The sequence below is a fragment of the Actinoplanes sp. NPDC051470 genome, assembly GCF_040682035.1.
Lineage (GTDB): Bacteria > Actinomycetota > Actinomycetes > Mycobacteriales > Micromonosporaceae > Actinoplanes.
In genome coordinates this window covers 1-228,047 of record NZ_JBFBAA010000001.1, presented here as the reverse complement: position 1 = coordinate 228,047, position 228,047 = coordinate 1, and the positions used below count along the sequence as shown (strand labels likewise).

Below are 228,047 nucleotides of genomic sequence, written 5' to 3'. Positions count from 1 at the left end.
GGTGCAGACCTTGCGTGACGGGCGTGTGGCTCGCGTACGCGTCATTCACCGCCCGCGATCGAACTTTCCGCCCGCCGCACCGCACCTGTAGGCATGACCGACACTTTTGAGAACGTCGAGGCTGGGTTCATGCGCGCCTACGCGGCCGCGGCCCCGGCGGCGAGCGGCCCGGCCACCACCCGGCTCGGCGGCGGCGTCGTCCTCGCGATGCGGCGTGACCCGAACGGATATTGGAACAAGGCGCTGGGCTTCACCGAACCGATCACCGGCGCGCTGATCGACGAGATTCTCGCCTTCTGGCGTACGCACGGCACCACCCGCGCCACCCTGCAGCTCCGGTCGGAGGCGCTGCCGGACGACTGGGCCGAGATCTGCGCCGCCCGCGGCATCGTGGACAGCGGCGGCCGCATCGTGAAGCTGTCCTGCCCGATCGGCGAGACCTCCCCGGCCGGGGAGGGCGACCTCGACGTACGCCCGGTGACCGAGGCCGACGCCCCCGACTGGGCGGCGGTCATCCTGGACTCGTTCGGTTTCGAGCACGAGGGCCAGGCCGAGATGTTCCTCGGCACGGTCGGCGACCCGCGTTTCCGCCCGTTCGCGATCTGGGCCGACGGCCGCATCGTCGGTGGCGCCAACCTCTACCTGGACGGCGAGGTGGCCGGCCTGAACGCGGCCGGGACCAGCGCCGGCTTCCGCCGGCGGGGCGCACAGAGCGCTCTGGTCGCCGCCCGCATCGCCGCCGCCCGCGAGGCCGGTTGCCGCTGGGTGGTCGCCGAGACGGGCTGGTCGGACGCGACGCCCCGGCATTCGTCGCTGAACAACATGAAGCGCGCCGGCCTGCGCCCCAACTACATCCGACCCAGCTGGCGCTGGACCGCCGCCTGATCGAGCCGCCGGAAGGTGTTGAACAACAGGACCGCGGTCGTGGCGGTCAGGGCCATCCGGACCACGTTGAGGACGTTCCAGGTCCACGCGAGCGTCCGGTCACCGCCGTCGCCGAACAGCGGGGTGACCACGGCTGCCACGATCACGGCGTTGAGCACGGTCAGCGCCAGCGCCGCCACCGCCGCCCGCCGATAGGCCGTCCGGTCGGTCAACCACAGGATCAGGATCACGAGGCAGGTCAACACCGTGACGGGTACGAAGTAGAGCGTCGGCCCGGTGGTCACGAAGAAGGCGTCCAGGCGCGCCATCTGGGCCGGGGTGTCCACCACCCAGTTCGGTGAGAAGACGACCGCCTCGTAGAGGTTGCCGAAGAACCAGCAGGCCAGCCCGAGCACCGCCGCCAGGGTCCACCACTTGCGCTCCATCGCGTCCCTCCCGCCGTCAGGTGCCTGATGGTACCGTCAGGAACCTGATGGTGGGAAGATGGGCGATCGTGAGCCGGTCCTTCGTACCCCTGGATCCCGACGCCCAACTGGGCTACCTGCTGGTCGTCAGCGCCGACCGGATGTCCCGGGCCTGGCACGCCGCGATGCGCGCGCACGGCATCAACCCGCGCCAGTTCAGCATGCTGGCGTCCATCGCCCATGATCCCGGCCTCAGCCAGGCCGAGCTGGCGCGCCGTGTCCTGATCACGCCGCAGAGCCTGAGCGAGTCGATCGCCCGCCTGATCGAGGCGGGCCTGATCGCGCGTACCGAAGCCGCACCGGGCCGCGCCGCCAAGCTGGCCCTGACCGACGAGGGCCGCACCCTCCTGGCCGAGGCCTATCCCGTGGTCGAAGCCGTCAACCGCGACAGCTTCACCGCGCTGGCGCCGGCCGAACGGGCCGAACTGGCCCGTCTCCTGCGCAAGCTTTCCGGCGACCCGGGGTGACCGGTCGAACCGCCCACGGCCCGCGCGCGTAGTGGATGGCGGACGTCGGCCATGCTGGTGGGACGGTCCGGCGCCACGGTGGGTGGCCCGGTACCCGATTTCACCCATCGGAAATCACTGCGTGTCAGAATCGGGACGTAATCGGTTGAAGTCCGGGCTCCTGCCATGCGATGGAGGCTCGCGTAGTTCCTTCGGATGACTGCGAATGAAATAGTCTGTGCACGTCGCCGTTGCGGCGGTGATCGATGTATGAGGAGTCCACGTGTCTCAGGATCGAGTCAGCCGACATCAGATCGAGACTCGTGACCAGCGCGTCCTCACCTTCGAGGTGGCCGGGCATCCGCAGGGTTCGGCGGTGTTCCTGTTGCACGGCTCGCCGGGCAGCCGGATCGGCCCGCGGCCCCGCGCCAGCGTCCTCTACCGCTTGGGCATCCAGCTGATCAGCTACGACCGGCCTGGTTACGGTGGGTCCACCCGGCAGGCGAAACGCGCCGTGTCCGACGCCGCCGGCGACATCGCGGCGATCGCCGACCACCTCGGGCTCGACCGCTTCGCGGTGGTGGGCCGCTCCGGCGGAGGACCACACGCGCTGGCGGCCGCGGCCCTGTTACCCGACCGGGTGCGACGCACAGCGGTGCTGGTCGGTCTGGCGCCGTCGGATGCCGAAGATCTCGACTGGCTCGGCGGCATGACCGACGGCAACGTGCGTGAGTACGAGACCGCCGACAACGACTGGCCGAGGCATGTCGAGCGGTTACGGCTGCTGGCCGACCGGGCCCGCCGCGACCCGCAGGTCATGGTCGACTTCCTCCGCGGTCAGATGACCGACTCCGATCGACAGGTGGTCGACGACATCGCGATCCGCCGGCTGCTGGCCGAGACCTATGTCGAGGCGTTCAGCCAGGGCCCGTACGGGTGGATCGACGACCTGGCCGCGTTCCGGGCCGGGTGGGGGTTCCGGCTCGCCGACATCGCCGTGCCGGTGTTGCTGTGGCACGGCGCCGAGGACAACTTCTCCCCGGTCAGCCATGCCCGGTGGCTGGCCGAGCAGATCCCGCACGCGGAGATCCGGGTGCAGGCCCGGACCGCGCATTTCGGCGCCGTCGAGGTGCTGCCCGAGGTGTTGAACTGGCTGGTCGCCAAGCCCTCGCTGACCCTGACCTAGACCCTAGAACGGGTGCGGGTCGAGCAGCCGGTGCAGATAGCGGCCGTCGTAGAGGGCCGCCACCGCCGGGTGGTGCTCGCCCAGCACGGCGACCAGCCGTTCCATCACGTCCCCGTCCTCGGCGGCGGCCCGCCCGGCCGCCTTGCGCATCAGCGCCTGGTTCGCCGCGCAGCGCAGCGTGTCGGGGTGGTCCGGTCCGAGCACGTCACGGTGCACCTGCATGAGCGGCTCGATCATCTCCAGCGCGACCGCGACCTCGCCGGTCTCCGCGTACAGAACCCCGAGGTTCAGGCTCGCCGCCAGGGTGTACGGATGGATCGGGCCGAGCACCTTGGTCAGCCCGTCCGCGGCCCGTCGGACGAAGTCGAGCGCCTTGGCCAGGTCGCCGTCGGCCCGGTGGGCCGCGCCGAGGTTGTTGAGGCAGACCAGCGTGTGCGGGTGGCGCTGGCCGAGGTTGGAGCCGTAGGCCAGCCGGACCTCGTTGAGCTCGCTGATGGCGGTGGAGATCTCCTCGATGGCGAGCAGGCTGACCGCGCGGCTGAGCCGGCAGGCCAGAGTGTCGGGGTTGGTGGGACCGACCACCTCGTTGAGCTGCTCGTACGCGTCTTCGAGCAGGCGGGCGGCCGGTTGGGAGTGGCCCGCGCTGTTCAGTGACACCGCCCAGTTGGCCCGCGCGCTCAGGGTGCGGTGGGAGGTCGGGCCGAACACCTCCTCGTACTGCCGGGCGATGTCCTCCAGCAGCTCCACCGACCGCCGGTATTCGCCGGCCTCACGCAGGTCACGGCCCAGGTTGGTGCCGGTGCCGAGCGTACGGGCATGGGTCTCGCCGTTGATCCGCTTGTTGCGTTCCCACAATTCCTGGTCACGCGCGCGGGCGCCCCGGAAGTCGCCGGCCAGGCGCTGGGTGGTGGCCAGGTTGCTCAGCGCGGAGAGCGTCCGTGAGGAGTCCTCGCCGAAGTGCTCGACCCAGGTCGCGTAGGTCAGCTCGTCACGCTCGCCGGCCGCGGCGTACCGGCCGAGCGCGCGCAGGTCACCGCCCAGGCCGCCGGCCGTCATCAGGGTGTGCGGGTGGGTCGGCCCGAGCAGGTCGAGCTGTTCGTTCAGGACCGCCTCGTCCAGGGCGCGCGCATCTTCGAACTGGGCCATCTGCCGCATGATGTTGGCGACGTTGAACCGCAGATGCAGGATCTGGCGGCGCAGGATCGGCTTCGCGCGTTCGGGGACGTCGTGGAGCATCTCGCTCCAGCGCCGGTCGATCTGCTCGCCGAGCTGGCGCCCCTCGGTCAGGCCGCCGGTGTACCACAGGTAGCGCACCCGGTCGATCATGAGCTGGCGGACCAGCTCCTCGTCGCAGGAGGTGGCCCGGGACAGCTCCAGGTGGGGCCAGAGCATGCGGAACCGGCCCCACGAGCGCGAGTCGTCGATCTCGTAGCGCGGGCGCAGCCCGGCCAGCACCAGGTGGATCTCGTGCCGGGCCTCGACCAGCTCCTGCTCGTTCATCCGGTTGCGGACCACGTGCTGCAGCAGGCGGTGCACCTGGAGCTGGCTCCGCCCGACGTCGAGCTTGAGCAGGGCCAGCCGGTTGATGTGCTGCACCAGGGTGGCGCGGTAGTCGCGCTCGGACACCAGCGGGTCGTACCGGCTCAGCACGGTGGCCAGTTCGTCGCTGTAGACCAGGTCGAGGGAGATCTCCGGTGCCAGCACCGAACACAGCTGCAACAGCCGGTAGGCCGCGCCGGACCGCTTCTGCAGCAGGCCGAGCGAGAGGTCCCACACCTCGTCGATGGTGCGGTCCGGGCCCTTCTGCTCGACCCGCCGCAGGTACTCGTCGACCTGTTCGCCGGTCTCGGCGAGCCACGCGCCCGCGGCGGCCACCGCGATCGGCAGGTCGCCCAGCGACTCGGCGATCCGGTCGGCCTGTTCGATCCGCACGGTGCCGACCCGCTGCCGCAGGTGGGCCACGCTCTCCCGGCGTTCGAAGACGTCGATCAGCACCGGCCGGGCGAACTCACCCCACTGGTTGTTCCGGGAGGTGATCAGGACGTGCCCGCGCCCGCCCGGGATGAACGGCAGGACCTCGTTCACGTTCTCGGCGTTGTCGAACACGATCAGCCAGCGGGCGTGCGGCGCGCCCTGTTCGAGCGCCGCGATCACCGCCTTGGCCACGTCGAGGACGCCGGACTGCGGCAGCGGCAGCTCCAGGCGGTTGCCGAGGTCGGACAGCGCGATGTCGATGAACTCGGCCTGGTCGGCGTCGATCCACCAGACCACGTCGTAGGCGTTCCGGAAGCGGTGGGCGTACTCAAGGGCGATCTGGGTCTTGCCGATGCCGCCCATGCCCTGCAGGGCGACCGGCATCAGACCGGACAGCACCACGCGCTGGCCGCCGCGCAGTTGCGCCCGCAGATCGCGCAGGTCGGCCTCGCGGCCGGTGAACCGCGCGTTGCGGGCGAGCGGGTTGAACACGGCCGGCGGCTCACCCGGGAAGCGCACCCCGATGACCTGCGCGTCGACGTCGTCCGCGGTCAGGCCGACCAGCCGCAGGATGCGGTCCATCGCCACCTCGGACGACTTGCCGGCGATGAACGCCGACGGCATCGAGCGGAAGGCCGACAGCGGCGCGAGGTCGTCCAGGTAGATCGCCAGCGGGGGCCGCGTGCCGGTGCGGTCGCGTGGCACCACGTCGGTCCGGGCGCCGCGGTTGGCGTGCGACACCAGCGTCAACCGCGTGCCGCCCGATCCGGTGTCGTCGGTCGAGCCGTTCGCGTCGTGCACCTGGAGGCCGGCGGCGGACAATAGCGCGCCGATCCACTCGGCCCAGGCCAGGTCCTCCGGCGCGTACTCCAGGGTCACCTCCTCCTCGGTGAGCGAGACCCGGCGGGTGAACCGGCTCACCGTGCGCGTACGCAACGCCTCGTCCATGACCGGCAGCGACCGCACCTCGCCGTCGGTGATGTACTCGGTCAGCCGCTCGAACGCGGCCAGCATCGAGGTGGTCTGACCCGGGGGATCACCGAAGGTCGAGAGAATCTCCTCGTACGCGTAGTACGGGCGGTAGGGCACCTCGACGGCGTTCCAGTACCGGGTGCGGTCGGCCGGCGCCATCCCGGCCGGGAGCCCGGGGAACAGCTGCATGGCGAACGCCCGCCCGGCGTCGGCCTTCTCCTTCTCGGCCGGGTCCACCCGCATCGGTACGGGCAGCACGCGGATGTCCGGGCGGCTCGGGTTCTGCCCGATCGAGGTGGCCACCCGGGCCGCGCCGGCGATGCCCTGCTCGCTGAAGGTGAAGCAGTCGACCAGGATGTCGGGCAGGTGGATGGTGCAGATGTCGGCGACGTCGCTGAGCCCGGTCCGGCTGTCGATCAGCGTGTAGTCGTAGTTGTTCTGCATGTCCTGGCGCAGGGCGTCGAAGAACGCGCCGCCGCCGAGCTGCTCGTAGAAGTCGTCCCAGTTCATGCCGGTCAGGCTGGCCGCGTACTGCTGGTTCTGCCGGCCGGCGGACAGGAAGTCGAGCTGCCCGCCGTCGCGGAAGTGGTTCCAGTCGAGGGAGAACGCGTACTTGCGGGACCGGGCGAACTGCTCCTGCCAGCCGGGTCCGCGTTCGACCGTGCGGGTGGTCTGCCACTCGTACTCGCGAACCATGTCGATCACCCCGCCGGTGGTCTCCACGGTCTCGGTCCGGATGAACGGCGCGAAGAACCGGTGCAGGCCGGGCGACTCGAGGTCCCAGTCGGCGACCAGCACCCGCTTGCCGTTGGCGGCGAGGATCCAGGCGACGTTCGCCAGCGCCATCGTGCGTCCGGTGCCGCCCTTGAACGAGTAGAACGTCACCACTCGGCCGTTCCGCTGCTCAGTCATCGTCGCTTCTCTCGGGTACGGGTGGGCCGGACCGGTCGGGCGGGCTGATCCGCGGCCGGGGCGAACCCTCCGGGACGTGGTCGCCGGTTCGCCGGAAGTGAAGATAGTGCCGGCGGACCTCACTCACCGCGGCCGGCAGCAGCGCCGCCAGCTGCTCCACATCGAGCGCCTGGTAGACCCGGGCCGCACCGAGTTCGGTCAGCCGGGCCCGGGTCCGGGCGACGGCGTCGGCGCCGTGTTCGTTATAACGTGGATCTTCGCGATCGGTCACCACGATCGGGGTGACCCACCGGTGCAGGTGACCCCGCACGGCGGCGAACCGGTCCACGTCGTCCGGCGACGGCCACGGGTCGATCAGGACCACCGACGGCGACCCGTCCAGGGCCTTGAGGTCGGAGGGCCGGTCGACCACCTTGGTCGGCAGGCCGAGGCGTTCGGCCACATTGGCGACGTATTCCGCGATCGGGGGGTCGAGCGCCCCGCCGAACGGCTTCCACGTCACCGGCCGGCGGCGGTTCCCGTCGCGACCGGTGAGCACGCCGACCACGAACGGTGTCTCGCTCGAGGCCGGCTCCGGCACGGTGACCTCGTCGATCGCGACCGCCCGGCTGGCCGGCAGCCGGTGGCGGCCGGTGACCTCGACGATCCGGTGGGCCAGCCGGTCGATGATCCGGGCGTAGTGCTCGCGGTAGGAGGCCAGCCGGCCCAGCGCCCGCAGGCCGTTCTCCGAGTACTCCGCGATGCCGGCGCCGAGCGGCAGCGCCGCGCTCACCTCGGCCACCCGCTCGCCGGCCGGGAACGGCGTCCACAACACCGGGAGGACGTGGGCGCGGGCCTCGTCGGGCCGGCCGGCGTACGCCCGGTCGAGCCGTTCCAGAAAGACCGCGCGTTCGCGCATCGGCCAGGACTTGTTGAAGTAGCCCGGCGAGTACAGCGGCACGAAGACCTCGGCCGTGCCGAGCCGGTCGGTGAGCATCGCCTTCCAGTCGGTCCCCGGCTCGACCAGGTAGTCGACGAACCCGACCTGGGCCGGGTCGGCGCCGAGCAGACCGGCCACCGCCTCGGACAGGTTCTCGAAGCAGGTGCGGACCCAGACGTCGGTGTCGGTGTCGCGCCGGCCGGACGTGTTCAGCGGAGCCGAATGCGCGTAGCTCAGGAAGAAGCGGCATCGTCCGGAGTTGGCAGCTGCGTTCATGGTGCGCCCTCCATGAAGCTGGTACGAAGGTCGTCGATGCCGTCGGGGATTCCGGGCTCGACCCGGTATCGGCTGTGGACCCGCTGGATGTGCAGGGCGAGCTTCCACACGATCGCCTCGTAGATCGCGGTCTGCCCGGTGCGGGCCAGCCCGAGCAGCCCGTCGGCCAGGTAGCGGGCGGTGTGGTCCTCGTCGGGGAGGCCGGCCGGCACGAACAGGTTGACCGCGGCGATCGGTGGCGGAAGCTGACCTTCGAGCGGTGTCCACAGCACCGGGATGATCGCGCTCTCGATGCCCGGGGCCGGGCGGCCGCGGGGTACGACGGCCCGGCGGGTGAAGATGTCCCACTCCCGCGGGCACCAGGTGCTCTGGAACAGGTAGGGGTGGGAGATCAGACAGACCAGCACCTGGCAGGTGCCCGCTGCCTGGAGCACACCCTTCTGCCACAGCTCGCCGCCGCCGCGACCCAGGTCGAGATAGCCCGGGTCGCCGCCCACGGGCGAGCCGATCAGTTCGTTGACCAGCTCGTTCAGCTCGTCGAAGAGTTTGATGACGTTGCGGTTGGGCTCGCGTGGGGGACCGACCGAACGGGATCGGTCCGGCCGCGAGTAGCTGAGGAAGAACACCGGTGCGCCGGGGTCGTCGTCGGCGGTCATGTCTGTCATGTACCTGACTCCCCTCCCGGCGTCCTGTTCTCAGACAACCATCCGACCGCAAAGTCCACCGCGGGGCGGATCGGCACGATCAGGACGGGTGACTGTCCGATGCGTCCGGACACCGCGAGCCCGGTCCGTTCGAAGGCGGCCCCGAGCTGCGGGAAGTCACGGTCGTCGTGATCGACGCCGAGGAATCGCTCGGTGACCCGCCGGCCGTCGCGCTCGACGAAGCAGCGGTACCACTTGTGCTGCGGCTGCTTCACCCGTTCCTCGGCCAGGTGCAACGCGGTGCAGGCCTCCCAGCCGCAGCCGATCATCAGCGCGTGGGCGCCGTCCTGGTAGAGCCGGCCCAGCGGCGAGCGCTCACCCAAATGACAGTCGAGGTCGTGGACGGACATCAGCTCGGCCGCGCGCGGGCCGACCGCCGAGAACGACGTCTGCGGATGGGCGCTGCGGACCGCGCCGGGTGATCGGCGTACGAACTCGGCGAACGCGCCGCAGCCGCTCGACGGCATGTCCGGGGTGAACCCCGGCATCGACGCGATGTAGGCGTTCCGCTGATCGTCGTCCAGTCCCTCGGTCGCCGCGCGGAAGGCCGGGCTGGTCGTGGAGTTGTGCGACGTCTGCGTCGGCACGATGATCGTCCCCTCCGGACCGGCGGCCTCGTGCAGCGCCCTGAGCAGCGCCGCCGGCCCGCCGGCCACCGGGCCGAGCCGACGCAGCGAGACGTGCACGAGGAGGTCGCCGGCCGGCAGGCCGAGTGCCCGCAGGCCCGCACCCAGGTTCACACCGGCAACTTCTCGATCGTGGCGGCCAGCCGGTCGACGAACCGCCGGCCCGGCTCGGTCAGGGCGTCGGACGTCCCCAGCGCGATGACCGCCTCGGCGATCCAGCCCCGATATCTCGCGTAGTGCTCGGCCGTGCCCGGCTCACCGCGTTCGGCCCGCGCCCGCCACATGTCGGCGACGGCCAGGTGGGCGTAGGTGCCCTGCAGGGCGCTCTCGGCCGGGCGGGCGTCGGGGCGCCAGCCGACCCGCAGCAGATCGGTGGCGTCCGGCTCGACCAGGTCGACCAGGTCGAGCAGGGCGCCCAGCTTGGTGTGCTGGAACTCGTGCACCAGCAGGATGGCCAGGGCCCGCGGGTCGGGGCTCCAGGCGACGCCGGTGGCGCCGAACGCCTGGCGCGACGTGGCGCTGCGCAGCGTCTCCGCGTCCGGTACCAGCGGGGTGATCGTGGTCAGGCCGGCGGCCACCCCCGCGGCGTAGCCGGGCGCGTCCCGGGTCACCGTCTGCCACGCCGGGCCCAGCACCCGCTCCCAGTCGCGCACCTGCGCCGGCGTCAGACCGCCGACGGCCGGCCAGCCGTGGCAGTCGCGGTAGGGATCGGCATCCTCCAGCCGTACGGTGAGGTCGTCCCGCGCGATCGTCACGGTCGGAGTCAGAACGTGGTCGTGCGCCCCGTTCACGCTGGTCACACCATTGGCGAGCGAAAGCGTGCCGAGGGTCGGCAGGTGCACGCCACCGTCGCGCGGGCGGACCGCCACCTCGACGTCGGCCCGGGCCAGCACCGCGACCGCCGCGGCCAGGTCGGCCAGCCGGTCGGTGCCGCCGGCTCCACTGAGGACACGGACCGCCCAGACCCGGACGAACGGATGGGTCAGCACCCGGCGCACCGCCTCGGGCGCCCGCCGGTCAAGCTCGCTCAGCAGCTCCCACGCGGCCGCGGCGGTCCGGCCCTCGGGGGCGTCGGCGACGGCGACCAGCAGGGCGCGGGTGATCGACTCCTGGGCGGCCGCCAGCCGGGCGACCGCGTCGGATCCGCCGCCGCCGGACGCGAGATCGTCGAAGACCGACTCGGGAAGACCGGGCTGACCGGTCCAGGCGACCGGCGTCTCGCTGTTCATCGCGGCGATGAGTCCCTTCAGATCGGCGCAGTACACCGACGGGTTGTCGAACCCGGTAGCGGAGCTGAAGCGATGGGCGAAGAGGCCGCCCCCGCACTGCCGGACCACCGGGCACGCGCGGCAGGTGGCCGACAGGCCGGCCAGACCACTCTGGCGGACCCGCATCGCGGGCGCGGCGAGCAGCTCGTCGGCCGACGCGGTGAACACGGTCAGCCCGGTCGCCGCGGCGCCGTGGAAGGTGGTCTTCATCGAGTCGGGCTGCTCCCAGGACCCGTCGGACTCGACAACCGCGACATCGCCGCGGTCGATGCCGACGGCCTCGGTCGCGCTGGGCCGGCCGGCGGCGGTGGCCCGCAACGAGTCGAACAGCCGGATCGGCACCGGACGCCCGTCGGCCAGCCAGCGCCGGTACAACCGGATGAGCCAGTCCGCGTGCGGCGCCTCGGGCGGGTTGTCCCAGGTCGCATGAGGCAGCAGCAGGTCGATGCGGGGCGGTTCCTCGGCCAGCAGGGCCTCGTAGACGGCGATCGGATCGTTGCGCGCGTCGATGGTGCAGAGGATCCCGGCGTACGCCGGCCGGTATCGATCCGAGCGCAACAGCGCCAGGCCGCGCAGCGTCCGGTCATGGCTGCTCGCTCCGTTGCGGTAGCGGCGGTGCCGATCGTTGGCCGCCTCGTCGCCGTCCAGCGAGACGCCGACCCGGACCCCGAACTCGAGCAGCAGCTCGGCCATCGGCTCGGTGAGGCGGATGGCGTTCGTCTGGAGACGCACGTCCAGTGCGGTGGTCGCGCCGATGCTCCGGTGCAGGATGGTCAGAACCTCGCGCAAGCGGGTCGCCCCCAGCAACAGCGGCTCGCCGCCGTGCAGGACGACCCCGACGGCGGAGAGCTGGCGCCGGGCGGCGTGCTCGGCGATGCGGGTGGCGGTCTGCCGGACGACCTCGGCCGACATGATCGCCGGCCGGTCACGCCAGGTCTGGTCGGCGTGCTCGTACACATAGCAGTGATCGCAGGCCAGATTGCAGAGCTGGTGGACCTTGAGGACGAACTGACGCAGCGGTCGTGCCGGTGCCGGTGCGAGCTCAGACAGCGGACTGGAAAGAGGAGACCTCAGGAGGCCGCTCCCGCGATGGCACCCGGTCCGTGGGGGCGGCCGAGCGCAGGATTCGGTTGACGATCGCAGTGACGTCTCGCGCAGCCCCGCGATCGAGCGGGATTGGCAGGGTCAGCTGGCGTGATGTGGGTTCTTCCACGGCGCTTGTCTCCCCGGGGACCGGTCGGCACGCACGCTCATCCGGTCGGAACGAGCGGGTGCCCTAGAGCATAGACATCATTCGACATAAAGTCACCACGATCTGACGGACCGTGGCGGCTGCTGTTCATGATTGTGGGTATGACGGACGAGCCGAAGCCGGGGACCTTGTGGACGGACGCGGTCGGACCCTCCACTTACCAGGGCTCGGGCGAGAAGTACCAGGCGGCGATCCTTGATCAGTACAAGCTCTACGTGGAGATGGCCGATCGGATCAGTGCCCGCCGCGCCCTGGCCAACACGTTCTTCCTGACCCTCAACTCCGCCATCTTCACCAGCGTCGGCGTCTTCTGGTCGGTCCGGCCGACCGGTCCGGCCGGCTGGCTGGCGCTGCCGTTCGTGGCGTTGATGGTGCAGTGTGCGGCGTGGTTCTGGCTGCTGCGCTCGTACCGCGAGCTCAACAAGGTGAAGTACCGGGTGATCGGCGACCTCGAGGAGAGGTTGCCGGCCTCACCGTTCTGGCGGGCCGAGTGGAAGGAGGGCTGGCCGACCCGGCGGATCTTGCGCAACGCCCCGCTGTCGGCGGTCGAGCAGATCCTGCCGGTCTTCTTCATCGTCCTGTACGCCACCGGGCTGCTGATCGTGCTCACCTCCTGAACCCACAAAAGCCCCGGCGCACGGCCGGGGCTTTCGTGATCACTCAGTGGGTCAGGCCGGTTCCGGCGGGGTGGCCGGGCGCCGCGGCATCTTCAGGACCTCGAACTGGTCGGTGTGGCCGCGGAGCGCGCCGGTCGCCGGCTGGTCGGCCTGGGAGCGGAGGGAGTTCTCCCGCTCGGGCTCGGCCTCGTGGGCGCCGCCGCTGGAGTCGGGCACCTCGGCGTCCGCGGGCAGCGGAACCTCGGGCTCGTCGGCCGCGTGCTTCGGACCGGCCTTGGCCAGGCGCTTGCGTTCCCGCCGGGCCCGCGACTTCTCCTTGCGGTTCTCCACCATGGTGTAGAGCGTCGGCACCAGCACCAGGGTCAGCAGGGTGCTGGTGACCAGGCCGCCGATCACCACGATGGCCAGCGGTTTGCTGATGAAGCCGCCCTCGCCGGTGAGCCCGAGCGCCATCGGGAGGAGCGCGAAGATGGTCGCGATCGCGGTCATCAAAATCGGCCGCAGCCGGTGTCGGCCGCCCTCGATCACCGCCTCCTGCACGCCCATGCCCTGCTGTCGATAGTGGTTGATCAGGTCCATCAGCACGATGGCGTTGGTCACCACGATGCCGACCAACATCAACACACCGATCAGGGCGGGTACGCCCAGCGGGGTGCCGGTCGCCAGCAGCAGCGCGATCGCGCCGGTGGCGGCGAACGGGATCGAGATCAGCAGGATGATCGGCTGCACGATGCTCTTGAACGTGGCCACCATGATCACGAAGACGATCGCGATCGCGGCGAGCACGGCCAGCCCGAGGTCGGCGAACGCGTCCGCCTGGTCGGCGCTGGCGCCGCCGATCTCGTAGGAGGCGCCGGCCGGCAGGTCGAGAGCGTCCAGGTTCTTGGTCAGGGTCTGGGTCACCGCGCGAAGGTCCTTGCCGGTGAACGTGCCGCTGACCGTGACGCTGCGGTCGCCGTCGACCCGGGTGACCTCTTCCGGACCGTCCACCTGGGCGACCGTCGCCACCCGGGACAGCGGGATCGGGCCCCGCGGGGTGGTCAGCGGCAGCGCCTTGAGCTTGGCCTCGTCGGCCGGCGGCGTGCTGAACGCGATCACCACGTCCTGGCTGGCGCCGTCGACGCTGATCTGACCCGCGGGCGCCGGCCGGAACGCGCCGGCCACCGACTGTCCGATCTGGCCCTCGGTGAGCCCGGCGGCCGCCGCCTTCTGCCGGTCGACCGTGATCTGCAGCCGCGGCACGCTGGCGGCCAGCGACGACTTCACGTCGGTGACGTCGCCGAGCCCGGTCAGCGTCGTGCGGACCTTCTCGGTGGCCTGGGTCAGCGCGTCGTTGTCGGCCGCCTTCACCTGGACCGACAGCTCACTGCCGCTGAGGCCGGTGCTGCTGTCCCCGCCGACCGTGATCTCGCCCAGGTCGGACTGCTTGCCCAGCTCGGCGCGCAGCTCATCGCCGACCTTGACCGCGTCGGCGTCCTCGTCGAGCGCGATGTTGAAGTCGGCGCCGCTGGCGCCGCCGGAGCCGGCGAACGGGTTGAACTCGCCCTGGCCGACGGTCACCTGGTACGACTTCACGTCGCCCCGGGCCGAGACGATCTTCTCGACCTTCTTGGCCGCCTCGTCGGTGGCCGCCAGGCTGGTGCCGACCGGCAGCTGCTGGCTGATGTTGACCGAGTCCTGGCCGGACTGGTCGATGAAGTTGGTCTCCAGCCGGGTCGCGAGGGCGCCGGTTCCCCCCAGCACGAGCAGGCCGATCAGCACCGTGGTCCAGCGCCGCTTGGTGGCGAACCCGATGATCGGCAGGTAGCCGCGCTGCAGCGGGCTGCGCCGCTCCTTCGCCTCGGCGGCCTGACGGGTCGCCTCGGACTCGGCGCCACCGGCGGCCGGCCGCAGGAACCAGTAGGCCAGGATCGGCACCACGGTCAGGGACACGAACAGGGACGCGACGAGCGCCACCGTGACCGTGATCGCGAACGGCGCGAAGAGCTGCCCGACGAACCCGCCGACCAGCGCGATCGGCGCGAACACGGCCACCGTGGTCAGCGTCGAGGCGGTCACCGCGCCGGCCACCTCACGCACGCCGGTGGTGATGGCGTGCACCTTCGTCTCGCCGTACCCCAGATGTCGTTTGATGTTCTCGAGCACCACGATCGAGTCGTCCACGACCCGTCCGACCGCGATGGTCAGCGCGCCCAGGGTGAGCAGGTTGAGCGAGTAGTCGCCGATCCACAGCCCGATCAGCGCGATGAGCACCGACAGCGGGATGGACACGGCGGTGACCAGCGTGGACCGGATGGACAGCAGGAAGACCAGGATGACGATGACCGCCATCACCAGGCCGAGCAGGCCCTCGGTGGTCAGGCTCTCGATCGAGCGCTCGACGAACGGCGCCTGGTCGACGATCACCGTGAGGTCGGCCCCGGACGCGTCGCGCAGGGCCGCGAGCTTGTCGTTGACCTCGTGCGAGATCGCCACCGGGTTGCCGTCGGGGGAGGCGGTGACCGCGATGCCGAGGCTGTTCTTGCCGTCCGTACGCGTGAACGAGGTGGCCGTGGCCTCCTTGCTCTCGACATCGGCCACGTCGGACAGCTTCACCGGCCCCCGGGCGCCGCTGAGGTAGAGGCCCTTGAGCTGGTCGAGCGTGGTCAGCGGGGTGCCGACCTGGACGCTCAGCGCCTTGTCGCCCTCGGTGACCGCGCCGGCCGGGATCGAGATGCCGTTCGCCCGGAGCAGTTCGGTGAGCGCGGTCGGCTGGACGCCCCGCTGGGCCATCGCGGCCAGGTTCGGCGTGATCACGACCTGTTCGCCGCGGGTGCCGGTGACCTGCACGTCACGGACGCCCTCGATCGCGCTGAGCTCGGGGACCACGGTCTCGTTGAGCTTCTGAGCCAGCGCCTTCTGGTCGGTCGCACCGGTCGCACCGGCGCCGCCGGCCGCCGCGGCCAGCACGATCGCCGGGATGTCGTCGGTGCTGCCGGCGAAGACCGTCGGCTCGACGCCGTCCGGCAACTGGGCCTGGATCCGGTTGATCGACGTGGTCAGCTGGTTGACCGCGTCGTCGATGTCGGTGCCGAACTCGAAGGTCACCGAGATCGTGGCGAAGCCCTCGCGGGTGCTCGACTGCACCGTGTCGAGGCCGTCGGCGCCCTTGATGGCGTCCTCGATCGGCTTGGTGACCTGTTCCTCGATGATCTCCGGGGAGGCGCCCGCGAGCTGCGCGCCGATGAACGCGCCGGGGAACTCCAAGGACGGCAGCAGTTGCTGTTTGAGTGACGGGATCGCGTAGACACCGAAGCCGGTGATCACGATCGCGATGAGTGCCACGAGCCCGCGATTGGCGAGACTCAGCCTGGTCAGAACCGACATGTGCGCTCCCCCGAGAATGGTTCGGTCAGCACTGATAGTTTGCCCCACGCGAACAAATGGTTTTCGGCCGGGGTGGGCTGGTAGCGTTCGTCACCAGTTGGACACAATTCGGCCATCAGCCGGAGACACAGGAGAACGCGGTGGCCGAGAACGAGCAGCTCATCGCCGATATTATGGTCGCGCAGCAACGGCTCCAGCGGCTGTTTGCCTACGACCGCACGGATCCGCTCTTCACCTCGCATCTGACCCTGACCCAGATCAAGATCCTGATGCTGCTGGCCCGTCACCGCACCGTGTCCGGCGGCGAACTGGCCCGCATGCTCGGCGTCGGCCTGGCCGCGCTGAGCGGAATGATCGATCGTCTGGTCGCCCAGGACCTGGTCGCGCGCACCGAGGACCAGCGCGACCGGCGGGTGCGCCAGATCGGCCTGACCAAGGCGGGCAGCGAACTCATCGGCGGAATCTTCGACGCCGGCATGGAGAAACAGCGAAAGCTACTCAGCCGGCTCTCAGCAGATCAGCTGCGGACCATCGCCGAGGCCACCACCCTGCTGGTGAAGGCGGCCTCGGACGAGTTCGTGTCAGAAGACGGCCCGGAGGTACGGGACCCGAGCTGCCACCAGTGACACCGCGAACGACGCCACCACCACGACCGCCCAGGCCGCGAGCATGACGCTCAACGAGGCGGCCTCGGCCACCGCGGGCACCAGGCGCCGCACGATCTCGAAGATCAGCAGATGCGCCAGGAAGACCCCGAACGACGCGTCGGACAGCTTCTTCATCACGTTGCTGACACGTGGGCCGGGGGCGAAGCGGTGGCCCAGCCCGGTCGCCACGAGCATGACGCAGATCGAGGCCAGCGCGGTCGCCGCCCCGAGATAGCTGGTCGGCACGAGCTGCTGCAGGATCGGGTACGCCGGCTTGTGGCCGTACTGCCAGATCACCTCGGCGAGCAGCGCGACGCCGGCCACCGCGGCGGCGACGACACCCCAGACCGGCAGCACGACGCGGTGCAGGGCCCATCCCGCGATGAAATAGCCGACGTACGGCAACCACATGGTCAGCGCGCCCAGCGCGATCGGCCGGGGCGTCCCGTTCAGCGCGGCGGCGCCCGAGGCGGCGAAGACCAGCAGCGTGAAGCCGAGCACCGCCGCCGCCGTCACCGCCGTCCGCCGCCGCCCACCACTGTGGAGGAAGGCCGCGATCAGCGGCGCGACCAGGTAGAGCCCCGCGATCAGCCAGAGGAAGTAGAGGGCGGTGTAGACCTTTCCGTCCAGCAGCCAGGCGACCACGGTCGTGCGGTTCAGCTCCTCGCCCTTGAGCCAGGCCCGAGCCCCGAAAAGATAGATCAGATGCCAGACGATCAAGGCCGGGATGACGCGTACGAGACGCTTCTGCCAGAAGACCGCCGGCCCTCGTTGATGTGCCCGGGGCGACAACACCAGCGCCCCGCTGATCATCACGAAGACCGGCACCACCCAGACCAGCCCCAGATCGATGGCGACGGCCGCCCACCAGCGCCGCGACCCGGCCAGATCGTCATTGCCCAGCATCATCCCGACGACGTGGATCGCGACCACCCCGCAGATGGCCGCCACCCGGAGCGCGTCGAGCTCCCATCGCCGACGCTGCGCCGGCGCCGCCGCCGCCGGCTCCCCGGTGCCCTTCTGGGTCGGCAGAACAGCGACATTTGGGATTACCTGGGTCACATCCCGGTCAACGAGTCATAACGTCCCTAGGTGTTTCATTGACCCGCCGCGGTTGGGGCGGGACGAAGACTCGAGCGGTGATCCGATCTTGATCTCTCGGCCTCGGTGGGGTCAGGACCAGATCGCGCACCGGACGGGCCAGGGGTTGCTCGACGTGGCGGTGCACCAGCCAGGCCAGGCCCATCATGAGCGCGGTCGTCGTGGCGATCGTCACCCAGACCGGCACGGTGCTGTGCTCGTGAACAGCACGGATGAGGGTGTGACCGAGCCGGGAGTGCAGCAGGTAGAGAGGGTAGGTCAGCGCGCCGGCGACGGTGAGCCAGCGCCACTGGACGCGGTCGGTGAATCCGAGCGCGACCATCAGGAGCGCCGCGAAGGACAGCGTGACGATCACCATGCCGGGCCACGCCGGCACCGGGAAGCCGGAGCGGATGTCGCTCATCCGGTCGTTGACGCGGGCCAGGCAGACCAGCCAGGCGAAGCCGGTGATGGCGAGAAGCAGCGGCGCCGGGCCGAAGCGGTGGATGAGGTAGAGGGCGATGCCGCCGATGAAGTACGGGGCGTACTCGCTGATCGTCAGCGCGTTGAGGGCCGGGTTGTTCAGCGTGGGCACCAGCACGGCGACGGTCATCCAGACCGCGCACAGCAGCACGACCCGCCGGTAGGTCAGCCCGCGGGCGAGCATCAGCGCCATGATCAGGTAGAACTTCAACTCGACGAACAGCGTCCAGTAGACGCCGTCGATCGCGCCGTGGCCGAGCGGCTGCTGCAGCATGGTCAGGTTGACCAGCAGGTCGATGGGCCGCGGCCGGTCACCGTCGGTGACGCCACCCGAGAGTGGGTACGCCATGGCCACGACGCCGGTGATGACGACGGCGGCCCAGTAGGCGGGGAACAGCCGGCTGACCCGCGAGGCGAAGAACTGACCGAGGGTTCGTCCCCAGCTGCTCATGCAGATGACGAACCCGCTGATCAGGAAGAACAGCTCGACGCCGAGCAGACCGTAGACGGTGACGTGCACGGTCGTCGGCAAGAAATACTCCGGCACCCGTACGCCGTCGATCCGCCACGCGACGGTGTAGTGGAACGACAGGACGGCCAGGGCGGCGAGCAGCCGGAGGCCGTCGATCACCGCCAGCCGGGAGCGCCTCACAGTTTCGTCAACTTCAGTGCGTAGGCGTCGAACTGGCCCCCCTGATCGAACACCACGGTTACGGTCCCCTCGCGCGGCATGGTGAACTCGTAGTCGCCGGCTTCGCCGTCATCGGTGCAATCGAGCACGCCGTCCTGATCGACCTGGTCGTCCAGCATGATCGTGAACGGCAGACTCGCCGGCCCGGAGCAGCCCACCGTCAACCGGTAGAGGCCCTCTGCGGCCTCCAGCTCCACGTTCTGGCCGGACGCGTCCATCTCGTCGGTGTAGGTGGCCCCCGGCACCAGCGCGGCGGCGACCTCGGCCTTGTCGAGCCGCCCGGACCCGAACTCGCTCGACGCGCTCGGCCCGGCCTCGTCGAGCCGCCCGGGCTCGAGGTCGCTCGACGCGCTCGGCCCGGCCTCGTCGAGCCGCCCGGGCTCGAGGTCGCTCGACGCGCTCGGCCCGGCCGACGCGGAGGCCGCCGGCAGAACCGTGCCGCCGCTGGTGCGCTGAGTGACGACGAAGGTCCCGAACGCCGCGAGGACGACGGCGGCCAGGACGGACGCGCGGACGGTGGCCCGCCGGTGCACCGTGCGGCGTGCGGCGTCCGGGCCCGGCGGCCGCACCTGGGGCAGCGCCCGGCCCCGGAGGTCGTCGAAGAGAGGGCTCAGCTGGTCAGGCACGACGGACCTCCGGGTGCTCGGGCTGATGCAGCTGGACGGCGAGACCCGCGCGGCCGCGGTGCAGCCACGACTTGACGGTGCCGACGGCGACCTGCTCGCGCTCGGCGATCTCGGCCACGCTCATGTCGCCGAGGTAGTGCAGGACCACGGCACGGCGCTGGACCGGCGGCAGTGTCGCGAGAGCCTCCACCAGCTCGATCCGCTCGGTGGTCGGGCCCTCCACGTGCGGTTCGCGAGGCGGTTGCCGGCGCAGGAAGGACAGCGCCGTCCGGGACCGCCGCCAGCGGCTGACCGCCAGATTCCAGGCCACCCGGCGCACCCAGGCCACCGGGTCGTCGTAGCGCGCAACCTTGGACCAGCGGCGCAGCGCCCGGCAGAACGCCTCCTGAACGACGTCCTGCGCCTCCTGCCGGTCGCCGAAGTACGCGTACAGCTGCACGGTCAGGTCGGCGTACTGGGCGGCGTACACCGTGTCGAAGTCCGCAGGGGGCTCATCAGCCGGCATGGGCCCCTCCGTAGCGACTCTCATGGCGACTACACGCATTACCGACGATCAAGGTTGCAACCAATTCCTCGATCCCGTGTTCGTCATCATCGGGAACTGAACGCCATCAGGCGGCGCAATCACCAGGACCGCTCTGTGCTCGAACGTGGGCGGGCGCGTTGCGCAAGGCGCGCGAGGCCGCGGAGATCGCGGGCCGTGCTGCGCGAAGTGCCTCGACGGCGGCGTGACTGAGCTGCGGCGTCGGATGAACGCCCTGGCTGTGCTCGAAACTTCGGCCCGAATACGGGTCAGATGCCCTTGAGGCGGCCGGCAATGACCGGTGACAGCCGGACAGATGTTCGGGGGCCGGCCTGTAAGTTTCCACTGCTCAGGGGCCCGAAACGGCTGGCTGGATTGGTGCCCCCGGCAGGATTCGAACCTGCGCTTTCGCCTCCGGAGGGCGACGCCATCTTGACCATCAAGATACCACTGAGCAGCGCAAATGCAGCTGCGTGAGATCACATCTCGGGTGGCTCCGGTACGTAGTCGGTAGACAGTGCAGCGCCGGCCCACGCGATCTCTTCCGTGCCGATCACCTGTTGTGGTCGTGCTCTGAGGCCCTACTGTCCTTGAGCTGTGGTAGCGGTCCCCGAGTCCGTACACGTCCGAACAGAGCTTCCCGGGTAGTCATGCAGTTGGTCATCCGGCTCGCGACCTCGCGCGCGTCCTGTTGCTGCCGAATTCCTGCCGCAGCTTGATCACCTAATTCCGCCAGCGCCTGGGCAAGGCAGTGCGATGGCGCAGACCCCGACGCCCACTCTAGCCGGAGGTCGACCATACTCTTGGCGTGTCGAGATTGGGGCCCAAGTGGAGAGACCTGGCAATCGTCAGCGCGATCGTTGCTCTGGGTTCCTTCCTTCTATGGCTGATTCCACACTTATTGCGCGGAAGCCTTGAGGAAAATGATCAGACTTCGAGCGTTGTCAGTATGGGTACGTCGTTAGCCAGTCTCGCGCTGGCGACGCTGTCCTACGTCCAACAGTATCGAACAAACGGGCGCGCCGAGCAGCGACTTAGCTCCTTTGCTAGGCATCTTCAGGGACTTAGAGCTCAGGCCGGTGAGCCGCCACTAGCGGCAATCAAGGCGGACCTCAAACTGGTGTGTCCCGGGCGTCCGGATCTACCGAAGTCAATAACCGCAGTATTGGATGGCCAGCAATACCCCTCGGCGGACTTTGTCAACGCGTTCGTCGAAGCCTGTCACGCTCTTGCACTTAAGCGAGAAATCCAGATTTCCCATCCCTATTCCGAGCTTCAATGGTGGCACCGAGAGCGTATGCAGCTACAGATTCCGCTGCCTATCGGCGTCCGGTTTCTTGCCCTCATGGTGTCCGGAGCGGCTCTAACGCTCTTGACTGTCGCCGTAGTGACAATTCCACAAGAGTCGAGATTGGAGAAGATTCGCCACGCCGTCCAAATTGAACAAGTGACGATCCCTTCGACCGCTTCGTACTATCGCATACGCGCTGTCCTGCGAAACGAATCCGATCGCGAAGAGTTGATCAACAAGATATCCCTTGAAATGCTTTTCAGATTGGGTTCCATGTGCTCGCCGTGGAGCATTGAATACAGGATTCGCGGCGAGATGGCATTCAGGGGTCGGAGCAACGGCCAGTACGACCTCGTTGGGGAAGTCGATGAGAACCTCGATGAAGAGGAGATATTCCATGATCGACCGAGTGAGGCTCCTGTGCTGACGCAGCCCTTGCGTGGAAACCTTCAATTCAAGGGGTGTGGCCGTTCCGACATGGAGCTCGAATTCGATTCAACCGTGCGAATCCCAGGAAATGCGCTCGTCGTGATGTCTATTGACATGCCCGAAAGAATGCACGGAGGGCCTGTATCGATTTCGACTCGCACCTTAAAGGGCGTGTCGATAATGGCGCACATGGCTAATCCTTCCGCAATAGTGAAGTCGTGCTTTGACGTTCATTCCGTCAAATCGAAATCCGGCATCTCCGTGACTCGGCGAACTTGTTAAGTCGTAAATTGTCGAACCTGGCTGACGTCGCTGCCTCGCCCATGGGAGACGCCGGAACTTATGAGCGGGCTAGACGGTCGGCGATATAGGGACAAGGCATCTGGCGAGCCCGTAAAGAACGCCGCTGGATTGTCCGGGATGTGTCTGAGGTATCCTGCCATCAACCGATTTGAAATTTGGAGCGTTGGTTATGGGTGCTGTCGAGCGGACTCTTGTTCTGCTGAAGCCGGATGCGGTGGCTCGTGGGTTGGCTGGCCGGATTCTTCAGCGGTTTGAGGAAGCCGGACTGAAGGTCGTTGGGACCAAGATGGTGCTGATGGATGCCGAGCTGGCGAAGAAGCACTACTTCGACCTGGAGGAGCGGTTCGGGAAGTCTGTGTTCGACGTGACGGCGAACTTCATGCAGACCGGGCCGGTCATTGCCCTGGTGCTGGAGGGCGTGGAAGCCGTCGCCAACGTGCGCCGGCTTGTAGGGTCGACGTTCCCGAACCAGTCGGCGCCGGGGACGATCCGTGGGGACTTCGCGCACACGTCCAAGGCGTACACCGAGGCCCAGCACACCGTGGCGGCGAACCTCATCCACGCCTCCGGGAATGTTGAAGAGGCGAAGTACGAGCTTGACCTGTGGTTCGACAGTGCTGAGTTGTTCGAGTACCAGACTGTGGCCGAGCGGTACCTGTTCTGATGGTTGACGAGGAAGTCGTTCAGCGCCCCTCGCTGAGCGAGATCCGGAAGCAGTACGACGAAGAGCTTCACTTCCAGGACGACCGGGCCGCGGCGGAGTACGCCTACGCGCTGGCGGTCCGGCTGCGTGAGGTGGGGCTGATCGGTGAGGCTCGGCGGTTTGCCGCTGAGTGCCTTGAACTTGCCGAGCGGTTGCCGGCTAAGACGCTGGACGACGTGGTGTCGTCACGGCAGTCGGTGGGAGGCGTTCCGCTGCCGGACCACTTCCACGATGGTGTGGTCCGAGCACGGCTCGCGGATTTGCTCGGCACGGCCTGAGTCGGACGGGCATCAGCGGAGGTTGGCGTCCAGGTGCTGTTGCACCGGCTCGTAGAACGGGTAAGGGACGTACTCGGTGAGGGTGGCGCGGTCGCACCACGCCACCTCTGCCAGTTCCTCGGCGTCCCCGACGTAGGCGGTGCCGCTCACGACCTCGCAGGCGAAGTAGTACATGGTCCGGCCTGTGTTGGGGTGAACTCGCCAGCCGAGCTCACCCGTCACGCGAACGGTGAGGCCGGTCTCTTCCTCGGCCTCACGGATGGCGCCGTCGTTCGGAGTCTCGCCGGGCTCCACCTCGCCGGCGGGGAACTGCCAGGAGAGCTGGCCTTCCTTCACCCGGCGACGGGCCATCAAGACCTTGCCGTCGTTGACGATGACTGCGGCCGCGATGGGTGGGCGGTCGTCGGTTGTGGGATCACTCATTACTGCTCTCCAAGGCGCGCAGGACTGGCTCGTAGATGCGTTGTTTGGGGATGAAGCGGGTGACGTCTGCCTTGGGCGCCCATAGCGCGCTGGTGTTCTCGATGACGTCGCGGTTGACGACGTCGCCGGCGAGGTAGTCGCAGAGGAAGTAGCTCGCGTTGACGCCGGAGAGCGGATGGACGCGGGAGCCCAGCTCGTCGCGGATGACGCAATGGATGCCGGTCTCGGCGAGGGTTTCGCGGACGGCGACTGTTGCCGGGTTGGCACCGGGCTTGACGATGCCGGCGGGGAATTGCCAGGTGATGCCGCTCGGGTCGGCGTCGCGGCGGCAGACCAGCAAGACCTCTGCCTCGTTGACCACCACGGCGATCGCGACGGCCAGGGCGACGGTGCCGCCGGCAGCTGCGGCCTCGGCGTCGTCGTCGGCCTTGAGCTGGCGGGCGAAGCGAAGCTTGGCTGCCTCATCGGCTCGGCTGTAGGCGGTGTCCAGTGCCCGTTGCAGCTCTGGCCGGATGACGATCTCGGGTCGTTCGCTCCAGGCGGCGATAGTGCGCTTGGCTACGCCGATCAGGGCGGCCATCTCGTCCTGGGACATGCGCAATGCGGCTTGAAGTGCGGTGGCGTGGCGGCCGGTCCACTGATCGATGACCGTATGTCTGGCTGGTTGGCTCACGTGGCAGCCACCGCTCGCCGGATCGAGGGCAGCTTGGGCTGCGCGTTTGGTTGACGGCGCAGACGGAATCCCATGGATCAGTCGGGAACCACGAGAGTTGTGCCGGTCGGGTAGGTCTCTACGTCGCCGTTCGCGCGGGTGACCGTGACGGCTGCGGCGGAGGTGACGGTGTCGCCCGGTGCCAGCTCGACTCGCTCGGGGGCCTCGGCGACGAAGGTGCCGTGGCCCTGGCGGATCTCGATGAGTCCTTCGGTGCGCAGGACGGCCATGGCGCGGCGGACGGTCTCGCGGGCGAGGCCGAATTCGTCGTGGAGATCTTTCTCTGAGGGCATCCTTTGGCCGGGCTGCAACTCTCCGTTACTGATGCGGTCGCGAAGGATGCCGGCGAGCTGCCGATATGCAGCGCCTTCGCGATCCGGGGTAATCACATGCTCACGTTAGGTATGGGCGGGGGGTAGGCTAGTGGCGTATGCGTCTAGACGTCTGTATCTTTTGCGACATACTCATCACGCCAGCCTCACTGGCGCTCCTCCGCCTCTGAGGCCACTCGACCAGGGAGGCCAGACATGGCCGGAAAGTCAGTCACCAAGCGTCGGCGGAAGTGCCCGCTTTACTGCACAACGGATCACCGGCTTGACTCCGAGCGGCACGAGCATCACATCGCGGAGGTGTACGTGCCTCGCGGGCATGTTGCCGTCAACGTCAACGTGGTCCGCGGCGACGGGACGGACGAGATCGAGTTGAGCGCCGGCCGGGATGGAACAGCGCCGGCTGTTACGCAGATGACCGCCGACGAGGCGCGGTCGCTTCGCGACGCGCTCAACGTCGCTGTCGTCCTCCTGGAACGCACGTAACGCCTACAGATACAGGCGAGCCCCGGATGCCAGTGCGGCGTCCGGGGCTCGCTACTTCACCACAACTGCATCAGAGATGCATCGGTGACGGTTGTTGCCTCATCGGCAGCGCACGGCTTTCCCGGTTGACTTGGTCTTACCGGAAAGCAGCGCTGACGAGAGGAGGTGAAGAGCCGATGAGGGATCAGGCTTCAGCGGATCCGCGACGCGGGCGGGATGCTTGCCACTCCCGGATGACCGCAGGCCGCCAGGCGGGCGAACGCCCGAATGTGCGAGCCGGCGCCGGCGCCTGGCCACGTGACACGTAGGACCGCCAGGTGGCAGGACTGATCGGCGCTCCCACGGACTCCAGGAACGCCACCACGTCGTCAGTCGTCCACCAGTCACGGGGCAGCTCACTGCTCGTTTCGGCCATCACCGGCGAGATTACGCGATCCGCCAGCCCGGTGGCTGGCCACCACTCCCCATCACGATCCCGGCCCGGCACCCCGTTTGCTCGAATACAACGTCGCGTTGTAGCGTCGCTCCCATGGACACAGCGCCACGTTGTATTCGGATCCGGTGTTGTCCGGTCGGCATCCCTCCGGAAGGACACCTGTGTTCCGCGTACCCGATGAACCCACCCCGGCCCACCTCGCAGCGATCGAGCGCGTACAACGCCTTCTCGAAGCCGAGATCGCGCTGGTCGACGCAGAGATCCGCTTCCTCACCGCAGAACCGGCTCCGACCCAGCTCGACTGGCGCCGTCTGCGCCGCGCGCAGAACCGCGTGCTGCGCGAAATGGTCGCTCTCGTCGAGCGCTACCTCCGCTCGATCGACGAGGTGGCCTGATGCCGGCGACCAACCCGATCCGTCACGTCAGGAGGCACAGATGAGCCTCGGCATCTTCTCCCTGATCCTCATCGCGGCACTGTTCATGCTGGCCATCGACCGCAAGACACGCGGCCGGATCGTCTTCGCGATCGTGTGCGCGCTGATGCTCGGCCTGGTCATCGCCGGCAGCAACGGCGTCCTCGCGAAGCCGTCGCACGCGCTGGTCGACGGCGTTCGCTCCGGTCTCACGTCCATCGGACAGTCGCTGGGCGGCAGCAAGTGACCGCGACACACCTGATCCGGGTGCGGTGGGGCGTACGCGGAGCCTTGGTCCTCGGGGTTGCCACCTCCGTCGCGGCCAACGTCCTGCACGCCCTGCCCAACCCGATCAGTCAGGCCATCGCGGCGTGGCCGCCGCTGGCGCTGCTGCTGACCGTCGAGCTGATCTCCCGGGTACCGGTGCACCGCAGGTCTCTGGCCGCTGTGCGGCTCGCGGCGACCAGCTCGATTGCCGGCATCGCCGCCTGGGTGTCCTACTGGCACATGGCCGGGGTCGCGTCCCGGTACGGCGAGGTGGGAGCGGCGCCGTACCTGATCCCGCTGTCCGTCGACGGTCTGATCGTCGTCGCGTCGATCTGCCTCGTCGAGTTGTCCGGCCGCATCCAGGTCGCGGACAGCAAGTCGGTTGTGGCCGACGAACCTGTCCCGGTCCCCGGATCGGTCGAAGCCCCGGACAGCAAGGCGGACATCGGCCCGGACGCCAAGCCGGACAAGCGACGTACCCGGAAACGGGGCACCGGCCCGGCGGTCGTCCGGCTGCGTGCCCGGCACCCGGATCTGTCTAACCAAGAGATCGCGAAGCGTCTCGGCGTGACCGATCGCACCGTCCGGCGCCACCTGTCCGCGGCTGCCTGAGTCAAGGGAGAAAGCCATGTCCGACAACGCAAAGGACCGACTCGCGATGGTCCTCAACGCCCTCGGCGACAACGCCGAAGACGTCGCTCACTTCCTGGAGTACGGCGGATGGCGTGGCCTCCGGAGCGACCTCGACGCGTGTCCGGTCGCGCTGTACCTGCGCACGGTCCTGGTCGACGTGACCGACGCCAAGGTCGGCAGGAAACGCGCGAAGGTCCACACGACCGACGGCGCGGACGTCGTCGTCACGCTGCCGCCCGCCGTGGCCGGCTTCGTGGTGGCGTTCGACGTCGGCGCGTTCCCCGGCCTGATCACCACCCTGACCGACGACAACGGCGACGTCATCGACGATCTCGAACGATAGATCCGCCCGAGGCGCGGCCCACCGGCCTGCAAACCATCGGCCGCGCCTCGGCCCTCCCGAACGGCCCGCAAACCTCCCGGAGGAACAACCATCATGGCAACGCCTAACCCCGATGGCGAGTTCGACTGGACAGCCGCAGAAGCGGACGTGGTCGATCTCGGCAACGCTCGCAAGAACCGGCGACCGGAGACATGGTCGGCCGACATCGACGACGAACACGACGAGATCGGCGACCAGCCGCTCCCTGTCGACCTGCCTTCCGCTCCGCCGGAGCGGGGCACCCGGTTGCCAATCGTTCCGGCCTGGCTCCGATCCAGGAGCGAGGCGCTGGTCTTCGTACGGTGGTTCGTCGGTCACTACGCACACGTGACCGCCTACCACCTCGTCCGCGCGCCGCTCTACGCCGGCCGGCTGGTGTTCCGGGCGCCGCGCGGCACACTGCGCGCCGTCACCGCCACGGCCCGGTGGTCTACGGACGCCGAAGGTCGCCCGGTGCGGCTCGCGGCCGTTCGCCGCGAAGACGCCGAGGATTACCTACGGCTGTCACGGCAACGCGACGCGCGGGTACGGCTGCGGACCCTGCTGCTGACGCTCGCCTTCGGTGCGGGCAGTACGGCCGTAGCGGCTCTGCTCGTCTTGGGTTCGCGATGGGTCTGGTATTGCGTTCTCGCCTCGGTCATCGTCCTGTTCGGGGTTATCGGTTCGACACCGGACAAGCCGCTGATGGATGTCGCGGCCATCAAGCCGCGGGTGCGCAAGCTGACCGCCGACGTGCTCATGCGGGCGTTCCTCGCGGCCGGCCTGTGCAAGACCGACGACCCCATCACGTTCCCAATGCCGATCATGCGCGACGGCCCCGGATGGCGTGCGGTGATCGACCTGCCGTTCGGCACCAAGGCTGACACGGCGATCAAGAAGCGCAACGACCTTGCAGCCGGGCTCGACCTGGACGAGGTGCAGGTCTGGCCGGAACGTGTACGGGGCACCACGGGGTCCGCTCGTCGGCTGGCGGTGTGGGTCGCGGACGAGGATCCGTACGCGAAGGCCTCTGGTCTGTGGCCCTTGATCGGCAAGGGGAGTGTGGACGTTTTCGAGCCGTTCCCGTTCGGCGAGGATCAGCGGGGGCGGCCGGTGCGGCTGCTGATGATGTTCACGTCGCTGCTCATCGGGGCGATTCCGCGGATGGGCAAGACGTTTGCCGCCCGCGTGCCGGCGCTCGCCTGCGCGCTGGACCCGATAGTCGAGCTGCACATCTACGACGGCAAGGGCGGGCAGGACTGGCGTGCCTTCGAGCGGGTCGCTCACCGCGTCGGGTTCGGCGTCCGTGACGAGGTGATCTTGGCGCTGGTTGAGGACCTGCGCGCGCTGGTCGCGGACATGAACCGTCGGTACGACACGATGGCGACGCTATCGGCCGACATCTGCCCCGAGTCGAAGGTGACTCGCGCCATCGCCGAGCGGCGCTCGCTCAAGCTGTGGCCGATCCTCGTCCTAATCGACGAGTTCCAGCGCTACAGCGGCCACCCGATCCACGGCGCCGAGATCGTCGAGCTACTGACCGAACTGTGCAAGGTCGGCCCGTCCGTCGGCATCATGATCGAGCTGGCCACTCAGAAGCCGGACGGCAAGGCCGTCCCAACCGACCTGCGCGACAACATGGGTACGCGGTTCGCACTCAAGACGATGACCTGGCAGTCGTCCGAGGCCGTTCTTGGATCCGGCACCTATACGGCCGGGCACGACTCGTCGCGGTTCCAGCGAGCGCACAAGGGAGTCGGCATCCTGCTCGGCGCCGACGACTCCGGCGCCGTCGAAGACGCCTTGACGGTGCGGACCAACCGCACACCGCTCGCCGACGTCGATGCCGTCATCACGCGCGCTCGTGCCGCGCGGGAGGCGCGCGGCACGCTCACCGGGCATGCGTCCGGCGAACTGCCCGCCGCCGATCTCGTCGCCTCGATCCTCGACGACATCCTCACGGTCGTCCGGGCCGACGAGCCGAAGGTCTGGTCGGAGACGGTGTCCGCGCGGCTCGCCGAGCTGCGGCCCGAGGTCTACGGCGGATGGAAGCCGGAGCAGATCGCGGCGGCACTCAAGCCCTACGGCATCCCGGTCGGCCGACAGGTCTGGGGGACCGATCCGGCTACCGGCGAAAAGGCGAACCGCAAGGGCATCCACCGCGAGGACATCGCGCAAGCGGTAGCGGAACGTAACCAGCGCCGCCGAGCTGCCTGACCCTAGCCAGCCGCTAGGTCTAGCTCCGGTCGGCGCTAGGTCTAGCGGCGCCGCTAGCCCTCTCCACGTCATCCCACGAGGACGCTAGCTCACTAGCGCCCTTGGCCGAACGCGCCCCAAACCGCCCCGGAGGCCCTACATGGACGCCGCTCGCCTCGCCGCTAGCTTGCTCTGTCCCGCCCTGATCGCCGTCACTCTTTGCTACGCAGCCGTGTGTGCTGCCCAGCCCTTTCGGACCTGCCGGCGGTGCTCGGGATCTGGAATCCGAGGCACCAGGCGCGGCTTTCGGAGCCGTCCGTGCCGCCGGTGCGACGGCGTCCGCATCCGCATCCGGTTCGGCCGTCACCTCTTCAACGAGATCAGCCGGCTCTACCACGACGGCACCCGATGAGCGGCCCACCTCCCCGAACCGACAGGACCTCCACACCGTGACCCGCACCCCGCCGCACGACGAGGCTGCCGAGCGTGCCGTCATCGGCTCCGCCCTGCTCGCCCCGAACCTCGTCGCAGACCTCTCCGACATCGTGCAGCCCGAAGACTTCTACCGCCCGGCACACACAGAGCTGTGGCGCATCCTCGTCGGCCTGCATGCCGCGGGAGCGCCAGGAGACCCGATCGCCGTCGCCGCCCACCTCGCCGTCGCCGGATCGCTGCGTCGGCTCGGCGGGGTGCCGTACCTGCACACGCTGGTTGCGGCCGTGCCCGCCACGGCGAACGCCAGGCACTACGCCCGGATCGTCGCCGAGCAAGCGCGGCGCCGCGAGGTTGCCGTCCTGGGTGACCGCCTCGTCCAACTCGCGAGCAGCAACGCCGACACGCACGACGTGCTCGCGGCCGGTCGCGCTCTCCTCACCACCGCACCCTCACCGGCCTGGCCGACGCCGATCCCGCTGACCGCGCGCACCGCTCCGCGGCCCTTTCCGGTCTACGCGCTCCCGGGCTGGCTGGCGGAGATGGTCGGTGCCGTCGCCGAGTTCACCCAGACTCCGCCGGATCTGGCCGGGTGCATCGCGCTCGCCGTGTTGTCCACGGCGGCCGGCGGTCGGGCCGAGGTCGAGATACGCGGCTCGTGGAGGGAACCGGCGAACCTGTTCACGGTCGTGGTCCTGCCGCCCGGATCGCGTAAGTCGGCCGTCTTCACCGCCCTGATTCGGCCCCTGCTCGCAGCCGAGGCCGCGCTCATCGAGCGCACGCGACCCGCGATCGTTGAGGCCGAGCTGGCGCTCCGCGTCGCCGCGAAGGCCGCCGACCGCGCCGCGAACGCTGCGGCTGCCGCCACCGATACGGCTGGGCGAGATCGGCTGCTCGCCGAGGCCGCCGCTGCGGCGATGACCGCCGAGTCCATCATCGTGCCGCCGCTGCCGCGCCTGATCGCGGACGACGTCACCAGCGAACAGGCCGCGTCCCTGCTCGCCGAGCAGGGCGGCCGGCTGGCCGTGCTCTCCCCGGAAGGCGGCATCTTCGCCACGCTCGCCGGGCGCTACTCCGGTGCGCCGAACCTCGAAGTCTTCCTCAAAGGCCATGCCGGCGACATGCTCCGCGTCGACCGCCGCTCCCGGCCGGCCGAGCACGTGGACCGACCCGCGCTGACCCTCGGCCTTGCGGTGCAACCGGAGGTGTTGCGCGACATCGCGCAGATGCCAGGGTTCCGCGGCAAAGGGCTACTCGCCCGGATTCTCTTCTCCGTTCCGGAGAACACCGTCGGGCGCCGGCGCGTCGGCGCCGATCCGATCCCCGGTGCGGTCGCCGACGCGTACGCCGAGAACCTGAGCGTTCTCGTCCTGGACCTGGCCGACCGGCCTGAGCCGGTCGTCTTGCCGCTGACGGCAGAGGCCAACGAGCGGATGCTGGCAATCGAGCGCGACGTTGAGCCCCGGTTGGCGCCCTCGGGAAGCTGGGCGCAAATCGTCGACTGGGCCAGCAAGTACGCCGGGGCCATCGCGCGCATAGCCGGGTTGGTGCACCTCGGCGAGCGCGGCCCGTACGGCGCGATCAGTGCCGAGACCTTCGATCGGGCCGCGACGCTCGGCGCCTACTTCGCTGATCACGCGTTGGCTGCCTTTGACGATATGGGCGCCGATCCGGTGGTCGACGATGCGCGGCACGTCCTGAGCTGGATCGAACGGACACAGACCGAGCGATTCACCAAGCGCGACCTGTTCAGCGCCTTGTCTCGCGGCCGGTTCCGCAAGGCCGCGGACCTCGATCCGGCCCTCAACCTCCTGACGGGTCACGGGTACCTCGCGGCTGCCCCGATGCCCGAGAGCCGGGGTGCGGGACGCGCGCCGTCGCCGGCGTGGCGCGTCCACCCGAAGGTCATCCGGCCCGCCGGCACCGTGAAGCCGATCAGCGCCGGGCGGGTCTCATGATCGCGCGTCGCTCTCCGCGGAATCCGCACAATCCGCGAAGCGCCGTGCCCGTCACCAATCTGCGGATTGCGCGGATTCTGCGGAGTCCATATCGGCCCGTACCGCGGGCTCCTCCTGGCCTGCCTCCAAGCCCTGGTGAGTGATGCCGCTGCACACCGACTCAAGGAGGCACGACCTTGGCCACCAATCAGGCCAACAACGAACCGGTCATCGACCTGGCGCAGGAACGGCTGCGCCGGCGCCGTCCTGGACGAGCCGACGCGCCGGCCAGGGCTTACCTGACCGTTGCGGAGTTCTGCGCGGAGATGGATATCGCGAGATCAACCTTCTACGACTGGCGAGCCAAACGCTCGGCGCCCAAGTGCATCAAGCTCCCGAACGGCGAGCTGCGGATCCGTCGAACCGAATTCGAGCGCTGGCTCGACGAGCACGAGGAAGAGGTGGCTTAGCGTGGCCACGACATACGACGTCCGGATCTACGAGATCGACGTATACAAGGGCAAGACGACCACAACCTATTGGGTCCAGTGGAAGGTGGCCGGCAAGCTCCCGCTCAAGAAGCGGCCGTTCAAGCAGAAGGCGCTCGCGGTGAGCTTCCGGGCCGACCTGACCAGCGCAGCTCGCAAGGGCGAAGCGTTCGACGTGGCCACCGGCCTGCCGGTCTTGATGAGCCGAGTCGACGCGCAGATCTCGTGCTACGAGTTGGCGTGTAGGTACGTGGATCTCAAGTGGCCGCGGTCGGCCGCGATGACTCGCAAGACGATCGCGGAGGCACTGACCGCCGCGCTGCCACACCTGTTCACCACCAAGCGAGGCAGACCTGACGATCGTCTGATCCGTACGACTCTCCGGCGGTGGGCGTTCAATACGAACGCGCGTGGCAGCGACGCGATGCCGGCCGATGTGCGCGCTGCTCTCTCGTGGGTCGAGCGCAACACGCGTCCAGCGGCCGATCTTGCTGACACCGCCGTCGTGAGGGCGGTCCTCGACGGGATGACACTTCGGCTCGACGGCAAGCAGGGCTCTCCGACAGTCGTCACGCGTCGCCGGAAGATCTTCACCGGGATGCTTGAGCACGGAGTCGAGATCAAGGCTTTGCCAAGCAACCCGTGGCCGGCGATGAAGTGGACACCGCCGAGGATCGTCTCCGGCGGCATCGATCGTCGCAGGGTCGCGAATCCCATGCAGGTCCGGACTCTTCTCGCGGGTGTTCGGGAGCAGGGCCGCATCGGCCCTCGGCTGGTCGCCTACTACGCATGCCTCTACTACGCGGCGCTCCGCCCAGAAGAGGCCGCCGGGGTCATCGTTCCGCGAAACCTCGTCTTGCCTGACCAGAACGGCCAGTGGGGCAAGTTCCTCCTTGAGGAGGCGAATCCCCACGCAGGCAAGCACTGGACAGACACCGGCAGGAACCGCGATTCACGCCAGCTTAAGCAGCGCGCGGTTGGAGAGGTCCGCGAGGTGCCTTGCCCGCCACCGCTGACTACGATAATCCGGCGGCACATCAAGGACTTTGGCCTCGGGCCGGGCGGTCGGCTGTTCGTAGGCGAACGTAACAAGAACGAGCTTCCGATCCTGACAATTAACCGCATCTGGCGAAAAGCTCGCTCGGCCGTGTTCACACAAGATGTCGCCGCCTCACCTCTGGCCGGAACGCCATACGACTTGCGGCACGCAGCGGTATCGACGCAACTCAACGCAGGCATATCGCCAACACAGGTCGCCGAATGGGCAGGCCAGTCACCAGAGGTTCTTTGGCGTAATTATGCGAAGTGTCTGGCTGGGGGAGAAGCTGAACTGCGACGCCGAGTGGAAGCGGCGTACGGCACCCGCGATAGTGCGCACGAACCGGCCCTGCCCTCGCCTCCAATATTCGTTTGAGGGCCGTACGGAGTTGCCATAAGACGAGGTGATGTGCCTCAGCTGCTTAAGCTGTCCCAGCGGGCAGCTCTAGCTGGACTAGGACGGGTGGCTGCCAGCTCGCCGAGTGGCACGACGCGCGAGGCATATTAACGTGCCACACCGCTAGTTGGCAGTGACCGCTGGCCTAGAGGGCACGCCACGCTCCACAGCTTAATGGCGGCTCGGCCTTTGGGGCTAGATGGCGCCTTCATTGAGCGTTGCTAGTTCAAATACAGCAGATAAGTGCTGTGATGGCAGACTGAAGGGCGTGGATAATTGGGCCTATGTTGTTGGCGCTGCGGCAAGTCCAGCGCGGGCGGTTTTTATTAGACCGTCAATATGGGAGTGAAGGGCATCCGAAAGAACGGTTGCTAAGTGTTCCACGAACAGGGCGTTATCCAGTAATTCGGAGCGTAGGACGTGTGCGGCGTCGGCGCTGTGAGCGACCTGGTGCCTCGATATCAGAAGTCCATCTAGCCTCTCCTTGCAGTAGTCCAATGATACTGGACTTGACCACAACGCTTCGAAAGGGGCTTGGATCTTCCTGAAGATGTCAGTGAGGCCGACGACCTTGCACATGCGTTTTACGCAGTCGCCATCAGGGTTGCTTTCCGTAGAGGCCATCGCACGCGGGAAGAACGTATCCGCCGCCACGGCCCTTGCTGCCGATATGACATCAAGAACTCGGTCCTTCTTTTCGCTGCCCCGCGTCCGATGGTCGCCCCTCATCGCGAGTTCGAGGGACGCGTATATAGCGGCAGTTCTTAGCCCGTCGCCATAATGGACCAACGGAATTCGTTCTCGCTTCAGCCTGTCAAGCTCTTCTTCGAACAGTGCGCGAAGGAAGGACTCAAAGCTAGCGACCGTCAAGACGGTGCACGCACCCCGCAGGCCGAAACAGACTGGACGATCCACCGGAAGCGGCGGATCATCATATGCCGATTCAAGAGCCGCCAGAGCGCGAACCGTACTCATTGAGCTACGAAGGTCATCTAGTGCAGTCACGTCAACTCACAACGGAAGCGATCATGTCACGCGTCATCCGGATGCGATCGCGGAAGTAGGATGGCGTATTGGTTGCAGAATCTATCGCGATTCGGAAATCGCGATCATTGAACAATGCCTGGATTCCTGCAATTAAATCGCTCTGCTTAGCTGCGAGCGCCTCCAATTCGAAGTCTCCGACTGAGAAGATTTGTGCGTCGTAGGCGGCGGCCAGCACGGGCTTTCGCCAGTTGCCTTTTTCGGGCATCCACCGCCGGAAGGCGTTATCGCCGAAAGCTGCGACACTCTTCTCAACTGCTGATCTGAAGGTGTTCCTCAGGCTTTCGACTTCTTCGACCGGAAGGGAATGGTTGGTAGCCATAAATTCGTCCAAGCGGCGACCCATCCCGCCTCTGAAGGTATCCCAGTCAGTGCGGAACGTGAAGTAGCGCAAAACGAACTCGGCGTCTCGCATCTCTTTATAAATGGCCGACTTACTCTTGTCCTTTACTCCAAGCGCCGAGTGGAATAAATGGGAGGAAGACTCGTCCAAGATCATGTCGTTGAGGTGTCCTGGCCATGCGCTGTTACGAATCTCTTGGGGATTGAGGCGAATCCCCCCGGTGTTGAGGCGCTGGAATACTTGGTATTTGATATCAGGATCCGACTGCCGCAAGATGATGATTGCTCTGATAGCGGCACGAGTCTCGAGAATCGTTTGAAGTGTTCCGGGTAGATCGTCAACAGTACTTCCGTTCAACTCTGAGAAAACCTCGAGCCCTCCCAATGCAAACCGACCGTTGAGGAAGTCATTAATCGCCGTGAGTCGCTGCTTTCCGTCGATAACGGAATATCGCCCGTACTCGTCTTCGTTCAAGAAGATCGGCGGAACCGGAACATTCATTAGGAATGACTCGATCAATTTGGACTTGCGCGCTTCGGTCCAGCGATTCCGACGCTGGTACTTCGGCGATAGGTCGATCTTCTTGCCCTTGACGAGCCCTGACAGGGAGAAGAGGTTGTAATCTACAGCGCTGGTTACCAAGTCTCTCTGGCGGTTCTCCCAGAACCCAATTGGATCTTCACCGTATTGATCATCAAGGGTTGGCTCAGTTTCCTCGACATCCCGATCGTCATTGAGGCCCATCTCATCTTCCCGCGAGCTGGCATGGCTGTCGGTCAAAGCACTCTCCTTATCGGGTAGCGTCCTGTGTATCAGATCACGGTGGTCTCATCTGCCGGCGTAGCCGTTGCTTGAACGTGACACTGAAGGGTTGCTGCAGAAGGCCGACGCGCCTGTGGCGTTGCATGTATCTATCTGGAGACCATATGCCGCCCTCCACGCTGGGAGTGCCGTGTGACTTGGTACGGGAAGCTCACTTGGCAAGGACGCGATGGCCCTGATGAACACACTGACCCGTTGTACGTTCCTGGACACCAGAGATCTCTTCACCATTGCGCGCTGGAGCCGTGACGATCTTCGGTACGTCCTCGGTACAGACCACCGTAGCGGGCCGGTGACGGCCGGACGTAGTCAGACCGACAGCAAAGGCCACCAACCATGTTGTCACTGGTCAGTGGCCCTGAAGTCCTGTTGAACTCTGGTGCCCCCGGCAGGATTCGAACCTGCGCTTTCGCCTCCGGAGGGCGACGCTCTATCCCCTGAGCTACGGGGGCTCAGGAACGCTCAGAAGCCTAGCAGGCACCCAGGAACACCCACCAACCGGATACCTCCCGGGCGGGTTGGCTACTTGGTGGCCTGGGCCTTCTTGAGCAGGTCGTCGATCAGGTTGAGGTCGCTCTGCTGGCCGGTGACCATGGAGCCGGCCAGCCAGGTGACGTCGGGGTTGTCGGTCTGGTCGAGGATGGCCTGGGCCATGTGCAGGCCGCCCAGGTGGTGTGACCTCATCAGGGTCAGGAACTGGATGTTCAGGTCTTGACCGGTGGCCTTGCCGAGTCGGTCGATCTCGGCAGGGGTGGCCATGCCGGGCATGAGGCCATTCTTGACCGAGGCGGCGCCGCCGGGCATCCAGCTCATGGCCGGCTTGGAGCCGGTCGGGCTCAGGCCCCAGTCGCGCAGCCAGGCCTGCATGTAGCCGACCTGGCCGTGCTGGGTGAGGGCGATGTCGGCGCTGAGGCTGAGGATGTTGGGGTCGGTGGTGCCGGCGTGGGCGATCATCGCCATCTGGACGGCCTGGGCGTGGTGGGTGCTCATGTCGCGCAGGAAGCCGGCCTCGGGCGAACTGTCGCCGGGCACGCCGGCCTTGCGGGTGGCCAGGAACGTGCCGCCGGCGCCGAGGAGCAGGCCGACGATCAGCAGGGTGGCCAGCCAGGCCACGCCGAAGCGGAACTCTTGGCGTGGCTCGGCCACGTCGCCCGGAGCGGCCGCCCCGGGCGACGATGTGGTGACGGTCATCAGCTGTCCTGGGGCGTCGTACCCACCGCGTTGACGCCGTCGGAGCAGACCGCGCCGGGCTCGACGGAGGCGTTCTGGCGCAGGGCCTTGATGAAAGCGTCGATGCGGGCGTCGTCGACCGAGTCGAGTTTGAGCTGGTAGCCCCAGGCCTGCAGGGAGACGTTCTTGTCGAGGTTGGCGATCGGGCTCATCAGCGAGTAGGGCTGGCCCTCGATCTTGCCCTTGAGCTTGGCCACCTGGTCGGCGGGCAGGCCCTGCTTGTAGGTCAGCCAGACGGCGCCGTGCTCGAGGCTGTGCACGGCGTGCTCGTTGGGGATGGGCTGGTCGTAGACGTCGCCCATGCAGTTCTCCCAGCGCGGGTTGTGGTCGCCGCCGACGGGAGGGCTCGTCTTGTATTGCTGGACGCCCGCCTTGTGGTTGCGGGCGAGCAGGGTGGCGTCCTTGTCATCGCGGTAGTTCACGATGCCGTCGATGCCGGCCGCGCGCTCCTCCCACGGGGTGCCCGCCTCGTTGCTGCTCTTGGCGGCGGCGTACACGCCGTACCCGATGATGCCCGCGGCGATCAGGACGACGACGCCGGCGACGACGATCGGGCCCCAGTTGCGCCCACCGGCGACCTTGACCGGGGTGACCGGCTTACGGCCTTTGCCCTTCGGGCCGCCCTTGGCGCCACCCGGGCGTGTTCCGCCAGGCTTGCCGGCCGACGCCTTCTTCGCGCCGGTCGGGGGCTTGCCCTGGCCGGAGGTCTTGTCGACCTTCACCGTGGACGGGACCCGCTCGGGACCCGGGGTGCTCATGCTCATCGTGCCTCGTCAATCCATCCGCAAGTCGATCGCCACCCAGCGGGACGCCGCCAAGCACGAAAGTCTACCCGGATAGCATGGCTCGGTGACTCCCGCCGACCTCGCTGCCACTGTTCTCTCAGCTGCCCGTGCCGTATTCGTTGCCCGGGGACTGGATTTCGCCGCCCTGCCGGCCGCGACGACCGTGGAGCGACCCCGCAACCCCGAGCACGGCGATTATGCCTCGACCCTGGCTCTGCAACTCAGCAAGAAGGTCGGAGTGCCGCCCCGCGATCTGGCCCAGGCGCTCGCCGCCGAGCTGGGCGCGCAGCCGGGCATCAAGTCGGTGGAGATCGCCGGGCCGGGCTTCCTGAACATCCGGCTCGACGCCGCGGCCGCCGGTCAGCTGGCCCGCGACATCGTGCTGGCGGGCGACGAGTACGGCCACACCGCCCGCCTCGCCGGCCAGCGGATCAACCTGGAGTTCGTCTCGGCCAACCCGACCGGCCCGGTGCACATCGGCGGGGTCCGGTGGGCCGCGGTCGGCGACGCCCTGGCCCGGCTGCTGCGCGCGGCGGGCGCCGAGGTCGGCACCGAGTACTACTTCAACGACGCGGGTTCACAGATCGACCGCTTCGCCAAGTCGCTGTACGCCTCCGCGACGGGCGAGCCGGTGCCCGAGGACGGGTACGGCGGCGAGTACATCGCCGAGATCGCGGCGACGGTCAAGGCCGAGGCGCCCGACGCCGACCTGGAGACGTTCCGGGTGCGCGGCGTCGAGCTGATGTTCGCCGAGATCAAGCAGTCGCTGACCGAGTTCGGCGTGCGCTTCGACACGTACTTCAACGAGAAGGACCTGCACGACCGGGGTGAGTTGCAGACCGCGCTGGACCGGCTGCGCGCGCAGGGGCACACGTTCGAGGCGGACGGCGCGACCTGGCTGCGCACCACCGACTTCGGCGACGACAAGGACCGGGTGCTGCGCAAGTCGGACGGCGACTGGACCTACTTCGCCGCCGACTGCGCGTACTACCTGGACAAGCGCGAGCGCGGCTTCGACCGCGTGGTGATCATGCTGGGCGCCGACCACCACGGTTACCTCGGCCGGATGCGGGCGATGTCGGCGTGCTTCGGCGACGACCCGGCGGTCAACCTGGAGATCCTGATCGGTCAGCTGGTCAGCCTGGTGCGCGACGGTGAGCCGGTGCGGATGAGCAAGCGGGCCGGCACCGTGGTCACGCTGGAGGACTTCGTCGAGGCGCTGGGCGTGGACGCGACGCGGTACGCGCTGGCCCGCTACTCCTCCGACTCCCCGATCGACATCGACGTCGACCTGTGGACGTCGGCCAGCCGGGAGAACCCGGTCTACTACGTGCAGTACGTCGCCGCCCGCACGGCGAGCGTGGCCCGGCAGGCCGCGGCGGTCGACCTGACCCGCGGCGAGCCGGACGCGTTCCACGCCGATCTGCTCACCAACGACAAGGAGAACGACCTCCTCAAGGCGCTGGGCGAGTACCCCGACACCGTCAGCCGGGCGGCCGAGCTGCGTGAACCACACCACGTGGCCCGCCTGCTGGAGAAGATCGCCGGCGCCTACCACCGGTTCTACGACGAGCCGGCCTGCCGGGTGCTGCCCAAGGGCGACGAGCCGATCGGCGACGGCAACCGCGCCCGCCTGTGGCTGAACGACGCCACTCGTACGGTGATCGCGAACGGTTTGGGGCTGCTGGGCGTCAGCGCACCGGAAAGGATGTAAGGCGTGAGAGCGCATGAGGCGGGTGCCCTGCACGGTGACCTGGGCACCCGGGGGCCGGCGTGGCTGCGTACCCCCGAGAATGTGAACGCCCTCGTGCCGGAGCTCTGGCCGCGGACGGTGACCCGCGCCGAGGCCGGCGATCTGACCATCGGCGGCGTGAGCGTGCGCGAGCTGGCGACCGAGCACGGCACCCCGGCCTACCTGCTGGACGAGGACGATCTGCGGGCCCGCTGCCGCGACTTCAAGGACGCCTTCAGCGACGCCGACGTCTACTACGCGGGCAAGTCCTTCCTGTGCAAGGCGGTGGTCAAGGTGGTCGCCGAGGAGGGCCTCTTTCTTGACGTGTGCACGGGTGGGGAGCTGGCCGTGGCGCTGGCCGCGGGCTTCCCGCCGGAGCGCATGGGCTTCCACGGCAACAACAAGTCGACGCGGGAGTTGCGGCGAGCGGTGGACGCGGGCGTCGGCCGGATCATCGTCGACTCGTTCCAGGAGATCGACCGCCTGAGCGAGATATCCAGGCGATCGGGCCGAAGGCAAGCTGTTCTCGTACGCGTCACCGTCGGCGTCGAGGCGCACACCCATGAGTTCATCGCCACCGCCCACGAGGACCAGAAGTTCGGCTTCTCGCTGGCCGGCGGGGACGCGTTCGCTGCCGTCACCAAGATCATCGACGAGGACGTGCTCGATCTCCGCGGGCTCCACTCGCACATCGGCTCGCAGATCTTCGACACCAGCGGCTTCGAGGTGGCGGCCCGCCGGGTGCTGGAACTCCAGGCCCGGATCCGCGACGCGCGCGGCGTCGAACTGCCCGAGCTCGACCTGGGCGGCGGCTTCGGCATCGCGTACACCACGCAGGACGATCCGTCCCCGGCCGGCGATCTGGCCAAGCGGATCAACAAGATCGTCGAGAGCGAGTGCGAGCTGGCCTCGCTGGCCAAGCCCAAGCTCTCGGTCGAGCCGGGGCGCGCGATCGTCGGCCCGGCGGTGATCACGCTGTACGAGGTGGGCACGGTCAAGGACGTCGACGGGATCCGGACGTACGTGAGCGTCGACGGCGGGATGAGCGACAACATCCGGACCGCGCTCTACGACGCCTCGTACAGCGCCACCCTGGCCTCGCGGAAGAGCGGGGCCGAGCCGCTGCTCGCCCGCGTGGTGGGAAAGCATTGTGAGTCCGGGGACATCGTCGTGAAGGATGAATTCCTGCCCGCCGACGTGCAGCCCGGAGATCTTCTCGCCGTGCCCGGCACCGGCGCGTACTGCCGGAGCATGGCCAGCAACTACAACCACGTGCCGCGCCCGCCGGTGGTCGCGGTCCGGTCCGGCGCCGCGCGGGTGATCGTCCGCCGGGAGACCGAGGAAGATCTGCTCGCATTGGATGTTGGATGAGGTCTGTGAAACTCGCGCTGCTCGGCTGTGGCACGGTCGGCTCCGAGGTCGTCCGGCTGCTGCACGATCAGGCCGACGACCTGACCGCGCGGATCGGCGCGACCCTCGAGATCGCCGGCATCGCGGTCCGCCGCCCCGGCCGTGAGCGCGGCGACGTACCCAAGGATCTCTTCACCACCGACGCGCTGGGCCTGGTCAAGCGCGACGACGTCGACATCGTGATCGAGGTGGTGGGCGGCATCGAGCCGGCCCGCACCTGGCTGACCGAGGCGTTGCGCGCGGGCAAGAGCGTGGTGACGGCCAACAAGGCGCTGCTCGCGGAAGAGGGCGCGGCGCTGCACGACGCGGCCGCCGAGGGCAACGCCGACCTCTACTACGAGGCGTCCGTCGCGGGGGCGATCCCGCTGCTCCGGCCCCTGCGCGAGTCCCTGCACGGCGACCGGGTGACCCGGGTCACCGGCATCGTCAACGGCACCACCAACTTCATCCTGTCGTCCATGGACGAGAGCGGGGCCGGCTTCAGCGAGGCGTTGGAAGAGGCCACCGAGCTGGGGTACGCCGAAGCCGACCCGACCGCCGACGTCGAGGGTTTCGACGCCGCCGCCAAGGCCGCCATCCTCGCCTCCCTGGCCTTCCACACCCGGGTCACCGCGGCCGACGTGTTCCGCGAGGGCATGACCGCGGTGACCGCCGGCGACATGGCCAGCGCCAAGGCCATGGGCTGCACGATCAAGCTGCTGTGCATCGCCCAGCGCGGCCCCGACTCGACCGGCCACGAATCGGTCAGCGTGCGGGTGCACCCGGCGATGATCCCCCGGTCACACCCGCTGGCCAGCGTGGGCGACGCGTTCAACGCGGTGTTCGTCGAGGCCGAGGCGGCCGGTCAGCTGATGTTCTACGGCCGCGGCGCCGGGGGCACCCCGACCGCCAGCGCCGTGCTGGGCGACATCGTCGCGGCGGCGCGCAACCGGCTCACCGGCACCCGGGCGCCGAGCGAATCGGCGTACGCGAAGCTCCCGATCCGCCCCATCGGCGAAGCCGTGACGCGCTACCACATCAGCCTCGACGTGGCCGAGCGCCCGGGCGTGCTGGCCGCGGTGGCCGGCGTCTTCGCGCGGCACGAGGTGTCGATCGCCACGGTCCGGCAGTCGGGCCGCTCCGAGGACGCGCAACTGGTGATCGTCACCCACGGCGCGCCGGACGCGAACCTGGCCGCGACGGTTGCTGAGCTGGGCAAGCTCGATATCGTTCGGTCCATCGCCAGCGTGTTGCGGGTCGAGGGTGGGGACTAGTCATGACCGACTGCACCGAGCGGCAGATGCCGGCGCCTGCCTACGGCGCCGCAGGCGAGGGCCAGAAGGGCATGACGAAGGAGGCTCTGCGATGTGGCACGGACTGATCGAGGCGTACCGGGACCGGTTACCCGTCGGGCCGGACACTCCCGTGGTGACCCTGCATGAGGGGAACACCCCGCTGGTGCCGGCGCCGGTGCTGTCGATGCGAACCGGGGCTGACGTCTACCTCAAGGTCGAGGGGGCCAACCCGACCGGCTCCTTCAAGGACCGCGGTATGACGATGGCCGTGTCCAAGGCGGTGGAAGAGGGCGCCAAGGCGATCATCTGCGCCTCCACCGGCAACACCAGCGCGTCGGCCGCGGCGTACGCGGCCAGGGCGGGTCTGACCTGCGCGGTTCTCGTGCCCCAGGGCAAGATCGCGCTCGGCAAGCTGGCCCAGGCCCTGGTCCACGGGGCCAAGCTGCTCCAGGTCAACGGCAACTTCGACGACTGCCTGGCGCTGGCCTCGAAGCTGTCCCAGGACTACCCGGTCTCGCTGGTCAACTCGGTGAACATCTTCCGGCTGCACGGTCAGAAGACGGCGTCCTTCGAGATCGTCGAGGCGCTCGGCGACGCGCCCGACATCCACTGCCTGCCGGTCGGCAACGCGGGCAACATCTCCGCCTACTGGATGGGCTACCAGGAGGAACTGGACGCGGGCAACATCAAGAAGACGCCGCGCATGTTCGGTTTCCAGGCCGCCGGCGCCGCCCCCATCGTGGACGGCCAGGTGGTGCCCGAGCCGTCCACGATCGCCACCGCGATCCGGATCGGCAACCCGGCCAGCTGGACCAAGGCCCTCGACGCGCGCGACGCTTCCGGCGGCCTGATCAACGCGGTGACCGACCGCGAGATCCTGACCGCCTACCGGCTGCTCGCCCGCGAGGTCGGCGTCTTCGTCGAGCTGGCCAGCGCGGCCAGTGTCGCCGGCCTGCTGCAGCAGAGCGAGGCCGGCCTGATCCCGGCCGGCGCGCGGGTGGTGTGCACGGTGACCGGGCACGGCCTCAAGGACCCCGAGTGGGCGATCTCCACGGCGCCCTCGCCGACCACCATCAAGAACGACGTGCTCGCCGCGGCGAAAGCCCTCGACCTGGCGTAATCGTTGGTCCCTGCGTGGCACCCCAACCGCGCACCCCACGACAGTGGGAACTCGATGCTCTCCGGGTCTTCGCGATCGCCGGCGTGGTGATGATCCACGTGTCCGGCCTGCTCCTCGCCCACGACGACCTGATCGGCACCGCGCGGCGGCAGGCGGCGGTCGCCGTGAACGTCGGCCTGACCTGGGTGGTCCCGGTCTTCGTGATGATCAGCGGCGCGCTCACCCTGTCACCACGGGCGCACGCCGACGGACCGGTCGCCTTCTACCGCAAACGCTCCGCCCGCATCCTCCCCGCGCTGCTCGTCTGGCATGTGATCTACCTGGTCGTGGTCCGGTTGTGGATGCGCGGCGAGCCGTTCCACCCGCGCGTGGTGGTCGTCGGCCTCCTCGATGCGAAGACGTTCACCGCCCTCTACTTCCTCTGGCTGATCGCCGGCCTCTACGTGATCGCCCCGGTGATCGCGGCCTTCCTCGCGGGTGGCGGCCGCCGGCGCGCGTTCGGCGTCGCCGGGGTCGCGCTTCTTTGGACCCAGCTGGTGTACGCCCTGAGCACGCTCTCGTCCCTGCTGGGCGAACCCCGCCCGATCCACCTCGGCGCCTGGACCCAGTGGTGGCCGTACGTGGGTCTGTTCGTGGCCGGCTGGGCGCTGCGTGACGTCGTGCTGCGTCCGGTCGGCCTGGTCATCGCTTCTGTCGTCGGGTGTGCGGCGGTGGCCGAGCCGATCTGGCAGTACGGCGTCCACGGCCCCCGCGCCCTGGCCCTGCTGCCGATCACCCGGCTGGGCCCGATGATGGCCGTCGCGGCGATCAGCTTCTTCCTGGTGGCGATCGGTCTCGGCGCCCGTCTCACGCCCGGCCCGGGGGTGGCCGTGGTGTTGCGCCGCCTGTCCGACGCCGCGTTCGGGGTGTTCCTCGTCCACCTGCTGATCCTCGAGGTGCTGAAGCCGGCCGTCCCCACGCGCTCGCTCTGGGCGCTGGCCGGCGCGTTCGTCGTCACCCTGGCGGCCTCATTCATGATTTCCCTGGTGGCGGGCCGCATCCGGTACCTCAGAATGATCTTCTAGAGCCGACTTTGAGGAGGCCCGCGATGGCCGGCACACCGGACGACCCTTGGCAGCTGACCACCCCGCCCGGCAAGGGCGCGTTCCAGATGTGGCGCGACGAGCAGGCCGACCCGCCCGCCCTCGTCTGCCAGGTCGGCGCCACCCAGCTCCGCTACCACCTGCGCGCCGTCGACGACCTGCACGCCATGCTCGTCGCCCACGGCGAGTGGATGCCGCTGGGCGGCGCCGACGAGCAGAAGCCGGCCGCCGACGGCACGGTCGAGGCGTGGGCGCGCTCGGCCGACAACCCGGTCGGCGGCTGGTACGGCCTCCGCAAGGGTTACCGGGGCCGGTTCGGCCACTACCTGCCGCCCCTGCTGGAGGAACTCGGCCTGGCCGAAGTCACCCACGACCCGCGCAACAACCGCATGCGCGCCCGCTGACGCCTGGCTAGGACAGTTCCCTCCGGCGATCGGTGATTGCTTGGGCACGTTCGGCCAGCGGTAGCGCCTCGGCCGAACGGCCCAGATCCACCAGCACCCCGGCGAGGTTCGACCAGATCGATGGCAACGTCGGGATGGTCGGGCCCGGAGGGCCTTCATTCAGCTCAAGAGCGCGACGCAGCAGGGGTTCGGCCCGGCCAGGCTGGCCCTGTACCCGCATATATCGGGCACTCCCGCTGAGCAGCCAGGAGACTTCGCCGACGGCGACCGCGCGATCGTCGTCATGGAGGTCGGCCGCAGTCAGCACGTGAGGCAGTCGTAACGCCCAGCGTGGCAATGTTCCGGCCCGATCTCAATGTGGCTCCTGAGGTCAGCACAACGGCCGCTACACCAACGCCGTGCTCACCGAGCAGGGATGGGAGCTGGTTCGCGCGGCGGCGCCGGGGCACGTCGCGGCGATGCGCAGCCTGGTCTTCGAGGGGCTGACGGAGGAGGAACTGCGCGACCTCGGGCGGCAGGTCGACCGGCTGGCGGACGCCGTGGGCCGGCCGGCCTGGCGAGAGTGATCGGCCCGGAAACGGCGTACGTGATCCGCTGGGAAGCGGCGTGCGTGATCGGCCGGGGAGCGGGACGACCCGGCGGTGGGCGCGGAGCCGGACCACGACGGTGGCCGGGCCCGGGTCACGAGCACCGGCTGTGCCCGTACCCGTCGAACGGGTTTGATCTGTAGCGTCGGGTCACGTGAGCTCATTCGGGGTGGTGGGCCGCAACCGCGACTTCCGCCGGTTGTTCGCCGCCGAGCTGGTGGTCTTCGGATCCGACTGGTTCGTGATGGTGCCGTTGCTCGTGCTGCTGCCCGAGCTGACCGGCAGCGGGGTGTGGGGCGCGCTGGTGCTGGCCGCCGACACCGGCATCATCGCGCTGCTGCTGCCGTACACGGGGACCATCGCCGACCGCTACGACCGTCGCAAGATCATGATGATCGCGAACCTGGCCGCGATCGTCGCCGTCGCCCTGCTGTTCCTGGTGCGCTCGGCCGCGACGGCGCCGCTGGCCCTGGTCGCGGTGGGCGCGGTCGCCGTGGCCAAGGCGTTCTACTCGCCGGCCGCGTCGGCCGCACTGCCCAATGTGGTCGATGCCGAGGATCTGGCCGCCGCCAACGCGATCGCCGGCTCGGCCTGGGGCACGATGACGATCGTCGGCGCGTCGCTGGGCGGCGTGGTGAGCAGCTTCTTCGGCCCGTACGTGAGCTTCGCCGTGACCGCCGTCTGCCTGCTGCTGGGGGCGCTCGCCACCAGCCTGATCCGCCGCCCGTTGCAGGCGCCGCGCACGTCCGACGGGAACGTGCGAACCTGGCACGCGCTGGCCGAGTCGTTCCGCTACATCGCGGCCCGGCCAAGGATCCGCGCGCTGGTCACGGTCAAGTCGGCGGTCGGGCTGGGCAACGGGGTGCTGACCGTCTTCCCGTTGCTGGCGGGGCTGTTCGGGGTGGGCGCGCTGGGCGCCGGCCTGCTGTTCGCGGTGCGCGGCGCCGGCGCGCTGGTCGGCCCGCTCGTCATGGCGCCGGTGCTCCGCCGGCGCAGCTGGTTGCTGCCCGGTCTCGCCCTGTCCATGAGCCTGTACGGCCTCGGCTACCTCGGCGTCGCCGTCTCGCCGTGGTTCTGGCTGGTCCTGGTGCTGGTCTTCGTCGCGCACTTCGCCGGCGGGACCAACTGGGTGCTGTCCAACTACGCGTTGCAGGGTGAGGTGCCGGACCGGCTGCGCGGCCGGGTCTTCGCCACCGACATGATGCTGGCGACGCTGGCCATCGCGGTGAGTCAGCTGGGGGCGGCGGCGGTGGTCGATCACGTCGATGAGCGGGCGATTCTGGCCGGTTGCGGTTTGATCACATTGGTGTACGCCGTCGGCTGGCGGATCGCCACCCGACGACTGAGCCTCACTGAGCCGGCGGCTGATAGTGCGGCGGAAACGGGTCGCGGGGGCGGCTGACCAGGGCCGCGAGCAGCAGGGCGATCCCGACCGCGGTCAACGCGGTCAGCACCAGCCCGACGCCGGCGCTGATCAGGCCGAAACTCGACACTTCGAGGTCGAGCGACGAGACAAGGCTGGGGAACGACATCGTCCAGATCGTGGTCAGGACGAGTTCGGCGGTGAGCAGGGCCAGCCCGATGAAGGCGAACGTCGTGCTGCGCGGACCGAGCCGGGCACGACGCGAGCCGACCAGGACAAAACCGACGATCATCACCACGAGCAGGGGCAGCTGGACGACGAAACTCGAGAACGCGAACGCCATGACCAGGCACGTTATCGGGTGGGTGCGACAATGATCGGGTGGCCCTGACCTTCGTCGCCGGTTCGGCGCATGTGCGCACCCCGGCGACCAGTGCGAACCTCGGCCCGGGCTTCGACGCGCTGGGCCTGGCCCTGTCCCTGCACGACGAGCTCAGCGCCTCGGTGACCGACGCCGGCTTCCGGGTGGAGATCTCCGGCGAGGGCGCGGGCGAGCTGCCCACCGACGCCGGGCACCTGGTGGTCCGGGCGATGCTGGCGACCTTCGACGAGCTGGGCGAGCGGCCACCCGGACTGGCCGTGAGCTGTGTGAACCACATCCCGCAGGCGCGCGGCCTGGGTTCCTCGTCGGCCGCCATCGTGGGCGGCGTGCTGCTGGCCCGCGGCCTGGTCAGCGGGGGTGAGGCGCGGCTCGACGACGCCGGCGCGCTGCGGGTCGCGGCCAAGCTCGAGGGCCACCCGGACAACGTCGCGCCGTGCCTGCTGGGCGGCTTCACGATCGCCTGGACCGAGGGCGCCGGGGCGCGGGCCGTCACGATCGACACCCATCCCGGCGTACGCCCGACCGTCTTCGTCCCGGCCGAACGCGGCTACACGGCCTCGGCCCGCCGCGCGCTCCCGCCCGAGGTGCCACACGCCGACGCCGCGTTCAACGCCGGTCGCTCCGCCCTCCTGGTGCACGCGCTCACCAACGACCCCACGCTGCTGCTCGCGGCCACCGAGGACCGCCTGCACCAGGGGTACCGCGCCGAGTCCATGCCCGGGACGGCCTCCCTGGTGGCCGGCCTGCGATCGGTCGGCGTGGCCGCCGCGGTCAGCGGGGCGGGGCCCTCCGTGCTGGCATTCACCGAGGTCCCGGGCGATTTCCGGGCGGGCCGGGAATGGCGCGCCGTGTCGTTGGGCGTGGATGGCACCGGAGCCCTTGCGAAAGGGAGTATGGTTAGACACGCCGAGCGGAGCACTGTTGCCGCAGGTCGCACGAGTTGACTACGCTCAGGACCTAGCACAGCCGCGAGGCAAGGCGATCTACCGCGGTTCGGCGCGCACCCCCGAGAGCATGGCAGTTCTTTGCCTCTTCTCTTCTCTCTCACCAAGGCACACGCCGGGCAGCAGCTCCCCAGATCGGAAGACCGGTGCACTCGCCGAGACCTATCCCGTCGTCATGAGTCGGGGTCGGGAGACCGTCGAGCTGCCGTGCTGCACAAACTCCCGCGCCGCTGGCGGTTGTGGGATCCGAGGCACCCGGCCACCAAGGCTGCAGACCCGGGTGACTTGGCTTTTTTCGACGGAAGGAATCCATTGAGCGACACCACCGACGTGACGTCGGGTGTTTCTGACGTCGCTGACGACGGCGCCGGCACTCCGACGGCCACGAAGCGTCGCCGTGGCGGCACCGGCCTGTCCGCGATGCTGCTGCCCGAGTTGCAGAGTCTCGCCGCGTCCCTCGGCATCTCCGGCACCGCCCGGATGCGCAAGGGCGAGCTGATCACCGCGATCTCCGAGCGTCAGGCCGGGGGCGCCCCCGCGGCCGCCGCCGAGCCGGTCCGCGCCTCGCGAAGCCGTTCCAGCGGCTCCACGGCGCGGGTGGCCGAGGCCCCGGTGGTGGCCGACGCTCCGCCGGTCGCCGTCGCGACCGCGCCCGTGGCGACCCCGCCGGCCGCGACGATCACCGACGCGCCGACCGCTCCGCAGCCGAACAGCGCGCCCGAGCAGGGCGTTCCGGCCGGCGAGACGCAGGCCGTGCCGTCCGGCGAGACCGAGCAGCGCGAGCGTTCCGAGGGCCGCGAGCGCAACGATCGCGGCGGCCGCAACCGCAACCGCGGTGACCGTGACCGTGGCGAGCGCACCGACCGGGGCGACCGGGGTGAGCGCCCCGACCGGGGTGAGCGCCCCGACCGGGGTGAGCGCCCCGACCGGGGTGAGCGCCCCGACCGGGGTGAGCGTCCCGACCGCGGCGAGCGCAACGACCAGGGCGGCGAGCGCCCGGTCGGCGACCGGCCGGCCGGCGATCGGCCCGACCGTGACCGCAACGAGCGCAACGACCGGGACCAGCGCAACGACCGCGGTGGACGCAACGACTCGGACGACGACGACAACGACGGCAGCGATGGTGGCCGCCGGAGCCGGCGCAGCCGGTTCCGGGACCGGCGCCGGGGCCGCGACCGTGACCAGGGCGACCGCGACGGCGGCGGCGGTGGTGGCGGCAGCGGAAACACCGACCGCGCTGACCGCGGTGGCCGCGAGCCGCACGTCGCCGAGGACGAGGTGCTCGTCCCGGTGGCCGGCATCCTGGACGTGCTCGACAACTACGCCTTCGTCCGGACCACCGGTTACCTCTCCGGCCCGAACGACGTCTACGTGTCGATGTCCCAGGTCAAGAAGCACGGCCTGCGCCCGGGTGACGCGGTCACCGGCGCGGTCCGGTCCGCGCCACGAGACAACGCCGGCGACAACAGCGGCAACTCGCGGCGGGACAAGTACAACCCGCTGGTCCGGCTGGACACGATCAACGGGATGGAGCCGGACGAGGCCCGGCGGCGGCCGGAGTTCTACAAGCTGACTCCGCTCTACCCGCAGGAACGGCTTCGTCTCGAGTCCGAGCCGCACATCCTGACCACGCGGGTCATCGACCTGGTCATGCCGATCGGCAAGGGGCAGCGCGCGCTGATCGTGTCGCCGCCCAAGGCCGGTAAGACCATGGTGCTCCAGGCGATCGCCAACGCGATCACGCACAACAACCCCGAGTGCCACCTGATGGTCGTGCTGGTCGACGAGCGGCCCGAAGAGGTCACCGACATGCAGCGCACGGTCAAGGGCGAGGTCATCGCGGCCACGTTCGACCGGCCGCCGCAGGACCACACCGCGGTCGCCGAGCTCGCCATCGAGCGGGCCAAGCGCCTGGTCGAGCTGGGCCACGACGTGGTCGTGCTGCTCGACTCGGTGACCCGGCTCGGCCGGTCGTACAACCTGGCCGCGCCGGCCTCGGGCCGGATCATGTCCGGTGGTATCGACTCGACCGCGCTCTACCCGCCGAAGCGGTTCCTCGGCGCGGCGCGCAACATCGAGAACGGCGGCTCGCTGACCATTCTCGCCACCGCGCTGGTGGAGACCGGCTCGATGATGGACACGGTCATCTTCGAGGAGTTCAAGGGCACCGGTAACGCCGAGCTCAAGCTGGACCGCAAGATCGCCGACAAGCGGGTCTTCCCGGCCGTCGACGTCAGCGCCTCCAGCACGCGTAAGGAAGAGATCCTGCTGGGCAAGGAGGAGCTGGCCATCGTGCACAAGCTCCGCAAGGTGCTCAGCTCCCTGGAGTCCTCGGCCGCTCTCGACCTGTTGCTCGACCGGCTCAAGCAGAGCCGGACGAACATCGAGTTCCTCATGCAGATCGCGAAGTCGACACCGGGCGAGTAATCGCACGCTGAATCGCCGGACGCGGTCCCTTCCATGGTGAAGGGGCCGCGTCCTTTTTGTCGCACACCGTGTGTGAGCTGCCACGACCAGGGTCGTGCGAACCTCGCTGCCAGGTTCGACGCGAGGTGGGGAGGCAGCGATGAAGGTGCCGGGGTACCGGGACCATCCGACCGAGCCGTGGGACCCGGCCGCCCCGGCGGACCCGAGGGAGGCCGAGGAATTTCTGCGGCAGTGCTACCTCGACAACGCCAAGCTGGGACCGGTCGAGCCGCGGCTGGCCATCGTCCGGGCCCAGATCGCCGCCACGGGCACCTACACGCACACCACCGAGGAGCTGGCGTACGGCGCGAAACTGGCCTGGCGCAACGCGAGCCGGTGCATCGGCCGGCTCTACTGGCGCAGTCTCGTGGTGCTGGACCGGCGCCGGGCGCGCACCGCGGACGACATCTTCTCGCTGCTGGTGCACCACCTGACGGCTGCGGGACGCGACGCGATCCGGCCGGTGATCAGCATTTTCGCCGCGGCGGCACCGGGCCGGCCGTACGCCCGCGTGTGGAATGAGCAGTTGATCCGCTATGCCGGTTATCCCGGGACGGGCGGATGCCCGGTCGGCGACCCGCGTCAGGCGCGCTTCACCGCGGCGATGCAGGGATTCGGCTGGCGCGGCAAGGGCGAGGCGTTCGACGTGCTGCCGCTGGCGATCGAGACGCCGGCCGAGGGGGTCCGGCTGTACGAGCTGCCCGAGCGCGCGATCCGCGAGGTGCCGATCACCCACCCCGAGTACGACTGGTTCACCGAGCTGGGCCTGCGCTGGCACGCGGTCCCGGCGATCTCGAACATGCGGCTGACCATCGGCGGCGTGCACTACCCGCTGGCGCCGTTCAACGGCTGGTACATGGGCACCGAGATCGGGGCACGGAACTTCGCCGACACCGACCGCTACGACCTGCTGCCCACGGTGGCGGCGCGGCTGGGCCTGGACACCAGCCGGGAGAGCACGCTGTGGCGGGACCGGGCGCTGGTCGAGCTCAACCGGGCCGTGCTGTGGTCGTTCGAGCAGGCCGGCGCGAAGATCGCCGACCATCACACCGAGTCGCAGCGGTTCATGACCCACGTACGCAACGAGGAACGCGCCGGCCGCCCGGTGCCGGCCGACTGGACCTGGATCGTGCCGCCGATGTCGGGCGGCGTGACCCCGGTCTTCCACCGCTACTACGACGAGCTGGACCTACGCCCGGCGTTCTATCTGGACGACGAGGCGGCCACCCTGGCCCGCGAGGGCTCCAGGCACTGCCCGCACGCGCCGGATTAGGGCCTGCCCTAAGCGAACTCGTTGACCGCGGCGCCGGGCGGGACGGTGGCGAACTGTGGGCGTACCCAGCAGAGAAGTTTGTGTGGCAGGTCGGCGGCGGCGATCCGGCCGGCGCTCCGCACCACGAAGCCCTCGGAGGCCGCCGGGTCGCGGGTGCGCGACCAGATCGTGCGCGCCGCGGACAGGCCGACGCCGCGGTAGAGGACCGGGACCACCGGCAGCTCCAGGCGTTCCGCCCAGTCCACCGTGTCGTCCCAGCCCAGCAGCGTGCCGGTTTCGTCCCAGATGCCGAAGACGATGAAGACGCCGGGCAGGTCCGTGTACGCGATCCCGCGGCGCGCCCACATCGACTCGCCGCAGACCCGCCACTCGTCGGGGATGCGGTGCGCGATCATCGTCCACAGCGCAGTCGCCGGGCGGTCCCACGCCTCGGCCGGCGTGCCACCGGGACCGTGCACGGCGTCCCGGGTGAAGGTCAGCTCGCCGCCGTCCAGCTTCTCGGTCACCACCAGCTCACCGTCCAACCACGACAGGTCGGGCTGGACCGGGCCGCCGGCCGAGCCGGGCAGGTGATGGAAGCTCATTTCAGGTACTTCCGGTGCAGGGTACGGATGCCCGGCTCGCCGACCCGTTCGTCCGCCGGCCGGGCCGCGTCGCGGCGGATGCACACCTCGAGCGGCACCCGGGTGAAGTCGTGGATCTCGAACTTCGCCCCGAACCGGCGGGCCAGCGCGCCCCACTCGCGGACCAGGCCGCGGCCGAGGTTGGTGTCGTCGATCATCACGTCCGCCCTCGCCTCGAGCAGCCTTTCCACCGTGCCCCGCTGGACCGTGCTGACCAGCCCCTCGGCCCACGGAGTGTAGAGCGGGCGGCCGTGCAACATTCGTCGGAGTTCGTCACGATTCACCCGGACCACCCACGGCTGGAGCCGGCGGGCGAAGGTGGTCTTGCCCGAGCCCGGCAGGCCCCGGGTGATCAGCAGCCTGGTCACCCCGACATCTTGCCCTGATGAGCGGGAATGCGGCGAGGGTGGCTCACGTTTCAACCCCCGGAAGTCCAGTACGCCGCACCACATGGCAGACTGGTACATCGGCCACTGGTTCCGGTTCACGCCCATTGAACAGCAAGGGCGACCCGGCGACCGCCATTCGAGAGGACCGAGCGACTCATGAAGCCCGACATTCACCCGCAGTACCAGGCGACCGAGGTCATCTGTTCCTGCGGCAGCACCTTCACGACCCGCAGCACCGCCAAGGGCGGCGAGATCCGCGTCGAGACCTGCTCCGCCTGCCACCCGTTCTACACGGGCAAGCAGCGCGTGCTGGACACCGCGGGCCGGGTCGCCAAGTTCCAGGCGAAGTACGCGAAGGTCAACGCAGCCAAGAAGAAGTAGCTACCTCGACGGCGCCCGCCCCGGAGATCCGGGGTCGGGCGCCGTTTGCGTTCTTCACCGACCCGGGAGAGCACCGTGAGCAACGACCGGTTGTCCAGCCTGCTAGAGGAATACAAGAACCTCGAGAAGCAGATGGAGGATCCCTCCATCCACGCCGACCAGGCCCTGGTCCGCCGGGTCGGGCGCCGCTTCGCCGAGCTGGCGCCGCTGAACACCGCCCACCTCGAGCTCGAGGCGGCCCGTGCCGACCTGGCCGCCGCCAAGGAACTGGCGGCCGAGGACCCGAGCTTCGCCAGTGAGGTCGAGGCGGTCGCCGCCATGCTCCAGCCGCTGGAGGAGAAGCTCGGCGAGATGCTCGCCCCGCGCGACCCGCACGACGCCAAGGACGTGATCGTCGAGATCAAGGCCGGCGAGGGCGGCCAGGAATCCGCGCTGTTCGCCGGTGACCTGCTGCGCATGTACACCCGGTACGCCGAGCGCCACGGCTGGACCGTCGAGGTGATCGACTCGCAGGAGTCGGACCTGGGCGGGGTCAAGGACATCTCGGTGGCCGTGAAGACCAAGGGTGTGCCCGCGGGCGGCCACGGCGTCTGGTCCCGGCTCAAGTGGGAGGGCGGCGTGCACCGGGTGCAGCGGGTCCCGGTCACCGAGTCGCAGGGCCGGATCCACACCAGCGCGGCCGGCGTGCTGGTGCTGCCCGAGGCCGAGGATGTTGACGTGCAGATCGAACCGGGGGACATCCGGGTCGATGTGTTCCGTTCGTCCGGTCCGGGCGGCCAGTCGGTGAACACCACCGACTCCGCCGTCCGGATCACCCACCTGCCCACCGGCATCGTGGTGAGCTGCCAGAACGAGAAGAGCCAGCTGCAGAACCGCGAGTCGGCGATGCGCATCCTGCGGGCCCGGATGCTGGCCGCGGCGCAGGAGCAGGCGGACGCGGCGGCGTCGGACGCGCGCAAGGCCCAGGTGCGTACGGTCGACCGCTCCGAGCGCATCCGCACCTACAACTACCCGCAGAACCGCATCACCGACCACCGGATCGGCTACTCCGCGTACAACCTCGATCTGGCCCTCAACGGCGACCTGGACGGCGTGCTGGACGCGCTGGCCGAGGCCGACCGGCAGGCCCGGCTGGCCGGGGACGCCGACATCAGCCGACGTCAGTGACCACGATCTCCTGATTGGCCGGGTCGGCGAGGACCAGGGCCGGGTCGGGGTTCGCGCCCTGATCGCGACGGTTCAGGCAGACCAGGCGTGAGCCGGACATCTGGCAGCCCTGCTCGCCGAACGGTGGCAGCGCGCCGGCCAGCCGCAGCGTGTTGTCCGGCTGGAGGACGTTGACGGTCATCCGGGTCGGCTGCTCCCTGGTGAAGCCGAGCAGCACCAGGCCGCCGGTCTGCTGGTCGGTCACGACCATGCCGGCCGGGAACCGGGCCACCAGCCGGCCGGTGCGGATGTCGAGGACGCCGTTGCCGCCGCCGTCGTGCGACTCGACGAACATCCGGGTGTCGCTCAGCGGGTGGCCGTAGTCCCAGCCGTCGCTGCGCCACGTCGGGCGGCCGGTGTGCGGGTCGAGCGCCTCCATGCCCAGCCGCGAGGAGCCGCGGCAGATCAGCCCGAGGCAGTCGAAGATGCCGCCGAGCTGGGTGTTCTCGGTGAACTGGCTCCACCGCGGGCGCAGCGTGGCCACGTCGTGGGCGGAGACGTTCATGGCCCCGTTCTCCACGGTGACCGCGATCAGGACGTCACCGAAGACCATCAGGTACGCGTACGCGTCGTCGCCGGGGTCGGCCGGGAGCCACGGCAGCTTGCCGGTCCGCACGACCTTGCCGTCGGCCAGGCTGTGGACCTCGACGCCGCCGATCCGGTCGACCATCAGGATCTCGGCCGGCTCGTCCGGGGTGCCACCGATGAGGGTCGTGGTGCTGACGAAGGCGGCCTCTTCGGGGGTGTACGACCACAGCGTCGCGCCGTCGGCCACGCGCACCATGTGCAGTCGCAGGATCGAGCCGCCGCGGGCGCCCCACTCGACCAGCAGCGTCCGGTCGGCGCCGATCCGGCCGTACGGCTCGCCGCGATGCCGCCAGCGTTCCCGGCCGGTGGCCGCGTCCAGCGCGATGACGCTGCGCGTCGGGTTGCTGCCGTCCGCCTGCTGTTCCGGCTGGGGCACCATCACCAGGCCCGGAACACCGGCGTCGACCGAGCCGCCGCCCGCCTCCTCGAGCGCGACCTTCCACCGCAGCTTGCCGTCGGCCATCGCCCGCGCCTCGAGCGTCGGCCGCTGGTCCTCGGGGCCGCGTGGTTTGGTGCCGGGCAGCGCGGTGCTGGGGAACTGCGGGGTGAAGGACCGCTGCACGTAGAGGGTGTCGCCCTGCACCGTGAACGGCTCCTGCGTGGCCGGGATCCGCCACGAGGTCCGCAGGCCTCGCGGCTCGGGCCGGGACGAGCCGGTCACCCCGAGCACGGTGAGCAGGGCGATCACGGCGACCAGGCCCCGGCGCAGATCACGCGGGTGGAACGGGCGGGCGGGCGCCGGGCCGGCACTGCTCGTGGAGACCTCGCCGAGCTCGATCACCGTCATGCTCTGCTCACCTTGGCATGCCCTTCTGGCCCTCGTCGGCGAGCCCGTGGACACGCGCGAGCGAGCGCCGGTCGGTGCGGGCGCTCATGCCGGAACGGCCGGGATCCGGTTCGCCGCTGCTGCCGCCAGCGCCGCGGCCAGGGTGCGGCCGTTCACGCCGACCTCGGACCAGCCCGCCGCCATGCCGATCGGCGTTCCGGGCACGATGGTCTGCCAGTTCTCGGCCGCGGTGGCCGCGCTGATCCGTCGGGACACCTCGGCCGCCTGGGCCGGGCCGGCGCCCGGGAGCACCACCACGAACTCGTCACCGGCGAACCGGGCCACGAAATCACCGCGCCGCATGACCCGATTCAACACCCCGGCGATCCGCTGCAGGACGAGATCTCCGCGCTGGCGGCCGTGCCGGGAGTTGACCTCGCTGAACCCGACCAGGTCACAGACGCCGACCGCGGCCCGTTCGCCCCGGGACAGCATGCCGGTGATGTAGCGCTCGAGCTGCCGGCGGTTGGGCAGGCCGGTGAGCGGGTCGGTGAGCGTCTCGTCGCCGTACCGGCCGTGGTCGCGCGGCTCGACCCGCTGGGCGTCGATCCGGGCGGCCACGCCGTCCAGGTAGCCGTCGCGGAGCCGGTCGATGCGCTGGGCGGCCAGCCGGAACGCGTGCCGGTCGGCGGCGTGCGCGGCCGCGTGGTCGCCGGCCGCGGTGTAGCAGATGCTGCGCAGCCGGGCCGGTTCCGCGGCGCCGAGCACGTCGGCCGCCACCGGGACGGCGTCGAGCTGGGCCAGCGCCTCGGCCGGCTTGCCGTCGGCGATGGTCAGGCAGACGCCGCCGAGGTGGCGCAGGTCGCGGGTGCGGGCGCTGTCGCCGCCCCGGGACAGCCAGCTGGTCGCGTCGGTCTCGGTGCGCTCGCCCAGCGCGGCCCGGCGGGCCAGGGCGTAGCCGTACACCGCCCGGCTGTGTGGCCGCAGTTTGGCGTCGGCCCCGGTCGCCACGTATCGGGTCAGCTCGGCGTCGATGTCGCGCAGCACCCGCAGGCAGCCGTCGGTGTCGCCGTGGTGGTCGAGGGAGACCGCGTTGCGCAGCCGGATGCCGGGCGCCGCGAACACCTCGGGGGCCAGGCCGGCCGCGGCGCCCACCTCGCGAGCCTGCTCGATCGCGGTCAGCGCGTGGCCGTGGAAGCCGAGGTACGAGTACGCCATGGCCAGGTCGTGCCAGCCCCAGGCGGTCTCGGTGTCGCCGTCGGTGACCGCGGCCAGCGCCCGGGACGCCTGCACCAGATGGGTCACGCCACGGTCGAGCGCGCTCTGCAGATGGGCCGCGAGCGCGGCGAAGGCATGCATCTGGCCGCGCAGATAGGGGTCGGGGACCTCACGGACGGCCTGGGCCGCGGCCGTCATGGCCGAGGCGAACTCGGCCACCCGGCCCAGGTTGATCAGGGCGCCGAAGCGCTGGATCAGCGCGTACGCCCGGGTCGTCGGATCGGTCGTGGCGTCCAGCACACGGTCGAGGATCGGAAGAGCCTTGGCTGACTTGCCACCCTGCTGCAGACGCCCGGCCTCCCGCAATTCCCCGACATGATCCGCGAGCTGGTCCAACCAACTCACCAGGCGCCTCCCCGGCCGCTCAGCGTCATACGCGACGTTCCATGATTATGCCGTGACACCGCGAGACGAACACCCCTCGCCCGGCATGGACCGGACACCGCTCGCACCGATTCTCAGACGGGCTACATCTTCGCTGGTCGATGCCGGGGTGGCCAGTCCGCGTACGGATGCCGAACTCCTCGCCGCCCACGTGCTCGGGATCGGACGCGGCCGGCTGGCCCTCGTCGACACGGTCCGGGCGGACGAGGCCGGGCGTCTCGACGAGCTGATCGCCCGCCGCGCCCAGCGGGTCCCGTTGCAACACCTGATCGGCTCGGCCGCCTTCCGCCACCTCGAGCTGGCCGTCGGTCCCGGCGTCTTCATCCCGCGCCCGGAGACCGAGCTGCTGGCCGGCTGGGGGATCGAGCACACCGCGCCGGGCGCGACCGTGGTCGACCTGTGCAGCGGCAGCGGCGCGATCGCCTGCGCGGTGGCCGACGAGACGCAGGCGGGCCGGGTGATCGCGGTCGAGCGGTCGCCGGAGGCCCTGGTCTGGCTGCGGCGCAACGCCGGGGACGCGGTCGAGGTGATCGAGGCCGACGTGACCGACCCGGCGCTGCTGCGCGAGCTCGACGGGGCGGTGGACGTGCTGCTGTGCAACCCGCCGTACGTGCCGGACGGCACCCGGGTGCCCGCCGAGGTGATCGTGCACGACCCGCTCGAGGCGGTCTTCGGCGGTGGTGACGGCCTGGCGGTGATCCGCCCGGTGATCGCGCTGGCGGCCCGGCTGCTGGGTACGGGCGGAGCGCTCGGCCTCGAGCACGACGACACCCAGGGCTCGGCGGTGCCCGGCCTGCTCCGCGCCGACGGGCGGTTCACCGACGTCACCGAACACCGTGACCTGACCGGCCGCCCGCGCTTCGCCACCGCCCGGCGAAGGTGACCGCGCGGCATCGCGGTGTGGTGGAGCCGACAGGGTGATCAGGTGGCCATGGCAGACTGCACCTCGTGATGCTCTACGACTGCCGGACCGTGGCCGACCGCGATCGCGGGATCGCCGCCGCCGTCGATGCCGCCAAGAGCGGTGAGCTGGTCGTTTTCCCCACCGACACGGTCTACGGCATCGGGGCCGACGCGTTCACCCCACACGCCGTCCGCGCCCTGCACAGCGCCCGGGGCATGGACCAGCAGGTGGCGCCCCCGGTGCTGGTCGGCTCGCGGCACACCCTGGACGGCCTGGTCTACTCGCTGCCCAAGGCCGCGCGTGAGCTGGCCGACGCGTTCTGGCCGGGCGCGCTGACCATCCTGGTCGAACACTCGCCGAGCCTGCAGTGGGACCTGGGCGAGACCGACGGCGTGGTGGCCGTGCGGATGCCGCTGCACCCGGTCGCGCTCGAGGTGCTGCGTGAGGTCGGCCCGATGGCGGTCACCACGGCCAACAAGGTCGGGGCCGGCGCCCCGGTCACCGCCGAAGAGGCTCGCGAACAGCTCGAATACTCCGTACGCGTCTATCTCGAGGCCGGCCAGGCGGCCGACCCGGCGCCGAGCACGGTCGTCGACGTCACCGGTGACGTGCCCCGGGTGATGCGGGTCGGCTCGATCCCGTGGGAGAAGCTGCGCGACGTGGTGCCGGACATTGCCGCCGCGGAGGCCTGACCGTGGCGCCCTTCACCGTCCTGCATGTCTGCATGGGCAACATCTGCCGGTCGCCGATGGCCGAGCGGTTGCTCGACCGGGCGGTCCGCGACCGCGCTCCGCAGGCGGGTGACCTGGTGCGCAGCGTGAGCGCCGGCACCGGGGGCTGGCACGAGGGCGAAGAGATGAACCCGCCGGCGGCTCGACAGGTGCGCGCCCGCAACGGCACGCCCGAGGGCTTCGCCGCCCGCAAGCTGCGCGGCGACTTCCTGGACGACGCCGACCTGATCCTGACCGCCACCGCCGACCAGTACGACTACGTGGTGGCGCTGCGCCCCGACGCCGCCGGCCGCACCTTCGTGCTCGGCGAGTTCGGGCGCATGCTGGCCTCGATCGACGCGACCGGCCTGCCGCCGGCCTCGTCCGACGCCCCCGATGCCGTGCACGCGCGGGGCGTGGCCATCGTGGAGGCGGCACACGCCCTGCGCGATGACAAGGAAGCCCTGCCCAGCGACGATCTGGACGACCCGTGGGGCCGCGGCGACCAGACCTTCCAGCGGGTCGGCGACGAGATCGAGGACACCACCGTCCCGTTCGCCACGCTGCTGCTCCCGTGACCGTCGTCCCGCCCGACGAGGCCGGGCTGCGCCGGGCCGCCGACCTGCTGCGCGCCGACTCGGTGGTCGCCTTCCCGACCGAGACCGTGTACGGCCTGGGCGCGCATGCCTTCTCCGAGAAGGCGGTGGCCGAGATCTACCGCCTGAAGAACCGCCCGTCCTGGAACCCGCTGATCGTGCACGTGGCCGGCGTCGCCGAGGCGCGCAAGCTGGCCGCGGAGTGGCCGGACGTGGCCGACGACCTGGCCGCCCGGTTCTGGCCCGGCCCGCTGACCCTGGTGGTCCGCCGCGCGCCGCACCTGACCGTGGCCGGCGCCGCCAATGACACGATCGCCATCCGGGTGCCGGCCCACGAGGTGGCCCTGCGCCTGCTCGAAGCGACCGGCCTGCCGCTCGCCGCGCCCAGCGCGAACCGGTCGGAGGGGCTGTCGCCGACCACCGCCGAGCACGTGGTGCGCGGCCTGCCGGACGTGCCGCTGGTGCTTGACGGTGGCCCCTGCCGGTGGGGCATCGAGTCGACCGTGCTGGACGTGGCCGCCGGCGCGCCCCGGCTGCTGCGGCCCGGAGCGCTGAGCCTGCGGGCGATCCGCGAGGTGATCGGCCGGGTCGCGTTGCCGTCGGAGCAGGTCGCGGACGGTAGCGCCCGGCCCTCGCCGGGGATGAGCAAGCGGCACTACGCGCCGCGCGCGCGGCTTGTTCTCGCCGACACGATCCCCGAGCGGGAACGAACGTCCGGCCTGGTGACCCTGGACGACGTCGAGGGCGCGGAGGTCCTGGGCCACGACCCGGCTGAGTACGCCGCCGACCTCTACGCGGCGCTGCACCGGCTCGACGACCGGGGCGTCGCCACGATCATCGTCCAGAGGCCGCCGGCGACCGAGGAGTGGCTGGCCGTACATGATCGTCTGAATCGCGCGGCGGCGCGCTAGCGGCCCGGGCGATGTTGCGGACCATGGCGCCGAAGACCAGGCCGTGGAACGGCAGGATCGCCGCCCAGTAGACCTGCCCGGCCAGCCCGCGCGGCAGGAAGATGGCCCGCTGCAGGTAGATGCTGCGGTCCGGCCCGTCCGGCACGGCCCGCATCTCGAGCCAGGCCCGCCCCGGCACCCGCATCTCGGCGCGCAGCAGCAACAGCTCGCCCGGGCGGATCTCCTCCACCCGCCACCAGTCCAGCGCCTCGCCGACCTGGAGCCGATCCCGGTCCCGGCGGCCCCGGCGCAGGCCCACCCCGCCGGCCAGCCGGTCGGCCCAGCCGCGCACCGACCAGGCCAGCGGGATCGAGTGCCAGCCGTTGTCGCCGCCGATCCCCTCGATCACCCGCCACAGCGAGGCGGCCGGAGCGTTCACCCGGCCGGCCCGCTTGTCCTGATGCAGCGTGCCGCCGGACCAGTCCGGGTCGCTGGGCAGCGGCTCGGCCACCGGGTCCAGCCCGGACGCGGTCGACCAGCGGCTCTCCACCTCGGCGTCGCGGATCTTGCCCAGGGCCCGGCGGACGGCCTCGTCGAAGCTCAGCGTCTCGCCCGGCACGTACTCGAGGATGTCCTGCTCGTGGGCGAACGCCTCGTGGATCAGGCTGCCCACCAGCGGCCGGGCGATCGCGCTGGGCACCGGGGTGACCAGCCCGACCCAGTGCGCGGACAGCCAGGGGGGTGAGCGGGCGCAGCGGCTTGACCCGGCGCCGGGGCAGTCCCGCGACCCGGGCGTACCGCTGCATCATCTCCAGGTAGGTCAGCACGTCGGGGCCGCCGATGTCGAGGCCCCGGTTCACGTCGGGCGGCAGGCCGGCGCAGCCGATCAGGTAGCGCAGCACGTCGCGGACCGCGATCGGCTGGATCCGGTTGCGCACCCAGCGCGGGGTGACCATCACCGGCAGCCGCTCGGTCAGGTAGCGCAACATCTCGAAGGACGCCGAGCCGGAGCCGATGATCACCGGGGCGCGCAGCACCGCGGTCGGGACCGGGCCGTCCAGCAGGATCTGGGCGACCTCGGCCCGGGAGCGCAGGTGGGCCGACTGGGTGCCGTCGGCCGGGGGCTGGGGGCCGCCGAGATAGACGATCCGGCGTACGCCGGCCCGGTCGGCCGCCTCGGCGAAGTTGCGGGCCGCCTCCCGGTCGCGCCGCTCGAAGTCGGGCTTGCCGAGCGAGTGCATCAGGAAGTAGGCGACCTCGATGCCCTCGAACGCGGCCGGCAGCGTGCTCGGATCGGATAAATCGCCCTCAACGACCTCGACGTCGGACGCCCAGGGCACGTCCCGGAGCCGGGCCGCGCTCCGTGACAGACAACGAACCTCATGGCCCTCGACGACCAGGCGAGGCGCCAGGCGCCCGCCGATGTAGCCGGTGGCGCCGGTGACCAGACAACGCATAACCGCACTGTGCCCGCGTGCTCACGAACTAACCCATATGCTGCGAGCAGGCAGCGAGGCCGTCCGAAGGAGCGGGTATGGACACGTTCTGGGGTCCCGACTTCGACATGCTCGCGCACACCGATCCCGAGGTCGCCGCGATCGTGCTGGGCGAGCTCGACCGCCAGCGTTCCGGTCTCCAGCTGATCGCCAGCGAGAACTTCACGTCCCCGGCCGTGCTGGCCGCGCTCGGCTCGACGCTGACCAACAAGTACGCCGAGGGTTATCCCGGGGCGCGCTACTACGGCGGCTGCCATGAGGTGGATCAGGCCGAGGAGCTGGGCGTACGCCGGGCGCGAGAGCTCTTCGGGGCGGAGCACGCGAACCTCCAGCCGCATTCCGGCACGGCGGCCAACCTGGCCGCGTACGCCGCCATGGTCCAGCCCGGCGACACCGTCCTCGCCATGGACCTGCCGCACGGCGGCCACCTCACGCACGGCAGCCGGGTCAACTTCTCCGGCAAGTGGTTCCACCACGTCGGCTACCGGGTCCGCCCGGACACCGAGCTGATCGACTACGACGAGGTCCGCGAGCTGGCCCTGGCCCACCGGCCGGCTCTGATCATCTGCGGCGCCACCGCCTACCCGCGGCTGATCGACTTCGCCGCCTTCCGCGCCATCGCCGACGAGGTGGGCGCCTACCTGATGGTCGACGCGGCGCACTTCATCGGGCTGGTCGCCGGCCGGGCCGTGCCGTCCCCGGTCCCGCACGCCGACGTGGTCACCTGCACCACCCACAAGGTGCTGCACGGCCCGCGCGGCGGCATGATCCTCTGCCGCGCCGCCCTCGCGCCGCGCATCGACAAGGCGGTCTTCCCGTTCAGCCAGGGCGGCCCGATGATGCACGTCATCGCGGCCAAGGCGGTCGCGCTGCGGGAGGCGGCCCAGCCCGCCTTCGCCCGGTACGCGGGCCAGGTCGTCGCCAACGCGCGGGCGCTGGCCGAGGGCCTGGCGGCCGAGGGGATGCGCCCGGTCACCGGCGGCACCGACACCCACCTCGCCCTCACCGACCTACGCGGGCTGAAGGTGAGCGGTTCCACCGCCGAGGGACGCTGTGACCGGGCCGGGATCACCCTGAACAAGAATGCGATCCCGTACGACCCGGAGCGGCCGATCGTGGCCTCCGGGATCCGGGTGGGCACGCCGTGCGTCACCACCCAGGGCATGCGGGAGGACGAGATGCGGCGGATCGCCGGTCTGATCGGCACGGCGGTACGCGACGAGGCCGACGTCTCCGGTGAGGTCGCCGAGCTCGTGCGACACTTTCCCGCCTACGGAAGGCAGGAGGTGTTCGCGTGACCGAGAAGGACCGCGACCTCGACGTCGAGGAGACCGTTCCGGCCCAGCGCGCGCATGCCGGGGTGATCAAGACGATCCTGGGTCACGACGAGGACGACGATCGTCCGCTGCCCGACCTGCCGCCGCTGCCCGAGGACCCGCGCTGGCGCATCGAGCACCTGCCGTTCGTGCTGGCCGTCGGGTTCGCGCTGGTGCTCTGCGCCGCGTCCGCCGGCTTCCTGATCGGCGGGACCACGGCCGCGGTGGGCGCCGCGGCCGGCCTGCTCGTGGTGACCGCCGGCGTGAGCCTGACCACGCTGGCGATCGCCTGGGCCGACGCGATCCGGCCGCAGCTGGTGATGCCGATCGGTCTGACCGCCTATGTGGTCAAGTACGCGGCGATCGTCTTCCTCATGATCGCGGTGGCGAACTCCGGGTGGCCGGGCGGTGAAGCGATGGCGTGGGGCCTCGCCGCCGGCGCCGTGCTGCTGACCGGCGTGCAGGTCTTCTGGTTGAGCCGGATCGCTCGGCAACGCACGCCGTGATATCCGGAAATTGTGCGTTTAGGCAGGCCAACGGGGGACACCACACGCCCGTTTTGGTGACAGATGCGCGTCACTCATGGCGTCGGCTTGCCGGGCAGGAGTACTGTCTCGCTCCAGTTGAGCGCCGACCCGCGCCCGGACAACATCACGTTGCCTGGGGGGTCTTGGCTAGGCTCCTGTTTCCGGCTGATATCGTTCGCCCGTCATGGCCGGTCAGCAGCCCCCTTCCGAACCTCCCAAGGATGACGCCCCACCCCCGATCAATTCGAGCGGTGGTTGGACGGCGATCAGTTACCTCATCGGAGGGATGCTCGTCTGGGGTGGGATCGGCTGGCTGGTGGACCACTACCTGCTCGGCACCAAGGGCATCGCGATGGGTATCGGCGCGGTGATCGGCGGTGCCGCTGGTGTCTACCTCATTGCGCGCCGGCTCGGCGCCTGACCTGGAAGGGCTCTCGGTGACCGGTCAGACGTTGACTGTCCTCGCGGCGGATGTTCCGTTCCCGCCCAGCGTGGAGGACTTCTACCTGCCCAGCATCGTCCCCTGGGGCGGGCACGCGGACACGTGGTTCACCAAGATCACGTTGATGCTGTGGCTGTCGGTGGCCATTCTGATCATCTTCTTCATGGTCGCCTATCGGAAGCCTCAGCTGGTTCCGTCCAAGAAGCAGTGGCTCGCCGAGTCGATCTACGGCTTCGTGCGGAACAACATCGCGGTGGACATGATCGGCAAGGAGGGCGTCCGTTTCGCGCCCTACCTGGCCACGCTGTTCTGCTTCATCTTCATGATGAACCTCTGGGGGATCATCCCGTTCTTCCAGATCTCGCCGAACTCGCACATCGCCTTCCCGATCATTCTCGCCCTGATCAGCTGGGTGTTGTTCATCTACCTCGGCTTCAAGAAGCACGGGGTCGGCTACCTGAAGATCGCGCTGGTCCCGCCGGCGCCGTGGTTCATCCTGCCGATCCTGGTGCCGATCGAGTTCTTCTCGAACTTCATCGTGCGGCCGTTCTCGCTGGCCGTCCGGCTCTTCGCGAACATGTTCGCGGGCCACATGCTGCTGCTGGTCTTCACCCTCGGCGGGTTTGCGATGATCAACTCGAACGCGCTGCTCGCGCCGGTCTCGGTGCTGAGCTGGCTGATGACGATCGCGCTGACGTTCCTGGACTTCGCGATCATCGCGCTCCAGGCGTACGTGTTCACGGTCCTGACCGCCAGCTACATCCAAGGCTCGCTCGCCGAGGGGCACTGACCCGCCGCCTCGGTCCCTGATTTCCCTTGTAACACCCGTTGTCGTCCCGCATGAGACCTCATGCGAGATACGAGGAGGAACCCGGAAATGCCTTCGACGCTTCTCGCCGAAGTAGTGGGTAGCACCGCCGCCATCGGTTACGGCCTCGCGGCCATCGGCCCCGGCATCGGTGTGGGCCTGGTCTTCGCCGCTTACATCCAGTCGACCGCCCGCCAGCCGGAGGCGGCCCGCATCACGCAGCCGTTCCTCTGGATCGGCTTCGCCGTGGTCGAGGTTCTCGCTCTGCTGGCGATCGCGTTCGGCTTCATCTGGGCCGGCGAGCTCTGATCCCTGCCTCGTTAGGAGGTGCCCATGCCGTCATCACTCATCTTCCTGGCCGCTGAGGGCGGCGAGGTCAAGCACAGCCCCATCGTTCCGCTGTGGCAGGAGCTCGTTCTCGGCTCCATCGCCTTCGCGCTGATCTGCTTCGTCCTGATGAAGTTCGTCTTCCCGCGGATGGAAGAGACCTTCCGTGCCCGGGTCGACGCGATCGAGGGCGGGATCAAGCGGGCCGAAGAGGCCCAGGCCGAGGCCAACAAGCTGCTCGAGCAGTACCGCGCGCAGCTCACCGAGGCCCGCACCGAAGCGGCTCGCATCCGCGACGAGGCGCGCGCCGACGCCGAGGGCATCCGTCAGGACGTCCTGGCCAAGGCTCGCGAGGAGTCCGACCGCATCATCGCGGCCGGTCGCGAGCAGCTCGCCGCCCAGCGCGAGAGCATCGTCCGCGACCTGCGCTCCGAGGTCGGCACGCTGGCCGTCGACCTGGCCAGCAAGATCGTCGGCGAGTCGCTCGCCGACGAGGCTCGCAGCCGTGGCACGGTCGACCGCTTCATCGCCGACCTGGACGCGACGGGCGGGCGGCGCTGATGGCGACGGCCACCCGCGAGGCCTACGGTGCGGCGGAGGAGAAGCTCGCCGTCGGCACCGCCCAGGCCACGGCCGCGCAGCGTACTCAGATCGCCGACGAGATCCTGTCGGTGGCCGGGTTGCTGCGCGGCGAGCCCCGGCTCCGGCGTGCGCTGACCGACCCGGCCCGGCCGGGTAGCGACCGCGCCGAACTGCTGGTCTCGCTGCTCGGTGGCAAGGTGTCGGCCACCACGGTGGACGCGCTCGCGGTGCTGGTCGCCGGCCGCTGGTCGCGGCCGAGTGAGCTGCTGAACGCCACCGAGCGGCTCGGCGTGGACGCGGTGCTCGGTGCCGCGGACAAGTCCGGGAAGCTGGCCGACGTCGAGGACGAGCTGTTCCGGTTCGGCCAGATCGTCCGGGGCAACCCCGCGCTCTCGGTCACGCTCAGTGACCCCGGAGCGCCGTCCTCCCGCCGGGTTAAGCTGGTGGAGGACCTGCTCAAGAGCAAGTCCCAGCCGGCCACCGTGCGGCTGATCCAAGAGGCGCTCGAGGGCTTCGGTGGCCGGGGCTTCGAAGCCTCGCTGACCCGGCTGGTCGAGCTCACGGCCGCGAAACGGGACCGCGAGGTGGCGTACGTGATCGTCGCCAAGCCGTTGACCGACGCCGACGAACAGCGCCTCGGCGCGAAACTGTCCGAAATCTACGGCCGCCAGGTCTCGCTGAAGGTCGACGTTGACCCGCGGGTCATCGGCGGCGTCAGCGTCCAGGTCGGTTCCGACCTTTACGACGGCACGATCCTGCGTCGCCTCAACGAGGCGAAGCAGGCGTTCGCCAAGTAACTGATTCTTGACAGCCCCCTCGGTGACCGATGTACCGAGCTGACTAGAGAAGGCAGAGGATGGCCGAGCTGACCATCTCCTCGGACGAGATCCGGGGGGCGCTAGAGCGCTACGTCTCGTCCTACACGCCCGAGGTCTCCCGTGAGGAGGTCGGCATCGTCTCCGATGCGGGCGACGGCATCGCTCATGTCGAGGGTCTGCCCTCGACGATGGCGAACGAACTGCTCGAGTTCGAGGACGGCACGCTGGGTGTGGCCCTGAACCTCGACATCCGCGAGATGGGTGTCGTGGTGCTGGGCGAGTTCGCCGGCATCGAAGAGGGGCAGCAGGTCAAGCGGACCGGCCGCGTCCTCTCCGTGCCGGTCGGTGACGCGTACCTGGGACGCGTCGTCAACGCCCTGGGCGAGCCGATCGACGACCGCGGCGAGATCGAGAACGAGGGCTTCCGCGAGCTGGAGCTGCAGGCGCCGAACGTGATGGCGCGGCAGCCGGTGAAGCAGCCCCTGCAGACCGGCATCAAGGCGATCGACGCCATGACGCCGATCGGCCGGGGCCAGCGCCAGCTGATCATCGGCGACCGCAAGACCGGTAAGACCACGGTCGCGCTCGACACGATCATCAACCAGCGCGCCAACTGGGAGTCCGGCGACCCGGAGAAGCAGGTCCGCTGCATCTACGTCGCCATCGGCCAGAAGGCCTCCACCATCGCCAGCATCCGCGGGACGCTGGAGGAGAAGGGCGCTCTGGAGTACACGACGATCGTGGCCTCCCCGGCGTCCGACCCGGCCGGTTACAAGTACATCGCCCCGTACACCGGCTCCTCCATCGGGCAGCACTGGATGTACAACGGCAAGCACGTCCTGATCGTCTTCGACGACCTGACCAAGCAGGCCGAGGCCTACCGCGCCGTGTCGCTGCTGCTGCGCCGCCCGCCGGGCCGTGAGGCGTACCCGGGCGACGTCTTCTACCTGCACTCCCGGCTGCTGGAGCGCTGCGCCAAGCTCTCCGACGACCTGGGTGGCGGCTCGATGACCGGCCTGCCGATCATCGAGACCAAGGCCGGCGACATCTCGGCCTACATCCCGACCAACGTCATCTCGATCACCGACGGCCAGATCTTCCTCGAGGGCGACCTGTTCGCCTCCGGTGTGCGTCCGGCCATCAACGTGGGCACCTCGGTGTCCCGGGTGGGCGGTTCGGCGCAGGTCAAGGCCATGCGGTCGGTGTCCGGCCGGCTCCGCCTCGACCTGGCCCAGTTCCGTGAGCTGGAGGCCTTCTCGGCCTTCGCCTCCGACCTGGACAAGGCGTCGCGGGCCCAGCTGGAGAAGGGCGTGCGCCTGGTCGAGCTGCTCAAGCAGCCCCAGTACTCGCCGTACTCGGTGGTCGAGGAGGTCCTGGTGATCTGGGCCGGCACCACCGGTCAGCTCGACGACATCCCGGTCGGCGACGTGCGCCGGTTCGAGGGCGAGATGATCGAGTGGTTCAAGCGCCACCGCAGTGACGTGCTGACCAGCATCGAGTCGACCGGTCAGCTCTCCGACGACAACGTCGAGAGCCTCCAGTCGGGCATCAACGAGTTCAAGGACCTGTTCAAGCAGGGCGACACCGGCGTCAAGCTGAACGAGCCGGACGCCGCGCCGCTCGAGGGCGAGCAGTCGCACGAGACCGTGACCCGCGAGGTCCGGCCGGCCAAGGACGAGAGCTAGCCATGGCCGGTCAGGTACAGGCCCTGCGGCGGCGCATCCGCACCGTCAAGTCGACCAAGAAGATCGCCAAGGCGCAGGAGCTCGTGGCCACCAGCCGGATCGCCAAGGCGCAGGAGCGGGTGAACGCCTCCAAGCCGTACGCGGAGGCGATCACCCAGGTCCTCACCGCCCTGGCGTCCAACGCGTCGGTCGACAACCCGCTGCTCAAGCCGCGCGACACCGTGCGGCGGGCGGGCGTCCTGCTGATCACCAGCGACCGTGGCCTGGCCGGCGCCTACAACGCCAACGCGATCCGCACCTGCGAGCAGCTGATCTCCCGGCTGCGCGAGGACGGCAAGGACGTGGCGCTGTACGTGATCGGCCGCAAGGGCACCGGTTACTACCGGTTCCGGAACCGGGACATCGCGGCGAGCTGGACCGGCTTCTCCGAGCGGCCCACGTTCGACGACGCCAAGAAGGTCGGTGACTCGCTGCTGGAGGCCTTTGTGGCCGGCGCCGACGACACCGGCGAGAGCCACGGACCGGACGGCATCCAGGGTGTCGACGAGTTGCACATCGTCAGCACCCGGTTCAAGTCGCTCATGACCCAGTCCTCGGAGGCGCATTTCCTGGCGCCGATGCAGGTCGAGGAGCGCGAACGCGAGCCCGGGCTGCGCCCGGCCTACGAGTTCGAGCCGGAGGCCGAGGAACTGCTCGACGCGTTGCTGCCGAAGTACCTCAACACGCGGATCTACGCGGCGTTGCTCGACTCGGCGGCCAGCGAGTCGGCGTCCCGCCGGCGGGCCATGAAGAGCGCGTCCGACAACGCGGACGACCTGCTCAAGCGGTACACGCGCGAGATGAACTCCGCGCGGCAGGCTGCGATCACCCAGGAAATCAGTGAGATCGTCGGCGGCGCCAACGCGCTGGCCGCGGCGGGAAGTGATGAGTGATGACTGCTGTTGCTGAGCCCACCAAGACGGAGACCGGCGTCGGCCGCGTCGTCCGGGTCATCGGCCCGGTCGTCGACGCCGAGTTCCCCCGTGACCAGATCCCCGACATCTACAACGCCCTGCACGTGGACGTGACGCTGTCCGAGGGCACCCGCACCCTGACCCTGGAGGTCGCCCAGCACCTGGGTGACAGCCTGGTCCGGGCGATCTCGATGCAGCCCACCGACGGCATGGTGCGCGGCAGCGAGGTCCGGGACACCGGCGAGCCGATCTCGGTGCCGGTCGGCGACGTGACCAAGGGGCACGTGTTCAACGCCCTGGGCGAGGTGCTCAACGTCGACCCGTCGACGCTGGACATCCAGGAGCGCTGGCCGATCCACCGCCAGCCGCCTCCCTTCGCCTCGCTCGAGCCGAAGACCGAGATGCTGGAGACCGGCATCAAGGTGCTCGACCTGCTCGCGCCGTACGTGCGCGGTGGCAAGATCGGCCTGTTCGGTGGCGCCGGCGTGGGCAAGACGGTGCTCATCCAGGAGATGATCATCCGGGTCGCCCGGAACTTCGGCGGCACCTCGGTGTTCGCCGGCGTCGGCGAGCGCACCCGTGAGGGCAACGACCTCATCCTGGAGATGGACGAGGGTGGCGTGCTCGACAAGACCGCCCTGGTCTTCGGTCAGATGGACGAGCCGCCGGGCACCCGGCTGCGGGTCGCGCTGAGCGCCCTGACGATGGCGGAGTACTTCCGGGACGTCCAGAACCAGGAGGTGCTGCTCTTCATCGACAACATCTTCCGGTTCACCCAGGCCGGCTCCGAGGTGTCCACGCTGCTGGGCCGCATGCCGTCCGCGGTGGGTTACCAGCCCACCCTGGCCGACGAGATGGGCCAGCTGCAGGAGCGGATCACGTCGGTCCGGGGCAAGGCGATCACCTCGCTGCAGGCGATCTACGTGCCCGCCGACGACTACACCGACCCGGCCCCGGCCACCACGTTCGCCCACCTGGACGCGACCACGAACCTCGAGCGGTCGATCTCCGACAAGGGCATCTACCCGGCCGTGGACCCGCTGGCCTCCAGCTCGCGGATCCTGGCGCCGGAGTACGTCGGCGCCGAGCACTACGCGGTCGCCCGTGAGGTGCAGCGGATCCTGCAGAAGTACAAGGACCTGCAGGACATCATCGCCATCCTCGGCATGGACGAGCTCTCCGAGGAGGACAAGGTCACGGTGCAGCGGGCTCGCCGCATCGAGCGCTTCCTCTCGCAGAACACGTACGCCGCCGAGCAGTTCACCGGCGTGCCGGGCTCGACGGTTCCGCTGAAGGAGACCATCGAGGCGTTCAAGAAGATCTCCGAGGGGGAGTACGACCACTTCCCCGAGCAGGCCTTCTTCATGTGCGGTGGCCTCGAGGACCTCGAGAAGAACGCGCACGAGCTGATGAAGGGCTGACCTCAGCCAGTCGTCGACGCCGCGCCGGACCGTCAGGTCCGGCGCGGCGTTTGCGTTTCCTGCCCCGTTCGACGTCGTTTGACCAGGTCATGGGTGCACCTTCCGCTCAGGTTCGGCGGTTAGTGTTGGCGGGTATCAAGCGCTGGATGGCAGGAGAACTGGTGGCTGAGCCCAAGAGGAAGGCGCCGTTGTGGGCGCGGCTGTGCGCCATCTTCGGCTGCATCCTGATGGCGATCAGCGGCGGCACGATCGTGGCCAGTCAGGTGCTGGCCGCCCGGGTGGCCGGGGCGGTGGAGAGTCGTAAGTTGCTGCCCGGCGACGGCCCGGCGCCGCCCAAGAAGGTCGACATCAAGGGCCCGCTGAACATCCTGCTGGTCGGCATCGACCCGCGCAACGACACCACGGCGCCGCTGTCCGACTCGATCCTTGTGGTGCACATCCCGGCCAGCATGGACCAGGCGTACCTGTTCAGCGTGCCCCGCGACCTGATCGTGGACATCCCGGCGTTCCCCAAGACCGGTTTCCGCGGCGGCACCGCCAAGATCAACGCCGCGATGTCGTACGGCAGCTCGGTCGGCAACGGCAAGCACGACGTGCCACAGGGCTTCAGCCTGCTGGCCAAGACCGTGAGCAAGCTGACCGGCATCAAGGACTTCGACGCCGGCGCGATCATCAACTTCGGCGGCTTCAAGAAGATCGTGGACGCCATGGGCGGCGTCACCATGACGATCGACCAGACCGTGAAGTCGGAACACCTGGCCCCGGACGGCTCGGCGCGGCCGCGCTCGGAGCGGTGCCGCAACCCGAGGTCGAACTGCGACCACCCGTACATCGGCCCGCAGAAGACCTACAAGCCCGGCACCTACCACCTGGAGGGCTGGGAGGCCCTGGACTACGTCCGGCAGCGCTACGGCCTCAAGAACAGCGACTACGACCGTCAGCGCCACCAGCAGCAGTTCGTCAAGGCGATGGCCCAGCAGGCGCTCAGCAAAGACGTGGTGAGCAACCCGGCCACGCTCGACCGGGTGCTGCAGGCGGCCGGCAAGTCGCTGATCTTCGACGGCAACGGCAACTCGGTGGTCGACTGGGGCCTGGCGCTGAAGAACATCCGGCCCGCGAACATGACGCTGATCAAGCTGCCCGGCCGTTCGGTGATCACCAACGGGTCGTACAAGGGCGAGGCCCTGCAGTCCACCGCCGATCCGTTCTTCGCGTCGATCCGGGACGGGACAGTGGCCACGTTCCTGTTGGACCACCCCGAATTCATCAACAAGGCCTGACCACCTAGACTTTCACTCGACTGAGTTTTACAGAGCTGAGGAGACCTCGTGGCCAACCAGCTGCACGTCCAGGTCGTCGCCGTCGAGGAGAAGATCTGGTCCGGCGAGGCCGAGATGCTCGTCGCGCGCACCACCGAGGGCGAGATCGGCGTTCTGCCCAACCACGCCCCGCTGCTCGGCCTCCTCAAGGAGCCGTCGCAGGTGCGGGTCAAGCTGGCCGGCGGCGAGCAGCTGACCTACGACGTGACCGGCGGCTTCCTGTCGATCGACGCGGACGGTGTGACCGTGCTGGCCGAGAGCGCGTCGCCCGCTCAGCCCGAGTCCCACTGACCTCGCGATGCGGATTCTGGAGATCGCCGGAATCTGCGTCGCCGCGCTGCTCGCGCTGCTCCTCCTGCTCTTCTTCCGCCGCCGGCTGCTGATGGCCGGCGGCGGAACCATCCGGTTACAGGTCCGGGTCACCACGATGGTTCCCGGTCGTGGCTGGTCCGCCGGCGTCGGCCAGTTCATCGGCGACGAACTGCGCTTCTACCGCATCTTCACCTTCTCGATCCGGCCCAAGCGGGTGCTCAACCGGCGCACGCTCACGGTCGGCGCGCGCCGCCTGCCCGAGGGCCCCGAGCGGCTCATCCTTCCCGGCGACTCGATCATCCTGGCCTGCACCACGCCCGACTCGCCGGTCGAGATCGCGATGGCCGAGTCGACGGTCACCGGCTTCAGCTCATGGCTCGAGGCCGGCCCGCCCGGGCCGCCCGGCAGCAGCCGGCTGATCCCGCGTCATCACGGCGGCCCGGCGCCGAGCTAGCCCTTACCGCACCGAACCGCCCGGCACCCATTTGACGTCGCCGTCCGGGTTGGCCGTGCGGGACAGGATGAAGAGCAGGTCCGAGAGCCGGTTCAGGTATTTCGCCGGGAGGTCGCCGGTGCGGTCCGGGTCGTCGGCCCGCAGCGCCCAGGCCGAGCGTTCCGCCCGCCGCGCCACCGTGCGGGCCACGTGCAGCAGCGCCGCGCCGGGCGTGCCGCCGGGCAGGATGAACGAGTCGAGCGCGGGCAGTCCCTCCAGGTATTCGTCGCACCAGCCCTCGAGCCGGGTCACGTACGCCTCGGTGATGCGCAGCGGAGGGTACGGCGGGTCGTCGGCGATCGGATTGCACAGGTCGGCGCCCACGTCGAACAGATCGTTCTGCACCGCGGTCAGCACCGCGCGTACATCGGGCTTGAGGTTGCCCAGCGCCAGCGCCACCCCGACTGCGGCGTTGCACTCATCGGTGTCCGCGTAGGCCACGATCCGCGGGTCGGTCTTCGCGGCCACCTCGTTGTTGCCCAGCCTGGTCTCGCCGGCGTCGCCGGTACGGGTGTAGATGCGGGTCAGATGAACGGCCATCCCCCAACCCTACGGACCGCGGGCGGCCGGGCACCCCTACCATGGCGCGGGTGGATGTGATCAGGGTCAAGGGCGGTGCGCCGCTCAACGGCGACGTGCGGGTCGGCGGCGCGAAGAACTCGGCGCTCAAGCTGATGGCGGTGGCGCTGCTGGCCGAGGGCCGCAGCGTGGTCGAGAACGTCCCCCGGATCACCGACATCGCGATCATGGCCGAGGTGCTGCGCCGGCTGGGCTGCCAGGTGACGCTCGCGGGCGAGGAAGAATTCAGCTCAGCGACCATCGACGTGCCCGCCGAACCGGGCAGCGAGGCCGACTACGACCTGGTGCGCCGGCTGCGCGCCTCGATCTGCGTGCTGGGCCCACTGCTGGCCCGCCGCGGCTACGTCCGGGTGGCCCTGCCCGGCGGCGACATGATCGGCTCCCGCGGCCTCGACATGCACGTCTCCGGCCTGGCCCGGATGGGCGCCGACATCTCCGGCGAGCACGGCTTCGTGATCGCCTCGGCGCCGGCCGGCCTCAAGGGCTCCAAGATCTGGCTCGACTTCCCGAGCGTCGGCGCGACCGAGAACCTGCTGATGGCGGCCGTGCTGGCCAAGGGCGTCACCGAGATCGACAACGCGGCCCGCGAGCCCGAGATCGTCGACATCTGCGAGATGCTCACCGCGATGGGCGCGCGGATCTCCGGCGCCGGCACCTCGACGCTGGAGATCGAGGGTGTCGAGGCGCTGCGGCCGGTCCGGCACACCACGGTGGGCGACCGGATCGTCGGCGGCACCTGGGCGTTCGCCGCGGCCATGACCCGGGGCGACGTGACGGTCCAGGGTGTGCGCCCCGAGTTCCTGACCGTGGCGCTGGACAAGCTGGTGGCGGCGGGCGCGGCGGTCGAACCGGGTGACAACCAGTTCCGGGTGCGGATGGCCGACCGCCCGAAGGCCGTGGACATCGTGACGCTGCCGTACCCCGGTTTCGCGACCGACCTGCTGCCGATGGCGCTGGGACTGGCCGCGGTGTCCGACGGCTCGTCGCTGATCACCGAGAACATCTTCGACGGCCGGTTCATGTTCGTGAACGAAATGGTGCGGCTGGGCGCGGACATCCGGACCGACGGCCACCACGCGGTGGTGCGCGGCCGGGCCCGGCTCTCCGGGGCGCCGGTGCGGGCGACCGACATCCGGGCCGGCGCCGGCCTGGTCATCGCCGGCCTGTGCGCGGACGGGGTGACCGAGGTCGGCGAGGTGCACCACATCGACCGCGGCTACCCGAACTTCGTGAACGACCTGGCCGCCCTCGGGGTCGAGGTGGAGCGGGCCGACGTACCCGAGCCGACCTTCGATTTCTGATCAGAGCATCAACCGGCGCGCGGCTTCCAGCTCCTCGCCGAAGACCAGCACGGCGATCCGGCCGTCGCGGCGCATGCCGAGCGTCGACCGGATGCCGGCGTCGGCGAGCAGCATCCGGATGTCGTCGGCCTCGTCCGTGGTGTCGGTGACCGCGGCCGCGCAGAGCAGCCCGAAGTCGTCCGGGTCGAAGAAGATCGCCAGGCCGCCGTACGGGTCGTCGGCCTGCTCGATCCAGGACAGCCCGAGCCGCCAGAAGACCAGGCCGAGCAGGCCCACGACAGCGACGGCAAGCAGCGGTCCGAAGAGGTACCAGCCGTCGCTCGGGGCCATGGGCACAGTCTGGCACCGAGGATCGGCGATTTTCCGAAGAATTGACTCGATAGAGTGGCTGAGCCTGCGTTAAGGAGCAGGCGTCGGTCTACTGGGAGGTTGAACATGGCGGGTCGGCTCGCGGTCATCGGGTCGGGTCTGATGGGATCCGGCATCGCGCAGGTGTCGGCGCAGGCCGGTTGGCAGGTGACCATGCGCGACGTCGATGACGCCGCCACCGGCCGGGGGCTGGCCGCCATCCGCGACTCGCTGGGCCGCTTCACGGCCAAGGGGAAGATCAGCGAGGAAGACGCCGAGGCGACCCTGAGCCGGATCACCACCACCACCGACCTCGACGCGGCGGCCGACGCCGACATCGTGGTCGAGGCCATCTTCGAGCGGCTCGAGGCCAAGCACGACGTGTTCCGCCAGCTCGACAAGATCTGCAAGTCCGGCGCGATCCTCGGCACCAACACGTCGGCCATCCCGATCACCCAGATCGCCGCGGTCACCCAGCGGCCCGAAGCGGTGGTCGGCATCCACTTCTTCTCGCCGGTGCCGATGATGAAGCTGGTCGAGCTGGTGCGCGGCTACCAGACCTCGGACGAGACGCTGGCCGAGGCGCGCGATTTCGCCGAGGAGGTCGGCAAGACCTGCGTCGAGGTGAAGCGGGACGTGGCCGGCTTCGTCTCCAACCGGCTGTTCTCGGCGCTGCTGGTCGAGGCGATCAAGCTGGTCGAGTCGGGGGTGGTCTCGGCGGCCGACCTGGACACGGTGATGAAGCTGGGCTTCGGGCACACCATGGGCCCGCTGGCCACGGTGGATCTGACCGGCCTCGACGTGATGCTCAACGCGACCGGCAACATCCACCGCGACACCGGCGACGCCAAGTTCTTCCCGCCTGAGCTCCTCCAGCGCATGGTCACCGCCGGCGACCTCGGCCGCAAAACCGGCAAGGGGTTTTACACCTACTGATCAATGGGATGCGGCGAAGCTGAGGGAGAGCAGGGCGGCGGCGATCATGCCGCCGAGGAGGGTCAGGCCGATGCCGCCGATGTCGAGGCGGGCCTGGAGGCGGCGGTGGGCCCAGAGGGCGGCGATCGGGACGCCGGCCGAGGGGGCCAGGAGGAAGCAGAGCCAGCCGATGGCCCGGACGGCCTCGCCGCCCATGATCCCCGAGTCGCCGATGGTGACCAGGCCGGCGGCGATCAGGCCGGTCATCCCGGCGATCAGGGCGCCCAGCAGGGGGAGCAGGGGCAGCGTCCAGCGGGGGAGGGGACGGCGCGCGGGTGGTCGTACCGTGAGGTCGATCCGCTCGGCGGCGCGGGAGAGCAGGGCGCGCGCCGAGTCCCGGGGCGGCTGGGCGTCGTCGGTCGGCCGGCGCTGCAGGGCCACGCGGGGCAGAGACTCCACCGAGGATGGTTCCGGCACCTCGCCCAGGGCCCGGATCCGCAGGCCACGCGCGCGGCGGAGCTGGTCCCAGAGGCGGGCGGCCTCCCGGTCGACGTCGAGGACCTGTGCCGCGGCCGCGGCGGCCCACCGGTCGGCCGAGGCCGCCTCGCCCTCGGCGCGGGCCAGTTCGCCGGCCGCCCGGGCGGTGCTGTCCTGGTAGGCCTGTTCGGCGCGGTCCAGGTCGGCGTCCCGGCGCCGGGTGATGTCGGCCAGCGCGTTCATCATGAGCTGGTAGTCGCGGTCACGTGGGGTCATGGTTCACCTCGTAAGGGATGATCACTTCGGGGACGCGGTGCACGGAACGGTCGAAGAAAAGCGCCCGGCGGGTGCGCGGGTACCACGCCGGCCCGCCCGGCACCGGGCACAGCGGTCCCAGGTCCGCGCCCTGCACATCCAGCGCGACCCAGGCGCCGATCGCGTCCAGGCGCGCGCCCGGCCCGCCCAGGTCGTCACGCAGCCGTGGCACCGACCGCCACCAGCCGAGCACGTGGGTGCGCTGGGACGGCCCGTCGGCCAGCATCCGCCGCAGCCGGTCCTTGTGGCCGGGCACCGCGTCCAGCGCGTACCCCAGGACGTAGTGCGGGATCTCGTCCGGGATCACCTCGAAGAGCTGGGCCAGGTCGGACTCGTCGTACCAGTCGGCCTCGGGCAGCTCGGCGACCAGCCGGGCCGCCGAGTGCTGCGCCTCGGGCAGCGTGCAGACCACGCTGAAGTGCGCCGGCCCCTGCGCGGCCAGCGACAGCGCGGCCGAGGCCAGGATGGCGCAGGCCTCGTCCACCCGGGTGCCGAGCACGGCCAGGTTCCGTCCGGGCATCCGGCCGAGCCGCAGCCGCGCCGGCCGGGCGGCGACATCGATCCGCTCGCCGAGCACCGCCCCGGGCGAGGAGCCGCCGGCACCCGGCGAGGACCCGGCCGCACCCGGCGAGGACCCGGCCGCACCCGGCGAGAAGCCGGCCGCGCTCGACCTGAACCGCGGCAGCGCCGGCACCGTGTCACCGTCGAAGAGCCGGGGCGGTGAACACCCCGCCGGCCGGGCCCGCCACAGCCGGCGCTGGAGCGTACGCCAGGAAAGCCGGTCCGATGCATCCGGAAGCCGCACGATCTGATTGGCCCCGGCGACGCCGGAATCGGCGTTGACCACCGCGTGGAAGCGCGGGATCACCGCCGCGGCCAGGTTGTTCTCGGCCAGGATGCGCCGGGCCTTGGGCAGCGCGATGCGCAGCGTGAACTGCCCGATCAGCCCGGACCGGCCCCACAGCGCTTCGATGCCGGACACGTCCTGGCTGGCCAGCACCAGGTGGATGCCCTGCGAGCGGCCGCGCCGGGCCAGGTCCTCGAGCAGCGTGACGGCCTCCTCGGCGACCGCGTCCCGGCCGGCCAGCAGCACCTGGAACTCGTCGATCACCGCGACGATCCGCGGCCAGTCCCCGGCCGCGTCCTCGGCGCGCAGCTCGGCCAGCTTGGTCGCCTCGTGCCGCTTCGCCGCCTGGGCCCGGGTCCGCAACTCGTCGCCCAGGTGCCGGAGCAGGGCCAGGCCGAACTCGCGGTCGTGGTTGACGTTGACGCCGGCCAGCCGGACGTGCGGCAGCCAGCTCTCGTCGCGCGGCCCGGGCGTGAACCGGGCGAAGGACACGCCCTCCTTGAAGTCGAGCAGGTACAGCGCCAGCTCGGACGGGTCGTACCGGGCGCACAACGAGCCCAGCCAGGCGTAGATCAGGTTGGTCTTGCCGGATCCGGACGGCCCGCCGATCAGGGCGTGCGGCGGGTCGTCGCCGAGCGGCACCTCGACCAGCGCGCCGTCCGGGCCGTCGCCGATCGGCGCCACCAGCCCGTGCGCGGACGACCGGCTCCAGATCTTCTCCGGCTCCAGGTCAGCCAGGCGGGCCGGTGGGGGGCCCTCACGCAGGCGCTCGGCGGCGCCGCGGCAGAACGCCGCGATGCGCTCGGCGGGCGGTGGCGGGTCGAGGCGGATGGGCAGGTCACCGGTGGTGTCGGTGGTTCCCGTGCCGTGGCGTACGACGATCCGCTCGGCCCCCTCGACGGCCGCACCGCGGATGATCAGGTGGACCCCGCACGCGACGCCGGCCCGGAGGATCCGGTCGAGCTGGGCCCGCTGCGCCGGAGCGACCTCGGCGTCGAACAGCAGCACCACCACCCGCCACGGCTCCGGTCGCCGCCCGACGGTGGCCGCGGTCAGCTCGGCCAGCGACCCGAACTCGCCGGCCAGCACCGTCTCGTTGACCCGGCAGATGTGCTCGACCAGGTCGTCCAGCATCGGGCCGAGCCCACCCGGCCCGACGAAGGTCAGCCCGAGCGGCGCGAACGCGGCCAGCGTCCCGCCCAGCCGCTCCGGGTCGTAGACGGTGAGCTTCACGTCGCCCGGCCGGGTCGTGCCCAGCGCCCGCAGCAGCACCCCGGAGATCACCCCGTCGACCGCGATCCGGTCGTCGCCGCTCACCTGCAGATGGGCCGCGTCGAGCAGCGGGACCAGGGCCGGCATGGTGGCGTGCTCGAAGTCGATGGTGCCGATCCGGAGCAGCCCCGGGCGGCCGCCCTGTTCCGGCTCGGTCGGCGACCACATCCGCCAGGACGAGCTGGCGGCGCCCGGCGCGCACAGGGCGGCCAGCGAGCCGGCGTTACCGGCCAGCGCGTTCGCCTCGCCCTGGAACCGTCGCTCGATGGTCGAGCGGGCGGAGTCGCGGGCCTCGGCCAGTTGGGTCAGGCAGGTCGCGTACGCGTCCCGGACCAGTCGCCGGCGTCGTTGCGCCTCGGCGCGGGCCGACTCGGCGGCGGCCAGCACCGCTCGAGCGGTCCCACGGGCTTCGGCGAGCTCGTGCCGGACCGCCTCGACAAGCGCGTTGCGGTGGTTACCCACCCGGAGATATTAGCCACTTTCAGGCTTAATGCCCGATTTAGGAGCTGCGTGTCGGTGGCGCCGCCAAGGTGCCGGCCCGGGTCAGCCACCGAGGATCCGTACGCATCAGATCGCCCCACAGCCGGGCCGCCACCATCGCCGCGCCTTCCCGCTGCCACTGCCGCAGCGAGCGGCGCGGCACATAGCGGCGGAACCACTCCAGCGCGCGCCGCGAATCCCGGTCCAGCCCGTCGCCCACCGGCTTGCGGTCGTACGGCCGCAGCCCCACCACACAGCAGTAGTGCAGCGCGTTGTAGTGCCGCCACTCCTCGGTCGTCCCGAACAGCCCGTCCGGCTTCAGCCGGGCCACACTCTCCTGGAGCACCGCCCGCAGTTGCAGCGCCCGCGCCATCGGCTTCTCGGCGTTCTCCCCGGTCAGCCGCCGGTCCACGGTCGGCAGGTCGATCAGCGGGCTGCGCAGCAGACGCGCCAGGTCGCCGAAGTTGTCCAGCGCCTGACCGGTCAGCCGGCGGAACTCGTCCTCGCTCACCGCCAGCAGCGTGTGCCGCTCCCGCCGGCGCGGCAGGGCCTCGCTGAGCAGGGCCAGCGCCTGCCGGTCCTGGCGGAGGCGGTCGTCGTGCGGGAAGGCGATCCGGTCCAGGCCGCGGCGCACCGGGCCGAACAGGCCGGCGTACGCCATGACGACGCCGACGATGACGAACTGGAGCACGGTGACCAGCCACCGGTCCGGCACCGCCAGCATGGTCAGGGTGGCCAGCCCGCCGACCAGCAACGCGCCCACCGCGGCGCCGGTGGCGGAACGGCGCAGGTCGGGCCAGAGCCGTTCGCCGGCTTCGGTCGCGTCGGACACCGCCACCAGGTAACCCAGCACCGCCAGGTCGAGGCCGGCCGCGGCGAGCACCAGGGCCGGGGCGCCCAGATCGATCGGCACGAGCAGCGCGACCAGGGTGAACGTGTAGAGCAGGGCGACCACCGTCACGGCCGCCGGGAGCACCGACGGGCGTACCCGCTCGCGGAAGCGCCAGAGCAGCACCAGCCCGCCGACCAGCGGCGCCACCGCCACCAGCCGGATCGCGCCGGGCGCCACGATCACCGCGGCCAGGAAGACCGCCGAGGTCACCAGCCAGCCCCGGTCGAGCGGCGCGCGCTCCGGCATCTCCTCGGGCAGCAGCCCGATCGCCACGCCCGCCCAGAGCAGCGCGGGCACGCAGAGGAACACCTCGGCCACCGGGCCGGCCGGCGCGATCGTCCAGGCGGCCACCCCCACCGCGTACGCCACCAGCGCGGCGGCGGCCCGCCAGAGCAGCCGGCGGCGCGGGTCACGGCCGATCAGATAGCTCGCCAGCCAGCAGGCCAGCGCGAAAACGGGTACGGCGACGGAGGGCACGACGTCAGTCAATCAAACGCGCGCTTTCCGCTTTCTGAAGACCCATATCGCTGTGGACACCATCAGCACCAGGGCCAGCAGAACCAGGATCGGCAGGAGGATGGCCAGGATCGACAGCACGACGCTGGACACGTCCTCGGCGGTGCTCGCGACCGGCGCCCCCACCCCCGCGGTGCTCGCGTTCACCACCGGCCGGGCCGTCGCCTTCACCCCGTGCACGGTCAGCGCGATGATGACGCCCGCCGCGACCGGCACCCACTGATGCGACGAGAAGAACGACCCCGGGTCGCTGACCGTGACCGTCTCGGACGACGACCCGGCGCCGAACGCCAGCCAGCCCGCCCGCCGTCGGCCGCACCACGGTCTGCACGACGTCGTTGACGTGGTCGACCACCGGCACCTTGTCGGCGACCACCTCGATCGCCAGCAGTACCACGAGGATGCCGATCACCCAGCCGTTGGACAGCCACTGCCACCCCGACGGCAGGTCGATGAGATCGGTGTACCGGGCCATCAACCCCATCGTGAGCAGCGGAACGTAGGCATTGAGCCCCGCGGATGCAGCCAGCCCGGCTCCGGTCAGCGCTTCGAACACGCCTTCAGGATGGCACCGCCACGCACGTGCCGCTGTGCTGCCGCTACCCTCGTCGGGTGCGCCTGGTCATCGCGAAGTGCTCCGTGGACTATGTCGGCCGCCTCTCCGCCCACCTGCCGTCGGCGATCCGGCTGGTGATGGTGAAGGCCGACGGTTCGGTCTCGATCCACGCCGACGATCGTGCGTACAAACCCCTGAACTGGATGAGCCCGCCCTGCAAACTGCAGGAGGCCCCCGGCGTGTGGAAGGTCGTCAACAAGGCCGGCGAAGAGCTGCGCATCACCCTGGAGGAGATCTTCCAGGACACCTCGTACGAGCTGGGCATCGACCCCGGCCTGGTCAAGGACGGCGTCGAGGCCCACCTCCAGGAGCTGCTGGCGGCCCACCCCGACACCTTCGGCGAGGGCCACACCCTGGTCCGCCGCGAGTTCATGACCGCCATCGGCCCGGTCGACCTCCTGCTCCGCGACGAGTCCGGCGCCGCCGTGGCCGTCGAGGTCAAACGCCGAGGCGACATCGACGGCGTCGAACAACTCACCCGCTACCTCGAGCTGATGAACCGCGACCCCCTCCTGTCCCCGGTCAAGGGCGTCTTCGCCGCGCAGGAGATCAAGCCGCAGGCGAGGGTGCTGGCCACCGACCGGGGCATCCGCTGCGTCGTCGTCGACTACGACAAACTCCGCGGCATGGAACGCGACGAGCTCACCCTTTTTTAGAGATCAAGATCAAGATGTCGCACCTGGGTGGTGCGCACAGACCGCAGCTCCCGCCGAGGCCGGGCCCGCGGCTCCTGGCCGCTGCGCGTCCATAACAGAGCCGCGAACCCTTCATTCTGCGTGAGTGGTCACCCCTTGAGTGGTCACCGCCGGCGCCATTCCCGGGAACGTCTGAAGCGGCCGCTGACCTGGAACCAGGCGTTGCACCGCCGGTTCGTCATTGCCGGCGGCAGGCCGGTCGACGGCCGTGAGTCACGCCACGAAGAGCAAGCATGAATCCGCGACCGGACCTGATGATTGCGCGAATTTTGCTCAGCGGCGAAGGCGCCGCCACCTCCCCCACCCAGCCACTGGGTGGGCGGCAAACGTAGCGTGCGAATTCGACGATCGCGCGGTTATCCACAGGGCGACTGTCGGGCGACCGTGTGATTCGGATGACGCGAGAAGAAGCGTCAATCGGGATGAGCCGCCAGCGGCTCGATGAGCGGCGTCCGCGCGGAAGGGTCGGGAGTGAGCCACCCGGTCATGTCGTCGGCGGGCAGTAGCGCCGCCCAGTCAGTGGCCTCGCGGGACTGAATGCCCGGCCAGTAGTAGTCCTGTTCGTCCACCGAGGGGCCTCAGGACGGCTTGGCCAACTCGACCCGCGAAGGGTCGGTGGTGCCGGACAGGTAGAAGCGGGCGCCCAGCGCCGCGAAGCCCACCTGGACCGCGACGCCGACCCAGGTCAGCGGGCTGCCTTCGGCGATCAGGACGATGGCGGGCAGGCCCAGGAGCAGGAGGTCGTAGCCGACCACCGAGGCCAGGGCGGGGCCGGTGGACACCGTACCCATCGGGGTTTCCAGGGGTAGCAGGGAGTTGTCCACGAAGCCGACGCGGGCCCGGCGGATGGCGGCCGCGGCGCCGACGGGGCCGAGCGCGAGGCCCAGCGCCCACCACGGGCCGGGCGGCAGGGCCGACAGCAGTTGCAGCAGGGTCAGGGAGGTGGCGCTCCACAGGGCGGCCAGGACCGCCGGCACGATCAGGCGCTGGGTGAGGGCCTGGCGGGAGCTCAGCGCGAGCATGCGGAGCATCACGGGGTTGGCGGCGTCGCTGCGGGTGTTGGCGGCCGTGGTGCCGGCCGCCAGCAGGGCGCCGACCAGGACCGCGATGCCCAGCAGCCAGGTGGGGGCGTGGCTGAGCAGGGCGGGCAGGGCGGTGGCGAGCATCAGCCAGAGGAGGCGGCGGGGGCGGCGAAGGGCCAGGCGCAGGTCCTGGGCGGTCAGCACCGGCAGGCGGGCGTTCAGCCCGGCGGAACGCAGTTTGCGGTGGGCCCAGTACTGGCGCTCGAGCATGTCGGCCACCCAGGACGGTTCCACGCCGAAGGCCGAGTCGGCCAGGGTGCCGGCGGTGCGGGAGGCGTCGAGGATGCGGTCGGCGGGGGTGCGGTTCAGATTGCGTACGGCCAGCACGAAGAACGCCCCGACGACCAGCGCGAGGGCGCCCGTGGCCGGCCCCACCAGGCTCGGGAAACCGGAGACCAGAGGCGCTCCGACGGCCGCGTCGGCCACCAGCCCGGCGAGACCGCCCGCCACCACCAGGGCGACAACGTTGTCCAGGAGCCGGGCCCACCGGCGGCCGGGCTGGGCGGCCAGCGCGACCAGCAGCACCCCGAGGCCGGCGACCGCGCCGAGGATGATCAGCACGAGGGGCAGCGGCCGCGGGCTGGCGTGGCCGGTGATGGCCAGGGCCGCCACGGCCGACAGGATGAAGGCGAAGACCGAGGCGACCGCCAGCGACGGCCACAGCAGACGGCGCCGGCTGACCGGCGCGGTGAGCAGCCAGGAGGCGGCGGGGCGGCTGATCGCCAGCGGGCCGAGGCGGCGCAGGGCCAGGTACAGGCCGCCGGTCAGGACCGTGGTCAGGGAGCCGGCGGCCAGGCCGGAGATGTCCGGGTGGGTCGGCCAGACGAGGCCGTGGATGTGGTTCCAGAACATGCTGCCGAGGATCAGCACCGACAGCACGATGACGTAGAAGGTTCCGAAGCGTTCGCCGCGCTCCAGGTGGGCGACCTGGGTCTGGTGGATCCAGCGGCGGACCGGCCGGACCGCCACCGTGGTCACGTGGTCGGCCCGGGGGAAGACGACGAAGCGGGCGAGAGCGACTCCATCGTGGTGATGTCGGTGCCGGAGGCCGCCGCGAAGTCGTCGTCGTGGCTGGCCATCAGGATCGAGCCGCCGGTCTTCAGGTATTCGGCGATCAGGTCGGCGACCAGGGCCCGGCCGTCACGGTCGAGGCGCTGCTCGGGTTCGTCCAGGATGAGCAGGGAACTGGGGCGCAGGAAGGCCAGCGCGAGGGTCAGGCGCTGCTTCTGGCCGGAGGACAGGGACGCGGGGATGGCGTCGCGGTGTCCGGTCAGCCCGAACTGCTCGAGCGCGTCGTCGACGCCGGCCGCGGCCGGGTCTTGGCCGTGCGCGCGACAGACCAGTTCGGCGTGCTCGCGGGCGGTCAGGCCGGGATACCAGGTGGGCGGCTCCACCGTGGTCACCACGGCCCGCCAGTAGTCCGGAGTGGAGCCGGGGCGGCCGCCGAAGACCCGGATCTCGCCGTCGTCGGGGCGCTGCAGGCCGGCCACGCAGCGCAGCAGCGTCGACTTGCCGATGCCGTTCTCGCCCGTGACACAGACGCCGGCGCCGGCCGGGACCAGCAGACCGACGCCGTTCAGGACCGGGGTCGAGCCGTAGCCGACCACCAGCCCGTCGACCTGCACCGCAGGGTGATCTACCACCTCTGGAACGCTAGCAGCGCCGGTCACGGCTTTCGGGCGTACAGCATCTTGACGGTCTTGATCAGCCGTTGCACCTGGGCCGGGGTGCGCTCGAAGGTCATCGCGGGGATGAGTGACGGGCCCCGGCGCACCGAGACGGCCTTGGCCCGGGCGAACTCGCGCAGCCCGTCGTCGCCGTGGATGCGGCCGAAGCCGGAGTCGCCGACCCCGCCGAACGGCAGGTTCGCGTTGCCGACGAAGGCGAGCGCCGAGTTCACCGCCACCATGCCGGAGCGCATCCGGCGGGCGATGCGGATCGCGTTGGCCTTGCCGAAGACGCTGCCGCCCAGCCCGTACGGCACCGCGTTGGCCTTGGCCACCGCCTCGTCCGCGTCGGCGACCTTGGTGATGGTCAGCGTGGGCCCGAACGTTTCCTCCCGGACGGCCGCGGATTCTTCGGGTACGCCGACCAGCACGGTCGGGGCGACGTACGGCGCTTGCACCGAGTCGCGTCCGCCCAGCACCGCCTCGCCCCCGGAGTCGAGCGCGTCGTCGATGTGCCGCTTGATGATCTCGATCTGCTTGGGCATGGTGATCGGCCCGATCTCCTGCCCGGTGCGCAGCTTGCCGGCCTTCTCGGTGACCGCCGCGACGAACGCGTCGTAGACCGGGGCCACCGCGTACACCCGCTCGATGCCGATGCATGTCTGCCCGGCGTTGGTCATCCCGCCCCAGACCGCCGCCTCGGCCGCCGCGGTGACGTCGGCGTCCGCGTCCACGATCATCGCGTCCTTGCCGCCGGCCTCGATCACCATCGGCGTCAGCGTCTCGGCGCAGGCCGCCATCACCTTCTTGCCGGTGGCGGTGGACCCGGTGAACGCCACCTTGTTCACGCCGGCCCGGCACAGCGCCCCGCCGACCTCGCCCAGCCCGTGCACCGCCTGGAAGACCGGGTGCTCGGGCACCACCTCGGCGAACGTGTCGACCAGCCACTGACCGACGATCGGGGTGTATTCGCTCGGCTTGAACACCACGGCGTTGCCGGCGGCCAGGGCGCCCGAGATCGACCCGATCGGCGTGAGGATCGGGTAGTTCCACGGCCCGATGACCGCGACCACCCCGTACGGCTGATATTCCAGGTGGCCGCTGTGCTCGAGGACCATCACCCGGCTGCGGACCCGGCGCGGGCCGAGCACCCGCTTGGCGTTGCGGGCGGCCCAGTCGATGTGTTCGATCGCGGCGGTCGCCTCGACGATCCCGTCGGCGACCGGCTTGCCACCCTCGAGCTGGGCGAGCTCGCCCAGCTCCTCGATGCGCTCGGCGATCACCGCGCGCCAGCGCAGCAGCCGCTCCTTGCGCCCGTCGAAGCCCAGCCCGGCCCACCAGTCCCCGGCCGTGCGGGCCGCCGCCACCGCCTCGGTCACCGCGGCCTCGGCGGCCACCGGTACCCGCCCGGCCTCGGCCCCGGTGGCGGGGTTGGTGGAGATGAGCAGGCCGTCCTCGATCGCCGGGACACCCGGCGTACGCGTCGCCGTCATGAATGTGAGCTTAGTTCGCGCACGTATCCTTGGTACCCGTGAGCCCGCGACGAAATCGCCCGCGCCGGGCGGCCGCCCCCGAGCCTCCCCGTGAGGAGAACGTGCGCCGCGGTATCGAGGGCGTCCAGCAGTACCAGGACGGCGAGTGGATGGTCCGGTCCATCTTCGGCGGCGCGGCCACCAAGACCTACCTCTGCCCGGGCTGCATGCAGCAGATCCAGCCCGGTGTCGCCCACGTGGTGGCGTGGCCGGCCGACGAGCGGGGCGACGCCGGCGACCGCCGCCACTGGCACACCGGCTGCTGGCGGGCCCGTGACCGGCGTGGCCCGTCGGCGGAGCGGTCGCGGAACGCGCCGAGGTATGGGTAAGGATGATCGAGTGAGTGCACCCATCCGCGCCAACAGCGTGCTGCCCGCTGAGCGGGACGACATCGAGCTCGAGACGGCCGACGGCCTGACCCTGGTCGGTGAGCTGGCGCTGCCGCTCGACCGCCCGCCGGTGGCCACCCTGGTCTGCCTGCACCCGCTGCCCACCCACGGCGGCATGATGGACAGCCACGTCTTCCGCAAGGCCGCGTGGCGGTTGCCGGCGCTGGCCGGGGTCGCGGTTCTGAGATTCAACACCCGGGGTACGAGCAGCGTGCGCGGCACCAGCGAGGGCTCCTTCGACAACGGGAACGGCGAGCGGTTCGACGTGGCCGCGGCGATCGAGTTCGCCGAGTTCCACGACCTGCCCAACATCTGGCTGCTGGGCTGGTCGTTCGGCACCGATCTGACGCTCATGCACGGCCTCGACCCGGCGGTGGCAGGCGCGATCCTGCTGTCGCCGCCGCTCCGCTTCTCACAGCCGGCCCACCTGGCCGCGTGGGCCTCCTCGCGGAAACCGCTGGTCGCGCTGGTGCCCGAGCTGGACGACTACCTGCGCCCGGCCGAGGCGATCGAGCGCTTCGCGGTGGTGCCCCAGGCCGAGGTGATCGGCGTCGACGGCGCCAAGCACCTGTGGGTGGGCGACGCCGAGACCGTGCTCGACGAGGTGGTCCGCCGGGTGGCGCCGGCGGTGGCGACGCCGCTGCCGGCCACCTGGGACGGCCCGATGGAGACGGGCGACATGAACGCGTACGCCAACCGCACGGTCGCCGCCTTCGCCGACACGCCGGTGCCGAAGCCGCTCTCGGAGTAGTGCTCTCGAAGTAGTGGTAGCTCAGAACGGCATCCGAGCCCCGGATGCCGTTCCGAGCTACCACTGGCCTACTTTCGCTCGGCCGCGGGGAGCACGACCTCGCGGCCGATGAGCTGGATCGCGGCCACCATCGGGATCGCCGCCAGCGCGCCGATCACGCCGAACAGGGCCGCGCCCACCAGCGCCGCCACCACCGCGGCCACGTCGCTGACCTCGACCGAACGCCGCATCACCCGCGGGTAGATGAAGTAGTTCTCGACCTGCTGGTAGAGCAGGAAGAAGCCGGCGCAGACCAGCCCGGCGGTGAGCGAGTGGGCCAGCCCGACCAGGCTGACCACGATCGCGCCGAGGGTCGCGCCGATCTGCGGGATGAGGTCGAGCACGGCGACCACGACGGCCAGCGCGAAGGGGTACGCCAGGCCGAGGATGAGCACCAGGATCCAGGTGCTGATGCCGGCCAGCAGCCCGATCATCACCGCGCCCACCATGTACGCACCGACCTTGGTCAGGATCTCGTCGGTGAGCAGCTGCACCCGCTCGCGCCGGGTGGCCGGGACCATCCGGAACGCGCCCTTCTTGATCCGCTCGAACGCGGCCAGGAAGTAGATCGTGAGGACCAGCACGGTCAGCACGTTGAAGATCGTGCCGAAGATCAGCCCGGCCGCGCCGGCGATGCCGCCCAGCGTGTTGCCGACCGTGCTGGCGCTGATCGCGCTCTGCGCCTTGGCCAGCAGGTCGTACCGCTGGATCAGGTCGCGCAGGGTCTCGTTGCGCTGGAGGCTCTCGATGTAGCCGGGGATGTTGCTGATCAGCTCGCCGCTCTGGGTGACCACCGGCGGCACCAGGGCGACGAGGGCGCCGCCGAGCACGATCAGCCCGACCAGGGCGACGATCGCGACGGCGCCGCCGCGCGGCACGCCCCACTTCTGGATGCGGGTGACGGCCGGGTTGAGCCCGATGGCGAGGAACATCGCCACGAAGATCAGGACCAGGATCGAACCGGCGCCGCGGATGCCGTTGAACGCCGCATAGGCCAGCAGCGCCCCGATGGCGCCGAGGAAGCCGATGAAGAACGGGTTGCGCCGGTCGATCGGGGGACCGGGCGTCCCGAAGCGCGGCGTGGCATCGGCCGGTTCCTCGGGAGTCGGTTTGTCGTCCTCGGGCGGCGCGGGCGAACCCTTGGTCTCGTCGGCCGTCACCGGTCTACCTCCGGGGGAGCGTCAGTCGGCGTCCGCGCCGGCCTTCTAGGACGGCGGAACCGTCACCTTAGCGGACGCTGTGACCTTCCCGGGGGCGGGCGCGGCGTCCTGCTTCTCGGCCACCTTCTCCACCGGCTTGTCGGCCGGTTTCTCGACCGGCGCCGAGGCGACCACCGGGGCGGGCGCCGGGTCGTCGTCGTAGTCGTCCTCGCCGTCCGGCGAGGCGGCCGCGGCCATCACGGCGGCGGCGGCCAGCTCGGCCACCCGCTTCGCTTCCCTCTGCACCTGGCGGCGGACGTCGGCGGCGCGCCGCTCGGCCGCCTCACCGGCGCGCTTGGCCTCGGCCACCCGCTTGAGCTCGGCCTCGAGCTGCTTCTGCACCTCGGCCAGCCGCTGCTGCACCCGCTCGGTCTCGCGCTCGGCGCCCTGAGCCCGCTCGGCCGCGGTCCTGGCCCGGGTCTCGGCCTCGGTCACCTTGGCCTGCGCGGCGGCCAGCTCTTCCGACGCCTTGGCCAGTTTCGCCTGCTGCGCCTCGATCTCCTTGCGCACCTTGGTGGCCTGCTCGTCGGACTTGCGGAGCACGTCCTCGGCGTACTTGTCGGCCTCGCTGCGAAGGTCGGCGCACTGCTTCTCGACGCCGGTGCGGAGCTGGCCCAGCTCTTGCACCACGGTCTGCCGGCGCTGCACCAGCTCGTGCTCGAGGCCGGCCTTGAGCTCGCCGCGCTCGCGTTCGGCCGCGGTGCGCTGGCTGGCGACCTCCATCGCGGCCTTCTCGCGCAGAGCCTTGACCTCTTGGTCGGCCTGCAGGCGGGTGGACTTGGCGTACCCCTCGGCCTCGCTGCGGGCGCGCTGCGCCTCGGCCGTCGCCGTCTCGTTGAACTGCGCCGCCTCGGCCCGGGCCCGGCTCAGCGTGGACTCGGCCTCGGCGCGCATCTGCTCGGCGGCCTGCCGGCTCGCGGCCAGCGCCTTCTCGGCGGCGGCGCGCCGGGCGGCGTCGGCCTTCTCCTCCTCGGCGCGCCGGGCGGCCAGCGCGATCTCGAAGTCGCGGATGCCGTCGTGGGCGTGCGCCTCGGACTCGGCCCGGATCCGCTCGGCCTCGGCCAGCCGGGCGGCGATGTCGTCGGTCGCCGAGTTCTTGATGTCGGCCGCGACCTCTTCGGCGGCGGCCAGGATCTGTTCGACCTTGGGGCCGAGGTGCCGGAAGGACACCTCGCCGCCCACCCCGCCCTGCCGGCGGGCCTGGGTGAGCTCCTGCTGGAGCCGGTCGACCTGCGAGGCCATCGCCTGGATCTGCTGATAGGCCTGTTCCCGCTCGGTCGACAACGCCGAGATCTCGTTCTCGGCCCGGGCGACGTAGCGCTCGACCTGCTTCTTCTCGTAACCCCGCAGGGCGGTCTCGAAGCTGGGCTCGGAGGCCGCGTCCCCACCGAGGCCGAAGATTTCACCGCCGTGCGACATGCTGTCCATCCTCACATACGCATCGTCCGCTGATGTGCCGATACACACCGGCTTGGACGGAAGGTGCGTCTGGTTGTGATTTTGTCAGGTGCGCCGGGCACGCAAGCGATCGGGCCGCACCGGAGTGTTCTCCAGTACGGCCCGCATCGATTCATGCCACCGAACTACCGTCGCGCACTAACCCCGAAATGTGCAACCGCTGTACGCCGTCGGCAACGTCTCAGGAGTTCGTCTTGGCGGCCACCGGCTTGTCGCCGGCGTCCTCCTTCTCGCCGTCACGCTGGGCCGGAGCGGCCTCGGCGGGCTTGTCGGACTTCTCCGCGGCCGGCTTGGTGGCGTTCTCGACCGCCGCCTTGGCCGCGGCGCCCACCGAGGGCACCAGGCCGGAGAGCCCGGAGAGCATCTGACCGAGCTGGTTGGTGACCTGGTCCTTCTGACGGGTGAGATCGTCGACCTCGCGGCGGGCCGCCTGGGTGGTCAGCTCGGCCTCGGTGCGGGCCTCGCTGAGCAGCCGGTTGGCCTCGGAGCGGGCCTCGGTGACCGTCTTGTCGGACAGGGCGCGGGCCTTCTCGACCGTCTCGTTGGCGTTCCGGTCGGCCTCGACCCGGCGGTGCTCGGCGCGCTGCTCGATCTCCTTGGACCGGTCCTCGGCCGCCCGGGCCCGCTCCTCGGCCTCGGCCACCATCTTCTGGGTGGCGCTGACCTGGGCCGCGTGCCGCTGGGCCTCTTCCCGCTCGGCCTTCTCGCGGCGCTCGGCGATCTCGAGGGCCAGGGCCTGCAGGTCTTTGTCGCGCTTGTCACGGGCGTCGGAGAGCATCTTGGTCGCCTCGGCCCGCTTCTCTTCGGCCTCGCGGCCGGCCTTGGCCCGCTGCTGGGTGATCTCGCGCTCGGCGGTCGCCCGGAGCGCGTTGACCTCGCGCTCGACGGTGGACTTCAGTTCGGCGACCTCGTGCGCGGTGACCGTACGCAGCTGCTTGGTCTCGCGGTCGGCGTCGCCCCGCAGCGTGTCGGCCTCACGCCGGGCCTGCACCCGGGTCTCGGCCGCCTCACGCTCGGCGTGGGTGCGCATCTGACCGGCCTCGCGCTCGGCGGACGCCTTCATCGCGGCGGCCTCGGCCCGCGCCTTGTCGGTGATCTCGCGGGCCTCCAGGCGGGCGGCGGAGAGAATGCCCTCGGACTCCCGCTTCGCCTCGCTCCGGTGGTCGTTGGCCTGTTCCTCGGCCAGCCGCAGGATCTGCTCGACCCGGGTGCCCAGCCCGGACAGCGTCGGTCTGTTGTTCTCCTCCAGCTGTTTGTTGCTGTCGGCGAGCTTCTGCTCGAGCGCGTTCAGCCGCTGCTCGGCCTGGCGCAACCGGCGCTGCGCGTCGTTCATCCGCTGCTCGGCCTCGGCGCGGGCCTGCTCGGACTGGTTCAGCGCGGCGACCAGGCGGCCGAGGTGGGCGTCGACCTGGCCACGGTCGTATCCACGCAGGACAACCGTGAAGTCGTGCTGAGAATTGGCGGTCTCGAAGAACGCGAGATTTTGGTCCTGCTGCTGGGGCATTGCGCCATCCTTGCGAACCCCCCTGAGGCATGCAAGGGGGAGGGGCCCTAAGAAATAGCCCCCTAAGATCAGCTTCGTCCACCGGTCGAGGGTGTCCGCCCGCCGTTCGGCCGGGCGGGGTCCGGCCGCGCGTGCAGCCCCTCACCTGCTGTGTCACGGTTTGACCGTGGATCATCCCATCGTTGCGGCCGACGATGTGGACGATCCTGCCAGGCCAGGCGGGTGCGGCGGGGACGTTTCACTCGGTCGGCGTACAAATCAGGGAGGTTGCACCAATTCCACCAGCACGCCGCCGGCGTCCTTGGGGTGCACGAAGTTGATCAGCGAGCCGCCGGTGCCCCGCCGGGGGTTGTCGTAGAGCAACCGCAGGCCGCGCGCTCGCAGAGCCTCGCTGCTCGCCCGCACGTCGCGCACGGTGTACGCCAGCTGCTGGAGCCCGGGGCCGCCGCGATCGAGGAACTTGGCGATCGCCGAGTCGGGCCGGGCGGGCGCCAGCAGTTGCAGGCGTGGCGCGGCCGGATCGTCGCCGACGGCCAGCATCGCCTCGCGTACGCCCTGTTCCTCGTTGGTCTCCTGATGGACGCAGCGCAGACCGAACGTCTCGGCGTAGAAGGCCACAGCCTCGTCCAAGTCGGGCACGGCCACGCCGACGTGGTCGATGCGCAACAATCCGACGAGGGGAAGATCCGTCATACCGGATAGTGTGTCACCCTAACCATCGTTCAGTCGGCGGAGGATCAGTGGGCACCTCGGTAATCGTCAGCGGCGCTCGTACACCCATGGGTCGTCTTCTCGGCAACCTCAAGAACGTGCCGGCCACCGTGCTCGGCGGCCACGCCATCGCGGGCGCGCTGGAGCGGGGCGGCGTGCGGCCCGACCAGGTGCAGTACGTGATCATGGGCCAGGTGCTGCAGGCCGGCGCCGGGCAGATCGCGGCGCGGCAGGCGGCCGTGGCGGCGGGCATCCCGATGACCACCCCGGCCGTGACCGTCAACAAGGTGTGCCTCTCCGGGCTCGACGCGATCGCGCTGGCCGACCAGCTGATCCGGGCCGGCGAGTTCGACATCGTGGTGGCCGGCGGCATGGAGTCGATGACCGGCGCGCCCCACCTGCTGATGAACCACCGCCAGGGCAGCAAGTACGGCGACGTGCTGGTCCGCGACCACATGGCGGTCGACGGGCTGATGGACCCCTGGGACGGCGTCTCGATGGGCGAGTCGACCGAGCGCAGCGGCTCCGAGCTGGGCATCACCCGGGCCGAGCAGGACGCGTTCGCCGCCCTCAGCCACCAGCGCGCGGCCGCGGCGCAACGCGAGGGCCGGCTGGGCGAAGAGATCGTGCCGATCAAGGTCGGGCTGCGCGAGACCGACAAGGTCGTCGACACCGATGAGGGCGTACGCCCGGACGCCACCGCCGAGACCCTGGGCCAGCTCCGGCCCGCCTTCGCCAAGGACGGCACGATCACGGCCGGCAGCGCGTCCCCGATCTCCGACGGCGCCGCCGCGGTCGTGGTGATGAGCCGGGCCAAGGCCGAGGAGCTGGGCCTGACCTGGCTGGCCGAGATCGAGGCGCACGGCAACGTGGCCGGGCCCGACTCGTCACTGCAGTCCCAGCCGGCCAACGCCATCCGGCACGCCCTGGGCAAGGCCGGGCTGACCGTGGCCGACCTCGACCTGATCGAGATGAACGAGGCGTTCGCCCAGGTCGTCCTCCAGTCGATGCGCGAGCTCAAGGTCGACGAGGACCGGGTCAACGTGAACGGCGGCGCGATCGCGCTGGGCCACCCGATCGGCATGTCCGGGGCCCGGCTGGTCCTCACGCTGGCCTACGAGCTGCGGCGACGCGGCGGCGGCCGGGGCGCGGCGGCCCTGTGCGGTGGCGGCGGCCAGGGCGACGCGCTGATAATTTCCGTTCCGTGAGCCTTTCTCTACCGGAACTGGTCGCGCGAGCCCGCGACGGCGACGCTCGGTCCGTCGCCCGCCTGATCAGTCTCGTCGAGAACGGTTCGCCTCAGTTGCCGGCCGTCGCGGCGGCCTTCGCCGCTGACACGGGGAAGGCTCAGGTCGTCGGGCTCACCGGCTCGCCCGGGGTGGGCAAGTCGACGACCACGAACGAGCTGGTCCGGTCCTTGCGGGCCGCGGGCAAGCGGGTCGCGGTGCTGGCCGTCGACCCGGCCAGCCCGTTCTCCGGCGGCGCGATCCTCGGCGACCGGATCCGCATGCAGGAACACACGTCCGACCCCGGCGTCTACATCCGCTCGATGTCGACCCGCGGCCAGCTCGGCGGCCTCGCCGCGGCCACGCCCCAGGCGGTGCGGGTGCTGGAGGGCGCCGGCTGCGAGGTGATCCTGGTCGAGACGGTCGGCGTGGGCCAGGCCGAGGTCGAGATCGCCCAGCTCGCCGACACCACGCTGGTGCTGCTGGCGCCCGGGATGGGCGACGCGATCCAGGCGGTCAAGGCCGGCATCCTGGAGATCGCCGACGTCTTCGTGATCAACAAGGCCGACCGGCCGGGCGCCGACAACACCTACCGCGACATCCAGGGGATGCTGGCTCTCGGCGAGCGGGCCGCGGGCGACTGGCGGCCCCAGGTGGTGCGCGCGGTGGCGATCAAGCGCGACGGCATCGACGACGTGGTGGCCGCGATCGACAAGCACCGCCAGTGGCTCACCGACTCGGGCACGCTCGGCGAGCGGCGGGAGCGGCGGGCCGCCGTCGAGGTCGAGGCGATCGCGCTGGGCACGCTGCGTGCGCGGATGGGCTCACTTCGGGTGGGTACGCCGCTGAGCGCGCTGGCGGCCCGGGTGGCGGCGGGCTCCCTCGATCCGTACGCGGCCGCCGAGGAACTACTGAAAGCGCTCTAACGTCTCCTGGATCATCGTCCGGTCCCAGGTCAGCGTGCCGTCGGCCAGATCGTCGATCAGCCCGCGCAGCCAGCCGATCTCCGCCCGCAACATCGCCGCGCGGTATTCGTCCTCGATCAGGAAGAGCCGCGGCAGCCCCGGCGGCGCCTGCTCCTCGATCGTGGCCAGCTTCGCCGCCTGGGCCGCGGCCCGGGCGGCCAGGAGCTCGCGGACCTTCTCCGGCCCGAGGATGGCCAGGAGGGCCAGCGCGACCGGGAACTCCGGGAACTCCCGGGCCGGCGCCGGCAGCCGGCCGGCCACCCAGCGGTGCAGCTCGTCCCGCCCGGCGGTGGTGATCTCGTAGGTGGTGCGTTCCGGCCGCCCGCCGTCCCGCGCGGTGCCCGCCGGCCGGGCCAGGCCGTCCCGGACCAGCCGGTCGAGCGCCTGGTAGACGCTGTTGCGCTGGGCCACGTTGACCAGCTGGTCCTGCCCGCGCTCCTTGATCATCTGCTGCATCCGGTAGGGGTGCATCGACTCCTCGAGCAGCAGCGCCAGCAGCACGATCGCCAGGGGCGAGTGCCTTATCGCTCGATCAGCCATGCGACAGAGCCTAGGGGTTGATTCAGGGTTGTCTGCCATAGTCATGGCGTGCATAGTTAATCCATGACTAGAGCGATTGTTGCCGGCGCCGGCTACGCGGGGACCGCCACCGCCCTGGCGCTGCACCGCCTCGGCTGGGAAGTCGAGATCCACGAGGCCCGGGCCGAGGGCGCGGCCGAGCTCGGAGCGTTTGTCACGGTCGCCGTCAACGGCATCGCGGCCCTGCGTACGCTCGGTATCGACCCATCCGTGGCCCTGGCCGGCGGTTTTCCCACCCCGACCTGTGTGCTCTGGAACGGGGCCGGTCGCCGGCTGGCCCAGGCGCCGCTCGGCGGACCGACCGCCGACGGGCTGGTCACCACCACGATCCGGCGGGCCGACCTCTACCTCACGCTGCGCCGGGCGGTGCTCGACGCGGGCGTCCCGATCCACTACTCGAGCCGGGTGACCGAGGTGGCGCACGACGCCGACCTGCTCGTCGGGGCGGACGGCATCAACTCCCAGGTACGCCGCAACCTCGATCCCGCCCAGCCGCACTATCTCGGCCTGCTCAACGCCGGTGGCTTCACCGAGGGGCCGGTCGGCGCGGACTTCGACCCCACGCCCGGCCTGGTGCACATGACCTTCGGGCGGCGGTGCTTCTTCGGCTGGAGCGTGGCGCCGGACGGGTCGGTGTGGTGGTTCGCCAACCCCGGTTCGCGTACGCCTCACCATGGCTCTTTCCCCGGCTGGCGGGAGCATCTGATCGACCTGCTCTCGGCCGATTCCGGTCCCGCCGCGGCGATCGTCCGGGCCACGCCGGAGGCGCTCGGGCCGTGGAACACGTACGACCTGCCGAAGGTGCGGACCTGGCGCTCGGACAACGTCGTGCTGGTCGGCGACGCCGCACACGCCGCGTCACCGTCGTCGGGGCAGGGCGCGTCGATGGCCTTCGAGGACGCGGTGGTGCTGGGGCAGGCGCTGGCGTCCTCGCCTTCCGTGCCGGCCGGGCTGGCGTGCTACGAGGAGATCCGGCGGCCCCGGGTGCAGAAGGTCGTTCAAGCAGGCCGGCGCAACGGCAGCGGCAAGGCGGCGGGGCCGGTGGGCGCGGCCATCCGCGACGCGATGATGCCGGCGATGATGCGGATGCTCTACCGCAAGGGCAACCCGCAAGCCTGGATCCTCGATCACCGAGTGTGACCGTCCCACATGGCGGAACCGGTTCCGCACCTTAGGGGAAGCTTAAGTCGGTCGATACCTCATTGACCGTTCGGGCGGGGCGAGGGAACTGTTAACCAACCTTTCGGTTCCCCTTTTCCCCGCTCGAAAGGACCCCCTCGTGTCCCCTCGCAGACTCCTCGCCGGCGCCCTGCTCAGCGTCGTCGTGGCCGGCCTCGGTGTGGTGGCCGGCACCACCGGGGCGCTCGCCGCCTCCTCCGGAACCCTGGTCAGCACGGCCAACAACAAGTGCCTCGACGTCACCGGCGGCTCCACCGCCAACGGCAACCAGCCCCAGATGTGGGACTGCGTCAGTGGGAGCGCCAACCAGACCTGGACCTTCGCCGACAACGGATCCGTGCAGGCCCGGGGCAAGTGCCTGGACGTCGCGAACAACTCGACCGTGAACGGCGCCGTCGTACACCTCTGGGACTGTTTCGACACCGTCGCCACCCAGAAGTGGACGCTGACCGCGAGCCACGACCTGGTCAACGTCGCCGCGAACAAGTGCCTCGACATCAAGGACAACAACCTCGCCAACGGAGCCAAGGTGCAGCTGTGGGACTGCGGCGGCGGCGCCAACCAGAAGTGGACCTTCGCCGGCGCCGGCACCCCGCCGCCGACCGACCCCACCGCCCCGGACCTCGGGCCCAACGTCACCATCTTCGACCCGTCGATGTCCTCGTCGACCATCCAGTACAAGCTCACCCAGGTCTTCAACCAGCAGGTGGAGAACCAGTTCGGCACCCAGCGGTACGCGCTGCTGTTCAAGCCGGGCAGCTACAACGTCGACGCCAACGTCGGCTTCTTCACCCAGGTCGCCGGCCTCGGCCTCACCCCCGACCAGACCAACATCAACGGCCACGTGCACGTCGAGGCCGACTGGTGGCACGACGGCTCGCAGAACGCCACCCAGAACTTCTGGCGCTCGGCCGAGGGCCTGGCCGTGACCCCCGCCGACGGGCAGGACCGCTGGGCCGTCTCGCAGGCCGCGCCGTACCGCCGGATGCACCTGCGGGGCCGGCTGGCGCTGTCCGACGGCGGCTGGTCGTCCGGTGGCTTCATGGCCGACACCAAGGTGGACGGTCAGATCGACAACGGCTCGCAGCAGCAGTTCATCTTCCGCAACTCGTCGATGGCGGGCTACGTGAACAAGAACTGGAACGCGGTCTTCGTCGGTGACCAGGGCGCCCCCGGCAACACCTTCCCCGACCCCAAGTACACCAACGTGGCCCAGTCGCCGGTCATCGCCGAGAAGCCGTACCTCTACATCGACAGCGCCGGGGCGTACCAGGTCTTCGTGCCCTCGCTCCGCACCAACGAGGTCGGCACCAGCTGGGCGAACGGCAACCCGGCGGGCTCCTCGCTGCCGATCTCGTCGTTCTCCATCGTCAAGCCCGGCGACACCGCGGCGACGATCAACGCGGCCCTCGCGGCCGGCCAGAACCTGCTCGTCACGCCCGGCGTCTACCACCTCAACCAGACGCTCAACGTGACCCGCCCCAACACCGTCATCCTCGGCCTCGGCCTGGCCACCTTCATGCCCGACAACGGCGTCGACGCCATGCACATCGCCGACGTCGACGGGGTCCGGCTGGCCGGGGTGCTGTTCGACGCCAACACCACCAACTCGAACATCCTGCTCCAGGTCGGCCCGCCCGGCTCCACTCTTTCGCACGCCACCAACCCGACCGTTCTCTCGGACGTGTTCATCCGGGTCGGCGGCGCGGTGGCCGGCAAGGCCACGATCAGCATGCAGATCAACAGCAACAACGTGATCGGCGACCACGCCTGGATCTGGCGGGCCGACCACGGCATCAACAACAACGTGGTCGGCTGGAACGTCAACCCCGGCCGTAACGGCCTGATCGTCAACGGCAACGACGTGACCTTCTACGGCCTGTTCGTCGAGCACTTCCAGCAGTACCAGACCATCTGGAACGGTGACCGCGGCCGCACGTACTTCTACCAGAACGAGATGCCGTACGACCCGCCGAACCAGGCCGCCTACATGAACGGCAGCACGCAGGGCTGGGCGGCGTACAAGGTCGCCGACTCGGTCACCACCCACGAGGCGTGGGGCCTGGGCAGCTACTGCTTCTTCAACGTCAACTCGTCGGTCGTCAACGCCCGGGCCTTCGAGACCCCGGCCAAGCCCGGCATCCGCTTCCGCAACATGATCACGGTGTCCCTGGGTGGCACCGGCACGATCTCCCACGTGATCAACAACCTGGGCGCCGCGGCCCGGGCCGGTCACACCGAGGAACCCCTGGTCTCCGGCCCCTGATCCGCCCCGGCCCGGTCGCCTCGTGCGACCGGGCCGGTTGCATGTCCCCGGTTCAGGGGGTACTGATGCTCCGGTGAAGAGGATCGCGCTCGCGCTGTTAGCCGGTGGACTGGCGCTCACCGCGTGTTCGTCACCGTCATCCTCGTCATCTTCCTCAGTTGTGCCTTCCGCCGGGACCTCGCTGGCCGAAACCACCGTTCGCGCTCCTGCGGGCACCGATGCCGCGCCGTTCGACCAGGCCCGCCGGCTCCAGGCCCCGCCCGGCTGGACGGTGACCGTCTGGGCGCGGGTCGAGGGCGCGCGCCTGCTGGCCTGGACCCCCGACCAGCGGCTGCTCGTCTCACGACCCAAACTCGGCGACGTGGTCGCCCTGGCACCCGGGAACGGCGACGCCGCACCAACCGCCAGCACCCTGGTCACCGGCCTGAACCAGCCCCACGGCCTGGCCTTCCACGGCGACACGCTCTACCTGGCCGAGAGCGACCAGGTCGACGCCTACACCTACGCGGCCGGAAAGGTGTCCGGCCGCCGCGTCGTCATCGACGGCCTGCCCGACGCCAAGAGCCCCGAACTCGGCGGCCGGTACGCGCACGCGCTGAAGAGCGTCACCGTCGGCCAGGACGGCGCGCTCTACGTCTCGGTCGGCTCGACCGGCAACATCTCGGCCGAGGACCGCGACGCCACCCCCGAACGCGCCACCATCCTCCGGGCCCCCGCCGGCGGGGGCCGGCCCACCGTGTTCGCCCGGGGCGTCCGCAACGGCACCGGCCTGGCCGTCGACCCCGACGGCGCGGTGTGGACCGCGGTCAACAACCGGGACAACATCGGCTACCCGCACCAGGGCGACAACCAGGGCAAGGTCATCCCCGCGTACGTCAACGACCACCCGCTCGAGCCCCTGGCCCGGCTCCAGCAGGGACGTGATCTCGGCTGGCCGTACTGCAACCCCGACCCCGACGTGAAGCCGGGCCAGGAGAACTCGCCGCTCAGCTACACGGCCCGACCCTTTGTGCGGGACATTCAGACCAATGCGGATGGCGCCAAACTCGACTGTGCGACGTTGCCTCCGGTCGAGCAGGGCATGGGGGCGCATTCGGCTCCGCTGGGTCTGAGTTTCGCGGTGTCGCCCGGGCTGGGCGGCGCGTACGGGGCTGGCGCGCTGGTTGGCGTACACGGCTCGTGGAACCGCAACCCGCCTCGCCCGCCTGAGGTCTCGTTCTTCGCCTGGCGTGATGGAACGCTGGGGCCTCAGCAGACGTTGCTGACCGGGTTTCAGGTGGCGGACGGGTCGCGCTGGGGGCGGCCGGTGATGGCTGTGCAGGGGCCTGACCGGGCTCTTTACGTGAGCGACGACCTGGCCGGCGCCATTTATCGCGTCACCGCGCCGTAAGGCTTCCGGTCGCGCCGGGCCGTGGCCCTGCTGCCGGCGCTGCTGACCGCGGCGTTGCCTCAGGTCGCCACCCATCACCTGACCGAGGAACGTCTCCAGCGCACCATCTTCTCGGCCGCCCGCGCGTCCTCGGTGGAGGGCCCGGCCGTCGTCGTCGTGCGGGACGCGCTGCGCCACGCCGCGCTGGCGGCCGCCGCCGACCGTGACGACGTCGAGGTCATCCCGCGTTCCTGACGAGGAAGGTCACCCAGCCGACGTACGGGCGCCACCCGCCGGCGATCGACTCGAGGCGGGCCAGCGGCGGCTCGGGGCCGAGGTCGTAGAGGTCGCCCATGATGTGGTGCAGCTGGGGCGTCTCGCGGGGGAACAGGTCGACGGTGCCGGCGCCGCGGATCAGGGTCAGTTCGGCCGAGAACGGGCCGATGCCGGGGAGTTTCTTGAGATGCGCGAGCGCCTCGTCGACGGTCATCGAGCGGAGCAGGTCCACGTCGAGGTCGCCGGCCGCGGCCGCCTCGCCCAGGGCGCGCAGGTTCTCCACCTTGCGGATCGTCATGCCCGGCATCGGCTCGAGCGTGGCCAGCCGCTCGGGCGTCGGGAACGAGAAGGACACGTGGTCGCCGAAGTCGACCCGGTCGCCCAGGTCCTCGGCCAGGCGGCGGCGCAGGGTCGCGCCCTGGCTGCGCGAGATGCGGTGGGTCAGCAGGGCCCAGGCCGCCGCTTCGTACGCGCTGCCGAACAGCACCGGCCGCAGCCCGGGGAACTGGCGCTGCAGGTCGCCGACCACCTCGTCGCGTTCGCCGACGGCGCCGAAGCCGCGGCCGTCCACGTCCAGCGAGAGGATCCGGCTCACCTGGCCGGCGATGTCGGCCGGTGCGAGACCGCCCGGGTTGGACACCACGTGCCCGGTCAGGTCGTCGCCGATCCACACGCCGACCGTCGACCACGTACCGTCGGCGGGGAACACCAGCTCCACCCGGGGCGCGCCGTCGAAGGCCGGGAACGACTCCTGGAAGCGCGCGGCCTCGGCCAGCGAGAACGGCCCCTGCGCCGACAGCTGAAATGTCATACCCGCATCAAATCACCTAGGGTCTGTCCTGCCGATCAACCGGGGCTGCGGAAGGGCCCAGAGCGCGCCTGACGGCGGCCGCAAAACGCCCACATACAACACCGGTATGAGGGCGCTTCGCGGCCGACGCCAGCCACACTCTGGACCCCGCCTCGCTCTCGGCTGATCGACAGGACAGACCCTAACCGATCGTTCAGTTCCTGCCCTTAGGATGTGGCTCATGGACGCAGCGGACATCGTCGCCGGTCGGGAGCGCTGGCAGCGGCGCTACGACGCGGCTCGGAAACGGGACGCCGACTTCACCACGCTTTCCGGTCTGAATGTCGACCCGGTGTACGGCCCGCGTGGTGATCACCCGGGCTTCGACCGGATCGGCTGGCCGGGCGAGTTCCCGTACACCCGGGGTCTCTATCCCACCGGCTATCGCGGCCGGACCTGGACCATCCGCCAGTTCGCGGGCTTCGGCAACGCGCGCCAGACCAACGAGCGCTACAAGATGATCCTGGCCGCGGGCGGCGGCGGGCTGAGCGTGGCCTTCGACATGCCGACGCTGATGGGCCGCGACTCCGACGAGCCGCAGTCGCTGGGCGAGGTCGGGCACTGCGGCGTGGCGATCGACTCGGCCGCCGACATGGACGTCCTCTTCGACGGCATCAAGCTGGAGGACGTCACCACGAGCATGACGATCTCGGGGCCGGCCGTCCCGGTCTTCGTGATGTACCTGGTGGCCGCCGAGCGGCAGGGCGCCACGCTGCGGAACCTCGACGGCACCCTGCAGACCGACATCTTCAAGGAGTACATCGCGCAGAAGGAGTGGCTGTTCCCGCCCGAGCCACACCTGCGCCTGATCGGCGACCTGATGGAATACTGCGCGGCCGAGATCCCGCGCTACAAGCCGCTGTCGGTGAGCGGCTACCACATCCGCGAGGCCGGCTCGACCGCCGCGCAAGAGCTCGCCTACACCCTCGCCGACGGTTTCGGGTACGTCGAACTGGGCCTCAGCCGCGGGCTGGACGTCAACACGTTCGCGCCCGGCCTGTCGTTCTTCTTCGACGCGCACATCGACTTCTTCGAGGAGATCGCCAAGTTCCGGGCGGCCCGGCGGATCTGGGCCCGCCACCTGCGTGACGACTACGGCGCGACCAGCGAGAAGGCGCTGTGGCTGAAGTTCCACACCCAGACGGCGGGGGTCAGCCTCACCGCCCAGCAGCCGGTCAACAACGTGGTGCGCACCGCGGTCGAGGCGCTGGCCGCGATCCTCGGCGGCACCAACTCGCTGCACACCAACGCGCTCGATGAAACGCTCGCACTGCCCACCGACGAGTCGGCCGAGATCGCGCTGCGTACCCAACAGGTGCTTTTGGAGGAGACCGGCGTGGTCAACGTCGCCGACCCCCTCGGCGGCAGCTGGTACCTCGAGGAGCTGACCGACCGGATCGAGGCCGAGGCGGAGGAGATCTTCACCCGCATCCGCGAGCTGGGCGACGACGGCAGCATGACCGCGGGCATCCTGCGCGGCATCGAGGACGGCTGGTTCACCGCCAACATCGCCGAGGCGGCGTTCGTCTACCAGCAGGCGCTGGAGAAGGGTGACAAGCGGATCGTCGGGGTCAACGCCCACACCAGCACCGTCGCCAGCGAGCTGGAGATCCTGCGGGTCTCACACGAGGTCGAGGTGGTGCAACGGCGCGAGCTGGCCGATCGCAAGAACAACCGCGATGGGGTACGCCTCCGTCAGGCGCTCGATCGCCTGGTCGAGGCCAGCCGTTCCGACGAGAACATGATCCCGCCGATGCTGGAGGCGGCCCGGGCCGAAGCCACCCTCGGCGAGATCTGCGGCGCCCTCAAGGACGAATGGGGCATCTATCGCGAGCCCGCCCGCTTCTGACCGCCCAGAGGTGTTGCCTATAGGTGCGCAGAGCTGCTCTGCGCACCTATGGGCACCACCGGCCAGGGTCGCCGATGTGACGTCGGATATCACCTGCCCGGCGGCGCGGCCGACAAACTGCTCTGCGTGCGAGACTAGGGAACCATGAGCGACCCACGGAGCACTCCGTCGATCTTCACCCGCGGCGCGGTCGATCTCAGCGCGCTGCGCCCCGCTCCGGCCCGCCCGGCCCCGTCCGGTCCGCCCGCCGCCGCCCCGCCGGCGGCCGACGGCGCACCCCAGGCCCCGCCCGCCGCGATCGGCGGCGCCGTCATCGAGGTGACCGAGGCCAACTTCCAGACCGAGGTGCTCGAGCGTTCCCTAGGCACCCCGGTGCTGCTCGACTTCTGGGCCGACTGGTGCGAGCCGTGCAAGCAGCTGTCGCCGGTGCTCGAGAAGCTGGCGGCCGAGGGCGGCGGCGCCTGGGTGCTCGGCAAGGTCGACGTCGACGCCAACCCGCGGCTGGCCCAGGCGCTGCGTGTGCAGGGCATCCCGATGGTGGTGGCGGTGGTCGGCGGCCAGCTCGTCGAGGGCTTCACCGGGGTGCTGCCCGAGGCCCAGGTCCGGCAGTACGTCGACGCGGTCCTCAAGGCCGGTGGCGTGGCCGTGGCCCCGGCCGAAGACCCGCGTCTCGACGCCGCCGACGACGCGCTGATGACCGGCGACCTCGATGAGGCCGAGGCGGCGTACAAGAAGATCCTGGCCGAGACCCCGCAAGATCACGCCGCCGAGTCCGGCCTGGCCCAGGTCGAGCTGTACCGCCGGATCCAGGGCGTGGACGCCGCCACGGCGATGGCCAAGGCCGAGGCCGACCCCGACGACCTCGCGGCGCAACAGCTGGCCGCCGACATCGAGGTGCTCAGCGGGCAGGCGCCGGAGGCCTACCAGCGCCTGATCGCCCTGGTCAAGCGCACCAGCGGCGACGAGCGCGACGAGGTCCGCAAACATCTGCTGTCGCTGTTCACGGTGGCCGGACCGGACGACCCGGCGGTGTCCGAGGCTCGCCGCGCCCTGGCCCGCGCCCTGTTCTGAAGAAGGCCTAGGAAGGGGAGGGCCCCGCATGCGCCGTATCGCCATCCTCGACGCACCGTCCAATCTCGGTCTGCGCCCGCCGACCGTGACGTCGGTGCCGGGGTGCGCCAAGGCGCCCGGGGCCCTGCGTGACCACGGCCTGCTCGATCGGCTGCACGCCCGGGACGCCGGCTGCCTCACGCCGCCGCGCTACGACCCGGGCGACTGGCGCCCTGGTGACGGGGTGTGCCACGCCGAGCAGATCAATGCATACTCCCGCCGCCTGGCCGACCGGATCGCCGACATCCTCGATGCCGGCGAGTTCCCGGTGGTCCTCGGGGGCGACTGCTCGATCGTGATCGGTTCCGGTCTGGCCATGCACCGGCTCGGCGCCGAGATCGGCGGGCGCATCGGCCTGGTCTTCGTCGACGGCCACTCCGACTTCCGTCACCCCGGCAACGCGTCCTACGTGGGCGCGGCCGCCGGCGAAGACCTGGCCCTGGTCACCGGCCGCGGCCAGCCCGACCTGGCGGCCATCGAGGGCCGGCGCCCCTACTACCGCGACATCGACGTGGTGGTCATGGGCATCCGCGCACAGGACGAGTACCGCCTCGACCTCCAGGCCGCCGGCATCGTCACCCGCCCGGTCCCCGCCCTGCGGGCCGAGGGCGCCGCCCGCAGCGCCCAGTGGGCCCGCGACCAACTGGTCGACTGCGCCGGCTACTGGGTCCACGTGGACATGGACGTCCTCGACCCGGCCGTGATGCCCGCGGTCGACGCGCCGTCACCCGGCGGCATCGCCTTTCCCGAGCTCGAGCTGCTGCTGGCCGGCCTGGTCGACACGCCCGACTGCCTCGGCGTGGAGATCACCGTCTTCGACCCCGACTACGACCACGACGGCTCGTACGCCGCGGAGATCGTCTCGACCCTCGTCGCCGGCTTGTCGCCCCTGCGGACGGCCCCGGCCCGCCCCGACCTCGACGCCGCCCGCCAAGACCTGGCCGAGCCTCCCGCAACCGACCCGGTGACCGAGTCCGCCGCCTGGGCCGCCGAACGCTCCGCCACCAACCCGGCCACCACCGTGGCGCCCGCCAACCGCACCACGGACCTGGTGGTCGCCGACGTCGCCACCGGCCCGGCTACGACGAACGTGGTCGCCGACCCGGTCGCGACAGACGTAGACCGCGACCCGCTCTCGTCCCGCCTGGCCAACGACGCCGTTGCGGCAGACGTGAGCGCCGACCCGGTGACGACCGACCTGGCCGCCGACCCGGTGACGACCGACCTGGCCGCCGACCCGGTGACGGCGGACGTGGTCGACGACCCGGTGACGACCGACCTGGTCGACGACTCGGTGTCGACCGATCTGGCCGACGACTCGAGTGTGGCCGACCTCGTCGACGGGTCGGCTGTGTCCGATTTCGCCGGTCGGACCGCTTCCGTGGAGCCCTCGACCGACCCCGGCCAGGGGGAGAACGACGAGGACGACGCCGACCAGGACGACGCCGACCAGGACCTCGGAGACGAGGATCCGCTCGAGACTTCGGAGGAGCCGACGCCGGTCGAGTCCACCGACGAGGCCGAACCGACCGACGAGGCCGAGCTGAGTGAGCCTGCGGCCGAGGCCGAACCCATCGAGGCTGGCGCGGACTCCGAGCTGATCGAGGCGGCCGACGAGGCCGTCCCTGCGGGGCCCGCCACGGCGGCCGAGCTCGCAGACCTGGCCGACCAGTGGGGCGACGAGGTCAAGGCCGAGACAACCGACAACACCGTCAAAACCGACTCACCGAACGAGCCGATCAAGACCGAGACGGACGACACCGTCGCGGCTGATACGGACGACACCCTCGCAGCTGAGCCGGAAGACACTATCGAGGCTGAGGCCGGTGCCGCCGAGCCGGACACAGACCCCGCAGCCGAGGACGAGCCCCGCGCCGAGGACGAGTCGCAGGAGGACGAGCCTGAGCTGGAGCCCGCCGCCAAGCTCAACGGCAGGGGCCGGGGCGACGCCGCGCCGGGCCGGCCGATCGTGCCGCGCCCGTTGGGGTCCGCGCCGCTGCTCGACTCCGAGCCGTTGCCGGCCACCCGCCCCGGGATGCTGCGTCCGCGGCCGCCGGAGGACAGCGGCTTCAGCCTGCCCGTCCAGCGCCCGGCCTTCGATCTCGGCTCCGGGGAACCGGCCGACATCGCCTAGCGCCGCCGCGGTGTGCCCCTAGCGCCGCCGCGGTGCGCCCCTAGCGCCGCCGCGGTGCCTATATGCGCTCAGAGCAGCTCTGAGCGCATATAGGCAACAGGGAGCGAGCGTTCAGGGCGGTCAGGCGTTCAGGGCGGTCAGGAAGCGGGACGCGACCGGCACGGCGGCCTCGGCGCCGGCGCCGCCCTTCTGGACCATCACCGCGAACGCGATGTCGCCCTGCCAGCCGACGAACCAGGAGTGCGTGTCGGTCGAGCCGGCCGCGAACTCGGCCGAGCCCGTCTTGCCGTACACCGGCTTGCCCTTGATGCTCTTCAGCGCCTTGCCGGTGCCGGACGTCACCACCTCGCGCATCATCGCCCGCAGCGGGTCGACGGCGGCCTTGTCGAGCGCGGGACCCTCGGCCGCGGGCTTGGGCGGAGCGGGGTCGAGCACCAGCTTGGGCTGCACGAACTTGCCGCGCGCGACCGACGCCGTGGCGCCGGCCATGGCGAGCGGGCTGACCGCGGTCTGACCCTGGCCGAAGCTGGCCTGGGCGAGCTCGGCCGGACTGTCGGCGGGGGACGGCTTGCCGCTGGACGCGGGCACGCCCAGGTCCCATTCGGCGCCCAGGCCGAGGGAGGCCGCCGCGGTCTTGAGACCGTCCGCGCCGAGTTTGGGCGCGAGGTTCACGAACGCGGTGTTGCACGACTTGGCGAAGTCGGTGTGGAACGGGACCTTGCCCAGCGCCATGTCGTTCGCGTTCTTGAACGTCTTGCCGCCGACCGCGATGCTCTTCGGGCAGTCGGCGGTGGCGTCGGGGGTGACCGCCTTCTTCTGGAGCAGGCCGAGCGCCGAGACCATCTTGAACGTCGAGCCGGGCGGCACCTTGCCGGTGAGCGCCACGTTGTCGCTGCCGCCGTCGGGGCCGTTGCTGACCGCGAGGACCGCCGAGTCGCTGATGCGTACGGCGACCAGGGCGCTGGGCTGCTTCTCGGCCGCGGTGGCCTGGTCGGCGGCGGTCTGGGTGCGTACGTCGATGGTGGTCTTGACCGGCGTGCCGGGCACCGGTTTCGTGCTGTAGACCTGGGCCGGGTCTTCGCCGCCGCGCCGGATCACCACGGACAGGCCGGCGGTGCCGCGCAGCTTCACGTCGTACCTCTGCTGGAGCCCGCCGTGTCCCACCTTCTCACCCTGGGTGAGGGTGTTCTGACTGCGGTCGATGTCCTCGGCGGTGGCCAGGTCGACGGTGCCGAGCAGCGCGCGGGCGAACATGCGGCTCGGCGCCAGCTCGCGCTGCTCCTCGGGGAACGTGGTGCCGGGCAGCGAGCGTACCTGGGACCTGATCTTGAGGTAGTCCTCGCGCCGGACCGTGATGATGTCGACGCGGCTGTTCTCCGGCGCCTTCTTGATGCGGGCGGGGAGGTCCTTGAGGGTCAGCGTGACGTTGATCTTCTTCAGGGCCGCGGTGAGCCCGGCGGTCAGCGCGCGCACGTCGGTGACCTTGACCGGGTCGAGGGCGATGGTGACCACCGGCCGCGGTGTCACGATCGGCTTGCCGGCCCCGTCGAGGATGGTGGCCCGCTCGGCGGCGACCCGGCGCAACGCGAGCTTGTCCCCGCCGACCAGGTCTTTCTGCACGATCGAGGGCTCCCAGATGACCCGCCAGCCGTCGCTGTTGCGCTTGGTCAACCGGACTGTGCTCGGGTACGACCAGAGCACGCCCCCGGGGAGCGTCCAGTCGATCTTGATCGCGCTGGTCGCGATCTCGCCGGTCTCCTTGGTGTCGCCCGACCGGCTGACCACCAACGAGTTGACCGGCAGCTCACCGGCCAGCCCGGTGAGCTCGGTGGTGACGTCGGCCGCCTTCATCGGCGCCCCGGCCGCCGTGACAAAGCCCACCTTTGACATGTCGCCCGATCTCCAGCCGGCCAGGAAGTCGTCGAGCGTGTCGCCCGGGCCGTCGGATCCGCAGGCAGCGGCGCCGCCACCGAGCATCACGAGGCCGATGAGGGCCGCGAGGCCACGCCGCATCGTTTTTCCTTCCGAGGGGTACAAGACGTCGAGAAACTTAGCGAACGGTAATCACATCTCGGCCGCAAGACTGTCCTGCGGTGGGTGATCTGTATCAAATTCCTTCCCGGATCGGCACTTTCGCGACCTTGGCGTGACCGACGCCCCGGACTCCGGTCGGAGCCACGTCGTAGGCTGTGCGGGACGTGTTTAGCCCACAGAGCCGTGGGCTGAGGGGAGTGCCAGGCATGGCCGTCGCCGACGAGGCAGCAACCGATTCCGACCCTGAGATCGACTTCGTACCGGGTCCCGGGCTGGCTGTGACGGGCCGGCTCGGCACATCCGAGGACAGCGAGCTCGAGGAACCGTTGCCGAATGCCGAGCGGCTGGTGGCCGAGGCGGTGGCGCTGTCCGGCGCCGACCACGTGTCGGCGTCCCTGGTCGATCGCTTCTGGCGGTTCGCGCCCGACGAGGAACTGGTCGGGTTCACCGCCGACGAGATGCATGCCGCCGCGCTGCAACACCGCGAACTGGCCGCCTCCCGGCTGCCCGGCGAGCTGAAGCTCGACATCAGCCCGCCCGGCCGCGAGGAGCCGCGGACGGTGGTGTCGATCGTCACCGACGACATGCCGTTCCTGGTCGACTCGGTCATCGCGCTGCTCACCGCCCACCAGCTCGAGGTGCACCTGCTGGTTCACCCGCTGATCGTGGTGCGCCGCGAGCCGCTGGGCGCGTTGTCCCAGGTGGAGGCCGAGGTCGAGCCCGACGACGCGATCGACGGCGACCTGGTCGAGAGCTGGATCCGGATCGAGATCGACCCGGTGCGCGACCCGGCCGCCCGCGAGCAGCTGCACAACGAGGTGCGGCGGGTGCTCACCGACGTCCGGGACGCGGTCGAAGACTGGCCGAAGATGCGCCAGCGGGCCCTGGTGATCGCCGACGAGCTGGCCGCCGCGCGTGGTTCCGAGCACAAGCTGCCGGTGCCCGACAAGGACGTCACCGACTCGGTCGAGCTGCTCAAGTGGCTGGCCGCCGACCACTTCACGTTCCTCGGCTACCGCGAATACGTCCTGCGCGACGACGTCCTGCACACCGTCGAGGGCAGCGGCCTGGGCATTCTGCGCGGCCCGGGCACGCCGCGGGCGTTGTCGTCGATGACCCCCGAGGCCTACCAGCGCGCGCTCGAGCGCCGCCTGCTGGTGATCACCAAGGCGAACTCCCGGGCCACCGTGCACCGGTCGTCCTACCTCGACTACATCGGCGTCAAGGTCTTCGACGAGAACGGTGTGGTGGTCGGCGAGCGTCGCTTCCTCGGCCTGTTCTCCAGCTCGGCCTACCGCACCAGCGTCCGTGAGCTGCCGGTGGTCCGCCGCAAGGTGGGCGAGGTGCTCGACCGCTCCGGCCTGTCGCCGCGCGGGCACAGCGGGAAAGACCTGCTCCAGATCCTCGAGACCTACCCGCGCGACGAGCTCTTCCAGATCAAGACCGACGATTTGTACGAGGCGGTGATCGGCGTCCTGCGGATGGCCGGCCGCCGCCAGCTGCGGCTGTTCCTGCGCCGGGACGGCTACGGCCGGTTCATCTCGTGCCTGGTCTACCTGCCCCGCGACCGGTTCACCACCCAGAACCGGCTCTGCATGCAAGAGATCCTGCTGCGCGAGCTGAACGGCATCGGGGTCGACTACACCACCCGGGTGACCGAGCGGATGCTCGCCCGGGTGCATTTTGTCGTCCGCACCGACCCGGCCGACCCGCCCGGGCAGGTCGACCCGAACGCGCTGGCCGAGCTGCTGGCCGACGCCACCCGCATCTGGGACGACGACTTCTCCCTGGTGCTCGAGCGCAAGCTCGGCGAGGAGCCGGCCAAAGACCTGTTCGCGCGGTACGCGACAGCGTTCCCGGACAGCTACAAGGACGGTCACACGCCGTACGAGGCGGTGCAGGACCTGGCCAAGCTGGAGCTGCTCGAGGAGCCCGGCCAGCTCGAGATGCACCTCTACCGCAAGCGGCGGCTGGGCACGACCGGCGAGCCCGAGCCCGACGACCACGACGTGCGGTTCAAGGTCTATCGGTACGGCGAGCCGATGATGCTGTCGGCCGTGCTGCCGGTGCTGCACTCGCTCGGCGTCGAGGTGGTCGACGAGCGGCCGTACGAGGTGCGCCGGCCAGACGGCACGGTGTACCTGTACGACTTCGGGCTGCAGCCGCCGACCGAACACCGTGACCTCTCCGAGGTGCGTCCCCAGGTCGAGAACGCGTTCGCCGCCACCTGGCGTGGCGAGGCCGAGGTGGACGGGTTCAACGAGCTGGTGCTGCGCTGCGGTCTGACCTGGCGGCAGGCGGTCGTGCTCCGGGCGTACGCGAAATATCAGCGGCAGACCGGAACCCTCTTCTCCCAGCGTTACGTCGAGTCGACCTTCGTGGCCTATCCCGAGATCGCGCGCCTGCTGGTGCGGCTTTTCGAGACCCGGTTCTCGCCGCAGCTGGTGGTCGGCGAGCAGGAACGAACCCGGCTCTCCGGCGAGCTGGCCGAGCAGGTCACCGAGCTGCTCGACGGGGTCGAGAGCCTCGATCAAGATCGCATCCTGCGGTCGTACCTGACGATGATCCAGGCGACCCTGCGCACCAGCTTCTTCCAGCGCGGCCCCGATCAGCGACCCAAGTCCTACATCGCGTTCAAGCTCGATCCCCAGGCGATCCCGGGCCTGCCACAGCCCCGCCCGAAGTACGAGATCTTCGTCTACTCGCCTCGGTTCGAGGGCGTCCACCTGCGGTTCGGTGCGGTGGCCCGGGGCGGCCTGCGCTGGTCCGACCGCCGGGAAGACTTCCGCACCGAGATCCTCGGCCTGGTCAAGGCCCAGATGGTCAAGAACGCGGTGATCGTGCCGGTCGGCGCCAAGGGCGGCTTCGTGCTGAAGCAGAAGCCGGGCGATCGAGACGAGGCGGTGGCCTGCTACCGCCGGTTCATCACCGCCCTGCTCGACGTCACCGACAACATCCAGTCCGGCAAGATCGTGCCGCCGCGTGAGGTGGTCCGGCACGACGCCGACGACCCCTACCTGGTCGTGGCGGCCGACAAGGGCACGGCCACGTTCTCCGACATCGCCAACGAGATCTCGGTCGGCAAGGACTTCTGGATGGGCGACGCGTTCGCCTCCGGCGGCTCGGCCGGCTACGACCACAAGAAGATGGGCATCACCGCCCGCGGCGCGTGGGAGTCGGTCAAGAAACACTTCCGCGACATGGGTACGGACACGCAGACGCAAGACTTCACCGTGGTCGGCGTGGGCGACATGTCCGGTGACGTGTTCGGCAACGGGATGTTGCTGTCCGAGCACATCCGGCTGGTGGCCGCCTTCGACCACCGGCACATCTTCCTCGACCCCGACCCGGACGCCGCCACCTCGTTCGCCGAGCGGCAGCGGCTGTTCGACCTGCCCCGGTCGAGCTGGTCCGACTACGACACCTCGACGGTCAGCGAGGGCGGTGGGGTCTATCCGCGTACGGCCAAGTCGATCCCGATCTCGCCGCAGGTGCGGGCCGCGCTCGACCTGGGCGAGGTGACCGCGATGAGCCCGGCCGAGCTGATGCGCGCGATCCTGCTGGCCCCGGTCGACCTGCTGTGGAACGGCGGCATCGGCACGTACGTGAAGGCGGCCGCCGAGACGCACGCCGACGTCGGCGACAAGGCCAACGACCCGATCCGGGTCAACGGCCGCGACCTGCGGGCCCGGGTGGTCGGTGAGGGCGGCAACCTGGGACTCACCCAGCGGGGCCGGATCGAGTTCGCCCGTAACGGCGGCCGGATCTTCACCGACTTCATCGACAACACGGCCGGGGTCGACTGCTCCGACCACGAGGTGAACATCAAGATCCTGCTCGGCGGCGCGGTCGCCGACGGCGAGATGACGCTGCCCGAGCGCGACGAGCTGCTGGCCACGATGACCGACGAGGTCGCCGCGCTGGTCCTGCGGGACAACTACGAGCAGGCGATGGCGCTCAGCAATGCCACCTCGCAGGCCCACTCGCTGCTGCCGGTGCACCGGCGGATGCTCACCGACATGGAACGCTCCGGTCACCTCAACCGCGAGCTGGAGGCACTGCCCACCGACGACGAGCTCGCCGTACGGCACGAGGCGGGCGACGGCCTCACCGCACCGGAATTCGCCGTGCTCCTGGCGTACGTGAAGATCGGTCTTGAACGTGAGGTCCTGGCCGACAGCCTGGTCGACGAGCCGTGGACGAACCAGGTCCTGGCCCACTACTTCCCGACGCCGCTGCGGGAGCGGTTCGCCGGCCGCATGGCCGGACACCGGCTGCGCCGCGAGATCATCGCGACCGTCCTGGTCAACGAGGTGGTCAACCGCGGCGGGACGTCGTTCGTGTTCCGTGCGATGGAAGAGAGCGGGGCGTCCGCGGCCGACGTGGTCCGCGCCTACATGGTGGTCCGCGAGGTGTACGGCCTGAACGACATTTGGCACGCGACCGAGCAGCTCGACCACCAGGTGCCGACGACGGCCCAGGTCAAGGTCTATCTGGAGTCGCGGCGGCTGCTCGACCGCGCCACCCGCTGGCTGGTCAGCAACCGGCGCTCGCCGATCGACGTGTCGGGCGAGATCGAGCGGCTCGGCCCGGGCGTCGGTGTCCTGCTCGGGGCGCTGTCCGACGTCCTGGTCGGCAACGAGCGCGAGTCGCTGGACAACCACGTCGCCCGCATCACCGGCCTGGGCGTCCCGGCCGATCTCGCCGAGCGGGTCGCGCACGTGGTCTACGGCTTCGGGTTCTTCGACATCCTGGAGACGGCGAAGGGCACCGAGCGTGACCTGATCGAGGTGGCGAAGGTGTACTTCGTGATCTCCGAGCGGTTCCAGATCGACGCGCTGCTGTCGCACATCTCCAAGCTGCCGCGCAACGACCGCTGGCAGACGCTGGCCCGAATGGCGCTGCGTTACGACCTGTACGCCGCGCTGGCCGGGCTGACCGCCGAGGTGCTGCAGTCGACGTCGGGCGAGGCGACGCCGGAAGATCGGGTCTCCGAGTGGGAACACGAGAACGCGGCGTCGATCGCCCGGGCCGGCAATGCGATGGGCAACGTCGAGGACACGCCGGCCGACCTGGCGGCGCTGTCCGTGCTGCTGCGCCAGATCCGCACCTTGGTCAAGACCTCGGCGGCGCGGTGAGCTTGTAGGTAGGTACGGGTACCCCCTTGGGGTATGGTGGGTCGCATGGAGCGGCTCATCGAGCTCAACGTGGGTGGGATGACGTGCGCGGCGTGCGCCAATCGCATCGAGAAGAAGCTCAACCGGCTGGACGGGGTCACCGCGACGGTGAACTACGCCACCGAGAAGGCGCGGGCGCGCGTCCCGGAGTCCATCTCGGAAGACGACCTGATCGCGGTGGTGGAGAAGACCGGATATACCGCCTTCATCGACTCTCCGGCTGCCCCGCCGGCCGCGGCTGACCCGCTGCGTACCCGGCTGATCCTGTCGGTCCTGCTCAGCGTGCCGGTGATCGTGCTGGCCATGGTCCCGGCCTGGCAGTTCGACTACTGGCAGTGGCTGTCGCTGACCCTCGCCGCGCCGGTCGTCGCGTACGGCGGCTGGCCCTTCCACCGGGCCATGGCGGTGAACCTGCGGCACGGCGCGGCGACCATGGACACGCTGGTGTCGCTCGGGACGCTGGCCGCCTTCGGCTGGTCGGTGTGGGCGCTGTTCGTCGGCGACGCCGGGATGCCCGGGATGACCCACCCGTTCTCGCTGACCGCCCGCGGCGGCGACGCCATCTACCTGGAGGCGGCCGCCGGCGTGACCACGTTCCTGCTGGCCGGCCGCTACCTGGAGGCGCGGGCGAAGCGGCGGGCGGGCGACGCGCTGCGGTCGCTGCTGTCCCTCGGCGCCAAGACGGTGACGGTGGTGCGCGCCTCGGTGTCCACCGAGATCCCGATCGACCAGCTGTTGGTCGGTGACACGTTCGTGGTGCGGCCGGGCGAGAAGGTCGCCACCGACGGCGTGGTGGTGGACGGCGCCTCCGCCCTCGACCTCAGCCTGATCACCGGCGAGTCGGTGCCGGTCGAGGTGCGCGCCGGCGACCCGGTGATCGGCGCCACCGTGAACGCCGGCGGGCGCCTCCTGGTGCGGGCGACCCGGGTCGGGGCGGACACCCAGCTGGCCCAGATGGCCCGCCTGGTCGAGGCGGCCCAAGACGGCAAGGCGGCCGTGCAGCGCCTGGCCGACCGGATCGCGGCGGTATTCGTGCCGGTGGTGCTGGCGCTGGCGGCCGGGACGCTCGGCTACTGGCTGGGCACGGGCCGGGGCGTCACCGGCGCCTTCACCGCGGCGGTGGCCGTACTGATCATCGCCTGCCCTTGTGCTCTCGGCCTGGCCACGCCGACGGCCCTGCTCGTGGGGACGGGCCGCGGCGCCCAGCTGGGCATCCTGATCCGCGGCGTGACGGCCCTCGAGTCGACCCGCCACGTCGACACGATCCTGCTCGACAAGACCGGCACGGTCACGACCGGCGTGATGTCGGTGGTCGAGGTACTGCCCGCGGCTGTTCCGCCAGCGCTTCCGGCGGCACTTCCCCCAGGGCTTCCGGGGGCACTTCCCGCGGCGCTTCCGGCGGCTCTTCCCGCGGCTGACGTGCCCTCGCCGGCGGAGGCGCTTTCGGCGGCGGAGCTGCTTCGGCTGGCCGGGGCGGTCGAGGCGGCGTCGGAGCATCCGCTCGGCCGGGCGATTGCCGCCGCCGCGGAGGCCGAGGGTCCGCTCCCGCCGGTGAAAGACTTCCAGGCGACGGCCGGGGTAGGAGTCCGCGGCACGGTCGAAGGCCGGACCGTCGAGGTCCGCCGAGCCGCCTCCGCCGGACGCGACGGCACGGACGAGCCGCCGGCGCGCGTGGCGACCTGGGTCGACGTGGTGGTGGACGGCCGCGTCGAGGGTCGGATCGCGCTCGCCGACGCGGTGCGGCCGACCAGCGCCGCCGCCATCCGCGGTCTGCGCGACCTCGGACTGGACCCGATCCTGCTGACCGGCGACGCCGAGCCGGTGGCGAAGGCGGTCGCCGCCGAGGTAGGCATCGAGCGGGTGATCGCCGGAGTCATGCCGGCGGGCAAGGTCGAGGCGGTCAGCGAACTGCAGGCGCGGGGCCGCTCGGTGGCCATGGTCGGCGACGGCGTGAACGACGCGGCCGCCCTGGCCCAGGCCGACCTGGGCCTGGCCATGGGCGCCGGCACCGACGTGGCGATCGAGGCGTCCGACCTGACCCTGGTCCGAGGCGACCTGACCGCGGCGGTCGACGCGGTCCGCCTCTCCCGCCGCACCCTGAACACCATCCGAGGCAACCTCTTCTGGGCCTTCGCCTACAACGTGGCCGCCATCCCGCTGGCCGCCGCCGGGCTGCTCAACCCCATGATCGCCGGCGCCGCGATGGCCCTGAGCTCGATCTTCGTGGTCCTCAACAGCCTCCGGCTACGAACGTTCAAAGCCGCCTGACCCCTGCGGCGCCGCCGCGCCCGAGGCGGTTCAGCGGCATCCGGAGTAGTGCCCCCATCCAAGGGTCCGCGGACGGCTGGCGAGTGCGCCAGGCTGGGTGACCGAGCATCCCCAACAAAGCCTCAAAAAGGAAAAATGGGGTCGCCGCGCCGCCACCTCCCCCACCCCGGCACTGGGTGGGCCGGAAAGGTAGCGCGGACTTGTGACGGGACCGAGAACTATCCACAGGGCCGGGGAAGAAAAGCGACGAGCCGGGCACTCAGCGATCGCTCCCGAGATCGACCGTGTGCCCGGCTCGCCCTGTTGTCACAGCCCGATTCGAACTGGTCCCGAAGTTCGAATCCGGCTGCGACGTCCCCAGATCCACCTGCCGACATGACGCTACGTGGCGGTAACTACGCGGCGGAAGATCCATCTGCGCAAACCATCCGTTCGGCCAGGCCGAATCCCCCAAGAGGGTAGCTCTCAGTAATTGCAGAGCGATGACCGAGAGTGATCAGTCGCGACGGAGGGAATCGATCAGGGCCAGGATCTGGCGCAGGGCCGGGCGCAGGACGCGCAGGCGGGACAGGGCCACCAGGCGGTCGATCAGGGGCACCGCGCCGTCGATCAGGCGGCGGGTGCGGCGCTGGCCGGGGGACTGGTCGTAGACCCAGAACAGCACCACGCCCATCCACCCCAGCCAGAGCAGCTCGGGCAGCTCCCGCCGCAGCTCGGGGTCGAGCTTGGCCGACGAACCCTCGACCACGTCACGGAACACGTCGATCGCCGCCTCCCGGGCCGGCGACGACTCCCGTGAGAACGGGCTCAGCGGGGACGTGGGCTCGGCCGCCGTCTTGAAGAACGTGGCGGCGAACGAGTGGTACGGCGCGTTCACGTCGATGCCGGCGTGCATCGTCGCGCGCAGCCGGGCGGCGAAATCGCGCTCCGACGACAGGACCGGCGCCACGGCCGCCCGGATCGACGACTGGCTGCGGTCGTAGAACCCCTGGATCAGGTGTTCCTTGGAGTCGAAGTAGTAGTACGCGTTGCCGACCGCGACGCCGGCCTCCTTGGCGATGGCACGCATCGTCGTCTCGGCGTACCCACGCTCGCGGAACAGCCTGAGCGCCGTCTCCAGGATCAGTTGCCGAGTCTGCTCGCCCCGCGCACGACTCCGGCGGGGCGGTGCGTCATCGGCAGGTGTCGTCACACACGTCACCGTAGTCCGCCCCACGAGTCTGGCGTCGGACGGCGCTCGCCGCCCGGATGAACTTGCGCGCCGCGGGCAGCAGCGCCGGCGTGCCCAGCCGCTCGGCCATCCCGCGGTAGTCGGCCAGCGCCCACAGGCAGGCCAGCCACGCGCCGTCATCGGCGTACACCTCACCCTGGTCGCTGATCACGGTCAGATCGCGCAGGGTCGCGGTGTGGTCCAGGCCGGGAAAGCGGGCCCGGGCCTCGGCGGAGCCGGCGGCGACAAACACGAGGGGTACGAGCTGAGCACGGCTCTCGAGCCACCGATGGGCGGTACGGCAGATCGGGCAGCCCTCGTCGTACAGCACCGTGAAGAAACCGATCCGGCCGGCCCCGTGACCGGCCGGATCGGGCGACACCGTCATGCGGGGGCCGGGGGAGGGACGGCGGGGTGGCTCGGCCAGGTTCCGCCGGCGGCCGGATTCGGCGGCTGCTGCGGGTGACCGGGGAGGCGGCCGATCGGCGGCAGGGGCGGCTGCTGCTGTTGCTGGCGCAGGCGGCCCCGGCGGTAGCGGTTGAGGAAGAAGACGTTGAAGAAGTGCAGGACGCCCAGGACGAGCAGCACCAGGCCGATCTTCCAGCTCAGGGTCTCGAGTGCCTTGGCGGCGTTGGGGATGGTCGAGGTGGAGGTCATCGCCACGGCCACGTAACCCAGGTTGAGCAGGTAGAAGCCCATCACCAGGAGCTGATTCACCGCCCGGGCCAGTTTGCTGTCCTGGAAGACGTCTTCCAGGAAGACCATGCCGTTTCTGGACAGCGTGGTGGCTACCCAGACGGTCAGGCCGACGCTGATCGCCAGGTAGGCGAGGTACATCCAGACCTTGTGGTCCATGCTCTTCTTCTCCCTTGAACGTGTTCAACTACATCCTGGACCCATTGTTGAACGTGTTCAAGTGTGGGGGTGGTCACGAACCCGCGGTGGGCACGCTTTGGTGGGTTAGCGCAGGCCCAGAGCCTCGGCTGCGGCCTGGCTGTTGGCCTGGGAGGCGCCGTGGGTGGTGATGAAAGCTGAGGCGCCCTGCGGGCGCCAGGGGGAAGGCCAGCCCATTTCGACCACGGCTACGCGGTGCGTTTTGATCAGGGTCTCGATCAGGGATCTGGCCTCGGGGCTCTGGTGGATTCGGCGGCCGGCGACTATCACCGGGCGATCCTCGGGAGCCCAGGAAGGGTCGATCTCTGAAGGGGGCGCAACGAAGAGCAGCCGGTGATGGGCCAGGGGGGCCAGGCCCCAGGGGACGTTGCCCTCGGCTATGGAATGCGGGGCGTCCAGTTGGATCACGGTGGCGTTGGCCAGGCGTGTCGTGTCGCCCTCGATGTGGATGGCTTGGCGGGCCGCTTCCAGGCCGATGGTGGGGTTGTGCGGTGCGGGGAGTGGCGGTCGGTTGGCCCAGTTGGCCAGGGCTGCTGTGCGGGTGGCGGCGTCTTCCAGGCGGGCTGTTGGCAAGGTGCCGTCAGCTACTGCCTGAGCTATCTCTTCCAGGACGTGGTCGATCAGCTCGGGCGAGACGCGGGCGCCCAGGCACAGAAGGTCGGCGCCGGCCGTGAGGGCTCTTACCGCTGCGGCGCCTACGCTGCCGGCGGCCAGGACGGCGGCGGCCATCTCCAAGGCGTCGGTGATGATCGCGCCTTGGAAGGCCAGTTCCTGGCGGAGCAGGATTTGGAGGATTGCCGGACTGAACGTGGCGGGGGCGTCGCCGGTCAGCGAAGGGATGCGGATGTGGGCGGTCATGACGGCCTGGGTTCCGGCCTCGATGGCTGCGCGGAAGGGCGGCAGGTCCCTCGTGGCCAGGGTCGCGCGGTCAGCGGCGATTGTCGGCAGTGAGGTGTGCGAGTCGGCTGTGGTGGAGCCGTGGCCGGGGAAGTGTTTGGCGCACGCGGCTACGCCGGTGGATTGGAGACCCCTGACCGCGGCGGCGGTGTGGCGGGCTGTCAGGTGGGGGTCGGCGCTGAAGGCTCGGGTGCCGATCGCGGGGTTGTGGGTGGTGGTGTTGACGTCGGCGGTAGGGGCGAGGTTGAGGTTGACGCCGACGGTGGTCAGATCGGTGCCTACTGATTGGTAGATGTCGTGGGTCAGCCGGGTGTCGTCGATTGCGCCTAGGGCGGTGTTCCCGGGATATGGACTGCCGGTCGCGGCGGCGAGGCGGGTCACGTCGCCGGCTTCCTCGTCTATCGCTACCAGGACATCGGGTCGTACGGACCGCAATTCCGCGGTGAGACTGGACAACTGAACCGGTTTGGTTATGTTACTCGCGAACAGCGTTTGCCCCGCCAGGCCATCGCTGAGGAGCCGCAGTGACCATCCGGGCGCGGCCGGGCCGGGAAAAGCGGCCAGCAGCGTCCGAAGGGCGAGACGACGGAGCCCGGAGTCGATCGACATGCTGTCCCCTTCCGCGAACAGACCGGGGAATCCCCGGTTCACGCGATTGCTCGATGCCCATTCGCATCCTCGCTGCATATCCTCGCCTGGGTGACCGGCCGCGGCTCCGGATGGTCATCCGTTCAATATGATAGGAAAGAAACCTAAATGGCAGGGGATACCATTATGGCCGCTACGCGTCTCCCGGGTACGCCCCGGTTGTTGCGGGCACTCAACGACCGCGCGGCGCTGGAGCTGCTGCTGACCCGCGGGCCGCTGACCAGGGCCCAGCTCGGTGAGATGACCGGCCTCAGCAAGGTCACCGCGTCCCAGTTGGTGGAACGGCTGGAGGAGCGCGGGCTGGTCCGGCGGGTGGGTGAGCAGGCCGGTGGCCGCGGCCCGAACGCGCAGCTGTACGCGGTCACGCCGGGCAGCGCCCACGTGATCGGCGTCGAGGTCGGTCCCGACCAGGTGATCGCGGCCTGCGCCGACATCACCGGCTCGATCAGCGGCCGGGTCGAACAGTCCACCAAGGACACCGACGACCCGGTCGGCGTGGTGCACAGCGCGGTGGTGCAGGCGGCCGGGCGGGCCGGCGCCGACATGTCGTCGGTACGCCGGGTCGTGCTGGGCACGCCGGGTCTGGTCGACCCGCGTTCCGGCGAGATCTCGTTCGCGTACGACCTGCCGCGCTGGCACCGCGGCCTGCTCGACGACCTCCGTCGCGACCTCAGCACCACGGTCGTGTTCGGCAACGACGTGAACATGGCCGCGGTGGCCGAGGCGACCGCCGGCGGCGCGGCCGAGGGCGTACGCGACTTCGTGCTCATCTGGGCCGGCCGCGGCGTCGGTCTGGCCACCATGATCAACGGCAAGCTGCACCAGGGCGCGACCGGCGCCGCGGGCGAGATCGGCTGGCTGCCGGTGCCCGGCGCCGAGGTCCCGCGCAACGTGGCCCGGCGCGGCGTGCGGGGCGCGTTCCAGGCGCTGGTCGGGGCGGACGCGGCCAAGGCGATCGGCAAGCAGCACGGCTTCCGTGGCGCCGAAGGGGCCGACGTGGTGCGGGCGGCGGTGGCCGCGGGCGAGGCCGGCGAGCCGGTGCTCGACGAGCTGGCCGGTCGGCTGGCGCTCGGCGTGGCGTCCATCTGTGTGGTCCTGGACCCGCCGCTGGTCGTGCTGGCCGGCGAGATCGGCCAGGCCGGCGGGATCGAGCTGGCGAGCCGGGTCGAGCGCGAAGTGGCGGCGATCACGCTGGTCGCCCCGAAGGTGGTGCCCGGTCAGGTGGCCGTCGAGCCGGTCCTGCACGGCGCGCTGCGGACGGCGCTCGACGCCGTACGGGATGAGGTCTTCGGGTCGACGACGGGGTGACCACCGCGGCCGTGATTGGATGGTGCCGTGCCTGAGGCTGCTGTCGCGATCCCGCCCCACGAAGACACCGTGATCGCGTTCGAGAACGTGAGCGTGGTCCGCGGCGGAAACCACCTGCTGCGCAACCTGAGCTGGCAGGTCGAGCTGGACGAGCGGTGGGTGGTCCTCGGCCCGAACGGGGCGGGCAAGACCACCCTGCTCAACCTCGCGGTCGGCCGAATGCACCCGACCCGCGGCGTCGCCTACGTGCTGGGCGAGCGCCTCGGTCGCACGGACATCAACGAGCTGCGGACCCGGATCGGCCTGACCACCGGTCAGTTCGCCGAGCGCATCCCGGCCGACGAGCAGGTGCTCGACGTGGTCGTCACCGCCGCCTGGTCGGTGGTCGGTCGCTGGAACGAGGAGTACGACCCGCAGGACGTGGCCCGGGCCCGGGCGCTGCTCGGCCAGCTGGGCATGGGCGGGCTGCTCGACCGTACGTTCGGCACCCTGTCCGAGGGGGAGCGCAAGCGGACCCAGATCGCCCGCGCCCTGATGACCGACCCCGAGATGATGCTGCTCGACGAGCCCACCGCGGGTCTCGACCTGGGCGGGCGGGAAGACCTGCTGGGCCGGCTGACCGAGCTGGCCGAAGATCCCGACGCGCCGGCCATGGTGCTGGTCACGCACCACGTCGAAGAGATTCCGCCGGGCTTCACCCATGCGCTGCTGCTGCGCGAGGGCGCGGTCGTGGCGGCCGGCCTGCTCGGCGAGACGATCACCGCCGACAACCTGTCCAAGACCTTCGGGCTGCCACTCGTGGTGGAGCGGCGCGGCGCCCGGTATACGGCCCGGGCGGCGTGATGAGACCCCGGGTCGCGGTGGTCGGCAGCGCCAACATGGACCTTGTCGGTCTGGCGCAGCGCCTGCCCGGCCCGGGTGAGACGGTCCTCGGCGACGACTTCGTGATGACGCCCGGCGGCAAGGGCGCCAACCAGGCGATCGCGGCGGCCCGGGCCGGCGGCGACTGCACGTTCCTGGGCGCGATCGGCTCCGACTCGTTCGGCGTCACGATCAACGCCCGGCTCGCCGCGGCCGGGGTCGATGTCACCGCCGTACGCACCAGCTACGGCTCGTCCGGCGTCGCGGTGATCATGGTGGACCGGGCCGGGGAGAACTCGATCCTGGTCAGCCCGGGCGCCAACCGCACGTTCGTGAACCTCTCCGACGCCGAGAAGTCGCTGATCGCCGGGGCCGACGTGCTGGTCTGCCAGCAGGAGATCCCGGTGGCGACGGTGACCGAGGCGGCCCGCGCGGCCCAGGCCGGCGGCACCCGGGTGCTGCTCAACGCGGCGCCCGCCCGTGAGCTGCCGCCCGACCTGCTCGCCGCGGTCGACCTGCTCGTGGTCAACGAGGTCGAGGCCCGGGCGATCAGCGGCGCGGCCGAACCCGACGTGGCCACGCTGCTTCGGGTGGTGCCCCGGGTCGTGCTCACCATGGGCGGGGCGGGCGCCTGGTACGCCGACCGGGACGGCACGTCGGTCAAGGTGCCGTCGTTCCGGGTCGAGGTGGTCGACACCACAGCGGCCGGTGACGCGTTCTGCGGGGCGCTCTCGGTGGCCTGGGGTGAGGAACGCGACCTGGTCGACGCGGTGCGCTGGGCCTCGGCGGCGGGTGCCGCGTGCGTACGGAAGGTGGGGGCCTATCCCTCACTGCCCAGCCGGGCGGACATCGACGAGATCTACCACGGCTGAGCCGCCGGGCGTGTCGAAGCGGACCGGCTTCGCGCCCACCAGCACGGCCAGGTGCCGCTCCAGGTTCGCCAGCTCGGTCGCGCCGATCTGCCGGGCCCATCGGTCGCGCAGGCCGTTGAAGATCTCCTCACCGGTACGCATCACCGCGAAGCCGAGCTCGGTCACCTGAAGCCTCTTGCGGCGGGCGTCGGCCGGATCCGGCTCGACCGACACGTACCCGCGCTCCTGCAGCACCGCGATCGTCTTCGCCGCCGACTGCTTGGTGACCGACAGGCGGCGGCCCAGCTCCGAGGCGTTGTCGGCGCCCGCGACGATGGCCCGCATGGCGAAGTCATGGACGGGACGCACGTCGTCATAGCCCCGCGAAGCCAGCTCGGTGACCGCGTCGTCCACGAGCGAGCGGAAGCCGCCGAGCAGGAGCAGCGCGAGATCGGCGCCGGAGCGGGAGGACATGGGAAGAGGCTACGACAGGTGGACGAAAGACAGTCAGGGTGTCTATTATTTAGACAGCCGGGTTGTCGATCCGGCCGGACGAAAGAAGCGATCATGACCCTGAACCACGTCTCCGCCGGCGCCGACGGATCCCCGGTCCTGCTGGTCCACGGGTTCCCCGAGACCTCACGGGCGTTCCGGAAGCTGATGCCGCTGCTCGCCGCCGAACACCGGGTCTTCGCCGTCGACCTGCGCGGGTTCGGCGACTCCGAGGTCGCGCCGGACGACTTCGACAGCGCGATGGCGGCCCAGGATCTGCACGAACTGATCGAGCACCTGGGCGTCGGCCCGGTGCACGTCACCGGCCAGGACATCAGCGGCGGGACGGTGTTCCGGCTGGCCACCGACCACCCCGGGGACGTGCTCAGCCTGACCGCCATCGAGACCGGGCTGGCCGGGTTCGGGGCCGAGATGCTGGCCGACGTCGCCCACGGCGGGGCGTGGCACATCGGCGTGCTCGCCGCGCCGGGCATCCCCGAGATGCTGCTCGCCGGTCGCGAGCGGGAGTTCATCGCGGAGTACCTGTTCCCGTCGCTGACCGCGGCGCCGATCGCCGGCGAGGACCTCGACGAGTTCGTGCGCGCCTACTCGCGGCCCGGCGGCTGGCGCGGCGCGGCCGGGCTCTACCGGTCGTTGCTGCGGGAGGGTGACGAGCTGAAAGACCGCCGGGTGAGCGTGCCGGTGCTCGCGGTCGGCGCGGGCGCCGGGTCGTTCACGGCCGACACCATGGCCCGGGCCGCCGCGACCGAGATCAGCTCGGTGCGGATCGGTGGCGGGCACTACGCCGCGATGGAGGCGCCCGAGGAACTGGCGACGGCGCTGCTGGAGTTCTTCAGGCGCTGCGAGCGGAGTTGACGAAGCGGTGGACCTCGGAGCGGAGCACCTCGGTCAGCTGGGACAGGCCCGCCGTGCCCGATTCGTGGCCGCCGTCCACCGCGGTGGCGATGCCGTTCACCAGGTTGCCCATCTCACGGATGCTGCCGGTCACCGCCTCCAGCACGCCGACCGCGTCGGCCGCGGCCTGCTGCACGGTGTTGACCTGGCCCATGATCTCCTCGCTGGAGCTGGACGTCTCGTTGGCCAGCGTCTTCACCTCGCCGGCGACCACGCTGAAGCCGCGGCCCGCCTCGCCGGCCCGGGCCGCCTCGATGGTGGCGTTCAGGGCGAGCAGCCGGGTCTGCGAGGCGACCTGGTTGATCAGGTCGACCGCGTGCCGGATCTGGTCGGAGGCGTTGCGCAGCGATGCCTTGCGGCACACCTCGGCGATCAGCTTGAGCGCGTGGCCGGTGTCGGCGTCGGAGGCGGCCGAAGAGCTCGCGGGCCGCGCTGATCGCCGCCGGTTCGGGCTTGCGCCGGTTCGAGTGGTAGCCGACCACCTTGCCGTGCGCGTCGAAGGACGGCGTGACATGCGCCAGGACCCAGTAGTGGGCGCCGTCGGAGGCGAGATTCACGACGTACGCGAACAGCTCCTTGCGCTCCTTGAGCGTGTCCCACAGCAGCTTGAAGACGGCCCGGGGCATGTCCGGGTGCCGGATGCCCGTGGGACGTACCTGGGTCGCTCTCATGGTTCCCTGATCGTCCCTGGCCGCGACGTTTCCGGGCGGCGGTTTGGCGGAAAAGCTCAGCGCCGGATCGGGCCGCTGTCCAGGGCGCGTTGCAGGGCCCGATAGATCTGACCGAAGCGCTGCCGGTTGTCGGTTCGCAGCAGCAGCACGTCGGCCCCGCGGACCAGGCCCCAGATCTCCAGGTTGCGGCTGCCCCGGTCGTAGGAGCGGTCGATGCGTTCCAGCAGCACGTCGGCCAGTGGCAGGGCCAGCAGGCCGGCCAGGATGCCCCCGCCCACCAGGGCCACCGTCACGCTGGTCGACGCGCCGATGAGCAGCGCGATCAGAATGCCGAGGACGCCCACCAGGATCGGGATCAGGATGGCCAGCCCGATCGCGCCCCGGCCGGCCACCACGCCCCAGGACCGGCGCCCGCGGCGGTGCCAGACGGCGGCGAAGTCGGCCAGCGCGAACTGGCGGCCGGACATCCGCACGCCGGCCGAGGTGACCACAACCTCGGCGTCCTTGTAGTACGTGATCATCACACCCTCGGCGGGACGGCGAAGTGGTAGGCCAAGCCGGTATCCAGGCCGCAGATGGCGTCCTGGGCTACCACTCTACGTAGGCTGGGCGTGACTTCATCGATGAGGAGACGCTTGTGGGCGAGTTCGTGAACCTGGAGACGGCGGACGGGATCGGCACGATCCGGCTGGACCGGCCGCCGATGAACCCGCTGAACACGCAGGTGCAGGAAGAGTTGCGGGTCGCCGCGCAGCAGGCCGCCACCGACCCGGAGGTCCGCGCGGTGATCGTCTGGGGTGGCGAGAAGGTGTTCGCGGCCGGCGCCGACATCAACGAGTTCACCACCCGGACCTTCCAGGACATGACGGTACGGGCGTCCGCGCTGACCGGCGCCTTCACCACGGTCGCCGAGATCGCCAAGCCGACCGTCGCCGCGATCACCGGCTACGCCCTCGGCGGCGGCTGCGAACTGGCCCTGGCCTGTGACTGGCGGGTGGTGGCCGAGGACGCCAAGCTGGGCCAGCCCGAGATCCGGCTCGGCATCATCCCCGGCGCCGGCGGCACCCAGCGGCTGGCCCGGCTGATCGGACCGGCCCGGGCCAAGGACCTGATCTTCTCGGGCCGGATGGTGGACGCCGAGGAGGCCCTGCGGATCGGGCTGGCCGACCGGGTGGCGCCGGCCGCCGACGTCTACGCGACGGCGGTCGCCCTGCTCAAGCCGTACGTGACCGGCCCGGCCCTGGCCCTGCGCGCCGCCAAGCTGGCCATCGACGGCGGCCTGGACCGCGATCTCGCCTCCGGACTGGCCTGGGAGAGCCAGTTGTTCGCCGGCCTGTTCGCCACCGAGGACCGCGTCGAGGGCACCAATGCCTTCGTGGAGAAGAGAAAACCCAAGTTCCAGGGGCGGTAGCTACTCGCATCCGTCGATAGTTTGGCTTAGTGTTCGGCCCGTGACGGAACCGGTCCCGAGCGCGACGTCGCCGCGACGCACGGTGCGCGTGGCCGTCGCCCTCGTGGCCGGGCAGGCGGCCCTGTGCGCGGTGATCGGGTTCGTCACGTTCGGGCCCGGGCCCGGTTCCACGTCCGCCGGTCAGGCCGGCGCCGAGGCGCGCGCCCCGGTGGTGATGCCGACCGCGAACATCGGGCTGCCCGCCGCGCCGCTGCCGCCCGTACCCGGGAAGTCGACCGCACCGCCGCCGAAGCCGCAGGTGAAGCCCAGCCGGGTCGGCCACGCGAAGGCGGAGCCGAGCCCGAAACGCACGACCAGGCGGGCCGCCGCCCCGCCGAAGCCGATCAGCGCGCCGACCACCACGAAGCCGGCCGCCTCGAAGCCCCCGGACATCGGCGTCGCGCCGACCGCTACGCCGGGGAACGAGTTCCAGCTCCCGGTGAAGAAGGGCGACGAGTGCGAGACCGAGGGCGACCGGGGCCGCACTCTGGGCGGCGACGCGGTGCGCTGCGCGAAGGGCGAGGACGGCGCCCTGAGCTGGCAGACCGCCTGATCACACCGAACCCCCTAGAATCGCCTTCATGTCCATCGACCAGGGTCGGCCCCGCCATGCCCTCGGCGTGGACTTCGGCACGTCCAACACGGTCGCGGTGGCGCAATGGCCGGACGGCCGCGCCCGCCCGCTCCTGATCGACGGCTCCCCGCTGCTGCCCTCGGCCGTCTACGCCGAGACCGACGGCCCGCTCTCGGTCGGCCGTGACGCCGTCTACAGCGCCCGGATCGACCCGTCGCGCTTCGAGCCCAACCCGAAACGCCGCATCGACGAAGACCGGGTGCTGCTCGGCGACCGTGAGGTACGCACCGTCGAGATGTTCGCCGCGGTGCTCTCCCGGGTGGCCGAGGAGTGGCGGAACGCGGCCGGTCCGGTGCCGCCCTCGGTCACGCTGACCTGCCCCGCGTCGTGGGGCGCGACCCGGCGCACGCTGCTGGCCGAGGCGGCCACGATGGCCGGGCTGAACGACGCGCGGCTGGTCGCCGAGCCGGTGGCGGCGGCCACCTACTTCGCCGGCGTGCTCGGGCGGGACGTGCCGATCGGGTCGGTCGTGGTGGTGCACGACTTCGGGGCGGGAACGTTCGACGCCAGCGTCGTCGCGCGTACCGCCGAGGGTTTCGAGGTGCTGGCCGTGGACGGGCGGGACGACGTCGGTGGCCTGGACATCGACGCCGCCCTGATCGACCACCTGGCCGCCGGGGACGACGGCTGGCGACCGCTGCTGATGCCCGAGACGCTGGCCGAGCGGCGGGCCCAGCGGCAGCTCTGGGACGACGTGCGGATCGCCAAGGAACGGCTGTCCCGGGCCCAGTCCGCCGACCTGGTGGTGCCGCTGCTCAACCACGAGGTGCACATCACCCGGGACGAGCTCGAGAAGCTGGCCCGGCCGCTGATCGACCAGACCGTGCGGGTCACCAAGGAGCTGCTCGACTGGGCCCAGCTGGCCGAGGGGCGGCTGGCCGGGGTGTTCCTGGTCGGCGGCGCGAGCCGGATCCCGCTGGTGGCCACGCTGCTGCACCGGGCCATCGGGGTGGCTCCGGTGGCGATCGAGCAGCCCGAGATGGTGGTGGCCGAGGGCAGCCTGCTCGCCGACGAGGCGCTGCTGGCCGGCGAGCCGGCGGCGCCGGGGCCGACCGAGGAGATGCCCAGGTACGGCGTGCGGCCGTCGCCGTCGCCCGGGCCCCCGCCCCCGCCCCCGGACGTGGTGCCGGACACCTTCGACTACAGCCAGTACGACTTCGGCCCGTCCGGCGGCGAGTCGAACCGCGAGCTGAGGCCGGCGGTCGACCCGTGGGCCGACGCGGCGCCGATGCCGTGGATCCCCGACCCGGCCGCGACCGTGGTCAAGGAGCCGTTCGGGCTGATCACTCCGACCTCGTCGCCGCCGTCGGTCCCGCCCGCCACCCGGCCGGTCCCGCCGGTCTCCCGGCCGTCCTCGCCGGCGCCGATGCCGACGAAGCCCTTCTCCGATTCGCGGCCGCCGCGCACGGTGGCCCGCCCGCCGGTGAGTCAGCGGCCGCCGGTGAGTCAGCGGCCGCCGGCGCCGCGGCCGCCGGTCCGGAAGAAGCGGGGCCTGCGGAAGTTCGTCCGGTTCCTCCAGGTCCTGCTGAGCATCGCCGTGCTGATCACCGCACCGGTGCTGGCGATGGCGCTGGCCTACGGCTACGGCAACGGCGATCCGTTCATCGACGACGTCGAACAGGTCTTCTACGACATCGCGCGATTGATCCGCGGCGGATAAGGTGAATGAGATTCACGACTGACGTTTCTTGAGGGGTGCGGCATGGCGGATTCGATCGAGGGCCACGGCGGCGAGCTGGCGCTGGCCATGCTGCGGGCGTACGGGGTCACGGAGATGTTCACGCTCTCCGGCGGCCACGTCTTCCCGCTGTACGACGCCGCCCACAAGGCCGGCTTCCCGATCTTCGACGTGCGCCACGAGCAGTCCGCGGTGTTCGCCGCCGAGGCGGTGGCCAAGCTCCAGCGCCGGCCCGGCCTGGCCGTGCTCACCGCCGGCCCCGGCGTCACGAACGGCATCTCCGGCCTGACGAGCGCCTTCTTCAACGCGTCCCCGGTGCTGGTGATGGGCGGGCGGGCGCCCGCCTTCCGCTGGGGCTCGGGCAGCCTCCAGGAGATCGACCACCTGCCGCTGGTCACGCCGGTCACCAAGTACGCCGCCACGGCCGCCGACACCGCCTCGATCCCGGGCGAGGTGTCCGCCGCCCTGACCGCCGCCCTCACACCGCACCGCGGGCCGGCCTTCCTCGACGTACCCCTCGAAGTGCTCTTCTCCTCGGACGACGCGGCGGCCCCGGTGGCCAACGCGATCGCCCCGCTCGAGGCCGACCCCGACGACGTGGCCAAGGCGGCCGCGCTGATCGCCGGGGCCGAGCGTCCGGTGATCATCGCCGGCTCCGACGTCTGGGCCGGCGGCGCGGTCGACGCCCTGCGCGCGGCGGCCGAGGCCCTGGGGGTGCCGGTCTTCACCAACGGCATGGGCCGCGGCGCGCTGCCGCCCGGCCACCCGCTGGCCTTCGCCAAGGCCCGGCGCCCGGCCCTGAGCGAGGCCGACGTGGTGGTCGTGATCGGCACGCCGCTCGACTTCCGGCTCGGCTTCGGCGAGTTCGACGCCCAGGTCGTCCACATCGTGGATGCCCCGTCGCAGCGCGCGTCGCACGTGTCGACCGCCGTCTCCCCGGCCGGTGACCTGGTTCAGATCCTCACGGCCCTGGCTCAGAAAAACGCCGACCACGCCGAGTGGATCGCCGGTCTGCGGACGGCCGAGGACGCCGGCAAGGCCCGGGACGCCGAGGCGATGGCGGCCGAGACCGACCCGATCAAGCCCGCCCGCATCTACGGCGAGCTGCGCAAGGTGCTGGCCGAGGACGCGGTGACCATCGGCGACGGTGGCGACTTCGTCTCGTACGCCGGCCGCTACCTCGAGCCCGCCCGCCCCGGCACCTGGCTCGACCCGGGCCCGTACGGCTGCCTCGGCACCGGCATGGGCTACGCCATGGGGGCGCGGGTCACCTACCCCGACCAGCAGGTCTGCGTGCTGATGGGCGACGGCGCGGCCGGCTTCTCCCTGATGGACGTCGAGTCGCTGGTCCGCCAGCAGCTCCCGGTGGTGATCGTGGTCGGCAACAACGGCATCTGGGGCCTCGAGAAACACCCCATGCAGGCGATGTACGGCTACGACGTGGCCGCCGACCTGCAGCCGGGCCTGCGCTACGACGACGTGGTCCGGGCCCTGGGCGGCGCCGGCGAGACCGTCGAGAAGCCGGGCGAGATCGGCGCCGCTCTCGACCGCGCGTTCGCGGCACATGTTCCGTACCTGGTCAACGTGCTGACCGACCCGGCCGACGCCTACCCCCGGTCGTCCAACCTGGCCTGAGCCCTACGCCTTGGGGGCGTCGTCGCCGTTCGCGTTGCGGTGACCGTCGGGCTCGCGTTCCTCGTCGCGAGGGCGTTCCGGCTCGGGCTCGTGCAGGTCGCGTTCCCACTGGGAGAGCAGCTCGCGATCGCGCCGGGCCTGCTCGGAGTTCATCGAGCGCAGGAACTCGGGGTCGTCGTCGGGGGAGGCCGGCCGCGGCCGGTACGGGTTCACGCCGTGCGCGGCGACCGGCCGGCCCCACAGGTAGTAGGCCATCGGCCCGATCAGGGGCACGAACAGGACCACCAGGACCCACAGCGCGCGGGGCAGGTTACGAACGCGGTCGGCCGCGAGGCAGCTGATCAGCGCGAGCACCAGCAGCACGAGCTGCGCGGCCGCGAGAAAGACGAACAACCGGACCATGACGCAATGATGACGCGCCAACCTGGGAACGGCATGGGTCAGAGGGTGACAACCAGTCCACCGATGACCGCGAGCCCCACCGTCAGCAGCGCGCAGGCCACCACGGTCCGGCGGCCCGGTTGTGGTGGGTGCCGGATCAGACCCCTTTTGCGGCGGTACGCGAGAGCGATCAGCCCCGCGCAACCGGCCATCGCCGCGCTCGCCGCCAGCAGCTGCCACGGCCCGGGGTCGGCGAAGGCGGGCCGCAGCGCCAGCAGGGCCGCGACGGTGCCGGTCATCGCCGTCCGCCGCCAGGCCAGCCGGGTGCGGGCGGCCGAGGCCCCGACGTCGTCCAGCATCAGAAGCCGCGCATCAGCACGGTGATCACCAGGATCGCGGCGCCGAACGCGACGACGATGGCCAGGATCGCCGGGAACCGCGTACGCGGCAGATCCTGCTTGAGCCGCATGGCCCGTTCGGTGCGGGCCCAGTGGTCGACCGCGCGCAACGCGACCAGGCCGCCGAGCACCAGCAGCAGCACCGCGATGGCCTCGCGCAGGTGGGCGATGGCCAGCGGCGGCAGGAACTGCGCGCAGGCCAGGCCGCCGGCGATCAGCGCCAGGCCGGTCCGGATCCAGGCCAGGAAGGTGCGTTCGTTGGCCAGCGAGAAGCGGTAGTCGGGCGGCTCGCCCACCCCTTCCGCCCGGTCGGGGTCGAACCACTGTCGCAGGTCGCCGATCACCGGCTGATTATCGACCCCCGAGGTGAACCAGGCCCGCCCCGGGCGTTGCCGGGACGTGGTAGAGGATGGGTCGAGAGTTTTTTCACTCCCGGTCCCCGTCCCGCACATGCTACTGGCGGGTAACCTTCGAGTGGCTGATGCCTGCCCCCACATTCGCTTGTGGGGCGGGACCTCGCGAGGCGAATGTGGGACTGGGCATTTACTACAGGAGGGTTGTCGAAGCGCGATGAACATCGTCGTACTGGTCAAGCAGGTGCCCGACTCCGGCGCCGAACGTTCGCTGAGCGCCACCGACAACACGGTCGAGCGCGGCTCCGGGAACGTCATCAACGAGATGGACGAGTACGCCATCGAGGAGGCGCTGAAGATCAAGGAGGCGCACGGTGGCGAGGTGACCATCCTGACCATGGGTCCGGACACCGCCACCGAGTCGATCCGCAAAGCGCTGTCCATGGGCCCGGACAAGGCGGTGCACGTCCAGGACGACGCGCTGCACGGCTCCTGCGCGGTCGCCACCTCCAAGGTCCTCGCCGCCGCCCTCGGCACGCTCTCGGCCGACCTGATCATCTGTGGCGCCGAGTCGACCGACGGCCGCGTCCAGGTCATGCCCCACATGCTGGCCGAGCGCCTCGGCCTGGCCGCGCTGACCGGCGCCCGCAAGCTCACCGTGGACGGCGACACCCTGACCGCCGAGCGGCAGACCGACGAGGGCTACGAGGTCGTCTCGGCCGCCACGCCGGCCATCGTCAGCGTCTGGGACACCATCAACGAGCCGCGGTACCCGTCCTTCAAGGGCATCATGGCCGCGAAGAAGAAGCCGGTGCAGACGCTGTCGCTGAGCGACCTGGGCGTCGCGGCCGACGAGGTCGGCTTCGCCGGGGCGACCTCCGAGGTGGTCTCGGCGGCCAAGCGCCCGCCGCGGTCCTCCGGAACCACGATCACCGACGAGGGTACGGGCGGCCGGCAGCTGGTCGAGTACCTCGCGTCCGAGAAGTTCGTCTGAGAGAGGCTGTCGTAATGGCTGAAGTACTGGTCGTCGTCGAGGCCTCGCAGGCCGCCGGCGTCAAGAAGGTCACGCTCGAGATGCTCACCATCGCCCGAACCCTGGGCGAGGTGTCGGCCGTCGTGTTCGGCGGAGCCGGCGCGGCTTCGTCCTTCGCCGAGAAGCTCGGTGAGTACGGGGCGGCCAAGGTCTACGCCGCCGAGGGCGACGACATCGACGGCTACCTGGTCGCGCCCAAGGCCACCGTGCTGGCCGACCTGGTGAAGCGGGTCTCGCCGGCCGCGGTGCTGCTCGGCTCGACCCAGGAGGGCAAGGAGATCGCCGCCCGGCTTGCCGTCAAGCTGGACAACGGGCTGCTCACCGACGCGGTCGAGCTGGCCGCGGACGGCACCGCGACCCAGGTGGTGTTCGCCGGCTCGACGATCGTGCAGGCCAAGGTGAAGCGGGGTCTCCCGATTGTCACCATCCGGCCCAACTCGGTCACCCCGGCGCCCCAGCCCGCCCCGGCCACGGTCGAGCAGCTCACCGTCGAGGTCGGCGAGAAGGACAAGCTGACCAAGGTGGTCGAGCGGGTCGCCGAGCAGAAGGGCTCCCGCCCCGACCTCTCCGAGGCGTCCATCGTGGTCTCCGGCGGCCGCGGCGTCGGCAACGCCGACAACTTCAAGCTCGTCGAAGAGATGGCCGACCTGCTCGGCGCCGCGGTCGGCGCCTCCCGCGCGGCCGTCGACTCCGGCTACTACCCACACCAGTTCCAGGTCGGCCAGACCGGCAAAACGGTGTCCCCGCAGCTCTACGTGGCGCTGGGCATCTCCGGCGCGATCCAGCACCGGGCCGGCATGCAGACCTCGAAGACGATCGTCGCGGTCAACAAGGACCCCGAGGCGCCGATCTTCGAGCTGGCCGACTTCGGCGTGGTCGGCGACCTCTTCAAGGTGGTCCCGCAGGCCGACGAAGAGATCCGCAAGCGCAAGTAGAACCACGTTCGCAGGACGGCCCGGCGGAATTCCGCCGGGCCGTCCGTGTCCGCAGTGGTAGCTCTGAGCGGTATCCGGGCCCCGGATACCGCTCAGAGCTACCACCGCGTCAGCGGCTCTTCCAGGCGGTGGCGCGGCGGGAGCGTTCGACGGCGCCGGGGAGGGCGGCGAGCAGGGCGTCGACGTCGTCGCGGGTGGAGGTGTGGCCGAGGGTGAAGCGGAGGGACGAACGGGCGCGGTCGTCGTCGGCGCCCATGGCCAGCAGGACGTGGGAGGGCTGGGCGACGCCGGCCGAGCAGGCCGAGCCGGTCGAGCAGGCGATGCCCTGGGCGTCGAGCAGCAGCAGGAGGGCGTCGCCCTCGCAGCCGGGGAACGAGAAGTGGGCGTTGCCGGCCAGGCGGTCGGCCGGGTCGCCGTTGTAGATGGCGTCGGGCAAGGCCTCGACGATGCGGGTGACCAGATCGTCGCGGAGGGCGCCGACGCGGGCGGCGTACTCGGCCTGGCCCTTCACCGCGGTCTCCACCGCCACCGCGAAGGCGGCCACGCCGGCCGTGTCGAGGGTGCCGGAACGCACGTCGCGTTCCTGGCCACCGCCGTGCAGGATCGGGGTGCAGGCGACATCACGGCCCAGCAACAGGGCGCCGACCCCGACCGGGCCGCCCAGCTTGTGGCCGGTCAGGGTGAGGGCGGCCGCGCCGCTGGCCGCGAAGTCGACCGGGATCTGGCCGACCGCCTGCACCGCGTCGGTGTGGAACGGGACGCCGGCCCGCGCCGCGACCGCGGCCAGCTCGGCGATCGGCTGGATGGTGCCGACCTCGTTGTTGGCCCACTGGACGCTGATCACGGCGATGTCGTCGTGCTCGTCGACCAGCGCGGCCAGCGCCGCCGGGTCGACCCGGCCGGCCGCGTCGACCGGCAGCCAGGTCGGGTCGGCGTCCTCGTGGGCGCCCAGCCAGTCGACCGCGTCCATCACCGCGTGGTGCTCGACCGCGGAGGCGACCACCCGGCCCAGGCCGGGGTCGGCGTCGCGGCGGGCCCAGAACAGGCCCTTGGTCGCCAGGTTGTCGCTCTCGGTCCCGCCGCTGGTGAAGACCACCTCGGAGGGGCGGGCGCCGAGCACCGCGGCGATCCGCTCGCGGGACTCCTCGACCAGCCGGCGGGCGCCCCGGCCGGCGGCGTGCAGGGACGACGCATTACCGACCTGCCGGGCCGCTGCGACATACGCGTCGAGCGCCTCGGGAAGCATCGGTGTGGTCGCCGCGTGATCCAGGTAGGCCATCAACAAGACAGCTTATGCCTACGCCTCGCGACGACGCCCGCACGCTTTCACCGGGGCCAGGTCCCGGGCTCGAGCGGCTTGCCGCCGAAGGTCAGCCCCTCGACGATGCCGATCGCGTCCGGCTGGGCCGCGCCCACCACCGACACCGAGTATCCCGCCAGGTCGGGGACCATGAGCAGGTCCTGGGACAGCCGGCGGAGGCCTGGATCGCCGGGCTGCCGCGGCGGGCTGGGTTTCGCCACCGACGCCCAGTACGCCGGCCCACCGGCGACTGTGATGTTCGGCTCCTCCCGCCGGGCGGGCATGCCCGCGTCGGCGACCACCACGAGGTCCTTCCCGTCCTTGCGCCAGATCACCTTGGAGCGGACCGTCCGTGGCGGGTTCCCGGTGAACGAGAAGTTGCAGCTGACGTACTCGTAGCCGGCCGGGATGTAGGACGCGCGGAACGCGACCCGGCACTCCCGCGTGCCGTCCGGGATCACCGCCTCGGCCGCGGCGATCGGGGCGCCGATGTCGGTGCCGGCTGACAGCACGAGGCCGTACCGGCCGTCCTTCAGCCGCCAGCGGAGCAGGTAGCCGCCGCTCTCGGCCGGATCGGTCCAGCGTCGCAGGGTGGCCGGGCGCCCGCCGACGGTGGCCGGCTGATCGCTCGTGCCCGGGACCGGGGTGACGTACTTCGAGCGGCCGATCTCATCGCCGGCCAGCGCCTTCTCCAGGGCGGCCTGATTGTCGGAGAGGTAGACGCTGAGGGTCGTCTCGGCCCGACTCAGGCTCATCGAGAGCAGCTCCACGCCCTGGCCGGTGTACACGTAGTCGACCTCGGCCCCGGCCGCCTTCTCGTCGATGTCGAAGTGCACGTCGCCTCCGAGCGGGCCGGCCGCCTGGTGTGGCGGCGCGGCCGGCGGCCGGAGCAGCGGGACCGCCAGCAGCGCGCCCAGCACCATCACCGCGGTTCCGGCGGCGGCGGCGATCCGGCGGTTGCGGCGGATCCGGCCGGCCCGGAGCACCGCCCGCCCGGTCAGGTCGCCCGGAACCGGCACCTCCCCGGCGTCGGCGTGCAACGTGTCGCGGAGCTTGTTCTCGATGTCGGTCACGGTCGGTCCCTCCCGTCGGCGATGGGGTAGCGGTCGCGCAGCGCCTGGAGGCCGCGCATGGCGTGCGTGCGTACGGTCACCTCGCGGCAGCCCAGGATCGCCGCGATCGTGCCGTCGTCGAGATCCTCGTAGTAGCGCAGGACCAGCACGGTCCGTTGCTTCGGAGGCAGCCGGGCGATCAGGCGCCGCATGTGGTCCCGTTCCACCACCGCGCCGGCCGTGTCCTGCGGCCCGGGCCGGTCCGGCCGGATGTCGGTCGGCACCTCGTGGCTGCTGCGCCGGCGCCACCACGCGCGCGAGGCGTTGACCAGCACGCGGCGCACGTACACGTCGGGTTGGTCGGTCCGGCGGATCCGGTCCCACTTCAGATAGGCCTTGGCCAGCGCTTCCTGCACCAGGTCCTCGGCGCGGTGCCGGTCCCCGGTGAGCAGCGTGGCGAACCGGAGCAGCGCGGCGCCCCGAGCCGCCGCGTACTCCTCGAAGGTGGCCGGAGGGGCTTCCTCGGCCGTCATCGCCTGCGTCACGTCTCTCCGAGGCGGTGAGTGGTCCGTTCCGTTGACACGGTTACGCTTGTCATCATGCGGGTTCTTGCGGCGATGTCGGGCGGGGTGGACTCCGCGGTCGCGGCCGCGCGCGCGGCCGATGCGGGCCACGATGTCACGGGCGTCCATCTGGCGTTGTCCCGTAACCCACAGACCTACCGCACCGGCGCCCGCGGCTGCTGCACGCTGGAAGACTCCCGCGACGCGCGCCGGGCCGCCGACGTGATCGGCATCCCGTTCTACGTGTGGGACATGGCCGAGCAGTTCCACGACAGCGTGGTCGACGACTTCGTGGCGGAATACGCGGCCGGGCGTACCCCCAATCCCTGCCTGCGCTGCAACGAGAAGATCAAGTTCGAGGCGGTGCTCGACCGGGCCGTCGCGCTGGGCTTCGACGCGGTGGTGACCGGCCACCACGCGCGGCTGGGCGCCGACGGCCGGCTGCGGCGCAGCGTCGACCAGGCCAAGGACCAGTCGTACGTGCTGGCCGTGCTGACCGGCGAGCAGTTGTCGCGGTCGGTCTTCCCGCTCGGCGACTCGACCAAGGAGCAGGTGCGCGCCGAGGCGGCCGAGCGCGGGCTGGCCGTGGCCGAGAAACCGGATTCGCACGACATCTGTTTCATCGCGGACGGCGACACCCGGGGCTTCCTGCGCGACCGGCTGGGCGAGGCGCCGGGCGACATCGTCGACGCGGCCACCGGGGCGACGCTCGGGCAGCACCAGGGCGCTTACGCGTACACCATCGGTCAGCGCAAGGGTCTCGACCTGCGCGTGCCGGCGGCGGACGGGCAGCCGCGCTACGTGTTGTCGATCACCCCGGTCACCAACACCGTGACGGTCGGGCCGCGGTCGGCGCTGGAGGTCTCGCGGGTCATGGCGACCAGGCCGATCTGGCACGGCGCCGCGTCCTCGCCGGTCGAATGTGACATCCAGATGCGTGCGCACGGCGAGGTCGTGCCGGGCGTCGTGACGATCGAGGACACCATGCTGACCGCCGAACTGCGCACTCCCGCCCGCGGCATCGCCCCGGGCCAGGCCCTGGTGGCCTACCGGAAGGACCCGGCGGGCGACATCGTCCTCGGGTCGGCCACCATCGAGTCGGCCGACGCCGGTGCCTGACCGGCCGGAGTTCCCGTGGCCGGTCGGCGCCGCCACCGGGATCGGCTCGCTGCCCGGCACCGACATCGCCGAGGCCCAGCGCCTGATCTTCGGTGAGCTGCCCGACCTGCCCCACCTGGCCGAGTTGCCGGCGCGCGGGCCGGGCGCGGACATGATCGGCCGGAGCGCGGGCCTGCTCGCCGATCTGCCGGTGCAGGTCTACGTCGGGCGCTGGCAGGTGGCTCCCCGTCCCGGGCGCGACCTTCGCACCACCGCCGACCTGCGGGAACGCGACCTCGACCAGTTGACCGAGCAGGGCGCGGGGTACGCCGGGACGGTCAAGCTCCAGGCGGCCGGCCCGTGGACCCTGGCCGCGAGCGTCGACCTGCCGATCGGCGGGCGGCTGCTGCGCGACCCGGGCGCGGTGCGCGATCTCGGCGCGTCGCTCGCCGAGGGCCTGCGCCGGCATGTCGACGAGGTGCGCAAGCGGCTGCCCCGGGCGCGGGTGCTGTTGCAGCTGGACGAGCCGTCGCTGACCGCGGTGCTGGCCGGGCAGGTGCCGACCGAGAGCGGGCTGAGCGCCTACCGGGCGGTCGATCCCGCCGACGCGGCCACGGCGCTGCGCGGCGTGATCGAGGCCGTGGGTGTGCCCGTGGTGGTGCACTCGTGCGGGCCGGACGTTCCTCTTCAGGTGGTGCGCGACTCCGGTGCGGCGGCCGTGAGCCTCGATCTGTCGCTGCTGAAAGATCTCGACCCGCTGGGCGAGGCTCTGGAGGCCGGGCTGGGCCTGTTCGCCGGGGCCTTCGGGCTGAGCGACGCCCCGCCGACCGGCAAGCAGGTCGCCGATCGGGTGGCCAGGCTGTGGAAGCGGCTCGGCTTCCCGGCGGCCACGCTGCCGGCCCAGGTGGTGGTCACCCCGGCCTGCGGCCTGGCCGGAGCGTCCCCCGATTTTGTCCGCGCCGCCCTGAAAGCCTGTCGTGAGGCCGGCCGCCGTCTGGTCGAGGCGTAGCTCCCCGAAACTGTCAGGGGTGGGTACTAAATTGGCCTCCAAGCACGAAACACGGAGGTCAGGGTGCCCAACGAGATCGCGGAACCGTCGGCCGAGGTGAGCACGGCCCACGCCGAGCTGGCCGAGGAGTTGCTCGGTCATCAGTACCGCTATTACGTGCTTGACTCGCCGACCATCGCCGACGCCGAGTTCGACCGGAAGCTGAAAGAGCTCGAGGCGATCGAGCAGAAATACCCCTCGTTGCGTACGCCCGAGTCGCCGACGCAACGGGTCGGCGGCACGTTCTCCACGCTCTTCACCCCGGTCGAGCACGCCGAGCGGATGATGTCGCTGGACAACGTCTTCGACATCGACGAGCTCCAGGCGTGGTCCGACCGCACCGTCCGTGACGCGGGCGGCCCGGTGCCGTTCATCTGCGAGCTCAAGGTTGACGGGCTGGCCATCAACCTGACCTACGAGAAGGGCAAGCTGGTCCGCGGGGCCACCCGCGGCGACGGGCGCACCGGGGAAGACGTGACCTCCAACGTCCGCACGATCCGCGAGATCCCCGAGCGGCTGACCGACGACGACCCGCCCGAGCTGCTCGAGGTGCGCGGCGAGATCTACTTCCCGGCGTCCGCCTTCGCCGACCTCAACGCACTCCTGGTCGAGCAGGGCAAGGCGCCGTTCGCCAACCCGCGCAACGCGGCGGCGGGCAGCCTCCGCCAGAAAGACCCGCGGGTCACCGCCTCCCGCGGGTTGCGCATGGTGGTGCACGGCATCGGCGCGCGTAAGGGCTTCACCCCCGATTCCCAGTCCCATGGGTACGAAGCACTGAAGTCGTGGGGGCTGCCGACCAGCGAGCGGTGGAAGCTGGTCGACGGCATGCCCGGGGTCCGCGACTACATCGACTACTACCGCGAACACCGGCACGACGTCGAACACGAGATCGACGGCGTGGTGATCAAGGTCGACCCGGTCTCGATCCAGGGCCGGCTCGGCTCGACCAGCCGGGCGCCGCGCTGGGCGATCGCCTTCAAGTACCCGCCCGAAGAGGTCACCACCAAGCTGCTCGACATCCAGGTCAACGTCGGACGCACCGGCCGGGTCACCCCGTTCGCGGTGCTCGAGCCGGTGAAGGTGGCCGGTTCCACGGTCGGCCTGGCCACGCTGCACAACGCGCGCGAGGTCGAGCGCAAGGGCGTCTGGATCGGCGACACCGTGGTGCTGCGCAAGGCCGGTGACGTGATCCCCGAGGTGCTCGGGCCGGTCATCGACCTGCGGCCCGACGACGCGCGCCAGTTCGTGATGCCGACCGAGTGCCCGGCCTGCGGCACGACGCTCGCTCCGGCCAAGGAGAGCGACATCGACATCCGCTGCCCCAACAGCCGGTCCTGCCCGGCCCAGTTGCGCGAGCGGGTGTTCCACCTGGCCGGCCGGGGCGCGTTCGACATCGAGGTGCTCGGCTACAAGGCGGCCCAGGCGCTGCTCGACGAGCACATCATCACCGACGAGGGCGACCTGTTCGCGCTGACCGCCGACGACCTGATGCGCTCGCCGTTCTTCGTCAACAAGGACGGCAGCCTGGGCAGCAACGCGACGAAGCTGCTGGAGAACCTCGAGGAGGTCAAGGGCCGGCCGCTGTGGCGGGTGCTGGTCGCGCTGTCCATCCGACACGTCGGCCCGACCGCGGCGCAGGCCCTGGCCCGGGAATTCGGGTCGATGGAAGCGATCGAGGCGGCCGTCTCGTCCGACGAGGGCGCCGAGAAGCTGTCCGAGGTCGACGGCGTGGGCCCGACGATCGGGGTCAGCCTGCGCGAGTGGTTCACCGTCGACTGGCACCGCGACATCGTCCGCAAGTGGCGCGAGGCCGGCGTGCGGATGCGCGACGAGCAGAGCGACGACGGCCCGAAACCGTTGGCCGGCCTGACCCTCGTGGTGACCGGCACGCTGGCGTCCTTCTCGCGCGACGCCGCCACCGAGGCGGTCACCTCACGCGGCGGCAAGGTGAGTGGCTCGGTGTCGAAGAAGACGTCCTTCGTGGTGGTCGGCGACAACCCCGGCAGCAAGTACGACAAGGCGCTCCAGCTGAAGGTGCCGGTGCTCGACGACGACGCCTTCGCGGTGCTGCTGTCCGAGGGGCCGGAGGCGGCCCGGGCGGTCGCCGAGATCGCCACGGACGAGTGATTCTCCGGCCGTAGCGCGTTCGGCGGCCCTTCTCGATTTGATATCTGGCGAGTCTGTTTCGCGTAGATATGTCGGCCCACGCCTATCGTGAGGAGCATCGGCCGGTCGACGCCACCGTGGAGGTCGCATGGAGACCGCACAGCTACGCCGCGCGGTGCCCGCCGCCCTGGTGACGGGTACGACTTCACGGCGTCGGCGGCGGCCCTCCTCCCGGGCGGTGCTCTACGTTCTGGTGGCCGGCGCCGAGTTCCTGCTGTGGGCGGTCTCCGGGCCGGCCGGGCTGCCCTCCGCGTACTGGGTGATGGCCGTGCTCGCGGTCGCCGTGAACGTGCGGCCCTACCTGGTCGCCGATCGCCGCTCCAGCTCGATCATCCTGCCGTCCATCTGCTTCACCTTCGCGATCACCCTGGCCTGGGGCATCGTCCCGGCGCTGGCCGCCGAGATCGCCGCGGTCACCGTCGCGGCGAGCCGGATGCGCCGCCCGCTCCGGCGGACCGTCCACCTGATCGTCCAGCACGGCGTCGCCCTGGCCGCGGTGGCCGTCGTCGCGAGGGTCACCGGCCTGCACCCCGGCGGCGACCCCGGCTGGGACGACGCGCTGGTCACGGTCGGCGCGGCGGCCGCCTGGATGGCTGCCCGGCTCGGGCTGGCCGCGTTCGTCGCCCGCTGGCGGTCCGCGCCCGGCCCGCGCCGCGTCCGGCACGTCGAGCTGTTCGCCACGGCGGCGCTGCTGCTGCTCGGGCCGGTGGTGCTGGCGGCCGCCACGGGCGGGCCGGCTCTCGTACCCCTGGTGCTTCTGGCCCTGCTCGCCGTCCATCGCATGGTGCGGTCGACCGGCGAGTCCGAGCGGGCCGGCCGGGTCGACGCGCTGACCGGCCTGCCGAACCGCCGGGCCCTGCAGGCGTCGGTCGTGGAGCGTGGGCTCGGGCGCGGCCTGCACCGCCCCGAACGCCAGCTCGCGTTGCTGCTGCTGGACATCGACCGCTTCCGTACGGTCAACGACGCCCTCGGCCACGCCCTCGGCGACCGCCTCCTGATCGAGGTGGCCCGCCGCCTCGCCGCCGCCGTCCCGCCCCACGACCTGGTCGTCCGCCTCGGCGGGGACGAGTTCGCGGTGCTGGCCACCCGGGTCGACGGTCCGGCCGCGGCCTGCCGCATCGCCGGGCATCTCGGCGAGGCGCTGGGCCGGCCGTTCCTGCTGGGCGGCACCACGGTCGACGTCAGCGCGTCGATCGGCATCGCCGTGCAGAACGAACGCGGATCCGACGGCGCGGCGCTGCTCCGGCAGGCCGAGGCCGCCATGTACGACGCCAAGCAGCGGGGCGACCAGGTCGCGGTCTACGGGCCGGACGCCGCCCACTGCTCGCCGGACCGGCTGACCCTGCTCGCCGACCTGCGGCGGGCGTTGCTGGAGGACCGCGGGTCGGACGGGATCACGCTCTTCTACCAGCCGCAGATCGCCATCGCCACCGGCGAGGTGGTCGGGGTCGAAGCGTTGCTGCGGTGGCGGCATCCGACACGCGGGCTGGTCGGGCCGGAAGAGCTGTTGCGGGTGGCCGAACAGACGCCGGTCATGCGGATGCTCACCGCCCGGGTGCTGCGGGAAGTCATCGCCCAGCTCGGGGTGTGGCGTGCGGCCGGGCGGGACATCCGCGCCTCGGTCAACGTCAGCGTGCGCGACCTGCACGCCGGTGACATCGCCGATCAGATCTCGGCGCTGCTGGCCGCGGCCGGGGTGCCGGCCGGGATGTTGCAGCTGGAGATAACCGAGAGCGCGTTGATGGCCGATCCCCACCGGGTGGTCGAGACGATCACCCGGCTCGACCGCATGGGGGTGGCGATCAGCCTGGACGACTTCGGGACCGGGTACTCGTCGCTGCAACATCTGCGGAGGTTGCCGCTGTCCGAGGTGAAGATCGACCGGTCGTTCGTGCTCGGCATGGTCGGCGATCACAGCGACGCCGCGATCGTGCGGTCGGTGATCGGGCTGGCCGCGGCGCTGGGGCTGCGGGTGGTGGCCGAGGGCGTCGAGGACGAGCGGACCTGGCGGGCGCTGGCCGAGGTGGGGTGTCACGCGGCGCAGGGCTGGTTCCACGCCCGGCCGATGCCGGTCGAGGAACTCGGGGTGTGGTGGGCACGATATCGACCGATCCACCCGGCCTGTTGATAGGTTCCTCCGTCGTGGACGAGGCGGACGATGTACGGCGAATGGTGCTCCGGCTGGCGGAGGCGCTCGCGGCGCTGGGTGTCGACGATGTCGCTCGCGGCGAGGACGACCATCTCGCCGCCGTGGACGAGCTCGGCGGGCCCGACGCCTACCGGGCCTGGCTGGCGTCCGCCCTGCTCGGGGCGGCTCAGGCCGAGGCCATGGTGGCCGACCGGCTACCGCTCAGCCGCGACTCGCGGTACGCGGTGTGGCAGCGGCAGCTCGAGGCCGCCGGGGCGGGGGACGGCGCCCGGCGGGACGAGCTGATCCGGTGGCAGGTGCGGCGGGCCTGTGCTCAGCTGCCGGGCATCGCCCAGGAGAGCCGGGCCGACCCGATCCCGCTGGCCGCGGCTCAGGCCGCGGAAGGCTTGCAGACGCTGCTCGGGGTCGGGGCGGTCACCCGCGGCGCGGTCGAGAGCGGCGACGTGCGGCGGCTGGCGGCGCAGACCGCCCGGCTGCGGGAGGCCCGCAACGCCCTCCAGGCCGCCGTCGACAACACCGACGTCCTGCTCGAGCTGCTGGGATCGGTTGATCTTTAGAAGAGTGACCCAGCACGCACGTGGAGCGGAGCGACCCTCGGCGGGAGCAACGGTCTGTACCACCCACCCGGCTACGACATCAAGATGGTGAACTGCCCCGGAGGGAGAGCCTTCGGCGGCGCGAAATAGACTTCGCGGGACGGACGAACGGCGACGGAGGACTCACATGGCTGCCATCTCGCGCGATGAGGTCGCGCATCTCGCGCGCCTGTCGCGGCTTGCGGTGACGGAGGAGGAGCTCGACCGGTTCGCGGGTCAGCTCGACGTCATCCTGCAGTCGGTGGCGCGCGTGGGTGAGGTGGCCGCCGACGACATCCCGCCGACGTCACACAGCGTGCCGCTGACGAACGTGTACCGCGACGATGTCGTGCAGCCCAGCCTCACCCAGGCCGAGGTGCTGTCCGGCGCGCCCGATCAGGCCGAGGGCCGCTTCCGGGTGCCCCGGATCCTGGACGAGGAGGTCTGACCGCCGTGAGTGATCTCACCCGGATGACCGCGACCGAGCTCGCGGGCCTGATCAAGGGCGGGGACGTCTCCGCCGTCGAGGTGGCGACCGCCCACCTCGACCGGATCGAAGCGGTCGACCCGCAGGTGCACGCGTTCCTGCACGTCGACCGCGAAGGCGCGCTGGCCGCCGCCGCCGAGGTCGACCGCGGCGACAAGTCGGCGCCGCTGGCCGGTGTGCCGGTCGCCGTCAAGGACGTGATGGCCACCAAGGGCGTGCCGACCACCGCCGCCTCCAAGATCCTGGAGGGGTGGCGGCCGCCCTACGACGCCACCATCGTCGAGCGGCTGCGCACGGCCGGCACGGTGATGCTCGGCAAGACGAACATGGACGAGTTCGCGATGGGCTCCTCCACCGAATACTCCGCGTACGGGGCCACGAACAACCCGTGGGACCTCGGGCGCATCCCCGGCGGCTCGGGTGGTGGCAGCGCGGCGTCGCTGGCCGCGTACGAGGCGCCGCTCGCCATCGGCACCGACACCGGCGGCTCGATCCGCCAGCCCGGCGCGGTAACCGGCACCGTCGGCGCCAAGCCCACCTACGGCGGCACCTCCCGCTACGGGCTGATCGCCTTCTCGTCCTCGCTGGACACCCCCGGCCCCTGCGCCCGCAACGTGGCCGACGCCGCCCTGCTCCACTCGGTGATCGCCGGCCACGACCCGCGCGACTCGACCTCCATCCCGCAGCCCGTCCCCGACGTGATCGGCGCGGCCCGGCGCGGCGCCGACGGTGACCTGACCGGCGTCAAGCTGGGCGTGGTCAAGGAGTTCGCCGGCGAAGGCGCCGAGCCCGGCGTGCTGACCTCCTTCCGCGAGTCTCTCGACGCCCTGGTCAAGCTGGGCGCCGAGGTCATCGAGGTGTCCTGCCCCCACTTCGAGTACGCGCTGCCGGCCTACTACCTGATCGCCCCCAGCGAGTGCTCGTCCAACCTGGCCCGCTTCGACGGCGTCCGCTACGGCCTCCGCGTCGGCGACGACGGCAACCGCTCACTCGAAGAGGTCATGTCACTGACCCGCGAGGCCGGCTTCGGCCCCGAGGTCAAGCGGCGCATCATCCTCGGCGCGTACGCCCTGTCCAGCGGCTACTACGACGCCTACTACGGCCAGGCCCAGAAGGTCCGCACCCTGATCACCCGCGACTTCGAGTCCGCCTTCGAGCGCGTCGACGTCCTGGTCTCGCCAACCACCCCCTTCGTGGCCTTCCCGTTCGGCTCGCGCACGTCCGACCCGTACCAGATGTACCTGGCCGACCTCTTCACCATCCCGACCAACCTCTACGGCGGCCCCGCGATCTCCGTGCCGTGCGGCCTGTCCGAAGGCCTGCCGGTCGGCTTCCAGGTGATGGCGCCGACCATGGCCGACGACCGCATGTACCGCGTGGCCGCCGCCCTCGAATCGGCCGTCGGCACACTGACGCCGCCGGCTCTTTAAGACCCTCAGGGGTACGCGCACAGCGAAGCCGGCGTGGCAGACACGCCGGCTTCGTGCTTGGTCAATGCCGTTGCCCCCGAGCCGGGTTGTCCCGCATGGTCGACGGCCCGACGACCGCGCCATCAACTTCGGCTGCCGCTGATTGCTCCACTCCCGTGCCGGACGCCGTGGTGTTCTGTCGCCCGGCCGACGACCATCCCAGCGCCGCCCTCGCACATCCTCCGCGAGGGCGGTGACTGACGACGGCCGGGCCGCTGGGCAGTGGGGGTGATTGGCTTGCCCCCGGGCCCCGGCCCTCAGCGGCACTGCGAATAGCGCTGCGCCCCACCATTGGAAGCCGTCGCAGTGCCCCGGGTTTGATCGGAACCGCTCCCGATCGCCGTGGAGCAACGGGGAGTCGAAGCCTGGGCGCCCGCCTGGCTCCCTCCCTCCCTCCCTCCCTCCCTCCCTCCCTCCCTCCGGTGAAGGTGCTGACCCGACCGCGAGGCAGGTCTGCGGAGTGGGCGGCCTGACGGCCGGAACGGCAGGTCTCACCGGCAGCCCGGTGTCCTCGTGTGTTGATTTTCGGCTCTGACTGGCGGTGGCAATCCACAGCATCTGTCTCCTGTGGACAGCTACGGAAGTTCGTCAGTCGAGCGAGCTACATTCCTTCCCACCCAGCGGGGGTGGGGGAGGTGGCGGGGCGGCGGTGCGCGGTGCGGCGGTGCGGGGCGGTGCGCGGTGCGGGGCGGCGGTGCGTTGAGGGCGGGTGGCGCGGTGCGGCGCGGGCGGCCGTGGGGGCGTGACAGCGGTGCGGGGTGGCGGCGGTGCGGGGTGGCGGTGCGGTGTGGCGGTGCAGTGCGTTGTGGGGAGGCGGCGGTGCCGGTGGGTGGGGTCGAGACGGCGCTTAACCGTGGGCGGTGCATCGCTCTACGCCGCCGCGTCGCCGGTGTCGCTTTGGCGGGCGCGAGCGGCACGGCGCTGCTCCGCAGGGTCGAGAACATGACCGCCCTCGAGCTCTGCGTGATCTGACTCTTCCCTGACGGCCAGCCGGCTCCCCTCCGCACGTTGACCCGCCCCGCGAATGCCTCCAAACGTCGGCGGCGCAGGCGTCGGCTCTACCAAAGACTCTACTGTGGAGGGTTAGCGATCGCCGACGATCCTTGGGGCCGTGCGGCGATGTTTCCGCTCGATGGTCGACCGAGCGGATTCGGCCACAGCGGAGTGGGTCGACAATGCCTTGGCCCGAGCCGCGAAGGCGAGAATGGCGCCGCCGGGCACTGTCATTCCGTCCCTACTTGCCCGCCGTCTTGCTGCTGACCGACGATGGTTGTTCTGCGAGGCCGCCGCGTCGCTGCATCGGCCTGTGGCCAATGGGAACAGGGTCGAGGGGAAGTGGGCCGGGCGATGACGGTCGAGCGGGAGTGGGCCGGGCGATGACGGTCTAGCGGGAGTGGGCCGAGCGATAGGGCCGAGCGGGAGCGGGCAAAGCGATAGGGCCGAGCGACGAGGCCGAGCGGAAAATGGTCGAGCGCAAGAGGCCCGAGCGCAAGAGGGCCCGAACGCAAGGGGGCCGGGGGAAGCCGGCCGAACGGAAGCGGCCGAACGGGAGCGGCCCAACGCAAGATGGCTGAGCGCAAGAGGATGGTGTCGCTGCTGCGATCGACGGTCTGGCGCGGAATCCGGGGCTCCCGCCGGCGTTGATCCGGCGGATGATCGCCGCGCGGGCCACCGCCAAAGTGGCGGAGCGACCCGACCTGACCGAGGACATGATCGCGGCGATCATCGAGGCTGGTAAACATCGGTTTCTGCACACGTTGGCGCTCAACACGAGCGTGCCGCAATCCGTGGCCGTGCGGCTGTCGATGTCTTCCGACGAGATTGTTCGGGCTGCCCTCGTGGCGCGTTCGGGGCGTCCGCGCGAGGTGTATGCCGCGCTGGTCGAGGACCCGTTCCGATACGCCCGCGAGTGGCTCGCCCAGAACGACGATATTCCCGCCGATCTGCGCGCCCGCCTGACCGATGATCCGGACACCGAGGTGCGCGCCCTGCTCGGGCGGTGGTGGGTGGGAGCCCCCGACGAGGTCAGGCGGAAGCTGCTCACCGACCCGGTCGATCGCGTGCGAGTACGCGTGTAACACCTACTACGCGCGGCTGCCGAATCCCGTGCCGCCCGCCGATCTGGTGCCGGCGCTGGTGGCCGACCCGGTGACGCGCGCCGGGATGATCCGGCATCTGCCCGCTGGATCTTTCCTGGGTGACCGCGGATTCGGCTCTCCCTACCCCTGCTTCCGTGCCTCGGCCGCGCGCAGCACCACCTTGCCGCACGACGTGCAGCGACGCCTCCTGGACGACGAGCGCAATGTGGTCCGGACGGCGATGTTCCGCACGTTCGGCGACCGGATGGACCCGGCCACGGCGGAACGCATTGATCGGGCCTTCGGGCCGAATCGGAAGGTCCGGGTGGCGCCTGGCCGACGATTACACGTTCCCGGTCGAATTCCTGCGACGCTTCGCGACCGACGACGCTTCGCGACCGACGACGATCCGCGGAGGCGGTGCCTGGCGCCGTGCGACCCGGATCTGCCGTCCGAGTCGTGCGCGCTGCCGACGATGATGCCGCCGTCCGTGGGGCGGTCGCGTCCCACCCGAATCTGCCCGGCTCGCCCTGCTGACCGACGGCTCGGTGGTTGTCTCGGACGAGGTCGCCGCCTCACCGCCTCACCGCATCTGCCCGTTGCCGGGATGGTGCGGTTAGTCTCGAAGCTCACGTAGGTCTCCGGCGATGGGGGCCGGCCTGCGGCGCGTGTCCCGCCGCAGGCCCGGCATGAGCAGGTCCCCGGCGAGGTCACGGGTCGGTTGAACGACCCGGTGATCCGCCCCTCCGGTCGGTGGAGGGGACACGCCATGCGTTATGTCGAGTTGTTGCGTCTTCCGGGGGCGGCGGCGTTCTTTGCGGCGGCGAGCATCGGCCGGGTGGGCATCGCATCGAGTGGTCTCGCGGTCGTGCTGGCGGTGCGGTACGGCACCGGCTCCTATGCGACGGCGGGGGTGGTGGCCGGCTGCTTCGCGGCGGCCGAAGCGGTGGCCGGGCCACAGACGGCGCGGCTGATCGATCGGCACGGACAGACGCGGGTGCTTCCGGCCCTGTTGCTGGCGCATGCGACCGCGGTGGCGTTTCTGGTGGCGCCCGGAGGTCCACGATGGATGGCCGGGTTGCTGCTCGGCGCCACGGTTCCGCAGCTGGGGGCGCTGTCGGGCGCGCGGTGGGTGGCATTGCTCGAACCGCCGGACCGGGCGGTGGCGTTCGCCCTGGAGTCACAGGCCAACGCGGTGGCGTTTCTGGTCGGGCCGGTGATGGTCAGCGCCGTCGCGGCGGCCGGGCGGCCCGTTCTGTGCCCGGTGCTGGCCGGCGGGCTGATCGTGGCCGGGGGACTGTGGCTGGCCGCCCAGCGGAAGACAGCGCCGGCGGGGATGCGCGGCGGGCCGGGACGCTCGGCGTTGCTGAGCCGGGCTTTCCTGGCGATGGCCGGAGTCAACGCGGCCCTCGGGGTGTTCTTCGGGGCGGTTCCGGTGGCGGTCACCGCGTTCACCGCCGAGCGGCACATCGAATACGCGGCAGCTGCGCTGTTCGCCGTGTCCAGCGGCGCCGGCCTGCTGGGTGGGTGGCTGTACGGACGATGGCCGCGCGGCCGCCTCACGACGGCGGCCGTTGCCCTGTGTGCCGGATCTGTCCCGCTGGTCCTGGCCGGCGGCCCGCTGCTGCTGGCGGCCGGGCTGGTGCTGACCGGTGCGGTGATCCCGGTGATCCTCGTGCTCGGCAACGTGCTCGTCGTCCGGATCGTCGACCGGGCGGCGCTGACCCAGGCCTACACGTGGCTCAACACAGCCGCCGCGACCGGGTCGGCGGCGGCCGTCTCCGCCGCCGGCTGGGCCATCGACCGCGGCGGTTCCCACGACGGCCTTCTGATCGCCGCCGGCGCCACCGTCGTGGTGGCCCTGATCGTGGGTTTTGGAGGGTGACCCAGCACGCACGTGGAGCGGAGCGACCCTCGGCGGGAGCGACGGTCTGCACCACCCACCCGGCTACGACCTCAAGCCTTTGATCTTCCGACTTCAGGCCGGCGTGGTCTTCGAGTCGAGCCACTTGTTGATGAGCGGCCCATACTCCTTGCCGGTTTTCTTGTTCACGAAGGCGATGAACGACGCGCGGTCCTGGTGGGTGTTCCGCTGGGTCTGGACCCAGTCGCGGGCCAGGGCGAAGAACGCCTTGTCGCCCAGCTTGTCGTGCAGTTCCTTGAGCATGGCGGCGGGGCAGAGGTAGACGTTGCTCTCGGCGAAGTACGCCGGGTTCGGCTTGCCGGGCGGGCCGGCCTTCTTGCGCAGCTTGGCGTCGTTCTGGCGGAGGTAGCGTTCCAGGTCGGCGTCGCTGAAGCCGTCGCGTTCCTGCTGCCAGAGATATTCCACGTACGTCGTCCAGCCCTCGTTGAGCCACAGGTCGGTCCACGTCCGGGTGGTGACCGAGTCGCCGAACCAGTGGTGCGCGTACTCGTGGACCAGCACGCTCTCGTAGTTTCCGGCCTGCTCCTTGTTCCACTTGCCGGTGACCTTGCCGCCCAGCGTGATCATCTGCTGGGTCTCCATGCCGGAGATCGAGTCGACGGTCACCACGCCGGCGGTCGGGAACGGGTAGGGGCCGAACTTCTTCTCCAGCCAGGTGATCGCGGCCGGGGACTTCTTGAGCACGGTGAGCAGGTTGTCGTCGACTTTGGGCCGGGTCCAGTAGGTGAGCGGCAGACCGTGCGGGCCGGTGGCGGTGGTCTTCTTGAACTTGCCCACGGCCAATGTCACCAGGTAGGTCGCGACCGGATCCTTGCTCGAGTAACGGAAGCCGGCCGCCGGCGTGCCGCTCGCCACCGCGGACCAGCCCTTCGGCACGGTCACCGCGATGTCGTAGAGCGCCTCGTCGGACGGGTGCTCGTTGGCCGGGTACCAGGTGAGGGCGCCCCACGGCTCCTGCATGGCCCACAGCGAGCCGTCCTTGGTGACGTGCAGGCCCAAGCCCTCGTCGGCGTCGCCGCGGCGGGACGGCATCGGCACGGTCTTCGGCGTCCCGTGGTAGTCGACGACGAGCGTGACCGGCCGGTCGGCGGTCACCGCCACCGGGACGGTCAGCTTCTCCTTGGCCACGGCGCCGGTCGCCGGGACGCCGTCGACGGTCACCTTGTCGACGGTCAGGGCGGTGAAGTCGAGCGACAGGCCGGCCGCGTCCTTGGTGGGGCGGATGCGCAGGGTCGCCGTGCCGGTCAGCGTCTTCGACGCCGGGGCCCAGTCGAGCTTCAGGTCGTAGTGCAGCACGTCCAGGCCGGGGTTGCCCCGCCGCGGGTAGAGCTTGTCGGCCACCGGCGCCGACTTCCCACCGGCCCAGGCGGCGTAGTCGACCGCCGGCGCCGCGGACGCCGAGGCCACGGGCGCGGGTGGGGCGGGGGCCGCCGGTGCGGAGGTGCAGCCCGCGACGAGAAGCGGGACGGCGAGGACGAGGAGGGCGCGGCGCATGGCGGAGACCGTACCCAAATGATCTTGACCCATGGGGGCAGGCCGAACAAAGCGCCTACTACGCTTGTCCCATGACCGTCACGACCCTGCCGTCCTACGACGATGCGATCAGCCGATACGAGCCCGTGATCGGCCTCGAGACGCATGTCGAGCTCGGGACCAGGACGAAGATGTTCTGCGGCTGCCCGACCGAGTTCGGCGCCGAGCCGAACACCCAGGTGTGCCCGGTCTGCCTGGCCCTGCCGGGGTCGCTGCCGGTGGCCAACCGGGCCGGCATCGAGGCGACCATCCGCATCGGCCTGGCGCTCAACTGTGACATCGCCGCCTGGTGCCGCATGGCCCGGAAGAACTACTTCTACCCGGACATGCCCAAGAACTTCCAGATCTCGCAGTACGACGAGCCGCTGTGCACCGACGGCTACGTGGACGTCGAGATCGACGGCGAAACCGTGCGGATCGGCATCGAGCGGGTCCACCTCGAGGAAGACACCGGCAAGACGCTGCACGTCGGCGGGGCCACCGGCCGCATTCACGGCGCCACCGAGTCGCTGGTCGACTACAACCGCGCCGGCATCCCGCTGGTCGAGATCGTCACCAAGCCGGTGCCGGGCATCGGCGCGCGGGCGCCCGAGGTGGCCCGGGCCTACGTCACCGAGCTGCGCGACATCATCCGCTCGCTCGGCGTCTCCGACGTCCGCATGGAGCAGGGTTCGCTCCGCTGCGACGTGAACACCTCGCTCAACCGGCCGGGCGCCGAGTGGGGCACCCGCACCGAGACCAAGAACGTGAACTCGCTGCGGTCGGTCGAGCGCGCGGTCCGCTCCGAGATCATCCGCCAGGCCGGCCTGCTCGACGCCGGCGGCCGGATCATCCAGGAGACGCGCCACTTTCAGGAGGACACCGGCGACACGCGAACCGGTCGTTCCAAGGAGGAGGCGACCGACTACCGCTACTTCCCCGAGCCCGACCTGGTGCCGATCGCGCCCGACCCGGCCTGGGTCGCGGAGCTCAAGGCGGCCCTGCCGGAACGGCCCAGCTCGAAGCGGGCCCGGCTGCGCGAGGTGTGGGGCATCAGCGAGGTCGACATGCAGTCGGTGGCCAACGCCGGCGCGGTCGAGCTGATCGAAGAGACGATCGCGGCCGGCTCGTCGCCCGCCGGCGCGCGCAAGTGGTGGATGGGTGAGCTGGCCCGCCGGGCCAACGAGACCGGCCTCGAGCTGGCCGCGCTCGGCGTGACGCCGGCCCAGGTCGCCCAGCTCCAGGCCCTGGTCGACGAGGGCAAGCTCAACGACAAGCTGGCGCGGGCGGTGCTCGAGGGCGTCGTGGCCGGCGAGGGCGACCCGGCCGCGGTGATGGCCGCGCGGGGGCTCGGGGTGGTGTCCGACACCGGCGCGCTCCAGGCCGCGGTCGACGAGGCCATCGCGGCCAACCCCGACGTCGCCGCCAAGGTTCGTGACGGCAAGATCGCCGCGGCCGGTGCGCTGGTCGGCGCGGTCATGAAGACCACGCGGGGCCAGGCCGACGCCAAGACCGTTCGCGAGCTGATCTTGGCGCGGCTCGGGCAGTAGAATCTGGGGGTACGCCCACGGAGAGCCGGCGTGGCCCACACGCCGGCTCCGCGATGGGTCACCGCCGGTGCCCCACCGCCGGGTTGTCCCGCGGGGTTTCCGGTCCGCTCCCGATGGGGAAAATGGTGGGCCGTGGTCGACTACCCGCAGATGCTGCACACCGTCCTCGACACCCTGAACGCGCGCGAGCTGGCCGATTTCTATCGCCACCTGCTCAACCTCAAGTACCGCCCCGGCGATGAGCCGGCCGGCGCCGAGGACGACCCCGACTGGCTGGTGCTGGTCGACGACGCCGGCGTCCGCAAGCTGGCCTTCCAGCGGGTCGACGAGCTGACGCCGACAACCTGGCCGCGCCCCGACGTGCCGATGCAGCTGCACGTCGACTTCACCGTGCCGAGCTTCGAGGAGCTGCAACGCCAGCGGGCCCGGGCCGAGTCGCTGGGCGCCACGATCCTGCTCGACCGCACCGACAACCAGGACGAGCCGCTGTACGTCTTCGCCGACCCGGCCGGCCACCCGTTCTGCATCTTCGTGGCGTAGCCGCCCGACATTCCCGGTGCGCATCGTCACCTCGTCGCGTTCCTGGCGCTGCTGCTCGCCGCCCTGGCCGCATTGAGCATCGCGGGCTTCTACGCCGAGGACGGCCCGTCCGGTGACTACAGCTCGCCCGGCAGCTCCGACGGCAGCGGCGGCCACGATGGATCGGGGCGGAAGTCGCACCATGTGCCGTCGAAAGGGAACTCGCCCGCCTCGGCCAGCGCGATGATCTCGTGGCCGGCCGCGCGGACCCGACGCTCGTCCGGAACCCAGTAGGCGTCGGGCTCGGCGAGGCGGGCGGTGAAGACCTCCTCGTCCTTCCAGCGCCAGGCGCGGTCGGGCCCGATCACCACATCGAGGTCCCAGTCGGCGGTGTCGAGGACGTCACCGTTCACCGCCGCGGGCGCCTCGATGTTGCCGTACCAGGCGATGAACGAACCGTCCGGCTCGAACAGCCAGCGGACCGAATAGTCGCGCCCGGCCGGGTGCCACGTCAGCGTCCCGCGCCGCGAGGTGATCGGAACCGGCACCCGCCGCGCCGACGACCACTCCGGCAACGGCGTCTGCGCCAGCCCCCGCCCGTCGGGCATGTTGAACAGCCAGCCCACGGTCCCCGCGGGCGACCAGAGCAGCACCCCGTCATCGTCGCGCCGCACCGGATGGAACGGAAACAGTCCACCGAGCTGATGCCGCTGCCAGTGCCGCACGTAGACCACCACGCCGCCATTCTGCCCGCCGCGACCGACGTCGCCGCTCCGGCGCGGCGAGGCGAGTCAGCGGGGCGGTGACCACCCGGGACAACCCGGCGGTGGGGCAGCGGGGGTGACCCACCGCTCAGCCCGCGGGTGGGCCACGTCGGCTCTTCGTTGTGCGTACCTTCGAATGTTCTTGATCTAGGGGCCTGATCGGGGGGTTATGGGGGTGACGCCGCTGCTGACGCTCGGGTTGGTGGTGGGCTCGGGCTCCTGGCCGATGACCTTGCGCTCCAGGGTGACCTCGGACTTGCCGGTGCCGCCGAGCTGGATGTCGTCGTAGGCCTTGAGCTGGTGCTGCTCGTCGAAATAGAGGACGGACATCTGGATCGGGGTCGGCTCCTCCTTCTCCAGACCGCGCAGTCCGGCCCCGCCCGTGGAACCCTCGACCATCAGGCGGGTCTCCATGATCTCCTGCGGAGCCGACTGCGGAACCGGGGCGGAGGCCGAGGTCAGCGGCAGGACGGGAGGCTTGGGCAGGATGCTCACCCGGCGCTGGTGCAGGTGACCGGAGAGCACCAGCGGCACCGTGCCGGACAGCGGCGGCGCCATCGCCGGGTCGTGGACCAGGGCCAGGTCGACGCCGCCGGGCTGCGACTCGATCGTGCCGGCCAGTTGCTCGCCCGCCCGGACCAGCGGTGACGAGGACGGGCCGTCGGCGTTGCCCACCACCGGCTCGGGCTGGTTGCCCTTGTCGGGGGTGAACTCGGGGTCGCCGATGCCGGCGACGGTCAGGCCCTCGATCGTGGTCGTCGTGTTGTCGAGGACGCGGGCGTTCGGCTGGCGGCGGACCGCGCCCTCGATGGCGATCGAGTCGTGGTTGCCGCGCACGTAGATGTACGGCGCGCCGATGGTGCCGATCTCCGAGACGTAGGTCTCCTCGGTGCTCGATCCCCAGTCGACGATGTCCCCGGTGTCGACCACCGCGTCGATGTCGAACTGCTTCACCACGGTGCGGATGATGTCCCACGAGGCCGGGTTCAGATGCAGGTCGGAGACGTGCAGGATGCGGGTGGAGTTCGCGGCCGGCTCGTACACCGGCAGGCTGGACACCGTCGCGTAGATCCGGCTCACGTTGCTGACCAGCTGGGAGAGCTGGTCGGCGTACCGGCCGTAGTTGTCGGCGATCCGGCGCGCGTCACCGACCACCGCCGGCGCGTTGACCAGCAGGCCCTCGTAGCGCGGCTCGCTGATCGAGTCGGGCCGCAGGGTGCCCGCGGCCAGGCCCATGCTGCCCGCGGTGATCGCCAGTGCCAGCGTCCCGGACCAGGCCATCCGGCGGGAGCTGCGGAACACCAGCGCCGCCAGCAGCAGCGAGGTGACCACCGACGCGCCGAGTGCCCGCAGCGCGAGCTTGACGACGCCCTGGGTGACGTCGTCGACCGCGCTCTGGCCGGCCGCGCTGATCGCCGTCGGGTCGTCGATCAGCGCCGCGGTGCGCTCCTGGTCGAGCGAGCCCAGGTTGACCTTCAGATGGATCGGCCCGGAGTGGCTGTCCAGGTGGAGCGACCCGAGCGGCGGGATGTCGACCTCGGTGCCGCCGGAGAACGACGGGCTGACCGACATCTCGGCGCGGAACGGGCCGACGGCCACCTCGGAATGGGCCAGCAGGAGCGTGCCGACGACCGTGCCGGCCACGCTGACCAGGGCGATCGTGGCACCGAGGCGGAGTCGTCCGGCCCAGCGGCCGGTCAGCGCGGGCCGCACGTATCTCGTCAGGAAGGAGCGCATCATCGTCAGATCGAGGCCGGCCTAGCTCCGGCCGGCGCCGCCGTCGGAGAAGACGAGCCGCAGGATGCGGTCGTCGCCGGCCTTGGGTTCACCGCCGGGCTCCTGGTTGGAGGTGGCGACCCAGAGCGAGCCGTCGGGGCCGGCGGCCAGCCCGCGGAGCCGGCCGTACTCGCCCTTGAGCAGTTCCCGCGGCTGCCCGATCAGGGTGCCGTTGCCGGTGGTGCTGACCAGCCACATCCGCCGGCCGAGCAGGCAGGCGGTGGCGATCGTGCGCTCCAGCACGGCCACGCCGGCGCAGGACGAGTCCTTGACCGGCCAACTGGCCAGCGGGTTGGTGAACGTGGCGTCGGGCGAGTCGCCGTCGGCCGCGGGCCAGCCGTAGTTCTTGCCCTTGGTGATCAGGTTGAGCTCACCGGTGGTGGCCTGGCCGGCGTCCGTCGCGTACATCCGCTTGCTGCTGTCCCAGGCCAGGCCGAGCACGTTGCGGTGGCCGGATGACCAGACCAGCGAGGTCTTCACCGGGTTGCCGGGCGCCGGCTTGCCCGCCGTGGTCATCCGGAGGATCTTGCCGCCGGTGCTCTTCGGGTTCTGCGCCAGCGTGCCGGCCTCGGTGGCGTCGGCCGTGCCGACGTAGAGGTAGCCGTCGGGGCCGAAGGCGATCTGGCCGCCGTTGTCGGTGTCGGAGCGGGGCAGGCCGGTGAGCACCGGGGCGGGCCGGCCGCCGATCTTGAGCTTGGCGACCCGGTTGTCGGTGGCGGTCGTGTAGTAGACGTACACCGTCTTGTCCTGGGCGTACTTCGGGGAGACGGCGACGCCGAGCAGGCCGCCGTCGCCGGCGCTGACCGGCTCGGTCAGCCGCTGCAGCTCGGTCACCTTGAGCCCGTCGGCGTCCGACTGCGGGCCGACCTGGAGGATGCGGTGGGTATCACGCTCGGTGGCGAGGGCGCCGCCGTCCGGCAGGAACGCCATGCCCCAGGGCACGTCCAGGCCCTTGGCCAGCTCGGTGATCGCCACCTCTTGCTCGTCGTCGCCGCCGGGCGCGGCCGAACCGGCCGGTGCGGACGGCGTGGGCAGGTTGGGCGGTGCGCCCCCGACATCGGGATCGGGCGGCCCGAACGCGCACGCCGACGTGACGGCCATGGTGGCGGCGAGCACGACGGAGACGCTGCGGACGCGGGGCGACATGGGGTCCAGCGTAACCGCGCGCCGGAGCGGTCACCGCCGGTGACCCGTAGGGTTGGGCCCGTGAAGGTGTGGATCGCACATGAGAAGGGGCGCGGCCTGCTCGGCGACGTGCCACCCGGCGTGGTCGTCGAGGTGTGCGCGGACGCCCGGTCGCTGCCGTCCGACCCGGCCGACGTCGAGTTCTGGGTGCCGCCGTTCCTGGCCGGGGCCGACGTGGCCGCGCTGCTGGCCAAGCTCGGCGGGCTGCGGGTGATCCAGCTGCTGTCGGCCGGCGCCGACGTGTGGATCGGCCGGACCCCGCCCGGGGTGACCCTGTGCGACGGGCGTGGCGTGCACGACCGGCCGATGGCCGAGTGGGTGGTGGGCGCGGCGGTCGGGATGATGCGTGAGTTCCCCTCGTTCGCCCGTGCGCAGGAGCGTGGTGAATGGGCGTACGCCGCCCATGCGCCGACCCGGGAGCTGACCGGGGCCCGGGTGCTGATCGTCGGCGCGGGCTCGATCGGCGCCGAGATCGAACGGCACCTGGCCCCGTTCGACGTGACGGTCACCCGGGTGGCCCGCACGGCCCGGCCGGAACAGGACGTGCACGGCGTCGAAGAACTTCCCCGGCTGCTGCCGGACGCCGACGTGGTGGTGCTGATCGTGCCGCTCACCGAGCAGACCCGCGGCCTGGTCGACGCCGCCTTCCTGGCCGCCATGCCGGACGGCGCGCTGCTGGTCAACGGCGCCCGCGGGCCGGTGGTGGACACCGCCGCGCTGCTCACCGAGGTGGCCTCCGGCCGCATCTCGGCCGCCCTGGACGTGACCGACCCCGAACCGCTGCCGCCCGGCCATCCGCTGTGGCGGCTACCGAACGTGTTCATCACGCCGCATGTCGGCGGCTCGGTGCGCGGCATGCTGCCCCGGGGGTACGCCCTGGCCGGCGATCAGTTGCGGCGTCACCTGGCGGGCCAGGAGCTGATCAATCAGGTGACTGGGGGTTACTGACTTCCTGGCCGGCCGCCTTGAGGATCGCGGGCAGGTTGGCCGTCGTCACGCCGGTCAACGGCAACACCGAACCGTGGATCAGCACGGCGGACACCCGGCCGCGCCCGTCCGGGACCAGCTCGTCCACCTCGTCCCAGCTCACCGTGGTCGAGCCGAGCAGCGCGCGCACCCGGACCCGGTCGGGCCAGACGTCGGTGCCCGCCCGCAGCGCCCACACCAGCACGGCCAGCGGGATCAGGATGACCGGAGCCAGGGCCCACCGCGCGCCCGCGATCGGCAGCGTGCCGACCAGCGCGACCACGGCGGCGACCAGCAGGGCGCCGGACTTCCGGACGCGCACCACAGGCTTGCTGCTCACGGACGTCATCCTCGCACCTGGCCGTTTCGGTCAGGATTTGCCCCCGACGGGGTAAGACCGACGTCTCACGTTTGACCGTCGCCCGTCCATACCCGACGATCCGTTCATGCCAGGGGTGATGACCGACCCGTAACCTGATCGGGGGATCCGCGTTAGCCGATGCGGGCCCCTTCGACCGTGTGGAGAACCACCGACGTGCCATCGACCCGCTTCTACGCCGTGCCGGGCGCCGCCGCGCTCGTGCTGCTGGCGGGCGTCGCTGGACTGGTGCCGCCGCTGCCCGCGCTGGCCGTCGGCGTCGGCGTCCCCGCACTGTGGGCGTTCGGCGTGCTGGGCTGGTCGGCCTTCGTCATCCACCGCGCCTCCGGCGGCGTGTTCGCCGAATGCCGGGGCGCCGGGTTCGTCGCGCTGGGCGCGGTCTGCGCCGGGCTCACCGCGGCCACGCCGCTGGTGGTCAGCGGCCGGCAGACGCTGATCATCACGATCGGTCAGGGCCTGAGCGCGCTGTTCTTCATCCTGGGCGCGATGCTGCTGCCCGGGGCGTCGGCCTCCCTGGCCGTGCGGTTGCGGCGGGCGTTCGACGGGGTCGGGCTGGGCATCAGCCTCGCCTTCGCGGCCTGGCTGATCACCCCGATGAACGACTCGACGCCGACCGAACTGGGATCGACCCTGTGCTCGGCGGCCGGCGTGGCGATCGTGGCCGTGTCGGTGGTGCGGGCGAAGCCGTACCGCCGGGCGATCCTGATCTGCGGCGGCGGGGCGGTCGTGGCCCAGATCGGCATGTGCGTCATCGCCAACCTGCTCAGCTTCGGACACCTCGGGCCGCTGGTGCCGCTGTTCGCCCTGCCGGTCGTCGCCGGGCTCGCGCTGACCGCGTACGGCGGCACCCGGCGCAGCCTGACCCCGCTGGAGTACGCCGAGTCCCGCGAACCCGACCAGTACCTGACCGGCTACCCGCTGCTGGCCGTGCCCGCCGCGATCGGTGTCGTGGCCGCGGTCATCCACCTGGTCACGGTCGGCGAGTTCGACCGGGTGGCGATCGGGCTCGGCCTCACCATGGTCGGCATCCTCAGCCTCCGCGAGCTGCTCGTGGTCCGCGACATCCGGCGGTACGCGGGCCGGCTCAAGACCAAGGAAGCGCACTTCCGCTCGCTGGTCGCCGGGGCCACCGACCTGACCCTGGTGCTCAACGCCGACCTGGTGGTGACCTGGCAGTCGCCGGCCGCGGCCCGGCTGTTCGGGCTGGCCGAGGACGAGGTCGTCGGCCGCAACTTCCGGCAGCTCATCCACCCCGACGACGTGGCCGAGGCCCACCAGGTGATCAGCTCGGTGCTCGAGGGCGAACACGAGGACGGCCCGCCCGCCCTGATCACCGCGCGCCTCAAGGACGGCCAGCAGGTCTGGCGGGACACCGAGTCCACCGTGTCCGACCAGCGGTCGGTGCCCGAGGTCGCGGCGCTGGTCGTGCACGTGCGAGACGTCGGCGAGCGACGCCGGCTGGAACGCAAGCTGCACCGGATGTCGTACACCGACCAGCTCACCGGCCTGGCCAACCGCCGCGCGCTGATGCGTGACCTGCTGGAATACCGCCGCCGCCCGGGACAACAGGGCACGCTGCTGGTGATCGACCTGCACGGGCTGGCCGAGATCAACGACTCCAAGGGCCGGGCGACCGGCGACGCGGTGCTGATCGAGGTCGGCCGCCGGATCCGCGGCCTGCTCGGCGACGAGGACATGGCCGCGCGGCTCGGCGGCGACGAGTTCGCGGTGCTGACCGCGGACGGCGCGGTGCTCGCGTACGCCCTGGCCACCCGCATCGTGACCCTGCTGATGGAGCCCTACCAGCTGCCCGGCGTGATCGTCGAGCTGCACACCAGCGTCGGCCTGGCCGAGCTGGCCGGCGGCAAGGACTCCGACGAGGTGATGCGCCACGCCGACCTGGCCCGCAGCCGTGCCCGCCAGCTCGGCCGCGACCGGGTCGAGTGGTACGACACCGACGTCGAGATCCAGCTGCACCGGCGGATGGATCTGGAACAGCAACTGCTCGACGCGGCCGACAACGGCGAGCTCGACCTCGTCTACCAGCCCGTGGTGAGCCTGAAGGACCGGCAGCCGGTCGGCGTCGAGGCGCTGCTGCGCTGGCGGCACCCCAAGCTGGGCACGATCATGCCGGCCGAGCTGCTGCCGATCGCCCGCGCCGTGGGCATCGCCGCCGACCTCGACGAATGGGTCCTCGACACCGCCTGCCACCAGCTCGTCAACTGGGCCGGCGGGGACAGCGACTTCTGGCTGTCGGTCAACGTCTCGCCCAAGGAGCTGCTGACCGGCTTCACCTCGCGGGTCGAGAAGATCCTCCTCCGCCATCAGCTGCCGCCGGAGAGGCTGGTGGTCGAGGTGGCCGAGACGTGGATCGCCGAGGACGTGCCGGCGATCGTGGCGGCTCTGGCCGGGCTTCGCCGGCTTGGCGTACGCGCGGCGCTGGACGACTTCGGCGCCGGCCAGGCCTCCCTGTCCCACCTCCGGCGCCTCCCGGTCGACGTGCTGAAACTCGACCGGGTCCTGGTCAACACGCCGACCGAGGCGAACAGCGCGGCCGTCCTGGGCGTCGTGGTCAGCCTGGGCAAGCGCCTCGGGCTGGAGATCGTCGCCAAGGGGCTGGAGACCGACGACGAGATCACCCGGGCCCGCGAGGCCGGCTGCCTCTACGGCCAGGGGTTCGCGCTGGCCCGTCCCGCGCCGGCCGAGCGCATCGAGGCGTACCTCGACACGCACCGGGCCGCTCAGCCCTGAGTCTTGTCTATCCGGCTGGGGGCGCGGTGCTGCCGCGTGGGGTCAGTCGCGCCTGGGCCGCTTCGACGTGGTGCACCTCCTGGCCGGAGATGGCGTCGAGGAGCTGCCGGGCGGCCCGGGCGCCATAGGTGGCGATGTCCCGGCTCAGCGCGGTCAGCGCCGGATGCACCAGGCGGCACAGCGGCGAGTCGTCCCAGGCCACGATCGACAGGTCGGCCGGCACGCGCAGGCCCATCTCCTGGGCCACGGCCAGGCCCGCCACCGCCATCACGTCGTTGTCGTAGATCACCGCGGTCGGCCGCTCGGGCTCCATCAGCAGCGAGCGGGTGGCCCGCCCGCCCTCCTCACCGGTGTAGTCGGCCGGCACCGTCACCGCCGACTCGAAGCCCAGCGACCGGCAGATGTCGTCGAACGCCCGGCCCCGCGCCCGCGTGTGCATCAGTTCCGGCATGCCGCTGACCCGGGCGATCCGCCGATGTCCGAGCGCCGCCAGATAGCGCACCGCCTCGGCCACCGCCCCCGCGTCGTCCGACCACACCTGGCTGATCGACCCGGTGTCGCCCGGCCCGCCGATCACCACCGCGGGCAACTGCAATTCCTGGAGTACGGGGATCCGCGGATCGTCGTCGCGCAGGTCGCTGACGAAGACCCCGTCGACCCGCCGCTCGCCCCACCAGCGGCGGTAGACCTCGACCTCTTGCTCCGGGGAATCGACCAGCTGGAGCGTCAACGCGTACGACCGGGACGCCAGCTCGGCCTCGAACCCGCTGATCAGCCCCATGAAGAACGGCTCGACACTGAGAATCCGGGCGGGCCGGCTGAGCGTCAGCCCGACCGCGGCCGCCCGCGCCCCCGACAGGGCCCGAGCCGCGCTGTTCGGATTGAAGCCGATCTCCCGGGCGATCGCGATGATCCGCTCCCGGGTCGCCGCGGAGACCCCAGGCTGACCGTTGAGCGCATAAGACACCGCGCCCTTGGACACGCCCGCGCGCTCAGCGATGTCCGCAATAGTCGGCCGCTTCACTCACCCTCCCCGACGCACTCACGCTACCCGGCTGCACAAGTTACCCGACAGCCAGTGATCACTTGACCGGTTAAGCAACCGCCGACACCCTAACTCGCACCGAGGCGATCCTGGCTTAATCGTGACACGCCTCCACTATTGACACTCGCCGGGTCGCCCCATACGGTCACTCCTACTTACGCGGTTCAGTAAGTCACCCCGATTCGCTGTCGGGGCAGAGATCCGCCGCCGGGCGTCCCAATGCCTGTGGGGGCACGGGCGAGCTGGGGGCGCGCCCGGGGCGCCGGCGGCGGGTCACAACCATTCCCAGCGCCGCGCTTTCCCGCACCCCGACACCGTCCCGGCCTACCAGGCCAGTCCGTAGTTTTCAGACCAAAAAACAACGGTAAGAACTGAGGGTTGATCAAGCTCTGTCCTGGCCCTTAGCGCGCCGTCCGTTTGGTGACGGTCGATGCTCAGGTGATGGGTTCGTGGCGACTCAGGATTTGTTCTCGGCCGATGAACTCGCGCGGCTCGGGGTTTCCCGGAGATCAACCGGGCGGAGTTGATCCGGTACTTCACGTTGACCGGGGCGGACGAGGCGTTCGTGCGTCATTCCGTACTCGTCGCAACGTGCTGGGCGTGGCGGTCCAGCTGTGCACACTGATGTGGCTCGGGTTCGTACCCGATGAGGTGGCAACGGCGCCGGACGCCGTGGTGGGCCGGTTGTCGCAACGGCTCGGGATTGCGATGGGTGAGCTGTTCGACCAGACGATCAGCGGCCGGGGAGCGGCGGCGAAGCAGAAGGTCGCCGAGGCTTTGGCCGAGCGGGCCAAGGGTGGGAGAACCGGCAGGCGTTGCTGGACGAGATCCTGACCATCGTGCTCGACACCGGGATCGGTGACGAGCAGATCGGTGCCGTGTTGCGTACCGGCATTGGCATGGACCGGATGCGCGCGGCGTGGGCGGAACGCCGTGAGCGGCTGCCGCGTGATCACGGCCAGTTGAGCATGCTGGACGCGTCGATGTCGTACCTGCGGCAGTTCGCCCCGGCGGTGCTCGCGGCGGTCCAGTTCGCTGGCGGGCCGAGTACCGAGCAGTTGCTGCAGGCGGTGAGCATGCTGACCGGGCTGTACGCGACCGGCACCCGCAAGGTCCCGGCGGGTGCCCGCGGAGGCCGATGCGTTGCGTGCTGAGCTGGCCGGGATGCTGCCGCGGGCGCGGTGTGCCGTACGACGTGCTGGCTTGGACCGCGGAGTGGTACTTCCCGCCTGAGACCCGGGAGGCGGCGAACGCCGCGGTGGTCAACTACCACCACCGACTCCCGCTCACGAGGGCGTTCGGCTCCGGCACTCTGTCGGCGTCGGACGGGCAGCGGTTCCCGGTCAAGGGCAAGTCCATCACCGCGCGGCACCTGTCGCGGTACTTCGCCCGCGGGCAGGGCGTCTCCACGTACACCCACGTCTCGGACCAGCACTCCACGTTCGACACGAAGGTCATGGTCGCGACGGCGCCGGAGTCGCACTACGTCCTCGATGGGTTGCTGGGCAACGAGACGGACCTTCCCGTGTTCGAGCGACGAGAACGTGCACTTCTACGGCACCCACTCCGTCGACATCGACGGGGAGCTGGCCCAGCTCCACACCGACGGCTACCGGCCGCTGCGGCTGAGCGATCCCACGGTGATCAGCTGACGCGGCAGGTACGCGTTGCGGGGAGGCGGGGGCAGGTCACGCCGGTCGCGGCGGGTGCAGTGCAGCGAGGGTGAGTTCGACGAGCCGGTCGCGGGCGGGGCGGGTGAGCGGCCCGGCGGCGGCGGCGCCGAGGGCATGCTGGCAGAACGCGGCGAGTTCACCGGCGGGAACGTCGCCGCGGACCGTGCCCGCATCGACGGCGGCCTGCACGACGCCAGTGAGCAGCTTGTGCAGGTGGTGCCGGGCCTGGCGGAGGTGCTCGGCGCGGTGCAGCGGGACGGCGAGGTCCGGGCCGTGCCCGGCCGTGCCGGGTTGGTGCCGGCCGCCGGACAGCTCCGCGAGGGTGGTCAGGACCAGCCGGAGCCGCTCGGCCGGTGCGGTATCGATTGCCGCGGCATGGGTGAGTTGGGTCAGATGTTGCTCGACCAGCCGCTCGTGCCAGGCCACGACGATGGCCTCGACGTCCGGGAAGTACTTGTAGAGCGTCGCCCGGCCGATCCCGGCGTGCGCCGCGATCTGCGACATCGTGACCGCGGCCAGGCCCTGCTCGGTGACCAGCGCGGCCGCGGCGTCGAGGATCGCGGCGTGCACCGTACGGCGGTGCTCGTCGATCGTCGTGCTCCACAGCCTCGGCACTCCGCCCACGATACACAACGCCCTGGCTATAGACATCGTGTCTTGTAACAAGACATTGTGTATTGCAAAAGTGGGTGAGCGTTGTTCCGATGTGAAGGAGGCCGTGGTGCCACGGTGGGTGAAGGGTTTCGTCATCGCAGGGCTGGTGCTGGTCGCGCTGGTGGCGGTGATGCTGCTGGCCGGGCACGGGCCGGGGCGGCACGGGCATCACGCGCTGCCGACGCCGGCAGCCGACGCGGTGAGGTCGAGGTGATCGGCCCTGCGGCGCGTCGGTTCGCGTTGGTGCTGCACGTGGGGGCGTCGGTGGGATGGCTCGGCGCGGTCGCCGTGTCGTTGGCGGTGGGCGTGCTCGGGCTGGCTGCCTCCGACGTGCAAGTGGTCCGAGGCGCGTACCTGCTGTTGGAGCCGTTGGGCTGGTGGACACTGATCCCGTTCAGCGTCGCGAGCCTGGCCACCGGACTGGTGCAGTCGCTCGGCACGCACTGGGGGCTGCTGCGGCACTACTGGGTGCTGATCAAGCTGGGGATGAACGTGTTCGCCACCGGCATCCTGCTGCTGTACACGCAGACCCTTGCGGTGCTCGCCGACACCGCCCGCGACCCGGCCGCCGGGGCGGCCCAGCTGCGTAACCCGTCACCGGTGGTCCATGCCGCCGGCGCGATCGTGCTGCTGCTCGTCGCGCTGGTGCTGTCGATCTACAAACCACGCGGTACCACCGCGTGGGCGACCGGAGCGCGGACGCCTGCCGGCACCGCGGCCTAGCCGGGCGGCGCCGTGGCCTCCGACACCCTTCCCTTATATACCCTAGGGGGGTATGTTCGGTGGCGAGAAGGAGGCCGTCATGGACCACGCACACCACCATCCGACCACCGCGTCATCGACCACCTGGGCCGCCGCCGCGCAGGCGACGCTGCACTGCCTCACCGGCTGCGCGATCGGCGAGGTGCTCGGCATGGTCATCGGTACCGCGCTGGGGCTGCACAACGCCGCCACGGTCGTGCTGTCGATCGCCCTGGCGTTCGTCTTCGGCTACGGCCTGACCATGCGCGGTGTGCTGCGCGCCGGCGTCAGTTTCCGCATCGCGCTGACGGTCGCCCTGGCCGCCGATACCGTGTCGATCGCGGTGATGGAACTGCTGGACAACGCGGTCATCGTCGCGGTGCCCGGTGCGATGAACGCGGGACTGACCAGCGTGTTGTTCTGGGCGTCGCTGGCGGGTTCACTGGTCGTGGCGTTCCTGCTGACCACCCCGGTGAACCGGTGGATGATCAGCCGGGGCAAGGGCCACGCCGTGGTGCACCAGTACCACCACGCCCACTGACCGGCACCTGGTACGCGGCGGCGGCCGCACCCCGAGCGGGGGTGCGGCCGCCGCGTCGCGTTCCTACACCTTCTTCAGCAAGTCCTGCATCTGGGTGATCTCCGCCTGCTGATCGGTGACGATCTTGTCGGCCAGGGCCTTGGCGTCCGGGCTGCTGCCCTGCGTGGACTCCTGCTTGGCCATCGTGACCGCGCCCTGATGGTGGGCGATCATCATGGTCAGGAACTGCTTGTCGAACGCGGCGCCCTTGGCATCCATGAGCTTGCTCATGTCGGCGTCCGTCATCGCGCCCGGCATCGGGCCGTGGCTCATGCTGCCCATGTCCATGCCGCCACTCATGCTCGGCATGGGAGCCGGCTTGTCCCACGCGGTCAGCCACCCGGTCATGGTGTCGATCTCAGGCTGCTGCGCCTGTTTGATCTTCGTAGCGAGGGCCTTGACGTCGGTGCTGGCGGCGCGGGTGTCGGCCAGCGACGCCATCTCGATGGCCTGCCGGTGGTGCTCGATCATCATCTGGGCGAACATCACGTCGGCGTCGTTGAACACCGTGTCCGCGCTGGCCGACGCGGCCGGTTCGGTGGTGGCCATACCCGACCCGTGATCCATCCCGGAGCTGGACGAGTCGGTGCCGCCGCAGGCCGACAACACCAGGGCGGCGGACACCGCCGCGCCGCCAATCAGGGCGCAGCGCAGCGCAGAAAAACGTATCAACACAACAAAGAAGCCTTTCGGTATCGGTGAACGTGCGCGGGCAAACCTCGGCGCCACACCCCAGCCCCGGAACGGAGCCGGCCGTGCGCGCCACGCGGTTCTAGATGCGCAGCACCGACACCGCGGCGAGCGTCAGACCGGCACGGCGCGGAGGCGGGCCGCGCGGTACCCGAAGCCGAGATCCGGACGAGCGGACACGCGCGCCGCCGGCGCGCGAGCGGGCCAGCAGCAGCACGGCCAACAGCACCAGCATCGCCAGGCCGGACAGCACCGCCAGGCAGACGCCCCAGCCGCCCATACCGCCGTGACCGCCGGCAGAACCGGCCGCATGCGGGCAACCAGGGCAGTCGTCGACCGCGCCGGCCGCCGCCGCGGCCAGAGCCGTATCGCCCATCATCACGGCCGGTGCCACCGTCAGCGTGGCCGGGCCGTGACTGGCGTGCTCGTGCATGCGCATCCCGGCGTGGCCGAGAGTGTGCATCGCCGCCAGGCCGAACAACGTGCACGCCAGCAGCACCCACCGGGCCACCCGCCCGGCGACAACCGTCGGCTCGCCTGTCACGGCAACCACGGTACCGGCCCCACCGGGCAAGCCGACTGCCCCAGGACGGCGACACCGCGCCCGTTCCACTTCCAAGGAAGTGGAACACCGAGGGCAACGGTCATCGACCCTCGACCGACTTGAATAATCGCCTGATCGGGCTAACATCGCTTCATGGCGATGAATCAGGATGGGTGCGTGACCGCGGCGGCCGCGGCCGGGATGACGCCGGCAGTCGCGCTGTTCCGCTCGCTGGCCGACGAGACCAGGCTGCGGATCGTAGCCCGTCTCGCCGCCGGTGAGGCCCGGGTGGTCGACCTGACCGGCGAGCTGGGGCTGGCACAGTCCACCGTCTCCAAGCACCTGGCCTGCCTGCGTGACTGTGGCCTGGTCGACTACCGCACCGAAGGCCGCCAGTCGTTCTACGCGCTGACCCGCCCGGAACTGATGGACCTGCTCGCTGCGGCCGAGGGCGTGCTCACCGCGACCGGCGCCGCTGTCGCCCTGTGCCCGGCCTACGGCACCGACACCACCGCGGTGACCCGGTGAGCGCCCCGACCCGCACAGCGCCGACCCCAGCACGGCGGGCCCAGCTCAACCGGCGCAGCCTGCACCTCGCCTACACGACCGCCGGCTACAACATGCTCGAAGGCGTCATCGCCGTGACCGCCGGCGCGGCCGCGTCGTCGGTCGCACTGCTCGGCTTCGGCCTGGACTCCTTCGTCGAAGTGTCTAGCGCACTGGTCGTGATCTGGCAGTTCCGCTCCCGGGTACCCGAGAACCGCGAGCGGCTGGCGCTGCGGCTGATCGCCGTGTCGTTCTTCGCCCTGGCCGCCTGGGTCACCGTCGACGCCGCGCGCTCACTGCTCAGCGCTGAGCGGGCCGAGACGTCACCGGTCGGCATCGGCATCGCCGCTGCCTCCGTCGTGGTCATGCCACTGCTGATCTGGGTCAAGCGGCGCACCGGCCGCGAACTCGGGTCGGCCACCGTGGTCGCCGACTCCATGCAGACCATGCTGTGCACCTACCTCTCGGTGATCGTGCTGGCCGGGCTGCTCCTCAACGCCACCCTCGGCTGGTGGTGGGCAGACCCGATCGCCGCGCTGATCATCGCCGCCGTCGCCGTCCGCGAAGGCATCGAGGCATGGCGCGGCGAACAATGCGACGACTGCGCCCCGCCTGCCACCGATGGCGAAGCCGACGGATGCGGATGCGCGCCCGGCTGCACCGACACCTGCTGCACCACAACGAGCTGACCCACCTGGCCACCAACGGCCGCAGCGCCGAGCTGACGGCCACACTCCCCGCCACCAGCATGACCCGCATCCCACAGGCCGGAATCACAGGAAACTGCGAACTGCCCCCGCGGCAACCCGCCATCTCGAAGCAGCCACCCCAGGCGCGTAGCCAGAAAAAGCCGGGCCCGGGCCGCCAAGAGCGACAACCCGGGTCCGGACCAGAGACGACGACGACTTACTCAGGAACCTTGCGGTAGGCCCCGTCGCTGGCGCTGGTCGCCATCGACGCGTAGGCGCGCAGGGCCGCCGACACCGGCCGCTGCCGGTCGACCGGCGAGAACGGCCGCGGCCGCGACTCCTGTGCCGTCCGCCGCGCCGCCAGGTCTTCGTCGGAGACGTTCAGGGTGATGTTGCGGCCGGGGATGTCGATGGTGATCTCGTCGCCGGTTTCGACCAGGGCGATCAGCCCGCCGGACGCCGCCTCGGGGGAGACGTGGCCGATCGACAGGCCGGACGTGCCGCCGGAGAAGCGGCCGTCGGTGATCAACGCGCAGGCCTTGCCGAGGCCGCGGCCCTTCAGGAACGAGGTGGGGTAGAGCATTTCCTGCATGCCGGGGCCGCCGCGCGGGCCCTCGTAGCGGATGACCACCACGTCGCCCTCGACGACCTGCTTGCCGAGGATGCCGGCGACGGCGTCGTCCTGGCTTTCGTAGACGCGGGCGGGGCCGGTGAACTTCCACAGTTCCTCGGCGACGCCGGCGGTCTTCACCACGCAGCCCTCGGGGGCCAGGTTGCCGAAGAGGATGGCGAGGCCGCCGTCGGCGGTGTAGGCGTGGTCGACCGAGCGGATGCAGCCCTCGACCGCGTCGGTGTCGAGGGTGGCCCAGCGGTTCTCGGTGGAGAAGGGCTGGGTGGTGCGGACGCCGCCGGGGGCCGCGTGGAAGAGTTCGAGCGCCTCGTCGGAGGCGTGGCCGCTGCGGATGTCCCACGCGTCGAGCCACGACGAGAGGTCGGGGGAGTGCACGGAGCGCACATTGGTGCGTAGTGCCCCGCCGCGGTTCAGTTCGCCGAGCAGCGCGGGGATGCCGCCGGCCCGGTGCACGTCCTCCATGTGGTACTTCGGGCTGTTCGGCGCGACCTTGGACAAACACGGCACCCGGCGGGAGATCTCGTCGATGTCCGACACCTGGAAGTCGAGTTCGGCCTCGCGGGCGGCGGCCAGCAGGTGGAGCACCGTGTTGGTGGAGCCGCCCATGGCCACGTCGAGGGCAACCGCGTTCTCGAACGCCTCGCGGGAGGCGATGGCCCGGGGCAGCACCGACTCGTCGTCGTTCTCGTAGTACTGCTTGGCGATGTCGACGATCAGCGCGCCGGCCTTCTCGAACAGCGCCTTGCGGGCGGCATGCGTGGCCAGCGTCGACCCGTTGCCGGGCAGGGCCAGGCCGATCGCCTCGGTGAGGCAGTTCATCGAGTTGGCGGTGAACATGCCGGAGCAGGAACCGCAGGTCGGGCAGGCCGAGCGCTCGATGGTGTCGAGCTGGGCGTCGGTCACGTTCTCGTTGGCGCTGGCGCTCATCGCGTCGACCAGGTCGAGTTTCTCGTGCACGACGCCCTCGATGGCCACCGTCTTGCCGGCCTCCATCGGGCCGCCGGAGACGAAGACCGTGGGGATGTTGAGCCGCAGGGCCGCGATCAGCATGCCGGGGGTGATCTTGTCGCAGTTCGAGATGCAGACCAGGGCGTCGGCGCAATGCGCGTTGACCATGTATTCCACCGCGTCGGCGATCAGCTCACGGCTGGGCAGCGAATAGAGCATGCCGCCGTGGCCCATCGCGATGCCGTCGTCGACGGCGATGGTGTTGAACTCGCGCCCGACCCCGCCCGCCTCGGCGATCGAGTCGGCGACCAGGCCGCCGAGGTCCTTGAGGTGGACATGCCCCGGTACGAACTGGGTGAAGCTGTTGGCAATGGCCACGATCGGCTTGCCGAAATCGTCGTCGGTCATGCCGGTGGCGCGCCACAGGGCGCGCGCGCCGGCCATCGTCCGACCGTGGGTCGAGGTCCGGGAGCGCAGTTCAGGCATTCCTACAGTCTGCCACCGGCGGCCCGGGGACGGAGCTGTGGTCCACAGCACGGGACGCCGTTCGCAAAAACGTCACACTCCCCAAACGGTCGAAGATCCGGCACAGTGTTCCCGTGCACTCACCGTCCGGCGTGGAGCTGGCCGGGCTGGCGGGCCTGTTGGTCGCGGTCCCGGCCGTCGCCCTGCTGGCACGGTCCGGGCGCAAGCACACCGGCGGGGCCCGGCGCGCCCACCAGGTGCTGGCCGCCGGCGGGACGATCGTCTCGGCGGCCGCGCTGGCCGGCCTGCTGACCGCGATCAGCTCCCCGCACGACCAGGCGCAGGGCAACCGGGTGGCGCTCGCCTCCGCGATCGCCGTCGCGATGGCCCTCGGCACGATCACCCTGCTGGCCGGCACCCTGCTGCTGCCGGGCTCGGCCCAGCGCCGGGGCACCCTGCTGCGCAACCTGGCCGACGCCGGCATCGCCGCGGCCGCGCTGTGGTTCGTCGGCTGGGTCCTGCTGGCCCACCCGACGAACCTGCTCGGCGCGCACACCCCGACCGCCTGCCTGGCGCTGCTCCTGCCGGCGGCGGTGGCCGCGCTGGCCGTCGGGCTGACCGCGGTCCTGGCGTTGCACGCGTACCGGCCCCGGGTGGGCACGGTGCGCGTCTCGATCGGGGTCAGCCTGGTGGCGGTGGCCGCGCTCCTGCTGTCCAGCGGCATCTGCGGCCACTCGACCGTCCCGATGCTGACCGGCGCCCTGCTGCTCCCGGCCGGCCTGGTCGTCGTGGCCCGGGCGGTGCTCCTGGTCAACCGCCCGGTGCACGTGGTCGGCGACGTGACCCAGCGCGGCACCGCGTTCGCCTTCGTGCCGGTCGTGGCCACCGTGGCGGCCTGCTTCTACCACGTGGCCCGGGGCGGCTCGATCGATCTGGCCGGCCTCACCTCGGCCAGCGTGATGATCCTGCTGCTGGTCACCCGGCAATACCTCGCGCTCACCGACGTCCGGCGCTGGACGCTGCGGCTCAGCGAGAGCGAGGAGCACTACCGCGAGCTGGCGCACACCGACCCGCTGACCGGGCTGGCCAACCGCCGGGGCCTGGTCCGGGCGCTGCGCGAGCCCCACCCGGACGGTCGCGTCAAGTTCCTGGTCGGCATCGACCTGGACGGCTTCAAGAACGTCAACGACATGCGCGGCCACGACGTCGGCGACGCGGTGCTGGTCGAGGTGGGCGAGCGGCTGCGGCGCAACCTGCTGGCCGGGGACGTGCCGGCGCGGCTGGGCGGCGACGAGTTCGCGGTGCTCATGCATGCCACCCCGGACGAGGCCATGCTCGCGGCCAAGCGGCTGCTCGCGGTGCTCGGCGAGCCGTACGAGGTGGACGGCGGCTCGGTCTTCCTGTCGGCGAGCGTGGGCGTGGCGGGACACCCGGCGCCGGACGACACCAATGAGCTGATGCGCGACGCCGACCTGGCGCTGCGCTACGCCAAGCAGCGGGGCAAGAACCGGGTCGAGCGGTACGAGGTCCGGTACGACGAGCTGCTCCGCCGCCGCAGCACCCTGGAGAACGAGCTGCGCCACGCCATCGACCGGGACCAGCTCCGGCTGGTCTTCCAGCCGGTGGTGGCGCTGCCGTCGATGCGCCCGGTGGGCGCCGAGGCCCTGCTGCGCTGGCACCACCCGACGCTCGGCAACGTCCGCCCGGACGAGTTCATCCCGGTGGCCGAGGAGTCCGGCCTGATCAACCGGATCGGCCTCTGGGTGCTGCGGCAGGCCTGCCGGCAGCTGTCCGAGTGGCTGGCCAAGGGGCATGACGTCTGGGTCTCGGTCAACCTGTCGCCCAAGGAGCTGCACGCGGCCGACTACCCGGGCCAGGTGGCCGACGCGCTGAGCGAGCTGAACGTGCCGGCCCAGCGGCTGGTGCTCGAGGTGACCGAGCACGCGGTCGCCACCGACCTGGACGAGCTGGTCCGGCGGCTGGGCGAGCTGCGGGCCACCGGCGTGCGGATCGCGCTGGACGACTTCGGCGCCGGCTATTCGTCGCTGGGCCAGCTGCGCACCCTGCCGGTGGACATCCTGAAGATCGACCAGCGGCTGGTGAACGAGCCCGAGTCGCGCACCGGGACGGCCGCGCCGCTGGTCGACGTGGTGGTGCGGCTCGGGCACCGGCTCGGCCTGGAGGTGCTCGCCGAGGGCATCCAGACGCCGGCCCAGCGGGTGCTGGTCGAGGAGGCCGGCTGCCGGCTGGGTCAGGGCTCGCTGTTCGGCTGGGGTGTGCCGGCCGAACACCTCGAGGCCCAACTGCTCAATCTGCGTACGCCGATAGCGCCGAAACCGGCCCCCGCACCCCGCCCTGCGCCACCGCCGGGCGCCACCGCACGCAGCCAGGTGATCATGCTCGGGCCGGGAATGCGGCAGCTCAGAGCCCTTCTCCCGGCCGATCAGGACGCCCCTCCCCAGGAGGGTGATCAGAATGTGGGATCAGTTGACTCATCGCGTGAGATGGGGCAGGGTTAGCCACATGTGCCGGTCCATCCGAGTACTTAGTTGAGCGCGCTGACTCGCCAGTTGAGGTAGTCAGTGCGCTAGGTCCCGTGCAGTTCCTGCACAGGGCCTTTTTTGTTGCTCGGAACTAGATCACCTACGTCGAATCGAAGGCCTGTGCGATGACGAGACCACCCACTCCCGAGACCATGGCCCACCGACCCAGCCCCGCGACCGTGGCCGCCGCCGCGGCGAGTCACAGCGGGGTAGCGACCGGCCCGGTTGCGACCACCGGCGCCGGCTCGCTCGTCCGGTCGCTGGAGGCCCTCGGCGTCGAGGTGGCCTTCGGCATCCCGGGCGGCACGATCCTTCCCGCGTACGACCCGCTCTTCGACTCGAAGGTCCGGCACATCCTGGTCCGGCACGAGCAGGGCGCGGGGCACGCGGCCACCGGGTACGCGCAGGCCACCGGCCGGGTCGGCGTCTGCATCGCCACCTCCGGCCCGGGCGCGACCAACCTGGTGACGCCGATCGCCGACGCGTACATGGACTCGGTCCCGATCGTCGCGATCACCGGCCAGGTCTCCCGCCCGGCGATCGGCACGGACGCCTTCCAGGAGGCCGACATCCAGGGCATCACCCTGCCGATCACCAAGCACAACTTCCTGATCCAGTCGCCGGACGAGATCCCGCGGATCATCGCCGAGGCGTTCCACCTGGCGGCCACCGGCCGGCCCGGCCCGGTCCTGGTCGACATCCCCAAGGACGTGCAGCAGGCGCCGACCACGTTCTCCTGGCCGCCCACGCTCGACCTGCCCGGTTACCGGCCGACGCTGCACCCGCACGGCAAGCAGATCCGCGAGGCGGCCCGGCTGATCGCCGGGGCCAAGCGGCCGGTGTTGTACGTCGGCGGCGGCGTGATCAAGGCCGGCGCCACCGAGGGGCTGCGCAAGCTGGCCGAGCTGACCGGCATGCCGGTGGTGACCACGCTGATGGCGCTGGGCTCGTTCCCCGACTCGCACCCGCAACACCTGGGCATGCCCGGCATGCACGGCACGGTTCCGGCGGTGTACGCCCTGCAGAAGTCCGACCTGCTGGTCGTGCTGGGCGCCCGCTTCGACGACCGGGTGACCGGCAAGCTCGACTCGTTCGCGCCGGACGCCAAGGTGGTGCACGCCGACATCGACCCGGCCGAGATCGGCAAGAACCGGCACGCCGACGTCCCGATCGTGGGCGACGCCCGGCACGTGATCGACGAGCTGATCGCCGCGGTCACCGGCAGCGCCGGCGGCTCGGGCTCCTACCCGACCTGGTGGAAGACGCTGCACGACCTGCAGGAGCGCTACCCCCTGGGGTACGAGGAGCCGACCGACGGCACGCTCTCCCCGCAGTACGTGATCGACCGGATCGGCAAGCTGGTCGGCCCGGACGCGATCTACACCTCGGGCGTCGGGCAGCACCAGATGTGGGCGTCGCAGTTCATCTCGTTCGAGAAGCCGGGCACCTGGCTCAACTCCGGCGGCGCCGGAACCATGGGCTACGCCGTGCCCGCGGCGATGGGCGCCAAGGTCGGCCGGCCCGACACCGAGGTCTGGGCGATCGACGGCGACGGCTGCTTCCAGATGACCAACCAGGAGCTCGCCACCTGCGCGCTGGAGGGCATCCCGGTCAAGATCGCCATCATCAACAACGGCAACCTGGGCATGGTCCGGCAGTGGCAGACCCTGTTCTACGAGGGCCGCTACTCCAACACCGAGCTGGGCACCCACAAGCACCGCATCCCCGACTTCGTGAAGCTGGCCGAGGCGCTGGGCTGCATCGGGCTGCGCTGCGAGTCCAAGGACGACGTGGACAAGACCATCAAGGCGGCGATGGAGATCAACGACGCCCCGGTGGTCATCGACTTCACGGTCGGCAAGGACGCGATGGTGTGGCCGATGGTCGCCGCCGGCACCAGCAACGACGAGATCATGTTCGCCCGGGACGTGCGCCCGGCGTTCGAGGAGGACGACCTCTGATGACCAAGCACACGCTGTCGGTGCTCGTCGAGAACAAACCTGGTGTGCTGGCCCGGGTCAGCGGGCTGTTCTCGCGGCGCAGCTTCAACATCGACTCCCTGGCGGTCGGCGAGACGGAGAACCCGGACGTCAGCCGCATCACGATCGTGGTCAACGCCGACTCCTCACCGTTGGAGCAGGTGACCAAGCAGCTCAACAAGCTGGTGAACGTCCTGAAGATCGTGGAGCTGGACCCGCATCAGTCGGTCCAGCGTGAGCTCCTGCTGGTCAAGGTGCGCGCCGATCGCGTGCAACGGGCCCAGGTGCTGGAGACCGTCGAGCTCTTCCGCGCGAAAGTGATCGACGTCGCTCCGGACACCCTCACGATCGAGGCCACCGGGAACCCCGACAAGCTTGACGCGTTGCTGCGCGACCTCGAGCCGTACGGCATCAAGGAGATGGTCCAGTCCGGCCTGGTCGCGATCGGCCGAGGCTCCCGCTCCATCACCACCGGCCCGGCGCTTCGCGCCGCCTAGTCCAGAAGGAAAAGCATGACCGCGGAAGTTTTCTACGACGACGACGCCGACCTGTCGATCATCCAGGGCCGCAAGGTCGCGGTGATCGGGTACGGCAGCCAGGGCCACGCGCACTCGCTGTCGCTGCGCGACTCGGGTGTCGACGTCGTGGTCGGCCTCAAGGAGGGCTCGAAGAGCCGGGCCAAGGCCGAGGAGCAGGGCCTGACCGTGAAGACGCCGGCCGAGGCGTCGGCGTGGGCCGACGTGATCATGGTGCTCGCGCCGGACACCGCGCAGCGCAAGATCTACGCCGAGTCGATCGCGCCGAACCTGTCGGCCGGCAAGGCGCTGTTCTTCGGGCACGGCCTGAACATCCGGTTCGAGCTGATCAAGCCCCCGGCCGACGTGACCGTGGCCATGGTCGCCCCCAAGGGCCCGGGTCACCTGGTGCGCCGGCAGTACGTGGACGGCAAGGGCGTCCCGTGCCTGGTCGCGGTCGAGCAGGACCCGACCGGTGAGGGCCTCGCGCTCGCGCTGTCGTACGCCAAGGCGATCGGCGGCGCCCGGGCCGGCGTGATCCGTACCACCTTCAAGGAGGAGACGGAGACCGACCTGTTCGGCGAGCAGGCGGTGCTCTGCGGTGGCACGACCGCGCTGGTGCAGACCGGTTTCGAGGTGCTGACCGAGGCCGGTTACGCCCCGGAGATCGCGTACTTCGAGTGCCTGCACGAGCTCAAGCTGATCGTCGACCTGATGTACGAGGGCGGCATCTCCCGGATGCGCTACAGCATCTCGGACACCGCCGAGTTCGGTGACTACGTCAGCGGCCCGCGGGTGATCAACGCCGGCGTCAAGCAGGAGATGAAGAAGATCCTCGCCGAGATCCAGTCCGGTGAGTTCACCAAGGCGCTGATCGCCGACGACGAGGCCGGTGGCACGCGTCTGCAGCAGTTCCGCAAGGAAGGCGCCGAGCACCCGATCGAGGTGACCGGGAAGAAGCTCCGCGACATGATGTCGTGGGTCGACCGTCCGATCAGCGAAACCGCCTGAACCCAGTCGCGACAAAGCGCCCGGCCGACGGTCTGAGAACCGGTTCGACCGGGCGCTTTGCGTCACCGGACGATTACCTGAAACGTGGGCGTTACGTCCTGCTTACCTGTTCAGCGCTGTTGCCAAATTGTGGACTGAACAGGCGCTTCGGAGTGGGTTTCGTCGGTTAGCCTCGCCAACATGCGACTGGCTGATTCTTTCCGGAGTGAGCGCTTCGGCGCGGTCCGGATTCATGAGCTGCAACGGGTGATCGAGCTCGACTCGGGCGCCCTGGCCGATGCCGGTCGGCCTGGCATCTCGGCGGGTTCTCGCGTCGTCGGACCGGATGCTCTCCGGGCCGTCGAGACCCAATTGGTGATCGTCGTGCCCTGCATGAACGAGACTCGGAGCGTCATCGAGGGGGTGCTCTCCGGGATCCCGCACGACTGCCTGATCGTGCTCGTCTCGAACAGCGATCGCGGCCCGGTCGACCGCTACGAGATCGAGGCGCAGACGGTCGAGCAGTTCTGCCGGCTGGCCGGCCGGTCGGCGATCACCGTGCATCAGCGCGATCCGGGCGTGGCCGCCGCGTTCAAGGCGGCCGGCATGGACGAGCTGATCGACGACACCGGTCTGGTCCGGGCCGGCAAGGGCGAGGCGATGCTGGTCGGCATGGCCCTGGCGGCGATGAGCGGACGCAAGTACATCGGCTATGTCGACGCCGACAACTACGTGCCCGGCTCGGTCCATGAGTACTGCAAGGCGTACGCGGCGGGCCTGCACCTGGCCGGCTCGCCGTACTCGATGGTCCGCATCTCGTGGCACTCGAAGCCCAAGCTGCGCGACGGCCGGCTCTTCTTCAACCGCCGCGGCCGCAGCTCGGAGGTCACCAACGAGTGGCTCAACCGGTTCCTGGCCGAGTTCTCCAACTTCGGCACCGAGGTGATCGCCACCGGCAACGCGGGCGAACACGCGATGAGCCTCGAGCTGGGCCTCAAGCTGCGGCTGGCCGGTGGTTTCGCGGTCGAGCCGAACGAGTACGTCGACCTGTTCGAGCAGTTCGGCGGCCTTCTCGAGAGCGCACACCCCGAGGTGATGGCCAGTTCCGTCCCGGTGGTGCAGATCGAGACGCGCAACCCGCACTTCCACGACAACAAGGGCGAGGAACACGTCCAGGTCATGCGGATGCAGGCGTTGAACGTGCTCTACCACTCGCAGATCACCCCGCCCGCGGTGCGTCAGGCCATTCTCGACTTCATGGTGGCCCAGGGCGCGCTCGAGGTCGGGCAGGAGCCGCCGCGCGAGCGCACCTATCCGCCGGTCGACACGCTCGCGCTCGACCTGCTCTACGACGCGCTGGACGCCGAGGCGCAGTCGTTCCGGCAGCTGGACGGGCTGGCGTCGGCCGGGTTCCCGGCGTCGCCGCCGATCCTGCGGGAACGCATCCCGGTCTGAATCCAAGGTTGCCACGACGTTTCTGACATGTGACGGCGGTCACTCCGATTCATCGATGTGACCGTCGTCATGCGTACCATCCGGCAATGGTGGCGATTACGGATGGAGACGCGTTGACTACTCCGGTCGTACTGATCGCCGAGGAGCTGGCCCCGGCCGCCCTCGACGTGCTGGCCCAAGGCTTCGATGTACGGCACGTGGAGGGCACCGACCGGCCGGCCCTGCTGGCCGCGCTGGCCGAGGCGGACGCGGTGATCGTCCGCAGCGCCACTCAGATCGACGCCGAGGCGCTCGCCGCCGCGCCCGGTCTCAAGGTCGTGGCCCGGGCCGGGGTCGGGCTCGACAATGTGGACGTCCCGGCGGCCACCGCCCACGGGGTCATGGTGGTGAACGCGCCCACCTCGAACATCGTCTCGGCCGCCGAACAGGCGGTCGCGCTGCTGCTGTCGGTCGCCCGGCACACCGCGAGCGCCAGCGCCGCGCTCAAGGCCGGCGAGTGGAAGCGGGCCAAGTACACCGGCGTCGAGGTGCAGGGCAAGACCGTCGGCGTGGTCGGGCTGGGCCGGATCGGGGTGCTGTTCGCGCAGCGGATGGCCGCCTTCGGCACCCGGCTGATCGCCTACGACCCGTACGTGCAGCCGGCCCGCGCGGCCCAGCTCGGCGTCCGGCTGGTCGGGCTGGACGAGCTGCTCCGGGAGAGCGATTTCATCTCGGTCCACCTGCCACGGACGCCCGAGACGGTCGGCCTGATCGGCGAGCGGGAGCTGGCCACGGTGAAGCCGGGCGTACGCATCATCAACGCCGCCCGGGGCGGCCTGATCGACGAGCAGGCGCTGGCCGACGCGCTGGCCGAGGGCCGGGTGGCGGGCGCCGGCGTGGACGTGTACCAGAAGGAGCCGACCACCTCGTCGCCGCTGTTCGCGTTCGACAACGTGGTGGCCACGCCCCACCTGGGCGCGTCCACCGTGGAGGCGCAGGACAAGGCCGGGCTGTCGGTGGCACGCAGCGTGGCCCTGGCGCTGCAGGGCGAGTTCGTGCCGGACGCGGTGAACGTGCGCGCGGCCGGCGTGGTCGACGAGGACGTGCGGCCGCTGCTGGCGCTGGCCGAGAAGCTGGGCCGGGTGTTCACCGCGGTCGCCGGTGGGGTCGCGGCCGGCGTCACGGTCGAGGTACGCGGCGAGATCACCTCGCACGACGTGTCGGTGCTCCGGCTGGCCGCCGCCAAGGGCATCTTCGCCTCGGTGGTGGAGGAGCGTGTCACCTACGTCAACGCGCTCCAGCTGGCCGCCGACCGGGGGGTCGAGGTCGAGCTGACCACCGCGGAAGAGGCGATCGAGCACGACAACGAGGTCAGCGTCCACGGCGCGCTGCCGGACGGCCGACGGGTCGGCGTGACCGGCACGGTGACCATGGCGGGCAGCCGGGAGATCCGCCGGATCACGGCGGTGGACGGCTTCGATGTCGAGCTCGGCGCCGACGGGGTCCTGCTGTTCTTCCGGTACGCCGACCGCCCGGGCGTGGTCGGCGCGATCGGGACGCTGCTGGGCGAGCACGGCGTCAACATCGCGGCGATGCAGGTGGCCCGGCGCTCGGCAGGCGGCGAGGCGCTGATGACGCTGACCGTCGACTCCTCCATGGACGCCGAGATCCTCTCCGCCGCGGCGGCCGCGATCGGCGCGTCCCACGCCAGCGCCGTCGACCTCAGAGGCGAATAGAGCAGCGGTGCCTATCTGCGCTCAGAGCAGCTCTGAGCGCAGATAGGCATCAGCGGGTCTTCACGGGCGGGGGATAGACCGTGCCGTCCTGGAGGTCGAGCAGGTCGAGGTTCAGTTCGCCGGCCAGTTTCTCGATGCGCTCCAGCACCGCGTCGGCGCAGTTCTCGTCCAGCCGCATCTTGATGTGGTCGGCCGCGGCGTGCAGCGGCGCGCTCGCCCACGGGCTGCCGGACGTCTGAGACTGCGGTCCCCGATCGGGATATTCCGAGGTCAGGGCGTCATAGAAGGCGACGACGCGCGGGTCGGCGGGGCGCTGCGGATGATCACCGCGCGCGCATCGGGCGTTGGCCGCCCGCACCGCGTCCGGCATATCCGTCTTGTCCATGGCCCACACCACGAGGTCGAAACTCACCGGCGCATGGTGCCATACCGTCTGCCGCATCCGTTGATCCTTGCGCCGACACGCGGTGGATGCGTCTTGCGCGTTATTAGTCCGCATAGCTAGCGTTGGTACCGCCGTACCACGGTGCCGGGCGCGTCTTCGGGTGACGTTCTCGCTGCTTTCGTGCGGCTAGCACCCCCGGCGGGCGCGAGCCACGCGTTTTCGTCGTCACAACCCCCGCGATCGATTGCCGCGATCGACGGGGGTTGTGTTCTTGGCGCACGGGTTGCCACCTGAACGTCCATTCAGTGGGACCATGCGACCGGAGACCGGGACACCCCGCTAGTCTTCACGACGTCGGAGCGGACTTGTAGGGAGCAGACGTGAGCGTGGCGCGGATCGCGGTGGTGGCCGGGGACGGCATCGGAACCGAGGTGACCGCGCAGGCCCGCAAGGTGGTCGACGCCGTGCTTCCCGGCGTCGAGTGGTCCGACTACGACCTGGGCGCCCGTTTCTACAACCGCACCGGCGAGGTCCTCCCGCAGACGGTCGAAGACGAGCTCTCCGGCCACGACGCCATCCTGCTCGGCGCGATCGGCGACCCCAGCGTCCCGCCCGGCGTCCTCGAGCGCGGTCTGCTGCTCAAGCTGCGGTTCGACTTCGACCAGTACGTGAACCTGCGCCCCAGCAAGCTCTGGCCGGGCACCACCAGCCCGCTGGCCGGGGTCAAGCCGGGCGAGATCGACATGGTCGTGGTGCGCGAGGGCACCGAGGGCCTCTACGTCGGCGCCGGCGGCGTGCTCCACAAGGACACCCCGGCCGAGATCGCCACCGAGGAGAGCCTGAACACCCGGCACGGCGTCGAGCGGGTCGTCCGCGACGCCTTCTCGCGGGCCCAGCGCCGCGAGCGCCGCCACCTCACGCTCGTCCACAAGACGAACGTGCTGACCAAGGCGGGCAGCCTGTGGTCACGCACCTTCCAGTCGGTCGCCCAGGAATTCCCTGAGGTGACCACGGAATACCAGCACATCGACGCCGCCTCCATGTTCATGGTGAGCAACCCGCAGCGTTACGACGTGGTGGTGACCGACAACCTCTTCGGTGACATCCTCACCGACATCGCCGCCGCGGTGACCGGCGGCATCGGCATGGCGGCCAGCGGCTCCGTGAACCCGGAGCGGGCCTACCCGTCCACCTTCGAGCCGGTGCACGGCTCCGCGCCGGACATCGCCGGCCAGGGCATCGCCGACCCGGCGGCCGCCATCCTCTCCGCGGCCCTGCTGCTCGAGCACCTCGGGCACGACGACGCCGCGCGCCGAGTAACCGGGGCGGTCGCGGCCGAGGTCGCGTCCCGCACGCCGGGCGCGCCGACGCGTACCGCCGAGGTGGGTGACCGGGTCGCTACCGCGGCCTGAGCCCGTCCCCTTTCCCCTTCGCACTACTTCTTGCCGCGGACGGTCTGTTTTAACGACCGTTCGGGTATCTTCGTGCACACAAAATCTTCCTAGAAAGCAGGTCACGTGCCATGAGTGGTGGTGACAGCAACCTCGATTTCGATGTCCGCCGAAACAGCGCGCCGGTGAGCGACCCGGAGCGGGCGGTGTTACTGGCCAATCCGGGTTTCGGCCGGATCTTCACGGACCACATGGTCACCATCCGCTATGCCGAGGGCAAGGGCTGGTACGAGCCGCGGGTCGAGGCGCGCGCGCCGATCCCGATGGACCCGGCCACCGCGGTGCTGCACTACGCCCAGGAGATCTTCGAGGGCCTGAAGGCGTACAAGCTGGCCGACGGCGGGGTGGCGCTGTTCCGGCCGGATGCCAACGCCGCCCGGTTCGTCGACTCGGCCAAGCGGATGGCGATGCCGGCGCTGCCCGAGGCGATCTTCCTGGAGTCGTTGCGGCAGATCGTCTCGATCGACCGGCAGTGGATCCCGCAGGACCCCGAGGGCAGCCTCTACCTGCGTCCGTTCGCCTTCGCCACCGAGGCGTTCCTCGGCGTGCGGCCGGCGACCGAATACCTCCACCTGGTGATCGCCTCGCCGGTGGGCGCGTACTTCTCCGGCGGGGTCAAGCCGGTGACGGTGTGGGTCACGCCCGACTACACCCGGGCCGCGCCCGGCGGCACCGGCGCGGCCAAGTGCGGCGGCAACTACGCGGCCGGGCTGGCGGCTCAGGCCGAGGCGGCCGAGCACGGCTGCGAGCAGGTGGTCTACCTCGACGCGGTGGAACAGAAGTACGTCGACGAGCTGGGCGGCATGAACGTCGTGCTCGTGCTGGACGACGGCACCCTGGTCACCCCGCCGCTGACCGGGACGATCCTGCCCGGCATCACCCGCGACTCGATCCTGAAGCTGGCCCAGCGGGCCGGCCGGGCGGTCGAGGAGCGGCCGATCAGCATGGACGAGTGGCGCGACGGCGCCCGGTCGGGCCGGGTCCGCGAGGCGTTCGCCTGTGGCACCGCCGCGGTGATCACCCCGCTGGGCATGGTGCGGTCGGCCGACGGCGAGTTCACCGTGGCCGACGGCGGGGCGGGCGAAGTCACCATGGGCCTGCGCCAGGAGCTCGTCGACATCCAGCGCGGCCGGGCCGAGGACACCTTCGGCTGGGTCCAGCGCGTCTTCTAGCCGGCCGGTTCGAGCAGGTGGCCGCGCATCGTGGCCACCTGTTCGCCGGTCAGGCCGATCTCTTTGGCATAGGCCTCGACCGAGCCGTGCCGGTCGCGCAGGCCGTTCAGGAAGAGCGTCATCGCCCGCTCGGGTGAGTCGAACATGTGCTCGTTGCCCTCGACCGCCTCCGGGTTGACCTTGAGCAGGTACTCGGTCAGGCTCCGCATCGAGGCGGTGGTCAGCGCGTAGTCCGCGGCGATGTCGTCGTCGGCGACGCCCAGCAGGGCGAGGGCCAGCGCCAGGGTGACGCCGGTGCGGTCCTTGCCGGCCATGCAGTGCACGACGACCGGGGCCGCGTCCGGGTCGGCGATGGCGCTCAACGCCTCGCGCAGCGCCTCGGTGCCGTCCTCGATGAAGTTCAGGTAGCGGTCGGCCAGCCAGCGCTCGTGATCGGTGCCATCGGGGTGGGGCACCTCGTCCCAGTCGACGTGCCGCAGCGGCAGATGGCGGTAGACCAGGCCCTCGTAGTCCCGGATCCGCCCGATCTTCTCCACCTCGAACTCGCGCCGCAGGTCGATCACCGTGCGCACGCCCAGGGCCGCGTAGGTCTCCCAGTCGGGCCCGTCGATCAGCCGGTGCAGCGCGTCCGCCCGGAACAGCCGCCGCCAGCGCACGGTCCGCCCGTCCAGCCCGGCATAACCGCCGACGTCACGGAAGTTGTAGGTCGAGGTGAAGGACACATTCCGGGGGTACGGGAGGTCAGCCACGGGTTCGAACCTAGTCCCGAAAGGTGGAACTTTGCTTCCCCTGGGCGGGAACGGTGGCACACTTCATCGCGTGACCCACCTCGTGCTCATTATTGGCACCCAGCGCGCCGGCTGACTTCTCTCGCCGACGCGCAGACCTCCCGCATCCGCGGGGGGTCTTTTTGTTGGGCCACCAAATTCCTCGAAAGGAACCACGCCATGGACTACCAGGTCTTCGACACGACGCTCCGCGATGGCGGGCAACGCGAGGGCATCAGCTACTCGGTCGTCGACAAGCTCGCGGTCGCGAAGCTGCTGGACGAGTTCGGCGTCGGGTTCATCGAGGGTGGCTGGCCGGGCGCGATGCCCAAGGACACCGAGTTCTTCGAGCGGGCCAAGACCGAGCTCGACCTCAAGCACGCGGTGCTGGTGGCGTTCGGCGCGACCCGCAAGGCCGGCGTCGACGTCGCCGCCGACAAGCAGGTCAAGGCCCTGCTGGACGCCGAGACGCCGGTCGTCTGCGTGGTCGCCAAGTCGGACATCCGGCACGTCGAGCGGGCCCTGCGCACCACCGGCGAGGAGAACCTGGCGATGGTCCAGGACACCGTGCGGCACCTGGTCGCCAACGGCCGCCGCGCGTTCGTCGACTGCGAGCACTTCTTCGACGGCTTCCGGCACGATCCGGCGTACACCGCCTCGGTGGTCCGTGCCGCGATCGACGCCGGCGCCGAGCGGGTCATCATGTGCGACACCAACGGCGGCATGCTCCCGTCGATGATCACCAAGGCCATCAACGAGGTCGTCGAGCGCACCGGCGTCTCGCCGGAGCAACTCGGCATCCACTGCCAGAACGACACCTCGTGCGCGGTGGCCAACACGATCGCCGCGGTCGAGGCCGGGGTCAAGCACTTCCAGTGCACCGCCAACGGATACGGGGAGCGCCCCGGCAACGCCGACCTCTTCGCCGTCGTGGCGAATCTGCAACTCAAGCTCGGGCTGACCGTCCTACCGGACGGGTGCCTGGAGAAGGCGACGCGGGTCTCCTCCGCGCTCGCCGAGATCGCCAACATCGCCCCCGACACCCACCAGGCCTACGTCGGGGCCGCGGCATTCGCTCACAAGGCGGGGCTGCACGCGAGCGCGATCAAAGTGGATCCGCTGCTCTACAACCACGTCGACCCGTCGGTGGTGGGCAACGACATGCGGATCCTGGTGACGGAGATGGCCGGCCGGGCCAGCATCGAGCTCAAGAGCCGTGAGCTCGGTCTGGACCTGGCCGGCCACCCGGACACCCTGTCGGCCGTGACCACCAAGGTCAAGGACCTGGAGGCCGGCGGATGGTCGTTCGAGGCCGCCGACGCGAGCTTCGAGCTGCTGGTCCGCGAGGCGCTACCCGGCGAGGGCTTCAGCCGGCCGTTCTCGCTGGAGTCGTACCGGGTGCAGACCGAACACCGGGAGGACGGCACGGTGGTGTCCGAGGCCACCGTCAAGGTCAAGGTGCGCGGCGAGCGGATGATCACCACCGCCGAGGGGAACGGCCCGGTCAACGCCCTGGACGAGGCCCTGCGCAAGGCGCTCACCGGGCACTACGAGGAACTCAAGTCGTTCGAGCTGGCCGACTACAAGGTGCGCATCCTGGAGGGTTCGCACGGATCCGCCGCGATCACCCGGGTGCTGGTCGAGACCACCGACGGGCAGCGTGACTGGACCACGGTCGGCGTGCACGAGAACGTCGTCGAGGCGTCGTGGCACGCGCTGGTCGACGCGCTCACCTTCGGCCTGGCGCAGCGCTCGACGCCTCAGGCGGCGGGCACGGTCAGCGAGGCGTAGACCGAACGGTGGTCGGTCCGGGGTACGCCGTGCACCCGCACGTCGCGTACCCCGATCCGTTTGTCCACCAGCACGTGGTCGATGGTCACCGGCGGCAGCGGCGCCCCGCCGTACGGCCCCCAGGTGCCGACCAGCCCCTCGCCCGTGGCGGCGGCCGCGTCCCGGTAGTCGCCCCGGGCGATCAGCTCGCGCAGCGTGTGGTGGTCGAGGGTGGCGTTGAAGTCGCCGAGCAGAACGCGCGGCGGGCCGTCCGGGTCGCTCTTCGGCTGGGCGGCCAGGTCGGCGCTCCACGAGCCGAGCGCCTCGACCGAGGACGGGGCGAGCGGATGGGCCGACTCGACCACGATCGGACCGGCGCCGGACGGTGTGATCGTGGCGTACGCCTGCATGAAGCCGCCGCCGTTGCGCCGCGCCCCGGGTGACGTGATCGGGAAGCGCGAGTAGACCGCCGAGCCGGAGGCGCCCCACTGCGCCGCCACCGACGAATACGGCAGCAGCGTCTTCAGGCCGGCCGCCTCGAGCCGGGCCTGGATGCCGGGGGTGAACTCCTGCATGGCCAGCACCGCCACGTCCTGCTCACGGACCAGTGCGACCAGCGCGTCGGCGTCGGCCCCGCCCAGCTCGACGTTGCTGCTCATGATGTGCAGCACGACCCCGGTGGCCGGGCCGGTGTCGCGATCGGCCATCACCCGGGGCAGGATCGAGACGGCCAGCAGCGCGGCCGCCACCACGGCGACGGCCGCGCCCAGCCAGCGACGGGTGAGCAGCGCGATCAGGGCCGGGATCAACGACCAGGCCGCCGCGTACGGCGTGAAGGCGAACAACTGGACCAGCGCGCCGCTCTCCCAGCCGCCGAACCGCAGCACCGCCCAGACCGCGATCGGCAGCAGGACCAGCCACACCAGCACGGTCACGCCGACCCGCTTGCCGTGCCGGCCGGCGGTCGCGGGCGGCCGCGAGCTGGTGATCGTCATGCCGCCGACGGTATCCGGCGACCGCTACGACCTGGTAACTCTCCTCAGCTTTGTGAAGATCACGTGTAGGGGTTGAAGTTCTGCGCGGCCATCAGGAACCACGACGTGGCCCCGACATGCTGCCGCTGGAAGTAGCCGAAGGCGAAGCCGGTGTCGAACGCGCTGCTGGCCGCCACGATGCCCGACTTGTCGGGAAGGGCGGTGCCGGCCCAGTTGCCCTCGGAGAGCTTGCCGTCCTGCGGATCGGTGGTCCGGCCGACGGTCTGCCCGGCGCCCACCTTGCGCTGCGCCACCACGGTCTCGGCGAGCAGCCGCTTGGCGGTGCCACGGTCGCCGGTGCCCTTGCGGGTGAGCAGGGCCAGCGCCGTGTGCCCGTTGCCCTCGAGCCAGACCGCGCTGCGGTGGTTGGGCAGGTCGCTGCCGGGGACCGGGCCGGTGAGGGCCTTGGCCTGCGACGAGAACGTGACGCCGGAGATCCGTACCCCGGCCGGCAGTTGGGTCTGACCGCCGCCGTCGGTGTTCCACAGGTTGCCGGTGACCCAGTCCAGCGTGGCGTCGTAACGCTTGTCGCCCATCCCGAGCACGGCCCAGGTCTGCACGTCCTCCGGGATGTTGCCGGTGTTGATGATGTTGGGGTCCTCGCCCGGGTTGCCGCCCAGCGTGCCGGTCCAGAGGAAGCGCTCGGCCGGGTTCCACATGTTCCGGACGAAGCCCGCCGCCACGGTCGCGCGATGGATCCAGCGGCGGTCCCGGGTCAGCTTGGCCAGCAGCGTGAACAGCGCGTGCGCGTCGATGTTGTGCTCGGTCGAGCACCAGGCCTGCGGGGTGACGCCGTCGGCCTGGACGCCACCGTGGAAGCCGCCGTTGACGTACCCGGACTCCCGCTCGGTGATCCACAAGCCCAGCGCGACCGCGCCGTCGAGGTACTTCTTGATCCGCGTGTCCACGTAGAGCTGGGCCAGGGCCAGCCCGGTCCAGGCCATGTCGCCGACCGACGAGCCACCGAAGCCGTACGGCCACAGGAACGCCGCCTTGCCGTCCTCCCGCTCGAGGCCCGGGAAGTAGGCGCCGCCGCCGTAGAACTGCATCGGCCCGGCCGCGTACGCCTGCCGCACCCGCCCGTCGGTGAACGCCTCGTCGTTGGCCTGGGCCCAGAGGAGCGCGTCGCCGATCAGCCGTGCCCGCCGCACGTTGGCCACGCTCGGGTTGGCCAGGTAGGCGAGCGTGGCCAGGGCGTTGTCGTAGACGAAGGCCGCGGTCATCAGCCCGCTCTCGTTGTTGTACGACTGGAGCAGCCGCGGCTCGGCGCCCTTGGCGTAGGCGTCCTGCACCACGTCGAGGTAGCGGTAGGCGCGGGCCACCGGGCCGGACAACGAGGGGTCGACCAGGTGCCGGGGCCGGTCCGAGCTGGCCGAGGCGGGATCGGCGGGCAACGCGCCGGCGGCCACCGTGGCGGCGGCGGCCGCGGCCGGCAGCGCCAGCAGGCGTCGCCGGGAGACCGGTACGGACGTGACCGAGAAGGTCGCTGGCATATGGGGGTCACCAACCTGTGTGAGAGCGCTCTCTGGGGGCGGCACATATTGAAACCCCTCTGTCACGGATTGGCAATGCCCGCAGCTCAGCCCGCGTCAGGGTGAAACGTAACAGCGCTTCTCGACCAGGCGGATAGGGTTGCCGAACCTGGCGTTCGTGCAGGGCGCCGAGCCGGTCACCTCGCGGTAGCGGTAGGCGCCGTTGATCCCGTACGCGACGGTTCTGGTGCCGGTCACCACGCAGACACCGCCCAGGGTCGCGCACTGCGAGTAGCCCTGGGGGCCGCCGGCCGGGGCGACCGAACACGACTTCACCGTCCCGAAGAGCGGATCGCCGCCGAACCCCGCAATGGTGCACGGCTGCACCGATCCGGCCCGGACGGACCGGTAGACGTACCCGCCGGGGGCGCCGTAGGCGATCATGCCGGTACGCGCGACGGAACAGACGCCGTGCTCGCCGGCGCAGACCGTCCAGCCCGCAGGCAGGGCGGTCGTCGGGAGCGGCGTACGCGCGCTGATCGTGGTCTCGAACTTGGTGGTCCGGCCGGCCTCCGGGCGGAACGTGACTCCGGAGTCGCTGCTGTAGGCCTCGCCGCCGCCGGGATAGGGCGCGGCGTCGTTGTGCACCAAGCCGTAGCAGCCGGTCGTCGTGGCCGACCGGACCACGATGCCGTAGCGGACGCCGGCGGTCACCGCGAGGTCCGGCCGGATCGTCACCGCCCGCGGCGACCAGCCCACCGAGTGCGGCGGCACGACCGTACGGAACAGCGGCGACCCGGTCGGCCGGAACGACTCGTCGGCGGTCACGATCTGCATCTCCAGGCCGGCGTCGGGCGAGCCGTTCTGGAAGGTGGTGTACGTCGCCGAGGTCAGCGTGCCGCTGCGGGACGGCACGAAGGTCTGCACCCGGGCGATGTTCCGGCCGATGTCGCACCACGGGCGATACCCGGCCAGGCCGCCCGACTGGTCCTGGTCGGGTGAGGTTTGCGCGGCGCCGGTCGAGCGGGTCGGCAGATCGAGCGTGATCGTCGCCGGGCAGGTGATCGGCCGGATCGCCCCGGCGGCGTCGAACGACAGCGGCGCCCAGAAATAGTTGGCCAGCGCCTCGTTCGGGGCGCCGTTGTTCCACAGGTCACTGCCATAGAGGTACGCCGTACCGGACGCGGTCGGGATCGGCGCCACGAACGCCGGCTGGCCGCCGCAGGAGGTGGTCGTCAGGTTGGTGCCGGCCGACCACGGGCCCAGGGGCGAGGCGGCGCTCTTGTAGGACGTGCCGGTGGTGGCGTAGCCGCGGTTGGGATCCGAGTAGGTCAGGTAGTACGTCCCGCCGCGGCGGAACAGAGCCGGCGCCTCGGTCGCCGGCTGGCCGAGGCGGGTGTGGGCGCCGGTGCCGGTCAGATAGTCGCCGTCGAGCCGCTCGACGACGATGTCGCCGCCGCTGCGCCAGTCGGTGTACGCGACGTAGGCGGCGCCGTCGTCGTCCACGAACACGGTGTGGTCGCCGTTGTTCAAACCGGCCGGGGGAGCGTCGCTGTTGACCGCCAGCGTCGGCTCGGCGGTCTCCACGAACGGCCCGGTCGGCGCCGTCGCGGTGAAGACCCGGAACCCGACCCGGTTGTCGTACACGTTGATCCACAACACGTACCGCTGGGTGGCGGCGTTGTAGACGACGTGCGGGCGGTAGCAGCCGTAGGTCGTTCCGTTGCACCGCGTCTGCCAGGTGCTCGACGTCGGGTCGAACAGGTAGCCGCGATCGGTCCAGCGCACGAGATCGGGGGACGAGTAGACCTTGAAGCCGCAGAACGGGGAGCCGTCGGCGTTCCACTGGTAGCCGCAGTCGTACGCGGTGCCGTACAGGTAGTAGACACCGCCGAAGAGCGCGATCTGCCCGTCGTGCGCGTCCACCGCGTTGCCCTGCGTGTCGAACCGCACCACCTGGTTCCCGGCGCTGTCGAAGTTCGTCACGGTCGTGGCGTGCGCGGCCCGGGCGGGCGCCGGAACGGCCCCGACGGCGGCGGCGAGCATCAGCAGAACAACCAGAATCCGGCGCATCAGGACCCCCACTTGAAACGTTACACAGTGGACGTCTCTCACCTTAGATCGAAAATCGCCAATGCGATAGCGGGAGGGCGCCCGATGAGCACCCTCCCGCCACTGATCAGACCGCCGCGTCGGTGACCTCGCCGAGGCCGGTGGCCACGAGGTCCTCGCGGATGACGGCGCCGTCGCCCTCGACCACCAGGGTCAGGCCGGCCGGGTGCAGGTGGGCCGCGGCCGCCGCGGAGACCTCTTCGAGGGTCGTCTCCAGGTACTGCCGACGCAGTGTCGCGTGGTAGTCGTCCGGCAGGTCGTGGATCACCAGGGTGGCCAGGGCGCCCAGGATCGAGCCGGGCGTCTGCATCTCCACCGAGAGCTGGCCGGCCCGCCACGCGCGGGACACCGCCAGCTCGTCCGCGGTCACGCCCTCGTCCTTGGTCCGGGTGATCTCGCCGACCGTGTCCACCAACGCGGGGGCGGTCACCGCGGTCTGCACCGCCGAGGACACCCCGAACCGACCGAACCGGCGGGTCATCGCGAAGTCGCCGCGGATGCCGTACGAGTAGCCCTTGACCTCGCGGATCAGGTGGTTGAGCCGGGACGTGAAGGCGCCGCCGAGCACGGTCGCGGCCAGCGTGATCGGCACGTAGTCGGGGTGGGCGCGGTGCGGCGCCCGGTGGCCCAGGCGCAGCGTCGACTGCACCGAGCCGGGGCGGTCGACCAGGATGATCTTGCGTTCGGCGGCGATCGGCACCTCCAGCGGGGACGACGCCGGCTCGGCCTCGCCCGAGGTGCCGGCGAACGCCGTCTCGCCCAGGGCCTTCAGGTCGAGCTGGTCGAGGTCGCCGGCCACCAGCAGGACGCCGGGACGACGCAGCCGCGCGGCGTGGTAGGCCAGCACGTCGTCCACGGTCACCGCGGCCACCGAGGCCGGGTCGCCGTGCGGTGGGCGGCCGTACCGCTCGGCGGCGCCGAACAGCTCGGCGCGCAGGGCGGCGTCGGCGCGCGGACCGGGCTGGGCCCAGTCCATGCGCAACGCGGTCACCTCGTCGTCGCGGACCCGGGACACGTCGGCCGGGTCGAGCCGCGGCGTGCGCACCGCCTCGGCGAGCAGCGCGACCGCGCCGGGCAGCAGGGCCGCCGGCACGGAGACGCCGGCCCGGAACGAGTCCCAGTCGACGGCGGTGGACAACTCGGCGCCCAGCCGCTCCAGGGCCAGCGCGAAGCCGGCCGAGTCGCGCTGGGCGGTGCCCTCCTCCAGGCACTTGGCCAGGATGGTGGCGGTGCCCTCGCGACCGGCGGTCTCGTGAACGGCGCCGCCGTCGAGCAGCAGGGCCGCGTACGCGAGGCGCTGGCCGGGCAGATGCGCGGCGACCACCAGGCCGCCGGCGACGGGGGTGCGGACCACGTCCGGGAACGAGTACGGGCGGGCGGCGCCCGGATCGGGTCGGGTGGCGACGAGAGTCACGACTGGTCTCCTGGCAGGTAGGTGAGGGTGACCCGGGACGAGGGGTGCAGCGTGGGCAGGACGTCGTTGATGTCGTCGCTGGTCACGTTCTGCCAGCCGGGCAGCCGGTAGGCCGCCGCGCCCGCGTCGCCGAACTGGGTCGCGTACCGGCCCAGGGTGTCGGCACGACCGCCGACTGTGGACATCTGCCGCCACCACGAGGTGGTCAGCAGCGCCTTGGCCCGCTCCAGTTCGTCCTCGGTGACCGGCTCGGCGGCGAGAGCGTCGAGCACCTCGGTCATGCCCTCCTCGAGGGTCGTCGCGTCCACGCCGTCCTTGGCGGTCGCCGTGATGATCAGCGGGGCCGGCGCGTGGGCCAGGTCGACGCCGTACGCGCCGACGTAGTCCGGCTGGGCGATCCGCTTGCCGTCGGCCAGCCGCTGGTAGAGCCGGCTGCCCCGGCCGCTGCCGAGGACGGTGGCGAGCACCGTGATCGCGTCGTACGAGCCGGTGCCGAACGGGTGCGTGCGGTGGGACAGGTAGATCCGCGGAGCCGGGACGTCGGCGGTCACCGTCTCGCGGGCCGGTTCGGCGGCCGGGCCGGTCAGGTGACCGTGTGGCGCCGGCGGGATGTCGCTCACCGGTTCCAGCGCGCCGAAGTACTTCCTGGCGTACGCGAACACCTCGTCCGGTGAGGCGTCGCCGGCCACCGTCAGCACCGCGTTGTTGGGCGCGTAGTAGCTCTGGTGGAACGCCTGGAACGTCTCCAGCGAGGCCGCGTTCAGATCTTCCATCGACCCGATGGTCGAGTGGTGGTACGGGTGGCCGGGCGGGTAGAGCAACGGCAGCAGGCGCAACCAGGCGTCGCCGTACGGCACGTTCTCGTACCGCTGACGCCTCTCGTTCTTCACCACCTCGCGCTGGTTGTCCAGCGTCTCCTGGGTGAGGGCCGGCACCAGGCCGCCCATCCGATCGGCCTCCAGCCACAGGGCCAGCTCGAGGTGCTCGGACGGCATCGTCTCGAAGTAGTTGGTCCGGTCGGGGTTGGTGGTCGCGTTCAGCGAGCCGCCGTTGCCCTGCACCGAGCGCATGTGCTCGTTCTTGGGCACATGCACCGACCCCTCGAACATCAGGTGCTCGAAGAGGTGGGCGAAACCGGTCTGTCCCGCGGGCTCGTGCCGTGAGCCGACGTCGTACCAGATGTTGACGCACACCACCGGATTGCTGCGGTCCTCACTGACCACGACCCGCAGGCCGTTGTCGAGGCGGGTGGATGCGATAGGCCACGGATAGCCGGTCTCCGCCGGCTTGGATTGCGACGTCACCGGACCAGTATTCCCTGGGTGGCGCCGGGCCGTCCTTCGTCCGCCTTTCGGTTGGCCTTCGTCGCGTTTTCGGTGCTCTTTGGTGTCCTGGTGATCCAGGCGGGCGCTCGGCGTGCACATCCCCCAAGGCCCGGGCGCCCGCCGCCACTTTCCGGCTCAACCGAGGGGATTACCCAGATGGACTCCACCGCCGATTTCCGGCTCCTCGAACAGACCCTGTTCGAGGTCAAGAAGGTGATCGTCGGGCAGGACCGGCTGGTCGAGCGGCTCATGACAGCGCTGCTCGCGGGCGGCCACTGCCTGCTGGAAGGCGTGCCCGGCGTGGCCAAGACGCTGGCCGCGGAAACCCTGGCGGTGGCCGTGGGCGGCTCCTTCCACCGCATCCAGTTCACCCCCGACCTGGTGCCCTCGGACATCCTGGGCACCCGGATCTACCGGGCCTCCAAGGAGTCGTTCGACGTGGAGCTCGGCCCGGTGATGGCCAACCTGGTCCTGGCTGACGAGATCAACCGGGCGCCGGCCAAGGTGCAGTCGGCGCTGCTCGAGGTGATGGCCGAGGGTCACGTGTCGATCGGCGGCCGGACGCACCCGACGCCGCGGCCGTTCCTGGTGCTGGCCACCCAGAACCCGATCGAGAGCGAGGGCGTCTACCAGCTGCCCGAGGCGCAGCGGGACCGGTTCCTGATGCGGGTCGTGGTGGACTACCCGACCGACCAGGACGAGCTGGGCATCCTCTACCGGATGGGCCAGGGCCGCCCGGTGGCGCATCCGGTCCTCGACCCCGACCGGCTGCTCGGCCTCCAGGCGCGGGCGCAGGCGGTCTTCGTGCACCACGCGCTGGCCGAATACGTGGTGCGGCTCGTCCTCGCCACCCGCGACCCGGCCCGCTTCGGCCTGTCCGAGATCAAGGACCAGCTGGCGTACGGAGCCAGCCCGCGAGCGACCCTCGGCCTGGTCGCCGGCGGCCGCGCGCTGGCCCTGCTCCGCGGCCGGGACTACGTGCTGCCCAACGACATCCAGGACATCGCGGTCGACGTGCTGGCACATCGGCTGGTGCTGTCCTTCGACGCGGTCGCCGACGGGATCGCGGCCGAGTCGCTGGTCCGCCGGATCCTCGAGGTCGTCCCGCTGCCGACCATCGCGCCGCAGCAGGAGCAGCACGGCCCGGGCCTGGGGGTGGCGGCGTGAACGAGGGCGCCTCGCTCAACGATCTCGCCCCCGAGCGCCGGCTGCGCCGCCTCGAACTCGCGGTCACCCGGCGCCTCGACGGGCTGCTGCACGGCCGGCACCTCGGCCTGCTGCCCGGCCTGGGCAGCGAACCGGCCGCCAGCCGGGAGTACCGGCCCGGCGAGGACGAGGTGCGCCGGATGGACTGGGCGGTCACCGCGCGCACCACGGTCCCGCACGTCCGCACGGTCGAGGCCGATCGCGAACTGGCCACCTGGGTGCTGGTCGACGCCTCGCCCAGCATGGACTTCGGCACCGCGGCCCTGGAGAAGCGCGAGCTGGCGACCGCGTCGGTCGCCGCGGTCGGCTTCCTCACCTCGGGACTCGGCAACCGGCTGGGTGCGCACGTGCTCGGCCCGTTCGGGGTACGGCGCTATCCGGCGCGTACCGGGCGTACCCATCTGCTCGGGATCTTGCGGACTCTGCTGGCCATTCCGCGCGGGGCGCCGGAGCTCGACCCCACCGGGCTGGCCGACGCGGTCGAGGGGCTGCATCGCGCGGTCCGCCGCCGGGGGCTGGTCGTGGTGGTCAGCGACTTCCTCGACGGGCTCGACCAGGACGGCCTGGGCGACGCGGCGCCGCGGTGGGAGCGGCCCCTGCGCCGGCTCACCGCCCGCCACCAGGTGCTCGCCGTGCAGGTCACCGATCCGCGGGAACGCGAACTGCCGGACGTCGGCATCCTCACCCTGGTCGACCCGGAGACCGGCCGGCGGCGCGAGGTGTCGACCGCCGGGCGCCGGCTGCGTGAGCGGTACGCCGCCGCGGCCCGGCAGCAGCAGGACACGATCACCGCCGCGATCCGCCGGGCCGGCGCCACCCACCTTCCCCTTCGGACGGACGGCGACTGGGTCGCCGACATCGTCCGCCACGTCCACGTCCACGCCCAACGCCGGCTGACCCGTGCGGCCCGCCGGCCCGCCGTCTCGGGAGGATCGGCATGACCTGGGAGTCGCCGCAGCGTCTGTGGCTGCTGGCCGCGGTCGCCGCGCTCGCCGTCGCGTACCTCGTGATGCAGCGCCGGCGCAGCCGCTACGCCGTCCGCTTCACCAACCTCAAGTTGCTCGACCGGGTCGCCCCGAAGCGGCCCGCCTGGCGCCGGCACGTCCCGGCCGGCCTCTTCCTGGCCATGCTCGGCCTGCTCGTGGTCGGCTTCGCCCGGCCCACCGCGGAGGTCCAGGTGCCCCGCGAACGGGCCACCGTGCTGGTCGCGGTGGACGTGTCCCGGTCGATGCTGGCCGACGACGTGGCGCCCGACCGCCTCTCCGCCGCGAAGGCCGCGGCCAACGAGTTCGTGACCAACCTGCCGTCGGAATTCAATGTCGGGCTGGTCGGATTCGCCGGCAGCGCCTCGGTGTTCGTGCCGCCGGTGACCGATCGCGCGGCGGTGACCGCGGGGATCGACCGGCTGTCGGAAGGCGCGGCGGGACGCGCGGGTACGGCCATCGGCGACGCGATCGCGACGTCGCTGGACCAGATCCGGACCATGGACGCCTCGGCCGCCGAGGACACGCCACCGGCCCGGGTGGTGGTGCTCTCGGACGGCGCCAACACCTCCGGGCAGGACCCGGACCAGGCCGCGCAGCTCGCGAGTGAGCTGGGCGTACCGGTCGACGCGATCTCCTTCGGGACGCCGGCCGGAACCATCCAGGGCTCGCAGCCGGTGCCGGTCGACGGCGAGACGTTGCAGGCCGTGGCCCAGGCCACCGGTGGTCAGTACTTCGAGGCGGCCAGCGCCGACGAGTTGCGGGCCGCGTACGCGGACATCGAATCCTCGGTCGGCTACGAGACCGAGCGGCAGGACGTGTCCGCGCGCTTCATCGGGATCGGGCTGGCACTGGCCGTGCTCGCCGCGATCGCCTCCATGTTCTGGTTCGCACGAATTCCCTGAGGGGCATCTCATGTCAGGTCTGGGTGGAGAACCACGCGGTCCCCAGTTCGTCTCACCGATTCTGTCCTCGCCACACTCGGCGTCGTCGCCGCTCCACGCGGCCCCCACGCGCCGCTGGCCGTTGATCGCGGCGGCCGGTGTCGTGGTGATCGCGGTCGCCGCGAGCTCCGGCGGCGTCGCCGGCTTCTACGCCGGGGAGGCCGCCACCGGGCCGGCGGACTCACCGGCCGCCGAAGCCGCGGCGCCGCCGGCTCCGGGCGTACCCGCCGATCTTGTCGCGGCCGCGGCCCGAGCCCTCCCCGGCGTGGTCTCCGTGCAGATCCGCACCTCCGCCGGAGGCGGCTCGGGATCCGGCTTCGTCCTCGACGGCAACGGCCACATCGTCACCAACAACCACGTCGTCGCGGCGGCCGGGCGCAACGGCACGGTCACCGTGGTCGGCTCGGACGGGCGCCGGCTCACCGCCGAGGTGATCGGCACCGACCCGAACAGCGACATCGCGGTGCTCCGGGTCGAGCCGACGGCCGCGATGCGGGCGCTCGACCTGGCCGCGTCCGGCAGCACCCGGGTCGGCGAACCGGTGCTCGCCGTCGGCTCGCCGCTCGGCCTGTCCGGCTCGGTCACCGCCGGGATCGTCAGCGCGCTCGACCGTGAGGTACGCCTCGGCGGCAACGCCCGGCGGACCGCGGTGCAGACCGACGCCGCCATCAACCCCGGCAATTCGGGCGGGCCGCTGGTCAACGTCCGCGGCGAGGTGGTCGGGGTGAACACGGCCATCGCGACGCTGGAGGGCGGCGGGAACATCGGCATCGGGTTCGCCGTGCCCATCGACGAGGCCCGTGAAGTGGCGGCTTCCCTGATCGGGCGGGGATAGTCGATAGATGAGGTTGCTGGTGGTGGAGGACGAGGAAGACCTGGCCGAGGGCCTGCGCGTCGGGCTCTCCCGGGCCGGCTACGCGGTGGATGTCGCGCTGGACGCGGCCGAGTCGTACGAGTTGCTGACCGTCAACGCGTACGACCTGATGCTGCTCGACATCAACCTGCCCGACGGCGACGGCTTCGCGTTGTGCCGCGCGCTGCGCACCGGCGTGCTGGGTACGCCCGGCGAAGGCGACCTGCGGGTGCTGATGCTCACCGCCCGGGGCCGGATCGACGACCGGGTCCGCGGCCTCGACGAGGGCGCCGACGACTACCTGGTCAAGCCGTTCGCCCTGGCCGAGTTGCTGGCCCGGATCCGGGCGCTGCTGCGGCGCGACACCAACGGCGCCTCCGCCGTCCTCACCGTCGGACCGCTGCGCCTGGACGCGGCCCGGCACCTCGCCACCCTCGGCGAGAAGTCGCTGTCGCCGACCCCCAAGGAGTTCGGCGTCCTGGAATACCTGATGACCCGCCCCGGCCACGTGGTCTCCAGCGAGGAGTTGCTGGAGCACGTCTGGGACGCCAACGCCGACCCGTTCACCCAGACCGTCCGGGTGACCGTCGGCACGTTGCGGCGCAAGCTCGGCGAGGGCTGGATCGAGACCGTCGTCGGGCGCGGATACCGGTTGCGCGAGGCCACTTGATGTTCCGGTCGATCAGGTTCCGGCTCACCGTCCTCTACTCGACGCTGCTCTTCGCCCTGGCCGGGGCCGCGCTGGCGATCACCTACTTCGCCGTGGCGCAGACCACCTCGCCCCAGCCGATCACCGAACGGCAGGCCAAGGTGTACGGCCAGGGCGGCCGGATCATCGACAAGATCACCGTGGCCGAGGTCAGCGAGATCGAGGCCGCGGTGAACTACAACACGCTGGAGAACCTGCGGAACTACTCGCTGATCGCGCTGGGCGGCCTGTTCGTGGCCAGCCTGGGCATCGGCTGGGTGCTGTCCGGGCGGGCGCTGCGGCCGGTCGGCGCGATCTCCCGGGCGGCCCGTGAGATCCAGGCCACCGACCTGTCCCGCCGCATCCGGCTGACCGGCCCGCGCGACGAACTGCGCGACCTGGCCGACACCATCGACTCGATGCTCGACCGCCTGGACGACGCGTTCCAGGCGCAGCGCCAGCTGATCGACGACGCGTCGCACGAGCTGCGCAGCCCGCTGGCGATCATCCGCACCAACCTGGACGCTTCCCTGGTCGAGGAATCCACACCCGCCGACCGCGACCGGGCCGTGGCGGTGATCGACCGCGCGACCACCCGGATGTCCCGCCTCGTCGAAGACCTGCTGGCCACCGCGAGGCGCGAGGCCCACTCCGAGTCCGACACCGACGTCGACCTGTCGGTGGTGGCGCGCGAGGCCGGCGAGGAGTCGGGCGCCGACCCGTGGCGGTTGCGTTATGACCTGGCGTCGTCGCTGCACCTGATCGGCGACCCGGATGCTTTGCGCCGGGCCGCGGGCAACCTGCTGTCCAACGCGATCCGGCTGGCGCCCGGGCACAGCGTCGTGACGATCGCCACCGGGCAGGTGGAGTCGTGGCTGTGGCTGGCCGTCATCGACCAGGGGCCGGGGATCGCCGAGAAGGACCTGCACCGGGTCTTCGACCGTTTCTGGCGAGGGTCGTCGTCCTCGCCCGCTTCGACTCCGTCGTCTTCCGGGCCTTCGTCGGCTGAGCTGAATCAGCCGGTTGTCCTGAGTGCTGACAAGCCGCGTGCCCGGGAACGCCGGACCGGGCTCGGACTGGCCATCGTCCGCCAGATCGTCGAGTCGCACGGCGGCCAGGTGATGGCCTATTCGACGCTGGGGACCGGCAGCACCTTCGTGATCTGGCTCCCGGAAGCCGACCGCACCAGCAACGACTCGCCGCCGGCCACCAGCCCATGGCCCCGGGCCGCCGACGGCTGAGGCGCTGTCTCCGGGCTGTTCGCGCCGCATCGAAAAATCGGGTTTGCGCGCGCCGCCACCTCCCCCACCCCTTCCACTGGGTGGGCGGTGAATGTAGCGCGCGGGTCCGACGTTTTCGGGTCGTTGTCCACAGGCCGGTGGGGGACGATCTTGGTGGCGGGACCCGGGTTCAGGTGCGATGCTGGGGCGCGTGCCTGATGACGTCCGTGTGAGTGATCGCTTGACGATCCCGGCTGCGGAGTTGTCGTGGCGGTTCTCACGGTCCAGCGGCCCCGGCGGGCAGGGCGTCAACACGACCGATTCGCGGGTCGAGCTGTCGTGGGATCTCGGCGGGTCCGAGATGCTGCCGCCGGCCGTCAAGGAGCGCGCCGCGGAACAGCTGGGGAACCGGCTCGTTCACGGGGTGCTGACGGTCACCGCGTCGGAGCATCGGTCGCAGCTTCGCAATCGGGAGGCCGCCGCGGCCCGGCTGGCGGGTCTGGTCGCCGGGGCGATCGCGCCGCCGCCTCGGGCCCGGCGGGCCACCCGGCCGTCCCGCGGGTCGGTGGAACGCCGGATCGCCGAGAAGAAGCGGCGGGGCCAGACCAAGCGCAACCGGCGCGCCGACCCCGACTGATCCAGACCCTCTAAAGGTTGTTGTGTGGCGCGACCGCCAGGCGGTTGGCCTTGGCGGCGGCGGGGCCCAGCAGCTCGTCGCAGACGCGGATCAGGCGGGCGCGCAGTCCGGCCGCGCGCCGGGCGAACTCGCGCTGGCGGGCGATGTATTCGGCCTTGCCCTCGGGGGTCTCGATCTTGACGGGGGGATGGCCGTAGCTGGTCAGGTCGTAGGGGGACGCCTGCATGTCGAGCAGGCGGATGTCGGCGGCCAGGGCGAAACAGTCGAGCGCGAGGGCGCCGGGGACGGCGGGGCCGAGCTTCGACGCCCACTTGTGGCAGTCCATCGCGGCGTGCAGGCAACCGGGCTGGTCGAGGTCGATCTGGGTGGCCCGGGTCGGCTGAAGGCGGTTCAGGCCGACCGCCTCGGGGGTGAAGAAGCGGAACGCGTCGAAGTGGGTGCAGCGGATCGGGTGGCGCTCGACGACCTCGTCGGTGGCGGCCTGGCCGAGGCGCAGCGGCAGCGGGTGGCGCAGTTCGGGCTGGCGGTAGACCATCGCCCATTCGTGCAGGCCGAAGCAGCCGGTGAAGACGGGGCGGGACGCGGTCGCGGTCAGCAGGCCGTGGATGTAGCGGACGCTCTCGCCGCGGGCCAGCATGAACGCCTTCGTGTCCAAGGTCACCACACCGTCGGTGTACGTGCGGTACCACTTCCAGCCGGCGTGCGGCGGGTCGGCGCCGGGGCCGGGGGACAGGCCGCTGCCGACGCCGGGGTGCCAGCGGCGCAGCTGGGCCGGGCGGGTGCCGTAGTAGTCGTACAGGAAATCCTCGATCGCGTGCTTCTCGCCGCGGGCCTTGCGGGCGCGATGGCCGGCCGTCATCTGGTCGGCGCGCTCGGCGTGTGCCTGGGCAAGGGGCACCCACGTCTGCGGCGGCAGCGTGGTGGTGAGCACCCAGCCAGCGTAGCCACCGGAGGCGCGTAGGTTGAGGAGGCGTACAGGCTTTCGAGGGATGGGGTAATCGGTGCGTTTTGCTCGCTTTGTGCATGCCGGCGGGGTCTCGTTCGGGGTGGTCGAAGGATCCGACACGGGCCTCACCGTCGCCGAGATCGGCAGCCTGCCGTTCGAGGAGGTGCGCTTCACGGGCCAACGCTGGGCCCTGCCCGACGTCCGGCTGCTCGCGCCGATCTTCTCCAGCAAGGTGATCGGCGTCGGCCGCAACTACGCCGATCACGCCAAGGAACTCGGCAACGAGGTGCCCAAGGAGCCGCTGATCTTCATCAAGCCGTCCACCACGGTGATCGGCCCGAACGACGCGATCCGGCTGCCCGGGGTGTCCAAGCAGGTCGAGCACGAGGCCGAGCTGGCCGTGGTGATCGGCGCGACCGGCGCCCGCCGGGTCGACCGGGCCGGCGCCGAGAAGGCGATCTTCGGCTACACCGTCGGCAACGACGTGACGGCTCGTGACCTGCAGCGGTCCGACCCACAGTGGACCCGGGCCAAGGGTTTCGACTCGTTCTGCCCGCTCGGCCCGTGGATCGTGACCGGCCTCGACGTCAGCGACCTGGAGGTGCGCTGCGAGGTGGGCCGCAACCCGGACGCGATGGAGGTACGCCAGCTCGGGCGGACCAAGGACATGATCTTCGACGTGCCGACGCTGGTGTCCTACGTCTCCCACGTGATGACGCTGCTGCCCGGCGACGTGATCCTCACCGGCACGCCGGCCGGGGTCAGCACCATCGAGGCCGGCGACACCGTGTCGTGCACGATCCAGGGCATCGGCTCGATCAACAACCCGGTGGTCACGCTGGACTGATCCCGTCGAGGATCAAGGTCAGGCCATACGTGTACGCGGCATCCGCCTGCTCGTCCGGGCCGTCGGTGAACCGGCCGGCGTTCCACAGGGCGGTCATGGTCGGATGCCGCTCCACGTCGAACCAGTCCTCCCACAGCTGGGCCCGGTGGAGCCACCACTCGTCGGTGGACTCGCCGCTGGCCCGGCGCAGCAGCTCGTTCTCGGCCACGCCGCGAGCCGCGCCGGTGACGAACATCTGGATCGTGACCGCGGCGGTGTTCCGCGTCTCGTCCAGGAATGGCAGGCAGGACAGCACGTACTCACGCTCGGCCAGCATGCCCGGCCCGATCGGCGGCCGGATCTGGGAGACCTGGGCCAGCCAGGGATGTGCGGCGTACATCGCCCGGGTCAGCTCGGCGTAGAGCAGCACCTGGTCGCGCCAGTGGACCGGCCGTGGATCGTCCGGGCCGGGCAGGTCGCGGCTCAGCAGGACCTCGTCGATCATCAGGTCGACCAGGTCGTCGTGGGACGGGACGTAGCTGTAGAGGGTCATCGTGCCGACGTTCAGGTCGGTGGCCAGCCGCGCCATCGACGTCGCCTCGAGCCCGTCCCCGTCGGCCCGTTTGACCGCGGCTTTCACGACCGCGTCCACGGTGAGCTTCGGCGGCCGGCCGGTGCGTGCCGGGCTGGTACGCCGCCAGAGCAGCGGCAGGATCCGATCGGGGTCGCTTCTTCCGCTGAACTCGGGCATAGTTTCCGTATGGTATACGAAAACGCCAGGATCCTGGTCACCGGGGCCACCGGCAACGTCGGGCGGCTCGTCGTCGACGCCCTGCTGGCCCGCGGCGCGCGTGATGTGCGTGCCCTGACGGTGAACCCCGCCCGCGCCGCGCTGCCGTCCGGCGTCGAGGTGGTCACGGGCTATCTGGGGCGGCCCGCGTCGTTGCCCGCGGCGCTGGACGGCGTCGACCGGCTCTACCTGGCGCCGCTGCCCGCCACGGCCGCCGAGGTGTGCTCGATGGCGGCCGCCGCCGGGGTGTCCCACATCGTCGACCTGGCGGGCGAGAAGGGTGGGCCCTGGCAGGTCGTCGAGGATGCCGTGGAGGCCTGCGGCGTGCCCTGGACCCATCTCGAGCCCGGCGAGTTCATGACCAACACCGGTGTGTGGGCGGCGCAGATCACCGCGGGCGACGAGGTACGCGACACCTGCGGCGATGTGGTCAACGCCCCGATCGCCCTGGAGGACATCGCCGAGATCGCCGCCAAGGTTCTGCTGGAGGACGGGCACGCCGGCCGGTCGTACTACCTGACCGGCCCCGAGGCGGTCAGCCGGCGCGAGAAGGTGGCCGCCCTCGGTGCCGCCCTCGGGCGCGAGCTGACCTTCGTGGATCTGCCCCGCGACGCCGGCGTCGAGCAGCTGTCCCTGGTCATGGGCGAGCACGCGGAGTGGTACGTGAACGGGCTGGAATCCCTCGCCGAGTACCCGCAGGCGGTCGACCCGGCGGCCGCGGAACTGCTGGGCCGCCCGGGGATGGCGCTCACGGAATGGGCCCGTCGTCACGCCGATCTGTTCCGACCTGCGGAAATCGCCGGACGGTAACCCGATTTGGCGGGCACCATGGGCTCGGGTAGAGTTCTGTCCCGGCACGGTAAGCCGTGCTGATGGGGTATGGGGTAATTGGCAGCCCGACTGGTTCTGGTCCAGTTAGTCTAGGTTCGAGTCCTGGTACCCCAGCGCAAGACGTTCCCGCGAGGGGCGCCGGTGCTGGATCTGATAGGTTCTACACCGTCGTTCGGAGCGTGAACGGCAGTCCTGGCCCCGTCGTCTAGCGGCCTAGGACGCCGCCCTCTCAAGGCGGTAGCGAGGGTTCGAATCCCTTCGGGGCTACACAGTGGTTCGGTCCGCGGTCACGATGACCGCGGGCCGTTTTGCTTTGCTGGGCCGGACCGGGCCGGGCCGGCCGGTGCGACAGTGGGTCCCATGAGTCGGATCGATGTGCGGCGGGTGGACTTCGGCTACTTCGTGCGGCCGGGTTCGGAGACGGCCGACGGCGCCGCCCGCGTGGAGCCCGTGCTGGGCTATCTGATCGCCCATCCGGACGGGCTGCTGCTGGTCGACAGCGGCATGGGCACCCACCCGTGGGTCGAGGGCCACTACCGCCCGGCCCGCGTCGAGCTGCCGTCCGCGCTGGCCCGCGCCGGCGTGACCCTCGACGACATCGGCTACGTCACCAACTGCCATTTGCACTTCGACCACTGCGGCGGCAACCCGCTCCTGCCCGGCCGTCCGGTCTTCACCCAGCGGGCCGAGCTCGACCTGGCCCGCAACGTCGAGGACCACACCCTGCCCGAACTGGTGGATCCACCCGGCCTGACCCACGTCGAACTCGACGGCGAGACCGAGATCCGGCCCGGCGTGCACATCATCCCGACCCCGGGCCACACGGCCGGCCACCAGTCGGTCGTGGTGCGCCAGGACGACGGTTCGGTGATCGTGGCCGGCCAGAGCCACGACAACGCTTCGCTGTTCACCTACGACGCTCTGGGCGCCCGTGTGGGCGAAGGCTCGCCTCCGCCGTGGATCGCCCGGCTGCTCGACTTCGATCCGAGGCGCATCGTCTTCGCCCACGACAACGCCGAGTGGACGCCGTGACCGATGACCTGGCGACGACCTTGCGGATCGACGGTGACGCCGCGCATTTCGTGGTCACCACGGCCGACCCGGTCGGCCGGGAACGGCTTCTCCACATGGGCTGGCAGGCGATCGGCGACGGCGTCTTCGACCGGGTCCTGTCGGCCCGCGGGGATGTCGCTCGCATCCACGCCACCTTCGGCCGCCACCTCCGCCAGATGGTGCGGCAGAGCGCGCGCCTCGAACCCGTCCGGTGGGAGATCGCCCTCGAGGAATTCCTCGGCCGGGTCGACGGCACGGGACTTCACTGGTGGCTCTACGGCAGCGGCGCTCTCGCCGTCCGGGGGATCACGGTCGAGCCCGGCGATCTCGACTTCGCCGTCGACGACGCGCAGCACGCCGGGCGGATCTTCGAGGACCTGCTCGTCGAACCGGTCACCGGGCCGCTGGACTGGGTCGCCCGGTGGATCGGCCGGGCCTTTCACGGCGCGCTCTTCGAGTGGTCGGCCGAGGCGGTCGCGGAACCGCCGAACGAGTTCGGGGACTGGGCGGCGCGACGGCTGGAGGTCGTCGAGTGGCGTGGGCGCCGGATCGCGGTGCCACGGCTCGAGGTTCAGCTCGAGGTGGCCCGACGACGTGGTCTGACCGGGACGGTGGCGGCGATCGAAGGGGCGATGCGTCAGGGGCCCGGCGGCGCGGGCTGACCGGGACGGGTGGGGGCGATCGAAGGGGCGATGCGTCAGAGGCCGCTCAGTCGTTGACCCGCACGGACCACGGCCATCGCGTGGCGTTCGCCGGGGCGGCGGCCCAGCCGTTCGATCGGACCGCTTATCGAGATGGAGGCGATGACCCGGCCCGTCCGGTCGCGGATCGGGGCGGAAACACTGGCCACACCGGCCTCCCGCTCGGCGACGCTCTGCGCCCAGCCGCGGCGGCGGACCTCGGCCAGCGTCCGGCCGGTGAACTTGCACCGGGGCAGCAACGGCATCACGGCCTCGGGTGGCTCCCAGGCCAGCAGGATCTGGGCGGCCGAGCCGGCGGTCATCGGCAGCACCGAGCCGACCGGAACGGTGTCGCGCAGGCCGCTCGCCCGCTCGGCCGCGGCGACGCAGATGCGTTCGTCGGCACGGCGCAGGTAGAGCTGTGCACTCTCCCCGGTCGCGTCCCGCAATGCGGACAACAGCGGCTCGGCGGCGGTCAGCAGAACGTCGGGCGCGGCGTTCGCGAGCTCACCGAGACGGGGCCCGGGACGCCACCGGCCCTGGGTGTCGCGGACCAGCATCCGGTGGATCTCCAACGCCTGGGCCAGGCGATGTGCTGTTGCCCGGGGCAATTTCGTCCGGTCGACGAGTTCGGCCAGGCTGGCGCCGTCGACGCAGGCGGCGAGGATGACCACCGCCTTGTCGAGAACGCCGACACCGCTCATACTGTGTCCCACAAGCCGAAACATACCTCCCAGAATTTAGGATGTCCAGATGGTGGGAGTCACGCCAACACCTAAGCCGAGGACCCTGGCCGAGAAGGTCTGGGACGACCATGTCGTACGGTCCGCCGCGGGTGAGCCTGATCTGCTCTTCATCGACCTGCACCTGCTCCACGAGGTGACCAGCCCGCAGGCCTTCGACGGGCTGCGACAGGCGGAGCGGACGGTCCGGCGGGTCGACCTCACCCTGGCCACCGAGGACCACAACACTCCGACCGGCTACGACGACCCGGCCTTCAACACCCGCCGCGGCGACCTGCTGACGATCACCGACACCGTCTCCCGCACGCAGATCGAGACCCTCCGCAAGAACTGCGCCGAGTTCGGTGTGCAGATCCGCTCGCTCGGCAACACCGAGCAGGGCATCGTGCACGTGATCGGGCCGCAGCTGGGGCTCACCCAGCCGGGCATGACGATCGTGTGCGGCGACTCGCACACCGCGACCCACGGCGCGTTCGGCGCGCTCGCCTTCGGCATCGGCACCAGCGAGGTCGAGCACGTGCTGGCCACCCAGACGCTGCCGCAGTCGAAGCCGAAGACGATGGCCGTCACGGTCACCGGTGAGCTGCGGCCGGGGGTCACCGCCAAGGACCTGATCCTGGCGCTGATCACCCAGGTCGGCACCGGCGGTGGCAACGGGCACATCGTGGAGTACCGCGGCGAGGCCATCCGCAAGCTCTCCATGGAGGGCCGGATGACCATCTGCAACATGTCGATCGAGTGGGGCGCCAAGGCCGGCATGATCGCGCCCGACGAGACCACGTTCGCCTACCTCGAGGGCAAGCAGCACGCGCCGCGGGGCGCCGAGTGGGACGCCGCGGTCGAGTACTGGACCTCGCTGGCCACCGACGAGGACGCCGAGTACGACACCGAGGTGATCCTGGACGCGTCGGCGATCAGCCCGTTCGTCACCTGGGGCACGAACCCGGGACAGGGCGCGGCCCTCGACGGCGCGGTGCCCGACCCGGAGGACTTCGTCGACGAGGTCGAGCGCAACGCGGCCCGGCGGGCGCTGGAATACATGGCCCTGGAGCCCGGCACGAACCTCAAGGACGTCCCGGTGGACGTGGTCTTCGTCGGCTCCTGCACCAACGGCCGGCTGGAAGACCTGCGGGCCGCGGCCGAGGTGCTGCGCGGGCATCAGGTGCACCAGGACGTACGCATGATGATCGTGCCCGGCTCCTACCAGGTGCGCGAGGCGGCCGAGGCCGAGGGACTGGACAAGGTCTTCACCGAGGCCGGTGCCGAGTGGCGGTTCGCGGGCTGTTCCATGTGTCTGGGCATGAACCCGGACACGCTCAGCCCCGGCGAGCGGGCCGCCTCCACCTCCAACCGCAACTTCGAGGGCCGGCAGGGCAAGGGCGGGCGTACCCATCTGGTCTCGCCCCAGGTCGCCGCCGCCACCGCCGTGACCGGCAGACTCGCCGCCCCCGCCGACCTGGAGAGCTGATCGAGATGGACAAGTTCACCACCCACGACGGCACCGTGATGCCGCTGCGCCGCTCTGATGTGGACACCGACCAGATCATCCCGGCGGTCTACCTCAAGCGGGTGACCCGGACCGGGTTCGAGGACGGGCTGTTCCGGGCCTGGCGCGACGACCCGTCGTTCGTCCTGAACAACGAGGCCTACGCCGGCGCCACGATCCTGGTGGCCGGGCCCAACTTCGGCACCGGCTCGTCCCGGCAGCACGCCGTCTGGGCGTTGCGCGACTGGGGCTTCAAGGTCGTCATCGCCCCGCGCTTCGGCGACATCTTCCGCGGCAACGCCCTCAAGGAGGGTCTGCTGCCGGTGCAGCTGGAGCTGAAAGCTGTGGAAGCCCTGTGGGAGATGGCCGCGAGCGAGCCGCGGAAGCAGATCACGGTCGACCTGGGCGCCCGCGAGGTGCGCGTGGACGATGCCGTCTGGACCTTCCCGATTGACGATTTCAGCCGCTGGCGGCTGATGGAGGGCCTCGACGACATCGGACTGACCCTGCGACACGAGGAAGCCATTACCTCGTACGAGAAAACTCGCCCTGCTTTCAAACCGGTCACCGTCTAGGCCGAAAACCCTAGTCAGAACCCACTTTTCGCCCCTGCCGGGCTCTCCGGCGGGGGCGATTTCCTTGTGACACAACGATTTTTTTTATGCAGATGTTTGTGTCTGCTGGTCAGAGGGCATACGGTGCGGCCAGAATGGCTCGCATTGGGCCGATGATGCTTGTTCACGACTGTGGAGGCCAAGTGCACCACGAAACCTGGCGAGCGCCGAGGTGTGTTGTGAGCAGACATCAGTTCTCACGATCGGGAGGAAAACCGTGAACAAGGCCGAGCTCATCGAGGCGCTCGCCGCCCGACTGGGGGACCGGAAAACAGCGACAGCAGCGCTGGATGCGGTCATCAGTGAGGTGGAGAACGCCGTCACCAAGGGCGACCGGGTGGCCATCACCGGCTTCGGTGTCTTCGAGAAGCGTGCGCGTAACGCGCGTACCGCACGCAATCCGCGCACCGGCGAACCGGTGAAAGTGAAGAAGACATCCGTGCCTGCCTTCAAGCCCGGCACCGCTTTCCGGGAGATGGTCGCCAGCGGCAAGGTCGCCAAGGCGGCCGTGGCGAAGAAGACGACCGCGGCGGCGAAGTCCACCGCGGCGGCGAAGTCGACCGCCACCAAGGCGGCGCCGGCCAAGACGGCGGCGGCGGCGACCAAGGCCACCGCGGCCAAGAAGACGGCCACGAAGGCCACCGCGACCAAGACGGCCGCGGCGAAGAAGACGACGGCCACGGCGGCGCGGAAGACCGCCGCCACGAAGGCCGCCCCGACCAAGGCAGCCGCGACCAAGACGGCCGCGGCCAAGAAGACGACGGCCTCGGCGCCGGCCAAGAAGACGGCCGCCACCAAGGCTGCCCCGGCCACCAAGACGGCCGCGGCGAAGAAGACGACGACCGCCACCAAGGCGGCTCCGGCCAAGAAGGCGACCACCGCCACCAAGGCCACGGCGGCAAAGTCGGCGCCGGCCAAGAAGGCGACCGCCACCAAGTCGGCGCCGGCCAAGAAGACGGCGGCCAAGAAGACCACGGCCGCCACCACCCGCACCACGCCGGCCGCCAAGGCCACGACGGCGCGGGCCACCACCGCTCGCAAGACCGCCAAGTAAGGGGTCTGAGCGCTCCGCTGGGAAACGAAAGGCGTCCACCCGTACGGTGGACGCCTTTCGTGTGTTCGAGCGCTGAGCGGGCGGCTCAGCCTACCGTCCGGGCATGGACCGCAGACCGGGCTCGCCGCGCGGGCTCACCAGCCGCTCGCTCGTCGCCGTCGCCGTCTTCGCCGCCGGGGTCGTCCCCGGGTGGACCCTCGGCGACCTGATCGAACGCTGGACCGGCAACGCGTTGCTGGACTGGCTGATGACCTGTGCCTGGGCCGCCGCCGCGGTCGCGGCCCTGGCCCCGCACACGTCCTACCGCCGGCGGGACGCCTGGCTGGGGCTGGTGCCGCTGGCCGGCTGGTACCTGATCGCGCTGATGGCGTGGCGGGTGGCGTTGCTGCCCTATCGGGACTGGGAGCCGCGCGCCGACGAGATGTGGCGGGCGCGCTGGCTCACCGGCGAGATGGTCGGTTACTGGCGCACCGACCTGGCCCCGGCCCCACGGCAGCGGCGGAAGGTCAGAGCACCGGGCTGATCAGAGCATCGGGCTGATCAGAGCATCGGGCTGATCAGAGCATCGGGCTGATCAGAGCATCGGGCTGATCGCGGCGACGCGGTCCCCGGCCCAGGCGATCGCCCAGCCACCACCCTTGCGGGTGCGGTACTGATCCGGGTCGTCCGCGCCGGCCAGCGCGGCCAGCACGTGGGGCATGACCTTGCCCTGGCTGCAGATCGCGGTGGTCGGGCCGGACCGCAGTTCGGCCAGCCGGGTCAGCGACTGCTTGACCCGGGCCGGGATCTCGGACTTCTCGGCCGGCTCGGCGAACGCGGGGTCGGTCACGATCGGCAGGCCGAGCTTGCCGGCCAGCGGCTCCAAGGTCTGCTTGCACCGCAGCGGGGTGGCCGCGACCAGCCGCCGCGGACCGAAGTGGCCGAGCACCTCGGCGATCCGGGCGGCCTCACCCTGGCCCTGCTCGTCGATCGGGCGGAGCGCGTCGTTGCCCTGCCACTTCTTGCGTTCGCCGGCGTGCGCGTGCCGGACCAGCAGGGTGACGCCGGTCAGTTGCCCGGCGATCGCCGCCGGGCCGAGCAGGTCGCGGTCGGCCGGGTAGCTGAGCCGCTCGGCCGCCTCGGCCGGTGACAGCCAGGCGATCTCGTCCACCTCGTCGGGGTCGGCGACCGGGAGGACCGGGTCGTCGGTGGCCCGCATCAGCCAGAACTCCACCTGCTTGCGGCGGCCGTCGGGCAGCGCGTACGTCACGTCGGGCAGCCGGAGCAGCGGCTCACCGCGTACCCCCGTCTCTTCCGCCACCTCACGCACCGCGGCCGTGAGTGACAGCTCATCGGCCTCGAGCTTGCCTTTGGGCAGGCTCCAGTCGTCGTACTGGGGACGGTGCACCACGCACACCTGAGGGCCACGCCAGAGGACGGCGCCGGCCGCCCGGACAACGTCGGTCACGATCAGGAGGCTTTCCCGATGACCCGGCGCAGTAACGCCTCCTGCAGGTGCATGTGTGGTCCGGTGGGGATCGTCGGGCGGCGGTGCCAGGTGCCGTCGCCGGCCAGGTCCCAGCCCTCGCCCTCGTCGGCCATGGACAGCTCGAGGACGTGGCGCAGATCATCCTGCGCGGACGGCAGCGTCACCCGGACCAGCGCCTCGACGCGGCGGTCGAGGTTGCGGTGCATCAGGTCGGCCGAGCCGATCCAGTATTCGGCGTCGTCGCCGACGCCGAACCGGAAGACCCGCGAGTGTTCCAGGAAGCGGCCGACGATCGAGCGCACCCGGATGTTGTCGGAGAGGCCGGGCACACCGGGGCGCAGCGCGCACATGCCGCGGATGATCAGGTCGACCTTCACGCCGTCCTGCGAGGCGCGGTAGAGGGCGTCGATGCTCTCCTCGTCGACCAGCGAGTTCACCTTGAACTGGACCAGCGCCTCGCCACCCTCGCGGGCGATCCGGGCCTGCTCCTCGATCCGCTCGACCAGGCCCCGGCGTACGCCGTGCGGCGCCACGAGCAGGCGCCGGAACGCGGTCTGCCGGCTGTAGCCGGTCAGCACGTTGAACAGGTCGGTGACGTCGGCGCCGACCTCGGGATCGGCCGTCAGCATGCCGAAGTCCTCGTACAGCCGCGCGGTCTTGGGGTGGTAGTTGCCCGTGCCGATGTGGCAGTAGCGCTTGATCTGGTTGCCCTCCTGCCGGACCACCAGGGCGGTCTTGCAGTGGGTCTTGAGCCCGACGAGGCCGTAGACCACGTGGCAGCCGGCGCGTTCCAGGGTGCGCGCCCAGCCGATGTTGGCCACCTCGTCGAAGCGGGCCTTCACCTCGACCAGCACGACCACCTGCTTGCCGGCGGCGGCCGCGTCGACCAGCGCGTCGACGATCGGGGAGTCGCCCGAGGTGCGGTAGAGGGTCTGCTTGATGGCCAGCACGTTGGGGTCGGCGGCGGCCTGCTCGATGAAGCGCTGCACGCTGGTCGAGAACGAGTGGTAGGGGTGGTGCACCAGGATGTCGCACTCGCGCAGCCGGTTGAAGACGCTGCGCGGCACCTCGCCGTCGGCCAGTTGCGGGTGGGTGGCCGGGACGAACGGGCGGTCCTTCAGATCGTCGCGGTCGCACTCGCCGAACACCTGCCACAGCCCGGAGAGGTCGAGCAGGCCGGGCACCCGGAGCACGTCGTTGCCGTCCATGTCGAGCTCGCGCTGGAGCAGGTCGAGCACGTGATCGCTGATCGAGGCGGCCACCTCGAGCCGCACCGGCGGGCCGAACCGGCGCTGGGCCAGCTCGCGTTCGAGGGCCTGGAGCAGGTCTTCGTCGCGGTCCTCGTCGACCTCGACCTCGGCGTTGCGGGTGACCCGGAACAGGTGCCACTCGAGCACCTGCATGCCCGAGAACAGCTGGTCGAGGTGGACGGCGATGAGCTCCTCGACGGGCAGGAACCGGGCGCCACGGCTGTCGTTCTGCACGGTCACGAAGCGCGGCACGTTGTTCGGCACCTTGACCCGGGCGAACAGCTCGGTGCTGCCCTCGCCCGGGTCGCGCAGCACGACCGCGAGGTTGAGCGACCGGCTCGAGATGTACGGGAACGGGTGGGCCGGGTCGACCGCCAGCGGCGTGAGCACCGGGAAGATCTGCTCGCGGAAGTAGGTGCGCAGCCGTTCCCGCTCGGGCGCGTCGAGCTCGCCCCAGCTGACCAGCTCGATGCTCTCGGCCGACAGCTTCGGCCGGACCTCCTCGGCGAAGCAGGCGGCGTGCCGGCTGACCAGGTCGGCGGCCCGCTCGGTGATCATCTCGAGCTGGTGGCGCAGGGAGACCCGGTCACCGCCGCGCATCGGCAGGCCGGCGCTCAGCCGCCGCTTCAGCCCGGCCACCCGGACCATGTAGAACTCGTCGAGGTTGCCGGCGAAGATGGCCAGGAACTTGGCCCGCTCGAGCAGGTGGGTGCCCGGGTCCTCGGCCAGCGCGAGCACGCGGGCGTTGAAGTCGAGCCAGGACAGTTCCCGATTGAGGAACCGGTCTTCCGGCAGCTCGTACCGCTCGGTCTCGATCTCGGCGTCGGTCTCGTCCGTCGGCCGGGTGTCGGTCACAGCGGGCGCCTCCTCGGCAAGGTCTCGGGAAAGGAAGCGACCGTTCGGTCCCCGCCGCGGGGGCACGGTGGGCACAGGTGTCCGGGGCGGGTTTTGCATCGCTCCATCATCGCCCGTTCGTGGTTAACGGGGAATGAACAACATCAAGATCAATTGGGGTCGATCCCGGGTATCGAGACGCTGGTCACCCCTCCTGCGGGGGACACGCCGATCACCACCCGCTGGCCCAGCCGGAGCAGGCGCAAACCGGACGCGGCGAACGCCTCCGGCCCGAACTCCAGCTCAGTGCCGTCATCGAGCAGCAACGTCCCGGAATGCGCGTCGGGGTGGAAAGTGGCGATCGTGCCCTGCATGCCCCTGAAACTACCGCTACCTAGGCGGCCGGCAGGCATGAAGAGGTGAGTCCGAGATCACGCAGCAGCCCGCACGTCTGCGGGCCGGCGCCCAGCGCCAGGACCGCACGCAGGTCGTCCGCGGTGTCCACGTCCTGCCGCAGCCCCGGCCAGTCACCGGTCAGCGCGGTCGCCCCCGAGCCCGCGTGCGCCGCCGCCGACCCGCCGCCGAACCGAGGATCAAGATCACGTCCCTGGTGTACGCCGAGGAGCACGGTCCCGGTGCCGGCCGCGTCGGCCACGAACGCCCGGCCCGCGATCGACCGCAGCGCCTCACCCAGCTCGGCCGGACGCAGCGCGGGCAGATCGCCGGCCATCGCCACCCGGTTGCGGCCCGGCCCGGCCACCACGTCGGCGCCGAACCGGAAGGCCGCGTTCAGCCCGGCGTCCGGCTCGTCCGGCACCGGCCGGGCGCCCAGCTCGCGGACGATCCGGGCGGCTTCCGGGTCGTCGGTCACGACCAGCAGCTCGGCCACCTCGGCGCAGGTCAGCACCGCCGCGACCGTGTCGGCCAGCATGGCCAGGGCCAGGTCCTGGTGCCGGGCGGCGGGCACCGCGCCCCGCAGCCGGCTCTTGGCCAGGCCCAGCCGCTTCACCGGGATGACGGCAGTCCACGCGTCGCTCACCCCACCATCCTGCCGCGCCGCTCCGCTCCGAGCACCTGAGCCCGCCTTGCTCTGAGCACAGATGTGCATCAGCGGACGCGGCAGACCCCGCCCTGGCTGGTTTGGCGCGATGCGAGCAGGCATGATTTCGTCGCAAGCGACCGGCGTGGGCGCGGTGGAAGGAACAGGAGGGGTCGTGGCGATCCGCAGGCTGGGGTTCTGGCGGCGGCTGGCGGTGGCCATCGTGCTGCCGGTGCTCAAGGTCATGACCAGGAAGACCTGGCACGGCGCGGCGAACCTGCCGCCGGCCGGCGGGGCGATCCTGGTGGCCAACCACGCGTCGCACTTCGACCCGCTGATCGTCTCGTACTTCCTCTACGACCACGGCCGCTGGCCGCGGTTCCTGGCCAAGGCCAGCCTGTGGAAGGTGCCGCTGTTCGGCCCGTTCCTGCGGAAGGTCAAGCAGGTCCCGGTGGAACGCGGCAGTGTGGAGGCGGTGAAGAGCCTGGACGCGCTGCTCGACGCGTTGCGGGACGAGGGCACCGTGGTGATCTACCCCGAGGGCACCACCTCCAAGGAACCCGACCTGTGGCCGATGCGCGGCAAGACCGGCGCCGCCCGGCTCGCCCTGCGCACCGACGCGCCGGTGATCCCGCTGGCCCAGTGGGGGGCGTACCAGATCTTCGACTCGCGGACCGGCAAGATCTCGCTGCGCCCGCGCCGCGCCGTCAGCGCCGTCGCCGGCCCGCCGATCGACCTGAGCAAGTGGCGCGGCCAGGAGCCGACCAAGCAGGTGCTCGAGGAGATCACCGAACACATCATGCTGACCATCCGCGACCTGCTGGCCCAGATCCGCGAGGGCGAGGCGCCGCCGCTCTACCAGCCCGCCGCCCGCCGGAAGACCCCGCCGGAGGTGGCGCCGTGACCCGCGCCGCGATGATCGGCGCCGGGGCCTGGGGCACCGCGTTCGCCAAGATCCTGGCCGAGGCCGGCGCCCAGGTGACCATGTGGGCCCGGCGCGAGCAGGTCGCCGCCGCGATCCGCGATCAGCACGTCAACGAGGGCTCGCTGCCCGGCGTCCGGCTGCCCGACCGGGTCACCGCCACCAGCGACCTGGCCGCCGCCGTGGCCGGCGCCGAGCTGGTCTTCCTGGCCGTGCCGTCGCAGACGCTGCGCGGCAACCTGGCCGACTGGGCGCCCCACCTGCCCGCCGACAGCACCCTCATCTCCCTGATGAAGGGCATCGAGCTGGGCACCACCAAGCGGATGAGCCAGGTGATCGTGGAGACCGCGAAGGTCGACCCGCGGCGGGTGGTGGTCGTCTCCGGGCCCAACCTGGCGCCGGAGATCGCCGCCGAGCAGCCGGCCGCCACGGTCGTCGCCGGCACCGACCCGGCGCGCGCGCAGGCCGTCCAGCACGCCATCGCGTTGCCGTACCTCCGGCCGTACACCAGCGACGACGTCATCGGGTGCGAGATCGGCGGCGCGGTCAAGAACGTGATCGCGCTGGCCTACGGGATGGCCTCGGCGATGGGCATGGGCGACAACACCAAGGCCTCGCTGATCACCCGCGGGCTGGCCGAGACCGCCCGGCTGGGCGTGGCCCTGGGCGCCGACCCGATGACCTTCGCCGGGCTGGCCGGGCTGGGCGACCTGGTCGCCACCTGCTCGTCGCCGCTGTCCCGCAATCACACCTTCGGCGAGCACCTGGGCCGCGGCGAGACCCTGGAGCAGGCGCAGAAGGCGACCCGGCAGACCGCCGAGGGCGTGAAGAGCTGCCTGGCCATCCGTGACCTGGCGGTCGCGCACGGGGTGGAGATGCCGATCACCGAGCAGGTCGAGCGGGTCTGCCACGAGGGCGTCGACCCGCGGGTGGCGGTCAAGCTGCTGATGGGCCGGGAGATGAAGCCGGAATGAGCGGGGACGGCACACACGCGGTGCACGCGGGGCTGCCCGATCCGGTGCCGGGCCAGCCCTTCCTGCCCGGCCCGGTGTTCGCGGCGCCCTACCACCTCGACCCCGACGCGGGGCCGGGGCAGAACGGCTACGGGCGGCCGGACAACCCGACGCGGCGCGGTCTGGAGGCGGCCATCGGGTCGCTGGAGGGCGGCCAGGTGCGGGCGTTCGCGTCCGGGCAGGCGGCGATCACCGCGCTGCTGCTGGGCGTGCTGCGCACCGGTGACACGGTCGCGTTGCCCGCCGACGGCTACTTCCCGGTGCGGGCGTTCGCCGAGGGGACGCTGCGTGGCCTGGGCGTCAGCACGATCCTGGTGCCGACCGCCGGCCCATATCCGGCGCTCACCGGCGTACGCCTCGTGTTGATCGAAACCCCGGCCAACCCCGGCCTGGACGTCTGTGACGTGCGGGCCATGGCCGACGCGGCGCATGCCGCCGGCGCCCTGCTCGCGGTGGACAACACCACCGCGACACCGCTCGGGCAGCGGCCGCTCGACCTCGGCGCCGACGTGGTCGTGGCGTCCGGCACCAAGGCCCTGACCGGGCATTCCGACGTGCTGCTGGGCTACGTCGCCACCGGCGACGAAGGGCTGCTGGAGAAGATCACCACCTGGCGTACGCAGACCGGCGGCATCCCCGGCGCCTTCGACTGCTGGCTCGCCCACCGGTCGCTGGCCACGCTCGACCTGCGGCTGGCCCGGCAGACGGCGAACGCGGGCGCGGTCGCGGCGATGCTGAGCGCGCGGGACGACGTGACCGGGGTGCGCTGGCCGGGGCTGCCCGACGACCCGTCGTTCGAGATCGCCTCCCGGCAGATGCGCCGCATCCCCGGCGTGGTGTCGTTCGACCTGGGTAGCGCGTCGCGGGTGGCGGATTTCCTGAAGAGGTCGAAGCTGGTGTTCGCGGCCACGTCGTTCGGTGGGCTGCACACCACCGCCGACCGGCGCGCCCAGTGGGGCGACGACACCGCCGAGGGCTTCGTCCGGCTTTCCTGCGGCATCGAGGACACCGACGACCTGCTCGCCGACCTCGCCGCCGCCCTGGCCTGAGAAACATCTAGTAGGAGGCTCAACCGGTGTTCAATCGTGTCGCCATCGTCAACCGCGGAGAGGCCGCGATGCGGCTCATCCACGCCGTCCGGGATCTGTCCGCCGAGACCGGGACGCGGATCGAGACGGTGGCGCTCTACACCGACGAGGACAGCAACGCCACGTTCGTCCGGGAGGCCGACGTCGCCCACCCGCTGGGCCCGGCGTCCGCCCGTCCCTATCTCGACCACGCCGTCCTCGAGCGCGCCCTGCTCGACGTCCGGGCCGACGCGGCCTGGGTCGGCTGGGGCTTCGTCGCCGAGGACCCGGCGTTCGCCGAGCTGTGCGAGCGGATCGGGGTCACCTTCGTCGGCCCGAGCGCCGAGGCGATGCGCAAGCTCGGCGACAAGATCGGGTCGAAGCTGATCGCCGAGGAGGTCGGGGTCCCGGTCGCGCCGTGGAGCCGCGGCGAGGTGGCCACGCTCGACGACGCGCTGCGGGCCGGTGACGAGATCGGCTACCCGCTGATGCTCAAGGCGACCGCCGGTGGCGGCGGCCGGGGCATCCGGCGGGTCGACTCGGCGGCCGACCTGACCGACGCGTACGAGCGGACCAGCCAGGAGGCGCAGCGCGCGTTCGGCTCCGGCGTGGTCTTCCTGGAGCGACTGGTCACCGGGGCGCGGCACGTCGAGGTGCAGGTCATCGCCGACGGGCAGGGCACCGCCTGGGCGCTGGGCGTCCGCGACTGCTCGGTGCAGCGCCGCAACCAGAAGGTGATCGAGGAGTCGGCCTCCCCGGTGATGTCACCGGAGCAGACCGCCGAGCTGAAGTCGTCGGCCGTGCGGCTGGCCCTCGCGGTCGGCTACCGCGGCGCCGGCACCGTCGAGTTCCTGTTCCACCCGGGCGAGAAGCTGTTCGCGTTCCTCGAGGTCAACACCCGCCTCCAGGTCGAACACCCGATCACCGAGATCACCACCGGCACCGACCTGGTCCGGCTCCAGCTGCACGTGGCCGGCGGCGGCCGGCTCGAGGGACCGCAGCCGCCGGAGAGCGGGCACGCCGTCGAGGCGCGGCTGAACGCCGAGGACCCGGACCGTGACTTCGCGCCGTCGCCGGGTCGGATCGTGCGGCTGATGCTGCCGGCCGGCCCGGGCGTCCGGGTGGACACCGGGGTGAGCGAGGGCGACTCGATCCCGGCCGCGTTCGACTCGATGATTGCCAAGATCATCGCGTACGGGCGGGACCGCGACGAGGCGCTCGGCCGGCTGCGCCGGGCGATGGCCGAGACCACCGTGATCATCGAGGGTGGCGCCACCAACAAGAGCTTCGTACTCGACCTGCTCGACCAGCCCGAGGTGATCGACGGCAGCGCCGACACCGGCTGGATCGACCGGGTGCGCGGCGAGGGCCGGCTGGTCAGCCACCGGCACTCGGCGGTCGCGCTGGCCGCCGCCGCGATCGAGGCCTACCAGGACGAGGAAGAGGTCAGCCGGCAGCGCCTCCTCGCCACCGCCCACGGCGGGCGCCCGCAGGTGCGGCACGAGACCGGCCGCCCCCTCGACCTCAAGCTGCGCGGCGCGAGCTATCGCGTCCGGGTCTCCCGGCTCGGCCAGAAGCGGTTCCGGGTGGCCGTCTCGGCCGGCGCCGACCTGCACCGGGCCGACGTCGAGGTCGAGCAGTACGACGAGCACCTGGGCCGGATGCTGATCAACGGCCGCCGCTTCCGGCTGGTCACCGCCACACACGGCCCGATCCACCTGGTCGAGGTCGACGGCGTGACCCACCGGGTCAGCCGGGACGAGGGCGGCGTGGTCCGCTCGCCCGCGCCCGCGCTGGTCGTCGCCACCCCGGTGGCGGTCGGCGACGAGGTCGACGCCGGGGCGCCGATCCTCGTGCTGGAGAGCATGAAGATGGAGAACGTCCTGCGTTCGCCGTTCCGGGCCCGGGTCCGCGAGCTCCCGGTGTCGGTCGGCAGCCAGGTCGAGACCGGCGCGCCGGTGCTGCGCCTGGAGCCGCTCGGCGACGCCGTCGAAGAGGCCACCAGCGCCGTCACGGGCGTGGTCGACCTGCCCGAGGCGCCGGCCGACCCGCCCGCCGCGGCGCGGGCCGAGCGAGGCCTGGAAGACCTGCGCGGTCTGCTGCTCGGCTTCGACGTCGACCCGGACGACCGGCGGCGCGTCGCCGGCTACCTGACCACCCGGGCCGCGCTGGGCGGCCGGGTCTCGGACGGCGAGGTCGACCTGCTGACCGTCTTCGCCGACCTGCTCGAGCTGAGCCGCAACAAGCCGGGCGGCGACATCGAGATCGAGCCCGGCAGCCCGGTGCACAGCCCGCGCGAGTACTTCCACAGCTACCTGCAGAGCCTCGACGTCGAGCGGGCCGGCGTGCCCGAGACGTTCCAGGCCCGCCTGCGACGGGTGCTCGGCCACTACGGCGTCGCCACCCTCGACCGCACCCGCGAGCTGGAGGCGGCGGTCTTCCGCATCTTCCTGGCCCAGCAGCGGATGCCGTCCGATGTCGACGTGGTGTCCGAACTGCTCCGGCACTGGATCGCCGGTCCGCCGCCGTTCGGCGACGCGCTGCTGGAGCGGGCCGGTCTCGCCCTCGAGCACCTGGTCGAGGCCACCCAGATCCGCTTCCCGGCGGTGTCCGACCTGGCCCGTGGCGTGGTGTTCCGGTGGTTCGCCCAGCCGCTGCTGCGGCGTACCCGGGCCAAGGTCTACGCGGCCGTCCGCGACGACCTGCGCCACCTCGACCGCAACCCGGACGCCCCGGACCGCGCCGAGCGGATCCAGGCCATGGTGGCCAGCTCCGAGCCGCTGGTCCGGCTGATCGGCCAGCGCGTCGGCCGGCCCGGCCGCGACCTCGCCCCGCTGCTCGAAGTGGTGACCCGCCGCTACTACGGCAACCGGACCCTCTCCGACATCGTCACCCGTGAGGTGGCCGGCTGCCGGTTCGTCACGTCCCGGCACACCTCCCCGGAGCGGGAGACCCTGATCGTCACCACCGCCGTGGACATCGCCGCCCTGCCCGACGCCGTCGCCGCGGCCTTCGAGTTCGCGGCCGAGGTGGACGAGCGCGGGCTGGTGGCCGACCTCTACGTGACCTGGGAGGGCCAGCCGGACAACACCGACACGCTGGCCGAACGGCTGGCCGAGTTCCTCGCCGCCCGGCCGCTGCCGGCCGGGGTGCGGCGGATCACCCTCACCGTCGCCGGGTCCAGCGGCCTGCTGCACCACCACTTCACCTTCCGCCCGGACGGCGACGGATCCGGTCTTGTCGAGGACCGGCTGATCCGCGGTCTGCATCCGGCCATCGCCCGGCGCCTGCAACTGCAGCGGCTGCGCGAGTTCCACCTCACCCGGCTGCCCTCGGCCGACGAGGAGATCTACCTCTTCAAGGCGGTGGCGCACAGCAACCCGGCCGACGAGCGGCTGATCGCGATGGGCCAGGTGCGTGACCTCACGCCGCTGCGCGAGGCGGACGGCCGGCTGGTGGCGTTGCCCGCGGTCGAGGACGCGATCACCGCCGGCCTGGACGCGATCCGCAACATCCAGGCCCAGCGCCCGCAGAACAAGCGCTTCGACACCAACCGGATCATGATGTACGTCTGGCCGTCCACCGAACTGACCGCGGACGAGCTGAACGCCCTGGTGCAGCGCATCCTGCCGACCACGGCCGGCGCCGGCCTGGAGGAGGTCCAGTTCCTGGCCCGGCAGCGCAACGCGGCCGGTGAGCTGAGCGAGGCCGCGGTCCGGATCACCATCGACCCGAGGCACGGCGCCAGCCTGTCCGTCGACAAGCCGACCGACGAGCCGGTGCAGCCGCTCGACGACTACCGGCAGAAGGTGCTGCGGGCGGCCCGCCGGGGCAACGCCTATCCGTACGAGCTGACCAGCATGCTGGCCGGCCCGAGCGGCGGCTTCGTCGAGCACGACCTCGACGAGCACGGCGTCCTGGTTCCGGTGGACCGGCCGGCCGGCCGCAACAAGGCGGCGATCGTGGCCGGGGTGGTCACCACGCCGACGGCCCGGCACCCCGAGGGCGTGACCCGGGTCATCCTGCTCGGCGACCCGACCAAGGCGCTCGGCGCGCTGTCCGAGCCGGAGTGCTCCCGGGTGATCGCCGCCCTCGACCTGGCCGAGCGGATGGGCGTGCCGCTCGACTGGTTCGCGCTGTCGGCGGGCGCCCGCATCTCGATGACCTCGGGCACCGAGAACATGGACTGGGTGGCCGCCGCGCTCAAGCGGATCGTCACGTTCACCCAGGCCGGCGGCGAGATCAACGTCGTGGTCGCGGGCATCAACGTCGGCGCCCAGCCGTACTGGAACGCCGAGGCCACCATGCTCATGCACACCAAGGGCATCCTGGTGATGACCCCGGATTCCGCGATGGTGCTCACCGGCAAGCAGTCGCTCGACTTCTCCGGCGGCGTCTCGGCCGAGGACAACTACGGCATCGGCGGGTACGACCGGGTGATGGGCCCGAACGGCCAGGCGCAGTACTGGGCGCCCGACCTGATGTCGGCCCGCGACGTGCTGATGGCGCACTACGACCACACGTACGTGCAGCCGGGGGAGTCGGCGCCGCGCCGGGCGGCCACCGACGACCCGGCCGACCGGGACGTCTCCGGCTACCCGCACTCGCTGGCGGGCAGCGACTTCACCACGGTCGGCCAGATCTTCTCGCGGGAGCACAACCCGGAGCGGAAGAAGGCCTTCGACATCCGTACGGTCATGCGCGCCCTCGCCGACCAGGACCACGCGGTGCTGGAGCGCTGGGCCGGGATGGCCGACGCCGACACCTCGGTCGTGCAGGACGTCCACCTCGGCGGCTGGCCGGTCTGCCTGGTCGGCATCGAGTCCCGCTCGGTGCCGCGCCGCGGCTTCCCGCCCACCGACGGCCCGGACACGTACACCGCCGGCACGCTCTTCCCGCAGTCGTCGAAGAAGACCGCGCGGGCGATCAACGCGGCGTCCGGCAACCGCCCGCTGGTGGTGCTGGCCAACCTGTCCGGCTTCGACGGCTCCCCGGAGTCGATGCGCAAACTGCAGCTCGAGTACGGCGCCGAGATCGGCCGGGCCATCGTCAACTTCCAGGGCCCGATCGTGTTCTGCGTGATCTCCCGCTACCACGGCGGCGCGTTCGTGGTGTTCTCCAAGGCGCTCAACCCGAACATGACCGTGCTGGCGCTGGAGGGCTCGTTCGCCTCGGTGCTGGGCGGCGCCCCCGCGGCCGCGGTGGTCTTCTCGGGCGAGGTGAACAACCGGACCGTGAACGACCCGCGGGTCGTCGACCTGCAGACCCAGGTGGCGTCGGCCAGCGGCGCCGAGCGGGCCGAGCTGAACGTGCGGCTGGCCGAGGTCCAGTCGGCGGTCCGCGCCGAGAAGCTGGGCGAGGTGGCCGCCGAGTTCGACCGGGTGCACAGCATCCAGCGGGCGGTCGAGGTCGGTTCGGTCGACGCCATCATCAGCGCCGCCGAGCTGCGGCCGCGCATCATCGAGGCGATCGACCACGGGATGAAGCGCTGAACCCGGTGCCTATACGCGCTCAGAGCAGCTCTGAGCGCGTATAGGCACCACCGTCCTGCCCGCCACCGTCCTGCCGCGGCCGAGATGGCCCGCTACAGGGGAGCGAAGGATCCGTCGGGACGCGGCGGCAGGTCGTGCACCGCGACCACGGCCGCGGTCGGGATCGGGCCGTAGACGTGCGGGAACAGCCGGCCGTCCGGGTCGGGCGGGTCGCCGTCCTCCCAGACCGGCGGCTTCGGCAGCCGCTTCTCGTCGATCTCGAGCACGACGAGGTCGGTCTCGCCGCGGGCCAGCCGGGTCGCCGGCACGTGCACGTGGTCGCGCGGCGAGCAATGGATGAACCCCTGCGTGGAGAGCGTCTCATTGATGTAGAGCGCGGCGTCGGCGGAGTAGTCGGACCGGTGGCAGAAGTGGTAGATCATCCCTTCTCCAGGAACTCGGCTCGTTCCTCGTCGACCAGGGCGGCCACGGACGCGGCCAGCGCCGGGTAGCGCGACAGCGTCGGGTCGTCCTCGACGAGTGAAGCGGCCTCGGCGCGCGCCTCCTTGATGAGCTTCTCGTCCCGCAGCAGCGACAGCAAGCGCAGATGTGAATGTTTCCCGGATTGCGAGGCGCCGAGCACGTCGCCCTCCCGCCGTTGTTCCAGGTCGATCTCGGAGAGCTTGAAACCGTCCGTGGTGGACGCCACCGCCTCCAGCCGCTCGCGGGCCGCCGACGCCTCGGCCGCCTCGCTGACCAGCAGGCAGATCCCGGCCGCCGAGCCCCGGCCGACCCGGCCGCGCAGCTGGTGGAGCTGGGAGACGCCGAACCGGTCGGCGTCCATGATGATCATCACGGTGGCGTTGGGGACGTCCACGCCGACCTCGATCACCGTGGTCGCCACCAGCACGTCCAGGTCGCCGGCGGCGAACGAGCGCATCACCGCGTCCTTCTCGTCGGCCGGCAGCTTCCCGTGCAGGATCGCGATCCGCAGCCCCTTGAGCGGACCCTCCGCCAGCGCCGGCGCCACGTCCAGCACGGCCAGCGGTGGCCGCTTCGCCGACTCGTTGTCGCTGGGGGGTTCGCCGTCCTCGTTCGAATCCGAGTCGGTGTCGCCGATCCGTGGGCACACCACGTACGCCTGATGGCCGTCCTTGACCTCTTCGCGCAACCGCCGCCAGGCCCGGTCCAGGAAGGCCGGCTTCTCCAGGGCGGGCACCACATGCGAGGCGATCGGCGAACGGCCCCGCGGCAACTGGGACAGCACCGACGTCTCCAGGTCGCCGTAGACCGTCATGGCCACCGTGCGCGGGATCGGCGTGGCCGTCATCACCAGCACGTGTGGCGGCTGGGCGGCCTTGGCCCGCAACGCGTCCCGCTGCTCGACCCCGAACCGGTGCTGCTCGTCGACCACGACCAGCCCGAGATCGGCGAAGTCGACCCCCTCGTACAGCAGCGCGTGCGTGCCGATCACGATGCCGGCGCTGCCGTCGGCGACCTGGGCCAGCGCCGCCCGCCGGGCCTTCGCCCCCTGCGAACCGGTGACCAGGGTGACCCGGGTGCCGGTCGGGTCGCCGTCGAGCTCGCCGGCCCGGCCGAGCGCGCCGAGCTGGGCGCCGATCCCGCGGAAGTGCTGGGTGGCGAGCACCTCGGTCGGTGCCAGCAGAGCCGCCTGCCCACCGGCGTCGACCACCTGCAGCATCGCGCGTACCGAGACGAGGGTCTTGCCCGAACCCACCTCGCCCTGGAGCAGCCGGTGCATCGGGTGGGGCCGGGCCAGGTCGGCCGCGATCTCCTCGCCCACGTCGCGCTGGCCCTCGGTCAGCTCGTAGGGGAGCGAGGCGTCGAACTTCGCCAGCAACCCGGCTTCGGCGCGGGGCCGCGCGATTGCCGGGGCCGCGGCCGCGCTGGCCTTGCGCTGCACCAGAGTCAGCTGTACGGCGAAAGCCTCGTCCCACTTGAGCCGGTACTTGGCCTTGTACAGCTCCTCGGTCGAGCTGGGCCGATGGATCTCGAACAGGGCCTTCGCGATCCCGACCAGCTTGTTGGTCGCCCGGGTGGCGGGCGGCAGCGGGTCGTCCGGCGCCTGGAAGGTGTCGAGCACGGTTCGCACGCACTTGGCGATCACCCAGGTCGGCACCGCCTGCGCCGCCGGGTAGACCGGGATCAGCGCGCCCGCGAACTCCTCGATCTCCTCGGCCGCCTCGTCCTCGGTCGCGTCGGCGCTGAGCAGCTGATAGGCCGGGCCGTTGAGCTGCCGCTTGCCCCGGAAGTCGGTCACCTTGCCGGCGAAGAGACCCCATCGTCCGGTACGCAGCTCGCGCTGCCGCCACGCCTGGTTGAAGAACGTGCAGGTGAGGGTGGCGCCGGAGCCGTCGCCGATGGTCACCTCGAGCATCGAGCCGCGCCGCTGCCGCATCGGCTTCACGTTGATCGAGCGCACCTGGGCCAGCAACGTGACCTGCTCGCCGACCTCCAGCTTGCGCATGTCGGTGTGTTCGCCGCGCTCGTCGTACCGCCGCGGGAAGTGGTAGATGAGGTCGCCCGCGGTGTGCAGGTCGAGATGGTCGGCGAGCGCCTTCGCGGTCTTGTCGCCCAGCACCTTGCCCAACGGTGTCGTGGTCGTGGTGGCGGCGGTCGTCGTTTCGCTCACTCGACTCCAACCAGTAGGTGGTACCGGGGCTGCCCGCCGGCGAAGCTCTGCACCTCGGCGAACGGCCAGCCCTGGCCGATGTGTGCCGTCAAGGTCTCGTCCAGCCCCCGCGGGGCGTCCGCGCCGAGCACCAGGGTGACCAGCTCACCGCCGCCGCCCAGCATCCGGTCGACCAGCCGGCAGGCCACGCTCGGCAGGTCGTCGCCGATGATGTGCACCTCGCCGTCGACCAGGCCGAGCAGATCACCGGGCCGGCACCGCCCCGCCACGGTCAGGGACTCACGCTGGGCCGTGCAGACCTCGCCGTACCGGCAGGCGCCGGCCGCCTCGGCCATGGCGATCACGTCATCGGCGAAGGACCGCCCCGGGTCGCGCACGGCCAGCGCCGCCAGCGCCTGCACCGGCGACGAGGTCGGCACCACGCTGACCCGGACCCCGTTGTGGGACGCCTCCCGGGCCGCCGCGGTGGCCACCGCGTGGGTGTTGTCGTCGTTGGGCAGCAGCACCACCCGACCCGCGCCGGTGCTCTCGATGGCCGCCAACATCTCGGCGATGGACGGGTTCCGGTCGACGACAACGGTCCCCTCGGCCGCGAAGAGGGCCGTCAGCCCTTCACCCGCGGCCACGACAACGGCCCCGCGCGCGTTGCGGGCCGGCGCGTCCTCGACCCGCGGCCGCGGCTCGTCGAGGTCGTCGTGCTCGCCGCCGTGGTGCTCGTGCCGGTCGCCCCGCACGCCGTCGAGCCGGCTCACGCCGATCCGGTGTGGCCGCCCGGCCTCGAGCCCGGCCTCGATGGCCGCGCCGACCGCCTCGACCGGCACATGAACATGCACGTTCCAGGTCGGCGAGACGGCGTCCCCGGTGCCGACGACCACCAGCGAATCCCCGAGCCGGTCCAACTGCCCGCGCAACACATCAACGGCCTCGGCCGGCGCATCCAACAGGTACTGCACCTCATACCCGAACCCGGCCGCGCCGGCCATCTCCGCAGTTCGATCCCCGGCCGCGCCGGCCGTCTCCGGGCCTTCTCCGCTGATGGCGAGGGCGGTTTTCCCGCCCACCCCGGGCAGGGGCTGCTCATCGCTGCCAGGAGGCCCTAACGCCTCGACCAGAGCCTCGAGCAGAAGCACGAGCCCCCGCCCGCCCGCGTCGACCACGCCGGCCCGCGCCAGAACCGGCAGCTGCTGCGGCGTCCGCGCCAGGGCCTCGGCCGCGGACCGGGCCGCCGCCCGGGCCACCGCCCGCAGGTCATCGGACTTGAGCCTGCCGGCCCCCTCGGCCGCCGCGGCCACCACGGAGAGAACAGTGCCCTCGACCGGCCGGGCCACCGCCGCGTAGGCCGCCTCGCTCGCCGTCCGCAACGCCGACGCCAGCTCGGACCCGCGCACCGCCACCGCGGTCGCGAACGAGTCGGCCATGCCGCGCAGGATCTGGGACACGATCACGCCCGAGTTGCCCCGGGCGCCGAGCAGCGCACCCCGAGCCATCCGGCGCATCGCCCGCCCCAGCGGCGTTCCGCTCTCGGCCGCGTCGGAGGACGACTCGGACGACTCGAGCGCCTCGGCCGCCGAGGTCAGCGTGAGCACCAGGTTGGTGCCGGTGTCGCCGTCGGGGACCGGATAGACGTTGAGCTCGTCGATCTCGTGCTGGTGAGCCCGGAGCGCGGCGAGCCCGCCACCGCACCAGCGGTGGACGGCCGCGTCGTCCAGCGTTTCCAGCACGCTCCGACCTTACTGGGGAGGACCGACAATCCCTCCGTACGTGAGCCCGATTGGCTCCTCCGCCATGCCATCAGGTACCGTGGTCGGGTTGCCTGTGGGCGGGTCAGCCCTGGGCGCTCCAAAGTTCTCGGATTCAAATCAGTTCTCGGTTCAAATCTCAGGAGTATCACCGTGGCTAGCGTGTGTGACGTCTGTGGCAAGGGGCCCGGCTTCGGCCACAACGTGTCCCACTCGCACCGGCGGACCAACCGCCGCTGGAACCCCAACATCCAGTCGGTGCGTACTCCGGCCGGTGGTGGCACGACCAAGAAGCTGCAGGTCTGCACCTCGTGCATCAAGGCCGGCAAGGTCGTCCGCGCCTGATCCGGTACCGATGATCAACCCCCGCGACGCCTAGCGTCCGGGGGTTGTCTGCGTGTCCAGCTCCCGCGCGTAGGACAGCACGCCCGCGTGCCCCTGGTAGAAGCCGAAGTCGGCGATGCGGACATATCCCGCCGACTCGTACAGCCCGACCGCTTCCGGCTGCTTGTCGCCGGTCTCCAGGATCACCCGCCGCAGCCCGGCCGCCCGAGCCGACTCCTCGATGGCGGTCAGCAGCCGCCGCGCCACACCCCGGCCGCGCGCCGCTCGGGTGGTGAACATGCGCTTGAGCTCGGCGTCCGAACCGTGCCGGCGCCACCCGGCGCACCCCACCAGCCGGTCCCCCTCGACGGCGGCGAAGAAGCGCCCGCCCGGCGGGTCGAAGTCGGTCAGCGCCACCGGGGTGTCGTCGCCGCTGCCGCCGTACCGCTCGCCCATCTCGGCCAGCTGAGCCGTGACCAGCGCCTGCACCCGCGGGTCGGCGAAGCCGATCTCGCGCACCACGATCTCGTTCACGGAGAACGAGACTAGGTCGCGTCTCGTGGATCAGCCAGGCCTGATCCACAGGACACGGGCTGGCTCTCAGCGGAAGTGGTCCCATCCGGTGCCGCCGGTCCACGCGCTGCGGTCGACGGTCACCCCGGTGCCCTCGTGCACGCTGCCGACCACCCGGAAGCCCGGGGGCAGCGCGGCGCCTGGTGGGAAGGACGCGGCCAGCGCGTGGTCGTCCCCGCCGGTCAGGATCCAGAGGTACGGGTCCACGCCGAGCGCGCTGGCCGCGTCCCGCATCTGATCCGGCACCGTGAAGGCCTCGCGCCGCACGTCGATGCCGACCACGCTGCCGGTGGCGATGTGACCGAGATCCTGGAGCAGCCCGTCGGACACGTCGATCATGGCCGTGGCGCCGGCCCCGGCCGCCGCCGCGCCGGCCGCGTAGGGCACCTCGGGCCGGCGATAGGCCTCCACGAACATCTTCGGGGTGCGGAAGCCGCGGGACAGGATCGCGTACCCGGCCGCGGCGTAGCCGGTTCGCCCGGCCACCGCGAGCACGTCGCCGGGCTGAGCGCCGGTGCGGGTCACCGGCGCCTGCCCGGCCAGGTCGCCGAGCGCGGTGACGGCGATGGTCAGCGGCCCGGCCGACACGTCCCCGCCGACCACGCTCGCGCCCACCTTGGCGGCCTCCGCGGCCAGCCCGCCGGCCAGGTCCTCGGCCCAGGACACCTCCAGGTCGGTGGGCGCGACCAGGGCGACCAGCAGGGCCGTCGGGGTGGCGCCCATCGCGGCGATGTCGGCCAGGTTCGCCCCGGCCGCGCGGTGGCCCACATCGGCGGCGGTGCACCAGTCCCGGCGGAAATGCCGGCCCTCGACGAGCACGTCGGTGCTCGCCACCACACGCCCGTCCGGGGCGGCGACCAGGGCGGCGTCGTCGCCGGGCCCGAGCAGCGTGGAAGGACCGTCGTCGAGGCGCGCGACGATCCGTGCGATCAGCCCGAACTCGCCGGCCTCGGCGATGCTCACGTGGTTTCCCCCTCTATGGTGGCCACCTCGAGGTGGCCGGACGCGCACTGGCCGATCCGTACGGTAGTTTCACGTTCGGGTAGAACCGTCGGATAGGAGTCAGGTCGTGGTCCAGGCATACATCCTCATCCAGACGGAGGTCGGAAAGGCCCGTGACGTGGCCGCCGCGATCGACAAAATCGCCGGGGTGGTCCGGGTCGACGCGGTCACCGGCCCGTACGACGTCGTGGTGCTGACCGAGGCGAAGACGGTCGACGAACTCGGCCGGCTGATTGTGAGCAAGGTCCAGTACGTGCCGGGCATCACGCGGACGCTCACCTGCAGCGTGGTAAACCTCTGAGCATGGTCGACCTGGTGACCCGTACCCCCGTCGAGCCCGACCCGGGCAATCGCAAGGCCGCCCTCTTGGCCGCGGTGATCGCGGTCCCGGTGGCGGTGATCGTCGGGGTGGTGTTCTTCCTCGCGGTCCGGCCCGACGCGCCGGCCGCCCCGGCCCTTCCCGCGGCTTCGGCCGGCGCGCCGGTGATCGTGCCGTCGACGCCGGTGCCGATGACCGTGCCCAAGCTGAGCCCGCGCGCGGCCCAGGTCTGCCTGGCGGTCACCTCGCAGCTGCCCGACACGGTGCGGAATCTGCCCGCGCGGCAGGTGAGCGCCGGTCCGGAGCAGAACGCGGCGTGGGGCGAGCCGCCGCTGACCGTGGCCTGCGGGGTGCGACAACCGCAGATGTGCGCGGCGCTGGACGAAGGACCCGACTGCGTGCCGCTGACCGCCGATCTGCTGATCATGAACCGGGTCTGCTGGTACGGCCGGACCGGCACGTCCGGGTCGGTCTTCACCACGATGGACCGCGAGGTCGCCGTCCAGGTGACCGTCCCGGCCGGGCTGGCGAATCCGGCCCAGTGGGCGAACGAGTTCTCCGACGCCGTGGTCAAGACGGTCAGCTCCAAGACCGCCGGGGTGCCTTCGGGCTGCGGCGGTTAGCAGGCGTTCAGGAGGCGTTCTCGACGCCGAACGACTGGGGGAGCACCTCGGTGTCCCAGAGCTCGTCCAGATGCGCCAGAAAGCCGATGAGGCTGCGTTCCAGGTCGCGTCGCTCGGCCGGCGGCAGGGCGGCGAGCGGGTCGGTGAAGACGAGGCCGGCCGGGAGCGCCGAGCGGGTGCCGACGAACCGGCGGCAGGCGGTGCACCAGACGTACGAGACCAGGGTGGGCCGGCGCGCGGTGGCCGGCGTGGTCAGGTAGGCGCGGACGGCGCGCGCTCCGCAGGACGGGCAAATGCGCTCACCCGGGTCGGCCATGAACGCCGTCCCCTGGGTGAGCGCGGCCACCTCGGCGCCGTCGAAGCTCTTCCACTCCATGGCGCCACCGTATGCCCGTACCCGATCGGGGCGAAAGTGGACACAAGCGAAGGGCGCGCCGACCGGGTGGTCGGCTGGTTCTTGCCGGCGCCCTTGGCCACGTACAGCGCCAGGTCGGCCTGCCGCAGCAGTTCGGCCGCCGTGTCCGC

The 228,047-nt window shown here is 70.9% G+C and carries 205 protein-coding genes, 4 tRNA genes and 6 pseudogenes (1 of these 215 running past the window's edge); 127 read left to right on the top strand and 88 right to left on the bottom strand.

What is annotated here, in order from left to right; translation table 11 throughout:
• Both AB0M54_RS01075 and AB0M54_RS01070 read left to right on the top strand, forming a co-directional pair.
• Nucleotides 1–91: the final stretch of a sigma-70 family RNA polymerase sigma factor gene (locus tag AB0M54_RS01075; RefSeq protein WP_364468444.1), read on the top strand. 842 nt of this gene lie to the left of the window's left edge; the window shows 91 of its 933 coding nt (coding positions 843–933); its start codon lies off the left edge, out of view; its stop codon occupies nucleotides 89–91.
• Between the two features lie 2 nt (nucleotides 92–93).
• Nucleotides 94–885 carry a GNAT family N-acetyltransferase gene (locus tag AB0M54_RS01070; protein WP_364468442.1) on the top strand — a complete coding sequence of 264 codons (792 nt, stop codon included), beginning with the start codon at nucleotides 94–96 and terminating at the stop codon, nucleotides 883–885.
• Here the strand turns inward: AB0M54_RS01070 and AB0M54_RS01065 are convergent.
• Nucleotides 849–1,310, bottom strand: a complete 462-nt coding sequence (locus AB0M54_RS01065) for a hypothetical protein (RefSeq protein ID WP_364468440.1) — start codon at nucleotides 1,308–1,310, stop codon at nucleotides 849–851. The two genes, AB0M54_RS01070 and AB0M54_RS01065, sit on opposite strands and share 37 nt — an antisense overlap.
• Nucleotides 1,311–1,378: 68 nt before the next feature.
• Between AB0M54_RS01065 and AB0M54_RS01060 the strand changes: the two genes are divergently transcribed.
• Both AB0M54_RS01060 and AB0M54_RS01055 read left to right on the top strand, forming a co-directional pair.
• A complete protein-coding gene (locus AB0M54_RS01060) occupies nucleotides 1,379–1,816 on the top strand; it encodes a MarR family winged helix-turn-helix transcriptional regulator (RefSeq protein WP_364468438.1) in 438 nt (145 codons plus the stop codon).
• A 262-nt stretch (nucleotides 1,817–2,078) separates the two neighbouring features.
• On the top strand, nucleotides 2,079–2,981 hold the full coding sequence (locus AB0M54_RS01055; protein ID WP_364314757.1) for an alpha/beta hydrolase: 903 nt from the start codon (nucleotides 2,079–2,081) through the stop codon (nucleotides 2,979–2,981).
• A 3-nt stretch (nucleotides 2,982–2,984) separates the two neighbouring features.
• On the opposite strand, the gene fxsT is transcribed toward AB0M54_RS01055, so the two are convergent.
• From fxsT to AB0M54_RS01030, 5 genes are read right to left on the bottom strand one after another with little or no spacing between them, the layout of a single operon-like run.
• Nucleotides 2,985–6,839, bottom strand: coding sequence for an FxSxx-COOH system tetratricopeptide repeat protein (fxsT, locus tag AB0M54_RS01050; protein WP_364314759.1), 3,855 nt, complete (start codon nucleotides 6,837–6,839; stop codon nucleotides 2,985–2,987).
• Nucleotides 6,832–8,034, bottom strand: a complete 1,203-nt coding sequence (locus tag AB0M54_RS01045; protein WP_364314761.1) for a TIR-like protein FxsC — start codon at nucleotides 8,032–8,034, stop codon at nucleotides 6,832–6,834. The genes fxsT and AB0M54_RS01045 overlap by 8 nt, the downstream gene beginning before the upstream one ends.
• The gene (locus AB0M54_RS01040) at nucleotides 8,031–8,699 is read right to left on the bottom strand and encodes a toll/interleukin-1 receptor domain-containing protein (protein WP_364314763.1); all 669 of its coding nucleotides are present in this window, start codon (nucleotides 8,697–8,699) and stop codon (nucleotides 8,031–8,033) included. Before AB0M54_RS01040 ends, AB0M54_RS01045 begins: the two co-directional genes overlap by 4 nt.
• Nucleotides 8,696–9,478 (bottom strand): AAC(3) family N-acetyltransferase, encoded by a 783-nt coding sequence (locus AB0M54_RS01035; RefSeq protein WP_364468436.1) that lies wholly within the window; start codon nucleotides 9,476–9,478, stop codon nucleotides 8,696–8,698. The genes AB0M54_RS01040 and AB0M54_RS01035 overlap by 4 nt, the downstream gene beginning before the upstream one ends.
• Nucleotides 9,475–11,649 (bottom strand): FxsB family cyclophane-forming radical SAM/SPASM peptide maturase, encoded by a 2,175-nt coding sequence (locus AB0M54_RS01030; protein ID WP_364469160.1) that lies wholly within the window; start codon nucleotides 11,647–11,649, stop codon nucleotides 9,475–9,477. The genes AB0M54_RS01035 and AB0M54_RS01030 overlap by 4 nt, the downstream gene beginning before the upstream one ends.
• A 336-nt stretch (nucleotides 11,650–11,985) precedes the next feature.
• Between AB0M54_RS01030 and AB0M54_RS01025 the strand changes: the two genes are divergently transcribed.
• The gene (locus tag AB0M54_RS01025) at nucleotides 11,986–12,501 is read left to right on the top strand and encodes a hypothetical protein (RefSeq protein WP_364468434.1); all 516 of its coding nucleotides are present in this window, start codon (nucleotides 11,986–11,988) and stop codon (nucleotides 12,499–12,501) included.
• Between the two features lie 51 nt (nucleotides 12,502–12,552).
• On the opposite strand, the gene AB0M54_RS01020 is transcribed toward AB0M54_RS01025, so the two are convergent.
• On the bottom strand, nucleotides 12,553–15,867 hold the full coding sequence (locus tag AB0M54_RS01020; protein ID WP_364314770.1) for an efflux RND transporter permease subunit: 3,315 nt from the start codon (nucleotides 15,865–15,867) through the stop codon (nucleotides 12,553–12,555).
• Nucleotides 15,868–16,007: 140 nt separating this feature from the next.
• On the opposite strand from AB0M54_RS01020, the gene AB0M54_RS01015 reads away from it, so the two are divergent.
• On the top strand, nucleotides 16,008–16,493 hold the full coding sequence (locus AB0M54_RS01015; RefSeq protein WP_364314772.1) for a MarR family transcriptional regulator: 486 nt from the start codon (nucleotides 16,008–16,010) through the stop codon (nucleotides 16,491–16,493).
• Here the strand turns inward: AB0M54_RS01015 and AB0M54_RS01010 are convergent.
• The 5 genes from AB0M54_RS01010 to AB0M54_RS00990 all read right to left on the bottom strand — a co-directional run bounded on the left by AB0M54_RS01010 (nucleotide 16,449) and on the right by AB0M54_RS00990 (nucleotide 20,374).
• On the bottom strand, nucleotides 16,449–17,576 hold the full coding sequence (locus tag AB0M54_RS01010) for an acyltransferase family protein (protein ID WP_364468432.1): 1,128 nt from the start codon (nucleotides 17,574–17,576) through the stop codon (nucleotides 16,449–16,451). The two genes, AB0M54_RS01015 and AB0M54_RS01010, sit on opposite strands and share 45 nt — an antisense overlap.
• Nucleotides 17,577–17,583: 7 nt before the next feature.
• Complete coding sequence (locus AB0M54_RS01005) at nucleotides 17,584–18,729, bottom strand: acyltransferase (RefSeq protein WP_364468430.1); 1,146 nt, start codon at nucleotides 18,727–18,729, stop codon at nucleotides 17,584–17,586.
• Nucleotides 18,726–19,394, bottom strand: coding sequence for a hypothetical protein (locus tag AB0M54_RS01000; RefSeq protein WP_364468428.1), 669 nt, complete (start codon nucleotides 19,392–19,394; stop codon nucleotides 18,726–18,728). Before AB0M54_RS01000 ends, AB0M54_RS01005 begins: the two co-directional genes overlap by 4 nt.
• Nucleotides 19,387–19,899 carry a SigE family RNA polymerase sigma factor gene (locus AB0M54_RS00995; RefSeq protein ID WP_364314782.1) on the bottom strand — a complete coding sequence of 171 codons (513 nt, stop codon included), beginning with the start codon at nucleotides 19,897–19,899 and terminating at the stop codon, nucleotides 19,387–19,389. Before AB0M54_RS00995 ends, AB0M54_RS01000 begins: the two co-directional genes overlap by 8 nt.
• Nucleotides 19,900–20,293: 394 nt before the next feature.
• Nucleotides 20,294–20,374 (bottom strand) — tRNA-Arg (locus AB0M54_RS00990).
• A gap of 351 nt (nucleotides 20,375–20,725) precedes the next feature.
• On the opposite strand from AB0M54_RS00990, the gene AB0M54_RS00985 reads away from it, so the two are divergent.
• The 3 genes from AB0M54_RS00985 to AB0M54_RS00975 all read left to right on the top strand — a co-directional run bounded on the left by AB0M54_RS00985 (nucleotide 20,726) and on the right by AB0M54_RS00975 (nucleotide 22,921).
• Nucleotides 20,726–21,919 carry a hypothetical protein gene (locus AB0M54_RS00985; RefSeq protein WP_364468426.1) on the top strand — a complete coding sequence of 398 codons (1,194 nt, stop codon included), beginning with the start codon at nucleotides 20,726–20,728 and terminating at the stop codon, nucleotides 21,917–21,919.
• A 190-nt stretch (nucleotides 21,920–22,109) separates the two neighbouring features.
• A complete protein-coding gene (locus tag AB0M54_RS00980) occupies nucleotides 22,110–22,604 on the top strand; it encodes a nucleoside-diphosphate kinase (protein ID WP_364468424.1) in 495 nt (164 codons plus the stop codon).
• Complete coding sequence (locus AB0M54_RS00975) at nucleotides 22,604–22,921, top strand: hypothetical protein (RefSeq protein ID WP_364468422.1); 318 nt, start codon at nucleotides 22,604–22,606, stop codon at nucleotides 22,919–22,921. Before AB0M54_RS00980 ends, AB0M54_RS00975 begins: the two co-directional genes overlap by 1 nt.
• Before the next feature lie 12 nt (nucleotides 22,922–22,933).
• On the opposite strand, the gene AB0M54_RS00970 is transcribed toward AB0M54_RS00975, so the two are convergent.
• The 3 genes from AB0M54_RS00970 to AB0M54_RS00960 all read right to left on the bottom strand — a co-directional run bounded on the left by AB0M54_RS00970 (nucleotide 22,934) and on the right by AB0M54_RS00960 (nucleotide 24,445).
• Complete coding sequence (locus AB0M54_RS00970) at nucleotides 22,934–23,344, bottom strand: NUDIX hydrolase (protein ID WP_364468420.1); 411 nt, start codon at nucleotides 23,342–23,344, stop codon at nucleotides 22,934–22,936.
• Entirely contained in the window at nucleotides 23,337–24,017 is a 681-nt protein-coding gene (locus tag AB0M54_RS00965) for an NUDIX domain-containing protein (protein WP_364468418.1), read from the bottom strand. The genes AB0M54_RS00970 and AB0M54_RS00965 overlap by 8 nt, the downstream gene beginning before the upstream one ends.
• Nucleotides 24,018–24,094: 77 nt before the next feature.
• Nucleotides 24,095–24,445, bottom strand: a complete 351-nt coding sequence (locus tag AB0M54_RS00960) for a winged helix-turn-helix domain-containing protein (protein WP_364468416.1) — start codon at nucleotides 24,443–24,445, stop codon at nucleotides 24,095–24,097.
• Nucleotides 24,446–24,691: 246 nt separating this feature from the next.
• On the opposite strand from AB0M54_RS00960, the gene AB0M54_RS00955 reads away from it, so the two are divergent.
• The 9 genes from AB0M54_RS00955 (at nucleotide 24,692) to AB0M54_RS00915 (ending at nucleotide 33,448) form a co-directional block, all read left to right on the top strand.
• Nucleotides 24,692–24,871 carry a hypothetical protein gene (locus tag AB0M54_RS00955; protein ID WP_364468414.1) on the top strand — a complete coding sequence of 60 codons (180 nt, stop codon included), beginning with the start codon at nucleotides 24,692–24,694 and terminating at the stop codon, nucleotides 24,869–24,871.
• Nucleotides 24,872–25,468: 597 nt separating this feature from the next.
• Nucleotides 25,469–25,702, top strand: coding sequence for a DUF6284 family protein (locus AB0M54_RS00950; RefSeq protein WP_364468412.1), 234 nt, complete (start codon nucleotides 25,469–25,471; stop codon nucleotides 25,700–25,702).
• Nucleotides 25,703–25,742: 40 nt separating this feature from the next.
• Nucleotides 25,743–25,967, top strand: coding sequence for a hypothetical protein (locus AB0M54_RS00945; protein ID WP_364468410.1), 225 nt, complete (start codon nucleotides 25,743–25,745; stop codon nucleotides 25,965–25,967).
• Nucleotides 25,964–26,599: a DUF2637 domain-containing protein gene (locus AB0M54_RS00940; RefSeq protein ID WP_364468408.1), complete on the top strand. Its 636-nt coding sequence runs from the start codon at nucleotides 25,964–25,966 to the stop codon at nucleotides 26,597–26,599. Before AB0M54_RS00945 ends, AB0M54_RS00940 begins: the two co-directional genes overlap by 4 nt.
• Nucleotides 26,600–26,615: 16 nt before the next feature.
• The gene (locus tag AB0M54_RS00935; protein WP_364468406.1) at nucleotides 26,616–26,963 is read left to right on the top strand and encodes a hypothetical protein; all 348 of its coding nucleotides are present in this window, start codon (nucleotides 26,616–26,618) and stop codon (nucleotides 26,961–26,963) included.
• 147 nt (nucleotides 26,964–27,110) lie between these two features.
• On the top strand, nucleotides 27,111–29,198 hold the full coding sequence (locus AB0M54_RS00930; protein ID WP_364468404.1) for a cell division protein FtsK: 2,088 nt from the start codon (nucleotides 27,111–27,113) through the stop codon (nucleotides 29,196–29,198).
• A 428-nt stretch (nucleotides 29,199–29,626) separates the two neighbouring features.
• A complete protein-coding gene (locus tag AB0M54_RS00925) occupies nucleotides 29,627–31,567 on the top strand; it encodes a DUF3987 domain-containing protein (RefSeq protein ID WP_364468402.1) in 1,941 nt (646 codons plus the stop codon).
• 176 nt (nucleotides 31,568–31,743) lie between these two features.
• Nucleotides 31,744–32,016: a helix-turn-helix domain-containing protein gene (locus AB0M54_RS00920; protein WP_364468400.1), complete on the top strand. Its 273-nt coding sequence runs from the start codon at nucleotides 31,744–31,746 to the stop codon at nucleotides 32,014–32,016.
• A gap of 1 nt (nucleotide 32,017) precedes the next feature.
• Nucleotides 32,018–33,448: an integrase gene (locus AB0M54_RS00915; RefSeq protein WP_364468398.1), complete on the top strand. Its 1,431-nt coding sequence runs from the start codon at nucleotides 32,018–32,020 to the stop codon at nucleotides 33,446–33,448.
• Between the two features lie 303 nt (nucleotides 33,449–33,751).
• Here the strand turns inward: AB0M54_RS00915 and AB0M54_RS00910 are convergent, their stop codons facing one another.
• The 5 genes from AB0M54_RS00910 to AB0M54_RS00890 form a co-directional block, all read right to left on the bottom strand.
• The gene (locus AB0M54_RS00910; protein ID WP_364468396.1) at nucleotides 33,752–34,444 is read right to left on the bottom strand and encodes a HEPN domain-containing protein; all 693 of its coding nucleotides are present in this window, start codon (nucleotides 34,442–34,444) and stop codon (nucleotides 33,752–33,754) included.
• 31 nt (nucleotides 34,445–34,475) lie between these two features.
• Nucleotides 34,476–35,636 carry a DUF262 domain-containing protein gene (locus tag AB0M54_RS00905; protein WP_364468394.1) on the bottom strand — a complete coding sequence of 387 codons (1,161 nt, stop codon included), beginning with the start codon at nucleotides 35,634–35,636 and terminating at the stop codon, nucleotides 34,476–34,478.
• Between the two features lie 419 nt (nucleotides 35,637–36,055).
• Nucleotides 36,056–36,130, bottom strand: a tRNA-Arg gene (locus AB0M54_RS00900).
• A 70-nt stretch (nucleotides 36,131–36,200) separates the two neighbouring features.
• Nucleotides 36,201–36,869, bottom strand: a complete 669-nt coding sequence (locus AB0M54_RS00895; RefSeq protein ID WP_364468392.1) for a DUF305 domain-containing protein — start codon at nucleotides 36,867–36,869, stop codon at nucleotides 36,201–36,203.
• A complete protein-coding gene (locus tag AB0M54_RS00890) occupies nucleotides 36,869–37,672 on the bottom strand; it encodes a DUF3105 domain-containing protein (protein ID WP_364314825.1) in 804 nt (267 codons plus the stop codon). The genes AB0M54_RS00895 and AB0M54_RS00890 overlap by 1 nt, the downstream gene beginning before the upstream one ends.
• An 85-nt stretch (nucleotides 37,673–37,757) precedes the next feature.
• On the opposite strand from AB0M54_RS00890, the gene argS reads away from it, so the two are divergent.
• From argS to AB0M54_RS00860, 6 genes are all read left to right on the top strand, one after another.
• Nucleotides 37,758–39,407, top strand: a complete 1,650-nt coding sequence (argS, locus tag AB0M54_RS00885) for an arginine--tRNA ligase (RefSeq protein WP_364468390.1) — start codon at nucleotides 37,758–37,760, stop codon at nucleotides 39,405–39,407.
• A gap of 3 nt (nucleotides 39,408–39,410) precedes the next feature.
• The gene (gene lysA, locus AB0M54_RS00880) at nucleotides 39,411–40,796 is read left to right on the top strand and encodes a diaminopimelate decarboxylase (RefSeq protein WP_364468387.1); all 1,386 of its coding nucleotides are present in this window, start codon (nucleotides 39,411–39,413) and stop codon (nucleotides 40,794–40,796) included.
• Nucleotides 40,793–42,088: a homoserine dehydrogenase gene (locus tag AB0M54_RS00875; protein WP_364314833.1), complete on the top strand. Its 1,296-nt coding sequence runs from the start codon at nucleotides 40,793–40,795 to the stop codon at nucleotides 42,086–42,088. The genes lysA and AB0M54_RS00875 overlap by 4 nt, the downstream gene beginning before the upstream one ends.
• A gap of 91 nt (nucleotides 42,089–42,179) precedes the next feature.
• Nucleotides 42,180–43,229, top strand: coding sequence for a threonine synthase (gene thrC / locus AB0M54_RS00870; protein ID WP_364468385.1), 1,050 nt, complete (start codon nucleotides 42,180–42,182; stop codon nucleotides 43,227–43,229).
• Between the two features lie 14 nt (nucleotides 43,230–43,243).
• Complete coding sequence (locus AB0M54_RS00865) at nucleotides 43,244–44,293, top strand: acyltransferase family protein (protein ID WP_364468383.1); 1,050 nt, start codon at nucleotides 43,244–43,246, stop codon at nucleotides 44,291–44,293.
• Between the two features lie 23 nt (nucleotides 44,294–44,316).
• Nucleotides 44,317–44,715 carry a DUF6855 family protein gene (locus tag AB0M54_RS00860; RefSeq protein ID WP_364468381.1) on the top strand — a complete coding sequence of 133 codons (399 nt, stop codon included), beginning with the start codon at nucleotides 44,317–44,319 and terminating at the stop codon, nucleotides 44,713–44,715.
• Nucleotides 44,716–44,722: 7 nt separating this feature from the next.
• Here AB0M54_RS00860 and AB0M54_RS00855 read toward each other — a convergent pair whose 3' ends face one another.
• On the bottom strand, nucleotides 44,723–45,022 hold the full coding sequence (locus AB0M54_RS00855; RefSeq protein WP_364468379.1) for a tetratricopeptide repeat protein: 300 nt from the start codon (nucleotides 45,020–45,022) through the stop codon (nucleotides 44,723–44,725).
• 91 nt (nucleotides 45,023–45,113) lie between these two features.
• On the opposite strand from AB0M54_RS00855, the gene AB0M54_RS00850 reads away from it, so the two are divergent.
• Both AB0M54_RS00850 and AB0M54_RS00845 read left to right on the top strand, forming a co-directional pair.
• On the top strand, nucleotides 45,114–45,281 hold the full coding sequence (locus AB0M54_RS00850) for a hypothetical protein (RefSeq protein ID WP_364314843.1): 168 nt from the start codon (nucleotides 45,114–45,116) through the stop codon (nucleotides 45,279–45,281).
• A 175-nt stretch (nucleotides 45,282–45,456) separates the two neighbouring features.
• Nucleotides 45,457–46,704, top strand: coding sequence for an MFS transporter (locus tag AB0M54_RS00845; protein ID WP_364314845.1), 1,248 nt, complete (start codon nucleotides 45,457–45,459; stop codon nucleotides 46,702–46,704).
• On the opposite strand, the gene AB0M54_RS00840 is transcribed toward AB0M54_RS00845, so the two are convergent.
• Complete coding sequence (locus tag AB0M54_RS00840) at nucleotides 46,652–47,008, bottom strand: hypothetical protein (protein WP_364314847.1); 357 nt, start codon at nucleotides 47,006–47,008, stop codon at nucleotides 46,652–46,654. The two genes, AB0M54_RS00845 and AB0M54_RS00840, sit on opposite strands and share 53 nt — an antisense overlap.
• Before the next feature lie 38 nt (nucleotides 47,009–47,046).
• On the opposite strand from AB0M54_RS00840, the gene thrB reads away from it, so the two are divergent.
• The 3 genes from thrB to AB0M54_RS00825 all read left to right on the top strand — a co-directional run bounded on the left by thrB (nucleotide 47,047) and on the right by AB0M54_RS00825 (nucleotide 51,730).
• A complete protein-coding gene (thrB, locus tag AB0M54_RS00835) occupies nucleotides 47,047–47,991 on the top strand; it encodes a homoserine kinase (RefSeq protein ID WP_364468377.1) in 945 nt (314 codons plus the stop codon).
• A 312-nt stretch (nucleotides 47,992–48,303) separates the two neighbouring features.
• The gene (gene rho, locus AB0M54_RS00830; protein WP_364468375.1) at nucleotides 48,304–50,418 is read left to right on the top strand and encodes a transcription termination factor Rho; all 2,115 of its coding nucleotides are present in this window, start codon (nucleotides 48,304–48,306) and stop codon (nucleotides 50,416–50,418) included.
• A 139-nt stretch (nucleotides 50,419–50,557) separates the two neighbouring features.
• Nucleotides 50,558–51,730 (top strand): nitric oxide synthase oxygenase, encoded by a 1,173-nt coding sequence (locus AB0M54_RS00825; RefSeq protein WP_364314854.1) that lies wholly within the window; start codon nucleotides 50,558–50,560, stop codon nucleotides 51,728–51,730.
• 8 nt (nucleotides 51,731–51,738) lie between these two features.
• On the opposite strand, the gene AB0M54_RS00820 is transcribed toward AB0M54_RS00825, so the two are convergent.
• Nucleotides 51,739–52,314, bottom strand: a complete 576-nt coding sequence (locus tag AB0M54_RS00820) for an RNA ligase family protein (RefSeq protein ID WP_364314857.1) — start codon at nucleotides 52,312–52,314, stop codon at nucleotides 51,739–51,741.
• A complete protein-coding gene (locus AB0M54_RS00815) occupies nucleotides 52,311–52,721 on the bottom strand; it encodes an AAA family ATPase (protein WP_364314859.1) in 411 nt (136 codons plus the stop codon). Before AB0M54_RS00815 ends, AB0M54_RS00820 begins: the two co-directional genes overlap by 4 nt.
• Nucleotides 52,722–52,898: 177 nt before the next feature.
• On the opposite strand from AB0M54_RS00815, the gene rpmE reads away from it, so the two are divergent.
• Both rpmE and prfA read left to right on the top strand, forming a co-directional pair.
• The gene (gene rpmE / locus AB0M54_RS00810; protein WP_364314861.1) at nucleotides 52,899–53,123 is read left to right on the top strand and encodes a 50S ribosomal protein L31; all 225 of its coding nucleotides are present in this window, start codon (nucleotides 52,899–52,901) and stop codon (nucleotides 53,121–53,123) included.
• A 75-nt stretch (nucleotides 53,124–53,198) separates the two neighbouring features.
• Nucleotides 53,199–54,290: a peptide chain release factor 1 gene (gene prfA, locus AB0M54_RS00805; RefSeq protein ID WP_364314863.1), complete on the top strand. Its 1,092-nt coding sequence runs from the start codon at nucleotides 53,199–53,201 to the stop codon at nucleotides 54,288–54,290.
• Here prfA and AB0M54_RS00800 read toward each other — a convergent pair.
• Nucleotides 54,274–55,704: a PQQ-binding-like beta-propeller repeat protein gene (locus tag AB0M54_RS00800; RefSeq protein WP_364314866.1), complete on the bottom strand. Its 1,431-nt coding sequence runs from the start codon at nucleotides 55,702–55,704 to the stop codon at nucleotides 54,274–54,276. The two genes, prfA and AB0M54_RS00800, sit on opposite strands and share 17 nt — an antisense overlap.
• Before the next feature lie 84 nt (nucleotides 55,705–55,788).
• The gene (locus AB0M54_RS00795; RefSeq protein ID WP_364314868.1) at nucleotides 55,789–57,306 is read right to left on the bottom strand and encodes a GGDEF domain-containing protein; all 1,518 of its coding nucleotides are present in this window, start codon (nucleotides 57,304–57,306) and stop codon (nucleotides 55,789–55,791) included.
• Between the two features lie 85 nt (nucleotides 57,307–57,391).
• On the opposite strand from AB0M54_RS00795, the gene prmC reads away from it, so the two are divergent.
• The 4 genes from prmC (at nucleotide 57,392) to AB0M54_RS00775 (ending at nucleotide 60,466) form a co-directional block, all read left to right on the top strand.
• Entirely contained in the window at nucleotides 57,392–58,228 is an 837-nt protein-coding gene (prmC, locus tag AB0M54_RS00790) for a peptide chain release factor N(5)-glutamine methyltransferase (RefSeq protein WP_364469158.1), read from the top strand.
• Between the two features lie 68 nt (nucleotides 58,229–58,296).
• Complete coding sequence (locus tag AB0M54_RS00785; protein ID WP_364317099.1) at nucleotides 58,297–58,941, top strand: L-threonylcarbamoyladenylate synthase; 645 nt, start codon at nucleotides 58,297–58,299, stop codon at nucleotides 58,939–58,941.
• Nucleotides 58,942–58,943: 2 nt separating this feature from the next.
• Entirely contained in the window at nucleotides 58,944–59,537 is a 594-nt protein-coding gene (locus tag AB0M54_RS00780; protein WP_364468373.1) for a phosphotyrosine protein phosphatase, read from the top strand.
• Nucleotides 59,534–60,466: an L-threonylcarbamoyladenylate synthase gene (locus AB0M54_RS00775; protein ID WP_364468371.1), complete on the top strand. Its 933-nt coding sequence runs from the start codon at nucleotides 59,534–59,536 to the stop codon at nucleotides 60,464–60,466. Before AB0M54_RS00780 ends, AB0M54_RS00775 begins: the two co-directional genes overlap by 4 nt.
• Here the strand turns inward: AB0M54_RS00775 and AB0M54_RS00770 are convergent.
• Nucleotides 60,390–61,902, bottom strand: a pseudogene (locus tag AB0M54_RS00770) (SDR family oxidoreductase). The gene AB0M54_RS00775 and the pseudogene AB0M54_RS00770 sit on opposite strands and share 77 nt — an antisense overlap.
• Before the next feature lie 77 nt (nucleotides 61,903–61,979).
• Here AB0M54_RS00770 and glyA point away from each other — a divergent pair.
• The 13 genes from glyA (at nucleotide 61,980) to AB0M54_RS00705 (ending at nucleotide 72,905) form a co-directional block, all read left to right on the top strand.
• A complete protein-coding gene (glyA, locus tag AB0M54_RS00765; protein WP_364468369.1) occupies nucleotides 61,980–63,239 on the top strand; it encodes a serine hydroxymethyltransferase in 1,260 nt (419 codons plus the stop codon).
• Nucleotides 63,236–63,763, top strand: coding sequence for a hypothetical protein (locus tag AB0M54_RS00760; RefSeq protein WP_364314880.1), 528 nt, complete (start codon nucleotides 63,236–63,238; stop codon nucleotides 63,761–63,763). The genes glyA and AB0M54_RS00760 overlap by 4 nt, the downstream gene beginning before the upstream one ends.
• A gap of 205 nt (nucleotides 63,764–63,968) precedes the next feature.
• Nucleotides 63,969–64,205 (top strand): hypothetical protein, encoded by a 237-nt coding sequence (locus tag AB0M54_RS00755; RefSeq protein WP_364314883.1) that lies wholly within the window; start codon nucleotides 63,969–63,971, stop codon nucleotides 64,203–64,205.
• Between the two features lie 16 nt (nucleotides 64,206–64,221).
• Entirely contained in the window at nucleotides 64,222–65,016 is a 795-nt protein-coding gene (gene atpB, locus AB0M54_RS00750) for a F0F1 ATP synthase subunit A (protein ID WP_364317102.1), read from the top strand.
• Nucleotides 65,017–65,103: 87 nt separating this feature from the next.
• Complete coding sequence (locus AB0M54_RS00745) at nucleotides 65,104–65,343, top strand: ATP synthase F0 subunit C (RefSeq protein WP_364314885.1); 240 nt, start codon at nucleotides 65,104–65,106, stop codon at nucleotides 65,341–65,343.
• Between the two features lie 24 nt (nucleotides 65,344–65,367).
• Nucleotides 65,368–65,922, top strand: coding sequence for a F0F1 ATP synthase subunit B (locus tag AB0M54_RS00740; RefSeq protein WP_364314886.1), 555 nt, complete (start codon nucleotides 65,368–65,370; stop codon nucleotides 65,920–65,922).
• Nucleotides 65,922–66,740, top strand: a complete 819-nt coding sequence (locus AB0M54_RS00735; protein WP_364468367.1) for a F0F1 ATP synthase subunit delta — start codon at nucleotides 65,922–65,924, stop codon at nucleotides 66,738–66,740. Before AB0M54_RS00740 ends, AB0M54_RS00735 begins: the two co-directional genes overlap by 1 nt.
• 59 nt (nucleotides 66,741–66,799) lie before the next feature.
• Nucleotides 66,800–68,446: a F0F1 ATP synthase subunit alpha gene (gene atpA / locus AB0M54_RS00730; protein WP_364468365.1), complete on the top strand. Its 1,647-nt coding sequence runs from the start codon at nucleotides 66,800–66,802 to the stop codon at nucleotides 68,444–68,446.
• A 2-nt stretch (nucleotides 68,447–68,448) separates the two neighbouring features.
• On the top strand, nucleotides 68,449–69,378 hold the full coding sequence (locus tag AB0M54_RS00725) for a F0F1 ATP synthase subunit gamma (RefSeq protein WP_364314895.1): 930 nt from the start codon (nucleotides 68,449–68,451) through the stop codon (nucleotides 69,376–69,378).
• Nucleotides 69,375–70,820: a F0F1 ATP synthase subunit beta gene (gene atpD / locus AB0M54_RS00720; protein WP_364314898.1), complete on the top strand. Its 1,446-nt coding sequence runs from the start codon at nucleotides 69,375–69,377 to the stop codon at nucleotides 70,818–70,820. Before AB0M54_RS00725 ends, atpD begins: the two co-directional genes overlap by 4 nt.
• 146 nt (nucleotides 70,821–70,966) lie before the next feature.
• Nucleotides 70,967–72,100, top strand: coding sequence for an LCP family protein (locus tag AB0M54_RS00715; protein ID WP_364468363.1), 1,134 nt, complete (start codon nucleotides 70,967–70,969; stop codon nucleotides 72,098–72,100).
• Between the two features lie 48 nt (nucleotides 72,101–72,148).
• Nucleotides 72,149–72,430 (top strand): F0F1 ATP synthase subunit epsilon, encoded by a 282-nt coding sequence (locus AB0M54_RS00710; RefSeq protein ID WP_364314903.1) that lies wholly within the window; start codon nucleotides 72,149–72,151, stop codon nucleotides 72,428–72,430.
• A gap of 7 nt (nucleotides 72,431–72,437) precedes the next feature.
• On the top strand, nucleotides 72,438–72,905 hold the full coding sequence (locus AB0M54_RS00705) for a DUF2550 domain-containing protein (protein ID WP_364314905.1): 468 nt from the start codon (nucleotides 72,438–72,440) through the stop codon (nucleotides 72,903–72,905).
• Nucleotides 72,906–72,908: 3 nt separating this feature from the next.
• Here AB0M54_RS00705 and AB0M54_RS00700 read toward each other — a convergent pair whose 3' ends face one another.
• On the bottom strand, nucleotides 72,909–73,484 hold the full coding sequence (locus AB0M54_RS00700; protein ID WP_364314908.1) for a cob(I)yrinic acid a,c-diamide adenosyltransferase: 576 nt from the start codon (nucleotides 73,482–73,484) through the stop codon (nucleotides 72,909–72,911).
• A gap of 41 nt (nucleotides 73,485–73,525) precedes the next feature.
• Here AB0M54_RS00700 and murA point away from each other — a divergent pair, with 41 nt between their 5' ends.
• The gene (gene murA / locus AB0M54_RS00695) at nucleotides 73,526–74,824 is read left to right on the top strand and encodes a UDP-N-acetylglucosamine 1-carboxyvinyltransferase (RefSeq protein ID WP_364468361.1); all 1,299 of its coding nucleotides are present in this window, start codon (nucleotides 73,526–73,528) and stop codon (nucleotides 74,822–74,824) included.
• Here murA and AB0M54_RS00690 read toward each other — a convergent pair whose 3' ends face one another.
• On the bottom strand, nucleotides 74,825–75,154 hold the full coding sequence (locus AB0M54_RS00690) for a hypothetical protein (RefSeq protein WP_364314912.1): 330 nt from the start codon (nucleotides 75,152–75,154) through the stop codon (nucleotides 74,825–74,827).
• Nucleotides 75,155–75,259: 105 nt separating this feature from the next.
• Between AB0M54_RS00690 and AB0M54_RS00685 the strand changes: the two genes are divergently transcribed.
• Nucleotides 75,260–76,108, top strand: coding sequence for a 3-hydroxyacyl-CoA dehydrogenase family protein (locus tag AB0M54_RS00685; RefSeq protein WP_364314914.1), 849 nt, complete (start codon nucleotides 75,260–75,262; stop codon nucleotides 76,106–76,108).
• On the opposite strand, the gene AB0M54_RS00680 is transcribed toward AB0M54_RS00685, so the two are convergent.
• From AB0M54_RS00680 to AB0M54_RS00665, 4 genes and pseudogenes are all read right to left on the bottom strand, one after another.
• Nucleotides 76,109–76,840 carry a hypothetical protein gene (locus AB0M54_RS00680; protein WP_364314916.1) on the bottom strand — a complete coding sequence of 244 codons (732 nt, stop codon included), beginning with the start codon at nucleotides 76,838–76,840 and terminating at the stop codon, nucleotides 76,109–76,111.
• Nucleotides 76,827–79,460 (bottom strand): FtsK/SpoIIIE domain-containing protein, encoded by a 2,634-nt coding sequence (locus AB0M54_RS00675; RefSeq protein WP_364468359.1) that lies wholly within the window; start codon nucleotides 79,458–79,460, stop codon nucleotides 76,827–76,829. Before AB0M54_RS00675 ends, AB0M54_RS00680 begins: the two co-directional genes overlap by 14 nt.
• Nucleotides 79,461–79,497: 37 nt before the next feature.
• A complete protein-coding gene (locus AB0M54_RS00670; RefSeq protein ID WP_364468357.1) occupies nucleotides 79,498–80,847 on the bottom strand; it encodes a hypothetical protein in 1,350 nt (449 codons plus the stop codon).
• Between the two features lie 12 nt (nucleotides 80,848–80,859).
• Nucleotides 80,860–81,442: pseudogene (locus AB0M54_RS00665) on the bottom strand (DUF4126 domain-containing protein).
• A gap of 56 nt (nucleotides 81,443–81,498) precedes the next feature.
• Between AB0M54_RS00665 and nucS the strand changes: the two are divergent.
• On the top strand, nucleotides 81,499–82,158 hold the full coding sequence (nucS, locus tag AB0M54_RS00660; RefSeq protein ID WP_364314927.1) for an endonuclease NucS: 660 nt from the start codon (nucleotides 81,499–81,501) through the stop codon (nucleotides 82,156–82,158).
• Nucleotides 82,159–82,610: 452 nt separating this feature from the next.
• On the opposite strand, the gene AB0M54_RS00655 is transcribed toward nucS, so the two are convergent.
• Genes AB0M54_RS00655 through AB0M54_RS00640 form a run of 4 tightly spaced genes read right to left on the bottom strand, consistent with a single transcriptional unit; the run spans nucleotide 82,611 to nucleotide 86,439 of the window.
• Nucleotides 82,611–82,766, bottom strand: a complete 156-nt coding sequence (locus AB0M54_RS00655) for a hypothetical protein (protein WP_364468355.1) — start codon at nucleotides 82,764–82,766, stop codon at nucleotides 82,611–82,613.
• Nucleotides 82,767–82,775: 9 nt separating this feature from the next.
• Nucleotides 82,776–84,257 carry a DUF6297 family protein gene (locus AB0M54_RS00650; RefSeq protein WP_364468353.1) on the bottom strand — a complete coding sequence of 494 codons (1,482 nt, stop codon included), beginning with the start codon at nucleotides 84,255–84,257 and terminating at the stop codon, nucleotides 82,776–82,778.
• On the bottom strand, nucleotides 84,254–84,922 hold the full coding sequence (locus AB0M54_RS00645; RefSeq protein ID WP_364314931.1) for an ABC transporter ATP-binding protein: 669 nt from the start codon (nucleotides 84,920–84,922) through the stop codon (nucleotides 84,254–84,256). Before AB0M54_RS00645 ends, AB0M54_RS00650 begins: the two co-directional genes overlap by 4 nt.
• 23 nt (nucleotides 84,923–84,945) lie before the next feature.
• Complete coding sequence (locus tag AB0M54_RS00640; protein ID WP_364468351.1) at nucleotides 84,946–86,439, bottom strand: aldehyde dehydrogenase family protein; 1,494 nt, start codon at nucleotides 86,437–86,439, stop codon at nucleotides 84,946–84,948.
• Nucleotides 86,440–86,477: 38 nt separating this feature from the next.
• On the opposite strand from AB0M54_RS00640, the gene AB0M54_RS00635 reads away from it, so the two are divergent.
• Nucleotides 86,478–86,807: a hypothetical protein gene (locus AB0M54_RS00635; protein ID WP_364314936.1), complete on the top strand. Its 330-nt coding sequence runs from the start codon at nucleotides 86,478–86,480 to the stop codon at nucleotides 86,805–86,807.
• Between the two features lie 10 nt (nucleotides 86,808–86,817).
• Nucleotides 86,818–87,618 carry an alpha/beta hydrolase gene (locus AB0M54_RS00630; RefSeq protein WP_364314939.1) on the top strand — a complete coding sequence of 267 codons (801 nt, stop codon included), beginning with the start codon at nucleotides 86,818–86,820 and terminating at the stop codon, nucleotides 87,616–87,618.
• A 68-nt stretch (nucleotides 87,619–87,686) separates the two neighbouring features.
• On the opposite strand, the gene AB0M54_RS00625 is transcribed toward AB0M54_RS00630, so the two are convergent.
• The 4 genes from AB0M54_RS00625 to mce all read right to left on the bottom strand — a co-directional run bounded on the left by AB0M54_RS00625 (nucleotide 87,687) and on the right by mce (nucleotide 92,511).
• Entirely contained in the window at nucleotides 87,687–88,817 is a 1,131-nt protein-coding gene (locus AB0M54_RS00625) for an AI-2E family transporter (protein ID WP_364314941.1), read from the bottom strand.
• A gap of 45 nt (nucleotides 88,818–88,862) precedes the next feature.
• On the bottom strand, nucleotides 88,863–90,275 hold the full coding sequence (locus AB0M54_RS00620; RefSeq protein WP_364314943.1) for a Laminin subunit beta-1: 1,413 nt from the start codon (nucleotides 90,273–90,275) through the stop codon (nucleotides 88,863–88,865).
• 220 nt (nucleotides 90,276–90,495) lie between these two features.
• A complete protein-coding gene (locus AB0M54_RS00615; protein ID WP_364314946.1) occupies nucleotides 90,496–91,818 on the bottom strand; it encodes a DivIVA domain-containing protein in 1,323 nt (440 codons plus the stop codon).
• A gap of 258 nt (nucleotides 91,819–92,076) precedes the next feature.
• Nucleotides 92,077–92,511 carry a methylmalonyl-CoA epimerase gene (mce, locus tag AB0M54_RS00610; protein ID WP_364468349.1) on the bottom strand — a complete coding sequence of 145 codons (435 nt, stop codon included), beginning with the start codon at nucleotides 92,509–92,511 and terminating at the stop codon, nucleotides 92,077–92,079.
• 47 nt (nucleotides 92,512–92,558) lie between these two features.
• Between mce and AB0M54_RS00605 the strand changes: the two genes are divergently transcribed.
• Together AB0M54_RS00605 and meaB are read left to right on the top strand one after the other, a co-directional pair.
• Nucleotides 92,559–93,737 (top strand): acetyl-CoA C-acetyltransferase, encoded by a 1,179-nt coding sequence (locus AB0M54_RS00605; RefSeq protein WP_364468347.1) that lies wholly within the window; start codon nucleotides 92,559–92,561, stop codon nucleotides 93,735–93,737.
• Nucleotides 93,734–94,681 (top strand): methylmalonyl Co-A mutase-associated GTPase MeaB, encoded by a 948-nt coding sequence (gene meaB, locus AB0M54_RS00600; protein ID WP_364314954.1) that lies wholly within the window; start codon nucleotides 93,734–93,736, stop codon nucleotides 94,679–94,681. The genes AB0M54_RS00605 and meaB overlap by 4 nt, the downstream gene beginning before the upstream one ends.
• On the opposite strand, the gene AB0M54_RS00595 is transcribed toward meaB, so the two are convergent.
• Nucleotides 94,664–95,260 carry a PadR family transcriptional regulator gene (locus AB0M54_RS00595; RefSeq protein ID WP_364314957.1) on the bottom strand — a complete coding sequence of 199 codons (597 nt, stop codon included), beginning with the start codon at nucleotides 95,258–95,260 and terminating at the stop codon, nucleotides 94,664–94,666. The two genes, meaB and AB0M54_RS00595, sit on opposite strands and share 18 nt — an antisense overlap.
• Nucleotides 95,261–95,323: 63 nt before the next feature.
• Between AB0M54_RS00595 and AB0M54_RS00590 the strand changes: the two genes are divergently transcribed.
• The 4 genes from AB0M54_RS00590 (at nucleotide 95,324) to AB0M54_RS00575 (ending at nucleotide 100,368) form a co-directional block, all read left to right on the top strand.
• Nucleotides 95,324–96,439: an NAD(P)/FAD-dependent oxidoreductase gene (locus AB0M54_RS00590; RefSeq protein ID WP_364468345.1), complete on the top strand. Its 1,116-nt coding sequence runs from the start codon at nucleotides 95,324–95,326 to the stop codon at nucleotides 96,437–96,439.
• A 139-nt stretch (nucleotides 96,440–96,578) separates the two neighbouring features.
• Nucleotides 96,579–98,744 (top strand): RICIN domain-containing protein, encoded by a 2,166-nt coding sequence (locus tag AB0M54_RS00585; RefSeq protein WP_364468344.1) that lies wholly within the window; start codon nucleotides 96,579–96,581, stop codon nucleotides 98,742–98,744.
• 160 nt (nucleotides 98,745–98,904) lie between these two features.
• A complete protein-coding gene (locus tag AB0M54_RS00580; protein ID WP_364468342.1) occupies nucleotides 98,905–100,134 on the top strand; it encodes a gluconolaconase in 1,230 nt (409 codons plus the stop codon).
• A gap of 21 nt (nucleotides 100,135–100,155) precedes the next feature.
• Nucleotides 100,156–100,368 carry a hypothetical protein gene (locus tag AB0M54_RS00575; protein ID WP_364468340.1) on the top strand — a complete coding sequence of 71 codons (213 nt, stop codon included), beginning with the start codon at nucleotides 100,156–100,158 and terminating at the stop codon, nucleotides 100,366–100,368.
• Here AB0M54_RS00575 and AB0M54_RS00570 read toward each other — a convergent pair.
• A complete protein-coding gene (locus AB0M54_RS00570; protein WP_364468338.1) occupies nucleotides 100,352–101,200 on the bottom strand; it encodes a hypothetical protein in 849 nt (282 codons plus the stop codon). The genes AB0M54_RS00575 and AB0M54_RS00570 overlap by 17 nt on opposite strands.
• A 220-nt stretch (nucleotides 101,201–101,420) precedes the next feature.
• On the opposite strand from AB0M54_RS00570, the gene AB0M54_RS00565 reads away from it, so the two are divergent.
• The 3 genes and pseudogenes from AB0M54_RS00565 to AB0M54_RS00555 form a co-directional block, all read left to right on the top strand.
• Nucleotides 101,421–103,088: a methylmalonyl-CoA mutase family protein gene (locus tag AB0M54_RS00565; RefSeq protein ID WP_364314974.1), complete on the top strand. Its 1,668-nt coding sequence runs from the start codon at nucleotides 101,421–101,423 to the stop codon at nucleotides 103,086–103,088.
• A gap of 144 nt (nucleotides 103,089–103,232) precedes the next feature.
• The gene (locus tag AB0M54_RS00560; RefSeq protein WP_364468336.1) at nucleotides 103,233–104,159 is read left to right on the top strand and encodes a tetratricopeptide repeat protein; all 927 of its coding nucleotides are present in this window, start codon (nucleotides 103,233–103,235) and stop codon (nucleotides 104,157–104,159) included.
• A gap of 28 nt (nucleotides 104,160–104,187) precedes the next feature.
• A pseudogene (locus AB0M54_RS00555) lies at nucleotides 104,188–105,081 on the top strand (arginase family protein); the annotation flags it as partial.
• Nucleotides 105,082–106,452: 1,371 nt separating this feature from the next.
• Here the strand turns inward: AB0M54_RS00555 and AB0M54_RS00550 are convergent.
• On the bottom strand, nucleotides 106,453–108,345 hold the full coding sequence (locus tag AB0M54_RS00550; protein WP_364468334.1) for a penicillin-binding transpeptidase domain-containing protein: 1,893 nt from the start codon (nucleotides 108,343–108,345) through the stop codon (nucleotides 106,453–106,455).
• A 227-nt stretch (nucleotides 108,346–108,572) separates the two neighbouring features.
• Between AB0M54_RS00550 and AB0M54_RS00545 the strand changes: the two genes are divergently transcribed.
• Both AB0M54_RS00545 and AB0M54_RS00540 read left to right on the top strand, forming a co-directional pair.
• Entirely contained in the window at nucleotides 108,573–113,504 is a 4,932-nt protein-coding gene (locus tag AB0M54_RS00545; RefSeq protein WP_364468332.1) for an NAD-glutamate dehydrogenase, read from the top strand.
• 45 nt (nucleotides 113,505–113,549) lie between these two features.
• Nucleotides 113,550–115,811: a heavy metal translocating P-type ATPase gene (locus AB0M54_RS00540; protein ID WP_364468330.1), complete on the top strand. Its 2,262-nt coding sequence runs from the start codon at nucleotides 113,550–113,552 to the stop codon at nucleotides 115,809–115,811.
• A gap of 496 nt (nucleotides 115,812–116,307) precedes the next feature.
• Here AB0M54_RS00540 and AB0M54_RS00535 read toward each other — a convergent pair whose 3' ends face one another.
• The 4 genes from AB0M54_RS00535 to AB0M54_RS00520 form a co-directional block, all read right to left on the bottom strand.
• Nucleotides 116,308–117,003, bottom strand: coding sequence for a TetR family transcriptional regulator (locus tag AB0M54_RS00535; protein ID WP_364468328.1), 696 nt, complete (start codon nucleotides 117,001–117,003; stop codon nucleotides 116,308–116,310).
• A complete protein-coding gene (locus AB0M54_RS00530; RefSeq protein ID WP_364468326.1) occupies nucleotides 116,984–117,409 on the bottom strand; it encodes a DCC1-like thiol-disulfide oxidoreductase family protein in 426 nt (141 codons plus the stop codon). The genes AB0M54_RS00535 and AB0M54_RS00530 overlap by 20 nt, the downstream gene beginning before the upstream one ends.
• A complete protein-coding gene (locus tag AB0M54_RS00525; protein ID WP_364314994.1) occupies nucleotides 117,406–117,876 on the bottom strand; it encodes a hypothetical protein in 471 nt (156 codons plus the stop codon). Before AB0M54_RS00525 ends, AB0M54_RS00530 begins: the two co-directional genes overlap by 4 nt.
• Nucleotides 117,877–117,981: 105 nt before the next feature.
• Nucleotides 117,982–119,421 (bottom strand): glycoside hydrolase family 3 N-terminal domain-containing protein, encoded by a 1,440-nt coding sequence (locus AB0M54_RS00520; protein ID WP_364468324.1) that lies wholly within the window; start codon nucleotides 119,419–119,421, stop codon nucleotides 117,982–117,984.
• 165 nt (nucleotides 119,422–119,586) lie between these two features.
• Here AB0M54_RS00520 and AB0M54_RS00515 point away from each other — a divergent pair, with 165 nt between their 5' ends.
• The 3 genes from AB0M54_RS00515 to AB0M54_RS00505 are packed head-to-tail and all read left to right on the top strand — an operon-like array spanning nucleotide 119,587 to nucleotide 122,501.
• Nucleotides 119,587–120,768 carry an ROK family transcriptional regulator gene (locus tag AB0M54_RS00515; RefSeq protein WP_364314998.1) on the top strand — a complete coding sequence of 394 codons (1,182 nt, stop codon included), beginning with the start codon at nucleotides 119,587–119,589 and terminating at the stop codon, nucleotides 120,766–120,768.
• Between the two features lie 27 nt (nucleotides 120,769–120,795).
• Nucleotides 120,796–121,611 (top strand): ABC transporter ATP-binding protein, encoded by an 816-nt coding sequence (locus AB0M54_RS00510; protein ID WP_364468322.1) that lies wholly within the window; start codon nucleotides 120,796–120,798, stop codon nucleotides 121,609–121,611.
• On the top strand, nucleotides 121,608–122,501 hold the full coding sequence (locus AB0M54_RS00505) for a ribokinase (protein ID WP_364315004.1): 894 nt from the start codon (nucleotides 121,608–121,610) through the stop codon (nucleotides 122,499–122,501). Before AB0M54_RS00510 ends, AB0M54_RS00505 begins: the two co-directional genes overlap by 4 nt.
• Here AB0M54_RS00505 and AB0M54_RS00500 read toward each other — a convergent pair.
• Entirely contained in the window at nucleotides 122,457–122,954 is a 498-nt protein-coding gene (locus AB0M54_RS00500) for a MarR family winged helix-turn-helix transcriptional regulator (RefSeq protein WP_364315007.1), read from the bottom strand. The two genes, AB0M54_RS00505 and AB0M54_RS00500, sit on opposite strands and share 45 nt — an antisense overlap.
• 93 nt (nucleotides 122,955–123,047) lie before the next feature.
• Here AB0M54_RS00500 and AB0M54_RS00495 point away from each other — a divergent pair, with 93 nt between their 5' ends.
• On the top strand, nucleotides 123,048–123,848 hold the full coding sequence (locus AB0M54_RS00495) for an alpha/beta hydrolase (RefSeq protein WP_364315010.1): 801 nt from the start codon (nucleotides 123,048–123,050) through the stop codon (nucleotides 123,846–123,848).
• On the opposite strand, the gene AB0M54_RS00490 is transcribed toward AB0M54_RS00495, so the two are convergent.
• The 3 genes and pseudogenes from AB0M54_RS00490 to AB0M54_RS00480 all read right to left on the bottom strand — a co-directional run bounded on the left by AB0M54_RS00490 (nucleotide 123,826) and on the right by AB0M54_RS00480 (nucleotide 125,079).
• Nucleotides 123,826–124,251 (bottom strand): methyl-accepting chemotaxis protein, encoded by a 426-nt coding sequence (locus tag AB0M54_RS00490; protein ID WP_364468320.1) that lies wholly within the window; start codon nucleotides 124,249–124,251, stop codon nucleotides 123,826–123,828. The genes AB0M54_RS00495 and AB0M54_RS00490 overlap by 23 nt on opposite strands.
• A 163-nt stretch (nucleotides 124,252–124,414) precedes the next feature.
• Nucleotides 124,415–124,513, bottom strand: a pseudogene (locus AB0M54_RS00485) (aerotaxis receptor Aer); the annotation flags it as partial.
• Between the two features lie 101 nt (nucleotides 124,514–124,614).
• Nucleotides 124,615–125,079, bottom strand: a complete 465-nt coding sequence (locus tag AB0M54_RS00480; RefSeq protein WP_364468318.1) for a DUF6232 family protein — start codon at nucleotides 125,077–125,079, stop codon at nucleotides 124,615–124,617.
• 116 nt (nucleotides 125,080–125,195) lie between these two features.
• Between AB0M54_RS00480 and AB0M54_RS00475 the strand changes: the two genes are divergently transcribed.
• The 4 genes from AB0M54_RS00475 to AB0M54_RS00460 are packed head-to-tail and all read left to right on the top strand — an operon-like array spanning nucleotide 125,196 to nucleotide 129,955.
• Nucleotides 125,196–125,969: an enoyl-CoA hydratase-related protein gene (locus tag AB0M54_RS00475; protein ID WP_364315017.1), complete on the top strand. Its 774-nt coding sequence runs from the start codon at nucleotides 125,196–125,198 to the stop codon at nucleotides 125,967–125,969.
• Between the two features lie 40 nt (nucleotides 125,970–126,009).
• Nucleotides 126,010–126,561 (top strand): hypothetical protein, encoded by a 552-nt coding sequence (locus AB0M54_RS00470; RefSeq protein WP_364468316.1) that lies wholly within the window; start codon nucleotides 126,010–126,012, stop codon nucleotides 126,559–126,561.
• Between the two features lie 28 nt (nucleotides 126,562–126,589).
• Nucleotides 126,590–128,302, top strand: a complete 1,713-nt coding sequence (locus AB0M54_RS00465) for an Hsp70 family protein (protein WP_364315023.1) — start codon at nucleotides 126,590–126,592, stop codon at nucleotides 128,300–128,302.
• 42 nt (nucleotides 128,303–128,344) lie between these two features.
• Nucleotides 128,345–129,955, top strand: a complete 1,611-nt coding sequence (locus tag AB0M54_RS00460) for an acetolactate synthase (protein WP_364468314.1) — start codon at nucleotides 128,345–128,347, stop codon at nucleotides 129,953–129,955.
• Between the two features lie 3 nt (nucleotides 129,956–129,958).
• Here the strand turns inward: AB0M54_RS00460 and AB0M54_RS00455 are convergent, their stop codons facing one another.
• The 3 genes from AB0M54_RS00455 to AB0M54_RS00445 are packed head-to-tail and all read right to left on the bottom strand — an operon-like array spanning nucleotide 129,959 to nucleotide 131,078.
• Nucleotides 129,959–130,357, bottom strand: a complete 399-nt coding sequence (locus AB0M54_RS00455) for a PLD nuclease N-terminal domain-containing protein (RefSeq protein WP_364315029.1) — start codon at nucleotides 130,355–130,357, stop codon at nucleotides 129,959–129,961.
• A gap of 38 nt (nucleotides 130,358–130,395) precedes the next feature.
• Nucleotides 130,396–130,695, bottom strand: a complete 300-nt coding sequence (locus AB0M54_RS00450; protein ID WP_364315032.1) for a DUF202 domain-containing protein — start codon at nucleotides 130,693–130,695, stop codon at nucleotides 130,396–130,398.
• Entirely contained in the window at nucleotides 130,695–131,078 is a 384-nt protein-coding gene (locus AB0M54_RS00445; RefSeq protein ID WP_364315034.1) for a DUF202 domain-containing protein, read from the bottom strand. The genes AB0M54_RS00450 and AB0M54_RS00445 overlap by 1 nt, the downstream gene beginning before the upstream one ends.
• 226 nt (nucleotides 131,079–131,304) lie before the next feature.
• On the opposite strand from AB0M54_RS00445, the gene AB0M54_RS00440 reads away from it, so the two are divergent.
• Both AB0M54_RS00440 and AB0M54_RS00435 read left to right on the top strand, forming a co-directional pair.
• Complete coding sequence (locus AB0M54_RS00440) at nucleotides 131,305–132,081, top strand: electron transfer flavoprotein subunit beta/FixA family protein (RefSeq protein WP_364315037.1); 777 nt, start codon at nucleotides 131,305–131,307, stop codon at nucleotides 132,079–132,081.
• Between the two features lie 14 nt (nucleotides 132,082–132,095).
• Complete coding sequence (locus AB0M54_RS00435) at nucleotides 132,096–133,055, top strand: electron transfer flavoprotein subunit alpha/FixB family protein (protein ID WP_364315040.1); 960 nt, start codon at nucleotides 132,096–132,098, stop codon at nucleotides 133,053–133,055.
• Nucleotides 133,056–133,164: 109 nt separating this feature from the next.
• Here AB0M54_RS00435 and AB0M54_RS00430 read toward each other — a convergent pair whose 3' ends face one another.
• From AB0M54_RS00430 to AB0M54_RS00420, 3 genes are read right to left on the bottom strand one after another with little or no spacing between them, the layout of a single operon-like run.
• Complete coding sequence (locus tag AB0M54_RS00430; protein ID WP_364315041.1) at nucleotides 133,165–134,334, bottom strand: cysteine desulfurase family protein; 1,170 nt, start codon at nucleotides 134,332–134,334, stop codon at nucleotides 133,165–133,167.
• Between the two features lie 47 nt (nucleotides 134,335–134,381).
• Nucleotides 134,382–135,428: a hypothetical protein gene (locus AB0M54_RS00425; RefSeq protein WP_364315043.1), complete on the bottom strand. Its 1,047-nt coding sequence runs from the start codon at nucleotides 135,426–135,428 to the stop codon at nucleotides 134,382–134,384.
• Entirely contained in the window at nucleotides 135,425–135,940 is a 516-nt protein-coding gene (locus AB0M54_RS00420; RefSeq protein WP_364469156.1) for a SigE family RNA polymerase sigma factor, read from the bottom strand. Before AB0M54_RS00420 ends, AB0M54_RS00425 begins: the two co-directional genes overlap by 4 nt.
• Nucleotides 135,941–136,006: 66 nt before the next feature.
• Between AB0M54_RS00420 and mnmA the strand changes: the two genes are divergently transcribed.
• The 10 genes from mnmA to AB0M54_RS00370 all read left to right on the top strand — a co-directional run bounded on the left by mnmA (nucleotide 136,007) and on the right by AB0M54_RS00370 (nucleotide 148,925).
• The gene (gene mnmA / locus AB0M54_RS00415; protein ID WP_364468312.1) at nucleotides 136,007–137,089 is read left to right on the top strand and encodes a tRNA 2-thiouridine(34) synthase MnmA; all 1,083 of its coding nucleotides are present in this window, start codon (nucleotides 136,007–136,009) and stop codon (nucleotides 137,087–137,089) included.
• Nucleotides 137,082–138,077 carry a methionine synthase gene (locus tag AB0M54_RS00410; RefSeq protein ID WP_364468310.1) on the top strand — a complete coding sequence of 332 codons (996 nt, stop codon included), beginning with the start codon at nucleotides 137,082–137,084 and terminating at the stop codon, nucleotides 138,075–138,077. The genes mnmA and AB0M54_RS00410 overlap by 8 nt, the downstream gene beginning before the upstream one ends.
• A gap of 63 nt (nucleotides 138,078–138,140) precedes the next feature.
• Nucleotides 138,141–140,243: an NAD-dependent DNA ligase LigA gene (gene ligA, locus AB0M54_RS00405; RefSeq protein ID WP_364468308.1), complete on the top strand. Its 2,103-nt coding sequence runs from the start codon at nucleotides 138,141–138,143 to the stop codon at nucleotides 140,241–140,243.
• A 127-nt stretch (nucleotides 140,244–140,370) separates the two neighbouring features.
• A complete protein-coding gene (locus AB0M54_RS00400) occupies nucleotides 140,371–142,410 on the top strand; it encodes a bifunctional diguanylate cyclase/phosphodiesterase (RefSeq protein ID WP_364315055.1) in 2,040 nt (679 codons plus the stop codon).
• Nucleotides 142,411–142,424: 14 nt separating this feature from the next.
• Nucleotides 142,425–142,988, top strand: a complete 564-nt coding sequence (locus tag AB0M54_RS00395; protein WP_364315057.1) for a DUF6245 family protein — start codon at nucleotides 142,425–142,427, stop codon at nucleotides 142,986–142,988.
• 166 nt (nucleotides 142,989–143,154) lie between these two features.
• The gene (gene gatC / locus AB0M54_RS00390; protein WP_364315059.1) at nucleotides 143,155–143,454 is read left to right on the top strand and encodes an Asp-tRNA(Asn)/Glu-tRNA(Gln) amidotransferase subunit GatC; all 300 of its coding nucleotides are present in this window, start codon (nucleotides 143,155–143,157) and stop codon (nucleotides 143,452–143,454) included.
• A gap of 5 nt (nucleotides 143,455–143,459) precedes the next feature.
• The gene (gatA, locus tag AB0M54_RS00385; protein ID WP_364468306.1) at nucleotides 143,460–144,923 is read left to right on the top strand and encodes an Asp-tRNA(Asn)/Glu-tRNA(Gln) amidotransferase subunit GatA; all 1,464 of its coding nucleotides are present in this window, start codon (nucleotides 143,460–143,462) and stop codon (nucleotides 144,921–144,923) included.
• A gap of 1,691 nt (nucleotides 144,924–146,614) precedes the next feature.
• A complete protein-coding gene (locus AB0M54_RS00380) occupies nucleotides 146,615–147,040 on the top strand; it encodes a hypothetical protein (RefSeq protein ID WP_364468304.1) in 426 nt (141 codons plus the stop codon).
• Nucleotides 147,041–147,068: 28 nt separating this feature from the next.
• Entirely contained in the window at nucleotides 147,069–147,677 is a 609-nt protein-coding gene (locus tag AB0M54_RS00375) for a hypothetical protein (protein WP_364468302.1), read from the top strand.
• A 132-nt stretch (nucleotides 147,678–147,809) separates the two neighbouring features.
• Nucleotides 147,810–148,925, top strand: coding sequence for an MFS transporter (locus AB0M54_RS00370; protein ID WP_364468300.1), 1,116 nt, complete (start codon nucleotides 147,810–147,812; stop codon nucleotides 148,923–148,925).
• A gap of 93 nt (nucleotides 148,926–149,018) precedes the next feature.
• Here AB0M54_RS00370 and AB0M54_RS00365 read toward each other — a convergent pair whose 3' ends face one another.
• Nucleotides 149,019–150,458 carry a M1 family metallopeptidase gene (locus AB0M54_RS00365; protein WP_364468298.1) on the bottom strand — a complete coding sequence of 480 codons (1,440 nt, stop codon included), beginning with the start codon at nucleotides 150,456–150,458 and terminating at the stop codon, nucleotides 149,019–149,021.
• Nucleotides 150,459–150,529: 71 nt separating this feature from the next.
• Here AB0M54_RS00365 and gatB point away from each other — a divergent pair, with 71 nt between their 5' ends.
• Together gatB and AB0M54_RS00355 are read left to right on the top strand one after the other, a co-directional pair.
• Nucleotides 150,530–152,026: an Asp-tRNA(Asn)/Glu-tRNA(Gln) amidotransferase subunit GatB gene (gene gatB / locus AB0M54_RS00360; RefSeq protein WP_364468296.1), complete on the top strand. Its 1,497-nt coding sequence runs from the start codon at nucleotides 150,530–150,532 to the stop codon at nucleotides 152,024–152,026.
• Nucleotides 152,027–152,158: 132 nt separating this feature from the next.
• On the top strand, nucleotides 152,159–152,566 hold the full coding sequence (locus AB0M54_RS00355; RefSeq protein ID WP_364468294.1) for a VOC family protein: 408 nt from the start codon (nucleotides 152,159–152,161) through the stop codon (nucleotides 152,564–152,566).
• A gap of 116 nt (nucleotides 152,567–152,682) precedes the next feature.
• On the opposite strand, the gene AB0M54_RS00350 is transcribed toward AB0M54_RS00355, so the two are convergent.
• The 3 genes from AB0M54_RS00350 to AB0M54_RS00340 all read right to left on the bottom strand — a co-directional run bounded on the left by AB0M54_RS00350 (nucleotide 152,683) and on the right by AB0M54_RS00340 (nucleotide 156,231).
• On the bottom strand, nucleotides 152,683–153,282 hold the full coding sequence (locus AB0M54_RS00350) for a DUF402 domain-containing protein (protein ID WP_364315077.1): 600 nt from the start codon (nucleotides 153,280–153,282) through the stop codon (nucleotides 152,683–152,685).
• Nucleotides 153,283–153,456: 174 nt separating this feature from the next.
• Nucleotides 153,457–155,049: a metallophosphoesterase gene (locus AB0M54_RS00345; RefSeq protein ID WP_364468292.1), complete on the bottom strand. Its 1,593-nt coding sequence runs from the start codon at nucleotides 155,047–155,049 to the stop codon at nucleotides 153,457–153,459.
• A gap of 18 nt (nucleotides 155,050–155,067) precedes the next feature.
• Entirely contained in the window at nucleotides 155,068–156,231 is a 1,164-nt protein-coding gene (locus AB0M54_RS00340) for a PQQ-dependent sugar dehydrogenase (RefSeq protein ID WP_364468290.1), read from the bottom strand.
• 60 nt (nucleotides 156,232–156,291) lie between these two features.
• Here AB0M54_RS00340 and AB0M54_RS00335 point away from each other — a divergent pair, with 60 nt between their 5' ends.
• Nucleotides 156,292–157,218, top strand: coding sequence for a 2-hydroxyacid dehydrogenase (locus tag AB0M54_RS00335; protein ID WP_364315085.1), 927 nt, complete (start codon nucleotides 156,292–156,294; stop codon nucleotides 157,216–157,218).
• Here AB0M54_RS00335 and AB0M54_RS00330 read toward each other — a convergent pair.
• Complete coding sequence (locus tag AB0M54_RS00330; RefSeq protein WP_364468288.1) at nucleotides 157,193–157,576, bottom strand: PH domain-containing protein; 384 nt, start codon at nucleotides 157,574–157,576, stop codon at nucleotides 157,193–157,195. The genes AB0M54_RS00335 and AB0M54_RS00330 overlap by 26 nt on opposite strands.
• Before the next feature lie 195 nt (nucleotides 157,577–157,771).
• On the opposite strand from AB0M54_RS00330, the gene AB0M54_RS00325 reads away from it, so the two are divergent.
• Nucleotides 157,772–160,366: an EAL domain-containing protein gene (locus AB0M54_RS00325; RefSeq protein WP_364468286.1), complete on the top strand. Its 2,595-nt coding sequence runs from the start codon at nucleotides 157,772–157,774 to the stop codon at nucleotides 160,364–160,366.
• Between the two features lie 7 nt (nucleotides 160,367–160,373).
• Here AB0M54_RS00325 and AB0M54_RS00320 read toward each other — a convergent pair whose 3' ends face one another.
• Nucleotides 160,374–161,390 (bottom strand): LacI family DNA-binding transcriptional regulator, encoded by a 1,017-nt coding sequence (locus AB0M54_RS00320; protein ID WP_364315094.1) that lies wholly within the window; start codon nucleotides 161,388–161,390, stop codon nucleotides 160,374–160,376.
• Between the two features lie 470 nt (nucleotides 161,391–161,860).
• On the opposite strand from AB0M54_RS00320, the pseudogene AB0M54_RS00315 reads away from it, so the two are divergent.
• Nucleotides 161,861–162,945: pseudogene (locus AB0M54_RS00315) on the top strand (Tn3 family transposase); the annotation flags it as partial.
• 154 nt (nucleotides 162,946–163,099) lie between these two features.
• On the opposite strand, the gene AB0M54_RS00310 reads toward AB0M54_RS00315, so the two are convergent.
• Nucleotides 163,100–163,699, bottom strand: coding sequence for a TetR/AcrR family transcriptional regulator (locus AB0M54_RS00310; RefSeq protein WP_364315096.1), 600 nt, complete (start codon nucleotides 163,697–163,699; stop codon nucleotides 163,100–163,102).
• A gap of 106 nt (nucleotides 163,700–163,805) precedes the next feature.
• Here AB0M54_RS00310 and AB0M54_RS00305 point away from each other — a divergent pair, with 106 nt between their 5' ends.
• The 3 genes from AB0M54_RS00305 (at nucleotide 163,806) to AB0M54_RS00295 (ending at nucleotide 165,020) form a co-directional block, all read left to right on the top strand.
• Nucleotides 163,806–163,952, top strand: coding sequence for a hypothetical protein (locus AB0M54_RS00305; RefSeq protein WP_364315098.1), 147 nt, complete (start codon nucleotides 163,806–163,808; stop codon nucleotides 163,950–163,952).
• The gene (locus AB0M54_RS00300) at nucleotides 163,949–164,461 is read left to right on the top strand and encodes a DUF2269 domain-containing protein (protein WP_364468284.1); all 513 of its coding nucleotides are present in this window, start codon (nucleotides 163,949–163,951) and stop codon (nucleotides 164,459–164,461) included. Before AB0M54_RS00305 ends, AB0M54_RS00300 begins: the two co-directional genes overlap by 4 nt.
• A gap of 79 nt (nucleotides 164,462–164,540) precedes the next feature.
• On the top strand, nucleotides 164,541–165,020 hold the full coding sequence (locus tag AB0M54_RS00295) for a DUF4396 domain-containing protein (protein ID WP_364315103.1): 480 nt from the start codon (nucleotides 164,541–164,543) through the stop codon (nucleotides 165,018–165,020).
• A gap of 63 nt (nucleotides 165,021–165,083) precedes the next feature.
• On the opposite strand, the gene AB0M54_RS00290 is transcribed toward AB0M54_RS00295, so the two are convergent.
• Both AB0M54_RS00290 and AB0M54_RS00285 read right to left on the bottom strand, forming a co-directional pair.
• Nucleotides 165,084–165,788 (bottom strand): DUF305 domain-containing protein, encoded by a 705-nt coding sequence (locus AB0M54_RS00290; protein ID WP_364315106.1) that lies wholly within the window; start codon nucleotides 165,786–165,788, stop codon nucleotides 165,084–165,086.
• Nucleotides 165,789–165,831: 43 nt separating this feature from the next.
• Complete coding sequence (locus AB0M54_RS00285; RefSeq protein WP_364315109.1) at nucleotides 165,832–166,293, bottom strand: hypothetical protein; 462 nt, start codon at nucleotides 166,291–166,293, stop codon at nucleotides 165,832–165,834.
• 153 nt (nucleotides 166,294–166,446) lie between these two features.
• Between AB0M54_RS00285 and AB0M54_RS00280 the strand changes: the two genes are divergently transcribed.
• Entirely contained in the window at nucleotides 166,447–166,821 is a 375-nt protein-coding gene (locus AB0M54_RS00280; protein ID WP_364315112.1) for a metalloregulator ArsR/SmtB family transcription factor, read from the top strand.
• Nucleotides 166,818–167,528: a cation transporter gene (locus AB0M54_RS00275; protein ID WP_364315115.1), complete on the top strand. Its 711-nt coding sequence runs from the start codon at nucleotides 166,818–166,820 to the stop codon at nucleotides 167,526–167,528. The genes AB0M54_RS00280 and AB0M54_RS00275 overlap by 4 nt, the downstream gene beginning before the upstream one ends.
• A gap of 217 nt (nucleotides 167,529–167,745) precedes the next feature.
• Here the strand turns inward: AB0M54_RS00275 and ilvD are convergent, their stop codons facing one another.
• The gene (ilvD, locus tag AB0M54_RS00270; RefSeq protein ID WP_364315118.1) at nucleotides 167,746–169,593 is read right to left on the bottom strand and encodes a dihydroxy-acid dehydratase; all 1,848 of its coding nucleotides are present in this window, start codon (nucleotides 169,591–169,593) and stop codon (nucleotides 167,746–167,748) included.
• 113 nt (nucleotides 169,594–169,706) lie between these two features.
• Here ilvD and AB0M54_RS00265 point away from each other — a divergent pair, with 113 nt between their 5' ends.
• From AB0M54_RS00265 to serA, 6 genes are all read left to right on the top strand, one after another.
• Nucleotides 169,707–172,091 (top strand): bifunctional diguanylate cyclase/phosphodiesterase, encoded by a 2,385-nt coding sequence (locus AB0M54_RS00265; protein WP_364468282.1) that lies wholly within the window; start codon nucleotides 169,707–169,709, stop codon nucleotides 172,089–172,091.
• Nucleotides 172,092–172,240: 149 nt separating this feature from the next.
• Nucleotides 172,241–174,076 carry an acetolactate synthase large subunit gene (locus AB0M54_RS00260; protein ID WP_364468280.1) on the top strand — a complete coding sequence of 612 codons (1,836 nt, stop codon included), beginning with the start codon at nucleotides 172,241–172,243 and terminating at the stop codon, nucleotides 174,074–174,076.
• On the top strand, nucleotides 174,076–174,591 hold the full coding sequence (gene ilvN / locus AB0M54_RS00255) for an acetolactate synthase small subunit (protein WP_364315126.1): 516 nt from the start codon (nucleotides 174,076–174,078) through the stop codon (nucleotides 174,589–174,591). The genes AB0M54_RS00260 and ilvN overlap by 1 nt, the downstream gene beginning before the upstream one ends.
• Before the next feature lie 15 nt (nucleotides 174,592–174,606).
• Nucleotides 174,607–175,620: a ketol-acid reductoisomerase gene (gene ilvC, locus AB0M54_RS00250; protein ID WP_364315128.1), complete on the top strand. Its 1,014-nt coding sequence runs from the start codon at nucleotides 174,607–174,609 to the stop codon at nucleotides 175,618–175,620.
• Nucleotides 175,621–175,800: 180 nt separating this feature from the next.
• On the top strand, nucleotides 175,801–177,054 hold the full coding sequence (gene mpgS / locus AB0M54_RS00245; RefSeq protein WP_364315131.1) for a mannosyl-3-phosphoglycerate synthase: 1,254 nt from the start codon (nucleotides 175,801–175,803) through the stop codon (nucleotides 177,052–177,054).
• 113 nt (nucleotides 177,055–177,167) lie between these two features.
• Complete coding sequence (serA, locus tag AB0M54_RS00240) at nucleotides 177,168–178,769, top strand: phosphoglycerate dehydrogenase (RefSeq protein WP_364315134.1); 1,602 nt, start codon at nucleotides 177,168–177,170, stop codon at nucleotides 178,767–178,769.
• Between the two features lie 49 nt (nucleotides 178,770–178,818).
• Here serA and AB0M54_RS00235 read toward each other — a convergent pair whose 3' ends face one another.
• Nucleotides 178,819–179,181 carry a hypothetical protein gene (locus tag AB0M54_RS00235; RefSeq protein WP_364315137.1) on the bottom strand — a complete coding sequence of 121 codons (363 nt, stop codon included), beginning with the start codon at nucleotides 179,179–179,181 and terminating at the stop codon, nucleotides 178,819–178,821.
• A 353-nt stretch (nucleotides 179,182–179,534) separates the two neighbouring features.
• Here AB0M54_RS00235 and AB0M54_RS00230 point away from each other — a divergent pair, with 353 nt between their 5' ends.
• Nucleotides 179,535–180,566 (top strand): 3-isopropylmalate dehydrogenase, encoded by a 1,032-nt coding sequence (locus AB0M54_RS00230; RefSeq protein ID WP_364468278.1) that lies wholly within the window; start codon nucleotides 179,535–179,537, stop codon nucleotides 180,564–180,566.
• A 110-nt stretch (nucleotides 180,567–180,676) separates the two neighbouring features.
• Nucleotides 180,677–181,777, top strand: coding sequence for a branched-chain amino acid aminotransferase (locus AB0M54_RS00225; RefSeq protein WP_364468276.1), 1,101 nt, complete (start codon nucleotides 180,677–180,679; stop codon nucleotides 181,775–181,777).
• Here the strand turns inward: AB0M54_RS00225 and AB0M54_RS00220 are convergent.
• Complete coding sequence (locus AB0M54_RS00220; RefSeq protein ID WP_364315145.1) at nucleotides 181,774–182,526, bottom strand: tyrosine-protein phosphatase; 753 nt, start codon at nucleotides 182,524–182,526, stop codon at nucleotides 181,774–181,776. The genes AB0M54_RS00225 and AB0M54_RS00220 overlap by 4 nt on opposite strands.
• A gap of 198 nt (nucleotides 182,527–182,724) precedes the next feature.
• On the opposite strand from AB0M54_RS00220, the gene cimA reads away from it, so the two are divergent.
• On the top strand, nucleotides 182,725–184,335 hold the full coding sequence (gene cimA, locus AB0M54_RS00215; RefSeq protein ID WP_364315147.1) for a citramalate synthase: 1,611 nt from the start codon (nucleotides 182,725–182,727) through the stop codon (nucleotides 184,333–184,335).
• Here the strand turns inward: cimA and AB0M54_RS00210 are convergent.
• From AB0M54_RS00210 to AB0M54_RS00190, 5 genes are all read right to left on the bottom strand, one after another.
• Complete coding sequence (locus AB0M54_RS00210; RefSeq protein WP_364315149.1) at nucleotides 184,305–185,309, bottom strand: endonuclease/exonuclease/phosphatase family protein; 1,005 nt, start codon at nucleotides 185,307–185,309, stop codon at nucleotides 184,305–184,307. The genes cimA and AB0M54_RS00210 overlap by 31 nt on opposite strands.
• Before the next feature lie 59 nt (nucleotides 185,310–185,368).
• Nucleotides 185,369–186,841 carry a hypothetical protein gene (locus tag AB0M54_RS00205; RefSeq protein ID WP_364468274.1) on the bottom strand — a complete coding sequence of 491 codons (1,473 nt, stop codon included), beginning with the start codon at nucleotides 186,839–186,841 and terminating at the stop codon, nucleotides 185,369–185,371.
• A 96-nt stretch (nucleotides 186,842–186,937) separates the two neighbouring features.
• Nucleotides 186,938–188,893, bottom strand: a complete 1,956-nt coding sequence (locus tag AB0M54_RS00200) for a family 43 glycosylhydrolase (protein WP_364468272.1) — start codon at nucleotides 188,891–188,893, stop codon at nucleotides 186,938–186,940.
• A 106-nt stretch (nucleotides 188,894–188,999) separates the two neighbouring features.
• Nucleotides 189,000–190,346: a pitrilysin family protein gene (locus AB0M54_RS00195; RefSeq protein WP_364315158.1), complete on the bottom strand. Its 1,347-nt coding sequence runs from the start codon at nucleotides 190,344–190,346 to the stop codon at nucleotides 189,000–189,002.
• On the bottom strand, nucleotides 190,343–191,650 hold the full coding sequence (locus AB0M54_RS00190; RefSeq protein WP_364468270.1) for a pitrilysin family protein: 1,308 nt from the start codon (nucleotides 191,648–191,650) through the stop codon (nucleotides 190,343–190,345). Before AB0M54_RS00190 ends, AB0M54_RS00195 begins: the two co-directional genes overlap by 4 nt.
• Nucleotides 191,651–191,860: 210 nt before the next feature.
• On the opposite strand from AB0M54_RS00190, the pseudogene AB0M54_RS00185 reads away from it, so the two are divergent.
• The 7 genes and pseudogenes from AB0M54_RS00185 to arfB form a co-directional block, all read left to right on the top strand.
• Nucleotides 191,861–192,838 (top strand): annotated as a pseudogene (locus tag AB0M54_RS00185) (MoxR family ATPase); the annotation flags it as partial.
• On the top strand, nucleotides 192,835–193,818 hold the full coding sequence (locus tag AB0M54_RS00180) for a DUF58 domain-containing protein (protein ID WP_364468268.1): 984 nt from the start codon (nucleotides 192,835–192,837) through the stop codon (nucleotides 193,816–193,818). The pseudogene AB0M54_RS00185 and the gene AB0M54_RS00180, both read left to right, overlap by 4 nt.
• Nucleotides 193,815–194,765 (top strand): VWA domain-containing protein, encoded by a 951-nt coding sequence (locus AB0M54_RS00175; RefSeq protein WP_364468266.1) that lies wholly within the window; start codon nucleotides 193,815–193,817, stop codon nucleotides 194,763–194,765. The genes AB0M54_RS00180 and AB0M54_RS00175 overlap by 4 nt, the downstream gene beginning before the upstream one ends.
• A gap of 10 nt (nucleotides 194,766–194,775) precedes the next feature.
• Nucleotides 194,776–195,639, top strand: a complete 864-nt coding sequence (locus AB0M54_RS00170; protein ID WP_364315169.1) for a trypsin-like peptidase domain-containing protein — start codon at nucleotides 194,776–194,778, stop codon at nucleotides 195,637–195,639.
• 7 nt (nucleotides 195,640–195,646) lie between these two features.
• On the top strand, nucleotides 195,647–196,327 hold the full coding sequence (locus AB0M54_RS00165; protein ID WP_364315172.1) for a response regulator transcription factor: 681 nt from the start codon (nucleotides 195,647–195,649) through the stop codon (nucleotides 196,325–196,327).
• The gene (locus AB0M54_RS00160) at nucleotides 196,327–197,586 is read left to right on the top strand and encodes a HAMP domain-containing sensor histidine kinase (RefSeq protein WP_364315175.1); all 1,260 of its coding nucleotides are present in this window, start codon (nucleotides 196,327–196,329) and stop codon (nucleotides 197,584–197,586) included. The genes AB0M54_RS00165 and AB0M54_RS00160 overlap by 1 nt, the downstream gene beginning before the upstream one ends.
• A gap of 190 nt (nucleotides 197,587–197,776) precedes the next feature.
• Nucleotides 197,777–198,202, top strand: coding sequence for an alternative ribosome rescue aminoacyl-tRNA hydrolase ArfB (arfB, locus tag AB0M54_RS00155; protein ID WP_364315177.1), 426 nt, complete (start codon nucleotides 197,777–197,779; stop codon nucleotides 198,200–198,202).
• A 10-nt stretch (nucleotides 198,203–198,212) separates the two neighbouring features.
• Here arfB and AB0M54_RS00150 read toward each other — a convergent pair whose 3' ends face one another.
• Nucleotides 198,213–199,133 carry a 3-methyladenine DNA glycosylase gene (locus AB0M54_RS00150; protein WP_364315180.1) on the bottom strand — a complete coding sequence of 307 codons (921 nt, stop codon included), beginning with the start codon at nucleotides 199,131–199,133 and terminating at the stop codon, nucleotides 198,213–198,215.
• A gap of 70 nt (nucleotides 199,134–199,203) precedes the next feature.
• On the opposite strand from AB0M54_RS00150, the gene AB0M54_RS00145 reads away from it, so the two are divergent.
• Nucleotides 199,204–199,995, top strand: coding sequence for a fumarylacetoacetate hydrolase family protein (locus AB0M54_RS00145; protein ID WP_364468264.1), 792 nt, complete (start codon nucleotides 199,204–199,206; stop codon nucleotides 199,993–199,995).
• On the opposite strand, the gene AB0M54_RS00140 is transcribed toward AB0M54_RS00145, so the two are convergent.
• Entirely contained in the window at nucleotides 199,982–200,725 is a 744-nt protein-coding gene (locus AB0M54_RS00140) for a TetR/AcrR family transcriptional regulator C-terminal domain-containing protein (protein WP_364315186.1), read from the bottom strand. The genes AB0M54_RS00145 and AB0M54_RS00140 overlap by 14 nt on opposite strands.
• Nucleotides 200,726–200,734: 9 nt before the next feature.
• Between AB0M54_RS00140 and AB0M54_RS00135 the strand changes: the two genes are divergently transcribed.
• The 5 genes from AB0M54_RS00135 (at nucleotide 200,735) to AB0M54_RS00115 (ending at nucleotide 203,310) form a co-directional block, all read left to right on the top strand.
• A complete protein-coding gene (locus tag AB0M54_RS00135; RefSeq protein WP_364468262.1) occupies nucleotides 200,735–201,574 on the top strand; it encodes an NAD(P)H-binding protein in 840 nt (279 codons plus the stop codon).
• 63 nt (nucleotides 201,575–201,637) lie between these two features.
• A tRNA-Gln gene (locus AB0M54_RS00130) sits at nucleotides 201,638–201,709 on the top strand.
• 80 nt (nucleotides 201,710–201,789) lie between these two features.
• A tRNA-Glu gene (locus tag AB0M54_RS00125) sits at nucleotides 201,790–201,862 on the top strand.
• 93 nt (nucleotides 201,863–201,955) lie between these two features.
• Nucleotides 201,956–202,627, top strand: coding sequence for an N-acyl homoserine lactonase family protein (locus AB0M54_RS00120; RefSeq protein ID WP_364315191.1), 672 nt, complete (start codon nucleotides 201,956–201,958; stop codon nucleotides 202,625–202,627).
• Nucleotides 202,624–203,310, top strand: coding sequence for a hypothetical protein (locus tag AB0M54_RS00115; protein WP_364315193.1), 687 nt, complete (start codon nucleotides 202,624–202,626; stop codon nucleotides 203,308–203,310). The genes AB0M54_RS00120 and AB0M54_RS00115 overlap by 4 nt, the downstream gene beginning before the upstream one ends.
• Before the next feature lie 35 nt (nucleotides 203,311–203,345).
• Here the strand turns inward: AB0M54_RS00115 and AB0M54_RS00110 are convergent, their stop codons facing one another.
• The gene (locus AB0M54_RS00110; RefSeq protein WP_285682734.1) at nucleotides 203,346–204,032 is read right to left on the bottom strand and encodes an IclR family transcriptional regulator; all 687 of its coding nucleotides are present in this window, start codon (nucleotides 204,030–204,032) and stop codon (nucleotides 203,346–203,348) included.
• Between the two features lie 49 nt (nucleotides 204,033–204,081).
• On the opposite strand from AB0M54_RS00110, the gene leuC reads away from it, so the two are divergent.
• The 4 genes from leuC to AB0M54_RS00090 all read left to right on the top strand — a co-directional run bounded on the left by leuC (nucleotide 204,082) and on the right by AB0M54_RS00090 (nucleotide 207,748).
• Nucleotides 204,082–205,539: a 3-isopropylmalate dehydratase large subunit gene (leuC, locus tag AB0M54_RS00105; protein WP_364468260.1), complete on the top strand. Its 1,458-nt coding sequence runs from the start codon at nucleotides 204,082–204,084 to the stop codon at nucleotides 205,537–205,539.
• Between the two features lie 5 nt (nucleotides 205,540–205,544).
• The gene (gene leuD, locus AB0M54_RS00100) at nucleotides 205,545–206,132 is read left to right on the top strand and encodes a 3-isopropylmalate dehydratase small subunit (protein WP_364468258.1); all 588 of its coding nucleotides are present in this window, start codon (nucleotides 205,545–205,547) and stop codon (nucleotides 206,130–206,132) included.
• 256 nt (nucleotides 206,133–206,388) lie between these two features.
• Complete coding sequence (locus AB0M54_RS00095; RefSeq protein ID WP_364468256.1) at nucleotides 206,389–207,225, top strand: HU family DNA-binding protein; 837 nt, start codon at nucleotides 206,389–206,391, stop codon at nucleotides 207,223–207,225.
• Nucleotides 207,226–207,328: 103 nt separating this feature from the next.
• Nucleotides 207,329–207,748: a hypothetical protein gene (locus AB0M54_RS00090; protein WP_364468253.1), complete on the top strand. Its 420-nt coding sequence runs from the start codon at nucleotides 207,329–207,331 to the stop codon at nucleotides 207,746–207,748.
• A 51-nt stretch (nucleotides 207,749–207,799) separates the two neighbouring features.
• On the opposite strand, the gene AB0M54_RS00085 is transcribed toward AB0M54_RS00090, so the two are convergent.
• The 4 genes from AB0M54_RS00085 to cofC are packed head-to-tail and all read right to left on the bottom strand — an operon-like array spanning nucleotide 207,800 to nucleotide 211,816.
• Nucleotides 207,800–208,672: an NUDIX hydrolase gene (locus AB0M54_RS00085; RefSeq protein WP_364315207.1), complete on the bottom strand. Its 873-nt coding sequence runs from the start codon at nucleotides 208,670–208,672 to the stop codon at nucleotides 207,800–207,802.
• A 2-nt stretch (nucleotides 208,673–208,674) separates the two neighbouring features.
• Entirely contained in the window at nucleotides 208,675–210,897 is a 2,223-nt protein-coding gene (locus AB0M54_RS00080; RefSeq protein WP_364468251.1) for an RNA degradosome polyphosphate kinase, read from the bottom strand.
• A 50-nt stretch (nucleotides 210,898–210,947) separates the two neighbouring features.
• Entirely contained in the window at nucleotides 210,948–211,151 is a 204-nt protein-coding gene (locus AB0M54_RS00075) for a cold-shock protein (protein WP_364315211.1), read from the bottom strand.
• A 20-nt stretch (nucleotides 211,152–211,171) separates the two neighbouring features.
• Complete coding sequence (gene cofC, locus AB0M54_RS00070) at nucleotides 211,172–211,816, bottom strand: 2-phospho-L-lactate guanylyltransferase (RefSeq protein WP_364315214.1); 645 nt, start codon at nucleotides 211,814–211,816, stop codon at nucleotides 211,172–211,174.
• Between the two features lie 175 nt (nucleotides 211,817–211,991).
• Between cofC and AB0M54_RS00065 the strand changes: the two genes are divergently transcribed.
• The 4 genes from AB0M54_RS00065 to AB0M54_RS00050 are packed head-to-tail and all read left to right on the top strand — an operon-like array spanning nucleotide 211,992 to nucleotide 220,310.
• On the top strand, nucleotides 211,992–212,720 hold the full coding sequence (locus tag AB0M54_RS00065; RefSeq protein WP_364315217.1) for a lysophospholipid acyltransferase family protein: 729 nt from the start codon (nucleotides 211,992–211,994) through the stop codon (nucleotides 212,718–212,720).
• Nucleotides 212,721–212,731: 11 nt separating this feature from the next.
• The gene (locus tag AB0M54_RS00060) at nucleotides 212,732–213,712 is read left to right on the top strand and encodes an NAD(P)H-dependent glycerol-3-phosphate dehydrogenase (protein WP_364317107.1); all 981 of its coding nucleotides are present in this window, start codon (nucleotides 212,732–212,734) and stop codon (nucleotides 213,710–213,712) included.
• On the top strand, nucleotides 213,709–214,800 hold the full coding sequence (locus AB0M54_RS00055; RefSeq protein WP_364468249.1) for a cystathionine gamma-lyase: 1,092 nt from the start codon (nucleotides 213,709–213,711) through the stop codon (nucleotides 214,798–214,800). Before AB0M54_RS00060 ends, AB0M54_RS00055 begins: the two co-directional genes overlap by 4 nt.
• Before the next feature lie 26 nt (nucleotides 214,801–214,826).
• A complete protein-coding gene (locus AB0M54_RS00050) occupies nucleotides 214,827–220,310 on the top strand; it encodes a carboxyl transferase domain-containing protein (RefSeq protein WP_364468247.1) in 5,484 nt (1,827 codons plus the stop codon).
• A 92-nt stretch (nucleotides 220,311–220,402) separates the two neighbouring features.
• Here the strand turns inward: AB0M54_RS00050 and AB0M54_RS00045 are convergent, their stop codons facing one another.
• Genes AB0M54_RS00045 through AB0M54_RS00035 form a run of 3 tightly spaced genes read right to left on the bottom strand, consistent with a single transcriptional unit; the run spans nucleotide 220,403 to nucleotide 224,663 of the window.
• Nucleotides 220,403–220,732 carry a DUF952 domain-containing protein gene (locus AB0M54_RS00045; RefSeq protein ID WP_364315225.1) on the bottom strand — a complete coding sequence of 110 codons (330 nt, stop codon included), beginning with the start codon at nucleotides 220,730–220,732 and terminating at the stop codon, nucleotides 220,403–220,405.
• Nucleotides 220,729–222,942, bottom strand: a complete 2,214-nt coding sequence (gene recG, locus AB0M54_RS00040; protein WP_364468245.1) for an ATP-dependent DNA helicase RecG — start codon at nucleotides 222,940–222,942, stop codon at nucleotides 220,729–220,731. The genes AB0M54_RS00045 and recG overlap by 4 nt, the downstream gene beginning before the upstream one ends.
• Nucleotides 222,939–224,663: a DAK2 domain-containing protein gene (locus AB0M54_RS00035; RefSeq protein WP_364468243.1), complete on the bottom strand. Its 1,725-nt coding sequence runs from the start codon at nucleotides 224,661–224,663 to the stop codon at nucleotides 222,939–222,941. Before AB0M54_RS00035 ends, recG begins: the two co-directional genes overlap by 4 nt.
• Before the next feature lie 171 nt (nucleotides 224,664–224,834).
• Here AB0M54_RS00035 and rpmB point away from each other — a divergent pair, with 171 nt between their 5' ends.
• Nucleotides 224,835–225,026 carry a 50S ribosomal protein L28 gene (gene rpmB, locus AB0M54_RS00030; RefSeq protein ID WP_030436140.1) on the top strand — a complete coding sequence of 64 codons (192 nt, stop codon included), beginning with the start codon at nucleotides 224,835–224,837 and terminating at the stop codon, nucleotides 225,024–225,026.
• Between the two features lie 30 nt (nucleotides 225,027–225,056).
• Here rpmB and AB0M54_RS00025 read toward each other — a convergent pair whose 3' ends face one another.
• Nucleotides 225,057–225,539 (bottom strand): GNAT family N-acetyltransferase, encoded by a 483-nt coding sequence (locus AB0M54_RS00025; RefSeq protein WP_364315233.1) that lies wholly within the window; start codon nucleotides 225,537–225,539, stop codon nucleotides 225,057–225,059.
• 66 nt (nucleotides 225,540–225,605) lie between these two features.
• A complete protein-coding gene (locus AB0M54_RS00020) occupies nucleotides 225,606–226,541 on the bottom strand; it encodes a thiamine-phosphate kinase (RefSeq protein WP_364315235.1) in 936 nt (311 codons plus the stop codon).
• A gap of 106 nt (nucleotides 226,542–226,647) precedes the next feature.
• On the opposite strand from AB0M54_RS00020, the gene AB0M54_RS00015 reads away from it, so the two are divergent.
• Both AB0M54_RS00015 and AB0M54_RS00010 read left to right on the top strand, forming a co-directional pair.
• Entirely contained in the window at nucleotides 226,648–226,881 is a 234-nt protein-coding gene (locus tag AB0M54_RS00015) for an Lrp/AsnC ligand binding domain-containing protein (protein ID WP_364315238.1), read from the top strand.
• A 2-nt stretch (nucleotides 226,882–226,883) separates the two neighbouring features.
• The gene (locus AB0M54_RS00010; RefSeq protein ID WP_364315241.1) at nucleotides 226,884–227,522 is read left to right on the top strand and encodes a DUF3515 family protein; all 639 of its coding nucleotides are present in this window, start codon (nucleotides 226,884–226,886) and stop codon (nucleotides 227,520–227,522) included.
• A gap of 7 nt (nucleotides 227,523–227,529) precedes the next feature.
• Here the strand turns inward: AB0M54_RS00010 and AB0M54_RS00005 are convergent, their stop codons facing one another.
• A complete protein-coding gene (locus tag AB0M54_RS00005) occupies nucleotides 227,530–227,898 on the bottom strand; it encodes a hypothetical protein (protein ID WP_364315243.1) in 369 nt (122 codons plus the stop codon).
• Nucleotides 227,899–228,047 lie beyond the last annotated feature (149 nt).

Excerpts from the sequence above, each read along its gene's own strand:
- AB0M54_RS01070 (WP_364468442.1), top strand. The coding sequence starts at position 94 with ATGACCGACACTTTTGAGAACGTCGAGGCTGGGTTCATGCGCGCCTAC.
- AB0M54_RS01065 (WP_364468440.1), bottom strand. The coding sequence starts at position 1,310 with ATGGAGCGCAAGTGGTGGACCCTGGCGGCGGTGCTCGGGCTGGCCTGC.
- fxsT (WP_364314759.1), bottom strand. The coding sequence starts at position 6,839 with ATGACTGAGCAGCGGAACGGCCGAGTGGTGACGTTCTACTCGTTCAAG.
- AB0M54_RS01045 (WP_364314761.1), bottom strand. The coding sequence starts at position 8,034 with ATGAACGCAGCTGCCAACTCCGGACGATGCCGCTTCTTCCTGAGCTAC.
- AB0M54_RS01040 (WP_364314763.1), bottom strand. The coding sequence starts at position 8,699 with ATGACAGACATGACCGCCGACGACGACCCCGGCGCACCGGTGTTCTTC.
- AB0M54_RS01025 (WP_364468434.1), top strand. The coding sequence starts at position 11,986 with ATGACGGACGAGCCGAAGCCGGGGACCTTGTGGACGGACGCGGTCGGA.
- AB0M54_RS01020 (WP_364314770.1), bottom strand. The coding sequence starts at position 15,867 with ATGTCGGTTCTGACCAGGCTGAGTCTCGCCAATCGCGGGCTCGTGGCA.
- AB0M54_RS00995 (WP_364314782.1), bottom strand. The coding sequence starts at position 19,899 with ATGCCGGCTGATGAGCCCCCTGCGGACTTCGACACGGTGTACGCCGCC.
- AB0M54_RS00980 (WP_364468424.1), top strand. The coding sequence starts at position 22,110 with ATGGGTGCTGTCGAGCGGACTCTTGTTCTGCTGAAGCCGGATGCGGTG.
- AB0M54_RS00975 (WP_364468422.1), top strand. The coding sequence starts at position 22,604 with ATGGTTGACGAGGAAGTCGTTCAGCGCCCCTCGCTGAGCGAGATCCGG.
- AB0M54_RS00970 (WP_364468420.1), bottom strand. The coding sequence starts at position 23,344 with ATGAGTGATCCCACAACCGACGACCGCCCACCCATCGCGGCCGCAGTC.
- AB0M54_RS00945 (WP_364468410.1), top strand. The coding sequence starts at position 25,743 with ATGAGCCTCGGCATCTTCTCCCTGATCCTCATCGCGGCACTGTTCATG.
- AB0M54_RS00935 (WP_364468406.1), top strand. The coding sequence starts at position 26,616 with ATGTCCGACAACGCAAAGGACCGACTCGCGATGGTCCTCAACGCCCTC.
- AB0M54_RS00910 (WP_364468396.1), bottom strand. The coding sequence starts at position 34,444 with ATGAGTACGGTTCGCGCTCTGGCGGCTCTTGAATCGGCATATGATGAT.
- AB0M54_RS00895 (WP_364468392.1), bottom strand. The coding sequence starts at position 36,869 with ATGACCGTCACCACATCGTCGCCCGGGGCGGCCGCTCCGGGCGACGTG.
- AB0M54_RS00890 (WP_364314825.1), bottom strand. The coding sequence starts at position 37,672 with ATGAGCATGAGCACCCCGGGTCCCGAGCGGGTCCCGTCCACGGTGAAG.
- AB0M54_RS00875 (WP_364314833.1), top strand. The coding sequence starts at position 40,793 with ATGAGGTCTGTGAAACTCGCGCTGCTCGGCTGTGGCACGGTCGGCTCC.
- thrC (WP_364468385.1), top strand. The coding sequence starts at position 42,180 with ATGTGGCACGGACTGATCGAGGCGTACCGGGACCGGTTACCCGTCGGG.
- AB0M54_RS00860 (WP_364468381.1), top strand. The coding sequence starts at position 44,317 with ATGGCCGGCACACCGGACGACCCTTGGCAGCTGACCACCCCGCCCGGC.
- AB0M54_RS00840 (WP_364314847.1), bottom strand. The coding sequence starts at position 47,008 with ATGGCGTTCGCGTTCTCGAGTTTCGTCGTCCAGCTGCCCCTGCTCGTG.
- AB0M54_RS00825 (WP_364314854.1), top strand. The coding sequence starts at position 50,558 with ATGAAGGTGCCGGGGTACCGGGACCATCCGACCGAGCCGTGGGACCCG.
- AB0M54_RS00820 (WP_364314857.1), bottom strand. The coding sequence starts at position 52,314 with ATGAGCTTCCATCACCTGCCCGGCTCGGCCGGCGGCCCGGTCCAGCCC.
- rpmE (WP_364314861.1), top strand. The coding sequence starts at position 52,899 with ATGAAGCCCGACATTCACCCGCAGTACCAGGCGACCGAGGTCATCTGT.
- AB0M54_RS00800 (WP_364314866.1), bottom strand. The coding sequence starts at position 55,704 with ATGACGGTGATCGAGCTCGGCGAGGTCTCCACGAGCAGTGCCGGCCCG.
- prmC (WP_364469158.1), top strand. The coding sequence starts at position 57,392 with ATGGACCGGACACCGCTCGCACCGATTCTCAGACGGGCTACATCTTCG.
- AB0M54_RS00785 (WP_364317099.1), top strand. The coding sequence starts at position 58,297 with ATGCTCTACGACTGCCGGACCGTGGCCGACCGCGATCGCGGGATCGCC.
- glyA (WP_364468369.1), top strand. The coding sequence starts at position 61,980 with ATGGACACGTTCTGGGGTCCCGACTTCGACATGCTCGCGCACACCGAT.
- AB0M54_RS00755 (WP_364314883.1), top strand. The coding sequence starts at position 63,969 with ATGGCCGGTCAGCAGCCCCCTTCCGAACCTCCCAAGGATGACGCCCCA.
- AB0M54_RS00745 (WP_364314885.1), top strand. The coding sequence starts at position 65,104 with ATGCCTTCGACGCTTCTCGCCGAAGTAGTGGGTAGCACCGCCGCCATC.
- AB0M54_RS00740 (WP_364314886.1), top strand. The coding sequence starts at position 65,368 with ATGCCGTCATCACTCATCTTCCTGGCCGCTGAGGGCGGCGAGGTCAAG.
- AB0M54_RS00735 (WP_364468367.1), top strand. The coding sequence starts at position 65,922 with ATGGCGACGGCCACCCGCGAGGCCTACGGTGCGGCGGAGGAGAAGCTC.
- atpA (WP_364468365.1), top strand. The coding sequence starts at position 66,800 with ATGGCCGAGCTGACCATCTCCTCGGACGAGATCCGGGGGGCGCTAGAG.
- AB0M54_RS00725 (WP_364314895.1), top strand. The coding sequence starts at position 68,449 with ATGGCCGGTCAGGTACAGGCCCTGCGGCGGCGCATCCGCACCGTCAAG.
- AB0M54_RS00715 (WP_364468363.1), top strand. The coding sequence starts at position 70,967 with ATGGCAGGAGAACTGGTGGCTGAGCCCAAGAGGAAGGCGCCGTTGTGG.
- AB0M54_RS00705 (WP_364314905.1), top strand. The coding sequence starts at position 72,438 with ATGCGGATTCTGGAGATCGCCGGAATCTGCGTCGCCGCGCTGCTCGCG.
- AB0M54_RS00700 (WP_364314908.1), bottom strand. The coding sequence starts at position 73,484 with ATGGCCGTTCATCTGACCCGCATCTACACCCGTACCGGCGACGCCGGC.
- murA (WP_364468361.1), top strand. The coding sequence starts at position 73,526 with ATGGCGCGGGTGGATGTGATCAGGGTCAAGGGCGGTGCGCCGCTCAAC.
- AB0M54_RS00690 (WP_364314912.1), bottom strand. The coding sequence starts at position 75,154 with ATGGCCCCGAGCGACGGCTGGTACCTCTTCGGACCGCTGCTTGCCGTC.
- AB0M54_RS00685 (WP_364314914.1), top strand. The coding sequence starts at position 75,260 with ATGGCGGGTCGGCTCGCGGTCATCGGGTCGGGTCTGATGGGATCCGGC.
- AB0M54_RS00680 (WP_364314916.1), bottom strand. The coding sequence starts at position 76,840 with ATGACCCCACGTGACCGCGACTACCAGCTCATGATGAACGCGCTGGCC.
- AB0M54_RS00640 (WP_364468351.1), bottom strand. The coding sequence starts at position 86,439 with ATGACGGCGACGCGTACGCCGGGTGTCCCGGCGATCGAGGACGGCCTG.
- AB0M54_RS00620 (WP_364314943.1), bottom strand. The coding sequence starts at position 90,275 with ATGTCGCACGGCGGTGAAATCTTCGGCCTCGGTGGGGACGCGGCCTCC.
- AB0M54_RS00615 (WP_364314946.1), bottom strand. The coding sequence starts at position 91,818 with ATGCCCCAGCAGCAGGACCAAAATCTCGCGTTCTTCGAGACCGCCAAT.
- mce (WP_364468349.1), bottom strand. The coding sequence starts at position 92,511 with ATGACGGATCTTCCCCTCGTCGGATTGTTGCGCATCGACCACGTCGGC.
- AB0M54_RS00595 (WP_364314957.1), bottom strand. The coding sequence starts at position 95,260 with ATGGCTGATCGAGCGATAAGGCACTCGCCCCTGGCGATCGTGCTGCTG.
- AB0M54_RS00590 (WP_364468345.1), top strand. The coding sequence starts at position 95,324 with ATGACTAGAGCGATTGTTGCCGGCGCCGGCTACGCGGGGACCGCCACC.
- AB0M54_RS00570 (WP_364468338.1), bottom strand. The coding sequence starts at position 101,200 with ATGACATTTCAGCTGTCGGCGCAGGGGCCGTTCTCGCTGGCCGAGGCC.
- AB0M54_RS00565 (WP_364314974.1), top strand. The coding sequence starts at position 101,421 with ATGGACGCAGCGGACATCGTCGCCGGTCGGGAGCGCTGGCAGCGGCGC.
- AB0M54_RS00560 (WP_364468336.1), top strand. The coding sequence starts at position 103,233 with ATGAGCGACCCACGGAGCACTCCGTCGATCTTCACCCGCGGCGCGGTC.
- AB0M54_RS00550 (WP_364468334.1), bottom strand. The coding sequence starts at position 108,345 with ATGCGGCGTGGCCTCGCGGCCCTCATCGGCCTCGTGATGCTCGGTGGC.
- AB0M54_RS00545 (WP_364468332.1), top strand. The coding sequence starts at position 108,573 with ATGGCCGTCGCCGACGAGGCAGCAACCGATTCCGACCCTGAGATCGAC.
- AB0M54_RS00540 (WP_364468330.1), top strand. The coding sequence starts at position 113,550 with ATGGAGCGGCTCATCGAGCTCAACGTGGGTGGGATGACGTGCGCGGCG.
- AB0M54_RS00530 (WP_364468326.1), bottom strand. The coding sequence starts at position 117,409 with ATGACGGTGTCGCCCGATCCGGCCGGTCACGGGGCCGGCCGGATCGGT.
- AB0M54_RS00525 (WP_364314994.1), bottom strand. The coding sequence starts at position 117,876 with ATGGACCACAAGGTCTGGATGTACCTCGCCTACCTGGCGATCAGCGTC.
- AB0M54_RS00520 (WP_364468324.1), bottom strand. The coding sequence starts at position 119,421 with ATGTCGATCGACTCCGGGCTCCGTCGTCTCGCCCTTCGGACGCTGCTG.
- AB0M54_RS00515 (WP_364314998.1), top strand. The coding sequence starts at position 119,587 with ATGGCCGCTACGCGTCTCCCGGGTACGCCCCGGTTGTTGCGGGCACTC.
- AB0M54_RS00500 (WP_364315007.1), bottom strand. The coding sequence starts at position 122,954 with ATGTCCTCCCGCTCCGGCGCCGATCTCGCGCTGCTCCTGCTCGGCGGC.
- AB0M54_RS00495 (WP_364315010.1), top strand. The coding sequence starts at position 123,048 with ATGACCCTGAACCACGTCTCCGCCGGCGCCGACGGATCCCCGGTCCTG.
- AB0M54_RS00480 (WP_364468318.1), bottom strand. The coding sequence starts at position 125,079 with ATGATCACGTACTACAAGGACGCCGAGGTTGTGGTCACCTCGGCCGGC.
- AB0M54_RS00465 (WP_364315023.1), top strand. The coding sequence starts at position 126,590 with ATGTCCATCGACCAGGGTCGGCCCCGCCATGCCCTCGGCGTGGACTTC.
- AB0M54_RS00460 (WP_364468314.1), top strand. The coding sequence starts at position 128,345 with ATGGCGGATTCGATCGAGGGCCACGGCGGCGAGCTGGCGCTGGCCATG.
- AB0M54_RS00455 (WP_364315029.1), bottom strand. The coding sequence starts at position 130,357 with ATGGTCCGGTTGTTCGTCTTTCTCGCGGCCGCGCAGCTCGTGCTGCTG.
- AB0M54_RS00450 (WP_364315032.1), bottom strand. The coding sequence starts at position 130,695 with ATGCTGGACGACGTCGGGGCCTCGGCCGCCCGCACCCGGCTGGCCTGG.
- AB0M54_RS00440 (WP_364315037.1), top strand. The coding sequence starts at position 131,305 with ATGAACATCGTCGTACTGGTCAAGCAGGTGCCCGACTCCGGCGCCGAA.
- AB0M54_RS00435 (WP_364315040.1), top strand. The coding sequence starts at position 132,096 with ATGGCTGAAGTACTGGTCGTCGTCGAGGCCTCGCAGGCCGCCGGCGTC.
- AB0M54_RS00430 (WP_364315041.1), bottom strand. The coding sequence starts at position 134,334 with ATGGCCTACCTGGATCACGCGGCGACCACACCGATGCTTCCCGAGGCG.
- AB0M54_RS00420 (WP_364469156.1), bottom strand. The coding sequence starts at position 135,940 with ATGACGGCCGAGGAAGCCCCTCCGGCCACCTTCGAGGAGTACGCGGCG.
- mnmA (WP_364468312.1), top strand. The coding sequence starts at position 136,007 with ATGCGGGTTCTTGCGGCGATGTCGGGCGGGGTGGACTCCGCGGTCGCG.
- AB0M54_RS00400 (WP_364315055.1), top strand. The coding sequence starts at position 140,371 with ATGGAGACCGCACAGCTACGCCGCGCGGTGCCCGCCGCCCTGGTGACG.
- gatC (WP_364315059.1), top strand. The coding sequence starts at position 143,155 with ATGGCTGCCATCTCGCGCGATGAGGTCGCGCATCTCGCGCGCCTGTCG.
- AB0M54_RS00380 (WP_364468304.1), top strand. The coding sequence starts at position 146,615 with ATGATCGCCGCGCGGGCCACCGCCAAAGTGGCGGAGCGACCCGACCTG.
- AB0M54_RS00370 (WP_364468300.1), top strand. The coding sequence starts at position 147,810 with ATGCGTTATGTCGAGTTGTTGCGTCTTCCGGGGGCGGCGGCGTTCTTT.
- AB0M54_RS00365 (WP_364468298.1), bottom strand. The coding sequence starts at position 150,458 with ATGCGCCGCGCCCTCCTCGTCCTCGCCGTCCCGCTTCTCGTCGCGGGC.
- gatB (WP_364468296.1), top strand. The coding sequence starts at position 150,530 with ATGACCGTCACGACCCTGCCGTCCTACGACGATGCGATCAGCCGATAC.
- AB0M54_RS00345 (WP_364468292.1), bottom strand. The coding sequence starts at position 155,049 with ATGATGCGCTCCTTCCTGACGAGATACGTGCGGCCCGCGCTGACCGGC.
- AB0M54_RS00340 (WP_364468290.1), bottom strand. The coding sequence starts at position 156,231 with ATGTCGCCCCGCGTCCGCAGCGTCTCCGTCGTGCTCGCCGCCACCATG.
- AB0M54_RS00295 (WP_364315103.1), top strand. The coding sequence starts at position 164,541 with ATGGACCACGCACACCACCATCCGACCACCGCGTCATCGACCACCTGG.
- AB0M54_RS00280 (WP_364315112.1), top strand. The coding sequence starts at position 166,447 with ATGGCGATGAATCAGGATGGGTGCGTGACCGCGGCGGCCGCGGCCGGG.
- ilvD (WP_364315118.1), bottom strand. The coding sequence starts at position 169,593 with ATGCCTGAACTGCGCTCCCGGACCTCGACCCACGGTCGGACGATGGCC.
- AB0M54_RS00260 (WP_364468280.1), top strand. The coding sequence starts at position 172,241 with ATGACGAGACCACCCACTCCCGAGACCATGGCCCACCGACCCAGCCCC.
- ilvN (WP_364315126.1), top strand. The coding sequence starts at position 174,076 with ATGACCAAGCACACGCTGTCGGTGCTCGTCGAGAACAAACCTGGTGTG.
- ilvC (WP_364315128.1), top strand. The coding sequence starts at position 174,607 with ATGACCGCGGAAGTTTTCTACGACGACGACGCCGACCTGTCGATCATC.
- mpgS (WP_364315131.1), top strand. The coding sequence starts at position 175,801 with ATGCGACTGGCTGATTCTTTCCGGAGTGAGCGCTTCGGCGCGGTCCGG.
- AB0M54_RS00225 (WP_364468276.1), top strand. The coding sequence starts at position 180,677 with ATGAGTGGTGGTGACAGCAACCTCGATTTCGATGTCCGCCGAAACAGC.
- cimA (WP_364315147.1), top strand. The coding sequence starts at position 182,725 with ATGGACTACCAGGTCTTCGACACGACGCTCCGCGATGGCGGGCAACGC.
- AB0M54_RS00210 (WP_364315149.1), bottom strand. The coding sequence starts at position 185,309 with ATGACGATCACCAGCTCGCGGCCGCCCGCGACCGCCGGCCGGCACGGC.
- AB0M54_RS00205 (WP_364468274.1), bottom strand. The coding sequence starts at position 186,841 with ATGCCAGCGACCTTCTCGGTCACGTCCGTACCGGTCTCCCGGCGACGC.
- AB0M54_RS00200 (WP_364468272.1), bottom strand. The coding sequence starts at position 188,893 with ATGCGCCGGATTCTGGTTGTTCTGCTGATGCTCGCCGCCGCCGTCGGG.
- AB0M54_RS00175 (WP_364468266.1), top strand. The coding sequence starts at position 193,815 with ATGACCTGGGAGTCGCCGCAGCGTCTGTGGCTGCTGGCCGCGGTCGCC.
- AB0M54_RS00170 (WP_364315169.1), top strand. The coding sequence starts at position 194,776 with ATGTCAGGTCTGGGTGGAGAACCACGCGGTCCCCAGTTCGTCTCACCG.
- AB0M54_RS00165 (WP_364315172.1), top strand. The coding sequence starts at position 195,647 with ATGAGGTTGCTGGTGGTGGAGGACGAGGAAGACCTGGCCGAGGGCCTG.
- AB0M54_RS00160 (WP_364315175.1), top strand. The coding sequence starts at position 196,327 with ATGTTCCGGTCGATCAGGTTCCGGCTCACCGTCCTCTACTCGACGCTG.
- AB0M54_RS00140 (WP_364315186.1), bottom strand. The coding sequence starts at position 200,725 with ATGCCCGAGTTCAGCGGAAGAAGCGACCCCGATCGGATCCTGCCGCTG.
- AB0M54_RS00135 (WP_364468262.1), top strand. The coding sequence starts at position 200,735 with ATGGTATACGAAAACGCCAGGATCCTGGTCACCGGGGCCACCGGCAAC.
- AB0M54_RS00120 (WP_364315191.1), top strand. The coding sequence starts at position 201,956 with ATGAGTCGGATCGATGTGCGGCGGGTGGACTTCGGCTACTTCGTGCGG.
- AB0M54_RS00110 (WP_285682734.1), bottom strand. The coding sequence starts at position 204,032 with ATGAGCGGTGTCGGCGTTCTCGACAAGGCGGTGGTCATCCTCGCCGCC.
- leuC (WP_364468260.1), top strand. The coding sequence starts at position 204,082 with ATGGTGGGAGTCACGCCAACACCTAAGCCGAGGACCCTGGCCGAGAAG.
- leuD (WP_364468258.1), top strand. The coding sequence starts at position 205,545 with ATGGACAAGTTCACCACCCACGACGGCACCGTGATGCCGCTGCGCCGC.
- AB0M54_RS00090 (WP_364468253.1), top strand. The coding sequence starts at position 207,329 with ATGGACCGCAGACCGGGCTCGCCGCGCGGGCTCACCAGCCGCTCGCTC.
- AB0M54_RS00080 (WP_364468251.1), bottom strand. The coding sequence starts at position 210,897 with ATGCAAAACCCGCCCCGGACACCTGTGCCCACCGTGCCCCCGCGGCGG.
- AB0M54_RS00075 (WP_364315211.1), bottom strand. The coding sequence starts at position 211,151 with ATGCAGGGCACGATCGCCACTTTCCACCCCGACGCGCATTCCGGGACG.
- AB0M54_RS00060 (WP_364317107.1), top strand. The coding sequence starts at position 212,732 with ATGATCGGCGCCGGGGCCTGGGGCACCGCGTTCGCCAAGATCCTGGCC.
- AB0M54_RS00055 (WP_364468249.1), top strand. The coding sequence starts at position 213,709 with ATGAGCGGGGACGGCACACACGCGGTGCACGCGGGGCTGCCCGATCCG.
- AB0M54_RS00045 (WP_364315225.1), bottom strand. The coding sequence starts at position 220,732 with ATGATCTACCACTTCTGCCACCGGTCCGACTACTCCGCCGACGCCGCG.
- AB0M54_RS00010 (WP_364315241.1), top strand. The coding sequence starts at position 226,884 with ATGGTCGACCTGGTGACCCGTACCCCCGTCGAGCCCGACCCGGGCAAT.
- AB0M54_RS00005 (WP_364315243.1), bottom strand. The coding sequence starts at position 227,898 with ATGGAGTGGAAGAGCTTCGACGGCGCCGAGGTGGCCGCGCTCACCCAG.